This window comes from Cupriavidus sp. 01L415, from assembly GCF_056400065.1.
The window spans coordinates 1-193,278 of sequence record NZ_JBFTSP010000007.1 but is presented as its reverse complement, the minus strand read 5'-3'; the positions used below and the strand labels follow the sequence as shown (position 1 = coordinate 193,278).

General features: G+C 64.5%; 187 protein-coding genes and 2 pseudogenes. 89 read left to right on the top strand and 100 right to left on the bottom strand.

Annotated elements, in window-relative coordinates; translation table 11 throughout:
- The first annotated feature begins 221 nt into the window (after positions 1-221).
- The 3 genes from AC1DOX_RS14865 to AC1DOX_RS14855 all read left to right on the top strand — a co-directional run bounded on the left by AC1DOX_RS14865 (position 222) and on the right by AC1DOX_RS14855 (position 3,010).
- A complete protein-coding gene (locus AC1DOX_RS14865; RefSeq protein ID WP_441617231.1) occupies positions 222-455 on the top strand; it encodes a hypothetical protein in 234 nt (77 codons plus the stop codon).
- A gap of 394 nt (positions 456-849) precedes the next feature.
- Complete coding sequence (locus tag AC1DOX_RS14860) at positions 850-1,953, top strand: mandelate racemase/muconate lactonizing enzyme family protein (RefSeq protein ID WP_441617264.1); 1,104 nt, start codon at positions 850-852, stop codon at positions 1,951-1,953.
- 115 nt (positions 1,954-2,068) lie between these two features.
- Positions 2,069-3,010 carry an AEC family transporter gene (locus tag AC1DOX_RS14855; protein ID WP_441617229.1) on the top strand — a complete coding sequence of 314 codons (942 nt, stop codon included), beginning with the start codon at positions 2,069-2,071 and terminating at the stop codon, positions 3,008-3,010.
- Positions 3,011-3,019: 9 nt separating this feature from the next.
- Here AC1DOX_RS14855 and AC1DOX_RS14850 read toward each other — a convergent pair whose 3' ends face one another.
- The 6 genes from AC1DOX_RS14850 to AC1DOX_RS14825 form a co-directional block, all read right to left on the bottom strand.
- Positions 3,020-3,955 carry a pseudouridine-5'-phosphate glycosidase gene (locus tag AC1DOX_RS14850; RefSeq protein WP_441617227.1) on the bottom strand — a complete coding sequence of 312 codons (936 nt, stop codon included), beginning with the start codon at positions 3,953-3,955 and terminating at the stop codon, positions 3,020-3,022.
- 71 nt (positions 3,956-4,026) lie between these two features.
- Positions 4,027-5,637: a GAF domain-containing sensor histidine kinase gene (locus AC1DOX_RS14845; protein ID WP_477101421.1), complete on the bottom strand. Its 1,611-nt coding sequence runs from the start codon at positions 5,635-5,637 to the stop codon at positions 4,027-4,029.
- 294 nt (positions 5,638-5,931) lie between these two features.
- Positions 5,932-7,320 (bottom strand): class II fumarate hydratase, encoded by a 1,389-nt coding sequence (locus AC1DOX_RS14840; RefSeq protein WP_441617223.1) that lies wholly within the window; start codon positions 7,318-7,320, stop codon positions 5,932-5,934.
- Between the two features lie 2 nt (positions 7,321-7,322).
- A complete protein-coding gene (locus AC1DOX_RS14835; protein WP_441617221.1) occupies positions 7,323-8,336 on the bottom strand; it encodes a tripartite tricarboxylate transporter substrate binding protein BugD in 1,014 nt (337 codons plus the stop codon).
- 34 nt (positions 8,337-8,370) lie between these two features.
- A complete protein-coding gene (locus AC1DOX_RS14830; RefSeq protein ID WP_441617262.1) occupies positions 8,371-9,708 on the bottom strand; it encodes a cation:dicarboxylate symporter family transporter in 1,338 nt (445 codons plus the stop codon).
- A 150-nt stretch (positions 9,709-9,858) separates the two neighbouring features.
- On the bottom strand, positions 9,859-11,253 hold the full coding sequence (locus tag AC1DOX_RS14825) for a class-II fumarase/aspartase family protein (RefSeq protein WP_441617219.1): 1,395 nt from the start codon (positions 11,251-11,253) through the stop codon (positions 9,859-9,861).
- 129 nt (positions 11,254-11,382) lie between these two features.
- On the opposite strand from AC1DOX_RS14825, the gene AC1DOX_RS14820 reads away from it, so the two are divergent.
- Complete coding sequence (locus tag AC1DOX_RS14820; RefSeq protein WP_441617260.1) at positions 11,383-12,153, top strand: GntR family transcriptional regulator; 771 nt, start codon at positions 11,383-11,385, stop codon at positions 12,151-12,153.
- Between the two features lie 158 nt (positions 12,154-12,311).
- Here the strand turns inward: AC1DOX_RS14820 and AC1DOX_RS14815 are convergent, their stop codons facing one another.
- Together AC1DOX_RS14815 and AC1DOX_RS14810 are read right to left on the bottom strand one after the other, a co-directional pair.
- A complete protein-coding gene (locus tag AC1DOX_RS14815; RefSeq protein WP_441617258.1) occupies positions 12,312-13,280 on the bottom strand; it encodes a Bug family tripartite tricarboxylate transporter substrate binding protein in 969 nt (322 codons plus the stop codon).
- Positions 13,281-13,375: 95 nt separating this feature from the next.
- The gene (locus AC1DOX_RS14810) at positions 13,376-14,263 is read right to left on the bottom strand and encodes an isocitrate lyase/PEP mutase family protein (protein WP_092137625.1); all 888 of its coding nucleotides are present in this window, start codon (positions 14,261-14,263) and stop codon (positions 13,376-13,378) included.
- 173 nt (positions 14,264-14,436) lie between these two features.
- Here AC1DOX_RS14810 and prpR point away from each other — a divergent pair, with 173 nt between their 5' ends.
- Positions 14,437-16,371, top strand: a complete 1,935-nt coding sequence (prpR, locus tag AC1DOX_RS14805; RefSeq protein WP_441617217.1) for a propionate catabolism operon regulatory protein PrpR — start codon at positions 14,437-14,439, stop codon at positions 16,369-16,371.
- 103 nt (positions 16,372-16,474) lie between these two features.
- Here prpR and AC1DOX_RS14800 read toward each other — a convergent pair whose 3' ends face one another.
- A complete protein-coding gene (locus AC1DOX_RS14800; protein ID WP_441617215.1) occupies positions 16,475-17,389 on the bottom strand; it encodes a sterol desaturase family protein in 915 nt (304 codons plus the stop codon).
- A 311-nt stretch (positions 17,390-17,700) separates the two neighbouring features.
- On the opposite strand from AC1DOX_RS14800, the gene AC1DOX_RS14795 reads away from it, so the two are divergent.
- The 5 genes from AC1DOX_RS14795 to AC1DOX_RS14775 all read left to right on the top strand — a co-directional run bounded on the left by AC1DOX_RS14795 (position 17,701) and on the right by AC1DOX_RS14775 (position 20,430).
- Positions 17,701-18,084, top strand: coding sequence for a hypothetical protein (locus tag AC1DOX_RS14795; RefSeq protein ID WP_441617213.1), 384 nt, complete (start codon positions 17,701-17,703; stop codon positions 18,082-18,084).
- Between the two features lie 64 nt (positions 18,085-18,148).
- A complete protein-coding gene (locus AC1DOX_RS14790) occupies positions 18,149-18,442 on the top strand; it encodes an EF-hand domain-containing protein (RefSeq protein WP_092137621.1) in 294 nt (97 codons plus the stop codon).
- Between the two features lie 61 nt (positions 18,443-18,503).
- Positions 18,504-18,947 (top strand): DUF3574 domain-containing protein, encoded by a 444-nt coding sequence (locus tag AC1DOX_RS14785; RefSeq protein WP_441617211.1) that lies wholly within the window; start codon positions 18,504-18,506, stop codon positions 18,945-18,947.
- A 60-nt stretch (positions 18,948-19,007) separates the two neighbouring features.
- Complete coding sequence (locus tag AC1DOX_RS14780) at positions 19,008-19,349, top strand: hypothetical protein (RefSeq protein ID WP_441617209.1); 342 nt, start codon at positions 19,008-19,010, stop codon at positions 19,347-19,349.
- Between the two features lie 64 nt (positions 19,350-19,413).
- On the top strand, positions 19,414-20,430 hold the full coding sequence (locus tag AC1DOX_RS14775; RefSeq protein ID WP_441617207.1) for a ribonuclease Z: 1,017 nt from the start codon (positions 19,414-19,416) through the stop codon (positions 20,428-20,430).
- A 24-nt stretch (positions 20,431-20,454) separates the two neighbouring features.
- Here the strand turns inward: AC1DOX_RS14775 and AC1DOX_RS14770 are convergent, their stop codons facing one another.
- The gene (locus AC1DOX_RS14770; protein WP_441617205.1) at positions 20,455-21,855 is read right to left on the bottom strand and encodes a sensor histidine kinase; all 1,401 of its coding nucleotides are present in this window, start codon (positions 21,853-21,855) and stop codon (positions 20,455-20,457) included.
- The gene (locus AC1DOX_RS14765) at positions 21,839-22,519 is read right to left on the bottom strand and encodes a response regulator (protein WP_092137616.1); all 681 of its coding nucleotides are present in this window, start codon (positions 22,517-22,519) and stop codon (positions 21,839-21,841) included. Before AC1DOX_RS14765 ends, AC1DOX_RS14770 begins: the two co-directional genes overlap by 17 nt.
- 109 nt (positions 22,520-22,628) lie before the next feature.
- On the opposite strand from AC1DOX_RS14765, the gene AC1DOX_RS14760 reads away from it, so the two are divergent.
- Entirely contained in the window at positions 22,629-23,729 is a 1,101-nt protein-coding gene (locus AC1DOX_RS14760) for an ABC transporter substrate-binding protein (RefSeq protein ID WP_441617203.1), read from the top strand.
- Between the two features lie 2 nt (positions 23,730-23,731).
- Here AC1DOX_RS14760 and AC1DOX_RS14755 read toward each other — a convergent pair whose 3' ends face one another.
- Genes AC1DOX_RS14755 through AC1DOX_RS14740 form a run of 4 tightly spaced genes read right to left on the bottom strand, consistent with a single transcriptional unit; the run spans position 23,732 to position 30,277 of the window.
- Positions 23,732-24,943 (bottom strand): ABC transporter substrate-binding protein, encoded by a 1,212-nt coding sequence (locus AC1DOX_RS14755; protein WP_441617201.1) that lies wholly within the window; start codon positions 24,941-24,943, stop codon positions 23,732-23,734.
- Between the two features lie 12 nt (positions 24,944-24,955).
- Positions 24,956-26,269, bottom strand: a complete 1,314-nt coding sequence (locus AC1DOX_RS14750; RefSeq protein WP_441617199.1) for a CitMHS family transporter — start codon at positions 26,267-26,269, stop codon at positions 24,956-24,958.
- A 12-nt stretch (positions 26,270-26,281) separates the two neighbouring features.
- On the bottom strand, positions 26,282-28,981 hold the full coding sequence (locus AC1DOX_RS14745; RefSeq protein ID WP_441617197.1) for a CoA-binding protein: 2,700 nt from the start codon (positions 28,979-28,981) through the stop codon (positions 26,282-26,284).
- Positions 28,982-29,002: 21 nt separating this feature from the next.
- A complete protein-coding gene (locus AC1DOX_RS14740) occupies positions 29,003-30,277 on the bottom strand; it encodes an ATP citrate lyase citrate-binding domain-containing protein (RefSeq protein WP_441617195.1) in 1,275 nt (424 codons plus the stop codon).
- A 185-nt stretch (positions 30,278-30,462) separates the two neighbouring features.
- Between AC1DOX_RS14740 and AC1DOX_RS14735 the strand changes: the two genes are divergently transcribed.
- The gene (locus AC1DOX_RS14735; RefSeq protein WP_441617193.1) at positions 30,463-31,365 is read left to right on the top strand and encodes a DMT family transporter; all 903 of its coding nucleotides are present in this window, start codon (positions 30,463-30,465) and stop codon (positions 31,363-31,365) included.
- A gap of 107 nt (positions 31,366-31,472) precedes the next feature.
- On the opposite strand, the gene AC1DOX_RS14730 is transcribed toward AC1DOX_RS14735, so the two are convergent.
- From AC1DOX_RS14730 to AC1DOX_RS14720, 3 genes are all read right to left on the bottom strand, one after another.
- Positions 31,473-32,786, bottom strand: coding sequence for an epoxide hydrolase family protein (locus AC1DOX_RS14730; RefSeq protein WP_441617191.1), 1,314 nt, complete (start codon positions 32,784-32,786; stop codon positions 31,473-31,475).
- A gap of 45 nt (positions 32,787-32,831) precedes the next feature.
- Positions 32,832-33,233, bottom strand: coding sequence for a cupin domain-containing protein (locus AC1DOX_RS14725; RefSeq protein ID WP_092137609.1), 402 nt, complete (start codon positions 33,231-33,233; stop codon positions 32,832-32,834).
- Positions 33,234-33,512: 279 nt separating this feature from the next.
- Positions 33,513-34,589: a porin gene (locus AC1DOX_RS14720; RefSeq protein WP_441617189.1), complete on the bottom strand. Its 1,077-nt coding sequence runs from the start codon at positions 34,587-34,589 to the stop codon at positions 33,513-33,515.
- 574 nt (positions 34,590-35,163) lie between these two features.
- Here AC1DOX_RS14720 and AC1DOX_RS14715 point away from each other — a divergent pair.
- Positions 35,164-35,433 (top strand): DUF4148 domain-containing protein, encoded by a 270-nt coding sequence (locus AC1DOX_RS14715; RefSeq protein ID WP_441617187.1) that lies wholly within the window; start codon positions 35,164-35,166, stop codon positions 35,431-35,433.
- Positions 35,434-35,506: 73 nt separating this feature from the next.
- On the opposite strand, the gene AC1DOX_RS14710 is transcribed toward AC1DOX_RS14715, so the two are convergent.
- The 3 genes from AC1DOX_RS14710 to AC1DOX_RS14700 all read right to left on the bottom strand — a co-directional run bounded on the left by AC1DOX_RS14710 (position 35,507) and on the right by AC1DOX_RS14700 (position 38,089).
- Complete coding sequence (locus AC1DOX_RS14710; RefSeq protein WP_441617185.1) at positions 35,507-35,908, bottom strand: hypothetical protein; 402 nt, start codon at positions 35,906-35,908, stop codon at positions 35,507-35,509.
- Between the two features lie 154 nt (positions 35,909-36,062).
- Complete coding sequence (tolA, locus tag AC1DOX_RS14705) at positions 36,063-36,830, bottom strand: cell envelope integrity protein TolA (RefSeq protein ID WP_441617184.1); 768 nt, start codon at positions 36,828-36,830, stop codon at positions 36,063-36,065.
- Positions 36,831-37,060: 230 nt separating this feature from the next.
- Positions 37,061-38,089, bottom strand: coding sequence for a LysR family transcriptional regulator (locus AC1DOX_RS14700; RefSeq protein WP_441617256.1), 1,029 nt, complete (start codon positions 38,087-38,089; stop codon positions 37,061-37,063).
- A 799-nt stretch (positions 38,090-38,888) separates the two neighbouring features.
- Here AC1DOX_RS14700 and AC1DOX_RS14695 point away from each other — a divergent pair.
- Complete coding sequence (locus AC1DOX_RS14695) at positions 38,889-39,920, top strand: LysR family transcriptional regulator (RefSeq protein WP_441617182.1); 1,032 nt, start codon at positions 38,889-38,891, stop codon at positions 39,918-39,920.
- A 38-nt stretch (positions 39,921-39,958) separates the two neighbouring features.
- On the opposite strand, the gene AC1DOX_RS14690 is transcribed toward AC1DOX_RS14695, so the two are convergent.
- Together AC1DOX_RS14690 and AC1DOX_RS14685 are read right to left on the bottom strand one after the other, a co-directional pair.
- Entirely contained in the window at positions 39,959-40,525 is a 567-nt protein-coding gene (locus tag AC1DOX_RS14690) for a hypothetical protein (protein WP_441617180.1), read from the bottom strand.
- A 456-nt stretch (positions 40,526-40,981) separates the two neighbouring features.
- The gene (locus AC1DOX_RS14685) at positions 40,982-41,905 is read right to left on the bottom strand and encodes a LysR family transcriptional regulator (RefSeq protein ID WP_441617178.1); all 924 of its coding nucleotides are present in this window, start codon (positions 41,903-41,905) and stop codon (positions 40,982-40,984) included.
- Positions 41,906-42,090: 185 nt separating this feature from the next.
- On the opposite strand from AC1DOX_RS14685, the gene AC1DOX_RS14680 reads away from it, so the two are divergent.
- From AC1DOX_RS14680 to AC1DOX_RS14670, 3 genes are all read left to right on the top strand, one after another.
- The gene (locus tag AC1DOX_RS14680; protein ID WP_441617176.1) at positions 42,091-43,389 is read left to right on the top strand and encodes an MFS transporter; all 1,299 of its coding nucleotides are present in this window, start codon (positions 42,091-42,093) and stop codon (positions 43,387-43,389) included.
- A gap of 82 nt (positions 43,390-43,471) precedes the next feature.
- Positions 43,472-44,221: a creatininase family protein gene (locus tag AC1DOX_RS14675; RefSeq protein WP_441617174.1), complete on the top strand. Its 750-nt coding sequence runs from the start codon at positions 43,472-43,474 to the stop codon at positions 44,219-44,221.
- 96 nt (positions 44,222-44,317) lie between these two features.
- Complete coding sequence (locus tag AC1DOX_RS14670; protein WP_092137600.1) at positions 44,318-44,785, top strand: RidA family protein; 468 nt, start codon at positions 44,318-44,320, stop codon at positions 44,783-44,785.
- A 129-nt stretch (positions 44,786-44,914) separates the two neighbouring features.
- On the opposite strand, the gene AC1DOX_RS14665 is transcribed toward AC1DOX_RS14670, so the two are convergent.
- Both AC1DOX_RS14665 and AC1DOX_RS14660 read right to left on the bottom strand, forming a co-directional pair.
- Positions 44,915-46,723 (bottom strand): cytochrome c biogenesis protein DipZ, encoded by a 1,809-nt coding sequence (locus tag AC1DOX_RS14665; protein ID WP_441617171.1) that lies wholly within the window; start codon positions 46,721-46,723, stop codon positions 44,915-44,917.
- A 166-nt stretch (positions 46,724-46,889) separates the two neighbouring features.
- Entirely contained in the window at positions 46,890-47,783 is an 894-nt protein-coding gene (locus AC1DOX_RS14660) for a LysR substrate-binding domain-containing protein (RefSeq protein ID WP_441617169.1), read from the bottom strand.
- Positions 47,784-47,921: 138 nt separating this feature from the next.
- Between AC1DOX_RS14660 and AC1DOX_RS14655 the strand changes: the two genes are divergently transcribed.
- From AC1DOX_RS14655 to AC1DOX_RS14645, 3 genes are read left to right on the top strand one after another with little or no spacing between them, the layout of a single operon-like run.
- The gene (locus AC1DOX_RS14655) at positions 47,922-48,728 is read left to right on the top strand and encodes a citryl-CoA lyase (RefSeq protein ID WP_441617167.1); all 807 of its coding nucleotides are present in this window, start codon (positions 47,922-47,924) and stop codon (positions 48,726-48,728) included.
- Positions 48,729-48,744: 16 nt separating this feature from the next.
- Complete coding sequence (locus AC1DOX_RS14650; protein ID WP_441617165.1) at positions 48,745-49,917, top strand: CaiB/BaiF CoA transferase family protein; 1,173 nt, start codon at positions 48,745-48,747, stop codon at positions 49,915-49,917.
- A gap of 20 nt (positions 49,918-49,937) precedes the next feature.
- Positions 49,938-50,921, top strand: a complete 984-nt coding sequence (locus AC1DOX_RS14645; RefSeq protein WP_441617163.1) for a Bug family tripartite tricarboxylate transporter substrate binding protein — start codon at positions 49,938-49,940, stop codon at positions 50,919-50,921.
- A gap of 81 nt (positions 50,922-51,002) precedes the next feature.
- Here AC1DOX_RS14645 and AC1DOX_RS14640 read toward each other — a convergent pair whose 3' ends face one another.
- From AC1DOX_RS14640 to AC1DOX_RS14630, 3 genes are all read right to left on the bottom strand, one after another.
- Complete coding sequence (locus AC1DOX_RS14640) at positions 51,003-51,218, bottom strand: CDGSH iron-sulfur domain-containing protein (RefSeq protein ID WP_092137594.1); 216 nt, start codon at positions 51,216-51,218, stop codon at positions 51,003-51,005.
- A gap of 202 nt (positions 51,219-51,420) precedes the next feature.
- Positions 51,421-51,561, bottom strand: a complete 141-nt coding sequence (locus AC1DOX_RS14635) for a hypothetical protein (protein ID WP_441617161.1) — start codon at positions 51,559-51,561, stop codon at positions 51,421-51,423.
- A 59-nt stretch (positions 51,562-51,620) separates the two neighbouring features.
- Positions 51,621-52,037: an organic hydroperoxide resistance protein gene (locus tag AC1DOX_RS14630; RefSeq protein WP_441617159.1), complete on the bottom strand. Its 417-nt coding sequence runs from the start codon at positions 52,035-52,037 to the stop codon at positions 51,621-51,623.
- Between the two features lie 279 nt (positions 52,038-52,316).
- On the opposite strand from AC1DOX_RS14630, the gene AC1DOX_RS14625 reads away from it, so the two are divergent.
- From AC1DOX_RS14625 to AC1DOX_RS14595, 7 genes are all read left to right on the top strand, one after another.
- Positions 52,317-52,889 carry a VOC family protein gene (locus AC1DOX_RS14625; RefSeq protein WP_441617157.1) on the top strand — a complete coding sequence of 191 codons (573 nt, stop codon included), beginning with the start codon at positions 52,317-52,319 and terminating at the stop codon, positions 52,887-52,889.
- A gap of 195 nt (positions 52,890-53,084) precedes the next feature.
- Positions 53,085-53,513, top strand: coding sequence for a DUF2946 family protein (locus AC1DOX_RS14620; RefSeq protein WP_441617155.1), 429 nt, complete (start codon positions 53,085-53,087; stop codon positions 53,511-53,513).
- A 70-nt stretch (positions 53,514-53,583) separates the two neighbouring features.
- A complete protein-coding gene (locus AC1DOX_RS14615; RefSeq protein ID WP_441617153.1) occupies positions 53,584-54,885 on the top strand; it encodes a TolC family protein in 1,302 nt (433 codons plus the stop codon).
- Positions 54,882-56,438, top strand: a complete 1,557-nt coding sequence (locus AC1DOX_RS14610) for an efflux RND transporter periplasmic adaptor subunit (protein ID WP_441617151.1) — start codon at positions 54,882-54,884, stop codon at positions 56,436-56,438. The genes AC1DOX_RS14615 and AC1DOX_RS14610 overlap by 4 nt, the downstream gene beginning before the upstream one ends.
- Positions 56,435-59,599, top strand: coding sequence for an efflux RND transporter permease subunit (locus AC1DOX_RS14605; RefSeq protein ID WP_441617149.1), 3,165 nt, complete (start codon positions 56,435-56,437; stop codon positions 59,597-59,599). The genes AC1DOX_RS14610 and AC1DOX_RS14605 overlap by 4 nt, the downstream gene beginning before the upstream one ends.
- The gene (locus tag AC1DOX_RS14600) at positions 59,596-59,940 is read left to right on the top strand and encodes a copper-binding protein (RefSeq protein ID WP_441617147.1); all 345 of its coding nucleotides are present in this window, start codon (positions 59,596-59,598) and stop codon (positions 59,938-59,940) included. The genes AC1DOX_RS14605 and AC1DOX_RS14600 overlap by 4 nt, the downstream gene beginning before the upstream one ends.
- Positions 59,941-60,208: 268 nt before the next feature.
- The gene (locus AC1DOX_RS14595; RefSeq protein ID WP_441617145.1) at positions 60,209-60,919 is read left to right on the top strand and encodes an SDR family NAD(P)-dependent oxidoreductase; all 711 of its coding nucleotides are present in this window, start codon (positions 60,209-60,211) and stop codon (positions 60,917-60,919) included.
- Positions 60,920-61,007: 88 nt separating this feature from the next.
- Here AC1DOX_RS14595 and AC1DOX_RS14590 read toward each other — a convergent pair whose 3' ends face one another.
- The 6 genes from AC1DOX_RS14590 to AC1DOX_RS14565 all read right to left on the bottom strand — a co-directional run bounded on the left by AC1DOX_RS14590 (position 61,008) and on the right by AC1DOX_RS14565 (position 69,164).
- On the bottom strand, positions 61,008-62,033 hold the full coding sequence (locus AC1DOX_RS14590; protein WP_441617143.1) for a transketolase family protein: 1,026 nt from the start codon (positions 62,031-62,033) through the stop codon (positions 61,008-61,010).
- The gene (locus AC1DOX_RS14585) at positions 62,030-62,875 is read right to left on the bottom strand and encodes a transketolase (RefSeq protein ID WP_092137583.1); all 846 of its coding nucleotides are present in this window, start codon (positions 62,873-62,875) and stop codon (positions 62,030-62,032) included. Before AC1DOX_RS14585 ends, AC1DOX_RS14590 begins: the two co-directional genes overlap by 4 nt.
- A gap of 44 nt (positions 62,876-62,919) precedes the next feature.
- Positions 62,920-64,248, bottom strand: a complete 1,329-nt coding sequence (locus tag AC1DOX_RS14580; protein WP_092137582.1) for an MFS transporter — start codon at positions 64,246-64,248, stop codon at positions 62,920-62,922.
- A gap of 99 nt (positions 64,249-64,347) precedes the next feature.
- A complete protein-coding gene (locus AC1DOX_RS14575; RefSeq protein ID WP_441617140.1) occupies positions 64,348-65,097 on the bottom strand; it encodes an SDR family NAD(P)-dependent oxidoreductase in 750 nt (249 codons plus the stop codon).
- Between the two features lie 168 nt (positions 65,098-65,265).
- On the bottom strand, positions 65,266-66,156 hold the full coding sequence (locus AC1DOX_RS14570) for a LysR substrate-binding domain-containing protein (protein ID WP_441617254.1): 891 nt from the start codon (positions 66,154-66,156) through the stop codon (positions 65,266-65,268).
- A gap of 68 nt (positions 66,157-66,224) precedes the next feature.
- Positions 66,225-69,164 (bottom strand): HD domain-containing phosphohydrolase, encoded by a 2,940-nt coding sequence (locus tag AC1DOX_RS14565; RefSeq protein ID WP_477101419.1) that lies wholly within the window; start codon positions 69,162-69,164, stop codon positions 66,225-66,227.
- Between the two features lie 257 nt (positions 69,165-69,421).
- Between AC1DOX_RS14565 and AC1DOX_RS14560 the strand changes: the two genes are divergently transcribed.
- Entirely contained in the window at positions 69,422-70,240 is an 819-nt protein-coding gene (locus AC1DOX_RS14560; RefSeq protein WP_441617136.1) for a class I SAM-dependent methyltransferase, read from the top strand.
- A gap of 87 nt (positions 70,241-70,327) precedes the next feature.
- Here the strand turns inward: AC1DOX_RS14560 and AC1DOX_RS14555 are convergent, their stop codons facing one another.
- The 20 genes from AC1DOX_RS14555 to AC1DOX_RS14460 all read right to left on the bottom strand — a co-directional run bounded on the left by AC1DOX_RS14555 (position 70,328) and on the right by AC1DOX_RS14460 (position 90,455).
- Positions 70,328-71,293 (bottom strand): Bug family tripartite tricarboxylate transporter substrate binding protein, encoded by a 966-nt coding sequence (locus AC1DOX_RS14555; protein WP_441617134.1) that lies wholly within the window; start codon positions 71,291-71,293, stop codon positions 70,328-70,330.
- 157 nt (positions 71,294-71,450) lie between these two features.
- Positions 71,451-72,623, bottom strand: a complete 1,173-nt coding sequence (locus AC1DOX_RS14550; protein WP_477101418.1) for a mandelate racemase/muconate lactonizing enzyme family protein — start codon at positions 72,621-72,623, stop codon at positions 71,451-71,453.
- Between the two features lie 78 nt (positions 72,624-72,701).
- Entirely contained in the window at positions 72,702-73,385 is a 684-nt protein-coding gene (locus tag AC1DOX_RS14545) for an SDR family NAD(P)-dependent oxidoreductase (protein ID WP_441617130.1), read from the bottom strand.
- A 138-nt stretch (positions 73,386-73,523) separates the two neighbouring features.
- On the bottom strand, positions 73,524-74,465 hold the full coding sequence (locus AC1DOX_RS14540) for a dihydrodipicolinate synthase family protein (RefSeq protein ID WP_441617128.1): 942 nt from the start codon (positions 74,463-74,465) through the stop codon (positions 73,524-73,526).
- A gap of 24 nt (positions 74,466-74,489) precedes the next feature.
- Positions 74,490-75,356 carry an IclR family transcriptional regulator gene (locus AC1DOX_RS14535; protein ID WP_441617126.1) on the bottom strand — a complete coding sequence of 289 codons (867 nt, stop codon included), beginning with the start codon at positions 75,354-75,356 and terminating at the stop codon, positions 74,490-74,492.
- 372 nt (positions 75,357-75,728) lie between these two features.
- On the bottom strand, positions 75,729-76,859 hold the full coding sequence (locus AC1DOX_RS14530) for a DSD1 family PLP-dependent enzyme (RefSeq protein WP_441617124.1): 1,131 nt from the start codon (positions 76,857-76,859) through the stop codon (positions 75,729-75,731).
- Between the two features lie 155 nt (positions 76,860-77,014).
- Complete coding sequence (locus AC1DOX_RS14525) at positions 77,015-77,935, bottom strand: LysR family transcriptional regulator (protein WP_441617252.1); 921 nt, start codon at positions 77,933-77,935, stop codon at positions 77,015-77,017.
- Between the two features lie 154 nt (positions 77,936-78,089).
- The gene (gene sorB, locus AC1DOX_RS14520; protein WP_441617122.1) at positions 78,090-78,452 is read right to left on the bottom strand and encodes a SorB family sulfite dehydrogenase c-type cytochrome subunit; all 363 of its coding nucleotides are present in this window, start codon (positions 78,450-78,452) and stop codon (positions 78,090-78,092) included.
- 15 nt (positions 78,453-78,467) lie between these two features.
- Positions 78,468-79,718, bottom strand: coding sequence for a SorA family sulfite dehydrogenase catalytic subunit (gene sorA, locus AC1DOX_RS14515; protein ID WP_441617120.1), 1,251 nt, complete (start codon positions 79,716-79,718; stop codon positions 78,468-78,470).
- 169 nt (positions 79,719-79,887) lie between these two features.
- Positions 79,888-80,631, bottom strand: a complete 744-nt coding sequence (locus AC1DOX_RS14510; protein ID WP_441617118.1) for a sulfite exporter TauE/SafE family protein — start codon at positions 80,629-80,631, stop codon at positions 79,888-79,890.
- A gap of 132 nt (positions 80,632-80,763) precedes the next feature.
- The gene (locus tag AC1DOX_RS14505; protein ID WP_441617117.1) at positions 80,764-81,870 is read right to left on the bottom strand and encodes a Bug family tripartite tricarboxylate transporter substrate binding protein; all 1,107 of its coding nucleotides are present in this window, start codon (positions 81,868-81,870) and stop codon (positions 80,764-80,766) included.
- Between the two features lie 279 nt (positions 81,871-82,149).
- Positions 82,150-83,064 carry a LysR family transcriptional regulator gene (locus AC1DOX_RS14500; protein ID WP_441617115.1) on the bottom strand — a complete coding sequence of 305 codons (915 nt, stop codon included), beginning with the start codon at positions 83,062-83,064 and terminating at the stop codon, positions 82,150-82,152.
- 80 nt (positions 83,065-83,144) lie between these two features.
- Positions 83,145-83,978 (bottom strand): amidohydrolase family protein, encoded by an 834-nt coding sequence (locus tag AC1DOX_RS14495; protein WP_441617113.1) that lies wholly within the window; start codon positions 83,976-83,978, stop codon positions 83,145-83,147.
- Between the two features lie 35 nt (positions 83,979-84,013).
- Positions 84,014-84,697, bottom strand: a complete 684-nt coding sequence (locus AC1DOX_RS14490) for a fumarate hydratase C-terminal domain-containing protein (RefSeq protein WP_477112450.1) — start codon at positions 84,695-84,697, stop codon at positions 84,014-84,016.
- Positions 84,691-85,626 (bottom strand): fumarate hydratase, encoded by a 936-nt coding sequence (locus AC1DOX_RS14485; protein WP_441617109.1) that lies wholly within the window; start codon positions 85,624-85,626, stop codon positions 84,691-84,693. Before AC1DOX_RS14485 ends, AC1DOX_RS14490 begins: the two co-directional genes overlap by 7 nt.
- Positions 85,627-85,638: 12 nt before the next feature.
- On the bottom strand, positions 85,639-87,387 hold the full coding sequence (locus AC1DOX_RS14480; RefSeq protein WP_441617107.1) for an L-aspartate oxidase: 1,749 nt from the start codon (positions 87,385-87,387) through the stop codon (positions 85,639-85,641).
- A 1-nt stretch (position 87,388) separates the two neighbouring features.
- Positions 87,389-87,736, bottom strand: coding sequence for a succinate dehydrogenase/fumarate reductase transmembrane subunit (locus AC1DOX_RS14475; protein WP_092137564.1), 348 nt, complete (start codon positions 87,734-87,736; stop codon positions 87,389-87,391).
- Positions 87,733-88,068: a succinate dehydrogenase gene (locus AC1DOX_RS14470; protein WP_441617105.1), complete on the bottom strand. Its 336-nt coding sequence runs from the start codon at positions 88,066-88,068 to the stop codon at positions 87,733-87,735. The genes AC1DOX_RS14475 and AC1DOX_RS14470 overlap by 4 nt, the downstream gene beginning before the upstream one ends.
- A 2-nt stretch (positions 88,069-88,070) precedes the next feature.
- Positions 88,071-88,805, bottom strand: a complete 735-nt coding sequence (locus AC1DOX_RS14465; protein ID WP_092137562.1) for a succinate dehydrogenase/fumarate reductase iron-sulfur subunit — start codon at positions 88,803-88,805, stop codon at positions 88,071-88,073.
- 18 nt (positions 88,806-88,823) lie between these two features.
- Positions 88,824-90,455, bottom strand: coding sequence for a thiamine pyrophosphate-binding protein (locus AC1DOX_RS14460; protein ID WP_441617103.1), 1,632 nt, complete (start codon positions 90,453-90,455; stop codon positions 88,824-88,826).
- A gap of 290 nt (positions 90,456-90,745) precedes the next feature.
- On the opposite strand from AC1DOX_RS14460, the gene AC1DOX_RS14455 reads away from it, so the two are divergent.
- Positions 90,746-91,213: a YaiI/YqxD family protein gene (locus tag AC1DOX_RS14455; RefSeq protein ID WP_441617101.1), complete on the top strand. Its 468-nt coding sequence runs from the start codon at positions 90,746-90,748 to the stop codon at positions 91,211-91,213.
- Between the two features lie 34 nt (positions 91,214-91,247).
- A complete protein-coding gene (locus AC1DOX_RS14450; RefSeq protein ID WP_441617099.1) occupies positions 91,248-91,727 on the top strand; it encodes a GNAT family N-acetyltransferase in 480 nt (159 codons plus the stop codon).
- A gap of 92 nt (positions 91,728-91,819) precedes the next feature.
- Here AC1DOX_RS14450 and AC1DOX_RS14445 read toward each other — a convergent pair whose 3' ends face one another.
- Positions 91,820-92,302, bottom strand: coding sequence for a DUF4440 domain-containing protein (locus tag AC1DOX_RS14445; RefSeq protein ID WP_092137558.1), 483 nt, complete (start codon positions 92,300-92,302; stop codon positions 91,820-91,822).
- Positions 92,303-92,399: 97 nt separating this feature from the next.
- Complete coding sequence (locus tag AC1DOX_RS14440; RefSeq protein ID WP_441617097.1) at positions 92,400-93,287, bottom strand: dienelactone hydrolase family protein; 888 nt, start codon at positions 93,285-93,287, stop codon at positions 92,400-92,402.
- Between the two features lie 206 nt (positions 93,288-93,493).
- On the opposite strand from AC1DOX_RS14440, the gene AC1DOX_RS14435 reads away from it, so the two are divergent.
- The gene (locus AC1DOX_RS14435) at positions 93,494-94,234 is read left to right on the top strand and encodes a hypothetical protein (protein WP_441617095.1); all 741 of its coding nucleotides are present in this window, start codon (positions 93,494-93,496) and stop codon (positions 94,232-94,234) included.
- Between the two features lie 46 nt (positions 94,235-94,280).
- Here AC1DOX_RS14435 and AC1DOX_RS14430 read toward each other — a convergent pair whose 3' ends face one another.
- The 3 genes from AC1DOX_RS14430 to AC1DOX_RS14420 form a co-directional block, all read right to left on the bottom strand.
- The gene (locus tag AC1DOX_RS14430) at positions 94,281-94,754 is read right to left on the bottom strand and encodes a VOC family protein (protein ID WP_441617093.1); all 474 of its coding nucleotides are present in this window, start codon (positions 94,752-94,754) and stop codon (positions 94,281-94,283) included.
- A 93-nt stretch (positions 94,755-94,847) separates the two neighbouring features.
- On the bottom strand, positions 94,848-96,059 hold the full coding sequence (gene hmpA / locus AC1DOX_RS14425) for an NO-inducible flavohemoprotein (protein ID WP_441617091.1): 1,212 nt from the start codon (positions 96,057-96,059) through the stop codon (positions 94,848-94,850).
- Between the two features lie 23 nt (positions 96,060-96,082).
- Positions 96,083-97,135: an NAD(P)-dependent alcohol dehydrogenase gene (locus AC1DOX_RS14420; protein ID WP_441617089.1), complete on the bottom strand. Its 1,053-nt coding sequence runs from the start codon at positions 97,133-97,135 to the stop codon at positions 96,083-96,085.
- A gap of 462 nt (positions 97,136-97,597) precedes the next feature.
- On the opposite strand from AC1DOX_RS14420, the gene AC1DOX_RS14415 reads away from it, so the two are divergent.
- From AC1DOX_RS14415 to AC1DOX_RS14390, 6 genes are all read left to right on the top strand, one after another.
- Positions 97,598-97,822 carry a hypothetical protein gene (locus tag AC1DOX_RS14415; RefSeq protein WP_441617088.1) on the top strand — a complete coding sequence of 75 codons (225 nt, stop codon included), beginning with the start codon at positions 97,598-97,600 and terminating at the stop codon, positions 97,820-97,822.
- 275 nt (positions 97,823-98,097) lie between these two features.
- Entirely contained in the window at positions 98,098-98,847 is a 750-nt protein-coding gene (locus tag AC1DOX_RS14410) for a tetratricopeptide repeat protein (RefSeq protein ID WP_441617086.1), read from the top strand.
- Between the two features lie 198 nt (positions 98,848-99,045).
- Complete coding sequence (locus tag AC1DOX_RS14405; protein ID WP_092137550.1) at positions 99,046-99,354, top strand: EthD family reductase; 309 nt, start codon at positions 99,046-99,048, stop codon at positions 99,352-99,354.
- A gap of 61 nt (positions 99,355-99,415) precedes the next feature.
- Entirely contained in the window at positions 99,416-99,919 is a 504-nt protein-coding gene (locus tag AC1DOX_RS14400) for a hypothetical protein (protein WP_441617084.1), read from the top strand.
- A gap of 170 nt (positions 99,920-100,089) precedes the next feature.
- Entirely contained in the window at positions 100,090-100,518 is a 429-nt protein-coding gene (locus tag AC1DOX_RS14395) for a hypothetical protein (protein WP_441617082.1), read from the top strand.
- Between the two features lie 165 nt (positions 100,519-100,683).
- Complete coding sequence (locus AC1DOX_RS14390; RefSeq protein ID WP_441617080.1) at positions 100,684-101,325, top strand: DsbA family oxidoreductase; 642 nt, start codon at positions 100,684-100,686, stop codon at positions 101,323-101,325.
- Between the two features lie 105 nt (positions 101,326-101,430).
- Here AC1DOX_RS14390 and AC1DOX_RS14385 read toward each other — a convergent pair whose 3' ends face one another.
- Genes AC1DOX_RS14385 through AC1DOX_RS14365 form a run of 5 tightly spaced genes read right to left on the bottom strand, consistent with a single transcriptional unit; the run spans position 101,431 to position 106,360 of the window.
- Positions 101,431-102,408, bottom strand: a complete 978-nt coding sequence (locus AC1DOX_RS14385) for an acyl-CoA dehydrogenase family protein (RefSeq protein ID WP_441617078.1) — start codon at positions 102,406-102,408, stop codon at positions 101,431-101,433.
- A gap of 13 nt (positions 102,409-102,421) precedes the next feature.
- Positions 102,422-103,582 carry an acyl-CoA dehydrogenase family protein gene (locus AC1DOX_RS14380; RefSeq protein ID WP_441617076.1) on the bottom strand — a complete coding sequence of 387 codons (1,161 nt, stop codon included), beginning with the start codon at positions 103,580-103,582 and terminating at the stop codon, positions 102,422-102,424.
- 19 nt (positions 103,583-103,601) lie between these two features.
- Positions 103,602-104,621 carry a Bug family tripartite tricarboxylate transporter substrate binding protein gene (locus AC1DOX_RS14375; protein ID WP_441617074.1) on the bottom strand — a complete coding sequence of 340 codons (1,020 nt, stop codon included), beginning with the start codon at positions 104,619-104,621 and terminating at the stop codon, positions 103,602-103,604.
- A gap of 42 nt (positions 104,622-104,663) precedes the next feature.
- A complete protein-coding gene (locus AC1DOX_RS14370) occupies positions 104,664-105,125 on the bottom strand; it encodes a MaoC family dehydratase (RefSeq protein WP_441617072.1) in 462 nt (153 codons plus the stop codon).
- A gap of 26 nt (positions 105,126-105,151) precedes the next feature.
- Entirely contained in the window at positions 105,152-106,360 is a 1,209-nt protein-coding gene (locus tag AC1DOX_RS14365; RefSeq protein WP_441617070.1) for a CaiB/BaiF CoA transferase family protein, read from the bottom strand.
- Positions 106,361-106,514: 154 nt separating this feature from the next.
- Here AC1DOX_RS14365 and AC1DOX_RS14360 point away from each other — a divergent pair, with 154 nt between their 5' ends.
- From AC1DOX_RS14360 to AC1DOX_RS14340, 5 genes are all read left to right on the top strand, one after another.
- Positions 106,515-107,414: a LysR family transcriptional regulator gene (locus tag AC1DOX_RS14360; protein ID WP_477101423.1), complete on the top strand. Its 900-nt coding sequence runs from the start codon at positions 106,515-106,517 to the stop codon at positions 107,412-107,414.
- Positions 107,415-107,540: 126 nt separating this feature from the next.
- The gene (locus AC1DOX_RS14355) at positions 107,541-108,440 is read left to right on the top strand and encodes a LysR family transcriptional regulator (protein WP_092137542.1); all 900 of its coding nucleotides are present in this window, start codon (positions 107,541-107,543) and stop codon (positions 108,438-108,440) included.
- A 371-nt stretch (positions 108,441-108,811) separates the two neighbouring features.
- The gene (locus tag AC1DOX_RS14350; protein WP_441617068.1) at positions 108,812-109,423 is read left to right on the top strand and encodes a glutathione S-transferase family protein; all 612 of its coding nucleotides are present in this window, start codon (positions 108,812-108,814) and stop codon (positions 109,421-109,423) included.
- A gap of 41 nt (positions 109,424-109,464) precedes the next feature.
- A complete protein-coding gene (locus AC1DOX_RS14345) occupies positions 109,465-111,549 on the top strand; it encodes a 2Fe-2S iron-sulfur cluster-binding protein (protein ID WP_441617066.1) in 2,085 nt (694 codons plus the stop codon).
- A gap of 134 nt (positions 111,550-111,683) precedes the next feature.
- Complete coding sequence (locus AC1DOX_RS14340; RefSeq protein WP_441617064.1) at positions 111,684-112,406, top strand: MgtC/SapB family protein; 723 nt, start codon at positions 111,684-111,686, stop codon at positions 112,404-112,406.
- Between the two features lie 29 nt (positions 112,407-112,435).
- Here AC1DOX_RS14340 and AC1DOX_RS14335 read toward each other — a convergent pair whose 3' ends face one another.
- The 3 genes from AC1DOX_RS14335 to AC1DOX_RS14325 all read right to left on the bottom strand — a co-directional run bounded on the left by AC1DOX_RS14335 (position 112,436) and on the right by AC1DOX_RS14325 (position 115,849).
- A complete protein-coding gene (locus AC1DOX_RS14335) occupies positions 112,436-112,957 on the bottom strand; it encodes a GAF domain-containing protein (protein WP_441617062.1) in 522 nt (173 codons plus the stop codon).
- Entirely contained in the window at positions 112,954-113,934 is a 981-nt protein-coding gene (locus tag AC1DOX_RS14330; protein WP_441617060.1) for a Bug family tripartite tricarboxylate transporter substrate binding protein, read from the bottom strand. Before AC1DOX_RS14330 ends, AC1DOX_RS14335 begins: the two co-directional genes overlap by 4 nt.
- A gap of 85 nt (positions 113,935-114,019) precedes the next feature.
- The gene (locus AC1DOX_RS14325; RefSeq protein ID WP_441617058.1) at positions 114,020-115,849 is read right to left on the bottom strand and encodes a gamma-glutamyltransferase family protein; all 1,830 of its coding nucleotides are present in this window, start codon (positions 115,847-115,849) and stop codon (positions 114,020-114,022) included.
- 130 nt (positions 115,850-115,979) lie between these two features.
- On the opposite strand from AC1DOX_RS14325, the gene AC1DOX_RS14320 reads away from it, so the two are divergent.
- The 3 genes from AC1DOX_RS14320 (at position 115,980) to AC1DOX_RS14310 (ending at position 118,513) form a co-directional block, all read left to right on the top strand.
- A complete protein-coding gene (locus tag AC1DOX_RS14320) occupies positions 115,980-116,921 on the top strand; it encodes a LysR family transcriptional regulator (protein ID WP_441617056.1) in 942 nt (313 codons plus the stop codon).
- Positions 116,922-117,203: 282 nt separating this feature from the next.
- Positions 117,204-118,199: a 5'-nucleotidase gene (locus AC1DOX_RS14315; protein WP_441617247.1), complete on the top strand. Its 996-nt coding sequence runs from the start codon at positions 117,204-117,206 to the stop codon at positions 118,197-118,199.
- On the top strand, positions 118,196-118,513 hold the full coding sequence (locus AC1DOX_RS14310) for a YnfA family protein (RefSeq protein WP_092137534.1): 318 nt from the start codon (positions 118,196-118,198) through the stop codon (positions 118,511-118,513). The genes AC1DOX_RS14315 and AC1DOX_RS14310 overlap by 4 nt, the downstream gene beginning before the upstream one ends.
- Positions 118,514-118,965: 452 nt before the next feature.
- Here the strand turns inward: AC1DOX_RS14310 and AC1DOX_RS14305 are convergent, their stop codons facing one another.
- The 3 genes from AC1DOX_RS14305 to AC1DOX_RS14295 all read right to left on the bottom strand — a co-directional run bounded on the left by AC1DOX_RS14305 (position 118,966) and on the right by AC1DOX_RS14295 (position 120,636).
- Positions 118,966-119,370: a nuclear transport factor 2 family protein gene (locus AC1DOX_RS14305; protein WP_441617054.1), complete on the bottom strand. Its 405-nt coding sequence runs from the start codon at positions 119,368-119,370 to the stop codon at positions 118,966-118,968.
- Positions 119,371-119,403: 33 nt separating this feature from the next.
- Positions 119,404-119,556 carry a hypothetical protein gene (locus tag AC1DOX_RS14300; RefSeq protein ID WP_441617052.1) on the bottom strand — a complete coding sequence of 51 codons (153 nt, stop codon included), beginning with the start codon at positions 119,554-119,556 and terminating at the stop codon, positions 119,404-119,406.
- A gap of 162 nt (positions 119,557-119,718) precedes the next feature.
- Positions 119,719-120,636, bottom strand: a complete 918-nt coding sequence (locus AC1DOX_RS14295) for a LysR family transcriptional regulator (RefSeq protein WP_441617050.1) — start codon at positions 120,634-120,636, stop codon at positions 119,719-119,721.
- Between the two features lie 143 nt (positions 120,637-120,779).
- Here AC1DOX_RS14295 and AC1DOX_RS14290 point away from each other — a divergent pair, with 143 nt between their 5' ends.
- From AC1DOX_RS14290 to AC1DOX_RS14275, 4 genes are all read left to right on the top strand, one after another.
- Positions 120,780-121,544: an SDR family NAD(P)-dependent oxidoreductase gene (locus AC1DOX_RS14290; protein WP_441617048.1), complete on the top strand. Its 765-nt coding sequence runs from the start codon at positions 120,780-120,782 to the stop codon at positions 121,542-121,544.
- 281 nt (positions 121,545-121,825) lie between these two features.
- Positions 121,826-122,332 (top strand): pirin family protein, encoded by a 507-nt coding sequence (locus AC1DOX_RS14285; RefSeq protein WP_477101416.1) that lies wholly within the window; start codon positions 121,826-121,828, stop codon positions 122,330-122,332.
- 352 nt (positions 122,333-122,684) lie between these two features.
- The gene (locus AC1DOX_RS14280) at positions 122,685-123,026 is read left to right on the top strand and encodes a hypothetical protein (protein ID WP_441617046.1); all 342 of its coding nucleotides are present in this window, start codon (positions 122,685-122,687) and stop codon (positions 123,024-123,026) included.
- Positions 123,027-123,254: 228 nt separating this feature from the next.
- Positions 123,255-123,485 (top strand): hypothetical protein, encoded by a 231-nt coding sequence (locus AC1DOX_RS14275; RefSeq protein ID WP_441617044.1) that lies wholly within the window; start codon positions 123,255-123,257, stop codon positions 123,483-123,485.
- Positions 123,486-124,432: 947 nt separating this feature from the next.
- Here AC1DOX_RS14275 and AC1DOX_RS14270 read toward each other — a convergent pair.
- Positions 124,433-124,801, bottom strand: a complete 369-nt coding sequence (locus tag AC1DOX_RS14270) for a hypothetical protein (protein ID WP_441617042.1) — start codon at positions 124,799-124,801, stop codon at positions 124,433-124,435.
- 582 nt (positions 124,802-125,383) lie between these two features.
- On the bottom strand, positions 125,384-126,346 hold the full coding sequence (locus AC1DOX_RS14265; RefSeq protein WP_441617040.1) for a GlxA family transcriptional regulator: 963 nt from the start codon (positions 126,344-126,346) through the stop codon (positions 125,384-125,386).
- A gap of 98 nt (positions 126,347-126,444) precedes the next feature.
- On the opposite strand from AC1DOX_RS14265, the gene AC1DOX_RS14260 reads away from it, so the two are divergent.
- The 3 genes from AC1DOX_RS14260 (at position 126,445) to AC1DOX_RS14250 (ending at position 128,379) form a co-directional block, all read left to right on the top strand.
- Positions 126,445-127,161, top strand: a complete 717-nt coding sequence (locus AC1DOX_RS14260) for a GNAT family N-acetyltransferase (RefSeq protein ID WP_441617038.1) — start codon at positions 126,445-126,447, stop codon at positions 127,159-127,161.
- 118 nt (positions 127,162-127,279) lie between these two features.
- Positions 127,280-127,942, top strand: a complete 663-nt coding sequence (locus AC1DOX_RS14255) for a DUF4397 domain-containing protein (RefSeq protein ID WP_441617036.1) — start codon at positions 127,280-127,282, stop codon at positions 127,940-127,942.
- Between the two features lie 62 nt (positions 127,943-128,004).
- A complete protein-coding gene (locus tag AC1DOX_RS14250; protein ID WP_441617034.1) occupies positions 128,005-128,379 on the top strand; it encodes a VOC family protein in 375 nt (124 codons plus the stop codon).
- Between the two features lie 36 nt (positions 128,380-128,415).
- Here AC1DOX_RS14250 and AC1DOX_RS14245 read toward each other — a convergent pair whose 3' ends face one another.
- From AC1DOX_RS14245 to AC1DOX_RS14225, 5 genes are all read right to left on the bottom strand, one after another.
- Positions 128,416-128,781: a glyoxalase superfamily protein gene (locus AC1DOX_RS14245; RefSeq protein WP_441617032.1), complete on the bottom strand. Its 366-nt coding sequence runs from the start codon at positions 128,779-128,781 to the stop codon at positions 128,416-128,418.
- Positions 128,782-129,017: 236 nt separating this feature from the next.
- The gene (locus tag AC1DOX_RS14240; protein ID WP_441617030.1) at positions 129,018-129,437 is read right to left on the bottom strand and encodes an organic hydroperoxide resistance protein; all 420 of its coding nucleotides are present in this window, start codon (positions 129,435-129,437) and stop codon (positions 129,018-129,020) included.
- 69 nt (positions 129,438-129,506) lie between these two features.
- Entirely contained in the window at positions 129,507-129,785 is a 279-nt protein-coding gene (locus tag AC1DOX_RS14235; protein ID WP_441617028.1) for a hypothetical protein, read from the bottom strand.
- Between the two features lie 420 nt (positions 129,786-130,205).
- On the bottom strand, positions 130,206-130,412 hold the full coding sequence (locus AC1DOX_RS14230; RefSeq protein WP_092137802.1) for a tautomerase family protein: 207 nt from the start codon (positions 130,410-130,412) through the stop codon (positions 130,206-130,208).
- Positions 130,413-130,607: 195 nt separating this feature from the next.
- Positions 130,608-131,549, bottom strand: a complete 942-nt coding sequence (locus tag AC1DOX_RS14225; protein ID WP_441617026.1) for a LysR family transcriptional regulator — start codon at positions 131,547-131,549, stop codon at positions 130,608-130,610.
- A gap of 167 nt (positions 131,550-131,716) precedes the next feature.
- Between AC1DOX_RS14225 and AC1DOX_RS14220 the strand changes: the two genes are divergently transcribed.
- Positions 131,717-132,979, top strand: coding sequence for an MFS transporter (locus tag AC1DOX_RS14220; RefSeq protein WP_441617024.1), 1,263 nt, complete (start codon positions 131,717-131,719; stop codon positions 132,977-132,979).
- 42 nt (positions 132,980-133,021) lie between these two features.
- On the opposite strand, the gene AC1DOX_RS14215 is transcribed toward AC1DOX_RS14220, so the two are convergent.
- The 3 genes from AC1DOX_RS14215 to AC1DOX_RS14205 form a co-directional block, all read right to left on the bottom strand.
- Positions 133,022-133,390, bottom strand: a complete 369-nt coding sequence (locus tag AC1DOX_RS14215; RefSeq protein WP_441617022.1) for a c-type cytochrome — start codon at positions 133,388-133,390, stop codon at positions 133,022-133,024.
- 144 nt (positions 133,391-133,534) lie between these two features.
- Entirely contained in the window at positions 133,535-133,981 is a 447-nt protein-coding gene (locus tag AC1DOX_RS14210; protein WP_441617020.1) for a GNAT family N-acetyltransferase, read from the bottom strand.
- Between the two features lie 63 nt (positions 133,982-134,044).
- On the bottom strand, positions 134,045-134,452 hold the full coding sequence (locus AC1DOX_RS14205) for a VOC family protein (RefSeq protein ID WP_441617018.1): 408 nt from the start codon (positions 134,450-134,452) through the stop codon (positions 134,045-134,047).
- Positions 134,453-134,844: 392 nt separating this feature from the next.
- Between AC1DOX_RS14205 and AC1DOX_RS14200 the strand changes: the two genes are divergently transcribed.
- Entirely contained in the window at positions 134,845-137,274 is a 2,430-nt protein-coding gene (locus AC1DOX_RS14200) for a DUF3772 domain-containing protein (RefSeq protein ID WP_441617016.1), read from the top strand.
- 26 nt (positions 137,275-137,300) lie between these two features.
- On the opposite strand, the gene AC1DOX_RS14195 is transcribed toward AC1DOX_RS14200, so the two are convergent.
- Entirely contained in the window at positions 137,301-138,200 is a 900-nt protein-coding gene (locus tag AC1DOX_RS14195; protein ID WP_441617014.1) for a LysR family transcriptional regulator, read from the bottom strand.
- Between the two features lie 203 nt (positions 138,201-138,403).
- Here AC1DOX_RS14195 and AC1DOX_RS14190 point away from each other — a divergent pair, with 203 nt between their 5' ends.
- Positions 138,404-139,141 carry a glucose 1-dehydrogenase gene (locus AC1DOX_RS14190; protein ID WP_441617012.1) on the top strand — a complete coding sequence of 246 codons (738 nt, stop codon included), beginning with the start codon at positions 138,404-138,406 and terminating at the stop codon, positions 139,139-139,141.
- A 32-nt stretch (positions 139,142-139,173) separates the two neighbouring features.
- The gene (locus AC1DOX_RS14185) at positions 139,174-139,863 is read left to right on the top strand and encodes a peroxiredoxin-like family protein (protein WP_441617010.1); all 690 of its coding nucleotides are present in this window, start codon (positions 139,174-139,176) and stop codon (positions 139,861-139,863) included.
- 71 nt (positions 139,864-139,934) lie between these two features.
- Here the strand turns inward: AC1DOX_RS14185 and ptsJ are convergent, their stop codons facing one another.
- Complete coding sequence (gene ptsJ, locus AC1DOX_RS14180) at positions 139,935-141,236, bottom strand: MocR-like B6 salvage transcription factor PtsJ (protein ID WP_441617008.1); 1,302 nt, start codon at positions 141,234-141,236, stop codon at positions 139,935-139,937.
- 106 nt (positions 141,237-141,342) lie between these two features.
- Here ptsJ and AC1DOX_RS14175 point away from each other — a divergent pair, with 106 nt between their 5' ends.
- The 3 genes from AC1DOX_RS14175 to AC1DOX_RS14165 all read left to right on the top strand — a co-directional run bounded on the left by AC1DOX_RS14175 (position 141,343) and on the right by AC1DOX_RS14165 (position 144,169).
- Entirely contained in the window at positions 141,343-141,990 is a 648-nt protein-coding gene (locus AC1DOX_RS14175) for an FMN-binding negative transcriptional regulator (RefSeq protein WP_441617006.1), read from the top strand.
- Between the two features lie 127 nt (positions 141,991-142,117).
- Positions 142,118-142,834 carry a DUF2076 domain-containing protein gene (locus AC1DOX_RS14170; protein WP_441617004.1) on the top strand — a complete coding sequence of 239 codons (717 nt, stop codon included), beginning with the start codon at positions 142,118-142,120 and terminating at the stop codon, positions 142,832-142,834.
- Between the two features lie 189 nt (positions 142,835-143,023).
- Positions 143,024-144,169 carry a zinc-binding metallopeptidase family protein gene (locus AC1DOX_RS14165; protein WP_441617002.1) on the top strand — a complete coding sequence of 382 codons (1,146 nt, stop codon included), beginning with the start codon at positions 143,024-143,026 and terminating at the stop codon, positions 144,167-144,169.
- On the opposite strand, the gene AC1DOX_RS14160 is transcribed toward AC1DOX_RS14165, so the two are convergent.
- Positions 144,153-145,445 carry an MFS transporter gene (locus AC1DOX_RS14160; protein ID WP_441617000.1) on the bottom strand — a complete coding sequence of 431 codons (1,293 nt, stop codon included), beginning with the start codon at positions 145,443-145,445 and terminating at the stop codon, positions 144,153-144,155. The genes AC1DOX_RS14165 and AC1DOX_RS14160 overlap by 17 nt on opposite strands.
- Positions 145,446-145,882: 437 nt before the next feature.
- On the opposite strand from AC1DOX_RS14160, the gene AC1DOX_RS14155 reads away from it, so the two are divergent.
- The 5 genes from AC1DOX_RS14155 to AC1DOX_RS14135 all read left to right on the top strand — a co-directional run bounded on the left by AC1DOX_RS14155 (position 145,883) and on the right by AC1DOX_RS14135 (position 150,988).
- Positions 145,883-146,221, top strand: a complete 339-nt coding sequence (locus AC1DOX_RS14155; protein ID WP_092137511.1) for a hypothetical protein — start codon at positions 145,883-145,885, stop codon at positions 146,219-146,221.
- Between the two features lie 465 nt (positions 146,222-146,686).
- Positions 146,687-147,712 carry a hypothetical protein gene (locus tag AC1DOX_RS14150; protein ID WP_441616998.1) on the top strand — a complete coding sequence of 342 codons (1,026 nt, stop codon included), beginning with the start codon at positions 146,687-146,689 and terminating at the stop codon, positions 147,710-147,712.
- Positions 147,713-147,907: 195 nt separating this feature from the next.
- Positions 147,908-148,621, top strand: a complete 714-nt coding sequence (locus AC1DOX_RS14145) for a response regulator (protein ID WP_092137508.1) — start codon at positions 147,908-147,910, stop codon at positions 148,619-148,621.
- Entirely contained in the window at positions 148,621-149,949 is a 1,329-nt protein-coding gene (locus AC1DOX_RS14140; protein WP_441617245.1) for an ATP-binding protein, read from the top strand. The genes AC1DOX_RS14145 and AC1DOX_RS14140 overlap by 1 nt, the downstream gene beginning before the upstream one ends.
- A 253-nt stretch (positions 149,950-150,202) precedes the next feature.
- Positions 150,203-150,988, top strand: coding sequence for a DUF4410 domain-containing protein (locus AC1DOX_RS14135; RefSeq protein WP_441616996.1), 786 nt, complete (start codon positions 150,203-150,205; stop codon positions 150,986-150,988).
- Between the two features lie 16 nt (positions 150,989-151,004).
- Here AC1DOX_RS14135 and AC1DOX_RS14130 read toward each other — a convergent pair whose 3' ends face one another.
- The gene (locus tag AC1DOX_RS14130) at positions 151,005-151,565 is read right to left on the bottom strand and encodes a cupin domain-containing protein (protein ID WP_441616994.1); all 561 of its coding nucleotides are present in this window, start codon (positions 151,563-151,565) and stop codon (positions 151,005-151,007) included.
- Between the two features lie 251 nt (positions 151,566-151,816).
- Between AC1DOX_RS14130 and AC1DOX_RS14125 the strand changes: the two genes are divergently transcribed.
- Entirely contained in the window at positions 151,817-153,397 is a 1,581-nt protein-coding gene (locus AC1DOX_RS14125; RefSeq protein ID WP_441616992.1) for a phospholipase D family protein, read from the top strand.
- Between the two features lie 107 nt (positions 153,398-153,504).
- Here AC1DOX_RS14125 and AC1DOX_RS14120 read toward each other — a convergent pair whose 3' ends face one another.
- From AC1DOX_RS14120 to AC1DOX_RS14105, 4 genes are read right to left on the bottom strand one after another with little or no spacing between them, the layout of a single operon-like run.
- The gene (locus tag AC1DOX_RS14120) at positions 153,505-154,785 is read right to left on the bottom strand and encodes a TRAP transporter large permease (RefSeq protein ID WP_441616990.1); all 1,281 of its coding nucleotides are present in this window, start codon (positions 154,783-154,785) and stop codon (positions 153,505-153,507) included.
- Positions 154,782-155,369, bottom strand: coding sequence for a TRAP transporter small permease (locus AC1DOX_RS14115; RefSeq protein ID WP_441616988.1), 588 nt, complete (start codon positions 155,367-155,369; stop codon positions 154,782-154,784). Before AC1DOX_RS14115 ends, AC1DOX_RS14120 begins: the two co-directional genes overlap by 4 nt.
- A gap of 26 nt (positions 155,370-155,395) precedes the next feature.
- Positions 155,396-155,839, bottom strand: a complete 444-nt coding sequence (locus AC1DOX_RS14110; protein ID WP_441616986.1) for a type II 3-dehydroquinate dehydratase — start codon at positions 155,837-155,839, stop codon at positions 155,396-155,398.
- Positions 155,840-155,861: 22 nt separating this feature from the next.
- Positions 155,862-156,854 carry a TRAP transporter substrate-binding protein gene (locus AC1DOX_RS14105; protein WP_441617243.1) on the bottom strand — a complete coding sequence of 331 codons (993 nt, stop codon included), beginning with the start codon at positions 156,852-156,854 and terminating at the stop codon, positions 155,862-155,864.
- A gap of 167 nt (positions 156,855-157,021) precedes the next feature.
- Here AC1DOX_RS14105 and AC1DOX_RS14100 point away from each other — a divergent pair, with 167 nt between their 5' ends.
- Complete coding sequence (locus AC1DOX_RS14100; RefSeq protein WP_441616984.1) at positions 157,022-157,846, top strand: IclR family transcriptional regulator; 825 nt, start codon at positions 157,022-157,024, stop codon at positions 157,844-157,846.
- 94 nt (positions 157,847-157,940) lie between these two features.
- Here AC1DOX_RS14100 and AC1DOX_RS14095 read toward each other — a convergent pair whose 3' ends face one another.
- Together AC1DOX_RS14095 and AC1DOX_RS14090 are read right to left on the bottom strand one after the other, a co-directional pair.
- The gene (locus tag AC1DOX_RS14095; protein WP_441616982.1) at positions 157,941-159,335 is read right to left on the bottom strand and encodes an MFS transporter; all 1,395 of its coding nucleotides are present in this window, start codon (positions 159,333-159,335) and stop codon (positions 157,941-157,943) included.
- Between the two features lie 243 nt (positions 159,336-159,578).
- Complete coding sequence (locus tag AC1DOX_RS14090) at positions 159,579-160,472, bottom strand: LysR family transcriptional regulator (protein WP_092137500.1); 894 nt, start codon at positions 160,470-160,472, stop codon at positions 159,579-159,581.
- Positions 160,473-160,570: 98 nt separating this feature from the next.
- Here AC1DOX_RS14090 and AC1DOX_RS14085 point away from each other — a divergent pair, with 98 nt between their 5' ends.
- From AC1DOX_RS14085 to AC1DOX_RS14050, 8 genes and pseudogenes are all read left to right on the top strand, one after another.
- Positions 160,571-161,347 (top strand): NAD(P)H-dependent oxidoreductase, encoded by a 777-nt coding sequence (locus AC1DOX_RS14085; protein ID WP_477101413.1) that lies wholly within the window; start codon positions 160,571-160,573, stop codon positions 161,345-161,347.
- Between the two features lie 71 nt (positions 161,348-161,418).
- The gene (pip, locus tag AC1DOX_RS14080; RefSeq protein ID WP_477101412.1) at positions 161,419-162,378 is read left to right on the top strand and encodes a prolyl aminopeptidase; all 960 of its coding nucleotides are present in this window, start codon (positions 161,419-161,421) and stop codon (positions 162,376-162,378) included.
- A gap of 204 nt (positions 162,379-162,582) precedes the next feature.
- Positions 162,583-163,239, top strand: a pseudogene (locus AC1DOX_RS14075) (cellulose biosynthesis cyclic di-GMP-binding regulatory protein BcsB); the annotation flags it as partial.
- An 80-nt stretch (positions 163,240-163,319) separates the two neighbouring features.
- Positions 163,320-163,535, top strand: a pseudogene (gene bcsG, locus AC1DOX_RS14070) (cellulose biosynthesis protein BcsG); the annotation flags it as partial.
- Positions 163,532-163,759: a BcsR/BcsP family cellulose biosynthesis protein gene (bcsR, locus tag AC1DOX_RS14065; RefSeq protein ID WP_441616975.1), complete on the top strand. Its 228-nt coding sequence runs from the start codon at positions 163,532-163,534 to the stop codon at positions 163,757-163,759. The pseudogene bcsG and the gene bcsR, both read left to right, overlap by 4 nt.
- A gap of 169 nt (positions 163,760-163,928) precedes the next feature.
- The gene (locus AC1DOX_RS14060; protein ID WP_441616973.1) at positions 163,929-165,119 is read left to right on the top strand and encodes an iron-containing alcohol dehydrogenase; all 1,191 of its coding nucleotides are present in this window, start codon (positions 163,929-163,931) and stop codon (positions 165,117-165,119) included.
- Between the two features lie 36 nt (positions 165,120-165,155).
- Positions 165,156-166,376 (top strand): MFS transporter, encoded by a 1,221-nt coding sequence (locus AC1DOX_RS14055; RefSeq protein WP_441616971.1) that lies wholly within the window; start codon positions 165,156-165,158, stop codon positions 166,374-166,376.
- A 94-nt stretch (positions 166,377-166,470) separates the two neighbouring features.
- Positions 166,471-167,397 (top strand): LysR family transcriptional regulator, encoded by a 927-nt coding sequence (locus tag AC1DOX_RS14050; RefSeq protein ID WP_441616969.1) that lies wholly within the window; start codon positions 166,471-166,473, stop codon positions 167,395-167,397.
- Between the two features lie 6 nt (positions 167,398-167,403).
- Here AC1DOX_RS14050 and AC1DOX_RS14045 read toward each other — a convergent pair whose 3' ends face one another.
- The gene (locus tag AC1DOX_RS14045; protein WP_441616966.1) at positions 167,404-168,369 is read right to left on the bottom strand and encodes a Bug family tripartite tricarboxylate transporter substrate binding protein; all 966 of its coding nucleotides are present in this window, start codon (positions 168,367-168,369) and stop codon (positions 167,404-167,406) included.
- A 294-nt stretch (positions 168,370-168,663) separates the two neighbouring features.
- Here AC1DOX_RS14045 and AC1DOX_RS14040 point away from each other — a divergent pair, with 294 nt between their 5' ends.
- Positions 168,664-168,894: a DUF3820 family protein gene (locus AC1DOX_RS14040; protein WP_441616964.1), complete on the top strand. Its 231-nt coding sequence runs from the start codon at positions 168,664-168,666 to the stop codon at positions 168,892-168,894.
- Between the two features lie 20 nt (positions 168,895-168,914).
- Positions 168,915-169,907: a 2-dehydropantoate 2-reductase gene (locus tag AC1DOX_RS14035; RefSeq protein ID WP_441616962.1), complete on the top strand. Its 993-nt coding sequence runs from the start codon at positions 168,915-168,917 to the stop codon at positions 169,905-169,907.
- Positions 169,908-170,048: 141 nt separating this feature from the next.
- Here the strand turns inward: AC1DOX_RS14035 and AC1DOX_RS14030 are convergent, their stop codons facing one another.
- Entirely contained in the window at positions 170,049-170,837 is a 789-nt protein-coding gene (locus AC1DOX_RS14030; protein ID WP_441616960.1) for a hypothetical protein, read from the bottom strand.
- 209 nt (positions 170,838-171,046) lie between these two features.
- Positions 171,047-172,606, bottom strand: a complete 1,560-nt coding sequence (locus tag AC1DOX_RS14025; RefSeq protein WP_441617241.1) for a glucan biosynthesis protein G — start codon at positions 172,604-172,606, stop codon at positions 171,047-171,049.
- A gap of 259 nt (positions 172,607-172,865) precedes the next feature.
- Here AC1DOX_RS14025 and bglX point away from each other — a divergent pair, with 259 nt between their 5' ends.
- Positions 172,866-175,154, top strand: a complete 2,289-nt coding sequence (gene bglX / locus AC1DOX_RS14020) for a beta-glucosidase BglX (RefSeq protein ID WP_441617239.1) — start codon at positions 172,866-172,868, stop codon at positions 175,152-175,154.
- 43 nt (positions 175,155-175,197) lie between these two features.
- Here the strand turns inward: bglX and AC1DOX_RS14015 are convergent, their stop codons facing one another.
- The gene (locus AC1DOX_RS14015; RefSeq protein WP_092137476.1) at positions 175,198-175,431 is read right to left on the bottom strand and encodes a hypothetical protein; all 234 of its coding nucleotides are present in this window, start codon (positions 175,429-175,431) and stop codon (positions 175,198-175,200) included.
- 156 nt (positions 175,432-175,587) lie between these two features.
- Here AC1DOX_RS14015 and AC1DOX_RS14010 point away from each other — a divergent pair, with 156 nt between their 5' ends.
- From AC1DOX_RS14010 to AC1DOX_RS13990, 5 genes are all read left to right on the top strand, one after another.
- The gene (locus AC1DOX_RS14010) at positions 175,588-176,478 is read left to right on the top strand and encodes an alpha/beta hydrolase (RefSeq protein ID WP_441616958.1); all 891 of its coding nucleotides are present in this window, start codon (positions 175,588-175,590) and stop codon (positions 176,476-176,478) included.
- Between the two features lie 10 nt (positions 176,479-176,488).
- The gene (locus tag AC1DOX_RS14005; protein ID WP_441616956.1) at positions 176,489-178,537 is read left to right on the top strand and encodes a penicillin-binding protein 1A; all 2,049 of its coding nucleotides are present in this window, start codon (positions 176,489-176,491) and stop codon (positions 178,535-178,537) included.
- 83 nt (positions 178,538-178,620) lie between these two features.
- Positions 178,621-179,880, top strand: a complete 1,260-nt coding sequence (locus AC1DOX_RS14000; RefSeq protein ID WP_441616954.1) for an arsenic transporter — start codon at positions 178,621-178,623, stop codon at positions 179,878-179,880.
- Positions 179,881-180,018: 138 nt separating this feature from the next.
- A complete protein-coding gene (folE, locus tag AC1DOX_RS13995) occupies positions 180,019-180,753 on the top strand; it encodes a GTP cyclohydrolase I (protein WP_441616952.1) in 735 nt (244 codons plus the stop codon).
- A gap of 12 nt (positions 180,754-180,765) precedes the next feature.
- Positions 180,766-181,209, top strand: coding sequence for a BLUF domain-containing protein (locus tag AC1DOX_RS13990; protein WP_441616950.1), 444 nt, complete (start codon positions 180,766-180,768; stop codon positions 181,207-181,209).
- A gap of 33 nt (positions 181,210-181,242) precedes the next feature.
- Here AC1DOX_RS13990 and AC1DOX_RS13985 read toward each other — a convergent pair whose 3' ends face one another.
- Both AC1DOX_RS13985 and AC1DOX_RS13980 read right to left on the bottom strand, forming a co-directional pair.
- Positions 181,243-181,494, bottom strand: a complete 252-nt coding sequence (locus AC1DOX_RS13985) for a hypothetical protein (RefSeq protein ID WP_441616948.1) — start codon at positions 181,492-181,494, stop codon at positions 181,243-181,245.
- A gap of 330 nt (positions 181,495-181,824) precedes the next feature.
- Positions 181,825-182,727, bottom strand: coding sequence for a LysR family transcriptional regulator (locus AC1DOX_RS13980; protein WP_441616946.1), 903 nt, complete (start codon positions 182,725-182,727; stop codon positions 181,825-181,827).
- 113 nt (positions 182,728-182,840) lie between these two features.
- Between AC1DOX_RS13980 and AC1DOX_RS13975 the strand changes: the two genes are divergently transcribed.
- The 6 genes from AC1DOX_RS13975 (at position 182,841) to AC1DOX_RS13950 (ending at position 189,462) form a co-directional block, all read left to right on the top strand.
- Entirely contained in the window at positions 182,841-184,115 is a 1,275-nt protein-coding gene (locus AC1DOX_RS13975; RefSeq protein WP_477114038.1) for an alpha-hydroxy acid oxidase, read from the top strand.
- 58 nt (positions 184,116-184,173) lie between these two features.
- Positions 184,174-184,851 carry an RraA family protein gene (locus AC1DOX_RS13970; RefSeq protein ID WP_441616944.1) on the top strand — a complete coding sequence of 226 codons (678 nt, stop codon included), beginning with the start codon at positions 184,174-184,176 and terminating at the stop codon, positions 184,849-184,851.
- Positions 184,852-184,868: 17 nt separating this feature from the next.
- Positions 184,869-185,906, top strand: coding sequence for a hydroxyacid dehydrogenase (locus AC1DOX_RS13965; protein ID WP_441617235.1), 1,038 nt, complete (start codon positions 184,869-184,871; stop codon positions 185,904-185,906).
- Positions 185,907-185,964: 58 nt separating this feature from the next.
- Positions 185,965-186,972, top strand: a complete 1,008-nt coding sequence (locus tag AC1DOX_RS13960) for a tripartite tricarboxylate transporter substrate binding protein (RefSeq protein WP_441616942.1) — start codon at positions 185,965-185,967, stop codon at positions 186,970-186,972.
- Positions 186,957-187,937 carry a Bug family tripartite tricarboxylate transporter substrate binding protein gene (locus AC1DOX_RS13955; RefSeq protein WP_441616940.1) on the top strand — a complete coding sequence of 327 codons (981 nt, stop codon included), beginning with the start codon at positions 186,957-186,959 and terminating at the stop codon, positions 187,935-187,937. The genes AC1DOX_RS13960 and AC1DOX_RS13955 overlap by 16 nt, the downstream gene beginning before the upstream one ends.
- Before the next feature lie 1,096 nt (positions 187,938-189,033).
- Complete coding sequence (locus AC1DOX_RS13950) at positions 189,034-189,462, top strand: GNAT family N-acetyltransferase (RefSeq protein WP_441616938.1); 429 nt, start codon at positions 189,034-189,036, stop codon at positions 189,460-189,462.
- Here the strand turns inward: AC1DOX_RS13950 and AC1DOX_RS13945 are convergent.
- The 4 genes from AC1DOX_RS13945 to AC1DOX_RS13930 all read right to left on the bottom strand — a co-directional run bounded on the left by AC1DOX_RS13945 (position 189,352) and on the right by AC1DOX_RS13930 (position 191,552).
- Positions 189,352-189,762, bottom strand: a complete 411-nt coding sequence (locus tag AC1DOX_RS13945) for a DUF2703 domain-containing protein (protein WP_441617233.1) — start codon at positions 189,760-189,762, stop codon at positions 189,352-189,354. The two genes, AC1DOX_RS13950 and AC1DOX_RS13945, sit on opposite strands and share 111 nt — an antisense overlap.
- Positions 189,731-190,039, bottom strand: a complete 309-nt coding sequence (locus tag AC1DOX_RS13940) for an acylphosphatase (RefSeq protein WP_441616936.1) — start codon at positions 190,037-190,039, stop codon at positions 189,731-189,733. The genes AC1DOX_RS13945 and AC1DOX_RS13940 overlap by 32 nt, the downstream gene beginning before the upstream one ends.
- Before the next feature lie 330 nt (positions 190,040-190,369).
- On the bottom strand, positions 190,370-190,735 hold the full coding sequence (locus tag AC1DOX_RS13935) for a tetratricopeptide repeat protein (protein ID WP_441616934.1): 366 nt from the start codon (positions 190,733-190,735) through the stop codon (positions 190,370-190,372).
- A gap of 220 nt (positions 190,736-190,955) precedes the next feature.
- Entirely contained in the window at positions 190,956-191,552 is a 597-nt protein-coding gene (locus tag AC1DOX_RS13930) for a short chain dehydrogenase (RefSeq protein WP_441616932.1), read from the bottom strand.
- 658 nt (positions 191,553-192,210) lie between these two features.
- On the opposite strand from AC1DOX_RS13930, the gene AC1DOX_RS13925 reads away from it, so the two are divergent.
- Entirely contained in the window at positions 192,211-192,462 is a 252-nt protein-coding gene (locus tag AC1DOX_RS13925; protein WP_477101411.1) for a hypothetical protein, read from the top strand.
- The last annotated feature ends 816 nt before the right edge of the window (positions 192,463-193,278 follow it).

The following is a 193,278-nucleotide window of genomic DNA, read 5'->3' as shown; positions in this document are numbered from 1 at the left end:
TCCGGCGCCTCAAGCTGACCGCCCGCAAGCTTCCGGTGGTGGCAGGACAGATCCTGATGATCGCCAATTGCGATGCGAAGTCCCGGGACTTGCTCAGGCGGACGGTCCATGATCTAGGTGGCGTCAGCGTGGACGAACATAGTGACGTCTTGCCGAATTTCAGATGGGTGTAAGGATCTCTGCGAATGGTTTGATCTGTTGGCAAGATGAGGAGCGCAAGGATGCATCGGCTTACCGAGTACCGAGGTTATGCGATTCATGTTGATCTCGTGAGTACCTCCAAGGACATGTTTGATACCTGGCTTCAGGTCGAACGGGCGGATGGCTCGCGCGGGGTGGTGCCTTCTGGCAAGCGAATGAAGGTCATGGGCTCCCCATTCTCGCGACGGTGGGCACATCTCGTGGGAGAACTTGCGGGTCGCGATGCCGTGGACCTGATGATCAAGGATGACTAGGCAGCGAGCCGTAGCGCTCCGGCGCTTGCCCGATCGATCGGCAAATCGAAAGCCACCTGCCCATTCCAACCGCCGTGGCGCCCAACTGGTAGCGTGCGACTGACGTCACCTGCGTGCCGGCAACACCACCATCCCCCCGTTTCCCCCATCTCCCCTCATGGCAAGTGCAGTCCTGCTCTCCCGATTGCCTTCTTGCCGACGCGCGACGCGCGCCCTGTTCACCTGACTTGTTCCTGTCACGCAAGACTCATTCGCCTTGGTGGGTATGCGAGTTCGACGGCAATCCATCTAGATTGAAGACTAGGGGCAACGAGCAATTCTCGCAGGTGGCGCCGATGGCGCCCTGATGCCCGAAACGAATCGAGCGATCCGCGAACACGCGGAAGGGGGCATCATGAAAATTGCAAGTGTCGAGGCGATACCGCTGCGCATTCCGTTCACCGCAGGTGGCCGGTCTGATGAAGCCGTGTGGGGTAAAAGCGGCTTGCAGACAGCGGACTCGCTGGTCGTCAAGGTCACGACGGATACGGGCGTGGTGGGTTGGGGCGAGACCTTCGGCTTTGCGGCGGTTGCGCCTGCCAAGGTCGTCATCGACACGATTCTCGCTCCCGCAATCGTCGGCCGGGATGCCTCGCAGCTTGAAAAGCTGATGCTCGACATGCAGCGGAAATTTCATGTTTTCGGGCGCAGCGGCGCCTTCCTCCACAGCCTTTCCGCTATCGACATCGCACTGTGGGACATCGCGGGAAAGGCCGCAGGCAAACCGGTTTATCAATTGCTCGGCGGCAGCGATGCCACTTCGCTTCGCGCCTACGCCAGCCTGACCCGGTATTCCGATCCGGAACTTGTGCGGGAAAACGTGGCGCGCGCGCTGCGCGACGGCTTTCGCCATCTCAAGCTGCACGAGATCGACGTGGAAAGCGTCCGCGCGGCGCGCGAGACGGCAGGTGACGACATCGACATCACGCTCGACGTCAACTGCCCCTGGAGTGTCCGCGAAGCGCTCGACATGGCGGAAAAACTCCGGCCTTTCAATCTGCGTTGGCTCGAAGAACCAGTATGGCCGCCGGAAAACTATTCCGGGCTCGCGCGCGTCAGGCAAGCGGGCGGCATCCCCATTGCCGCTGGCGAGAACGCGTCGACGTTGATGGACTTCCAGCATCTCTTCGAAGCAGGGGCCGTCGACTTCATCCAGCCGAGCCCGGCGAAGATGGGTGGCCTGACCGAGTTGAAAAAGGTGTACGCGTTGGCCAACGCCAACAACGTCACGGTGATGGTTCACACCTTCTATGACGGTCCTGGGCTCCTCGCCAGTGTGCACGCAAGCGCCGCGCTGGGCGGTCCCGATGCGCTCGTCGAATGGCGCTATTTCGACCTCGAGGCGCAGCTCTATGGGGACGCCATCATCCCGAAGAACGGTGCATTCGCCGTGCCTCAGGGCGCGGGTCTTGGCCTTGAGCCCAGTGCGGAAGTGATCCGCGACTACCGGGTGGCCTGAACGTGCCATGCATGTCAGCCCGGCGCGGATAACGTGCCGGGCATCAAAGGCCATCGCAGGCCGGACGGAGGGACAGACCTGACGGCGCGGACGCGGATGCCAAGGAGTATCAAAAATGTTGGAACGTATCGCAGGGCCTCTGCTGCCGGTCGCGTTTATCATCGTGCTCGGATTTCTCGCGGGAAAGCGCGGCAAGCTCAATCATTCGGATAGCCTGCTGATCAGCCGGCTGGTGCTCAACTGGATCTTCCCCGCCCTGCTGCTGGTCGGCATGGCCGGCACGCCGCGTTCGCAACTGCTCGACTTCCGGTTCGTGGTCGCAACGTTCATCGGCATCATGGGGATGTACGTCGTGGCGTTTGCCATCGGGTGGTTTCGCTATCGCGAACTGAAGGCTGCCACGCTGAAGGGCTTCGTGGTCGGATTCCCGGATGCCGCATTCATGGGTATCCCGATCCTGCAGGCCATGTTCGGCCCCGCCAGCCTGTACTCCGTACTGGTGCTCAACCTGGTGGCAAGCCTCGTGATGATTCCGCTGACCACGATGATGCTGGCAATCGCCAGCGGCAAAGGCAGCGGGACTCAGGCGTTCGTCGCCAGCATCTCGGGCGCCATCCGCCGGCCACTCATGTGGGCACCCGCCATCGGCATCCTGCTCTCCCTCCTCGCGATCAAGCTCCCACCTGTCATGGCCGAATCGCTCAATCTGCTCGGCAAGGCAACGCCCGGTGTTTCGCTGTTCTGTCTCGGCCTGATCATGTCGTCCGTGCGACTGAACCTGTCCAGCGAGGTGTGGGTGAACATGGGCCTGAAACTCGTCGTGCACCCGGCGCTGATGATCGGCGCGACCATTCTTCTTTCTGTCAAGGGTATCTACGCCCAGCAGATGATCCTGCTCTGCGCACTGCCGTCCGCGACGATTCCGGCGATGTTCGCCAACGAAGCCGGGGCCTATCAGAGCGAAGCGGCCACATCCATCCTCAGCAGCACCCTCATGTCGATCGTGACGTTCTCGATCGTGCTCTATCTGATCGATGGAGGCCTTGCTGCAGTCTGAATCCGCGCTTTACGTGCGCCTTGCCTGCGCCAGCGCCACGGCCAGCCTTGCCCCCACCTCGGCGTTATGTTTGACGAGCGCGATGTTCGTCGCCAGGCTGCGTCCACCCGTCAGCGCCTTGATGCGGGCCAGCAGGAACGGGGTCACGGCCTTGCCGGTGATGCCTTGCGCCGTGGCCTCGTCAAGCGCCTGCTGCGTCAGCGCGTCGATGTCATCGGACGCCATCGCTGCCGCCTCCGGCACCGGGGCGCTCAACACCACGCCGCCCGCAAGCCCCAGGTCCCACTTGGTGCGGATGAAGCGCGCCTGCTCCGTCGCATCGTCGAGCCTGAAATCGGCGCGAAAGCCGCTGTCGCGCGTATAGAACGCAGCGAAATTGTCTTGCTCGCAACTGAGCACCGGCACGCCGTGGGTTTCCAGGTATTCCAGTGTGAGCCCGATATCGAGGATGGATTTCGCACCGGCACAGACCACCGCCACCGAGGTCTTTGCCAGTTCCTGCAGATCGGCGGAGATGTCGAAGCTCTCCTGCGCACCGCGATGCACGCCGCCAATGCCGCCGGTGACGAAGACCTCGATGCCCGCCAGCGCCGCGCATATCATGGTGCCGGCGACTGTCGTGGCGCCGAGCCCGCCGCTGGCCAGCACGGCCGGCAGGTCGCGGCGGCTGACCTTCTGTGCCTCACCCGAGCGGCCGAGCAGTTCCAGTTCTTCGTCCGAAAGGCCAATGCGGATTCGCCCGCCGATCAACGCGATCGTCGCCGGCTCGGCACCCAGGCTGCGAATCACGGCCTCCACTTCGCGTGCGGTGCGAACGTTCTCCGGGTAAGGCATGCCGTGCGCGATGATGGTCGATTCCAGTGCCACGAGCGGGCGGCCTGCGGCCCGTGCGGCGGCCACTGGCGCGCTGAAGGTCAGCCAGGAATTGGCAAGGTCGGCAGTCATGTCGATGCTTTCGTCGGTGTGATTCGCTTGCGCGTGCAGCACAAGGCGTCGGTTCCCTGCGCTGCCCGCCCTCATTGAGCCACGGCTGGCGGAAGCACGTCGTCCTGACTCGCCGGCACGGTGAACTGGAATACAGCGCCGCGCGGCGCGTTTGCGGTGAGCCGCAGCGTTCCGCCGTGCGCTTGCACGATCGATTGGCAAATCGGCAGCCCCATGCTCATGCCAACCGCCGTTGTCGTATTGAACTCCTCGAACAGGCGATCGATGTTCCCGGGATCGACACCCGGTCCCGTATCGCTCACGGTCACCAGGACGGCACCCGGCGCCTTGCCCGTACTGATCGTCAGTTCTCGCGGTCCGTCGTCCACCGCGCTCATCGCTTCGATGGCGTTGATAATCAGGTTCAGCATCACATGCTGGAGCTGCACGCGGTCACCTTGAACCAGCGGCAAATCCTCCGCAAACGCCGTCCGCACGGAGACATTGTTCCTGATGGCATCGCTGCGCGTCAGCGCAATAACCTCGCGAATCGGCTCGTTGATCTGCACCCACTCCCTGTTCATCGGGGTGTCTCTGACGAGTGCGCGAACGCGGTTCATCACCTCGCCGGCGCGCCTTGCGTCTTTGGCGATACGTTCAAACGCCTGGCGAGCCTCCTCCAGATTCGGCGACGCTGCACCCAGCCAGCGTAGCCCCGCCTCGGCGTTGACGGCGCACGCGCCGATCGGTTGCTTGATTTCATGGCTGACCGAGGCCGCGAGCTGCCCCAGGGTGGCGATGCGGTTTGCGTGCGCCAGCGCAGCCTGGATCTCGCGATAGCGGCGCTCGCTTTCGCGCGCTTCGGCCTCCGCGCGCTTACGCTCGCTCAAATCGAGCACGAAAGCGACACCCTGCTTCGCCGCTTCCTCGAAGTCCGCCACGCCGATCAGCACTGGCACCCGGCTGCCATCCTTGCGGAAAAACTCTTTCTCGAATGGTTGCAGGCGGCCCGTCCGCTTGAGCTCCGGCATCCATTGCTGGAAATCGAGGTCGAGCCATTCCGGCGGAGTCATGTCGGTCCAGCGGAGACCCCCGGCGACGAGATCCTCGCGCTCATAGCCCACGATGCGGAGAAACGCGTCATTGGCCTCGACAATGCTCTCCTGCTGCCAGGTGAAGATGCCGATGATGTTGGCATCCACCAGCCGCTGGATCTTCGCCTCGCGCTCTTCGAGTTGCTGATTCAGTGTTGCCAGCGATCCCAGATCGGCCTGCAACACGTCGCGCCACTGGTGCAGGAGCCTGAGGAACAGATCGCTGTACTCGTTCCTTTCCCTGTCGAGAACGCAGATCGTTCCGAATATCTGGCCATCGGGCCAACTGATCGGCAAACCCAGGTACGAGATCATCCCCAGCTTGATATCGGGATTCGATTTCCACGCTTCGTCCTGGAGCGCGTCGGGGACGAGCAGCGGTTGACGGGTCTTCATCACGGTCTCGCAATAGAGCCCCGTGTTCAACGGCGCGGTTTCGGCCTGCTCGTAAGGATTCCCCTTGGACTCGCTGGAAACGAAGACTTTGATGTTCGGGGGCTCGACTTGCATGATCAACGCGGACGGAACGCGCATGATCTCGGCGAGCAGATCCACAATCTCTTGCCACTTCCTGACGGTTTCAGGGGGGACCTGGATGGAAAGTGGCATGGTCGCTAGTCGTTATGGCGCTGAAGAACGATTGATCTCATCGAATCATGTTCATGCGACAGGTGAAGACGCCACTGCGCGTCCCACAGTTTCAGGCCGGTAACGGGCGGCGGGTCTCCGATAAGGGGTGCTTATCTCGCCTTAAATGTAGACCTTATTCTGGCCGTTTGCGACGAACGCTGACCCCGCCGATTCTTCCCGCGTAGCGTGCGGCAAGTTACGCTCTCGGCGCCTGGCGACGGACGCCGGCCTCCCGTCCGGGAACGGCCGGCGCCCGCGCCTCGGCCCATTCCCTCATCCGCCTGCCATGCGCCGGAGATCCACCAGCCGGTCGAATGTCTCGCCGTCCAGCAGCCCGAGTGCGATGGCCGCTTCGCGCGGCGTGATTCGATTCTCGGTGGCGTGGCGGGTGATGCGGGCGGCCGCGTCGTACCCCAGCACCGGATTCAGCGCGGTCACGGCCAGCAGCGGGCTTTCAAGCTGGCGCGCCAGCCGTTCGCGGGCCGGCTCCAGGCCGGGAAGCAGGCGGCGCGCGACCATGTCGGCGCTGTCTGCCAGCAGGCGGATCGACTGCAGCACGTTGTAGATCAGCACCGGCTTCGCCACGTTCAGCTCGAAGTTGCCGGAGGCGGCCGCCATCGTCACCGTCACGTGATTGCCTGCGACCTGCATCGCCGCCTGCACCATGACCTCGGCGATGGTCGGGTTGCGCTTGCCGGGCATGATCGATGACGTCAGGCCATCCGCCGGCAGCACCAGCTCCCCCAACCCGCAGTGGGGGCCGGAACCCATCCAGCGCAGGTCGTTGGCGATCTTGGTGAACGACGCCGCGATCACGCCGAGCACACCGGACAGCTCCAGCAGCGCGTCGTGCGCGGCCATGCCTTCGACCTTGCAGGGGTTGGGCCGGAACGCCAGCCCGCTGAGCCGGGCGGCTTCCTCGCAGAAGGCGGCATCGAAGCCCGGCGGCGCGTTGAGACCGGTGCCGGCCGCCGTGCCGCCTTGCGGCAGCACCAGCAGGCGCGGCATGGCGTCATGGATGCGTGCCAGCGCGTTGCCGACCTGCGCCGCATAACCATCGAAGCTCTGGCCCAGGGTCGTGGGCACGGCATCCATCAGATGCGTGCGCGCGATCTTCAGCACATCGGCGAAGGCAATCGCGCGCTCCCGCAGGGCGGCGTGCAGGCGTTCGAGGGCCGGGACCAGCCGGTCATCCAGTTCGATGGCGGCGGTCATGTGCATGACCGTGGGAAAGCTGTCGTTGGACGACTGCGAGGCGTTGACGTGGTCATTCGGATGCACGGGCGACCGGGTGCCCAGCGGCTGGCCGAAGCTCTCGTTGGCCCGGTTCGCGATGACCTCGTTGGCATTCATGTTGGTCTGCGTGCCGGAGCCGGTCTGCCAGATGGTCAGCGGAAAGTGGTCGTCGAAACGGCCACAGCGCACCTCCGCCGCGGCCGCCACGATGGCGTCGCACAGCCGCGCGTCGAGCGCGCCGCAGCGCAGGTTGGCGTGGGCGGCGGCCATCTTGTGCAGGCCGAAGGCGTGGATCAGGCATTCAGGAAAACGCTCCGTGCCGACCTCGAAGATGGCCAGCGCGCGCTGCGTCTGCGCGCCCCAGTAGCGGTCCTCCGGAATCTCCACCGGACCGAACGCGTCATGCTCTATACGGTGCGTGGTCATCGTCAGTCCAGCGTGATATTGGCTTTCGCGGCGACGACCTTCCAGCGTGCCACCTCGGCCTCGGTGTGCTTGCCGAGCGCCGCCGCCGTGTACTGCTCCGGCGGCAGCATCTGGATGGCCTGCGCCGCCAGCTTCGCCGTGAACGCCTTGTCCGTCATCACCTTCAGATACGCCTGCTGCATCTTGTCGATGACCGGCTGCGGCGTGCCCTTCGGCGCATAGATGCCGTACCACGTCGCGGCCTCGAAGCCCGGGAGCACGGTCTCGGCCAGCGTCGGCACGTCCTTGAGCTGCGCCACGCGCGTAGCCGACGTCACGGCCAGCGGGCGAACCTTCGCCTCCGTGATCTGCGGCAGCGCGGTGTTGGTCTGGTCGAACATGCCGTCCACCTGCCCGCCGATCACGTCGATCAGCGCGGGCCCGGCGCCCTTGTAGGGCACCAGCGACACCTTCATTCCGGCCGACGCCGCAAACAAGGCCGCCACCAGATGGGACGTGGACCCCATGCCCGCGTTGCTGATGAAGAGCTTGCCGGGGTTCTTCCGCCCGAAGTCCACCAGCTCGCCCACGGTCTTCGCGGGATGCTCCTTGCGGACCATCAGCACCATCGGCGTATCCGGGAAACGGAAGACCGGCGCGAAGTCCTTGACCGGGTCATACGACAGCTTCTTGTACAGCGCGGGCGCCGCGCCCATGTAGCCCATGTGGCCGACCAGCATCGTGTAGCCGTCCGCCGCCGCGCGGGCCGCCTTGGTGGTGCCCACCGTGCCGCCGGCGCCGGGCGAGTTGTCGATGATGATCGACTGCCCGACCTCGCGCGACACGCGCTCCGCGATGTTGCGCGCCAGCGCATCGGTGGGACCGCCGGCCGCAAAGGGCACGATCCAGGTAATGGGCTTGCTGGGGTAGGCCTGGGCAAACGCTGGCGTGGCGGTGATGACTGACGCCCCGATGGCAGCGACGATGGTAGCCGTGGTGGCGAGCACCTGGCGGGCGATGGGCTTGATGTTCTTCATGGGTTGTCTCCTCGTTGGTGTTTGGGGGTCCGGCTCAGATCGCGGTGGCGCGCTTCATCGGGATACCGGACGAATGCGGATTGGCGGCGTCGGCGTCCTCGCCCAGCAGGGTGCCGTCGTCGAGCGCGGCGTCAGCTGCACCAATGTCCGGATAGCGTTCGGGATAGAGGTGGCGCTTCGCGGTCTCGGCGTCGAAGGTGCCCGACCACTTGGCGATGACCACGGTCGCCACGCTGTTGCCGATGGTGTTGCACGTCGAGATGGCCATCGACAGGAATCGGTAGACGCCGAAGATGACCGCCAGGCCCTCCACCGGCAGGATCCCCGTTGACGTCACCGTCGCGGCGAACACCACGAACGACCCGCCCGAGACCGTGGCCGCACCCTTGGACGTCAGCAGCATGAGCAGCAGGATGCCGATCTGGTGATCCAGCGTCAGCGGCACGCCGTAGGCATGCGAGATGAACATCACGCCCATCGCCATGAAGAGCGACGTGCCGTCGAGGTTGAACGCATAGCCGGTCGGCAGCACCAGGCCGACGGTCTGCTTGGCGCAGCCCAGGCGCTGGAGCTTGATCAGCAAGCGCGGCAGCGCGCTTTCCGACGATGCGGTGCCGAGCACGATCAGGATCTCGTCCTTGATGTAGCGCAGGAAGCGCCACAGGCTGAAGCCGGCCAGCTTCGCCACGAGGCCGAGGACGACGGCGATGAACAGCACCACCAGCGCATAGAAGCTCAGCACGAACTGCGCGAGCGCGACCAGCACGGCGGCGCCATTGCTGCCTACGGAGTACGCCACCGCACCGAAGGTGCCGATCGGCGCCAGCTTCATCACCAGGTTGATGAACGAGAACAGCACCTCCGAGATGGTGTCGAGGCCGTCGTTGATCTTCACGCGGCGGCTCTCGGGAATGGCGAGAATGCCGATGCCGACCATCACCGCCAGCACCACCACCTGCAGCAGTTCACCCTTGGCGAAGGCGCCGACGAAGTTGTCGGGCACGATATGCATCATGAATTCGAGGAAGCCTTGCGGCGCGGCGGCCTTGGCGGCGGCCGGCGTGACGGCGCTGCCGGCCACGTGCGACATGCCCTTGCCGATCTCCAGCGCGTTGCCGGCGACGATGCCGACCACCAGCGCGATGGTGGAGATCACCTCGAAATACAGGATCGACCGCCAGCCCACGCGCCCGGCACTCTTCACGTCGCCCGCCGAGGCGATGCCGTGGACGATGGTGAGGAACACCAGCGGCGCCACGCCGGCCTTGATCAGCGCCAGGAACATGTCACCCAGCAGCTTGAGCTGCGATGCGAACTTCGGAAACAGGAAGCCGACGGCGATGCCGAGGATCAGCGAGACGAGCACCTGCATGCCGAGCTTGCGATACCAGGGCAGGCGCACGCTGTTCGGCGGAACATTCGGCGGGACATTTGGCGGGACCTCCGGCAGGTTGGCCGGCGGGGTGGCTGGGGTCTGGATGGTCTGGTTTTGCATGATGTCTTCCTCCACCGGGGCCAGTGCTCAGGCCACCTTGCGGGACAGTTCGATGGCTTGATCCACCATCTGCGGGGCGAGGCCGAGGTAGTTGGCCGGGTCGGTCATGCGCTCGATGGCGGCGCGCTCGAAATGCCGGGTGACGGCCGGCAGCGCGCACAGTGCGTCGGCCAGCGTTCCGCCCGATTCGTTGACGGCGCGGCAGGCGTCGTAGACCACATCGTGGGCCTGCTGGCGGCCGATATGCGGCGCCATGCCCATCATCACGGCCTCCGCCACGATCAGCCCGTTGGTGATGCCGAGGTTGTGCTTCATGCGGGCGGTATCCACGATCAGCCCGCCCAGCGCGAACTTCGCCTGATGCAGCGCGCCCGACGTGAGAATGAAGCTCTCCGGAATGGCGATCCATTCGGCATGCCAGGGGCCGGTGGCGCGCTCGAAGTCCTGCACCATCGCGTCGACCATCAGGCCCGCGTGCTGGCGCACCGCCTTCGACGCCGCGAGCATCAGTTCGCTCGAGATCGGATTGCGCTTCTGCGGCATGGTGCTGCTAGCGCCGCGGCCCTTGACGAACGGCTCGTAGACTTCGGCGAATTCCGTCGACGCCATGATCATGATGTCGAGCGCGATCTTGCCGAGCGACCCGGTGACCAGCGCCAGCAGGTTGACCGCCTCGGCAAAGCCGTCGCGCGCCACGTGCCACGTGGTGGCGGGTACGCCGAGGCCAAGTTCCTCGGCTAGCGCGCGCTGCACGTCGAAGCCCTTGTTGTCGCCTTGTCCGCCCAGCGAAGCCAGCGTGCCGGCCGCGCCGGCGAACTCCACCACCGCCACGCGCGGACGCAGTTCGGCGAGGCGCTGCTGGTGGCGGTCGAACATCGCCAGCCAGATCGCGGTCTTGTAGCCGAACGTCACCGGCAGCGCCTGCTGCAGGTGGGTGCGGCCGGCCATCGGCGTATTGCGGTGCTTGATCGAAAGATCGGCGAGAATGCCGCGCAGCTCACGAATGTCGGCGTCGATGCTGTCGAGCGCGTCGCGCACCTGGAGCGCCACGGCGGTGTCCATGATGTCCTGCGTGGTGGCGCCCCAGTGCACGTAGCGCCCGGCCTCACCGCACATCGCCACCAGCTGGTGCACCAGCGGCAGGATCGGGTAGCCCACGATGTCGGTTTCCTCACGCATGTGGTCGAAGTCGATCCGCTCGATGCGCGATTCGCGGGCGATGGCCTCGGCCGCCTCCGCCGGAATCACGCCGACGCGAGCCTCGGCCTTGGCCAGCGCGACCTCGACGTCGATATAGCGCTGCACCAGCGCGCCGTCGGCGAAAATCTGGCGCATGTGCTTCGTGCCGAACGCGTCGCGGAAGAGGACGGAGTCGACGACGGTGCTGGCGGCGGGAATCGCGGAAAAGGAGTAGGTGGACATGGTGCTACCTTGTGATGGTGAGTCGGGTTCGCTAATATGTTCGAACATATCGACCATTAAATATGTTCGAACATATTTCGCAAATGAGGGTTTACCCCGTCTCATGGAGAAGTGATGCAATCGATCCCAATGAGCAAAACCAATTCAGCAGAGATCGCCCGGCAGCTTCTGGACGGGATCGCCTCGGGGCGCTTCCCGGTCGGCACGCTGCTGCCAACGGAATTCGAGTTGTGCGAGCAGTTCAACGCCAGCCGCTACACCATCCGCGCGGTGCTGCAGGAGTTGCAGGACCAGGGGCTGGTGTCGCGGCGCAAGAACGTGGGCACGCGCGTGGAGGCGTCGCGGCCCAAGGCCGTGTTCCGGCCCACGCTGGCGTCGGTGGATGACCTCGTGCAGTTCGGCGCGGAGCACCTGCGGCTGGTGCAGTCGGTGGAGAAGGTGAAGGTGGATGGGGGCGTGGCGCGCGAGATCGGCTGCGCGGACGGGACACCGTGGCTACGCATCTCGAGCATCCGCCTGAACGATGCGCGTGATGTGGGCGGCCATCGCGATGATCGCGACGGCCGCGGCGCCTTGCCGATGGCCTGGACCGATGTCTATATCGACCCGGCCTACACGGAGATTGGCGACATGGTGCGCGCGTCGCCGGATACGCTGGTCAGTACGCTGATCGAGTCGCGCTATGGGCGGCAGATCGCGGAGATCGAGCAGGACGTGCGCGCGTCGACCCTCACCGACGAACGCGTGGCGAGGGCGCTGAAGCTCGAGCTGGGCGCGCCGGTATTGAAGATCGTGCGGCGCTATCTGGACGCCGACGGGCAAACCTTCGAGGTAACGGCGACGATCCACCCGGCGGACAGCTTTTCAGTGTCGATGCGGCTGAAGCGTTCGACGCCGTAGTGGCTTGACGCGGCGATGGCACGAGGCCTGCAGCATGGGGGCTGCATGAAGGCCACCGGCGAACGGTGGCTACGCGATGGGCTTTCGCGCAGGACAGGTGAGCCGGGAAAGGGAAGCAACCTCCCCTCCCCCGGCCACGACCGGGTCCTGCGCGGCCATCACTTTTCCTGCATCTTGGCGGCCCTCACGATCTCGCCCAGCCGCTTCCGCTCCGCATCGACAAACTTCACGAAGTCCGCACGCGTGCCGCCAATCGGCTCGATACCCACTGCCTTGAGTTTCGCGGCGGCGGCCGGGTCCTTCATTGCGGTATCCACCGCAGCGGCCAGCTTGTCGAGGATGGCGTTTGGCGTGCCCTTGGGCGCATGAATGCCGGCCCAGTGGGCAATCTGCAGCTCCGGAAAGCCTTGCTCCACGGCGGTGGAGAGCTGCGGATAGGCCGAAATGCGCTGCGTCCAGGTAGTTGCCAGCGGCTTGAACTTGCCTTCGTGCAGGATATGCGGAAGCGCGATGATGCTGGCCTCCGAGGTGCCTTCCACCTGGCCGCCCAGTACGGCCGTGGTGCTTTCCGATCCGCTCTTGTAAGGCACGGCTTGCAGCTTCGCGCCGTACTTCACATTGAGGATCTCGGCGACGAAGTGCGGCGTGCTGCCGGTTCCCGCCGTGGCGAAGTTGAATCCGGCGCCCTTCTTCGAAGCCTCCACGAAGTCGCGCAAATCCTTGTAGGGCGCGTTCTTCGGCACGACGATGACCGACGGCGCAAGCCCGATCATGACGACGGGGACCAGCGCGTCGTCCTTGAAGGGAACGGACTTCTTGATCATGCTGTTGGAAATCACGCCAGCGGCGCTGACCAGGAACGTGTAGCCGTCCGGTGCGCTCTTGGCGACCGCGTCGGCGCCAACGGTGCCGCCCGCGCCGGGCCGGTTGTCGATCAGCACGGTCTGGCCCAGCGCCTTGGAAGCCCCCTCCGCCGCCGCCCGCGCCATCAGGTCATTGGCGCCGCCAGCGGCAAAAGGCACCACAAGGCGAATCGTCTTGGTAGGCCACTGGCCTTCAGCAAAAGCCGGTACCGCCGCGATAAGGCTGGCCGAAGCAAGCAGGCCGAGAGTGAATCGGGTCGTCATCATCAATGCATGTCTCCGTCCGGGAATGGGTGGTCCCGTTTGATTAGCGTGGTTTGAATTGGGATGGTGCGGATGCGATCGAACGGTGTTGCCGCTCAGTCGTCCTTTGCGGCGTATTCGCGATCGAGCGCGTCGTACAGGGGCTTGTTGACCAGCCGCTGCCGCTCGCTGAATGGCGCCACCAGGGATGCATCCTCGTCAAGCCGGCCATTCGCGCGCAGCGTGCCAAGCGCCCGCTGCATGCCAAGCACCGCGCCCTGCAGCGCCGCGTTGGCATACAGCACGATGGCATAGCCAAGGCCGGCGAGCGCCTCGCGCGACTGCGTCGGCGTCTTGCCGCCGATCACGATATTGATCAACTGCGGCGCGTCGATCAGTTTCGGCAAACGCTCGATGTCGGTCAGCGACTCGGTCGCCTCGATGAACAGGATGTCCGCGCCCGCCTCGACGAAGCGGTGGCCGCGCTCGATGGCGTCTTCGATGCCATGCACGGCGGCGGCATCGGTGCGGGCGATGATCAGCAGGTTGGGGTCTTCACGCGCATCGACGGCCGCGCGAATCTTGCCGAGCATCTCGCTCGCCGAGATAACTTCCTTGCCGGCGAAATGGCCGCATTTCTTCGGCATCACCTGGTCTTCGAACTGGATCGCATCCGCGCCGCTGCGCTCCAGCGTGCGGACGGTCTGGCGCACATTGAGCGCGTTACCAAAGCCGGTGTCGGCATCGACGATCAACGGCAGCGCGACGGCGTCGCGGACCCGTGCGGTGTGTTCCGCGATGTCAGCCAAGCCGATGAAGCCGAGATCGGGCAGGCCAAACGACATGTTGGTCACGCCGGCACCGGTCAGATAGAGCGCTTCGAAGCCGGCGTCCTCGATGACGCGCGCGCTCATGGCGTTGAAGGCGCCGGGTACCAGCAGGCCCTGGCGTTGATTGACCTTGGCGCGGAAAGCCGCGCGGCGAGCAGTAGACGAGATAGTCATAGGTTTTCTCCAGTACGTGACTTTCCGCAGGGATCGTGCCAACCCCTGAGCCTTTCTGTTTTCTGTTTTAAAACAATGGTTTATAGAAGACGCCGCGCCAGAAACGTTCGTGCGACAATGTTTCACGTGTTTCGTGAAACGTTCCAGAATCGTTTCACTTCTGGAGATTCATCGTGTCAACGCTCGCCTCGAACCCGAACCAAGGCCGCCCCGGCATCGCGCTGGTCAGCATCAGTCAGTTAAGTACGCTATGCGAAACCGTCGCGCCGCGCTATACGGAGCACGCGAAATTCTTCTCGGTGCGCGCGGGCTACGGTGCCGCCGTGACCGCCCTGCAGGCGTATGTCGATGCGGGCAAGGTCGACGTCGTGCTTGCCGCCGGATCAAACGGCGCGTACTTGCGCGACAACCTGAGCGTGCCGGTCGTGATGGTCAAGGTGAACGGCTTTGACGTGCTGAGCGCCATCACGCATGCCATCACGATGTGGCCCGGCGCCCCCATTGGGCTGGTCCTGCACGAGACGGTGTCGAAGGAGTTGACCGACCTCAGCGCGTGGCTGAACGTCGCCTTGAAGCAGCGCGCCTACCGCTCGATCGACGAAGTCCGCGTGGCCGTCCGCACGCTCGCCGCCGAGGGCTGCGGCGTCATCATCGGCCCGGGCATGGCATGCGATCTCGCGCTGCAGGCGGGGCTGCACAGCGTGTTTCTCTATTCCCTCGGCGCCGTCGAAGAGGCGTTCGAGCGCTCCATCGAGCTGGCGCGCATGAGCCGCCAGAAGGAATCCAAGCGCGTACGGCTCAACACCATCGTCGCGCATCTGCGCGATGGCGTGGCCGCATTCGACGAGGCGGGCCAGCTCGAAGTGGTCAATCCCGCGATGGTCGATCTGCTCGGACTCGATCATGCCCACGACCTGGCGCCACAGCTGACGAGAGCGGTCGGCCCATTGCTGCGGGAGGCGCCTGACAACGCCGACCCATCGGGCGACGAGCGCATCGAGCAGATCGGCGGCCGATCGCTGATCGTCAACTGCGTGCCGATCGTCGAGCACGGTTTGCGTTCCGGCGCCGTGGTCACCGTGCAGGACGCGCTGGTCGCGCAGCGCATCGACCGCTCGCTGCGAACCAGTCAACGCCCGAAGCACCTGGTGGCGCGGCACGGCCTGGCGGACCTGACCGGCGCATCGCCAGCGCTCGAGCGTGTGCGGCGCCTGGCGCGGGCCGGCGCCGCACACGACGCGACCGTACTGCTGACTGGTGAGAGCGGCACGGGCAAGGAGCTGGTCGCACAGGGCATTCACAATGCGAGCCGCCGGCGCGGCAATCCATTCGTCGCGTTCAATTGCGCGGCCCTGCCGGAAGGGCTGATAGAAAGCGAGCTGTTTGGTCACGAAGAGGGAGCCTTCACCGGCGCGCGCCGCGGCGGCAAACCGGGCCTCTTCGAAATCGCGCATACGGGGACGATCTTTCTCGATGAAGTCGGTGAAATGCCAGCGGCGACGCAAAGCCGGTTGCTGCGCGTGCTGCAAGAGCGGGAGGTGATGAAACTCGGTTCGGGGCGTGCCACACCGATTGATGTTCGCGTCATCGCGGCGACGCATCGCGACCTGCGTGCCATGGCCGAACAGGGTGCATTTCGCGCGGACCTGTATTTCCGGCTCAACCTGCTGCAAATCGAACTGCCGCCATTGCGCGAGCGGCGCGGCGATATTCCGGACCTTGCGCGGCACCTCCTTGCGCGCAGCGCCGCAAAATACGAGTTGCCCGCCACGGCCACGGAGCGCGTGCTGGAATTCCTGACGCCGCTGTTCGAGCAATACGCATGGCCCGGAAACGTACGGGAGCTCGATAACCTGGTGGCGCGCGCGGCGATCTATCTTGGCGATGCCACCAGCGACGCGTGGCTGGATCTTCGGGATGTTTTTCCGGAATTTGGACGGATACAAGCAGCGCCTGCGCCCGTGCGCAAGCCAATCGATTCGCCGCCGACCACGGTGACCCGCGACGACGTATTGCGGGCCCTGGAAGAGCATGGCGGCAAACGTGCCGCAGCGAGCCGCGCGCTCGGGATCGGGCGGACGACACTCTGGAGACTCATGAAGGAGTAGGAGGCACTATCAAAATGATTCTGGCGTCGTTGCCTTCGGTTTGACCTCAACGCAAAACGGGCAGCTCACGCTGCCCGTTCTACCGTCTCCTGCCGCCCTTCTCTTATCTCGCGCTGACGACTGCCGCCTGCCCTGCCTCCGCCTGCCGGCGCAGGCTCTCGGTCGTTTCACCGCTGCCGTCCGGCGTCCAGCCCGGGGGCATCACCACGTAGCCAATCGCATTCAGCAGGCTGCCGGCATTGGCCATGTCCTTGCCCAGGCTGACCCAGTGCTCGAACTGGTTGACGATCGGATTGTGGGTGGTGGTCGGCTTGACCAGGCCGTAGCGGCAGGGTTCTTCCTCGCGCTCTTCCACGTAGGTGCCGAACAGGCGATCGAAGACGATCAGCACACCGCCGAAGTTGGCATCCAGGTAATCGATGTTCGAGGCATGGTGAACGCGGTGCGCCGACGGGGTGTTGAACACATATTCGAGCCAGCCCAGCTTCGGAATCCAGGTGGTATGCAGCCAGAACTGGTACAGCAGGTTCAGGCTCAGCGTGGCCAGCACGACTTCAGGACGCACGCCAAGCCAGACTAGCGGGGCGAAGAACACTGCGCTGCCGGTGATCTTGCCAGTCCAGCCCAGACGGTAGGCAGTGCCCAGCGTCAACTCGTTCGGCGAGTGGTGCACCGCGTGTGTCGCCCAGAAGAAACGAATGCGGTGCGAGGCGCGGTGGTACCAGTAGTAGCAGAACTCTTGTCCGACGAAGAGCAGCAACACGGCCAGCGCGCTGTGGATCTGGAGCGTAAAGATGCGGTGCTGCCAGGCGAGCGAAAAGATCGGCGTGGCCAGCGACAGCGGCAGGAACGCCATCAGCTTGCGGCCGGCCAGATCGGCCAGCGACAGGCCGACTTCATGCCAGGGGTAGGCCTTGCCTTGCTGGCGCGCCTTGCGTGCCAGCACGATGGCTTCGACCAGCGAGACCGCCACGATAAACGCCGTGACGCCGAGATTGAAAATGAGCAGGTTGTGCATGATCCGTCCAGTGCCGTGAGTTGTGACGCGTTGCAGTGCGGAGGAGCGTTGCTGCGTCGGTGAGGCAAATGTAGTGGGCGGACGGCGGTAGCGCCATGCAGGAAGTATGTCGACTTATGTCATGGCTGGCGACGCGGCACCACCCCATGAATCACGGCCTGGGAACAAGGCCCGCAGCGCATTCCCCACTGGCAGCCGGTGTAACGCGGCGACATTTTTCTCCACGCGATTTTCGCGGGGCATCGTCCTATAGTTCGACCCGTTGCCGCGCCGCACCGGCCGGCCTGGAACCGAACCCCAAGGACCTTTCGATGACTTCGCTCTCCACTCTCTCTTCGCTCTCCTCGCGCTTCAGCCACTTCCCTCGTTCCCTTGGTGCAGCCGCCGGCACGCTGATGCTGCTGGCAAGCAGCCAGGCGTTTGCGGCCACCGCCGTCGTGGTTGCGCCAACAACGGTGTATGTGCGGCCGCCAAAGGTGGTGGTGGCCACGCCGCCGAAGGTTGTGGTGGCGCCGCCGCCCCAAATGGTCGTCGCTACGACGCCGCTGCCGACTGTGGTGGTGAAGGCCACGCCGCTGCCACGTGCCGCCTACGTTGCCCCGCACGCCATCTATGTGGCGCATCCGATGCAGACGCCAGTGAGGGTGCCGGGCCATTGGGTCGGCGGCGTGTGGGTGCCTGCGCACCTGGCCTGAGTCTTTCCAGTCGATTTCCTTTCCATATCTACCGGCAGAGGCCGGCTATCCAACGGAGAACATCATGAAAAAGATGATTGCAATGCTTGCCCTGTGCCTGGCTTCGGCGGGTGCGTTCGCGCAGAGCGTCGAGATGCCGGCCACGGCCAGCCCGCGTGTCGAGCGTGCAATGCAGCAGCTTCAGGCGCGCTTTGCCAGCGCCAATACCACGCACGACGGCAAGCTGACGCGTGAGCAGGCCGCCGCCGGCATGCCACGGGTCGCGAGCTATTTCGACCAGATCGACACGCAGCGCAACGGCTATGTCACGCTGCCCGAGATCGAAGCGTTCATGGGGCAGAAGATGATGTCCCGTTGATGCACGGAGGCGCCCCATCCGATCCGCCCGCGCGGCGTGGGCACTGTACTAGTCTTTAAGCATGCAAGGTCGGCGCCCCTCTCCGCTCCGTATCCGCCATCCCGTCGCCATCGCGCTCTCGCTGGCGATGATGCTGGCGTTGACCGGCTGTGCAGCCGTGTCCGGCCCCGCGTGCGCGGCAGGCGAGCAGCGCGCGGTCAGCGAATGGATGGTCTTCGGAGGCGCGAAGCCTGATGGCGTGGTGTCGGCATCCGAATGGAGTGCTTTCCTGCAGGACACGGTGACCCCGCGCTTTCCGCAAGGCTTCACGGCCTGGCCGGCCTCGGGGCAATGGCGTGGCGCCGACGGACATGTGATTCGCGAACCCTCATACGTCCTGAGTCTCGTGTACGCCGCAGACGGTCGCAGCGAAGCCCAGGCGCAAGCCGTGGTCAGCGAGTACAAGATCCGTTTTCAGCAGGAAGCCGTGCTTCGGGTTCGCAGCCCGGCGTGCATTTCGTTCTAGCTGGCGACCCACGCGAGCCCGGGTGACATCCGGGCCACAACCACATTCCAGGGAGATCCGATGAAGCCTCGTGACGACCCACAGAAGTGGCGCCGCTTCTATATCCTCGACGAGAAAAACCGGCCGGTACAGGTCACCGATCAGGAAGCGTGGTCCCGCTGGATGGCGGAAAACGACCTGGTATTCCGTCGGACCCTGCTGGAGCAATCCGGCGGCGTGGTGACCACCCGCTTCCGGGGCGTGTCCGAAGCCGCGCCGAAAGACACGCCGTTGTTCCTCACGCGCGTGACGGGGCTAGCCGGGCACGACAACGAGAGTTATGGCGCGCCGACGCTCGACGCCGCAATGGAAGAACATGAGCGGATCGTACAGAAGCTGCTTCGCGAGCTATCCGGGCAGTGATTTTCCGATCGGGCCAGCACGCGCCGATCGCCGGGCCCCGGTGTCTGACGCACCGTGAGAGATCATGCGTCCCTTGCTCGAAGCCCGCCTTGTCAACGACGTCTTTGGCGACCCGGGATTGTTCGTCGACTTCGTGGACGAACGGCGCGCGCTGCTGCTGGATCTGGGCGACATCACCACCCTGATGCCGCGCAATCTGATGCGCCTGTCGCATGTGTTTGTCACGCATGCCCACATGGATCATTTCTCTGGCTTCGACCATCTGCTGCGGGTGCTGCTCGGGCGAAAACCGTGCATCGTGCTATACGGCGGACCGGGATTCGTGGCGCAGGTCGAGCACAAGCTGCTTTCCTACACCTGGAACGTGGTGCATCGCTATGCGATCCAGCTGGTCATCGAGGCGATCGAAATCGAACTGGACGGGCAGATGCGGCGCGCACGCTTTTCCAGCCGTCACGCCTTCGCCAGGGAGGCCGAATCGTCTATCGGCCGGACCGATGACATCGTTCACGACGAGGCGACGTTTCGCGTGCGCGCCTGTTTTGTCGATCACGGGATGCCATGCCTGGCCTACCTTGTGGAGGAAAAGGCGCGACTCGGCGTCATCAAGGAGCGCCTGATCGAGTCCGGCCTGACCACCGGCGCCTGGCTGCGCGAGCTGAAGCATGCCGTGCTGACGGGCGCCGCCGACGACGCGCCAATTCTCGTGCAGTGGCGTGACAGGAGCGGTGATCACGCGGTGACGCGCACGGTCGGCGAGTTGAGCCGGCTGATTCTGGAAATCGTTCCGGGCCGGCGTATCGGCTACGTCACCGACCTGCGTTATACGAGCGAAAACGTGGAAGCGCTGTCGCACCTGATGCGAGAGGTCGACCAGCTCTTCATCGAGAGCGTGTTCCTGGATATCGACAAGACACACGGCCTGCGCAAGAACCACCTGACCGCCGCTCAGGCTGGCCTGATCGCGCGCAGCGTGGGTGCCCACGCGGTGACGCCGTTCCATTTCTCGCCACGCTACCGGGGCCGCGCCGCCGAACTGGCCGCGGAGGTACGGGATGCCTGGGCCGGGAGCGGTCTGTAGCGGGCTTGTCCCTCGGCGGCCCCTCTATCTGGCGCCTTTGCCTCCCTGCCGGCACGTGGACGACGGAAATCGCACGCGCACGCGTAGCCCTGTGTTGCCCGCAGCCTGACCCAGCTCGATGCGGGCGCCGTGGCGGTCGGCGATCTGCCTGACGATCGACAGGCCAAGGCCGCAGCCGTCGGCCCTCGCGCCACGCGCGCGATAGAAGCGGTCAAATACCTTCTCTCGCTCGTCGGGCGGAATGCCCGGCCCATTGTCGTCAACTTCCAGCACCGCATCGCCCGCGACATCGCACGCGACTGACACGTCGATCCTTCCGCCCTCGGGCGTATAGCGGATCGCATTGTCGACCAGATTGGAAACCAGCTCGCGCAGCAGAAGCGCCTTGCCTGTGGTCCATACCGGCGCGTTGCCGTCGAAGCCGAGATCGATCCGCCTGGCAAGTGCCTGTGGCAGCAAGTCAAAGGTCGCCTGGCGCGCGAGTTCCACCAGATCCAGCGCTTCGTCGTCGGCAACGTAGTCCGCCTCGCTGCGCGCCAATGCCAGCAGCTGCTGAATCATGCGCGACGTGGCATCGGTGCTGTCGTGGATCTCCTCGACGATCTGACGCATGCGGCCGGCATCGGATTGCGCGAGCGCCCGCGCGGCCTGCGTCTTGAGCACCGCCAGCGGCGTCTTCAACTGGTGCGACGCATCGGCGATGAACTGCCGGTGCGCGTCATTGACCTGACGCTGCCGCTGGGTGTGCAGGTTGATCGCCTCGACCAGCGGCACCACTTCGCGCGGCACGCTCTGCGTCGCGATCGGCGTGAGGTCCGTCTCGTCGCGGCGCTTGATTTCGTCCCGGATGCGCCGCAGCGGCAGTAGCCCGCGCCGCACGCCGAGCGCGATCAGCAGCGCGGCAACGGCGATCAGGGTGAGCTGCATCGCGCTGGCGTCGATCAGGATGCGCGTCGACAAGGCCTCGCGCGCACCCGTGGTCTCGCCGACCTGGATCAGCAGCGCGCCGCAGACCCTGGCGTCATACAGGGGCCGCCGCAGCGCCACCAGCCGCACGGGCTCGCCGTTGTACACGGCGTTGTGGAACAGCGGCGCGTTGCCGCGCGGTGGCGTGGACGGGTCGGGAAGATCCTCGTGCCCCGTGAACACCTTTGGCGGATCGAGGCAGCTCACCTTGTAGAAGATGCGGTCCTGCGAGCGCGTCTCCAGCATCTCCAGCGCCGCGTATGGCACATCGACGCTAACCTCGCCGCCATGCACGGATACCCGCTCGGCGATGGCCAGCGCCGAGCCGAGCAGCGTGCGGTCATAGGCCTCGTTGGCCTGCTCCAGCGTGCGCACGTAGCCGATGCGAAAGCCTGCCGCCCAGACGATCACCAGTGGAATCAGCAGCCAGCGCAGGAGATGGTTACGCAGCCGGATCATCGGTCACTTCCAACCGATACCCCAGCCCGCGCAACGTGCGGATCCGCGTGCCGCTGCCCTCCAGGCGCTTGCGGAGGCGGTGCACATAGATCTCCACCGCCTCCGCGCTGACGGCATCGTCCAGCGAGCACAGTTGCGCGCACATCTCCTGCTTGCTGACCGGCCGGCCGGCGCGGGTGATCAGCGTTTCCAGAACGCCGTGCTCGCGCCGCGGCAATTCCAGCGGCTGCCCGGCCACGGTAAATTCCATGGCCACGCTGTCGAAACACAGGCGGCCGAGCTCGAACAGCGCATGGGTGCGTCCCTGCCGGCGCCGCGCAATCGCGCGCAGGCGGGCGATCAGCTCGGTCAGGTCGAATGGCTTGGGCAGGTAGTCGTCGGCGCCGGCATTGAGGCCGCGCACGCGATCGGGGGTTTCTCCCGAGGCGGTAAGGATCAGGACCGGTACATCGTCACCACGCGCCCTGACGCGGCGCAGCACTTCGATGCCGCTCAGCCCCGGCAACGCGAGGTCGAGGACCACCACGTCGTAGTTCTCGGCCTGCAGCAACTGATCCGCGTGCAGCCCGTCGGAAACCATGTCGAGCACCATGCCGGCGGCACCCAGGGCCTCCATCAGCGAGCGTGCCAGCTTCGGGTTGTCTTCGACGACTAGGGTGCGCATGGCCTGACTCTCGGATGAAAATACCAGTGTCCGCACGAAGTATATGGGCGCCTATAATGGTGCGCCAACTTCGACAGACCCGGGGGGAAACATGACATGGAGAGCATGGTTGAGCGGTCTCCTCCTGCTGCAATGGCCGTTGCTGTCGCTGCTGCCAACGCAGGCGGCGGCGCAGCCCCAGGTCCCGGAGAACTATCCCGGCAGCTACGCGGCGACCATCGCGGCCGCGCGGCAGGAGGGCAAGGTCGTCATCTATTCTCCCTCCGACGTGGCCGAGGCCACGTACCTGATTGCCGATTTCAAGTCCATGTATCCCGGCATCGAGGTGGAATACCACGACCTCAACAGCACCGAGATCTACGACCGCTTCCTGAAGGAAATCCAGAACCGCAGCGCCACCGCCGACGTGCTGTGGAGTTCGGCCATGGACCTGCAGGTCAAGCTGGTCAACGATGGCCACGCCTTGCGATACGCCTCCCCCGAACGTGCCCACCTGCCGGACTGGTCAGTGTGGAAAAACGAGGCATGGGGCACGACGCTCGAACCGGCGGGCTTCGCCTACAACAAGCACGCACTGCCCGCAGCCGAAGTTCCGCGCACGCATGCCGACTTCATTCGCCTGCTCAAGACCGATCCCGCACGTTTCAATGGCCGCGTGGTGACCTACGATCCGTCGGCTTCCAGCCTCGGCTTCCTGTTCGCCACGCAGGACGAGAAGGCCTCCGGCATGCTGTGGGAGGTTGCGCAGGCGCTCGGCGTCAATCGCGCGCGGCAGGCGCCGAGCACCGCAGCGATGCTGGAGAGCGTGTCTTCCGGTGAAAGCCTGCTGGCCTACAACGTCCTCGGCTCCTACGCCGCCAGCAAGATGCGCACCGATCCCGCCATCGGGCTGGTCTACCCGCAGGACTATGTGCTGGTCGGCTCGCGCATCGCCTTTATCCAGCGTCGCGCGGCGCATCCCAATGCGGCCCGGCTCTGGCTCGACTACATCCTGTCCAGGCGCGGGCAGACCGTGCTGGCGAACCGGATGGGCTTGTTTCCGTTACGCGGCGATGTCCCCGGCGGCGGCAATGCGGCGGTGTTTCGCCTCGACGCCGGCGGCAAGGTCAGGCCAATCGCGATCGGCGTCGGCCTGATGGCCTACCTCGACCGCACCAAGCGTCAGGATTTCCTCCGACGCTGGAATGATGCGCTGGCTCGCTCGCCCTGATCCTAGGGCGACACGACGGCCTGCCGCCATTGCAGGATGAAATCCCGGTAGTTCTGGTTATTGAGGTAGCCGATCAGGCCGGGCCCGACGGCGATCGGCCGCAGGCTGGCACCGAGCGTCTGCTTCAGGCTCGCCGCCGTACTCTCGCCCTGGACGTCATCGCGCACCGCAAAAAGGCGCGCGTTGGTGGCAATCACGGTCTGGCCGCGCTTCGACAGCAGATAGTCGACCCACAGCTTCGCGGCATTCGGATGCGCCGCCTTCTTGCTCACCAGCAGGATGCGCGACATGACCAGCGTGTAGTCCTTCGGAAACACGTAGCCGATCGATGGATTTCTTCGCGCCTGCGCGAGCGTGTAGGCACCGAGCAGGTTGTAGCCGATCAGGGCCTGGCCGGAAGCAATGCGCCTGACCATGGCGTCGGTGGTCAGGTCCAGCCGCACACCGCTCTTGCCCATGGCGCGGGCGATATTCCAGTAGTCCGCGGAGACCGCGACATCCTGCGTCGCCAGGAAGAAGCCGAGCCCGGACTTCTCGATGTCATAGCTGACCACCTTTCCCCTGAAGCGGTTCGGGTCCGCATTCAGTAGCCGCGCCAGTTCCGCATGCGACTGCGGCACCTCGCTGGCCTTCAGCAGTGTCTTGTTGTAGGCAAAGACCACCGGCTCGAAGGTGGTGGCGAAGGCCTCATCCTTCCAGTTGGCCCATGCGGGCAGGCTGGCCTTTTCCGGCGAGTCGTAGCGCATCGCGTAGCCATTGCTGACCAGCGCCGCCTGCTGGTCCATGGCCGAACTCCACAACACGTCCGCCGATTCGCCGCCGAGCTGCGTTTCGGCGACAAAGCGGTGGTAGAGCACGGTGCTGTTGAGGTCCTCGTAGGTAACGTCGATGCGCGGGTACATCGCCCGGAAATCCGCGATCAGCACATTGGCGATGCTGGCATCGGTGGTCGAGTAAATCACCAGCCGCCCCTCGTCCTCGGCGGCCTTGACCGTCGCCGCATAGGCCGGCGGATAGCCTGCCGGCACCCTGCCCCTGGCCGAATAGCCCATCAGCTCTTCGGCGTCGTCGGACTCCTGTGCCTGGCCGAGCGAACAGAGCAAGCCCAGGCCCAGCGCGACGAGCAACGTCCTGCGTTGTCGTCGGGCTCGCGAGGCTGGCAGGCCGGCGGCAACTACCTGTGAGTGCGGCATGGATGGAATGACGTTACGCATGAAGAGAGGCCGTCAGGGTGCATGGCCAACGAGAGGAATGACGCCCAGCAAGACGGTGGCGACCAGCATGACCAGCGCCGCCGACAGCGCCCACAGCATCGTATAGCGCTGATGGTCGCCGAATTCCACCTCGGCCAGGCCGACCAGCAGATAGGTCGAGGCCACCAGCGGGCTGAGCAGGTGTACCTGCTGGCCAATCAGGGATGCCCGCCCGATCTCCGCGGCGCCGATGCCGTAGACCGCGGCGGCCTTGGCGAGGATCGGCAGGATGCCGAAGTAGAACGCGTCGTTCGAGATGAAGAAGGTGAACGGCACGCTCAGCACGCCGGTTACGATCGCCATGTAAGGGCCCATCCAGGGCGGCACCGCGGCGATCACGCTGGCCGCGATCGCATCGACCATCTTCGTTCCCGACAGGATGCCAACGAAGATGCCGGCCGCGAAGATCAGGGCCACCACCGGCACGATATTCGCCGCATGCGAGCTGAGTCTCTCCTTCTGCTCGGCGAGGTCCGGATAGTTGATCATGATGGCGATGGCTGAGGCCACCATGAACAACACCTGCAACGGCAGCGTGCCGAGGATCAGCAGCACCATCAACGCCACCGTCAGCAGCAGGTTGACCCACAGCAGTCGGGGACGGGCGATGCTCGGGTCGCCCATCGCCACGTCGGGGGCCGCAATGCCGGCGGCCGCACCGCCCAGGGCGATGGCGCCCAGACGCCTGCGTTCGCGACGGCCGAGGATGAACGCCACGAACAAGCCCCACGCGCCGGTAACGACCATCGGCAGGATCATCGGCACGAAGATCAGGCCCACGTCCACGCCCAGGGCGCTCGCGGCGCGCGCGGTGGGCCCGCCCCAGGGCAGGATGTTCATCAGCCCGCCCGCCATCATGATCACGCAGGCCAGCACCAGCCGGCTGATGCCGAGCCGCTTGTAGAGCGGCAGCATGGCGGCACAGGTGATCATGTAGGTGGTCGAGCCGTCGCCGTCGAGCGACACGACCACCGCCAGCACGAACGTGCCGACCACGATCTTCATCGGGTCGCCGCCCACCAGCCTCAGGATGCGGCGCACCACGGGGTCGAACAGGCCCGCGTCGATCATCAGGCCGAAATACAGGATGGCAAACATCAGCATCACGCCCGTGGGCGCGAGCTTCTTGATGCCATCCAGCATCATCGGCCCCAGCTGCATGCCAAAGCCCCCGAGCAGCCCGAACACGATCGGCACCAGGATCAGGGCGACCACGGCCGAAAGCCGCTTGGTCATGATCAGTGCCATGAACACGACCACCATCGAGTAGGCGAGCAGAGTCAACATAGCGCGAGCGTCCTAGGCCACGAACCCGCACTTCGAAGCCGCCGTGCGCGTGTCCATGTTCCGTCCCCGGTTGAGGTGATCGTCAATCTCGGCGGCACAGCCGAGCATGCGCGGGTACAGGAAGATCGTGAAAGCTGCCGTCTCCAGCGCACTTTCCGCGTATTGCCCGCTCTGCCAGGGCCGCCACAGCATCTTGAGCAGCAGCGCGGCGATCACCGCGTCGATATTCACGCAGTACACATTGCGCGATACGCCCTCGTCGAACAGCGTCTGCACCAGCGTCCGGTAGAACGCGTGGAATACGTTGTACTCGCCGCGCTCGGCAAACAGGTTCCCGATGAACACTTCACGAGGATCGTGGTTCACTGGTTTATCCTTGAACACTGGGTGGTTGACACCAGGGATCTTCTGGATGTCCAGGCTGCCCGTATTCTTCTTGTTTGCCTTGTAATCAGCATAGTCCTTGACGTAGCGCTGCGCGAGTGCCTTAAGGTCGATACCGTGGCCGGGGTCGCCCGGGTCCTGGAGGCCCGCATCCCTGAACTGATTGATCAGGAAGGCGATGCCCTCGTAGCCGTTGCCGCCATGCGCATAGCCGGTGTGCGTCAGGAAGCCGACCAGCGCCTTGTTGAGCTGCACGCGCTCCGGATCTTCCGGGCCATCGGCGGAAACCGCGCCCTTCGCGCCCTGCGCCGAGATCGTGCCCGGTCCGTTGCTCAATAACAGCCCCACCAGCACCTGGAACGCATCCAGGTCGGCCGCATTGGCGGTCAGGCCCAGCAGGGCGACGAAGGCAACCTCGGTAATCGACCGTTGCCCGAGGAGATCGCTGGTCGCCATGCCGCAGAAGGCGCCGGGCTGGTGCTGGTCCGCCGGCACGGAGGCGCCGATCAGCGCGCCGAATAGCTGCATCCACCATGGCAGGCTCTCGGCGGTGATCCGCGATACGCGCTTGCGTTTCAGCGGCCCCCAGGCCAGCGTGGCGCTGATGGCGGCCAGCACGGCATCCTCCGTCGGATGCCCGGGCAAGGATTGCAGGTAACGCAGGAACACCGATTTCGCGCCCCGTGCGTCGATGCCCTTGAGCATCGCGCTGGCCCGGTCGTCGGGTTGCTCCGATACGAACAAACCTGGCGATGCAAGCCGGACCGCGCTGGTGTCGAAGTCTTCGCTCGTCGCGTCTTCGAGGCCGGTCGCGGCAAAGGCGTCGATCAGCATGCGCGTCAGCGCGCGTGCGCGTTCCTGCGAGCGCGGCCCGAGGATGCTGGCCGCCGCAGCCAAAACGCTGTTGGGCGCATTGCCGGCGTCGCGCGCGGCCTGCGCCGCCGCCAGCGCGGGGTGCCCGTGCAGGTTGAGCGAGGCCGCCAGCGCCACGTTGATCAGCTTCTGGTCGTTGACGCCACCGGGCTCGTGCAGCAGCGCAAGGTTCACGTTGACTTCCAGCGGATACCGCGTCGCGTCGAGCATCGACACGCCATGCAGGCTGGTCAACTGCGTGCCCGCATCCATCTGCGAAGCGCCCGAGGTGTCCTTCATCGACTGGCGCGGCAGCACGGCGCCGATCTGCCGGGCGAGCGCGCCGATCTGCTCGCCGTACGGCGCGGGCGCCTGCACCACGGGCAAGTCGAGATCGGCTGGCAGCGACAAGCCCTTGTTGCTGCTGAACCAGGGCTTGAGCTCCATCGTGCCTTCCGGCTCGAAATCGGGTTCCACGCCGTTGGCACGCATCACGGCGGTCAGCGCCGCGGGGATGTCGGCGATATTGGTCACCACCGCACCCTTGGACGAGAAGACCGGGCGCTGCGGCGTGAACAGCCCGTCGACGCCGAACTTCTCCATGAACCAGCGCTCCTTGGATTCGGCGTCGTCGCCGCCGCCCGCCATGGCGCCGGCATGGCCCACCGCGCGCGTCAGCCTGCTCTTCCAGCGCCCGACCACGCAGGCCACCACCGGCTTGGTGAATGTTGCATCGCGCTCGTAGAAGCCGCCGGGCTCGCAGTACAGGACTGCGGCCTTGCTGCGATCATCGTTGGACAGCGCGTATGCGAATTCCGGTGCGGCATAGTGGATGTAGACGTCCTTGCCGCTCGAGATCAGCGTGGTCGTGCCCCAGCCTGCCATCCGCATATATTGCGCGATGGTGGTGGTAAAGCTGCCCGAGTTCGACAGGATCGCGATCGAACCCTTGCGCAGCAAATCGCCGGGCGCGTCGCCGCCCAGGGCTCCGCCGATGCGTACCTGGTTCCAGGCGTCGGCCACGCCGAGGCTGTTGCCACCGAAGATATCGATGCCGTTCAGCTGCGCCAGCGCTCGGATCTCGCGGGCATCGTGCACCGACATTTTTTCGGTCGGGATGAAGATCTTCTTCAGGTCGGGATTGACGCGCACCAGTTCCACCACGCCGTCATCGGCCGCCGACGGCGGCAGATAGACCACGCCGCAATTGAAGCGATGCCCGGCTTCCAGCCCTTCCCGTACGTTGTTGTAGACCGGGATCGGCCCGACGGCGGTATCGAGCACCTGGCCCTTGCGGCCCGGCGAGGTGCCGAACACCACGTTGCCGCCCGAGTAGGCATGGCCCACCGGCGTGACGTCGCTGGACTCCCCACCCATGATATTGAGTACGCACACGCGATCCTCGCGCGTCGCCACTTCGGCCAATGAATGGATGCCGACAAAGTACTTGAAATCGCTCACACCCTTGATACGCATCGCAGTCTCCAGACAGTGGCTTCAGGCGGCCACATTCAATCGCGCCGCGACCTGCTCGCGGCCACCGGCTTTCATCCACGCGTCCACCTTGCGGGCGTGGTCCACCACCTCGCTCATGGCCGAGTCGAAGCCGAAGCTGACATAGGGAAGCCCCAGCGATTCGCAGGTGTCGCGCAGCACCGCCATGCCACGCACCAGGTTCGGGCCGCCGCGCCCGACCACCACATACAGCGGCGATGGGCCGTACTTGCCGAAGTGCTCGCGCAACGCGTCGGCCATGGCACGGAAGGTCTCGAAGATGTCCGTGTTGTTGGACTTGCCGCCGATGATGAAGAGAACGTTGCTCTGTTTGAGCCAGTGCTTGAAGCAGATGCTGGCCACGGCCTTCATTTTTTCGTAGGGGGGATTGCCGCCGAAATCGGACGAAATGATCGCGTCGTCGCCCAGCATCTGCGTCACCAGCGAGTTGGCGCCGCCACCAAACGTCGGCGCCAGGATGGTGCCCTTCGCGTTGATGATGTACACGTCGCTCTGGCCCTGATATGTGCGCAGCTGGTTGATCTCCTGCTCGAACGGCGAGGTGTCGGCGGCGAACAGATGCGCGGGGAGGTTCAGGCGCTGCCAGCGCGGATCGTCGCGGTCGAAGCCGCATTTGAAGTCACACGCCACCGGCGTCAGACGTCCACGCTTGTCGGCGCGCATGCGGATCGGGTTGAGTTCCAGCGTGGTCATGCCGTAGTCGTGGAACAAGTCCCACAGATTGGGCAGGTACTGCACCAGCGGGGAAATGATCTCCTTCGGCGCATTCAGCCGGCTCAGCGCATTCGCCACCACGAAGGCCTTGAGACCGGTGAGCGGGCTGAACGGCACGCGCGCGATCTGGCTGTTGTCGAGCTCCTCGATCTCCATGCCGCCGTGATGCGTCAGGGTCATGGTGGGCGCGCGGAACTCGGTGGAATCGGTCAGCGAGAAGTAGATTTCATGGTCCGAAGGCACGCCCCCTTCGAAGGTCACACCATTGGCTTTGGCGCGCTGGTTGCCGTGCTCATGCTCCACGAAGTAGAGACGCTCTTTTTCCTTGAGCGCGGAAGCTAGGTCACCCACCCGGCCGAGCAATCCCGCCTTGCCCTTCTTGCCGACGCCGCCGCGAAAGACGGGCTTGATAAAGACTTGCCTGTGGCGGTCGATCAGGTCCTTGATCTGGTCGTCGTTGGCGTCGGGCCCGAGCACTTCGGCCGTGGGAAAACCCACGAGCTGCAGCAACCGCGCGCCGTGAAGCATGCCGGTGATTTGCATGGTGTCTCCTGCATCTGTTGACCACTGATGGGAGCCAATGCTATTTCACCGAAGCTTTCGCGAGCCTTTCATCCGGGGGTAGGGGATTTCCCGCATGCTTGCGGGGTGCCGCGGGCGTTCCGTCGCGTCCGTCGCGCAGTTCCGTCGGATAATGCGCCTTCGACAAGACGCAACACTTCGCCTCCATGCACGCAAGCGCCACCAGACGGCTCGACTGGACCACCCTGTTTCTGCTCACCTTCCCGCCCTTGGCCTGGGCCGGGAATGCCATTGTCGGTCGCCTCGCGGCCGGCACGGTGCCGCCTGTCACCCTGAACTTCGCGCGCTGGGTGCTGGCCGGGCTACTGCTGGCCCCGTTTGCCTGGCGCGGCGTGATCGCGCACTGGTCGACCCTGCGCCGGCATGCCGGCGTGCTCGTCGCCATGGGCGTCCTGTCGATCGCCAGCTATAACGCCTTTCAGTATCTGGCACTCACCACGTCGACGCCAATCAACGTGACGCTGATCGGCGCTTCCACGCCACTGTTCCTGCTGGTGATCGGCGCCACGTTCTTCCGCGAGAAGATGAAGTCGTGGCATGTCGCCGGGGCGCTGTTATGTCTGGTGGGGGTGTCCTTCGTGCTCGTGCGCGGCGAGGTCGGCCGGCTGGCCCAGCTCGATTTCGTGGCCGGCGATCTGTTCATGCTGGCGGCCACCATCGCGTGGAGCGCCTATACGTGGTTGCTGCGCAAGAAGCGCCCCGCCGTGCCGCTGCCCGTGCTGCTGTTCACGCAAATCGTGACTGGCGTAGTGGCAAGCGTGCCAGTGGTCGTATGGGAGCTGATGACGCAGCATCAGCCCTTCCAATGGAGCGGCAAAGTCGTTGCCATCCTGATGTATGTAGCCACCATCCCTTCCCTCCTCGCCTACTTTGCGTGGGATCGCGCGATTGCCCGCGCAGGCGCCCAGTTGCCGGTGTTCTTCATTACCCTGACGCCAGTGTTTGCGGCCTTGCTCTCCACCCTGCTGCTGGGCGACTGGCCGCGCTGGTACCACGCGGCCGGGCTGGTCGCCATCGCGGCGGGGATCTGGCTGGCGCAGCGGCGCTGAGGCCCCCTCCGGCGCGCCCGCGTTGCACGTTGCATCGACGTCGAATCGATGTCGCATCTGTGCCGAAGGGGGGAAAGCCAGCGCTCGCGCGCTGGCAGGTGCCACGATCAGCGCAGTGACCGGAAGGCGGTGCGTATTTCGGTACTGAACAGGACCGGCTCCTCCCAGGCCGCGAAGTGGCCGCCCTTCTCCACCCGGTTGTAGTAGATCAGGTTCTGATAGGTACGCGCCGCCCAGCTCTTCGGCGGCTTGTAGACCTCCCCGGGGAAGACCGTCACGGCCGCCGGAATCGAGATCGGAGTCAGGCGGGCGCCGCTGTTGTTGTTCTCCCAATAAATCCGCGCGCTGGCGGGCCCGGAGTTCGTCAGCCAGTAGAGCGTGATGTTGTCGAGAATCTCGTCGCGGCTCAGCGCACGCTCCGGTTCGCCGCGCGTGAACACCCAATCGGCGATCTTGTCGTAGATCCACGCCGCCAGCCCCACTGGCGAGTCGGCCAGGCCATATCCCTCGGTTTGCGGACGCGTGCCCATGATCGCGGCATAGCCAAAGCCCTTGTTGAGGAACTCCCTGGCCTGGTCAAACACCTCCCGCTCCTCGGCAGACAGGTTCGCCGGCGGGGGGTCGCCATTCTTCAGCGCCTTCGCGAGTTCCGGCGGGAACGTCGTCGCGCGTTCCACCCGATTGACGTGGATGCCGAGCAGGCCATCGGGCGCCTGACGACCCATCGCATCGGAAATGATGGCGCCCCAGTCGCCGCCTTGCGAGACGTAGCGCGAATAGCCGAGGCGCTTCATCAGGACGTCCCACGCACGACCGATGCGGTCCGGGTTCCAGCCGGTGCCCGTGGGCTTCCCGGAAAAGCCGAAGCCAGGCATGGACGGAATCACGAGATGGAAGGCGTCCTCGGCGGCCCCGCCATGTGCCGTGGGATCGGTCAGCGGGCCGATGACTTTCAGCAACTCGAAGATCGAACCGGGCCAGCCGTGAGTCATGACGAGTGGCAATGCGTTCGGATGACGGGAGCGCACGTGGATGAAATGAATATCCAGGCCGTCGATATGCGTCAGGAACTGCGGCAAGGCATTGAGCTTGGCTTCGGCGCGTCGCCAGTCGTAGCCGGTCTCCCAGTAGCGCACCAGCGCCTGGAGCCTGGCGAGCTGCACCCCCTGGGAGCGGTCGCTGACCGTTTCCGTTTCGGGCCAGCGCGTCGCCACGATCCGGCGGTGGAGGTCGGTGAGCGCCGCCTGCGGGACGTGGATGCGGAAGGGACGGATGGCGTCCGCCGCGTAACGCTGCCCTGCCTCGGGCTGAACGGCCGACACGACCGGAGGGAAAATGGCAGCGGCCGCAGCCGCCGCTCCGCTCAGCAGCAGCGCGCGGCGGGACAGGACGGGATTCGGGGTAGATTCCGGCGCAACCACCTCTTTGCCGTGGTTGCCTGATTCAAGGTCAAATCGCATAGCGGATTACTTGGCCGGCACGACCAGCGGTGCGCCCTTCTTGACGATATACGTCGCCAGTTCCGACGCCTTGCCGCTACCGACGTTCCTCGCCGAGTGGGCGGTTCCGGCGGGGATGAACAGCGCGTCGCCGGCCTTGAGCGTGACCGGCGGGTTATCGCCGAGCTGATACTCCAGCGTGCCTTCCAGTACATAGGCAACCTCTTCACCCGGATGCGAGTGCTTGGGTGCAAACGCGCCCCGGTCGAAGTCGACACGAACCTGGACGGCCTCGCGTTCCGGCGCGCTAAGATCGCGCTGCAAGAGGTCGGTGCGGTGGATTCCCGCTGGCTGCGCCTGCGCCGCGTGCATTGTCAGTCCGCTTCCTAGGATCAGCAGCGCCGCCGCCATCATTCGAGTCGATTTCATTGGATATCCCTTCGTCATTTCCGTGAGAGGAGATTCCATTTGAGCGGTGACGCGTATCGGCGATGTATCGGCCGGGCGGGATCTTTGTAATCCAGTGTCCACGGCAGACCGGCGGACACACTGCGATACAAGGCCGATCGGCGCCAGGCCACGGACACCGGATGCCGGATGCCGGATGCCGGATGCCGGCGATCGAAACGACAAGGGGCCCGATTGGATCGGGCCCCTTGTCGCTGATCGGTGGTGCGGAAACAATGCCCCGTGGCCGGGGCGAAACCATCAGAACCGGTGACGCACGCCCATCACCGCACCGACCTGGTTCTTGCCGGGCTGGACGTTGAAGACGGCGCTCGAACCGGTGCCGCTGTTGAAGCCGTTGACGCCGAGTTGCGAGTTGTCCTTGTTAAGCGCGTAGGAAACCGACGTGTAGAGGTCGGTGCGCTTGGAGAGCGTGTAGTCGCCGGTCAGCACGAACTGCCACGGGTCCGACCCGGTATGCCGGAAGTCCTGGTAGTAAGCCGTGCCGGTCAGCGAGAACGCCGGCGTCAGCTTGTAAGCCAGCCCCAGCCAGTAGAAGTTCGATCCAGCATCGGCCGACTGGGCGCCCGGCAACATGGCGCCATCGTATGCCTTCGCAAGACGGTACCCCGCGTAGATCTTGGCTTCACCCACCGCATAGGTGCCGGCCACCGAAACGCGCCGCAGGACCGGCGCCTGGTTTGCCGGCGTGCCGACGTGCGCGTCGTCGTAAGCCACGCCTACCGAGAAGGGGCCGGTGGCATAGTTGACGAATGCGCCGAAATTGCGGCCGAAGACATTGCTGCCGGCCACCTCGTTGCCATTGGACTGGAACGAGTAGAAGGCTTGTGCGGATAGCGCGCCGAACTTGCCGACATACTTGACGGTATTGTCCGCGCGCGCGCCAAACTCCGGCGCGATCGACAGGATGCCATAGCGGTCGGAAATCGCGTTGGGATCATAGATCGTGCCGAATTCGCGCATGGAGGTCTGCTGCCGCCCGAGGAGCAGTGCGCCGTACTGGCTTTCCAGCCCCACGTAGGCATTGCGGCCGAACAGGCGTCCGCCCTGGGCCGAAGTGCCGGTGTCAATGTCAAAGCCGCTTTCCAGCAGGAAAACCGCCTTCAGCCCGCCGCCCAGTTCCTCCACGCCGCGCAGGCCCCAGCGCGATCCGGACTGATTCCCGGACGTCAGTCGCACGAGGCTGTTGCCGTTCTGCCCGGTGTTATTGAGGTATTCGACACCGGCATCGACGATGCCGTACAGCGTCACGCTGGACTGGGCATACACCACGTTGGCGGCAACGGATGCGGCAACGACCGCAAGAACTTTCTTCATCTGATCTCCAGCTACTCTTATTGGGCTCGCGAGGAGCAGCGCATGGAAGACATGGAGCAAGTTGTACTGCTATGTAGTGTCCAGATCGTCCGCTAAAGGCGGCCAACATGCATGCGCTGTTCATGCCGCTGGTCGCGCTGGAACGCTCGGAGCGTACACATCGACACGCGCGATTTCGCGGCACGTGCGATTTGACGGTGAGCGTGTATTGGCTCTGTATCCGAAGTGATGGGCTCTTGAATGATAGTTTGTCTGGGCGCCTGCTCCATACACTACGATACATGCGGACGTGACGCACCGCACATGAAGGGACGCGAATGCCACAAGGGGCGTCGACGTGGCGGTTCTTGTGTTGCAATTTATCGACAGCCACAAGAGACACGCTGATATACAAGCGCCACGTTCAGCGAAACAGTGGCGATACAGCGCGATCGTGAAATGCAGTCTCCGGGCCCGGTGCCAGGGCAACGCGGTCATCGACGGTGGCCATGACGACCTGGCTGTAAACGCCGCGCGGCGCCGCCTTGCTGCGGCACCGCGGACGCCCGGCACATTTCACCAAACGGATGGCAAGATGACGCGTATCACCCTCTCCTCCATCGCCGCCGCGCTGCTCTTGTCGACACTCGCGAGCACGGCACAAGCCGCCGGCACCGACAGCCCGCCGCCGGCCGTGACGCGCGAAGACGTGCGCGCCGACCTCGCCGCCTGGCAGCAAGCGCGCCTGGGCGAGTTATTCCGGGGCGACGGCGGCCCCAGCGTCAACAACAAGGAGTATCAGCGCCGCTTGGCCGAGTACGAGAGACTGCGCCAGATACAGCGCGAGAAGCGCCGGGTGAATTAAGCCTGTTGCAGCGCGGAATGGATACGCGACCGATCCGATCGGACCTGCCGCGCATCAACGCGCCGACAAGCAATCAGGCGCCGTCCAGGAAAGCGTTGCGCTGACCCAGGCGCGTTCCGAGCGCATCGGGCGCGAGGCTCATGCCGGGGGCGTCCATCGCCGCGCCGGGGCTGCGGGCCTGTGCCGGGTCGATGGATACGGGTGCGGAAGCGGGTGCGGCTCCCGACTGAGCCGACAGCGCACCACCTTGTGCGTAGGGATCTCGTGCGGCGGTCGGCGCTCCCTGGTCCGGCGTCGCTGCCACGGGCACGGCCTGCATCGGCTGAACGGATGAAGCCGGCTGGACGGATTGCATGGGCTGAGTCATGGGCATCGGCTGGGCCGGCTGAACAGGCTGGGCCTGCTGCGCGAGCAGCGGGTAGGACGCGACCAGCGCGCCAGCCATCAACAGGGATTTCGCCAGATGTTGCTTCATTCGTGTACCTCCTAAAACGCCCTCAGGCATGGGAGGAATCACTGTAGCGTCGAGGCCCCTGACATTCTGTTCGATTTTGCAACGGTCGTTTTCCAACCTTGCCATCGACCGCAATACACGTTAATTACGCGCGCGCTCATCGAGCGCGCGCGGTCTATTCCCGTGGCTGGAAGTAGATGTTGATATTGGAAGGCGCCATGCCGTTCTCATCGCGAGGCAGAGGATCGGATCGCTCCACCGCACGCAGCACCGCGTTGTCCCATCCGGCGTTTCCGCTGGATTTGGCGAGCCGAACCGATAGCAGCGACCCGTCTGGCGCCATGCGCACCGAGACCACCGCGGTCGGGTTGCCGGCCACCTCTTCCGTGAAGATGATGTTTGGCAAGACGCGGCGCCGCACCTTGTCCGCATAGCCCGGCGAGGCGGTGCCGCCCGCGCCGGCGCCGGTACCTGAGCGCCCTCCCGCGCCGCCAGTGGCCGGGGCGGCGTTATTGGCCATGGCCTGCAGGCGTGCCAGTTCGCTCTGGCGTTGCTGCTGTGCGGCGGCCTGGCGCTCGGCCTCGCGCGCCTTGCGCTCCCGCTGCTCGGCCTGCCTGGTGGCCTCGGCTGCGGCAGCGGCAGCGGCTGCTGCCGCAGCGGCCTGGCGGCGCTTCTGCGTCTGCAAGGCGATGTCGGCGTTTTCCTCCGGCTCAGGCTTTATCACCGGCTGCGGCTTCTCCGGCTCCGACTGGATCACGGGCGGCGCAATGTCGGGGATCGCATCCCACAGCTCGGCTTCCACGCCGGCCGGCGTCCGGCTTTGCCAGTGGACCGCGTAGTAGAGCAGCATGCCCAGCAGCACATGCATGAACAGCGCCAGCAGGAAACACTTCAGTGTTCCCCGCTCCTGAGGCGTTTGGTAGGGATAGGCGATGGACTTCATGACTCGCGGCGGGAATCAGGCGGCGATCTTCATTGCAGTCGATTTGAGATGGCGGGCGCTAATCGGCAGAGAAAGGCCGCTTCAACCACTTGCCTCCGACTGCCCGATACCCAAATTGAGTATAGGTGCCGAAGGCCTCACGTCAATCGACGAGCAGCCCGCCGAAGTCCATCATCGATTTCCGGGGAGGACGGCGACAGCTTGTCGTAGTCAGCAAGCGTCATACCGGGTCACAGCGTGAACGCTTCCTCCAGACGGTCAACGCGATGATTTTCAAGGCAATGCACGTCACGCGCCCGTATTTCATCGGTCATGAAATCGACAAAGACGCGCGTACGGGAGGGCAGGTGCTGCCTGCTGGTGTAACAAATGTAGTTACCCTTGTCGTCAGACGCATAGCGTTGCAACACCAGATCCAGCTCTTCACGAGCGACGTGATCACACACCTGATACGCACCCAACTGCGCAATTCCATAACCGTCCAGCACCGCCTTCAGTACGAGATCTTCGTCGTTGAAGGTCAGTTTGCTTGCCGGCAGGAACTCGTGTATGCGCCCATCCACCTTGAATTCCCACTCCGAGATGCGGCCATTGGGGAATTTGAAATTGATGCAGTCATGCCGCTTGAGGTCATGAATCGTGGAGGGAACTCCCCGTCGTTCAAGATACGAGCGGGATGCACACAAGACCATCTGCATCGGATTGATTTTCCTCGCGATGATGCTGGAGTCCTCGATATGCCCACTGCGGAATGCGACATCGATCTGATCCGAAGCAAAATCGGGAGAGTCGTCGTTCAGCACCAGTTCCAATGCGATGCCGGGGTATGCGTTGGAAAATTTGGGAAGCAGTGGCGCGACCACCTTGCGTCCAAAAGCCACCGGCGAGCTGATGCGAAGAACGCCACACGGCGGGCCGTCGCGAAGGTTCTGTATTTCGTTCACCGCGTCGACAATATGGCTCATCCCCCGGTTGCAACGATCAAAGAAACGTTGGCCTTCTCGCGTGAGGTGGGTCGCCCTCGTCGTCCGCAGAAACAAGCGGGTACATAGTTGCTTTTCAAGTTTCTGGACGTTTCTGCTGACTGCCGACCTGCCGATTCCCAATCGTTCCCCAGCCTTGGCAAAGCTACCCTCCGTGGCCACAGCCAGGAACGCAATGATTCCAGCGAAACTCGTCGCGAAACACGTAGACAGGGCGTCAGCGCCGTTCGATGGAATATCCCGAACGTCGCTTCCGGGTATATCTAGATGATTTATTGTTCCCAACTGTTACCTTCCGACGTCAAACCCAAAAATACCGCAATGCCGGAGATTGATTCCCTACCATTCCGGGACAAATACCGCTTCCCTTGTACACCGCGACTGCTCGCTTCTGACGGGAAGTCCGAAGGGGATGGGCTGGAGGACCAGGCTCCGGCACCACCATATTTGAGAGCAGTAGAAGGCCGGGACGGATTTTCGCCCATGGTCATCGGAACGGAAAGGCACAATTTTTGAAATATCGACTGGGCCAAGCTATACGGGACGATCCACCACATGACCGTGAAGGTCATGGCGTGTGGCAGGTCGCGCGGTGCCGGTTATCTCTACAGACCCATCGCATGGCGAACGCGACTATCGAATTCGATGGCGGGAAGGAGCCTGGCAACAAATATTCATTTTCACCGCGCAGTGGCTGACCAAAATCCGGCGTTTGCGCCAACACCCTGGTAACCAGGGAATGGAACCGGTCAAAAGAAATGTGCTTTGTAGTACACGAGAATCGCCAAATTTATCGGGACCCGACGTCTTAAGTAATGCTCCAAGCACTATTTACTTGTCATGGCATTAATTTGTGATGCCAAAGTTTGCGCTGCCAAAATGAAATGTTGTCTGCATGACAACATCGCAGTACCCGTCACGACACTTCCGGCAAACTTCGTGGGTGCTTATCATGCTCACACGTCGGAGCCTTATTTTCGTCTGCTCCTCTTGGCCGGCGCCTGATTCGTCCTAAGGCACCGGCTTCTTTTTGTCTTGATGAAAATGCGGTGTCCAGGAGACAGTTCGAACATCTATGAATCATTTAAATACCTCAAGTAGCAGCCTTAAAGGTATTTCGCCAAGCAGCGCTGACGCCGTATCGACATATTTCGCAACCAACTACGCAGGAATCATCGCGTTTGTGGCAGTGGCAACCGAAGGCAGCTTTGCCAAGGCGGGCGAACGGTTGGGTATTGGAAGATCGGCGGTCAGCAGAAACATACAGAAGCTTGAAACCCAGCTAAGCACACGGTTGTTTCTTCGAACGACACGGGCAACCCGTCTCACAGGTGAGGGTCAACGATTCTTCGAAAATTGCAGCCTGGGCGTGAGACATATTGTCGATGCGGTGAACGAGATGCTGAATCTTCGTCACGGCCCGCCTTGCGGCGTTCTTCGCATCAGCTCGCCGGTGGCATTCGGGCGCAAGGTGGTGGCCCCACTGCTCCCGAAATTCACCAAGGCTTATCCCGATATCAAACTGGAGTTGTTACTGAGCGATCACGCTCCGGATTTGGCCTCAGGACAGATAGACGTTGCGTTTCGAAATGGCTGCATTGAAGACTCCAGCATTATTGCGAAACATTTGGTCCCCATGCTGCTGGTTCTTTGTGCATCCCCATCGTACATTGAACGGCGCGGACTGCCCTCCTCGATTTGTGACCTGGATCGACATGACTGCATTAACCTCAGGTACTCGAATGGCCGCATCTCCGAGTGGGAGTTCGAAATCGACGGGCTTATACAAGGATACCTGCCGAAAGCGAAACTAACCTTCAATGACGCAGACTTGGTATTGAATGCGGCACTGGATGGGCATGGCATTGCGCAACTCGGGGGTTATCAGATTTGCGATCACATTGCCCGTGGCGGGCTCGTGACGATTTTCCCCCGCCATGGACCGGATGGCAGAGGGCATTACATCTGCTATATGAGCCGGCAGCATTTGCCAACACGCACTCGGGTATTTATCGACTTCATGACCGAGGAGATTCGGGATCTCGATTTGCGGTGTTTCGAAGGAAGCGACATTGGCGGTTCGAATCGGAGTCTCCAACACCGATAGAGGAAAGAAGTTGGCGCTGCAACACGCCATAGCCACCCCTATAGCGGTGCCGGCTGTGCGGCGGCAGGGGGTGTCTGCGCGGCTGGCTTCTTGCTGGCAGTGCCGCCGCCGTTGCCGCTATAGGCAAAGTATTTCGCCTTGGCCCCCTTGGCCCAGTACGCCACGGTGAATTGCTTGCCGTCGCGCGCGTAGAGCATTTCCACGCTGCCGTTGGCGGCCGCCCATTCGGCGTAGGCATTCTCGGCAGCGGAATCGGTCTTGCGCTTCGACTCGTAGCGCGCGTCGAGTTTCCGGCTGACCTCATCCAGCGCCGTCCGATCGAAGGTAAGCGTGATGAGTGCCACCGTGTCCTGGGCATCGCAATTCACGATGGCGCGGGTCAGGCCCGGGAGGTTAAAGCGTTCGAGATGCTTGATTTCCACCGTGTCGCCGCCGGCCCAGGGTGCCTGCCCGGCCCGCGCATGCCGCGTGGGCGACGAGAGCCGCTCGCACCGGGTCTTGCCCAGTTCCAGACCGAGCGGCGCTGCATCATTGCCGGTCGACTGCGCGTGGGCCGCGATCGCCCCCATCATCAGGGCGGTCAGCACGAAAGTCTTTTTCATCATGGCGTGGGTGAAATCAGGATCGAGAGCGGAGATGTCGGGATTTTACGGCCACTTATGCCCCCAACTTGAATGAGCGACCGGCTCGCACGGACTTTGCTCTGAGCCTTACCATCCGCAATCTCCCCATGCGGGTTTGTGCGGACTTGTTCTCCCGGCCACCGTTGCAGTCTACTGAAGCCAGGTTGCAGTGTGGACGCGGCGGCGCTCGGCGCCGCCAGGGTTTGGAACCTTTCTGGAGACAACACCATGGTGACCAAGCAGGACAATGCCTTCATTCTGAGGAATCTGATCGCGCTGGCGGCGGTGGAAACACTGGGCGGCGCCATCGCACTGGGGTTGGTGTTCAACCTGCTGACCTGACGCCGTACGGGCCGTCGCCATTTCCCCCATGCGCGCCGGCCCGCCGATTCCCCTGACACCCGACTGATCACCCTGCCGGCAGCCCGCGCGAACGCCCTACCCGTTCCGGCGGTCCGCAAACATCGGCATGCGATGCGTGATGTAGTCCAGCAGCTCCAGCGCCGCCGCGGGCAGCGGGCGGCCGGCCTTCACCAGCAATCGCGCCTGCGTGCCACGGAACAACGGATGATTGATCGGCACGATCGCCAGGGTCCCGGCAGCGATCTCGCGATAGGCCGCGAATTCACCGACCAGCGTAATGAAATCGCCGCAGGCCACGAATTGCTTCAGGGCCGACAACGAGTTGGTGACCAGCGTCGGACGAATCCTGATGTTCTCGGAAAACTCCAGCATCTTCGCGGCATGGCCGATGCCATAGGACTCCGGCATCAGCGCCAGCGGATATGACAGGACGTCATCGATGCCGGCCTCGCCGCCGCGCAACGCCAGCGGATGATCGCGGCGCACCAGCAAGACAATCGGCTGGAGACAGCTTGCCCGGTATTCGATGCGCGGGTGGAGCGGCGGATTGTAGGCCAGGCCGATATGCGCGCGGCTCTCCGCGACTTCATTCAGCAGGTCGTCAACTGGCAGGATTTCCATGCGGATATCCAGCATCGGGTACCGCTCGCAGAATGGCGCGATGACCTCGTTGACCAGCGCATCGACATACCCCTCGCTCAATACGAGCTGAATATTGCCCTGCTGCAATCCCTTCAGCGCATGCAACTGGTCCTCAAGCTTTTCCTGGTGCGACCGGTAGCCCCGCCAGAACTCGAGCAAATGCGCGGCCGCCTCGGTCGGCGTGACCCCGCGCGGCTGGCGCTCGAACAGCGTCGTGCCCAGCTCTTCCTCAAGCAGCCTGATTTGCCGTGTGATCACCGACGGCGAGGTATTGAGGCTTTCCGCAGCCCCGCGAATGGTGCCGTGCGCCAGCACCTCACGGAAATATCGCAACCGCTGCTGATTGATTTCACGCATGTCGAAGCCTGACTGAAGACGCTGTGTTGGATGGCGCACAACATACCTGAACTCTGACGCCACTGCCACGTTGTGTTGCTCTGGGGAGAACGAAGTGTGAGTTTGGTTGCTGTTTGTGGATGGCCCCAACGCTGCCACTATCCAGCCACCTCACCAAACAAAATCACAACGCTCTGGAGACTGGCATGTTAGTGATTTCGAACACAAGCGCCGTAGACGACACCTCGACGCTCTACAACAAGATCAACCTGCGTCTGCTTCCCTTCCTTCTGATCTGTTATCTCTTCGCCTACCTGGATCGGGTGAATATCGGCTTTGCCAAACTGCAGATGCAGGGGGATCTTGGCCTCTCAGATGCGGCGTACGGCGTCGGCGCGGGCATTTTCTTTATCGGCTACGTGATATTCGAGCTGCCGAGCAACCTGATGCTGCCGCGCATCGGCGCGCGCAAGACGTTCAGTCGCATTCTCATGCTGTGGGGCATCACCTCCGCCTGCATGCTCTTCGTTCGCGACGTGCCGACGTTCTATGCCATGCGCTTCCTGCTCGGCATCTTTGAAGCGGGCTTTGCACCAGGGATGATCTATTACCTGTCGTGCTGGTACGGCCCGCAACGCATGGCGCGCGCCATTGCAATCGTCTTTCTGGCCGGCCCCATCGGCGGCATTATCGGCGGCCCCGCTTCCGCGATGCTGATGACCGCGATGGCCGGCACCGGCGGCCTGGCGGGCTGGCAATGGATGTTCCTGATCGAAGGCCTGCCTTGCGTGCTGCTCGGCATCCTCGCGCTGTTCCTGGTGCCGGATCGCCCCGCGGACGCTACTTGGCTGACCAACCAGGAGCGGCGTTTGCTAGAAGCCGATCTCGGCGTATCCGTCGCGCACAAGCACTCCTTCGCGGCCGTGGCCAAGGACCCCAAGATTTACGTGCTCGCCCTGGCGTACTTCTGCATCATCGCCGCCATCTATGCTTTCAGCTTCTGGCTGCCGACCCTGATCCGGGCGCAAGGCGTGACCGATACCGTGCAACTGGGCTGGTACACCGCGCTGCCCTACATCGGCGCCGCGTTCGGCATGTATTTCATGGGCCGCAGGTCGGACCGCAAGGGCGAACGCCGCTACCACGCCGCCATCCCCGCCCTGCTCGGCGCGCTGATGCTTGCCCTGTCGCCCCTTGCCGATGGCCATCTCCTGCTGTCGCTGGCGCTGCTGACGCTCGGCACCTCGGCGCTCTGGATGACCTACACGGTGTTCTGGGCCATTCCCCCCGAGTACATCAAGGGCCCGGCCGCGGCGGGCGGCATCGCGCTGATCAACACGATTGGCCTGTCCGGCGGATTCTGGGGTCCGGCCATCATCGGCTGGGCCAAGACGCTGACCGGCAGCCTGCATGCCGGCGTGCTCGTGATGGCCGCGATGCCGCTGATCGCCGCGCTGATCATCCTCACCAACAAGTTGTCCGCGCGCCGCCAGGCCGGCGCCTGATGTTTGTTCGTCGCGTTCCGGGAAACTGGCACAACCGGCACGCGACGACGCTTTCCTGACTCTCGCAAAAAAGGAGTACCCCATGCAATTGCACCTGTCCACGTGGGCTGAAATCGAAGGCTTCCTGAAGCGCAGCCGCACCATCGTGATTCCGATCGGCTCCAACGAGCAGCACGGGCCGACGGGCCTGCTCGGCACCGACTGGCTCTGTCCGCAAATCATTGCATGTGAAGCGGAGAAGACCGCCGACATCCTGGTGGGGCCGACGTTCAACATCGGCATGGCCCAGCATCATCTCGGCTTTGCCGGCACCATCTCGCTGCGTCCTTCCACGTTTATCGCCGCGATCACCGACTGGACGAATTCGCTGGTGAGGCACGGTTTCGAGAAGATCCTGTTCCTCAACGGCCACGGCGGCAACGTTGCCTCCATCGAGGCAGCGTTCTCGGAAATCTACGCCAGCGCCAGCTTCGCCGGGCGCCCGGCAGGCTTTGCCCTGAAGCTCAGCAACTGGTGGGATCTGGAAGGCGTGGGCGAACTGGCGCGCGACCAGTTCCCGACCGGCCACGGCTCCCACGCCACGCCCTCGGAAATCGCCATCACGCAGTGGGCGTTTCCTGACGCCATCAAGTCCGCCGACTACGCCCCCCGCATCGCGCCTACCGGCCCGATCCGCGACGCGCTCGACTTCCGCGCCCGCTATCCGGATGGCCGCATCGGCTCGGACCCGGGTCTGGCCACGCCGGAAAAGGGCCGCGCCCTGGTCGAACTGGCGGCACAGAGTCTTGCTCGCGAGCTCGATGCCTTTGGCCGCGAACCGCTGCCAGCCTGATTTCCACCGCTTCAAACCCTCCGCAATCCTTCCCCGGCGCCTTCTGGCGCCGGCGGCGTTCCGCCCCCCGGCCCAGGCCGTTCCATCCGATACACCATGACGCAATCCAACATCCATGAAAGGCTGAAGGCGCTCGATATCGCCTTGTCACCCGCATCCGCACCTGCCGCCGCATACGTGATGAGCGCGCAAAGCGGGAACCTCGTTTTCCTGTCCGGCCATATCGCGAAGAAGAACGGCACCGTATGGCAGGGCAAGCTCGGCGAATCGATGTCCACCGACGAGGGTCGTGCCGCGGCGCGCGCCGTCGCCATCGACCTGCTGTCGACCCTTCACGCGCATACCGGCGATCTGAATCGCGTCGCGCGGATCGTGAAAGTCGTGAGCCTGGTGAATTCCACGGCGGACTTCACCGATCACCATCTGGTCACCAACGGCGCGTCGGAGCTCTTCGCCGACGTGTTTGGCGACGCCGGCAAGCACGCGCGCTCCGCGTTCGGCGTGGCGCAGCTTCCGCTGGGGGCTTGCGTCGAGATCGAGGTCTGCGTCGAACTGAGCGAGTGAGCTGCGCACGTGCGGCGATCAGCTGAGTGAAGCAAGAAAGCGAAACGGGGGGCTGATTCAGCCCCCCGTATTCACTTACCCGGTTTCATCTTCCCGCGTTCATCTCCCGTATCGCACGGATACCGCCCGTTACCCGAATGTAAAGGCGTAGGCCTGCGCGCCAGGATCGAGGAAACGAATCTCGAACGTGTGCTCGCCGACCTCGCCCGCCTGGCGCACCAGCTGGTAGAGCCGCGTCTGCGTGACCGCGCCATTGCCTGCGGCATCCGTATCCGCACCGTGACTGGCGCCCGGCGCCTTGCCGTCAACCGTGACCACGAAGCGGACCGCGCGGCCAGAGGCATCCGGACCGAGCACAAGGTGCAGGTCTCGTGCGTGGAAGCGATAGGTGATGCCGCCATCGGCGCGATTGAGTATTGCCGCCTCCGCGCCGACGGTCCAGTCACCCGTCAGTCCCCACTGGTTGAGACGAAGCTTGCCCACGCTGTAAGTGTTCGGCGCATCCCGCCGGATGCCGCCCGGCGAGGCGAAATTCGACGCCTGCCCATAGCCGACATAGGTTTCGCCGGAGCGGACGTTGCGCAGATCCGGTGCGGCCTGCGCGCCCTCTGGATTGGGGGCGACGGCATCGCGCGCCGCCGACGGACGGCCCGCTTCCGCCAGCAGCGTCTGGATGACGCGCTCGGACTTTTCGTAATCGCCCTCGCCGAACTGGTGATGACGGATATTGCCGCGCGCGTCCACGAAATAGGCGGCCGGCCAGTAGCTGTTGTCGAAGGCCCGCCAGATGCGGAAGTTGCTGTCCACGGCGACCGGGAAATTGATGCGGAAGTCCGCAATCGCGCGGCGCACATTGTCCGGATTCTTTTCGAAGGCGAACTCCGGCGTGTGCACGCCGACCACGGTCAGGCCCTGATCCTTGTACTTGTCCGCCCAGGCGCGCAGGTAGGGCAAGGTCCGGATGCAGTTGATGCAGGAATAGGTCCAGAAGTAGACCAGCGTGACCTTGCCGTTGAGCTGCTCGCGCGTCAGCGGCGCGGAGTTGATCCATTGCACCGCACCATCGAGTGCAGGCAGCCGACCTTCCACTGGCAGGCCGAGGGGGAATCCCACGCTGGTGTCGTTGGCGGCCAGCAGCATGCCACCGGCATTGATATCGGCATTGACATCGACCGACGCACGCGGCGCGGGCCGCTCCTGGCCCCTGTCCTCGCCCTTTTGCTTGTGCAACACATCAACCAGCGCCTGCTCGATGCGCGCCGGTCCGCTGGCCGATACACGCGCCAGCAGGCCGGTATCGACGCCCAGGGCGATGGCAGCCACGCCGCCCAGCACGCCCACGCCGAGGCCACGGCGCAGCCATTCGCCCGCGCCCATCGACCGCTTCATCGCGGCAAGAACGCGACCGCCGATGCCGAGCGCGGCAGCCAGCGACGTGGCCGCACCGGCCGCATAGGCCGCCAGCGACAGCGACGCCGAGACGCTCGCGCCGTTCAGCGCCGCCCCCGTCAGTACGAGACCAAGGATCGGACCCGCGCACGGCGCCCACAACAGACCGGTGGCGATGCCGAGCAGCAGCGAACTCCATACCGAAGCCGGCGCGTTGGCGCCGTTGCCGGCAACCCGGTTGCCAAGCGCCACCACGGGCCGGGTCAGGATCTCCGCAACCTTCGGCAGGAACAGCGAGAGCCCGAACACCGCCAGCAGCACCAGTGCGGCGTATCGGCCATAGATATTGGCGCGCACCGCCCAGGCGCCCCCTGCCGACGCCAGCGTGGCCACGGCGGCAAAGGTCAGCGCCATGCCCGCCAGCATTGGCAGTTTGCCCCGCAGGAATGGCTGCCCGGTCCGGCTGAGGACAAAGGGCAGGACGGGCAGGATGCACGGACTCAGGATGGTCAGTACACCACCCAGGTAGGCGAGTATCAGCAGGGTCATGATCGGTGTCCTTTCACGAAGGCTTGGCTTGGACTCGATCAGACACCGCCGGCATACCGCCTATGTGTCGCCATGTGCCGGAAATGTACCCCAGCGTGGAGCCATCCCCGTCAGATACATTGCGATACACACATGGCCGGAGATGCCCGGTCGGGGGGCGTCGCCCTCAGCCTTTTTGCCCCAGCCGGTCCACCACGCGCCGTACCGTTGTGGCAAAGAACCGCACCGGGTCCGCGCGCGGTGCGCCGCGCTTCCACAGCAGGCCCGGCGTGCGCTGCGGCGTGGGGCTTTCGAGCGGAATAAAGCGCAGCCCCTCGTCGCTGGACTCCGCGCTGGCGCCGATCACGGCGGCGATGTCGGTCTGCCGCACCAGCTCCAGCATCGGCGCGATGGAATTGAGCTCGGCAATGACCTGTGGCTCCGCCCCGGCCGCCCGAAAGCACTCGTCCAGCAACTGGCGCGTGGCAAAGTAGGTGGGGAGCAGCACCATGCGCATGCCGTGCAGCTCCACCATCCGCGCACGCTTCCGGCTGGCCATCGGATGACGGTCGCTCACGACCAGCTTCAGTTCTTCGTTATAGAGCGGCTCGAAGAACAGCGCCTCGGCCTGCGCCGGACGGTACGACACGCCCAGGTCCAGCTTGTCCGCCGCGATGCGCGCCGTGATATCGGCCGCGCTCAGCTCTTCCACGATCACGCGCACGGAGGGGTAACGGGCCAGGAATGACGACACGCACTGCGGAATCAGCCGGATATTGAAGCTGTGCGTGGCGCCGACGCGCACCTCCCCCACCAATGGCTCCTTTTCGTCGCGCACGGCATGGATGGCGCGGTCCACCTGCCGCAGCGCTGGGCCGATATGGAGCAACAGGGTCTCGCCGGCTTCCGTGATGGCAACGCGCTTGCCGATGCGGTCGAACAGCGGATGGCCGATCTCTTCTTCCAGCTGCCGGATCTGGTGCGATAGCGTCGATTGCGTCACATGCACGCGCTCCGCCGCGCGCGTGAAACTGAGCGTCTCGGCCAGCGCCTCGAAGTAGCGCAGATGTCTGAGTTCCATGGGGGTTGCCGCCAGCAGGGTTCGGGAATGCCGCATCTTACATAGATGGCATCGATCATTTGAAGTGAAATTAATCATTTTCATCTGTGATGCCCGTGCCCATAGACTAGTGCTACACGGACGGAGACACCCACCATCATGAAAATCGGCAAGGAAACCATTCCACAGACCGCCATCAGCACATCCAACACGGAAACCATCGTGGTTCGTGGCACGGACCTGTGCCAGGACCTGATCGGCAAGCTCAGCTTTACCGAGTATTTCTACTTCCTGGTCACGGGTCAGCGGCCCAACGCCGCCGCGGTCAAGGTGGTGGACGCCACGCTCGTCGCCATTGCCGAACACGGGCTGGTGCCGAGCGTCCAGGCCAGCCGCATGACGCTGGCCGCCGCGCCCGATGCGCTGCAGGGCGCGGTGGCGGCCGGCATTCTCGGTTGCGGCTCGGTCATCCTGGGCGCCTCCGAGACCGCCGGGGTCCTGCTGACGGAAGTCCGGGAACGCATGGCGGGCGGTGAATCCATCGACCAGGCGGCCCGCGCGGTGGTCTCCGCATGGCGCGAGGCAAGGCGGGCGATCCCCGGCTACGGCCATCCGCTGCACAAGGCCCGCGATCCGCGCGTGGCGGCGCTGTTCAACGTGGCACGTGAAGCCGGCGCCGACACCACCTACATCGACATCGCCGAGGCCGTGGAGGCCGTCATCCCCGCCATCGTCGGCAAGTCGCTCAGCCTCAACGTCTCGGCGGCGATTCCGGCCGTGCTGCTGGGCGTCGGCTTCCCGCTCAACGCACTCAAGGGCGTGCCGATCCTGGCGCGCACCGGTGGCCTGATCGCTCACCTGAGCGAAGAGTTGCGCCATTCGATCGGCTTTGCGCTGTCCTACCAGGCCACGCGCGACCTGGTTTACACCGGTGAGACCCCCGCGGGTTTCGACCCGCAAGCCTGACCTGCCGGAGCCTTCGATGATCAAAGTCCTGCAAGGCGTGAAGGTCCTGGAACAAGGCACCTTTATCACCGGACCCGCGGCCGGCATGCTGCTCGGCGACCTCGGCGCCGACGTTATCAAGATCGAGCAGCCCGAGACCGGCGACCCGTTCCGCGCGTTCCAGGGCGGTCTCTACAGCCCGCACTTCCAGACCTACAACCGCAACAAGCGCAGCATCACGCTCAACACCAAGCATCCGGATGACCTGCAGGTCTTCGAGGACCTGGTGCGCGATGCCGACGTCTATATCCAGAACTTCCGCCCGGGTGCGGCGGAGCGGCTGGGCGCGGGAGAAGCCCGGCTGCGCGAGCTGAATCCGCGCCTGATCTATTGCGCCATCAGCGGCTTTGGCGCAACGGGGCCGGCGGCCTCGCGACCGAGCTACGACACGGTGGCGCAGGCGGCCAGCGGCTTCCTGAACCTGCTGATCAACCCCGCCAACCCGCGCGTGGTGGGGCCGGCCATCGCCGATGCGATGACGGGCTTCTACGCCGCGTACGGCATCCTTGGCGCCCTGCATGAGCGCCATCGCACCGGCGTGGGCCGCAAGGTGGAGGTGTCGATGCTGGAGGCCATGAGCCATTTCAACCTCGACGCCTTTACGCATTACTATTCCGCCGGCGAAGTCATGGGGCCCTTCAGTCGCCCCAGTGTTTCGCAGTCGTATGTGCTGGAGTGTGCCGATGGCAAATGGATCGCCTTGCATATGTCGTCGCCCGAGAAATTCTGGCAGGGACTGGCCAACGCGATCGACCGTCCGGACCTGTTCAAGGACCCGCGCTTTGCCACGCGCGAGGCGCGCATCGGCAACCAGGAGGCGCTGATCGACCTGCTCGGCGGCCTGTTCCGCCAGCGCTCCCGGGCGCAGTGGTGCGAACGCCTGGAAGCCGAGGACGTACCGCACGCGCCCATGTACGACACGAGCGAGGCGCTGGAAGACCCGCAAGCCAGACACCTGCAACTGCTGGTCACGGGGCGGCATCCCACGCTCGGGGAATTCAGGACGGTACGCAGCCCGGTATCGTTCGACGGGCAACGCGCGCTGGACGTGATGGCGCCGCCATTGCTCGGCGAACATAACGAAGAGGTTCGAGAAGAAGTCCGCGCCGCACTGGCGCAAGCGGGAAGTCCGGCACAGACCGGTTCCTGAACATCCGCAACGGAGGAGACATGAAAAAAGCATTGACGGCCGCGATGGCCGCGACGGCTGCATTCGCCACACTCGCCCTCACCGCCGGCCCTACCCGGGCCGAAGACTATCCCGCCAGGCCGGTACGGCTGGTGGTCCCGTTTGGTGGCGGCACGTCCACGGACATCACCGCGCGCATCATTGGGGAAGCCATGGCCAGGAAACTCGGCCAACCAATCGTGGTGGAAAACAAGGCGGGCGCGGGCGGCGCCATCGGCACCGACTATGTGGCCAAGTCCAAGGGCGACGGCTACACGCTGACGATGGGCACCGTGGGCACGCTCGCCATCAACAAGGCGCTCTATCGCAAGCTGCCGTATGACCCGGCCAAGGACTTCTCGTACATCGGCATCCCGGGCTATACGCCGACGCTGCTGGTGGTGCGCGACGACGCGCCGTACAAGACGCTGGCCGATTTGGTCGCCTACGCCAAGGCGCATCCGGACAAGCTGTCTTTCGGCTCGGCGGGCAGCGGCACGTCGGGCCATCTGGCGGGAGAACTGCTCAAGTCAATGGCCGGCGTCTCCATGACGCACGTGCCATTCAAGGAAGGGGGCCAGGCATTGACGGCGGTGCTGGGCGGACAGGTGGACTTCATGTTCTATCACCCGGTGGCCGTGTTGCCGTATCTCAAGGGCCACAAGCTGCGCGCGCTGGCGGCCAGTAGCCAGCGCCGCTCCGTGGCGGCACCGGATGTGCCGACGGTGGCGGAATCGGGCTATCCCGGCTTTGACCTGACGGCCTGGTTCATGCTGGCTGGCCCCGCCGGACTCGATGCCCAAGTGCGGACCCGTCTGGTCCAGACGATGCAGGCGGTGATGCAGGACCCGGCCGTCCAGAAACAACTCGCGGCACAGGGGCTGGAGGCCACCACGCTGGAGACGGCGCAGTTGCCGGCATTCGTGAACGGCGAGTTGCAGAAGTGGACCGCCGTCGTCAAGCAATCGAACGCGCAGGTCGACTGACGTCGACGTCCCGACACGCACTGCCGATGCAGCACGCGTGTCGGGCGCCACAGCGGAGCGCCGGCAATACGCAAGCAGGATTCAGGGCTTCGGTGGCGATGTGGCGGAGAAGCCGACTCGTTTGTGCGAGCCATCGCAGAAGGGCTTCTTTTCGGAATGGCCGCATCGGCACAACCAGACCTGATCGCCTTCGAAATCGATGGAGTCGCCTGCCGGCGTCAGGATCCTGATCGGACCTTTAATGCGGTAGGGGCCGTTGTCCTGCACGGTCACGGTGACAGCTGTGTCCTCGTTCATGATGCCCCCAATGTTGCGCGACGGTGGCCCTCACGGTACATGGCAGGCAGCCACCGCCACCCAGCCTTGTGCGAGCCAGTCTGTGCGAATCCAGGTTTGAACGGACCGGTGGATCGTCCCCCACTTCCTTAAGAACTCTAGTCCAATTTCCGGGGGGAACGATCGGGGCAGCGTCCGCTGGCAATCGGTGAGAAAACAGGCTTCAGCCGTCCGCCCGGGAGCGTTGGCGCTGTCGTGCGGCACCGCTTTCGGCAGCTGGCACCCAGCGGCAAACGGTGGTGGCACGCAGTTCGCCGGCGATGCCCGCCACCAGCATGCCCATGATGATAATCAGGCGTTTCATGGCTTCCGTATCCTGTGCAAGACGGGCGGGCAGCGTGAAGCCGCTGCCCCGGTGCGCTCTTAGACGATCTGGATCAGGACGTCGATATTGCCGCGCGTCGCCTTCGAATACGGGCAGATCTGGTGCGCCGCGTCGGCCAGCGACTGCGCGGTGCCGCGATCCAGCCCCGGCAGCGAGACATTGAGGCGTGCCTGAAGGTAAAAGGCCCCGTCTTCCGTGCCCAGGTCGATTTTGGCATCGACGGCAGCGTCGCTCGGCAAGGCAACGCCTTGATTGACCGCCGCGCGGCCAAGCGCGCCGATAAAGCAGGCCGACCATGCGGCCCCGAACAGCTGCTCGGGATTGGTGCCCTCTCCCGCCCCGCCAAACTTCGACAGCTTGACGTCCAGTCGACCGTCGTCGCTACGCGACGCGCCATCGCGGCCGCCAGTCGTATGGACATTGCCCGAGTACACAACATTCAAGTTCTTCGCCATGGTGGCTCCTTAAGGATCTTGGTGAATCAGTCAAAGGGATCGATCGTGACGCGTGACCGCCTTGCGGCTTCGCGCGCACACACATGAAACACGGATGCCCGGCCAAATCGCCGTTGTCCAGGGTGCTATCCGGCAGGAGCGATTTCATGACGCCTGTGTGTCGCATATGTTTTGGGCAGGGCCGACATTGCATGGCTTTGTATCGGCCGGCTCCGTCGATACAGTGCGATACATGTCTGGTTCCGCGCGCGCCCCGTTTGAGACCCCTTGGAGACCCCTTTGTACGAAGCCGTATCGCGCCGGGGGATCGATACAACCGCTGACAAAGCCAGCATGCCCGCCCAACACGCCAGATACATGGCGGGCCTTAAATGCGCTCTTCGCCGATGGCCCTTCCACGCAATCCTTTCCGTCGGGGGCCCCGGTTCGGCACTCCACTTTTCGGTGGAGCAATTCCAAGGAGACGCAATGTTCAGTCATGTCGCGGTCGGCACCAACGACCTGAAGCAAGCCAAGACGTTCTATGACGCCGTGCTCGGCGCGATCGGTTACGGCGAGGGTGTCCTTCGGGCAAAGGGAGACTATGTCTATGTCTCCGATACCTCGATCTTTATCGTGACGCCGCCCGTCAACGGGCAGGCAGCCACCCCTGCCAACGGCGGGACCGTTGGCTTTCAATGTCAATCGGTCGAGCACGTCGAGGCCTGGCATGCCGCCGGCATCGCGAACGGCGGTGTTTCCGTCGAAGATCCTCCCGGGGTCCGGCAAACGCCGGCAGGCAAGCTGTATCTCGCCTATATGCGCGACCCGGACGGCAACAAGCTGTGCGCATTGCATCGCATGGCAACCTGAGCGGCGCACGCTGACCGGTCAAGCCAGCCCCTCACCTGACCTTTCGCACGGGGATGGGTCGCGGAGCGCGCCGGCAAGGCTGCCGACACGCACGGGATGCACGCGACCCCGGAAGTGCGACAAGTGGTCGCAGCGTACCCGCGCCGACGCCGGCGAAACGCTGATACCATATTCGCCAACTTTCCGACCGTTCACGTGCACCCGCCTCTTCGCCGGCTATGGCTTGCCGGCTTCCTCGTCCTCGCGTTCCTGACAGTCCAGCTGGCAGCGGCGGCTTACGCCTGCATGGGTAGCCGGTATGCGCTGGACCAGACCGGTGACATGGCGGGGATGACGGAGTCCTGCCCGGAGATGTCACAGCAGGCACAGCCGGCCCAGCACGCACAGCACGCCGGGGATACCACCGGTGTCCATGACGGCCTTTGCCTCGAACACTGCCAGCTCGGCGCCAAGACGGTCGACCACGCGTCGCCGCAAATCCCGGTTTTCCTGCCTGTCCTGTTGAGCGTGGTCGAGTTGACGCCTGCGCCAACCACCGACCATTTCGCGCTGGTGTATGGCGACGCCATGCCGCGCGCCCCGCCACCGCCGCTCTCCATCCTCCACTGCTGTTATCGAACTTAGCCTCCTGAGCAACGCGATTCAGGTGCCCTCCCGCTAGACCGGGACGGCTATCGTTGCTTTTGGAGGCTTTATGCTTTCCCCTCGTTGCTTGATGCAGGCGCTCTTCTGTGCGCCTTTGCTTGCCATGGCCGCGCCGCCCATGGCGAACGCCCAGTCGGCACCTCCGCTTTCGATTGAAGAAGCCCTCGGACTCGCCACGACGCGTGCCGCCGATGCCGAGGCTTCGCACGGCGCCGTCGAAGCCGCCGTCCAGATGGCCGTAGCGGCCGGCCAGTTGCCGGACCCGGTGCTCAAACTCGGGCTGAACAATGTTCCGACCAACGGGCCGGACCAGTTCTCCCTGAGCCGGGACTTCATGACCATGCGCTCTGTCAGCGTGCTTCAGGAATTCACCCGCTCGGACAAACGCCGGGCCCGCGCGGCGCGCTTTGAAGCCGAAGCGGCCACCGCCGAAGCGCAGCGCGCGGTTAGCCTGGCCAATGTCCAGCGCGGCGTGGTCAATGCGTGGCTCGACCGCTGGTACGCGGAACAGACCGGCGTGCTCCTCGGCCACCACGGCCACCCGCTGGAACTGGGACTGCAAGCCGCGACAGCGGCCTATCGGAGCGGGCGCGGCACCCGTTCGGATGTGCTGGCGGCCGAAATGGAAATCCAGAAGCTACAGGACCGGATCGACGAAAACCAGGCCGTGATCGGCGCCACCAGCGCAAATCTCGAGCGATGGGTCGGCCAGGCGGCAAAGCGCCCGCTCGCCGGGCAGCCAACCCTGACCGTGCCCGAGCGCGTCCGGCAGCTTGCCCAGACCAACCTCGACGCCGTGCCGGAGATGGCAGCCACCCAACGCGAAATCGCCCTAGCGGAAGCGGAGATTCGCGCCGCCACCGAAGGCAAGAAGCCGGACGTGAGCGTCGAGCTGATGTACAGCCAGCGCGGCTCCGCCTATTCGAACATGGCTTCCATCAACGTCAGCTTTCCCGTCCCCTGGGATCAGGCAAACCGGCAGGATCGCGAAGTCGCCGCCAGGGTTGCGCAGGCTCACGATGCCCGCGCGAAGTCCGAAGTCGTCGCGCGCAGTACCCGGGCAATGCTGGAGGCCAGACTGGCCGAATTGCAGCGGAATCTCGAGCGGCTCAAGCGCTATGACGAAAAAATCCTGCCGCTCGCCAGTGCGCAGGCGGACGCGGCGTTGACCGCGTACCGCGCAAACACCGGGCCGCTGCTGGCGGTCGCCGAGGCCAATCACCGCGCCATCGACACCGCACTGGAACGGCTCGCCCTCGAAGGCAAGACGGCAAAGCTGTGGGCCGACGTCTCCTTCCTCGTCCCCCTTCCGACCGCGCAAACCGAGTCCGCCACAAAGGAATCGAAATGAAACGACAAGCCATTTCCATGGCGGTGGCACTCGCCGTCGCAGCGGGCGCGCTGTATGGTACCTATCGCCTTGGCGTCACACAGGGCGCGAAGTCCGCGTCATCCCCGGTGCCGGCGATGCCGGGCGATTCGGCCAAGGCCGGCGGCAGCGACCCGAACACCGGCAAACGCGTCCTCTACTGGCACGACCCGATGGTGCCGGGCCAGCGCTTCGACAAGCCGGGCAAGTCTCCATTCATGGACATGCAACTGGTGCCCGTCTATGAAGACGCCGGCGGCACGGCGGCGGCGGTCACCATCGACAGCCGCGTCACCCAGAACCTGGGCATCCGGACGGTCGAGGTCAAACCGGGGCGGCTGGATGCCGTGCTCGAGGTGCCCGGCAATATCGCCATCAACGAGCGCGGCATCGAAGTGATCCAGGCCCGCACCTCGGGGTACGTCGAACACGCCTACGCCCGGACCACGCTGGACCCGGTCAAACGGGGGCAGGCACTGGTGGTGATCTATTCGCCCGAGTGGGTGGCGGCGCAGGAGGAATACCTGGCCGTCGCGCGGGTCAACAGCGGGCCGCTCGGCGACCTTCGCAGCGCCGCCAGCGCCCGCATGCGGCAAGTCGGCATGACCGAGAGCCAGATCCGACTTGTCGAGACCACCGGCAAGCTGCAGCCACGTCTCACGATTTCGGCTTCGGTCGACGGCGTGGTCACCGAAGTCGGCGCGCGCGATGGCATGACCGTCGCGCCAGGCATGACGCTCTTCCGCATCGCGGACCTTTCCACGGTGTGGGTCCTCGCCGAAGTGCCGGAGAGCCAGAGTGCCGCCATAAAACCGGGTCAACAGGTCACCGCCATCGCCGCAGGTCTTGCCGGGCAGACGCTGACGGGCAAGGTGGATGCCCTCCTGCCCGACGTCAGCCCGGGCACGCGCACGCTCAAGGTTCGCATTGCGTTGCAGAACAAGGATCGCCAGCTGTTGCCGGGCATGTTCGTGAGCGTCCGGTTCAGCGCGCCGGCCGGTGCGGACAAGCTCCTGGTGCCCACCGAAGCGCTCATTCGCACGGGCGCCCGGACCATTGCCATGGTCGAGACTGGCGACGGCGGCTTCAGTCCGGTCGAAGTGAAGACCGGCGCGGAGGCCGCAGGCCAGACGGAAGTGACCGAGGGACTGAAAGCCGGCCAGCGCGTCGTGGCCTCAGGACAATTCCTGGTCGACTCCGAAGCCAGCCTGCGCGGCACAACGCGTCGCCTGGAGAGCGCCTCCGCGCCGGCTTCCACTCCCGCTTCTGCTCCCGCCGCGGCTGCGGCACCGGAGCATGAAGCGCTCGGGCGTATCGAGGCCGTCGGCGCGGAGAGCCTGACCATCTCGCATGGTGCGATCCCGAGCCTCCAGTGGGGCGCCATGACGATGGATTTCAAGGCACCGCCATCGGGATTGCCGCGCGGCCTGAAGGACGGCCAGCAGATTCGCTTCCACTTTCATCTGAACAACGATGGGGAGCCGGTCTTGTCTTCAGTCCAGCCGGTAGCCGGCAACGCGGGAGGCAAGCCATGATCGCGAACCTCATCCGCTGGTCGATCCGAAACCGGTTCCTGGTGTTGCTGGCGACGGTGATGCTGACGGCCTGGGGCATCTGGGCCGCGCGCCATACGCCGCTCGATGCATTGCCGGATCTTTCCGACGTTCAGGTCATCATCCGCACCACGTACCCGGGCCAGGCCCCGCAGATCGTGGAAAACCAGGTCACCTATCCGCTGACGACGACGATGCTGTCGGTGCCCGGCGCGAAGACAGTCCGGGGATACTCGTTCTTTGGGGACTCCTTTGTCTACGTGCTGTTCGAGGACGGCACGGACCTGTACTGGGCGCGCTCACGCGTTCTCGAGTACCTGAATCAGGTGCAGTCCCGCCTGCCGGCCGCCGCCAAGCCCGCGCTGGGGCCGGACGCCACCGGCGTGGGCTGGATCTACGAATACGCGCTCGTCGACAAGACCGGCCAGCACGACCTCGCTCAATTGCGCGCCCTGCAGGACTGGTTCCTGCGATTCGAGCTAAAATCGCTGCCCAACGTCTCGGAGGTGGCCTCCATCGGCGGCATGGTGAAGCAGTACCAGATCGTGCTCATGCCGGAGAAGCTGCGCGCCTACGGCCTCTCGCAGGCCAGGGTGCTCGATGCGCTAAAGGGTGCCAACCAGGAGACCGGTGGCTCGGTGCTGGAGCTGGGCGAAGCCGAGTACGTCGTGCGGGCGTCCGGCTATCTCAAGTCACTGGAGGACTTCCGCCAGATTCCGCTCAATGTCAGCAACGCTGGCATCCCCGTGCGTCTCGGTGATGTCGCAACGATTCAGCTCGGGCCGGAGATGCGGCGTGGCATCGCCGAGCTGGATGGCCAGGGCGAGGTCGCCGGTGGCGTGATTGTCATGCGGTCCGGCAAGAACGCCCTGGAGACCATCGAGGCCGTCAAGGCCAGGCTCGCGTCCCTGAAGAAGAGCCTGCCGCCCGGCGTGGAGATCGTGCCGACCTACGACCGTTCCAGCCTCATCAACCGTGCCGTCGAGAACCTCTCGCACAAGCTGCTGGAAGAGTTTGCGGTGGTCGCGCTGGTGTGCCTGATCTTCCTGTTCCACCTGCGGTCGGCACTGGTCGCGATCATTTCCCTGCCGCTCGGCGTGCTGGCGGCCTTCCTGGTGATGCGCTACCAGGGCGTGAACGCAAACATCATGTCTCTGGGTGGCATCGCCATCGCCATTGGGGCGATGGTCGACGCCGCCGTCGTGATGATCGAAAACGCCCACAAGCACATCGAGCACTGGCGAGCCGAGAATCCGGGGCATCCCCTGCGCGGCGAGGCGCAGTGGCGCGTGATTGGCGACGCCGCGGCCGAGGTCGGGCCCGCGCTCTTCTTCTCGCTGCTCATCATCACCCTGTCGTTCATTCCCGTCTTCACGCTGGAGGCACAGGAAGGCCGGTTGTTCTCGCCGCTCGCCTTCACCAAGACGTACTCGATGGCCGCGGCGGCCGGCCTTTCGGTGACCTTGATACCGGTCCTGATGGGCTACCTGATTCGCGGCAGGATTCCGTCGGAGCAGTCCAATCCGTTGAACCGCGTGCTCATTCGCCTGTATCAACCGCTGCTCGCTCGCGTGCTTCGCCACCCGAAGGCGACCCTCGTCATCGCCGCCTTGCTGCTGGCCGCCACCGCGTGGCCCATCCTGCGGGTGGGGGGCGAATTCATGCCGCCACTCGACGAGGGCGACCTGCTCTATATGCCATCCGCCTTGCCGGGGCTTTCGGCGGGCAAGGCGGCGCAGCTGCTCCAGCAGACCGACCGGCTCATCAAGACCGTGCCGGAGGTCGCGACCGTGTTCGGCAAGGCCGGTCGGGCCGACTCGGCCACGGACCCGGCGCCGATGGAAATGTTCGAGACCACCATCCAGTTCAAGCCGCGCGACCAGTGGCGCGCCGGCATGACACCCGACAAGCTGGTGGAGGAACTCGACAAGACCGTCACCGTGCCCGGCCTCTCCAACATCTGGGTGCCGCCCATTCGAAACCGTATCGACATGCTGGCCACCGGCATCAAGAGCCCCGTCGGCATCAAGGTGGCCGGCACCGACCTGAAGGAGATCGACAGGATTGCGGGCCAGATCGAGCAAGCGGTCAAAGGCGTGCCCGGTGTGACCTCGGCCCTGGCCGAGCGTCTGACCGGCGGGCGCTACATCGACGTGGACATCGACCGTGTGGCCGCGGGCCGCTATGGGCTCAACATCGCAGATGTGCAGAGCATCGTCGCATCGGCCATTGGTGGCGAGACCGTGGGTGAAGTGGTGGATGGGCTGGCGCGCTATCCGATCAATGCCCGCTACCCGCGCGACCATCGGGATTCGGTCGAGGAACTGCGCAGGCTGCCCATCGTGACCGACCGGGGCCAGCAGATACTGTTGGCGGACGTCGCGCGTATCCGGATCACGGATGGCCCGCCCATGCTGCGCAGCGAGAACGCCAGGTTGTCGGGCTGGGTCTACGTCGATATCCGGGGACGCGATCTGCGCGCGGCGGTCACGGAGATGCAAGCGGCCGTGGCCAGCACGGTGGCGCTGCCCGCTGGCTACTCGGTCAGCTGGTCCGGGCAGTTCGAATACCTGGAGCGCGCAACGCAGAAGCTCAAGGTGGTGGTGCCATTCACCTTGCTCATCATCTTCCTGCTGCTGTACCTGACGTTCGGGCGATTCGACGAAGCGCTGCTCATCATGGCCACCTTGCCGCTTTCGCTGGTCGGCGGATTCTGGCTGCTGTATCTGCTCGGGCACAACCTTTCGGTGGCGAGCGTTGTCGGATTTATCGCACTGGCGGGCGTCGCAGCGGAATTTGGCGTCATCATGCTGCTCTACCTGAAGCAATCGTGGCTCAGGAAGATCGAGCGCGGACATGTCGACCAACCCGCCCTGCTGGAGGCGATCCAGGACGGCGCCGTCCTGCGCGTGCGCCCCAAAGCCATGACGGTGGCCGTCATCCTGGCCGGCCTGCTGCCGATCATGTGGGCGGGCGGCACGGGCTCCGAAGTCATGCAACGCATCGCCGCGCCCATGGTGGGCGGCATGGTGACGGCCCCGCTTCTCTCGCTGTTTGTTGTTCCCGCGGCTTTCCTGCTCCTGCGTCGTCGATCGGCGACGCAAGCCATGCCTCAGCCTCTTGAAGAAAGGACCTCCCGATGAAACGTACCCTGATTTTCCTGGCCACCGCGAGCGCTGCGTTTGCGCTACCCGCGCTACCCGCTTATGCCGCCGGTGACATGGCGGACATGAACATGAAGCCCGGCGCGGCGATGTCCGCGCCAAAGCCCGTGCAGGCTGAAGTGATGAAGGTGGATGAGGCCAGTGGCCGCGTCACCCTCAAGCACGGCCCCATCGATAACCTTGGCATGGGCGCCATGACCATGACCTTCCCTGTCAAGGACAAGACAAGCCTTGCCAAAGTCAGGCAAGGCGACAAGGTGGATGCGACGTTCGACAAGGTGGACGGGGTAGCGACCGTGGTCGGCATCAAGGCACGCTGATCCGCCGTTTCTTGCACAACATCCACGTGCAGTCCGCGCGGTCACTGGGCCGCGTTGACGAAAATGAAGGACTTCCGGTTGCAAAAGTGACCGGAAGTCGACGCCCGCTGCCTCCCAGAGTGATGTCCGACGGGATTTGTACTTGCCGCGCACAACTGTTTGTGCGAGCGATGCCTTCGAATGCCAAAGCGGATCGCCTAGATTGGAACCCATCGGAGCCGCCGGCCCGATCGCTACAAATCCAGATCCACTTACATCGAGGCTCAACATGAGTGCAGCACAGAAAGTCGTCGTCATCACGGGCGCATCGCAAGGCATTGGCGCTGAACTGGTCAAGGGGTTCCGCGAGCGCAACTATCGCGTCGTGGCCACTGCGCGCAGCATCAAGCCGTCCGACGACAAGGACATCCTGACGGTCGCCGGCGACATTGCAGATCCGGACACGGCGCGCCGCGTCATCGCCGAAGCCGTGGCGAAGTTCGGCCGCATCGACACGCTGGTCAACAACGCCGGCGTCTTCGTCGCCAAGCCCTTCACCAGCTATACCGCCGAGGACTACGCCACCGTAACGGGCATCAACCTGACGGGCTTCTTCCATATCACGCAGCTGGCCATCGCCGAGATGGAAAAGAACCGTAGCGGCCACGTGGTCAGCATCACGACCAGCCTGGTAGACCACGCAAACAGCAACGTGCCGTCGGTGCTGGCCTCGCTGACGAAGGGTGGCCTGAACGCCGCGACCAAGTCGCTGGCCATCGAATACGCCAGGACCGGTATTCGTGCCAACGCCGTATCGCCGGGCATCATCAAGTCGCCGATGCACCCACAGGAAACCCACGCAGCGCTGGGCGCAATGCATCCGTTGGGCCATATGGGCGAGATGCGCGATATCGTCGATGCGGTGCTGTATCTCGATAGCGCGCCGTTCGTTACCGGCGAGATCCTCCACGTCGACGGCGGCCAGAGCGCCGGCCACTAAGCAGGCTACCGTAACAAGGCTTGCCAGCGCCGATAGCCGAGCGCTGGCAAGTCTTCCGGACCCGTTTCAGTCCGTCGCACCCATCTCGCTACTTGATCCACTGCCTGATCGACTCCGCCATCACGTCCGCCGAGATGCCGTAGCGGTCGTGCAGCGTGGGCAGTGCTCCCGCGTCCAGGAACGCGTCCGGCAGGCCGACCTGCCGGAACGGCACGGATGTGCCCGCCCGCATCAGCGTGGTGGCCACGGCTTCGCCCAGGCCACCGATCACGGTGTGGTTCTCCGCCACCACCACCAGGCGCCCCTGCCGTTTTGCCTCGCGCAGGATGGTCTCCGTATCCAGCGGCTTGATGGTCGGCACGTGCAGCACCGCCACGCCGATGCGATCCTTCTCCAGCGTCTTTGCCACCTCCAGCGCGCGCATCGTCATGATGCCCGACGAAATCACCAGTACCTCGGCGCCATCGCGCAACAGCTTTGCTTTGCCCAGTTCGAACTTGTAGTCGTACTCGTCCAGCACCACCGGCACGTTGCCGCGCAGCAGGCGCGCATACACCGGCCCATTGTGCGCGGCGATCGCCGGCACCATCTGCTCGATGTCGATGGCGTCGCACGGGTCGATCACCGTCATGTTGGGCATCGCGCGCATCAGCGCCAGGTCTTCCGCAGCCTGATGGCTGGGGCCGTAGCCGGTGGTCAGGCCGGGCAGCGCGCAGACGATCTTCACGTCGAGGTTGTCCTCGGCGATCGCCTGATGCATGAAGTCGTAGGCGCGCCGCGTTGCGAACACGGCATAGGTCGTGACGAACGGCTGGGCGCCCTCGTGCGCAAGGCCCGCCGCCGCGCCCATCAGGAGCTGCTCGGCCATGCCCATCTGGTAGTAGCGCTCGGGAAACGCCTTGGCAAAGAGATGCAGGTCGGTGTATTTGCCCAGATCGGCGGTCATGCCGATCACGTTCTGCTTCTGGCGGCCGAGTTCCACCAGCGCATGGCCGAACGGGGCCGACCGGGTGGCTTGCCCCTCGCCGGCGATGGAGGCAATCATCGCCGAGGTCTTGAGCTTCGGCTTCGCGCTGTTGGTATGGGTGGCCACGGTGGTGTTGGGGTTGCTCATGCTTGTCTCCCGGCTTCGAGGGCCTGCAGTGCGAGTTGCCATTCGTCGGCATCCACGCGGATAAAGTGGTTCTTCTCGCGCTGTTCGAGGAACGGCACGCCGCACCCCATGCGCGTATCGCAGATGATCATGCGCGGCTGCGCGCCGCGATGCTCGCGCGCCGCGCGGAAGGCGGCGGCCACGGCGTCGATGTCGTTGCCGTCCACACGCTGCGTGAACCAGCCGAACGCTTCCAGCTTGGGCGTCAGCGGCTCGAACGCCATGATCTGCGTGGAGGGCCCGTCGGCCTGCTGGTTGTTGACGTCGACCACGGCAATCAGGTTGTCCAGCTTCCAGTGGGCGGCGGAGAGGATGCCTTCCCAGATCGCGCCTTCATCCAGCTCGCCGTCGGAAAACAGCGTGTAGACGAAGTTGTCCGAGCCCTTGCGCTTGAGCCCCAGGCAACGGCCCACGGCGATGGTCAGCCCGTGCCCCAGCGAACCGCCGGACATCTCCATCCCGGGCGTGTAGCTGGCCATGCCGGACATCGGCAGGCGGCTGTCGTCGCTGCCATAGGTCTCCAGTTCTTCGGCGGGCAGGATGCCAGCCTCCAGCAGCGCGGCATACAGCGCGATGGCGTAATGGCCGTTGGAGAGCAGGAAGCGGTCGCGCCCTTCCCACTCCGGGTCTTCCGGGCGATAACGCATGGCGTCGAAGTACGCCACGGCGAGCACATCGGCGATGTCAAGCGCCTGGCCGATGTAGCCCTGGCCCTGCACTTCGCCCATCAGCAGGGCGTTGCGGCGGATGCGGTAGGCGCGTTCCCGCAAGGACACGGCCTGGTCGGTGGTTGGGTGTTGCATGGTGTCTCCTGCAAGCAATCGATCGGAATTCATGGAATGAAGCCTCAGCGGTTCACGGATTTGGCCGGGACCAGGAAGACCAGCATGGCGCCAAACACCACGGTGGCCGAGATGAACACCAGCCCGGCGGTGGACTTGCCGGTCAGGTCGTTGAGCCAGCCGACGATGGCGGGCGAGAAAAAGCCGGCGAGGTTGGCGACGCAGTTGACCGCGGCGATGCCCGCTGCGGCCGACATGCCGCCCAGCAGCGCCGTGGGCAGCGCCCAGAACTGCGAGGATGAGGCCAGGATGCCGGCGGCGGCGATGCACAGGCACACCAGCGACGCGCCGACACTGCCCAGCAGCGGCAAGGTCGCAAATCCGGCGGCGGCCACCACCATCGGCACGATTAGGTGGAAACGGCGCTCGCGGTGGCGGTCGGCGCTCATGCCGACCAGCGGCAGCGCCACGATGGCGCACAGGTACGGCAGCGCGGTGTAGATGCCCACCCAGAGCGGATCAGCCACGCCGGCCTTGCGAATGATGGTGGGCAGCCAGAACGTCAGGCCGTACTGGCCCAGCACCACGCAGAAGTAGATCCCGGCCATCAGCCACAGGCGACGGTCGCCCATGAAGGAGCGGATCGACATGTGTTCGGTCTTCTGCGCGTTGTCGCCTTCGATATTGCGCTTGAGCAGCGCTTTCTCGGCGTCGGTAAGCCAGTGGGCCTGGTCGATGCCGTTGTCCAGGTAGAACAGGATGGCCACGCCGAGGAACAGCGACGGCAGTGCCTCGAGCAGGAACAGCCATTTCCAGCCAGCCAGGTCACCCATACCGTGGAAGGCATGCATGATGTAGCCCGACAGCGGCCCGCCTACGATGCCTGCCAGCGGGATGGCCATGAAGAACAGCGACAAGGCCTTGGCGCGGCGCTCGGACGGAAACCAGTAGGTCATGTACAGGATCACGCCGGGGGCGAAGCCCGCCTCGGCCGCACCTAGCAGGAAGCGCAGGATGTAGAACTGGGTTGGCGTACTGACAAAGGCGAAGCAGGCAGAGATCACCGCCCACGTCAGCATGATCCGCGCCAGCCAGCGCTTGGCGCCGACCTTGTGGAGGATCACGTTGCTCGGCACCTCGAAGATGAAATAGCCGAGAAAGAAGATGCCGGCGCCCAGGCCGTAGATGGTTTCGCTGAACTGTAGGTCGTTCAGCATCTGCAGCTTGGCGAAGCCGACGTTGACGCGATCGAGATAGGCGCCCAGGTAGCACAGCATCAGGAACGGGATAAGCCGCTTCACCACCTTGGCGTAGGTGCGGGCCTCGAAGCTCGCGGAATCGGCGTGCAGCGTCGCCTCGCCGCCCATGGGCGAGGGTGCGTATTTGGTTTTCATCGGGTGTCTCCTGCCAGGTGGCGCCGCACTGCGACGCACCGGCTGTCGAGGGTTCCGCCTCTTGCGGGCGGCTTCAACTGGATGTAGAGGCGTTTCCTCTTAATGGATCAACATGCCGCCGTTGACGTCGAGCGTGATTCCGGTCAGGTAGGCGGACATGTCGCTGGCCAGGAACACGCAGGCGTTGGCCACGTCGGCGGCGTTGCCCAGGCGGCCCAGCGGGATGCCCTTGATGATGTCGGCGCGCATCTCGGGGGTGAGCTTGTCGCCGGTGATGTCGGTCTGGATCAGACCCGGGGTGATCGAGTTGACGCGGATGCCGTCCGAACCGAACTCGCGCGCCATCGCACGCGCCAGCCCCAGCACGCCGGCCTTGGCGGCGCTGTAGTGCGGGCCGCCGAAGATGCCGCCACCGCGTTGCGCGGAGACCGACGACATGCACACGATGCTGCCGTGCTTCTGCTCGCGCATCTGCGGCAGCACGGCCTGCGACATGTACAAGGTGCCGCGCAGGTTGACGTCCAGCACGGCGTCATAGTTGGCGGCCTGGATATCGAGCGTGCGCACCGGCTGGGTGATGCCGGCATTGTTGACCAGCGCGTCGATGCGTCCATAGCGCTGCAGCACCGCCGCGACTGCCCGATCGCAGGCGGCCTTGTCCGTCACATCGCACGCCAGCCCGAGGTGCTGGTCGCCCAGCTCGCCGGCGGCGGCCTGCGCGTCCTCAAGGCGCAGGTCCAGGATGACCACCGAGGCGCCCTGGGCGGCAAAGGCCTTGGCGGTAGCCTTGCCGATCCCGCGAGGGGAAGCCGCACCGGTGATGATGACTACGTTCTTCTCGACCAGCATCTTTGTCTCCTTTGACATTGAATTTTGATAGGTCGAGTGTTGTCGCTGGCGGCCTTTCGATCAACGCGGTCTGACTCAGCTATTGCTGAGAAATATTCAGGGAATGGGAAGACGGGAATTCGGCCGGGCGCCGCAGGCGGCACATTGCGGGTTGGCGGCCGGTACCACCTAGCCGGGGATCGACGGCAGCTGGCGCTCCATCCAGGCGAGGAAGCGCGCGACGCGCGGCAGGTCGGCGTTCTGCCGGGGATAGACGAGGTGGTGACTGCCGACCTCGATCGCATGCGCGTCGTCGAACACCGGCACAAGGGCACCCTTGCGGATCATCACGGACGCCAGCAGCGTGCTTTCCAGCGCCACCCCGAGGCCCAGCGCCGCTGTCTCGAGCGACATGTACGAGCGGTCGAAGGTGAAATCGAACCGCTTGTGGGCGCCCGGGACGCCGAACCTGGCGAACCATTGCTGCCATTGCACAAGAGGGGTTTCCGAATAGATAAGACGCTGCGCGAGCAGATCGGCCGGCGACGCGATCGGATGTTTCTCCAGGTATGCAGGCGAGGCGAGCGGCGCAATGGTTTCCCGACGCAAGGTCTTGACCTCGATATCGCGCCAATGCGCGTAGCCATGGCGGATATCCACGTCGTAGTAGCCGCTCGTAAAGGAAACGTCCTCATAGGAGCAGGACAGGTTCAGCTGGATGTCATCATTGTCCGCCTGGAACGATTCCAGCCGCGGCAACAGCCACATCAGGCCGAAGCTCGGACTCGAATGGACCCGCAGGATCTCGATGTTGGCCGGACTGGAAGCGCGCTCGGTCGCGCGATTCAGGTCGGCGAGCACGCCCGTGATGTCGCGCAGGTATTGCTCGCCCACCGGCGTCAGGGCCAGTCCCCGCCCCTGCCGGAAGAAGAGCGCCTGGCCGAGCGCCTCCTCGAGGTTGCTGATCTGGTGGCTGACAGCGGACGCCGTCAAGCCTAATTCTTCCGATGCCCGACTGACGCTCTTGGTTCTGGCAACGCTTTCGAAGGCGATGATCGCCTTCACCGGAGGAATCCGCATGGTGTGTGTGCTCGATGAGGTCTCGCGACGCATCGCGCAAGGCGATGACGGTCGCTGTCATGGTTGCGTCAGGTAGCTTGCTTTTCGATCGATGCGGGGCCCCGAACGTATCGATCGATGTCAACCGCGTCCATTTGCTCTTCATGCATGAATCGTTGCCCGTATTGCATGTAGACCCCGGATTTCAGGAAGAGCTCGAAGAGCTCCGGATCGATTTGCTGCTGTGCCGCGGCGCGCGACATGATACCGATCGATTCCGACAAGGTCTTCGCTTTCTTGTAGGGACGGTCCGCGGCCGTCAGCGCCTCGAAGATATCCGCGATGGCCATCATTCTGGCAAGCGGACTCATTTCCTCGCGGCGCAATTGCCGTGGATAGCCGGTGCCATTCATCTTTTCGTGATGATTGCCCGCGATCTCCGGCACCTGGCGCAAGTGCTTGGGGAACGGCAAACGCGACAGCATGATTTGCGTCTGCACGATGTGGTCTTCAATCTCGAAGCGCTCCTCCTCGCAAAGCGTGCCTCTTCCGACCATCAGGTTATGCAGTTCGCCCCGGTGATATCGGTAAGTGGGCGCCTCACGCCTGAAGCCCCAGGGATTGTCGGGGGCGATGGCTTCGCGCGCCGTGCGCCCGACAAGGTGCTCTGGCTTGTCCGCGAGCAGCGGTTCCTGCACGGGCAGCGCGACTGGCGCCGATTTCGTCTTGCGCGCCAGTTCCTCCTGCGAGAGGCCGAGGCGATCATCGAGCGTCCGGGCCCAACTGCGCGCGGCGATCCGGTGCAGGCGCTCCCTCCGCGCTGCATCCATCGACTCCCCGCCCTGGTTGCATGCGGCCACGAAGGCAAACTCATCGTCCAGCTCCCGCTGCTCCCGCTCAAGCCGCGCCGTGGCGATGGCAGCGTCCTCCCCCGCGATCACGCTGCGCAGGCAACGGATCTCCGCTTCGCGCTTCAGGACTTCGAAGCGCATGCGTACCTCGTGAATCCTGTCGCAGAGGGTTTCGAGCTTGGTGCCCTTGTCGATGATGTACTCGGGGGTGGTGACCTTGCCGCAATCGTGCAGCCAGGCTGCAACGTGCAGCGCCTCCCAGTCGGTTGTGGCCATGGAAAACGACTGATAGGGACCGTCCCTGGCGTCGCATGCCGCCTGCGCCAGCATCTTGACCAGTTCCGGCACGCGCGAGCAGTGGCCCGCGGTGTGAGGGCTCTTTGCGTCGATGGCATCGCCCAGCAGGCGGATGAACGCATCAAACAACGCGCGTTGCGCGCTGGCAAGTTCCCGCACTTCGATCGCCCCTGCGAAAAGGGTGGACAAGGTGCCGACGAAAGCCAGTTGCGCCGCGTCGATCGGCGTCTCGCGCAAGACAAGCATGAGCCCCTGGAGCTCATGTTGCGGGTTCACAAGCGGAATGGCGACAGCGTGGCTGGTCTTGCCCACCGCCAGCGCACCGAGTCCGGCGGCGTCGAGTTCGTCCCCGGTCAGGGCACCGCATTGCGGGTGAGTCTGGCCGGCCGTACTGCGGATCAGCGGCAGGGCCCGATCCAGCGGCATCCGGGGCAGGTCCCCGGCGATATCGCTGCCATGGCGATCCTGCGCGGCGGCCACGACGAGGTCGTCGCCGTCCATCAGGAAGAAGAGGCCAGCCTTGCCCTCGGCTTCATCCAGCGTCTTCCTCAACAGCACGGGCAGGAGTTGCTCGAGGCGGCCCTCGGCGGCAATCGCCTGCACGATGATCAGGAAGTGCCGGATCGTCTTGCGCATCTGTTCGGTGGCGTTGGCCAGCGCGACGACCTCCCGGATGCGGGTTCGCACCGACAACGGCTGATCGAAATCGAAATTGCGAATGCCTGCCAGCCCTTCGGCCAATGTTCCCAGTGGCTTCGCGATGCGGCGAGCCGCCAGCCAGAGCCATGGCATCGACAGCAGCACGATACCGATCGTCAGCGCCATGCCGGTCAACGCCTGGCGCCTTGCGCCCGCCAGCAATTCATTCTCGGGAATCGCGGACAACAGATAGACAGGCTTGCCTGGTGCGACCGATATCATGTTCGTCGTGGTGTACCACCTTTCCCCGCCCACCGTCAGCGTTGTGCCGCCGGGCAACGGCGCATCGGGCGAAATGGTCGACGCCAGCGCGGTGAGCACGGGTACGCCATAGTCGGCTGGCGCCGCGAGAAGATCCGTCCGGAAGGTATCGGGTGCGTTGAAGGAATCGGGCAGCCTGCTATCGATACCCAGCACCTTGCCGCTGTGATCGAGCAAGGCAAGCATCGTGGTCGCGGTCGCCTTCTTCTTTGCGAGCATGAGGCCGAGGGTCTCGAGGCCGAAATCGCCACCCACCACGGCTTTCTGGTCGGGCGTACGGAATGCGAAGGTGACGCCGGCGTTCTGATCGGTGAAGAACACGTACGGATCGGTGCGCACCAATGCATTCGATCCAATTGCGGCCTGGTACCAGCCTCGCTGTCGCGGGTCGAATCGACGAGCGAAATCCGCGTCGTCGACTGTCCCGATACTGGCAAGTTCGGCATCCAGGTAATTGAGACGTCCGATCGGCACGGGACCGTCCCGCTCAACATTGCGGACCACGTATGCCGCATTGGCGGGGGCGCGGAAGACAGCGCGGTCCGCGTCGGTTCTGAGCGGTCTCACGTAGAAGAAGGCGCCATCGGCATAACCGACATACAGCGCCTGCAGTACCGGGGCACTCTCCAGCGCTTCTCGCGCCAGGGCAAGGCGGGCCATCCGTTGCTGAAGGTTTTGCGCGGTGGCGAGGGAACTGTAGCGGACCAGCTTGACGGCAGTCTGCGCGGGAGCCAGGAGCTCCTCGACCTCATCGAACATTTCCTCGCCAATACGCCGCGTGGCATCGGCGGTGGCGGTTTCCAGGGCTTCCTTGGTGACCAGATAGTTCACACCGCATGTCAGCGCGCCCACCATGAGGATGATCGAACCAAACAACATCCACAAATGCACATGGAGCGGAATACCCTTCTTCGATGGCATATGACCCTCCTGGCGGCATTCCACGCAATGGCGGGGTTGGCATTGCGCCGCAACGCTCAAGAATCGAATGGGTTCGCCATGGCGTCAAGTGATTCATGCTGCGACGGCCATCGACATTTTGATTCGTCTGATTCACTTCCTATAGTTATTAGGCGGGCTCTCAGTCCGCACGCGACGCACCTTTCCGAAGTATCGATCGAATCACACGTCGACTCGGCGGAGCCGTGCGCGTGAGCCCTCCCGACAGGTAGCGAGCCATGAACACGCATGGAACGGACAACGTCTTCGCTGGCTCCATTCCGGAGCTGTACGACACATCGCTGGTCCCGTTGATCTTCGAGCCGTACGCGGCCGACCTCGCGGGACGGGCCGCTTCGCTTGCGCCGAAACAGGTGCTGGAGATTGCCGCGGGGACCGGCGTGGTGACGCGGATGCTGGCGCGCGCCTTGCCCGACGGCACCGCCATCGTGGCAACCGACCTCAATCCGCCGATGCTGGATCGCGCCAAGGCCGTGGGCACGTCCCGGCCGGTGACGTGGCAGCAGGCGGACGCGCAACAACTGCCGTTCGGCGATGCGCGCTTCGACCTAGTGATCTGCCAGTTCGGCGCGATGTTCTTTCCCGATAAGCCGAAGGCCTTTGCCGAAGCGCGCCGCGTGCTGATGCCGGGCGGCACACTGCTGTTCAATGTGTGGGATCGCATCGAGGACAACGCCTTCGCGCACACGGTGACGCTCACGCTGGCCCACCTATTTCCCGACCATCCGCCGGCGTTCCTGGCACGCACGCCGCATGGCTATCACGACCGGGCGACCGTCGAAGCCGATCTGCGGGCTGGCGGCTTCTCAGGCCCCATTGCCTGCTCGACGGTGACCGCGGAGAGTCGCGCGGCCTCGGCCAGCGTGGCGGCCGTGGCCTACTGCCAGGGGACCCCGCTCCGCGCCGAACTGGAGGCCCTCGGCCCCGACGCCTTGTCCCGTGCCACGATCGCCTGCACGGACGCATTGGCCGCGCAATTTGGAAGCGGACCGGTCAGCGCCCAGATCCAGGCGCATGTTTTCAGCGTCAAGGCTTGAGGGCTCTTCTCTTGCAGTCGTGGCGCGTAAGAACGGCGTCCAGCGCCACGCTGCATTGCCGCGATACGCGGTCGGCGCCGGGGCGCCCTATTCCGCGCGGATCTTTGCTTCCGCCACGATCTTGGCGGCGCGCGCCATGTCATCTTTCTCAAAGCGGGCGAAGTCTTCCGGCGTGCCGGGCGAGAGCAGGTAGCCCTGCTCGGCCAGCCTGCCGCGCAGGTCCGAGGCCAGCGCCTTGTTGACTTCGGCGTTGAGACGCTTTGTTACTTCCGGCGGCAGCTTGGCCGGGCCCCACAGCCCGTACCACGAATAGAACTCATAGCCTGGCACCGTCTCGCCCACGGTCGGCACGTCAGGCATGGACGGCAGTCTTTCCTTGGAGGTCACCGCGACCACCCGCACCATGCCGCTCTTGTGATACGTCAGCGCGCCGAGCACCGGATCGATAAAGCCATCGATGGCACCGCCGATCAGGTCCTGGTAGGCGGGCGCCGAGCCCTTGTAAGGCACCACGAGGTAATCGATCTTGCCGGCCCGCTTGAGCAGTTCCGTCGACAGATGCCCGGCGGAAGCCTGGGAGCCGATCGCGAACGTCATCTTGCCGGGATGCGCCTGGGCGTAGGCAATCAGCTCCTTGATGTTCTTGATGGGAAGATTCTTGTTGACGGACACGGCCAGCGGGCCCTTGCCGACCAGCGCGATCGGCGCGAAATCCCGCGTCACGTCGTAGGGCGACGACTTCAGCGTCATCGGTGTGGTGGTGAAGGTGGAGGCGCTGAACAGCAGCGTGTAGCCGTCGGCGGCACCCTTGGCCACCGCATCGGCGCCGATGATGCCCTGTCCGCCGGGCCGGTTGTCGACGATAAAGCTCTGCCCGGTCTGCTCGGACAGCTTTTGCGCCAGCATGCGGCCGACGGTATCGGTCGGACCGCCGGGCGGGAACGGAATGATGACGCGGACGGCTTTGCTGGGATAAGCCTGCGCATGGGCCACGGCGGCGGCGCATAGCAGCAGCGCGCCCACGGCACAGCGATAGATGCGTTGGAACAGCATGGTTGTTGTCTCCTGTCTCGACTGCAGGTTCGCCCCTGCCGGAGCGATGCTTCGTTGAGTGCGGACGGTGGCTTATGGTTTTGTAGGTGACTCCCCCCTCCCTACGGGCAAGGCGGGAGTCCGCACCGTCGTCAAGCAGAACGTCTTTGGCTCACCCTCAGGGCTGCGCCAGCGCCTCCATCTCCGCGTAGAGATCGGCCTTGCCCTCGAAGCCGATACCCGGCAGCTCCGGCATGGTGATATGCCCGTCGATCACCTTCACGCCATCGGGAAAGCCGCCGTAGGGCTGGAACAGATCGGGGTAGCTCTCGTTGCCGCCCAGACCGAGGCCAGCGGCGATATTGAGAGACATCTGATGGCCACCGTGCGGAATGCAGCGGCTCGGCGACCAGCCGAAGGTGTTCAGCACCTCCAGCGTGCGCTCGTACTCGACGAGCCCGTAGGACAGCGCGCAGTCGAACTGCAGGTAGTCGCGATCGGGGCGCATCGCGCCGTAGCGGATCAGGTTGCGGGCGTCCTGGTGGCTGAACAGGTTCTCGCCCGTGGCCATGGCGCCGGGGTAGTACTCGGCCAGCGTGGCCTGCAGGTGGTAGTCGAGCGGATCGCCGGCCTCCTCGTACCAGAACAGCGGGTAGTCGCGCAGCATTTTGGCGTAGGCGATGGCGGTATCCAGGTCGAAGCGGCCATTGGCATCCACCGCAAGCTGCGCATCGGCGCCGATCTCTTGCAAGACGGCCTCGATACGCGCGCTGTCCTCTTCCAGGCTGGCGCCGCCGATCTTCATCTTGACCACGTTATAGCCGCGATTCAGGTAGGAACGCATCTCGGCGCGCAGCGCGGACAGGTCCTTGCCCGGATAGTAGTAGCCGCCGGCCGCGTACACGAACACGCGCGGGTTGGCGCGGACGCCATGGCGCTCGGCCAGCAACTGGAACAGCGGCTTGCCTGCGATCTTGGCCACCGCGTCCCATACGGCCATGTCGATGGTGCCGACGGCCACCGAGCGCTCGCCATGGCCGCCCGGCTTTTCGTTGGACATGGTGGCGGCCCACACGCGATGCGGGTCGAGGTTGGTGCCGGCGTCATCCAGCAGCGAGGCCGGATCGGCCGTCAGGATCCGCTGTGCGAAGCGCTCGCGGATCAGGCCGCCCTGCCCGTAGCGGCCGTTCGAGTTGAAGCCGTAGCCGATCACGCGCTTGCCGTCGCGGAAGGCGTCGGTCACCACGGCGACGAGGCTGCTCGTCATTTTCGAGAAATCGATATAGGCATTGCGGATTGGCGACGAAATCGGCTTCGTCACTTCGCGGATGTCGATGATGCGGACGGACATGGCTTGGTCTCCAGTGTCTTGGGTAGTTTGATAGTTGGTAGTCGGTATTCGGTATTCGGTATCGCGGTCGGACGTTTCCTACAGTGACCCGCCACCGCAGATCACGATCTGCTGGCCGGTGATCGCGCCCGCATCCGGGCCGAGCAGGTAGCTCACCAGCGCGGCCACTTCGTCAGGCCGGATAAACCGCCCGATGGGGGGCGTGCGCGGCGGCGTGCCCTGGCGGCCGGGATCGTTCAGCATGGGGGTCTCGGTAGCGCCCGGCGCCACCACATTGACGGTGATGCCGCGCGGCGCCAGCTCTGCCGCCCAGGAGCGCGCCATGCCTGCCAGCGCGGCCTTGGTCGCGGCGTACTGGCTGCGCCCCGGGGCTCCCGCCGCCGTGCGGCTGCCAATCAGCACGATGCGCGCGCCATCCGGCAGCGTCGGCATCAGCGCATTGGCCAGCACGGCGGCAGCCCCCACGTGAATGCGCCACATGCCTTCGCCGTCTTCCGCCTTCAGCTCGCCAAGCACCGCCGTGCGCATATAGCCGGCGGCATGGACGATGGCGTCGACCCGCGGCAAGGCGGCCACGGCGGCGGCAAGCTTCGGCGCATCGGTCAGGTCGACTTCGATCGCGTGAAAGCTCTCGGTGCTGGCTGCCGGCGCGCGGTCAAGAGCGGTCACCCGCCAGCCCGCAGACAGCAGCCGCCGGGCGATGGCGGCGCCGATGCCGGAGCTGGCGCCGGTGACGACGGCATGCTTCGTCTCGTCTTGCATGGATTGGCTCATCGATTGGCCCATCAGAAGCCCCTGTGGAATGCATTGCTGGCGGCCCGGCCCCCGCGCGCTCGCTTTGCGGCCGCTGTGTGCCCGCTGCGTGCCCACTATGCGGCGGGATGCCGGACCGGTGCCAGATCAGGCTGCGGCTTTCTGGGTGATACCAGCGTGTTCCAGCGCGGCCTTGATGGCGGCCAGTTCCGCGGCCGAAGGCGCGTGGGTCGGCGGGCGCACGGTGCCATCGCGCAGAATGCCGGCCAGCGCCATGGCGGCCTTCATGCGGCCGTGCGCTTCGCCCGTGGGTTCGCCGGCGCCGTACACCGCGTCCTTGAGCGGATTGATCAGGGCTTGCACGCGCATGGCCTCATGCAGGTCACCGGCCTTGACCGCCTTGAGCAAGTCGTTGATCAGGCCGGGAATCAGCGAGGCAAAGCCGACCAGCGCGCCGTCGAGCCCCTGCACCAGCGACGCGAGCAGATATTCGTCGTGGCAGGTCATCAGCACCTTGGTGGGGTCGGCGGCGCGGATCTCCTTGATGTCGCGCGCGTACTTGTTCATCTCGCGCTCGCCCATCTTGAAGGCCTTCACATACGGCAGCTTCGCCAGTTCCGCGAGCAACTCGGACGAGTAGGAGCCGCGCGTCCAGGCGGGGTAGATATGCACCACCAGCGGCAGCCCGCTGGCCTTGCCGATGGCGTTGAAGTAGTCGAGGCAGTGTTCCGGCTTGAAGCCGAAGCGCAGCCAGTGATGCGGCGGCATGATATCGAGTCCGGCGGCGCCCGCTTCCTTGGCCCAGCCGGATTGTTCCACGGCGTCGTTGATGCCTTCGCACACCACCGACGAGATCACCGGGCAGATGCCCCTGGTGGCATCGGCGGTGATGCGAGTCACCTCGGCGCGTTCGCGCGGCGTCAGCGAGAAGACCTCGCCGGTATGGCCATTTGTCATCAGCGCGGTCACGCCCTCCTGCCCGCCCAGCCATTTGGCGAAGCGACGCAACTCGGGCTCGTTGATGCTGTAGTCCGCGTTGAAGGGGACTGCGATGGCGGGAATGATGCCGCGGAAGTTGATATCAGACACGTGCGTCTCCTGGTAAGGCTTGCGCTAACGGCGCATTACGGTGGTGGTCAAAGTGGGAGGAATGAATCCTCCGGAGGGTTGCAACGCACGGGCCAGTTCGGTAGCGGCATGCACTACCGCCGGGGCCGTGGTCGATTCGAAATCTTCAAGCGAGGTGTTCATCGCGGGGGCCGCCACGGAGAGGCCCGCAACCGGCACGCCATCCACATCCAGCACCGGCGCGGCGACCACGTAGAGCCCCGATACGGTTTCCTGGTCCGACAGCGCGTAGCCCTTGGCGCGCACGATCTTCAGCCGCTCGAGAATGGTGTCGAGATCGGTCAGCGTGTGGTCGGTCAGCTTCTGCCGGGGCTGGGCCTCCAGCACGCGGGCCTGCATGTCCTCGGGCAGCCAGGCCAGGAGGGCATAGCCGACGGCCGTGGAATACGCCGGCACCCGGCTGCCGATGCGGATATCGACGCCGAGCCGCGTCAGTCCGGCCTGGATACGCTCCGCGTAAAGCACGTCCGGGCCATCCAGCACGCCGATGGACGCGGCTTCGTTGATCTCCCCGACCAGCGCGCGCAGGATCGGCCTGGCCCGCGTGCGCAGGTCGGCATGAGCGATGGCGTCGAAGCCCAGCTTCAGCACCTTCAGCGAGAGACGGAACAGCCGCGTGTCCGGCACGCGCTGCACATAGCCGATATCCACCAGCGTGTTGAGAAAGCGGAACGCGGTAGCGTTGTCTAGCCCCGAGCGACGCGCCACTTCCGCCATCGTGAGTTCCGGCTCCTGGGCCGAGAACGCTTCGAGAATGCGGAAGCCCTTCGCCAGCGACTGCACCGTGTTCTTGGATGCGTCGCCCGCGCTGCTTGCCTTCGATGCGGAACGGACTGTGTTCTCGGTCGCCATGTCAATCTCCCCTGTGAGTTCAGCTGGTTCGGTTCGAACCCGGATCGAGTTCGGATTACGAATTTTAATTCGCCGCTCTGACAGAGGAAAGTCCTCGCTCAAGTCTGGTCGGTAGGCTTCGGCATCGCTGCCGGAATCCGCTAAATTCGGAATGCGAATTTTTATTCGCAATGCTGGGCGAGAAAAACGCCGGATGCCGGCGCCCTCCTTCCTTCCCCGCGTTACAACCCTTCAAACACCTTAGAATTTATTCGGATTGCGAACTTATATTCGCGATATGAAAACAGTGTAGACCTCGATTCCGCAGGGGAGCAAGCCCGTTTTTCTTGGGGTTTACACCAGAGCCGCCGCTCTGGTGTCACGCTCAGTGACCTACCAACCGTAGAAGCGCGGCCAGGTTTGAACCGCGCCGTCGTCGCGGACTGCCTGATATTCAGGATGCTGCGCGCCGGTCGCGCAAGCGTGGTTCGGAAGAATCCGCAAGCGGGTGCCAATCGGGAAGGTCCTCGCGATGGCCAGGTCTGGCTTGCCGTTGCGGGACACGATGCCGTGTTCCTGGTTCGCGCCGCTGACGACATAGTCGCCAATGACCTCGCCGTTCTCCGTGCAAACCTGGCCGTAGCCAAAGTCATGCTGCTGACGCTGCGTGCCACGATCACGGCTCATCGCCATCCAGCCCGCGTCAACAATGGCCCAGCCCTTCTCTTCCTGGTGGCCAATGACGGTTGTCAGCACGGATAGTGCGATGTCTGACGTATCGCACACGCCCACGTTATGCATGACGAGATCGAAAAAGACATACACACCGGCCCTGACTTCGGTCACACCCTCAAGATGCTCCGCGGATAGTGCCGTCGGCGTGGACCCTATACTGACGATATCGCAAGGCAGACCTGCGGCGCGCAGGCGTTCGGCAGCCCTGACCGACCCGCTGCGCTCCTGCTCCGCGACCCGGACGAGCGCTTCGCGCGTGTTGTACTCATAGCTCGAGCCCGCGTGCGCAAGTACACCGCCCAGTTTCATCCCACCGTCCACGAGCGCGCGACCCACTGCGATCAGCGCATCGCCCTCGGGCGGAATGCCGGAGCGGTGTCCGTCCACGTCGACTTCGATCGAGACTTCGAATCGCTCGCCATGCTCGCGTCCGAAGGTTGCGATAGCCTCTGCGGTCTGTACGCTGTCGGCAACGATCTTGAGGTCACAACCTTTCCGACGCAGCGCGAGGGCCTGACCCAGCTTGGTCGGCGCCATGCCGACCGCGTAGACGATATCCCGGATGCCGCTGTCGAAAAACTGCTCCGCCTCTTTCAAGGTCGACACCGTGATTCCCTGCGCGCCCGCTGCAACCTGGGCGTCAACCACCTGTTTGCACTTCGTCGTCTTGACATGCGGCCGGAACTTGACGCCAAGGCGGTTCAGATGATCTTGCATCCGCTGGATGTTGCGGTTCATCCGGCCAATGTCGATCAGTGCGGCGGGCGTGTTCAGGGTTTCGATGGTCACGGTACGGGCCTCTTGCTTTGGGGGCGATATGGCATGCGCTATCGCATGTGCCCCAACTATAGAATCGCGATTGCCCTGCGTGCTTAACGTCAGACTAATGGAGCATTAACGCCGATTTAACGGCGCCGGCATGGGGAAAGCGCACCAGTTCAACGTCATCGACGCCAGGGCGGCGGGGAAAGCGCCTTTCGCGCTGCGTCCAGGAACGCGCGTTGCCGAATGGAAACGCCAGTACGTGACGGCAAGAGCGCCATGACTGGGGCGGCGGGCAAGCTCCAGTCCGGAAGCAGGCGGACAAGTTTCCCGGAGGCGATCCATGGCGCGACATCCCATTCGGACCGCTCGACGATGCCCAGCCCCGCCAGTGCCCAATCGGAAATAATCGTGCCGTCGTTGGATGAAAGGATGCCGGAGACGCGGATGGTGACAGCCTTTCGCGCGTCGCCGCCTTCGGCATTGCCTTGATGAAAGCGCCATCGCGTCACGTCCTCATCGTTCTCCTTCAGGCAGAGACAGGGAAAGCGCGTCAGGTCGGACGGATGGTCGAGGTTTTTCAGCCGACGGGCATAGGCAGCACTCGCACACAAGATCCGATCATTGGGCGCCAGCGGATGCGCTATCCACGACGACGATTTCAGCTTGCCGATCGTCACCACCACGTCCGCGCCCGACGCGTCTGCGAGAGGACTCTCCGACAGGTAAAGCGAGATCTCGAGGTTGGCATGCGCGCGATGAAACTCCCGTACGATGGGCGCAACATACTTTCTGCCAAAGCCGAACGGCGCAACGACCCGGAGCTTTCCCCGCAGCTCGCCCTGGTTCCCCGAAATAAACGAAGGCAAGGCTTCCATTCGCTCGAGGATTTCCATGGTTTCCTGATGCAGCCGCTGGCCCTCGTCCGTCAATGAGATTCCTCTCGACTGTCGAACTGCCAGCCGCACGCCGAGGCGCTCCTCGATGCGTTGAAGGCGAATTGTGACGGCGGGAGGCGTCAGATCAAGTCGTTGCGCGGCGGCTGCAAGCGAGGGGGCAGCACCTATCGCACGAATGAGTCGCAGATCATCGAGGCTAAGCATTAAGGTTTGATTACCGCTGATGGCATGCGGCATTAAAACCGAGTTTCGGCTGCCAGGCTACAACCGGTTGATTTTGACCTGGCGCCGACGTGCACTCGACATTCCCGGTCGACCTCATCGGGAAAAAAGGAAGCGGCACGTATGCCGCCGCCCGTCACTTCGTATTTGCAGGCGTGGCCGGCGATGCGGCGCCCTCTCTCTCCGCACCGTAGGTCTTCACGAGGTAATCGACAATTGCCGGGATGTCCTCATCCTTGAGCGGTGCGCCAAATGGCTTCTTCATCTTCTTGACCGTCGCCTCCCAATAAGCTCGGGAAGACGACGTTGGCTGCGTGGCAACGTATTGTGCGGAATGGCACGTCATGCAATTCTGCAAGGCCAGGTTGTATCCGGGCAGACTGCTAGGGTTGTAGCTCGCGGTTTCTTGCGGAAGCTTGATCTCGAGCGCCATCGCCGTCGTTGTCACGGAAACTGCGACGAGCGTCACGACGGCAAGCATGGATTTTTTGATCTTCATGGTCGGCTCCGCCATTCACCTGACGACAACGCTGGTGGACTCCACAACGTTCCGCATATATCCAGCGGGATTCCAGTTCGCTGTCAGAGGCTGCGTCTCGCCCGATCTGTTCTTCGCACGAACGCGAAGGTCATAGACGCCCTTCCTGACGGGGCGGAACTTCACGCTCCACTCACGGAATGAGTACCGGCCCAGATCCTTGCCCAGGGTCGCTGGCTGCCACGTTGCGCCCCCATCATCCGAAAACGCCACTTCCGAAATGCCCTGGCCGCCGTCGAACGCAATCCCCTTCACTGTCACATCCCGGCCTGCCGCGATCACACTGTTGTTCATGTGGCTGGTAATGAAAGAGCGAACATTGAAGCGACCAATCGGCACGGTGCTGGTCGGGGTGGTTCCGGGGGGCACGCACGCGCAGTCATTGTCCGGAATCCGATATGCGGGGTTCATCCAGAAGCCCTCGAAGGGGCGGTCCAGCACCTCGATGTGGGACAGATGTTTGACCCAGTACGTCCCATAGTGCCCGGGAACGACCAGTCGCAGCGGGTAGCCGTTCAGGAAGGGCAAATCCTTGCCGTTCATGGCCCAGGCCAGCATGACCTCGCCGTCCAGCGCGTGGTCCATCGTCAATGCCTTGACGAAGTCCGGTCCGGTCTCCAGCGGCGACCGATCCAATCCGTCAAAGCTCACCTGGACCGCACCCGGCTTGACGCCGGCGCGCTCCAGCACAACGCGAAGTGGAATCCCGGTCCAACGTGCGTTTCCCATTGCGCCGTTGCCAAGCTGGCCGCCATTGACGCGCGGCGAGAAGAAGCCTCGGCTATTGCCGGAACACTGATTGACGGCCACAACCTCCACGGCATCGCCGAGCTGTCGCAACGCCTGGAGCGAAAGATCCAGCGGTTTCGAGACGTGTCCATCGATCTTGAGCCGATACGTCGCGGGGTCGATCGATGTGGGTATGCCACTCCAGTGATAACGCACGAAGAAAGCATCGTTCGGCGTGATCACGTTCTCGCCGAACACCTCGAAGGGCGTCTCGAGCTGGGGTGGTCGATTCGTCAGCAGGATCAGCGGCCGCTTCTGAGGAAACGCCACCAGCTCGCGGTGCCCATTTTCGAAAGGCATTTCCCTGGTGCGCGTGGCACCCAGCGCGTTCGGCGCCGCCATAAGGCCCAGTGAGGCTTGCAAAGCCAACGCCGCGCCACCCGTCAGTACCCGGCGACGGTTGTGGTCGACATCCGCGATCGTGTCAGTCTTGTCCATCGTGTCTCCCCTCGCGTGGCAGATCTCGAATCCGTCGCCACACCCTTATTAATAGCCGCTCAGGCTAGAGGAACCAAGTCATCACGTACAACAGATGATTTCGCTATCCGTAACCTGAAAAGTCGATCATCAGCTCGTCCCATATCGATGTGCCCGGCGAAAGGTCCTGTCAATGCATCATCAGGCCTCGAAACAGCACAGAAATGCCACTGGCGCAGAGGAAAATCAGCAGCGCGCGACGCACGGCGTCGGAAGAGAATCTTCGACGCAGGCGAGAGCCTATCGCCAGGCCAATGAGGCTGAATGGCATCGCGATTGCGGCGCTGCGCAACAAATCCCCTTGCTGCAGGAGCCCGCTGCTTGCAAACGCCGCCAGACGCGCCAGCGCACTGACAAGGATGACAGCCGCGATGGTCGATCGAAACTGGTCGATGTGCGGCAGTCGTCTGGATAGATACATCGTGTAGATGGGCCCACCCGTTCCGAACAGCGCACTGAAGACGCCGCCCACGACGCCCGCAGGTACCGACCACCCTTTCGCTGCAGGCTCCGCTCGCGCTGTGGAGACAATGAGCGCCCGGCCCGTCATCACCAATACAAACAACCCGAGCCCGACCAGCAGCCAACGTGACTCGATCCTCGCCAGCACCGTCGTGCCCAGCACCACGCCGACCATCATGAACGGAATCAGGCGCAACAGTTCCGGGCGGGAAACCGAGCTCCAGTTGCGCAGGCCGACCATGGTGGTCGTCACGAGATCGAGCAACAGCAGCATCGGCACCACGAACTGCAGTGGGATGAATTGCACCAGGATTGGCACAGCAACCATCGCCGCACCGAAACCGGTGAGTCCGAATACCGTGTAGGCCCCGGCAACGGTAGCCCCTAGTACTGCATAGTGTTCAGTCCCCATCGCTTGTCGGTCGCATTGTTGTGAGCGCTATTGCATCCTGATTCCCGCACGCCTGGCGACGGTAGTTCCACCGCCAGGTCGGCGCCCGGAGCCATCCTCCGCGCATGTCCCGCAGGCGCCTTTGTGTTCCGACTAGTTGGCGGAAATCTTCCGTTTCGCCACCAGCAGCTTCCAGCGGCCGGACTCCTGGGCAATTTCCTCAGGGAGGCGGCCCGTTGGCGTCAGTGTCCTGGTCATGCCTTGCGCGGCCAGATAGCGCTGCATACCCGGCTCCGCAGTCGCCTTCTCAAGGTCGGCATACATCCTCGCCGTCAGTTCTTTCGGCGTACCGGCCGGGGCCATCAGCGCGAACCAGCCATAGAACGTGAAGCCCTGCAGGCCAGCCTCGGCGACGGTCGGCACATCGGGCAGCAGCGTCGACCGCTCCTTGCCCGTCACTGCCAGCGCGCGAATACGACCGCCCTTGAGCAGCGGCGAGATGGCATTGATGTTGCCCACCGTCATATCGACCGTTCCCGCCATCAGATCGGCATAGGCGGGGCCTTCACCCTTGTACGGCACGTGCACGACCTCTATGCCGGCGGCTTCGGCGAAGGCCTCGCTGGCGATATGTACCTGACTGCCATTGCCTGCCGACGCGAAGGACAACTTGCCAGGATTGGCCTTTGCATAGCTGACGAGTTCGGCCACCGTCTTTGCCGGGACTTTCGCGTTGACCGTCACCACCATCGGACCACTGGCGATCTTGCTGATCATCTCGAAGCTTTCAGCGGAGTACGGAAGCTTCTGGTAGATGAACGGGTTGACCGTGAACATGCTGCCCGAAGCAAGCAATAGCGTGTAGCCGTCGGGTGTCGCCTTGGCAACGGCTTCGGCGCCCACGGCACCGCCGGCACCGGGCCGGTTATCCACGACGACGGGCTGCTTCCAATGCTTCCCGAGTTCGACGGCCACCGCGCGCGCCAGCAGATCGGTCGCACCGCCCGCCGCGAACGGCACCACCAGGCGTATCGGCTTGCCCGGCCATTCCTGCGCCTGGGCGGGCACCATGTATAGCGGTGCGATCGCGAACGCAAACATCGCCACCGCCGTCGAGGTGCGGTAGCGCGGAGCATCTGCGTCCCTGCACAGCTCCTTCACAATGGGATGCTGGCGCTTCCGGCGCAGCCATTGCCGCCCCGATTGCTGCACCCCCTCAAGCCAGTCTCCGATGGCCTTTCGCGTGCCCTGTGATTTCATCGTTGTCTCCTTTGTGGTGCCGCCATGATTCGCGGCTATTGTGTGCGCTGCTGCTTCTTGTTTTTATGGATCCTAGTTTCTGGTTCTATCGAACGGAAATGGGATATTGCATTCACCGTAATCGATAAAACTTGTTATCGCGTACTGCAAGAAAACATGCGCCCCGGTCTTCCGAATGGAAGACATCATTCCCGATCAGCGCGCGGAAAAACATGGCGATTCCGGACAGCGCCCGCATCGATCGCGAGACCGTCGCGCAGCGCCGCGCCGCCACCGTCGTCACCCCTTGCCCACCAGCTTCGGGCGGCCGTCGTCCGGTGCGCTCGCAGGTGTCGTGACAGCCGTCAGCGCCTCCAGCAGCAACCTCGACAAATGGGCGCGGGGGTTGTCACGCGGCACCAGGATCCCGAGTCGACGCATCAGAGGCGGCGAACCGAACGGGATGGTGCGAATGGAGGTCGGGAACTCGTTCTCGACGCCACGGGCGGGCACCACCGAGGATCCGAGACCATTGGCCACCATGGCAATGACGCCTTCGAGCGTATCGATCTCCATGGTGGACCGGACGGCGATCTGTCGTCGCACCATTTCCTCCTGGACCAGCAACCCGACCCGCGCCGTGCGGTTGAATCGCACGTAGGGCGTGGTTTCCAGGACACCCTTGTCGGAATCTCCTCGCGTGGTGGCATGCGTGATCACCACGAACTCTTCGTTGAAGAAAGGCATGAACTGAAGGTCGAGCCGGGGAATCTCCGGCTCGGTGACGACGGCAACATCGAGCTGTCGCCGGTACACGGCCCGTTCGAGATCGTGCGTGAGACCCGTGGTCACGTGAACGTCGATGCGGTGTCCCTGCTGGTGGAGACGCTTCAAGGCAAGGGGCAACACCCCCGAGACGCACGTGTGGACCGATCCGAGCTTGAGCACACCCCCGGCCGCTTCGCGCTTGAGCGCCGCGCTCATGCTCTCCCAATGCGTCAGCAGGTCCCGGGCGCGATTCGTGAACGCGAGTCCTGCGTCTGTCAGTACCGGCGGCCGGCGGCTGCGATCGAAGATCGTCATGCCCAGTTCTTCTTCGAGCGCGCGCATTTGCATGCTGACGGCCGAGACCGTCAGCCCGATTGCGTTGCCTGCCTCGGCGAAGCTACCTCGATCCGCAATGGCTACCAGTGTGTAAAGCGTCTTGACATCCATGTCTGACCCTTTGATGGGGGATTCAGCCCGCCAGATAGCGGGCCGCGCCGCCATATTGCCGCATCGGCATGCGCACGAGCCTAGAGACCCAGCAAGCGACGCGCGTTGCCGCCCATCACCTTCTCCATGTTCTCGGGACGGATCGGCAACGTCTCGAACCACTGCTTGTAGTCTCGTACCGGACAAAACGGGAACGAGCTGGCGTACAGCATCCGGTCGGCCAGGAAGGAATCCGCGGCTTTCACGTATTCCTCCCAGCCCGGCATCCGCGAGAAATACATGTCCGGCGAGAGGTACATGTTGGGGCGGCGGAACGCGATATGAAGGATCTCGGTCACCCAGGGCCAGCCGCCATGCACGACGACGACCTTCAGCTTCGGGAAATCCGTCAGGACACGATCGGTGCGTATGGGATCGGAATAGCTCAGATCCGGCCCGGCTGTTCCGCCCACCATCATGATCACGGGTACGTCCAGATCTTCGCAGTGCGCGTAGATCGGGTACAGGCGACGATCGTCCGCATACATCGGAATCGGGTAGGACCCCGGTTCGATATTGATGGCCTTGAAGCCGCTGGCGACTGCATCCGAAATGGTCTTGCACGCCGCCACGCGGTTCGTCGGATCGATCGATGCGGCACCGATGAAGCGTCCCGGGTAGTCCCGCACGATCCGCGCCACGTCTTCGTTCGACACGCTACCCAGCGTGCCGGCGAGCCGTCCGACCACGACGCCCTTGTCGACGCCGGCTTCATCCATCTCCTTCATCAGCAGGTCCATCGATTGCTGCTGCGCGGCCGGGGAAGGTTCGAAGCCGACCGTTCGGGTAAAGCCGTCGCGACGCTCGCCGGCCGAGTACATCAACGTATCGAGAAAGCCCCCGACCGGCGGGCGGAGTCTGAAATCAATAATCATGTCCTGCTCCTGGCTGGTTTTTCGCGGCAATGGCCTTACATCACCTCGTTCTTGCGGTCGTCTGTCTCGCCGTATCGATGCAGAGCGGGAGGCTTGAGGCCCGCGTAGAGCTTCTCGATTCCGGCGTTGATGACCTCGGCGTGCTGCGTAAACAGCGAATTGCCTTCCAGGTCGCTCTCGACGATAAACGGGCCGAAGTTTTCGACCTCGAACATCCACATCGCCTGCGCGATGCCGAGTTCATCCAGCCAGAACACGTCTTTCACCTGCTTGATGCCCCGGCCGAGCAGCGCGCCCGTGCCATAGCCAACGGTCGTCAGATAGATCGCACCACCGGGCGCAAGCACCCGCTTGTAGTCATCGGCAGGCATGCCGCCCTTGCCGATGAAGATGCGGCACGCGGTTTTCTCCATCCACTTTGGAATCCATTTGGAGAACCGGAAGCTCGCTGTCGCGGTGACCGCGCCGACGTTGTAGCTGCCATCCGCATTGGGCGCCGCCGCCGGCGAGCAGTGGAAATTGACGTTGCTGAGTCCACGCAACTCCACCGGCGGCTCCAGGCCCTCGTCGAGCACCTTCTTGTAGATGCCTTCCCGGGCGGTATAGATCAAGCCCGTCAGATAGACGGCCGATCCCAGCTCAAGCTTCGCGATGTCTTCCGTGGTGGCAGGCAGGTTGATGTGGAAGACCTTCAGTTCATCGTCTTGCGGGCTTACCATTCGACCGTCTCCCTGCGCAGATAAGGGGTGAACCACTGGGGGTCCGTGCGATATTCGATATTGCCGTCGGCGTGGATGCGGGCCGTGGCGCGTCGCGACGACAGGCAGAACGTGTGAAGGCTGATCGGCATCCCGCCCGTGTGGGTGTGGCCCACCTCGATATGGCAGTCCACCACCATCGATGAGCCGACGAAGCCCATCGCACCCATGCCGATGGAATTGCCCAGCTTCATGAGTTCGAGTTCAAGCTCGGCGATCTTCGGGTCGGGATTGCGATCGCCGACCACGCGCAGACACGCCGCCTGCTTGCCAAGCTGCATGCACGTATCCTTCGAGCCGCCCAAGCCGATGCCGACGATGGCGGGCTGACAGGCCAGTCCGCGCTTGCCGAAGGCAATCAGGGTGTCCAGCACGAAGCGCTTGATACCGTCGATCCCGTCACCCGGGAACAGCATCCGGTAATCGGTGCCGAACAAACCACCCTTGTGCACCGTCGTAATGTCGACCCAGTCGGCCTCCGGTTCGAATGACCATTCGATCTCGGGCGCATTGATGCCGACGTTGTTGTTGTTGTCGGTGCGCCAGAGCGGATGCACGCGGTTCGGACGCAGCGGAACCGCCAGCGTGGCGTCGGCCGTGGCCTTGCGCAGCGCGCGCTCGACGGCAACGAACCCACGCTGCACCGAGGCGTTGTTGCCAACCTTGACGTAGTAGCGCGGCAAGCCGGTGTCGGCGCACATGGGACGGCGGTCCTGGTCGGCGGCTTCCCAGTTGTCCTGCATCGCATGGATGACGAAGCGCGGCAGCTTGCCGGTCTCGGTCTTCTGCAACGCCTGGATGCCTTGTTTGTAGTCCTTGGGGATCTCGATCGCGGCGCGCTTCATGATCTCGAACGCGGCTTCCTCGACCCGATCGATGGAGATGGTCATCGTAGCGGTCCTCTATGCAGCAATTTTTGGGGGTTGGCCGGCCTCGCCGGCAATCAGTGACGTGCCCGGCTTGACGATGTCGAACTTCACCGGAACCATCTCCAGGCGAATATCGTCGCCGTCCGCGGTCACGCGGGTGTAGCGGCTGCTGTGCAGATCACCGGGCTCCGGAAAGTCTTCGCGAAAATGCGCGCCCCGGCTGTTCTCGCGTGCCAGTGCGGAAACGGTGATCACGCGCGAGATGTCCACCAGGCTCTGCAGATTGAGCCAGTCGTGCCAGGTGACGTTGTATCGGCGGTCGCCATCGGGAACGCCCATGGCCAGCAGTGCGGCATTGTGCGAGGCCACCGAATCGAGACCCCGGCGCATTGCCTGCTCGTTGCGCAGGACGCCAACGTCGTCCCACATCGTTTGCGCCAGCGCATCGCGCAATTCGTGGATGGCACCGGGCGTCTTCGAGAAGGGATATTCGGCACGATCGATCCCGCTCATGATGACGCGCTTGTCCGGCTCCTTCCAGTGCTGCACGCCGGCCACATACGCGGCCATCGAATCGCCGGCGATGCCGCCGAACACGGTCGAATTCGCCACGCCGTTGCCACCGAGTCGATTGGCGCCGTGCACGCCACCGCAGTCCTCGCCGGCGGCAAACAGGCCGGGCGAAGCCGTGCTGCAATCCACATTGAACTCCACGCCGCCCATCAGGTAGTGAGCGGTGGGTACCACCTCCACGCGCCCGCCAGCCAGATCGAAACCGCAGTCCTTGCAACGGTTGACCATCCCCGGGAACGTCTTGGCTACCTTCTCGGGCCCGAGGTGGCTCATCTGGATATAGATGCCACCCATCGGACCGGTTCGGCCGGCACGCATCTCGGCATAGATGCCACGGCTGACGACGTCCCGCGTCGCACGCTCGCCGCGCGCGTCGTAGTTCGTCATGAAGCGGTCGCCATTGCCATTGATCAGCCAGCCGCCGGCACCGCGCAGGCCTTCTTCGAGCACCGTACCGGTCATGCGCGTATCGGGGCCACCGAGCAGGCCGGTGGGGTGGAACTGCACCATCTCCATGTCGCGCAGGCTCAGGCCATAGCGCATCGCCATCGCCAGACCGTCGCAGGTCTTGTCACCGGAAGGCGTGTGGTAACGGTACATGGTCGGGCCGGCACCGGTGGCCAGCAGCACCGCCTTGGCCTGAACGAAGCGATAGGTGCCACGGCGCATGTCGATGAACAGCACGCCAGAGATGCCCGATCCATCCGCCGCCGGAATCAGCTCGATGGCTCGATGCTCTTCCAGCTCTTCCACATCAAGGGCCCGCACCTGTTCCATCAGACGGTTGATGATCTCGATGCCGGTCAGGTCCGCCTTGTGCACCGTGCGGTCAAAGCTCTGCCCCGCGAACGCCTTCTGGTGCAGCGTGCCGTCGGGGTTGCGATCAAAGAAGCAGCCGATCTCGTTTTCAAGTTCACGCACGCGCTCGATCGCGCCTTCGACGAGCCGCCAGGCCAGGTCCTGGCGCGGCAGCCACTTGCCGCCCTCGATGGTGTCCATGAAATGACGTTCGACCGAATCGCCGGTGGACAGCGCCACGTTGTAGCCGCCCTGGACCATCCGGGTACAGCCGCACTTGCCGAGCAAGCCCTTGACCGCCACGGATACCTTGAGCGCGGGATTCGCCTTCTTGGCATGCAGTGCAGCGAAGAGCCCCGCCCCGCCCGTGCCAAGAATCAGGATGTCCGTCTTGTGGTTCTCGATTTGCATTTCAGATGACTCCCAGGGCAAAGATCACGCCAACGCACAGCGACAGTGCACCACCCCAACTGATCCACGACAGGCGCGCGTCGCGGGTGGAACTCCAGGGCAGCAGTTCAAGCGCCAGCAGTCGCAGGCCAAAACACATGTGAATCGACAACAGCAGCACCAGGCCCCATTCGCCAAACTTGACGGCGCCCATGTCGGCGAACTTCAGGAATGCGTCCATGCGGGCCTGTTGATCCAGTGCCAGGCCCAGGACATAGAAGTGCGCAGGCAGAAAGATACCGAGCGCCAGGCCCGACAGACGGTGCCCGAGGAAGGCCCAATAGGCACGGTGGTTTCGCGGAGACTTCATGACAGCAGCCCTCCCACCGCCGCCACGGCACGCAAGCCCATCGACAACAGCAACAGGCCGAACAACAGGCAGAACACCGATGCGGCGCGACGGCTCATGCGAGCCCACTCGATCAGGATGTTGCGCAGCCCGATCGGCACATGGACCGCCACGCTGATCACGAACAGCGAATAGAACGGGATCCACAGCAGGCTGCCCTGCGTGCGGGAGAGGATTTCGGCCGCGGTCAAGCCGCCTCGCACCGCGTACAGGATGACACCCAGGTGCACCAGCACGAATGGCGCCATGACCATTGCGCTGAGGCGCTGGAGTGCGAAAAGACGCTGCTCCATGATCAGTCGCCTCCCTTCAGGAATTGCAGCAGGGCGTTCTTCTTCAGGCCCGCAATGCTGCCGGTCGGGCTCAGGCTGACCGGGCAGTGCGTCATGCAATTGCCCTGCGTGTGGCACGAATTGCAGCCACTGCCGGACGTTGCCTGCTTCAGTACGTCCTTCGGATCGGCATGGCGTTCGTCGTTGAAGAGCGTCCATGCGCGATTCAGCGCGGCGGGCCCGAGGTATTCCTTGTCCCATGCCACGACGTCGCATGAGGCATAGCAGACGCCGCAGTTGATGCATTCGATGGCGGCATCGGCCAACTTGCGCTTCTTGCTTGTCGGGGACACCGCTGCCGGCGGATCATGACGCGTCGCCGTGCCAACGAACGTGTTGCCGGCCTTCTTCCATTTATCGAAGAACTCCGACATGTCGACGACGAGGTCCTTGATGCGGGGCATGTTGCGCAGTGGCTCGATGACGATCACACCATCCTCTTCCACCCGGCTGACGTGCGTGCGGCAGGTCCAGCGTGGCTTACCGTTCACCGTCATCGCGCACGATCCGCATACGCCCACGCGGCACGCGAAGCGATATGACAGTGTCGGTTCGATGCGGCGCTGCACCTCGGTCACCACATCAAGAACCGTCTGGTTCTCGCGCCACGGCACCTCGTAGGTGGTGAAATTGCCTGCCTCGGTGCCGCGGGCAATGCGTACCGTAAGCGTGCGCTGCGCGGCCTTTGTCGCCTCCATCACTCTCTCCCGTTTCGTTCAATGCGCTGACGCGCCAACCTGGTTGCGCGCGAAGACCGGCGCAGGATGACCTTCCATCTGTACGTTGATGCAGGCGGGCAGATGGCTGCCGAGCGCCGCCTGAAGGGTTGGCGTCAGTTCGTCCAGACGCCCGACCGATGCGCCAAATCCGCCCAGTCCTGCCACGGCCGCGTCATAGCGTGCCGATGCGCTCAGCGCGCAACCGATCAGGCGATCCTCGCCATAGGTCCGCTGCTGAATGACGTGCTCGGCGTTCCAGCGCAGATCGTTGCCGATCACGGCCACGATCGCTGCCTGCTCACGCACTGCCGTGTCGAACTCGGACAAATGGAAGCCCGCGGTGCCATCGCCCATCAGCAGGACCACCGTCGATTCGGGCCGGGCGATCTTCGCCGCGATGGCGTAGCAGATGCCGCCGCCGATGGCCCCTGACATGCCATTGATGATGCGGGTCGGTGCGTTGCAGAAGGCCTGCGCCCATTGACCGAACTCGCCGCCGTCGCAGACCAGAACCGGTGATGGCACATCGCGCAGGAAGGCGTTGACGGTCTCGCACAGCGCGCGCGGATGAATGGCCGATGGCGACGCCGGGATCGAAGCGCCACGCTCCATGCTGGCTGCCGCAACACGCGCCATCCATTCGCCTCGGTCGCCGGACGGCTTGCGCACAGCGGACTCCAGCGCGTCAAGCGCAACGGAGATGCCGGAGAGACACCGCGCTGCCAGCCTGTCACCGAGCAACCTTTCAGCCCGGCGCAGCATATCGACATCGGGATCGATGACGACGACACGCGCCCCCTTGCCAAAGACGCTCTCGCGGCCGAATCCGGTGGTGAAGTCCAGGCGCTTGCCCAGCAAGATGATCAGGTCGGCTTCGGCGACCACTTCCGCGATCGCGCCGAGCGATGGGTCTCGCAAGCCACGCGGGCTTTCCATCGGCACGATGGGAGCACCCAGTGCCTGGCTTCGAGACTGCAGCGCGGCACGGCTCCGTTCGCGACAGAGCGTCGGACCTGCCAGGACCAGGGGACGTCGGGCGTGGCCAAGCAGATCGGCGATCGACTCGACGACTGCAGTCGGCGGAGCGACGGGCAGGACGTCGGGCATCTGCCCGGGCAATGCATCGATACCGGATTCGCGCGTCATCAGATCAAACGGAAGCGCCAGATGAACGGGGCCACGCCGGTCCGTCATTGCCGTGGAGATGGCCGTGTCGACGGTAGATACCAGGCTACGCGCATCGGTGACCCGCTTCGACCACTTGGTCAACGGCGCCGTCATCGCGACCTGATCCAGTTCCTGGAAGGCACCCATTCCGTCTTCGGACACCGGAGAGTCACCGGAGAGAAGCAGGACGGGGCTTTCAGCCTGAGCCGCCGAATACAACGGCGCAATCCCGTTGGCAATGCCCGGCGCTGCCGTCAGCATCGCCACGCCGATTTCTCCAGTCACCTGAGACCATGCATCTGCCATGAACACTGCTGCGGCTTCATGCCTGACATGCACGATGCGGATACCGGCGTCGATGCAGGCGTCGTAGAGCGGCATGATCTGGTTGCCGGAGAGGCTGAAGATCGTGGTCACGCCGCGGCGCGCCAGCGCTCGAATGACGAGTTCTGAACCGAGCATTTGTCTCTACCCGACCGTTTTTCGGCCGTGGTCTTTTGTGGTTGTGTTGAATTGAGTTTAAGTAATCGATATTGCTGAAGCAATAAGATATAACTTGATATTTTTTGAACTTAAGACCGAAAAATGGCTCATGGGATACTTGTTTCGCGTTGCGACTAGATCACGGTCGGAGGCGTTGACGAGCAACCTTGCGAGAGAGTCCTCCGCAAGTCGTCCACAAATACTTGCGACACCCGTGAGGCGTGCAGGCAGTAATATGAGCGCCCCCCACCTGAATTGGAAAATCCGCGATGCAAGTACTGGTTGACGCAGACGCCTGTCCGGTTGTCGTCAAGGAAATGTTGTATCGGGCCGCGCAACGTCTCCAGGTGTGCGTGACGCTGGTGGCGAACCAGTACATGCGTACGCCACCGTCCCGCTTTATCAAGGCGCTTCAAGTGCCGGCGGGCTTCGACGCCGCCGATGACCGTATCGTCGAACTGGTCTGCAATGGCGACCTCGTGATTACGGCGGACATACCTCTTGCCGCCGCTGCCCTGGACAAGGGCGCCCATGTGCTCGATCCGCGAGGAAGCTGGTTTAGCCGTGAGAATATCCAGGAGCGCTTGACGATGCGCGAGGTAATGGATCAGCTGCGCGGCTCGGGCGTGGATACCGGCGGTCCGGCACCATACTCCCCCCAGGACAGCAAGGCGTTCGCCGGCCAGCTGGATCGGTTCCTGGCACGCCATGCGCCACCGCCGGGTGCGAGCGCCTGAAGCGTGCCGGCCACAGCAACGAAAAAGGAAAATAATGCAAACCATCGATTCATCCGCAGAGTTGATGAAGATCCGTGCAGTCGAGCCGGACGATTTTCCCGCGTGGAAAGTTCTCTGGGATGGGTATAACGCGTTCTACGGTCGGCACGGGGTGACCGCCTTGCCGGCCGAAATCACGCTCACGACCTGGTCACGCTTCTTTGATGCGTACGAGCCGATGCATGCACTGGTTGCAGAACAATCCGGCGAGTTGATCGGGCTGGCGCATTTCTTACTGCATCGAAGCACCATTCAACTCAATCCGAACTGTTATCTACAGGATCTTTTCACTGCCGAGGCCGCACGAGGAAAGGGCGTGGCGCGCAGCCTGATCGATCAGGTCTATGCACGTGCCAAGGCACTGCGCGCAGGAAGGGTGTACTGGCAGACTCACGAAACGAACACGACCGCCATGCGCCTTTATGACACCGTCGCAGAGAAGTCCGGATTCGTCGTGTACCGCAAGCAGCTTTGACCCGGTGCGGCGTCGGAGATCACGGTTTTCGACACGTCGCACGCAGGCAGCCATCAGGCCCTGCCATCAGGAAGGAAGGGCCTGCACCGAAGCTACGTCTTCTCCGGCATGGCCGACGAGTGATGGCTTGTAATCAGCCATTGCGTGCCATCCCAGCGATAGGCGTACGTATAGCGCGCCTTGACGACGGTTCCCGTCCGCGCAAAGGTGAATGTGTAAAGCCCGGAATCCACAGCGGAATTGCATCCCAGTTCAATACTGCGGAAATCAATCTTCCCGGACGGACGGTCCTGCAGAAAATGCTGGAAATAGTCCTCCTTCTCCGCGACGGTCACGCGAGGCTTGTTCGAAACCGTCGGAAGAAGAATCGACCGCTCCGCGTAGTTGGCCACCACCTTGCGTGGATCGCCCGTCTGCAATGACCGATTCCATCGATCAAACAATCCCGCAATCTCCTGCTCTGACGTCACCTTGCAGCTTTCCGTGCGCGACGCCTGCGTATTGACTGGCGCGCTCTGGTTCGTGGCACATCCGGCCAGCGCCAACACCAGGAAAGCAATGGGAAATCGCTTCATGGCAGAACTCCTCAGGTTACGGGTTGAGAGCCAAGTTACGTCGTCTGGAGCATGGTTTCGGACCACCCGTTCCAGCGCGGCGATACTCGACGTCAAACTAACGACCAAATGACCGAGTAAAAAACTGAACTGCAGTTTTTTGCGACTCCATTGCAACGGCATCATCGCGGCTATGTGTGACATAACCGCCGCGTCCTTCTCGTGCCGCGTTATCCATGTAAGTGCGGTTCTCCTGGGTGTCCCAGCCATGACCGACTCCTCGATAGACGGTCAGGGAAATATGAGCGCGCGCAGTCTCCGACAAGGCGTCAACAAACTGCTGGCAGGAGTCCGGCTTGTCGTAGTCGTCTTTCTCCGCCGCCAGGATAAGAACTGGCGCCCCGGTCATCGCGTGATAGGTACTCGCCGGGTAGCTTCGACTGGTTCCCCGAACGATGCCCAACTGTGCAGAGCAGACGGGGTATAAGGCCAAATGAGCGGCGAATTTCGGCGGCGCGGCAACGTAGGCATTGGCGACCTCGGTCGACGCGGACACGAGGGACAATATGCCGCCCCAGGAAAATCCCATGATTCCAATTCGGCCGGGATCAATGCGCGGATGGGCGGCGAGAAAAATCAGGCTGCCAAAGGTGTGGGGAAGATTTTCGCGCGTGGTGGATGGGCGGTTGCCCCGCGGAAACAGATCCAGTTCCAGCGTTGCGATGCCGGCGTCGTTCAGAACCTTCGCATATCCTGCGCCGGTGCGGTCCTGAAGGCCGCCGGCATTGTGAATGATGACAACGGCGGGAACACGTTCTGTCGAGGTGGCCGGCAGTTTCAGGTCTCCCCGTACCGCCGTACCGGTTCCTTTAAGCGTTTGCGCCGGGAACGAAATCCAGCCCGATTCGACGGAGGGGGCGACAGCAGTCTGGGCGTGCACGGTGGCTGTCACGGCACTGGACGCCAGCACCAGGGGCAGAATACGGGGCAATGGGATGAGCTTCATTGGTTTTCTCCCTCATCTCAAATTCGTCAAGACGCGGTGCCGCGCGCGCCTCTTTCTTATTACCGCTGCCTGCTGCTTACCTGGTATTGCAATAGCCGGCCGCGTAGTCCCGAGTATAGGTGGCGAATGACCGGGAAGGAGCCGGCAAGCGCCGCTCACGAGCGCAATGGCAAGGCGACCCAGGCCGCCGCATTACACTGCTACAAATGAGCCACAGCCCCCAACATTCCCAAGCCCAAAACGGCCTCGTCTCCTATTTCTGGAGTGGCGACGCCATCCGCAGCCGGCGCGTGAGCGACATCGTGCTGTCAGGCAGGGTCGACGTGCCCGAGCCGCCGGCCCGTCTGCTGGCGGATTGGGCAAGGGAGATATCGTCCCGCATGACACTGGAACCCGGGGATGTCGAGGTAATGCCTCTGGCACGAGCGCGAACGCGCTGGCCGGACTACTCGCGCTGCGTGCAGGCAGTGTCTGATTGGACGGGCACGCTTGGATTGCTCGGTGTGCTTGCCGCCAGCGACGTCGCGCTCATGGCTTGCCGCGGCGCGAGATACCACCATGACGGCGAGCAGTATGGCGGTGCGGCCTTCTGCAATCTCTTCCTGAGCGAGGACAAAGGACAGGACGTACATTTTCCGTCGCTGGATCTCCGCATTCCCCTGACCCGGGGCACGGTTCTGATATTCGATACCTGCCAGCCTCATGGCGTCATTCAACGCGGCAGCAGCGGTTTCGATGTGGCCGACTTCCCGTCCGATCAGGATTGCACGCAGATATTCCTGACCTGGGAGCTTCCCATCGAGGAGGCCCATATCGGGCACGCGCTAGATATTACCTTCGACATCGACCATTCGACCGCGCTGAAGGTGAATGAGGAGCAAGTCCGGCTAAATGACGAAAGGGTCAGCGTGCGCCACGATTCAGGCCGGTGGCGCCGGGCTGACTAATCGCCCCGGAATCGGGGCCACGGGTGGGAACGGTAGTAGGTAGTAATTAGCCGCGCACGGCCGCTTCGATGGTGGCGACGTCAATCTTTCTCATCGGCATCATCGCCTCGAACGCGCGTTTCGCCGCGTCGCCACCCTTGGCGAGTGCATCGGTCAGCACACGCGGAGTGATCTGCCAGCTAATGCCCCATTTGTCCTTGCACCAGCCGCATTGACTTTCCTGCCCGCCATTGCCGACGATCGCGTTCCAGTAACGGTCGGTCTCTTCCTGATCATCGGTCGCGATCTGGAAAGAAAAGGCCTCGCTGTGCTTGAAATGCGGTCCGCCATTGAGGCCAATACAGGGGATGCCCACGACGGTAAATTCGACAACCAGGGCATCGCCCGCCTTGCCGTCGGGATAATCGGCCGGCGCACGGTGGACGGCGCCGAGGCTGCTTTGCGGAAAGGTCTTGGCGTAGAAGCGTGCGGCCTCTTCGGCATTGTGTTCATACCACAGGCAGATCGTGTTCGTTGCCATCTTGAATGACTCCTTTTGCCAATCAGTGAGAAAACGGCGACTGCGTCCCGCGAGATCGTGCCAGCGAGTGGTGGTTCCCTGCTATTCAGCAAACTATTCAGCAAACAAATCCGGGCCAAACACCTCGTAGTGGATGCGCGCCTCACGCACACCCAGATCCTTGAGCGCGTCATGTTGCACTCGCATGAACGGGATCGGACCGCAGATATAGTAGTCGGCGTCGGGCAGCAGGATGGAATCCTTGATCGACCGGGTGTCGACCAGTCCCGTGTAATCATAATCCCGGCCGGCAACATCGCCCGGTAGTGGATCGTCGTAGAACACGATCACGCCAAGATTGGTATGTGTCTTGGCGGTCTCGCGCAGACGGTCGCGCATTGCGTGTACTTGGCTGTTTCGCGCACCGTGAACGAACACCACTTGCCGCTGCGGATCCTGAATGGCGCGCCTGAGCATGCTGACCATCGGCGTCAGCCCAACGCCTCCGCTAATCAGGACGATGGGTGTCCTGGCATTAACGTCGATATGAAAGCTGCCGTAAGGTGCGGCCAGCTTGACGATATCGCCGACATTGACATGATCGTGCAGCAGGCATGAGACATAACCGGGTGGCTGCGGACCACCCGACTCGCGTTTCACCGAGATTCGATAACTGTGCCCATTTGGCATGTCCGACAGACTGTATTGGCGAATTTGCTGCAAGCCCAGTGCGGGTACATCGACCGCAATGCCGATGTACTGACCGGGTTCGAAATTCACCACCGGCCCGCCGTCAGTCGGCTCAAGAATGAACGACGTAATCACGCTGCTTTCCGGATGCTTCTCGCGCACGACAAAGGTACGCCATCCGGTCCAGCCGCCCAACTGCGCAGCAGATTGCTCATACAACTCGCTCTCCATGCCCATCAGGACGTCGGCCAGATTGCCGTAGGCCTGGGCCCATGCGGAGATGATCTCGTCAGTCGCCGCGCTCCCGAGGATTTCCTTGATCGCAGCCAGCAGGTGTTCACCCACAATGGGGTATTGCGCCGGCTGAACCCCTAGACTGGTGTGCTTGTTGGCAATGTTCTTCAGCACGGCGCCAAGGCTGCCAGGGTCCTCGATATTCTCCGCATACGCGTAGACGGCGCGCGCCAGCGCCTGCTGCTGTTGCCCCTGCTCCTGATGCGCCATGTTGAACACATTCCTGAGCTCGGGGTGCGCTTCGAACATACGTTTATAGAAGCACTTGATAATGTCGTAACCGTGTTCGGCCAGCACCGGTGCCGTAGCCTTTACGATGTCCTTCGTCTTCTGCGTCAGCATGATGGGTGCCCCCCTCTCCGGACCTAAATGGTCGACATATCGATCACGAACCGGTACTTCACGTCGCTCTTCTTCATGCGTTCGAAGGCGGATTCGATATCCTTCATCGCGATCATTTCGACGTCGGACGTGATGCCATGCTGTGCGCAGAAATCGAGCATCTCTTGCGTCTCCGGAATGCCGCCAATCAGTGAACCCGCAAGGCCGCGCCGCTTGAAAATCAGATTGGCAACCCCGGGCGATGGATGAGGGCTGTCCGGTACGCCAACCATCGTCATCGTGCCATCGCGCTTGAGCAAAGGAATAAAGGCATCCAGATCGTGGGGCGCGGCCACGGTATTGAGGATGAAATCGAAGCTCGACGCATGCGCCGCCATCTCGTCCGGGTTGCGCGAGACCACGACTTCATCGGCACCGAGATGCTTCGCATCCTGGATCTTTGCCGGCGACGTGGTAAACGCCACCACATGCGCCCCCATCGCGTGAGCCAGTTTGATCCCCATATGGCCGAGGCCGCCAATGCCGGCAATGCCCACCTTCTTGCCCGGGCCCGCGCCCCAGTGCCGCAGCGGCGACCACGTGGTAATACCCGCGCATAGCAACGGGGCGGCCGCAGCCAGCTGCTCGGCGCTGTGCGAGATCCTGAGCACGAAATGCTCGTCCACGGTGATGGCTGCCGAATAGCCGCCGTATGTGTTTTCGCCAGTGCCGTCGAGCCAGCCGTTATAGGTCTGCAGGAAGCCATGCGGCCCCTCGCAGTACTGCTCCAGTCCATCCTGGCAGGCAACGCACTGGCGACAGCTTCCAACCATGCACCCGACACCGACGACGTCTCCCACACGATGCCTGGAGACCGATTTCCCCACCGCACTCACGCGGCCGATGATTTCATGCCCCGGCACCAGCGGATAGCGCATGCCTTGCCACTCGGCGCGCGCCGCATGCAGGTCCGAGTGGCAGACACCGCAGTACAGAATATCGATGGCAACGTCCAGATCACCCACCGGTGGCCTGGTAATCGTGGAGGGACCCAGCGGTGTCGTGGCCGACTGCGCGGCATAGGCTTTCGTCGTCATTTGCACCCCCTCGTTCGGCTCGAACTGATGTTATAGGGCGTGCATGGCGCATGCGCAATGTCTGCAGCCACTGCGCCGGTAACCGGGCCGCCCATGGCACGTATCCGGCACAACGCGTTCTTTTGCGAAGGGAGTTCAACGCGGCTGGTGCGAGCAGCAGCGGATCGCGTGGCGGATTGTGCCGCGACTTGTTCCGGGCCCTGTCGACCATCACCGCTCCGGTGATGGCGCCCGGGCATCAGCAATGCTGAAGATACCCAGTGGTTTCATGGTGTTGTACAACTCTGACACCCCACCACGAGCGTCCCGGGCATGCGAATTTCCTTGTTAGATTGTCCGTTTCCGTAGAACTCGGAATGGAACGTTGCTACCTTCGACGGAGCTTAGGGACAAGCGCCGAATTGCTCTTGACTTGAAACGGAGACCACTGGAGTTGGAGTTAAAAAATAGAGAGAACCGCCGATGCCCGCTTTCATAGTTGCAAGAGACAGCCTGCCGGAGCCAGCGCCGGGATACGCCAATGCAATTGCTGAAGGATTCGCGGCACTAAATGCTCAGCAAAGTAACTCGTTGGCCTGGTATGTACCGGAATTCGCCGGCACGACGGACCAGCTTCTGGAAAGAATCCGGAGATTTATGGATCCAGCGGTTGGTGTTGCCGTCCTCGAATTGAAGAACAAAGCTTAGCCGTGGTAACCCGCTACCAAGTAGGCGGTCAACTGCCGGGTCTCCCAGTTGGGCGCGGCGGTGGAGGAGCCTGCTCGGAGGAGCGAACATGAGCCAACAGAAGGCTGCAGACGCCTTGTTTCTCTACGCGCATTTCGGGGCGGGAGGCCGAGAAGGGGCAAGGTGATGGTGCAAGGAAAGCTACTTCAAAGGAGACGAGAGTGCGTCGATGTACCCAAATATTGGCCGTAGTGTTCCTGTTCTGGGCAAGCGTGTGCAGTTCGGAGGAGCTTGATGTGCAAAAGGCCCTTCGTGCGAAGCAATTCGACACGATCGAAAAGGTGCTCCGGATGAAAGAGGTCGGGTTCGAGCAAGGCAAACTGAATGAGTACGACTTGGTGGATGCCTTCAAGCCCTTCTACCAACAGGAGGACGTTTTCTCGAATGAGATGACCGAATGGACGAAACAGCGGCCGAATTCATACGTTGCCCACTTGGCACGTGGAACCTATTACCGCAAGCTCGGCGAGTTTCGGCGCGGCACGCGGTATATGCGGGAAACGCCTGCTGCCAATGTGCGTTTCATGCAGGAGCAGTTCGAGATTGCGAAGAAGGATCTCCACAAGGCGCTTGATCTGAATCCGCGATCGTACCTGGCGATACTTAACCTCTTGAACATTACCTTACGGCAAGGCGACTACGAACAAGCCGAGGAACTCCTTCGTCGAGGGAACAAACTCTACCCCCGGAACATTTTGATGCGCGGGAGGTACATGGTGCATCTCCAGCCGCGATGGGGCGGATCGTACGAAGCCATGGACGCCTTCGTGCGGAAAAGTCGTGCTGATGGAGTCCCTGATACGGATTTGAATCTTCTTGTTGCCATCAAGCTGGAGGACATAGGTTTCACAAGCGAGGAGCACGGAGATTTTGATTCTGCGCGCAAAAATTATCTGAAGGCACTGGCGTTGAGTAGCGACACGGATCGACGGTTTGTACCCGTTCACATCCTGCATGCTGCGGACTGGTGTTCCAGGAACTGCTGATCGAGTTATCGAGCCGCTAGTGGTCAATTGATGCTCCCGGCAAGGCAGCCTCAACCCTTATGTACGCCTCAGGCTTAATCTACACGAAACGCCCCTCGCGAGGCCTGAGGTTGCAGGGTATGGAAAGGATTGCGTCGATCGCTCTTCCGTCGTAAAAAGAACGGGCTACGTCAACGCTTCACAACCGGAGAAAGCAAGATGGCAAAGCTCATGGCGTTGTACAAGAAGCCCGCGGACATCGCAGCGTTCGATTCACACTACTTCTCCAAACACATCCCGATCGCCAAGAAAATCCCCGGCTTGCGCGGCTACGAGGTCAGCAGCGGCCCGGTAGGCACGCCTGCCGGGGAGTCGCCTTTCCATCTGGTGGCGCTATTGAGCTTCGATTCCCTGGCAGCGATTCAGCAAGGAATGGCGTCGCCGGAGGGTGCCGCAGCGGCAGCGGATTTGGCGAACTTTGCGCAGGCAGGGGTGGATCTGCTCATCTTCGATACCAGGGAGGTGTAGACCGGGTCGGGGTCTATCCGCTCGTCCCGCTTCGTGCAATTCTCGAAACTGAGGAGCCCCTATGAGCCTGCAACTTGATGCATTTGTGCGCCTGCACAATCGACTGGAAGTCGAGCTTTACCTGATGGTTAGCAATGCAGGGGTTCCGGTCGATGGGCTTAAGCCAGAGTCGTTCACGTTATTCAGTTGGTCTGATATTCACGAAGTCTTTCCACCATTCCATTGGGATCGGCCGCCCGAACTCTACCCACCACTTGTCAGCCCTCAGAAGTTTCCACCGGGGCTCACGGGAGTCTATCGGGCGACCTTGTTGCCGGGGGCGAAAGGTGAAAATGCGGGATGGGAGCTGAAGACCTATGCCGCGCAAATCGTGGTGCGTGTGCCTTACAAGATTATTGGGACAAAACTCCCGCAACCTGTAGACCTGCCGACGCTGCCACTGACCCCACGAAAGACCAAGCCAGCAGGCGCAGCCTCCACCGGGAATCCGGCAGTAGGCCCCGGCGACGTCGTGCGAACACTGGTGTCGTTTCGCCTGGTTCATGACGACCTTTTTGTCAGGTAGCGCTTACCCCACGGCCGACGAGGACTCTCGCCTCCGGCCAACTTCGGAATTGCAGAAGGCCGCGAGCGTGCGAGATCGCACAAAATCAGCCTTGCCCTGTCGATACGATAGCTCTTCATCGACGCTTTAACGTCCGCAGAAACCCGTTCTGAAAGGATGTGACGATGGGCATGAAACACCTGCTTCTACTGATCGCAATCACCATGCTGATGCCGACGGCGTCCGCAGCCGAGCTGTCCGAATCGGACGCGGGCACGTATGAGTTGCTGAGGGAAGACCGAACGCCGTCCGGTGTGTTCTTCAGATTCACGCGCTCCGGCGGCAAATGGGTCGCCTTCGGGAAAACGCCGGGGAAAGATTGGGAGAACGTTTCCTGCGATCCCGGTTGCCTGTACAGAAACAGCACGGAAAAAGATATTCGAGCCTTCTTTCCCCCTAGCTGGAGGGAAAGCAATGAGATTGCCTGCATCCAGAATATCGCCCAGGTATTCTGCCGATTCGCTCCTTCCAAGACACCCGGCGAGAGAGGTTATGTATTCATTGTGCTTGTGACAGGAAAGCCCTTCCCTGTGAGGACCCGGCGGCTGATCGAGCGATAGCAAGGCAAGGAGCCCGGCGACGGCAACAGGCACGGTTCCGGACGAGCCTCACCGGGACGGCCGACCCGGCGCCCTGCAAACATTCACGTTTCGGGCTACCCTCTCTACCCTGTTTCCCTATCGATCAGAACGACCGCGCAGGCGGTCATTTGCGCCGTAAAAGCCATGACACAACCGCTCAGAATTGATTTTGTCTCCGATATCGCCTGCCCGTGGTGCGCTATCGGCCTGTCCTCACTCCAAATGGCGCTGACGCGCCTTGGCGATGCGGTCGACGCCGAGATCGTCGTGCACCCCTTTGAACTGAATCCGGAGATGCCGCCGGGCGGTGAGGCGATTGTCGATTATGTCGGCAAGAAATACGGACGCACGCCGGCACAAGTCGCCGAGGCCCAGGTCATGATCCGCGAGCGTGGCGCCAGCGTCGGCTTTGAATTTGGTCCGCGCAACCGCATCTATAACACTTTCGACGCGCACCGCCTGCTGCAATGGGCGGCCATCGAAGGCAAGCAGGTGCCGCTCAAGCTGGCATTGCTGCGGGCCTACCATGGCGAGGGCAAGGACCCGAGCAACCACGACGTGTTGGTCGACGCTGCGGAATCGGTGGGCCTGAATGCCGCCGAGGCTCGCAAAGTGCTGCAAGGCAGCGACTATGCCGATGAGGTCCGCGCGGAAGAAGGGGAATACCAGGCCATGGGCATCCAGTCGGTGCCGGCGATCATTTTCAATAATCGCTACCTGGTGAGCGGCGGCCAACCCGTGGAAGCCTTCGAGCAAGCCATTCAACAGATTCTGGCCGAAGCATAACCACCAAGAATTGGGCCGTGATTGCCGGCAGCCGCCCCTGACTTCCAAGGGGCGGCTGCCGCGTGACTGGCTCGCCGACGCGGCTCCTTTAGGGGAGGCGTCGTCTCACACCGCGTCCGTGCTCCACCCCCGCAGGGCATCCACCGTGCCGACGCCCGCGTCGCAGGTCGCCTCGCCGATCTCCCTCGCCCAGAACCGCTCCGATCCGTCCGCCAGCCGCCATGCATGCAGCCGGCGCGTGTAGAGCTGCAAGTCGTATTCCTCGGTCACGCCGATCGCGCCATGCACCGCATGGGCCATCGACGTGACGGGTGTCACCGCCTCGCTGGCATTCAGCTTACCGATGGCTGCACGCATGCGCTCCGGCTGCCAGCCGTCGGATGCGCAGGCGATCTGCGCCGCCATGCGCGCCGCCGCCACGTGCTCGGCCATCACGCTGATCTGATGCTGGATCGCCTGGAATTTGCCGATAGGCCGCCCGAACTGCGCACGATCGTTGGCGTACTGCAAGGTCATGTCGAACACGCGCGACAAGGCGCCCGCCATCTGCGCCGCGTGAACACAGGCCCCGATCGTCCGCAACGTGCCAGCGGGCAGCGGAAAGCTGCTTGCCGGCGAGCGCGCGATCGTCACGCCGAGGTCCCCGTGCACGCCGTTGGCGGCGATATCGGCCTCATCGCGATGCACCATCGCGGCGTGGCTGCCGTCCTGCACGAGGAACCACGTCGCCGTGGCCCCGCCGGGCACATGCGTCCGGCCCACGCCATCGAAGGTCGCCAGCGCGATCGGGGCGTCTGGCACCGATACGCCCGCACCGTGCAGCACCGCGCGCGCCAGCATCGTCTGGCCAAGCGGCAACGGCAACGCGTGCTGTCCGATCGCAAACAGCATCGGCGCCACCTCGCACAGGGGCAGGCCGGCACCGTCCGCCGCTTCCGGCAACAGGCAATCGGCAAAGCCGCTCTCCTGCAACATCCGCCAGAGGGCCACGGGGCTGCCGCCCGCTTCGATGGCCCGCACCGCAGCGGGCGTGCTGTGGTCGCGCAGCATGGCGTCGAGTGCGTCTGAATAGGCATTGTGCATCGTCGATCTCCGCTCAGCGCAACCCAAGGCCGCGCGCGATCATGCCGCGCAGGATTTCGCGCGTACCGCCGCGCAGCGAATAGGTCGGCGAGACCACGCTGACGTAGGCGGCCGTGCGATACAGCTCCGGGTCCGCCGCGAGTTCCGGATCGTCACCCAGCGCGGCCTCGGCCAGCGCACCGATGGACTGCTCGAGTTCCGTGCCGAGGTCCTTGACCAGCGCCGCTTCCACCAGCGGGCTCTCCCCCGTCGCCAGGCGCGCCGTCACCGCGAGCGACATCGCCCGTAGCGTGGCCAGACGGCCCACCAGGCGGCCGACCGTCACCACATCCCGTTGCACCGCCGGCAGCCGCCGTAGCGCGCCGATCCACGCATCGAGCAGCACCACGCTCGAATACAGCCGCTCCGGCCCGCTGCGCTCGAACGCCAGCTCCGCGTTGACCTGCTCCCAACCCGCACCCTCCTCGCCGACGAGCGCGTCGGCGGGAAGCACCACGTCTTCGAAACTGACCTCCGAGAAATGCGCGTCACCGGCGAGGTCGCGGATCGGACGAATCGCCACGCCCGGTGCGGACAGGTCGACGATGACCTGCGACAAGCCCTTCTGCCGGTCGCCGCATTCCCCCGACGTCCGCACCAGCGCCAGCATGTACTGGCAACGGTCCGCGTTGGTCGTCCAGATCTTGCGGCCGTTCAGGCGCCAGCCACCGTCCGGCAACGGGGCCGCGCGCGTCGCGACGCTCGCCAGGTCGGACCCGGAATTGGGCTCGCTCATGCCGATGCAGAAAAAGGCTTCGCCACGGCAGATGCGCGGCAGGTAGAACGCGCGCTGCGCGTCATTGCCATACCTCAGGATCAGCGGTCCGCTTTGCCGGTCGGCGATCCAGTGGGCGGAGACCGGCGCGCCGCACGCCAGCAGTTCCTCCACCAGCACGAAGCGCGAGAAGGCATTCAGCCCGGCCCCGCCATATTGCGCGGGCAGCGTGATGCCGACCCAGCCGCGCCGGGCCAGCGCGCGGCTGAAGTCCGCGTCGAATCCCATCCACGACCGGGCCCGCACGTCCGGGGGCAACACTGGCAAATGCTCGGCCAGGAACGCTTTCACCTGCCGCCGGAACGCGGCGGCTTCCGGCGACAAGGCGGTGAGCTGAAAGGTGCCAAACAGGGAACTCAAGTCATGTCTCCGCGATGCGTCAGTCCAGCGTCACGCCGGAATCCCTGACCACCTTCTGCCAGCGGTCGATCTCCTGCGCCAGATATTTGCCATAGGCTTCCGGGCTCGATCCGCGCGGCTCCGCGCCTTGCGCGGCCAGGCTGGCGCGCACGTCGGGCGACGCCAGGGCCTTCAGCGTGGCGGCGTTCAGCTTCTTCACGATCTCGGGCGACGTCTTCGCCGGCACGAGCATGCCCTGCCAGGCGCCCACATCGAAGCCCGGTTTCACGGTCTCCGCCACGGTCGGCACATCCGGCAGTTGGGAGCTGCGCGAGCTGCTGGTCACCGCCAGCGCCTTCATGCGCTTGTCGCGAATGAACGGCAGCGACGAGTTGATCGTATCGGTCATGAACTGCACCTGCCCGCCGGCCAGATCGGTCAGCGCCGGCGCGCTGCCCTTGTAGGGCGCATGCACGGCGTCCAGCCCGTTGGCCTGCAGGAACAGGAACGCCGCCAGGTGCGTCACGTTGCCATTGCCCGCCGATCCGTAGGTCATCTTGCCGGGGTTGGCCTTGAGCCAGGCGATGAACTCCGCCACGTTGCTGACCGGCACCTGCGCATTGACTTCCAGCACCAGCGGCACCATTGCCGTCATCGCCACCGGGGCGAAGTCGCGCTTCACATCGTAGGGCAGCTTCTTGTAGAGCGCGGGGCTCAGGGCGATCGACGAGGTGTTGTACAGCACCGTATAGCCGTCCGCCGGAGCCTTGGACACCATCTCGCCCGCAATATTGCCGTTGGCGCCGGGGCGATTGTCCACCACCACCTGCTGGCCGAGATCGTCGGACATCTTCTTCGCGATCACCCGCGAAACGAGGTCCGTGGGGCCGCCCGGCGGGAAGGGCACCACCAGCTTGATCGGATGATCGGGAAACTCCCCCGCCGTCGCGGGCAGGGTGAATGGCGTCAGCGCGACCGCCGCAAGGGTCAGCCGCCACAGGCGGCGCGCCCGCGCGCGGGGTTCGGTGCGATGCCTGGCATTTGTGCTCTGGATTGGCATGGTTGTCTCCTCCGGTAAATGCGATGGGCCGCCGCCGTACGGCTAGCGTCCGGCCAGCAGGCGCCGCGCCGTGTAGGTCATGACCAGTTCGTTGCGCTGGTTGAAGACCTCGATACTGGAATCCACGACCGCGCGGCCACTGCGCGATGTCGGGCGGATGCCGGTCACGGTGATCTTGGCGTGGATGCTGTCGCCGACGACCACCGGCCCGAGGATCTTCTGCGTCAGTTCCAGCATCGCCAGGCCGGTGCCCTGGATCATCGTCTGCAGGATGAAGCCCTCGATCAGCGAGTACGTCAGCGCGGCCGGCACTGGCCGCCCCTTGATCGCACCGCCTTCGTAGCCTTCCTCGATGAAGATGGCCTCCAGCATGCCGGTGACCGAGATGAAGTTGACGAGGTCCGTCTCCGTCACGGTACGGCGGAAGGTCTGGAAAACCTGGCCTTCGCGAATGTCCTGCCAGTAGAAGCCCTGGCCGAGGCGCTGCGGTTGTGCTTGGGTCATGTCGTCTCCTTGATCGTGGCGGGCGTTCAGCGCCGCGCGCCGGATGTTGCACAGAACGCGGCGCCCTCTTCCCCGAGGGCGTCGATATCGGTGTCGCTCAGGCCGGCATCGGCGAGCACATCGCGCGTATGTTCCCCGAGCCGGGGTGGCACGGCCGCGCGTGCGCGCGCGCCATCGAAGCGCACCGGTGCGCCCGGAAAGCGCAACGTGCCCATCGACGGGTCGTCGAGCTGCTCGAAGAATCCCGTCTCCTTCAAGTGCGGATCGTCGACCAGTTCGTCGAGGTCGTTGACGCGCGCCACGGGAATCTGCAGCGTCTCGCACAGCGCCAGCCACTCGTCGGTGGATTGCTCGCGCACCAGTTCGCCGGTGATCTCGTAGAGCGTCTCGATATGGCGCGTGCGGGCGGCGATATCGGCAAAGCGCGCGTCGGCGGCCAGGTCGTCCCGGCCCGACGCCTTGAAGAAGTCGCGCCAGTGCGCGTCGGTGTACGGCATCATGCAGACGTAGCCGTCCGCCGTCTGGTACGGACGGCGCAGCGGCGCCAGCACGCGGGGATAGCCCGCCTGCCCGCGCGGCGGCTCGAAGTGCTGGCCGTACAGGTGCTCGACCATGTTGAAGGCCACCATCGACTCGAACATCGGCACCTCCACCATCGATCCCTTGCCGCCCTGCCGCTCGCGTCCGGCGATGGCCGCCGAAATCGACAGCGCGGCCACCAGCCCGCTGGTCTTGTCCGCCGCAATGGTCGGGAAGTAGCGCACGGTGCCGGTCTGCGCCGCCATCAGCGCGGCATTGCCGGACAGGCCCTGGATGATGTCGTCATAGGCGGGCCGGCCGCCATACGGACCGTCCTCCGCAAAGCCGAGCAGGCTCACGTACACGAGCTTCGGATGACGCGCCATCACGCTGGCGGGATCGAGATCGAGCTTCGCCAGCTTCTGCGGCCGCATGCTGTGCATGAACACGTCGGCGGTGGCCAGCAGCCGGTGCAGCGCGGCCTGCGCGGCGGGCAGCTTCAGGTTCAGCACCACGCTCTTCTTGCTGCGGTTCACGCCAAGAAAAATCGCGGACATGCCATCTTCGGTGGCCGGGCCCGTGCGACGCGTGGAATCGCCCTCGGGCGGCTCCACCTTAATGACTTCGGCGCCCAGGTCGGCCAGCCACTGGCTGGCGTACGGGCCCATCACGACCGTCGACAGGTCGATCACGCGGATGCCGGATAGGGGCAACATGCCTGTCTCCTTCTGTTATCGGAGGTCGGCGCATGCCGCGCCGCAACATGCCCGGGGACCGCGCCACCTCCTTGTCGAGAACAGAGAGTAGTGCAGCCGGACTGCTTGCGTCTAATATTAGATTTTTAGGAATCGATATTGGATGGATATCGCCATGGACCTGCGCCAGCTCCAGCAGTTTGTCGTGCTTGCCGAGACCGGCAACTTCCACCGCGCGGCGGAACGCCTGCACATGGCGCAGCCGCCGCTATCCATTTCCATCCGCAAGCTTGAGGAGTCACTGGGCACGCCGCTGTTTGTGCGCACCACGCGCGGCGTGCGGCTGACGCAGGCCGGGGAAGCCGCGCTGGGCGATGCGCGTCGCGCCCTCTTTCACGCCGACCAGGCGCGCGCCGCGGCGGTATCCGCCGCACATGGGGAACGCGGTGCGCTGCGCATCGGCTTTGTCGGCTCCGCCACCTATGCCCTGCTGCCGCGCCTGATTCCCGCATTTCGCGCGGCGCATCCCGGCATCGAGCTGATCCTGCACGAATCCACGTCGGCGGCGATCCTCGACCGTCTGGAGCGCAGCCAGCTCGATGCCGGGCTCGTGCGTTTTCCGATCCTGAGCTCGGGCCCCTATACGCTGACGCCGCTGGAATCCGATACCTTCGTCGCCGCCGTGCCGGCGGAAAGCCGCTTTGCCGGGCGGGACAGCATCGCGCTGCGCGCACTGGCCGACGAGCCCTTCATCATGCATCCGAGCGCCGACGTACCGAACCTGCAGGCGGTGGCCATGCTGCTGTGCCAGCAAGCCGGCTTCGTGCCACGCGTAACGCAGGAGGCGGTGCAGGTGCAGACCATCGTCAGCCTTGTAGAAAGCGGGCTCGGCGTGGCGCTCGTGCCCGGCGTGACCGTGCGCTATACCAACCGGCGGGTGCGCTTCCTGCGCCTGACGAGCCCCAAGCCCGCCGCGCACATCGGCATCGCGCTGGCCACCCGCGAAGGGACCGATGACCGGCATGTGCAGCGGTTCGTCGCCACGGCCAAGGGCATCCTGCACGACCAGGTTTGACTCCGCAGGCCAGCCGTTGCCCATCCCAGCCCGGCGATCCACCCGATATACTCCCGGGCACCAGGCCGGGCGCCGCCCCCGCACAGCCCCGACAGACCGGCCGGAAACATTCAGGGAGAACAGCGCGTGGATCGACTGCAGGCCATGAAGACCTTCGTCACCGTGGTGGAGAGCGGTGGCTTTACGCCCGCCGCACGCAAGCTCGACGTCTCGCTGTCCGTCGTCAGTCGCATCGTCACCGAACTGGAGACTCACCTCGGCGTGCGCCTGCTGACGCGCACCACCCGGCTGGTGCGTCCCACCGACACCGGCGCCGCGTACTTCGAGAACTGCCGCCGCATTCTGGCCGAGATCGAGGAGGCCGAGCTGGCCACCACGGGCGCCCATGCCGCGCCCCGTGGCCTACTGGCGATCACCGCATCGGTGCTGTTCGGCCGCAAGTTCGTGACGCCGATCGTCGTGGAATACCTGCGCCGCTTTCCCGAGGTCGATATCAGCTGCCTGTTTGTCGACCGAATCGTCAACTTCGTGGATGAGGGCATCGACGTCGGCATTCGCATCGGCGAGCTGCCCAGTTCGTCGCTGCAGGCGGTATCCGTCGGCCGCGTGCGGCGCGTGGTCTGTGCCTCGCCGGAATACCTGGCCCGGCATGGCGTTCCCGACACCCCGGACGACCTGGCGCGTCATTCGATCATCCAGACCACCGGCATCTCCACCCTGCCCGAGTGGCGCTTCACGCGCGGCGACGAACCGCTGCCCACTCGCCTGTCGCCGCGCATGGCCACCACCACCAACGACTCGGCAATTGCCGCCGCCGTCGCCGGCTTCGGGCTGGCGCGGGTCCTGTCGTACCAGATCGCCAGCGAACTCTGGGATGGCAAGTTGCGCATCATCCTCGCCGATTTCGAGCCGCCGCCGCTGCCCATCAGCGTGATCCACCGCGAGGGCCGCCATGCCATGCACAAGGTGCGGGCCTTTATCGACCTGGCGGTCGACACCCTGCGGGCCGACAAATCGCTGAACTGACCCGGCGCCGGCAAGTTTGGCCCGGTTGAGCCCCGCTTGAGCCCCAGTTGAGCCCCGCTCGGCCGGGTCAGCCAGTTCGGCTGGTTTGGCCGGTTTGGCTGGTCGAGGCGGGTTGATGCCACCCGCCGCCATCCGCCGCTGCCTGCCACCCCCGTCCCCCTGCCACCGGCCCCCAACCGCCGATCGCCGATCGCCGATCGCCGATCGCCGGCGGGGCCATTCTTCTCGTATCCCGAAGATTCCCTTCTCCCGAGGACGGTTTTTCGTGCATCGGGGCGCACCTATAGTGGTTTCCAGCGGCACCCCAAGCGTATTCGCTGCAAATGCCGCAACAACCGAACACCCCACGCACCCCAACCCGAGGACCCCTCATGAAACTTTACGTACACCCGCTGTCCGGCCATTCGCACCGCGCCCGCCTGTTCCTGTCCCTGATCGGCCAGCCCGTCGAGCTGGTAGACGTCGACCTGGCCGCCCGCGCCCACAAGGCCCCCGAGTTCCTGAAACTCAACCCGTTCGGGCAGTTGCCGGTGCTGGTGGATGGCGACACGGTGGTGCCGGACTCCAACGCCATCCTGGTCTATGTCAGCAAGAAGTTCGGCAAGACCGACTGGCTGCCGGAGACCCCCGCCGCGGCCGCCGCCGTCCAGCGATGGCTGTCCGTGGCCGCCGGCGACATCGCATTCGGCCCGGCCGCCGCCCGCCTGATCACCGTGTTCGGCGCGCCGCTGGATGCCGAATCCGTCATCGCCCGCGCCCATGTCGTGCTCAAGCGCATGGATGACGCACTGATGGGACGTTCGTGGATCGCCGCCGATCATCCGACCATCGCCGATGTAGCGCTCTACAGCTATACCGCGCGTGCGCCGGAAGGTTTCGTCGACCTGGAGGCATACGCCAACGTACGGCAATGGCTCGCGCGCATCGAAGCGCTGCCGGGCTTTGTCGCATTCCAGAAATCCCGCGCCGGGCTAGAAGCCTGACCGCAACCCCGAAGCGCTCATCCCCAGACCCGGAGCCCGTCATGACCGCACATACCTCTCTCCTCCCCGGCCTGCCCTGGCACACGGGCGAGCGCATGCTGCAGGAAGTGGCAGGCGTGCATGCGCGCATGGCGGAGGTGGGCAAGCGCGTGGTGCGCGACTACATGCCCGACCAGCACCGCGACTTCTTCGTCCAGTTGCCCGTGGTGGTGCTCGGCGCCGTGGCGCCGGATGGCCGCGTCTGGGCCACGCTGCGCGCCAGCCATCCCGGCTTCCTGTATTCGCCGGACCCGCGCCTGCTGGACGTGAAGATCGGTCGTGAGGCGGCCGATCCGGCCGACGCGGGCATGGAAGACGGCGGCGCCATCGGGCTGCTCGGCATCGACCCGATGACGCGCCGGCGCAATCGCATGAACGGCGCGATTCATCGCGTCGGCGCCGGGCATTTCCGCATTGCGGTTGGCCAGAGCTTTGGCAACTGCCCGCAGTACATCCAGCAGCGTGCGTTCGTCTTTACCCGCGATCCGGCCGTGCCGAGCCCGGTCGCGCCGCAGTGGATGACCGCGCTCGACGCGCGCGCCCGCACGCTGATCGGCAACGCCGACACGTTCTTCGTGGCGTCGTACGTCGACCTGCCCGAAGGTCAGCGTCAGGTAGACGTGTCGCATCGCGGCGGCAAGCCCGGTTTCGTGCGCATCGACGCCGATGGTGGCCTGACGATTCCCGACTTCGCCGGCAACCTGTTCTTCAACACGCTCGGCAACTTCATGGTCAATCCGACCGCCGGGCTGGTGTTTGCCGACTACGCCACGGGCGACCTGCTGCAACTGTCCGGCCGCGCCGAGGTCATCACCGATTCCCCCGAGATCGCCGCCTTCCAGGGCGCGGAGCGCCTGTGGCGCTTTATCCCGGAGCAGATCGTGCGCCGCGAGGCCGCGCTGCCGCTGCGCTGGCAGCCAGAAGCGCGGGGCGCGTCGCCCAACTCGCTGATGACGGGCAACTGGAACGAAGCCGCGGACCGCCTGCGCGCCGCAGCCCTCGCCAACACGTGGCGTCCGTTCCGCGTGACGCAGATCGTCGACGAAAGCAGCGTGGTGCGATCGTTCCAGCTGGCGCCGACCGACGATGCGGGACGCATTCCGCACCAGGCCGGCCAGTTCCTGCCGATCCGCGTGACGCCCGCTGGCCACGATGCGCCCGTGATGCGCACCTACACGCTCTCCGTGGCACCGTCCGACGGCGTCTACCGCATCAGCGTCAAGCGCGAGGGCGAGGTGTCGCGTCACCTGCACGACCACGTGAAGGTCGGCGACCTCATCGAGGCGCGCGCACCCGGCGGCGCCTTCACCATCGACGCCACGGCGCGCCGGCCCGCCGTGCTGCTGGCGGCGGGCATTGGCGTCACGCCGATGCTCGCGATGCTGCGGCACATCGTCTACGAGGGCCTGCGCAAGCGCCGCATCCGTCCGACGTACTTCTTCCACGCCGCCCGCACGGCAGGCGAGCGCGCGTTCTCGCGGGAACTGGCCGCGCTGGCCGCCAGCGCGAACGGTGCTGTCGGGCTCGTGCGTCTGCTCAGCGACCCGACCGGCGCACAGATCGGCAAGGACTACGATGAATCCGGCCGCCTCGACATCGACGTGCTGCGCGCCCATCTGCCGTTCGACGACTACGACTTCTACCTGTGTGGCCCCACCGGCTTCATGCAGGACCTGTACGACGGCCTGCGCGCCCTCAACGTGCCCGACGCGCGCATCCACGCCGAGGCGTTTGGCAGCGCATCCATCGTGCGCCACCGCGACGCGGCAACGGGCCCGGCGGCACCGGCGGCCAAACCCGCGCGGGAAGCGGTACCGGTCATGTTCGTGCAGTCCGGCAAGGAAGCCCGCTGGACGCCGGGCGGCGGATCGCTGCTGGAGCTGGCGGAGTCGCGCGGCCTGTCGCCCGTGTTCAGTTGCCGGGGCGGCAGCTGCGGATCGTGCCGCACGCCCATCGTCCAGGGCGCCGTGGCCTATGCCCAGCCGCCGGAATTCCCGGTGCCGGAAGGCGAGGCGCTGATCTGCTGTGCGATGCCGGCGGAAACGGAACCTGGCGATGCCGGGGCCACCCTCCAGCTCGACCTGTGACAAGTCCGTGAACCCTGCCGCCCTGCCGCCCCGCTGCGGCGAGGTTCACGGCATCCGCCGCACGGCCGGTGGCTGACCCGATGAGATGCCTGTGCCACAATCGCGCCAACTCTGGCCCGCACGGATGCATCGACATGTCCCTGGAAGCCCTGCAAAACATCAATCCTCTATCGCTGCTCGATACGGCGATCAGCCTCGCGGCGGCCTTCGTGCTGGGCGGGATCATCGGCTACGAGCGCCAGTTTCGCCAGCGCACGGCGGGCCTGCGCACCAACGTGCTGGTCGCCGTGGGCGCGGCGATCTTCGTGGACATGGCCAATCACCTCGCCGGACATGAAGGGGCCGTGCGCGTGGTGGCTTACGTGGTGTCCGGCATCGGCTTCCTGGGCGCGGGCGTCATCATGCGCGAGGAAGGCAATGTGCGCGGGCTCAATACGGCGGCAACGCTATGGGGTTCCGCCGCCGTGGGGGCCTGTGCGGGCGCGGACCTGATTCTCGAAGCCGGCATCGGCGCCCTGTTCGTGCTGGCGGCCAATACGCTGCTGCGCCCTGTGGCCGACCGCATCAACCGCCAGCCGATCGATACGCCCGCGGTGGAGGTCACGCACACGGTGCACGTGATTGCGCCGCGCACCCATCAGAAGGCGGCGCTACGGCTGCTGGAAGACGCGCTGGAAGCCGCGCAGTATCCGACCCGCGACTTCGAGATGCGCGCGTTTGGCGAACAGGATGTGGAGATCGAGGCCATGCTGGTGGCCACGTCCGTCGATGGGGATGCGCTGGACGCGATGGTCGCGCAACTGGGCACGGCCAGCGTGATCGGCCAGGCGTTCTGGAGCGCGAGCACCTCGGAGTAGGAGGTGCCCGCGTGGGCGAGCCCTCGGCCTCAGGGGGCCGGGGCCGCGGTCAACGCTGCCACGGCCGGCATGGCCAGTTGGCCGAGCACGCTCAGGGCCGTGATGTCTTCCGCGGTCCAGGTATCGACCTGGGCCAGATAGTTGAACGTGCCGATCACGTGGCCGCCCGCGCAGAGCGGCACGTTGACCACGCCATTCAGCCCCAGGCCACGGATCACGGCGATGTCATCGAACACGGCGGCGAGCGCCTCGTCGCCCTCGCCGACGAAGACTTCGCCGCGCACGAGCAACTGGCGCGTCCACGCCGTATCGCCCTTGACCTTCTTGCCGCCGACCGGATAGGCGGCGGGGTCCGACGACCAGAGGCGCTGGATCTCGCCGCTGGCCGCGTGCCACGCATTGATCGTCAGGAGGCCGGGGCCCACGAGCCCCAGCGTGGCGTGCCCCACGGCGTCCATCACGGCCACCGGCGTGGCCGCGCGGCGCAGGTCATCGCACAGCGGATTGAAATGCGCGAGCCACTGCCCAGGCTGGTCCAGTGACACGATCATTCCCCGTGAATGCCGAGGTCGCGGATCAGCTTGCCGTAGCGGTCCGCGTCGCGGCGCATGATCTTGCCGAACTCCTGCGGCGTGGACGTGGCCGTCTCCACGCCGATCGCGTCCATCTTGGCCTTGACCTCGGGCAGCGACATGGCCTTGTTGATTTCGCGATTCAGGCGCGCGACGAGATCGGCGGGCATGTTCTTCGGGCCGAATGCGCCATACCACACGGCCAGTTCATAGCCCGGGAGGGTCTCGCCGACGGTCGGCACGTTCGGCAGCAGCGCCGATCGCTTCGATTCCGTCACCGCCAGCAGCCGCAGCTTGCCGGCCTTCACGTGCGGCAGCGTCTGCGTGCCGGCGGAAAACAGCAACTGGGTCTGGCCCGCCACGGTGTCCACCACGGCCGGGGCGCCACCCTTGTACGGCACGTGCAGCATCTGCACGCCGGCCATCTTCTCGAACAGCACCGCGCTCAGATGGTTGGTGGAGCCAGGTCCCGCGCTGGCATAGGCCAGCTTGCCGGGATTGGCCTTGGCATACGCGATCAGTTCCTTAACGTTGTTGGCCGGCACCGACGGATTCACCACCATGGTGTTGGTCACGTAGGCCAGCAGCCCCAGCGGCGTGAAGTCCTCCACGCCCTTGAACGGCATGTTGGCCATCAGCGCCGGGTTCATCGCGTGCGTGCTCATGGAGCCGACCAGCAGCGTGTAGCCGTCCGGCTGGGCGCGGGCCACCATCGCGGAGCCGATATTGCCCGATGCGCCGGGCTTGTTGTCCACGATCACGGGCTGGCCGAGCGCCTTGGTCAGGTGTTCCGACAACACACGCGCCAGGATGTCCGTGGAGCCGCCGGCGGCCCAGGGCACGATCAGCGTGACCGGCTTGTTCGGATAGGCGTCCGCCGCCCCGGCGGCAGCCGCGGCAAACGACAGCGTCAGCGCGGCGGCGCCACGCAGCAGGCTCTTGATGACTGACCTCATGTTGCAACTCCCTCTTCCATATGGCGGGCCACCCTGTGCGACCCTTGTTTGTTCAAACCCGTTCCGCGCAAACCCGGCCGCCCCATCAGCGACCCACGGCATAACCCTGCATGCCGCGCGCATTGGCACCGGCACGCAGCACCAGCCGGCCCGCGCCGTCGCGTTCCCGCGTACACGCCGACATCCGGCCTTCTGACCAGTCGTCGCCCACACGCACTTCATGTCCACGCGCGCGCAATGCATCGAGCGTGGCGGCCGGCATGCGCCCTTCCACGCTGATCCGGTTCAGCACGGTCTGGCGCGGCCAGAACGACCCCGGGAAATGGTCGATGTGCCAGGCCGGCGCATCGATGGCCTCCTGCAGGTTCATGCCATGCACGGCGTGACGCAGGAAGAATGCCAGCGACCACTGATCCTGCTGGTCGCCCCCGGGCGTGCCGAAGACCATATAGGGTTCCCCATCGCGCAGCGCCAGTGACGGCGACAGCGTGGTGCATGGGCGTTTGCCCGGGGCCAGCGTATTGGGCAGCCCCGGCTCCAGCCAGGTCATTTGCAGGCGCGTGTTCAGCGCAAAGCCAAGCGACGGGATGGTCGGGCTCGACGACAGCCAGCCTCCGGACGGCGTGGCCGCCACCATGTTGCCGTGGCGGTCGATCACATCGATATGGCAGGTGTCGCCGACAAACAGCTCGCGCTCCGCCCATTCGGCCACCGGCGGCAGCGAGGCAAAGGTCGGCTCGCCCACGCCAAAGCGCACGTCGGCGCTGGCCAGCGTACGATCGGCGACGCCGAGGTCCGGCATGCGCGGCGCCATGCCGTTGAGGGTGCCGGGCTCCATGGTCAGCGCGGCGCGGTCGCCGATCCGCGCGGCGCGCGCAGCCAGGTATCGCGGATCGAGCAGCGCCTTGAGCGGGCTGTCGACAAAGCGGGGATCGCCATACCACGCGGTGCGGTCCGCCATCGCTAGCTTGGCAGCCTCGGCAATCTTGTGCACGAATTCGGGCGATCCGGGCGCATGGCCCTCCAGCCCCACATGGCGCAGCATGCCAAGCTGCTGCAGGAAGACCGGGCCCTGGCTCCAGATGTCGCACTTGGCCACGGTGTAGCGGCCGAAGTCCATCGACACGGGCGCCTCCACGGTCGGCGCCCAGCGCTCCATGTCCTCGAAACGCAGCAGGCCGGTGTGCTTCTCGCCGGTGGTGTCGCGCACCGGGGTCTTGCGGCAATAGGCGTCGATTTCCTGCGCGACGAAGCCGCGATACCAGCAATCCATGGCGGCATCGATCTGGCCCTCGCGGGTGTCGTGCGCCGACTCGGCGGTCTCGACGATGCGCGTGTAGGTATCGGCCAGCACCGGCAGCGTATGCAGGCTGCCCGGGCGCGGCACCTTGCCATCCGGCAGCCAAGTCGCCGCCGAGCTGTGCCATTCGTCGCGGAACAGCGACTGGACGGCCAGGATGGCCTGGGAAATCCGCGGCACCAGCGGAAAGCCGTTGCGCGCGTAGCCGATGGCGGGGGCGAGCACATCGGCCAACGACCACGTGCCGTGATCACGCAGCATGGTCAGCCACGCCCCGAACGCGCCGGGCACGGTGGCCGGCATCAGGCCGATGCCGGGCATCATTTCCAGCCCCATGGCCCGCAGCGCGGCCGGGTCGGCCAGCGCCGGCGCCGGGCCCTGCCCGCACACCGAACGGACCGCGCGGGCGCGCTCGTCCCAGAACAGGATCGGCACCTCGCCGCCGGGGCCGTTCAGGTGCGGTTCCACCACCTGCAGCACAAAGCCACCGGCGACGGCCGCATCGAACGCGTTGCCACCGCGCTCCAGCACGCCCATGGCGGTCTGGGTGGCCAGCCAGTGCGTGGAAGCCGCAACGCCAAAGGTACCGACAATCTCCGGGCGGGTCGTGAACATGTGCAAATGACTCCAAAGGAATGCATTTGAGTATAGGATTCCAGAATAACCGCAAGCATCGAAATACTTATCATTGCATTCCCATCTGGTTATACGACTGGCGAAACAACCCTGGATCGATCCTGCCCGCATGCCGATTTCCACCGACAAGCTGCTCCATAACGTGGTGTCCCGCCTGCGGCTGCGCCATTTGCCGCTGCTGCTGGCGCTGGAGCGCCAGCGCTCGATCTCCCGGGTGGCGGCCGAGCTGAACCTGTCCCAGCCGGCCGTGACCAAGGCGTTGCGGGAGATCGAAGACATCTTCATGACGCCGCTGTTCTCGCGGTCGCGGCACGGCCTGACGCCTACCGCGACGGGCGTGGCGGTGCTGGCGCACGCCCGGGTGGCCCTGGCGGACGCCGAGGCGCTGGGGCGCGAGCTGACGGTGATCGAGGCTGGCCTGCGCGGGCGATTGCGGATTGGCGTGATTCCGTACGTGGCCCGCCCGGTGCTGGATGCTGCACTGGCTTACGGACTCCATCACGTGCCACGGATCTCCGTGCTGGTGCGCGAGGGCACGACCGATGAACTGGTCAACGCGCTGCGGCTGCACGAGCTCGATTGCGTGATCGCGCGGTCGTTCTATCTGGCGGGCGAAGACATCGTCCAGCAGCCGCTCTACCGGGAAGAGCCGGTGCTGGTGGTGCCGGCGCGCGCCGCGGCGCGGCTGTCGCGCGGCACGCTCGACTGGAAACGGCTGGCGGCGCTCGACTGGATCCTGCCGCCACCCCACACCCCCGTGCGCCGCACGATCAATACGATGTTCGCGATTGCCGGCGTGGCGCCGCCGCTGCCCATCGTGGAGACCTATTCGATCAAGCCGATGGCCACGCTGCTGCGCAGCCAGCCGGATGCGATCACGATCGTGCCGCGCTCCGTGGCGGCGGAACTGGTGGAACTGGGAGACGCGGCGGCGCTGCCGTACACGTTGAGTTGGGACCTGCCGCCGGTCGGCATCATGTGGCGACGCCAGCCGGAAGACAACGAGCGGGTAGCGGCGCTGGTGCAGGCGCTGCGTCAGGCCGTGGCGTAGCCAGCGGCGAGGCCCCGGCCACTTGCTGGCTGGCGGCCTGCGGCCCGGCAAAAGCGAGCAGCGCGACGGCGGTCAGCGCGGCAATCGCGGAATACAGAAGCTGGCGGACTGGCATGGTGGCTCCTTGGGGCAGGACCCGCTGGGGTCCGATGTGCCGGAGTCTAGGCAGCCGTCGGCCTGCTGATAAGGGCCCGCGCAAGCAAGGGACTCTTCCGCAAGCGCGATCAATGCCGCGCCGCCGGCACTTATAGGCCACCCCGCATGCCCCTTATACTTGCGCGCATGGCCTACGATCTCACCGACAAACTCGTCATCGGCATCTCGTCCCGGGCGCTGTTCGACCTGGAGATGGAGAATCGCCTCTACCAGACCCAGGGCGTGGACGCCTATTCGGCGCACCAGCGCGCGCATGAGGACGAGCCGCTTGCACCGGGCACGGCGTTTCCGCTGGTGCAGGCGTTGTTAGGCCTGAACCATGCCATCCCCGGCCGCCGGCTGGTGGAGGTGGTGGTGATCTCCCGCAATTCTCCCGATACCGGGCTGCGCGCCTTTAATGCGATCGAGGCGGCGAAGCTCGACATCACGCGCGCCGCCTTTACCGGTGGCGAGGCCATCGCCCGCTATCTGCAGGCCTTCAAGGTGGACCTGTTTCTCTCGCGCGACGCGGCCGACGTGCAGGCCGCCATCGACGGCGGCGTGGCCGCCGCCCAGCTCTACGACGTACCGCCGACCTATCAGGCGCCTGCCGGCCAGATCCGCATCGCGTTCGACGGCGACGCGGTGCTGTTTTCGCCCGAGTCCGAGCGGATCTACAAGCAAAAGGGGCTGGACGCGTTCATTCGCCACGAACACAAGCACCGCCACACCGCGATGGCGGAAGGCCCGTTTGCCAAGCTGCTGCTGCGGCTGGCCGAGATCCAGCAGCATTTCCCGGCTGGCGAGTGTCCGGTGCGCATCGCCATCGTGACCGCCCGCAACAGCCCGGCGCACACACGCGTGATCCACACGCTGCGGGCGTGGAACGTGGCAATCGACGAAGCCTTTTTCCTCGGGGGACTCGCCAAGGATCAGGTGCTGCAGGCATTCGGCGCGCACATGTTCTTCGACGATCAGGAAAACCACGTGGAGCAGGCCGCGACGGTGGTGCCGTCGGGCCGTGTGCCTTACAAGGGCGGCCAGCTGGTGGTGCCGAAGACGGCAACCCGGCCTGCGCGCAAGGGCAAGCCGGCAGGAGACGCCAAGGTCACGGCCAACGGCAAGGCCACTGACGCGGCATGAAGACGGTTGCGCTATATCTGCTGACCGCGCTGGCGGAAATCCTCGGCTGCTACCTGCCCTATCTCTGGCTGCGCCAGGGTTTGAGCGCCTGGGTGCTGGTGCCCGGCGCCGCGTCACTGGCCATCTTTGCCTGGCTGCTGACGCTCCACCCCGATGCATCGGGCCGTGTGTATGCGGCGTACGGCGGCGTCTATATCGCGGTGGCCATCCTGTGGCTCTGGCTGGTCGACGGCGTGCGGCCGAGCCCGTGGGACCTGACCGGCGTGACGGTGGCCGTGGCCGGTATGGCTATCATCGTGTTTCAGCCGCGCTGATTGCGCCCATACCCCTCAAAAGTGACCGCCGAGGCAGTTCAAGTACGCGCGGCGACGGTGGCGGCCTGATAGCCCGCCCGAGTTGCCCGCTGCCGCCCCTGCGATTGCCCGCGCTGCGCCCTACCACCGAGGGGAAGACAATGTTTCATACATTCAAGGACAATCCACCTGTCGTGAATGACCCCTCGACATTTGCACCCGCGCCCGCGACCTCGTCGCGGGCTTTTTTTTGGTACATCGCTGATTTGCGGGGTGAGGGACCGTCTCAGAACGACCCACTCCGGTCAGATAATCTTCTCCGAATCAGTCGGTCAGCCAAATCCGGGTTTTGCGAATTGGAGTGCCAATAAGCGGCCGTTGGCGACCTCACCCCATCGGCCAACTGCGGCCAGTCGGGATGAAACATTGTTAGGCCGCTTCGATTGATAAAACGGCCTTTCATCGTCATATCTTCAAATGGGCTGCGCCGCCGAGAATGCGTGTGCCGCAGCCATCGTATCCAGTGCTTCGCGCAACAGCAGGATCTTCCCGTCACGCGCCACGAGCCGCCCGGCATACATCTGCCGATAGATTTTCCCCGTCGACGGCACGAGCGCTTCGACTTCATATTCGGCAAATACCTGCTCCGGTGTTTCCATCAGGAATCGCACGTTCTTAAACGCGAAATCTGGTACTTTCGCGAGCAGCGATGCGATGAAGCCTTCGATCGCTTTTGGCCCCTGTGCGCGCCCGTCAATGCCAAGCGACTTCAGATAAGGGAGCTCCAGCACGCCATCGTCGGCAAACAGTGCGGCGGCCGCGCGTGCGTCGCGAATCGATTCGAGATAAGCGGAAAGCAGTTGTTTAGCGTTGTTCATGATCGGCTCGATAGAGGCGGTAATGGATGTGCGTTACTGCAGTCGCGTCTTCAATGCAGTGGCCATCTGCTGCATGGCGGCGCGCTCCGGTGCGTCGGCAGCGAGCGCGCCGGTGGCGCTGTTAAGCGCGTCGAGGACGGCGACAGTGGCGGTATCGGGCGCGTTCGGTGTGGCTTGCGTGTTCATTGCGATTCTCCTTTCGCTTGGTTGAGTGACTTGCGACGTGATGTCGTGTAGCCGGTGGAAAGGAGAATACGGATCCGGTGATACTTGCGAAATAGAATCGTTTGAAATCCATCATTGCATTCATGCAATGATGGGCGCCCGCTGATCAACTATGCCGATGCATCATTTCGGCCATCGCCATGTTGGCTCGGAAAGGTGCTCGGCAAAGTAATCCGACAGCACCGCGACTTTCGCGGGCCGCGCGCGCGCCGAGGGCGTGACGAAGTAAAGACCGCCCTTTGTCAGCGACCAGTCGGTGAGGATCGCTTCGACACGGCCATCAGCCAGATACTCGCCCGCGATGAACTCGGGCAGTTCCGCGATTGCAAGGCCCTCGAGCAGCGTGGGCAACAGCGCATCGGAGTTCGTCGCGCGCAGCGGCCCAGTCGGCATCACCGGTTCCTCCTCGCCCGCATCATTCGTGAAGCGCCACACATCGCTACGCGCGCGATATGCATACGAGAGACATGGGCGGTCTATCAGTTCGCGCGGATGCGTGGGCCGTCCTTCACGCCTCAGATATTCCGGCGACGCCACCACGAATTGCGTCACCGCGCACAGCCGCCGCGCCACCAGCGACGAATCCGGCAACGCAGCGATACGCAGCGCGGCGTCAAAGCCATCGGCAACCAGATCGACCAACGCATCGGACAGATGGAGGTCGATCGACACCTCCGGATACATGCGAAAGAAGCCCGGCAGCAGCGGCGCGACCCAGTGCAGCCCGAACGACATCGGCACGGCGAGGCGCACCAGCCCGCGCGGCTGCACCGACAGCTCGCGCGCGGCGCTTTCCGCCTCCTCTGCCTGCCGGTAGATCTGGCTGGCTTTCTCGCAGATCGTCCGACCAAACTCGGTGAGCGAAAGCTGGCGCGATGTTCGGTTGAAAAGCCGCGCACCCAGCCGGTCTTCCAGGCGCGCCACGGCACGCGAGACGGTCGCCACCGACACGCCCATCGCGCGCGCCGCAGCCGCGAACGATCCCTCCTCGGCGACCTTCGCGAACATCGCGAGTCCTTCGAAATCAGGCAGCTTCGCCATTAGCCCTCATCTTTTCATTTTTGCAACGTTGGATTGCAATCGATTCTATTTCGAAAAGGTCGGACCGTCGATATTCTCCTCACATCACAGCACGCAACCCCAACAACGCAAACACCCACTGACTGAACGAAAGGAGCAACACCATGGCACGCAAACTCGACAACAAGATCGCACTAATCACCGGCGCAACCAGCGGCATCGGCCTCGCCACTGCTCAGCGCTTTGCAGCCGAAGGCGCACACGTCTATCTCACGGGCCGCCGTCAGGCCGAACTCGATGCCGCCGTGAAAAGCATCCACGAAGCGGGCGGCAAGGCCACCGGTGTGCGTGTCGATTCCACGAAGCTGGGCGAACTCGACGCGCTGTATGCGCAAATTAAGGAAGAACAGGGCCGTCTGGACGTGCTGTTCGCGAACGCCGGCGGCGGTTCGATGCTGTCGTTCGGCAGCATCACCGAAGAACATTTCGACGACACCTTCAATCGCAACGTGAAGGGCGTGCTGTTCACGGTGCAAAAGGCGCTACCGCTGCTCGCCAAGGGGGCATCGGTGATTCTCACGGGATCGACGGCAGGTAGCGCGGGCACGGCGGCATTCAGCGTGTATTCGGCTTCGAAGGCTGCGGTGCGCTCTTTCGCACGCAACTGGATCTTGGATCTCAAGGACCGCCAGATCCGCGTGAACACGATCAGCCCGGGTGCGACCCGCACGCCAGGCCTGCTCGATCTTGCCGGTGACGATGCTGCCCAGCGCCAGGGGCTTGCCGATTACCTGGCAGCCCAGATCCCGATGGGGCGCCTCGGCGAGCCCGGCGAGATCGCAAGCGCGGCGCTGTTCCTCGCCTCGGACGACGCGAGCTTCGTGAACGGCATCGAACTGTTTGTCGATGGTGGCCAGCAGCAGATCTGAGCGTGGCCAGGGTACGTGGGGTGCGGCGGACGCGGTCTTTGACGCTCGCAATCCGCACCCAGCGTACTCGAACCGAACTGCGTCATGATTGAACATCGGCCATTTTTTGCACTTGACGCAATCCGGCGCGGCTGTGTCGACGCGCGCCAGCATTTCAGCGTGGGCGAATCCGGGCGCGCCGACCGTGCGCAGCTCGGTCCACTCCACGTGTGGAACGATGTTGAGCGCCGCACTCGGACCTCGGCCTGCATGCTCACCGCGACGTCGAGATTGTCACGTGGGTGCGTTCGGGCGCAATCACGCACGAAGACGACGCGGGCAATCGAGCGCGTCTGGTCGCTAATTCCATCCATGTAATGAGTGCCGGAGCGGCGATCCATCACACCGAGCGCAACGAGGAAAATCTACCCGCACGGCAGTTCCAGATCTGGCTACGTCCGCGCACACTGGCCAGTACGCCGCGCTGCTCGACGCGAGTCTGTTCGCTCGGATGTCGCGAGGGCCGATTCGTTACACTGGCAAGCGGCGATCCGGAGGATGTCCGCGCCGGCGCCTTGCCCATTCACGCCGACGCGCGTGCGCGTATCGCGACGCTGCGTGAAGGCATGGAGATGCAGCACGTTTTGCCGATGCCCGGTTCTGCATATTTGGTCGCAGATCATGGGCGACTGGACGTAGGGCCGATCAGACTGGCGCGACGCGATGGCATTGCCATTCGGGGTGAAACGTGGCTCATGTTGAGAGCGCGAGACGACACAGATGTCGTGATTGTCGAACTCTTACGCTAGAGCAAACGCGCCAATGAGAGTTTAGGTGTCTGTTTTGAGGTGAACTGTAGACGTTGATACGGACTTTGCCGATGGCAGTTCAGGGTCGGGCTGTGTCAGTCCGCTCGTCAATCTCATCGCCGGACAGCGGCCAGTGGACTTCAGTTGCCCGGAAGCGGCCAGTCAGCAGTGCGTACTCCAGACCCTTCTGAGACATTGGATTGCGCAGCGTCGAAGGGCTGAATCGTAGACCTAAGCGGCCGTCCGCGGTCCGTGGGTAAGATCACCACGACCCATATGCTGCCAGGTGGCCTACTCAGGTTGCGCTCCACTTGGGTGATAATCGCACGAAATCATCCACATCGAGAGAAGCATGGGAGAAATCTTCGAATGTTCCGTTCGGGTGGCAGGAGATCTCGCAGGTGTTTTTGAGTTCGACGGCGAAGCGGGCTACTTTTACCTTTGTTCGGTGAATTCGAAAGCTGGCCATCGCGTGAAAGGCGCCATCCAACTTTTTGCAGGTGCCGCTGATCTTTCAGAGGAGGACGTCCTAGTGAAGTGGGATGTCAATGAAAGGTTTGTTGGGTTGCTCCTGAAGGGAACGCTGTGGGCTGCATTCGACGGCGAAAGTGGGGCGAAATTTGGTGGTGGCTACAACCCAACCGCAAAGCCGATGATCCCGGACTCCATTTCCTGTCGATTCCATGCCCACTAGAAGCCACCGGTGGAAACGCGCCCATCCTGAGCCTACGTTGTGAGAGAGCTTGTATGCCCTATTCGCACAAAGTTGTACTCCACTGCATAAATGGGTTGCCGCCTAACATGACCTCTCTGGCAGAGCAGTTTGTTCGGGATGGCGTCATCTTCGTGGCACATCTACGAGCGCGAATTCCATCGTTTGAACAGCCGGTTCATCGGTTTGTAAATCTGTAATGGTGAGATTATGGTTGGTACCAAAAAATATCGGTGGCGGAAGGCAACGGATGTTAATCGGGAATATGCGTTATTTGAACTCTTGGAAGATGATATCTTGCTGCTTGATGTGGGGTTTTCCGACGATGGAAATTTTGAGATCGCGTTCAACCCAGGTATCTGCGGGAAAGTGATCGAGTGGACGCAGTTCCTGACGTTTGTTGATGAGGGTAGGGCGCTGTCGGAACAAGATCGGAATTGAATCTTGATGGACTAGTCAGCATTCACAGGACGCCGCAACCAGTTAGGCAGCCACTGCGCAGGGGCGTCAGGGGCTATAGCCCAGCGGAAATGGCTGCTCCGGCCAAACTCCGGCCGTGGGACCGATCGGGAGTGAACAACCGAGACTGGCCGAACGCGGAAGTTCGCCGATCCACCAGGCCGACGGCAAGCGTGGACTCCTGTTACCGACCCTGAGCGGACAGATCGATCTGCGAAAACCAGCCATTCAATACATTGAAGCTACGTGACGAACCAGCGGACTATAGGCAGCGAAAGCCTGCCGCAAGCACGTCCGCGATCGATAAGTAGATGGTCAATCGCGCTCAAAACCATACCCTCGAAAAAGCTCCTCGTCGGGCATTGCATTGGTACCGGAATACGCGACAAACTGAAGTCGATTCGGCCCCGGGCCGATCGTAAAGACGAACGACCGTACACGAGTTCCAGACGCAGCTCTTCTTTCCCACAACTTCGACGTGCCACCTGTCCTGGGTGCGTTTCCGAACGACCACACTCACTCCAGTGCACGATCGTCGCGCGTTCAGAATTCCCGCTTTCAGCATGAACCGATCCACTCCACAGGTAGATTCCAGGTTACGACTACATGCGATCGGCAACTTGTACCAAGTCCCCGCAAGTGGCTCCCAGTCGGGCGATACAGCATGCACAGCGGTCGCCGCCCAGAGTGCGAAGATCAGGATGGTGGTTCGTACTTGCATAAGGCTTCTCCAGGCCAGGGCTGCCCCTGAACGGGACCCTACTCGGACATCCAGCGGTCTCAGCAATGATGACCGGTAGGGGCCCGGACTCGGTCGCCTGGCACCGATGCATGCAACTTCGCCCGATATACGCAATGCCGGCCAGCGCCGTCGCGCAGCCGGTAGCGGCTCACAAAAACTGCTTAGCCCAATGCTCCGATGCTAGGCATTAGAAAAACAATTGCTTCTGACAACGTTCGAACTCATCCATCAAGGAATCGTGACCGAGTTGATTTCGAATATTTGACTCATCTTTGGTGAGCGGTACCACCAGGGAGAAGCTCGTCCGCCGCTCATCGAACTCCTTATTGTCAGGTATTGCTTCACAATCAACTGATGTCGCCGCTCTCAGCAAGATCACTCCGTACGGCGCACATGCAATCGAGGAAATCTCGTTTGGCAGCACTACTGTCTCTCGGGGTCGTAGTGCTTTGGACGTTTCGCGCTCATAGTCCTCTAGATTTGCCAAGATGAGCGCCGTCTCACTTGGATTGGTTTTCGTGAGTGCTAGGAAGACGCTTTGCGAATAGGTTGGCAAGTTGAACACTATCCGCGACGACGTATCGACATCCCGGATTTCAGCATGTGCGACACGATATTTTCCTCAAAATGAACCTGAGAGCGAAAACTCCAGATAATCCACCTCATCTGTAGTGGGCAGGCTCTCAAAGAGGAATGACAATATCTTCGCTTGATATTTTGAGAGTTTCATTTGAGTGCTGCGCTCAGAGCAGCTCGGGCTAAACACACGAGCAGGGGCAATACGGTAGCATCGGGGCGCGGCGGAATCCATGATTGCGAAGTGGGGTGTCCGTAGCTCGCGACAGCATGGCCGAACGGCCCGTTTGTGGACCAGAAGCGGCCTTTCGTGTCCCGAGCGTCGAAGGTCACCTTCTGGCCGGGTTGAGGCAGCGCCACAGGCAATTCGCTCGCCGGAAACCGGTCGTTGAGCGAGGGCGGACGAGACCTCGGCTATTCGAATTGGACGGCGAGGTCGACCGACCGCTTGTGGCCGATCTTGGTCAGATGGTCCCGATCCAGGCGACCCTTCCCGGAAATCGGCGATGAGCTTTTCTTGCTACATCGCCGATATGCGGGGGGACTGACGGTTGCGGAACGCTCAGCTTGATCGGAGCTGGCGCACCCCTCGACCCAGTCTCCGACGAAGCAGCGTTCGAAGCGTTGCGCCGTCTGCATAGCCAACTTCCGCGGCAATTGCATCCAGATCCATCGAGCTTGTCTCGATAAGATGCCTGGCACGCTCGACCCGCCGATCCTGAAAGTACGACAAGGGGGATTTGCCGAGCACGGCCTCGGCACGCCTTTGCAGTGTCCTCGGACTCGTTGCGAGGTCATGCGCGGCCCCTTGCAGCGAGAATCCCCTCGCCAGATTCGCGCGTGTCCATCGTTCGAATCGTTCGATAAGCGGATCACTATGCGCGAGGTGATCGGGGATGATGTAAGGCGCCTGGGATACCCGTCCGTCGACCAACATGTACCGCGCCACGAGCGTGGCTAATTCGGGGCTCGATTGCCGAATCAGCCAGAGCGCAAGATCCAGATGCCCCATCGCCGCGCCAGCGGTCACGACCGGCCCCGAAGGGACGACCATGCGGTCCTGGTCGAGGCGAACCTCAGGGTAGCGGCTTCGGAATAGCGGGCTGAGCCACCATGTTGTGGTCGCCTCCTGCCCGTCGAGGAGGCCCGATTCGGCGAGGATGAAGGTCCCTATGCAAGCGGCGGCGATTCGGCCGCCCTGCCCTTGCCAATGACGCAATTGTGTGCCGGCATCCCGTGCAGCCGGATGTTCGAGACATTTCACCAACGTATCAGGTGTTCCGGCACTGATCGCGGGCACCACGATCCAGTCGGGCAGCGGCATGGTGCGCGCCTTCTTGGTGGCCACGCTCATGCCGAGCGCCGTCCTGATGCGGGTTCGGAGGCCGACCAACTCGACGTCGAACGGGCGGGGCTCACCGGGACGCGCAGCCGCGGCCAGTCCATTCGCGATCCTGATAGCGTCGAGCACGACAGCCATGCCCGTATCGAACACGCCATCCAGGAGAAAAACGAATATGCGCATGGCGTAAACGACCCGAATAATGTCATTTGCGATGCTACTTCCCCGGACGGTTTACGTCTATTCTGCGCGACGGAAAATCTTCCATGGAGGAGCAAGCAATGTCTGAGGCAGCAGCAAGAAAAGATACCGGCAGCGCGCACCCGCTAGACGACGTCGTATGGCATGCGCTCACCGGCAAGCAGAGCCGCTTCGCGCTCGGGGATGATCGGGCACTGCGGTTTCAGCCAGCCATTGGGCGCTTTGCTGCCATGGCCGATGCCAGTCCGACATCCTTCGCAGCCTTGCGTGGATTGATCAAGGTGCAGGGTCCGGTTGCTTTGATTACCCCGGGCGAGGTCCTGCCCCCGGCCGGGTTCTCCGTCATCGGGCATACGACGCTGCTTCAAATGATCTGGCAAGGCGAGCCCGACCCAACGAGTGCCTGGGAACACGTCCGGCTCGTCGAGCGTGATGTGCCGGAGATGCTCGCCTTGACCACTGCAACACAGCCCGGACCCTTTGGCCCGCGCACCATTGAACTTGGCGACTATCTTGGCGTGCGTAGACAGGGCAAGCTGGCCGCCATGGCGGGCGAGCGCATGCGGCTCGATGGATATACCGAAATCAGTGCCGTCTGTGTAGATGCCGCTTTTCGGGGGCAAGGTCATGCGGCCGGCCTGATGAGGCTGCTGATCGCGGCCATCCGCGCCCGCGCCGAGACGCCCTTCCTGCACGTGCTCACAACGAACCACGCCGCCATCGCGCTCTATCGAACACTCGGTTTTGTCGAGCGGCGTGAGATGCGTCTCACGGTGCTCGGAGAAGCGAACGCATAGTGGGATGGCAGAGGCGGCAAGCTGCAAGTGGATTCAAGTCGCGGCGCCAGCCAGATTCAAGCACGAGGGTGATCGCCGCACTATCTTGAAGACTGGCAACCCTCTGCGAGAGGCCAGGATGCGGCGCATTATTGGTCTTCTGTTATCCGTCTTGCTTGTCGCACTGCTCGGCAGTTGCGTTGCCGATGTGAACGATGACAGCACGGCGCGCATTCGTGTGCTTCATGTTTCTCCGGATGCACCGAACCTCGATGTTCTCGCCGACGGCGCGCGAGTGCTCTCGAACGTGCCTTATTCTGCGGCTTCCGCTTACCTGATCTTCTCCACGGGTACGCACCGGATCGCATTCAACGTGACAGGCACGTCGACGACGTTGATCGATGTATCGCTGAAACTGGCGAACGCGGCAGCCTACACAATCATCGCCGCGAATTTCGCGGCCAGTATGCAGGGACTGACTGTCACGGATCAAACCCAGGCGCCACCGGCAGGACAGGCGGCCGTGCGCGTGATCCACACGGCGCCTGACGCCGGGCCTGTCGATGTGCTGTTCAATGGCCAGGTGGTGTTCGCCAACATGCTGTTCGGGGCGAATAGTGGCTATCTGAACCTGGCGGCCGGCACCTATGACGTCAGGATCAATGTTGCGGGGACGTCGACGACGGTGATCCAGACGAGATTGACCGCCAATGGCGCGACCAACTACAGCGTGGTTGCGATTGGATCAAACCGGACGGGGGGGACAAATCCCCTCGCGCTCAAGGTCCTGACGGATGGCTAGTAAACTGCCTGCGGGATACATACTTCAGGCTTCGCGCAGGCCGACACATTTCAGGAGAACTGATGTTTGACCACGTCAAATTCGGAGTCAGCGACTATGCAGCGAGCAAGGCGTTCTTCCTCAAGGCACTCGAACCGCTCGGCGTAGCGGTTGCCGCGGAGGGGCCGCCAACGTACGGCGTCGAGCTTTGCCCAAAGGGCAAGGCTTCACTGTGCCTGTTTCAAACCGAGGAGAAGCCGGCGCATCTTCACCTGGCGTTCACGGCCGAGAATCGTGAGCAGGTCGAAGCTTTCTATCGCGCGGCGCTGGACGCGGGTGGCAAAGACAATGGTGCGCCCGGTCTGCGGCCGCACTATCACGCGAACTACTATGCAGCGTTCGTCATTGGTCCGGACGGGCACAACATCGAAGTGGTTTGCCAGAAACCCGAGGCCTGACTTGGCGACCGACGAGACGCCGGTCGCCCCGCTGCCCTAGTCGGGCGTCAGTTCGCAGAAGCGGAGGCGATTGCCGAAGGGATCGACCAGTTGCAGCAGACGCCCCCAGTCGACAGTCTCGAGGCTGGGGCGGAGGTTGGGGTGTCGTCTTGACTCAAGGTCCTGCAGCAGCGAATCGATGTCCTCGACCGGCACGAACACGGCCGACCCGGGTGTGGTATCGCCGTGGTGCTCGCTCAGGTGCAGCGTGACGCCAGACCGCTTGATCTGCGCGTACAGCGGCAGATTAGGCTCGAAGCGATGTTCCCACTCGAGCGTAAAGCCGAGATAGTCCAGATAAAACTCCTTGGCCTTCTCGACGGAAAAAATCCGGATGATCGGGATTGCGGTCAGCAACTTCATCGGCGGCGTCCTTGTTGGCGTCCATGTCGTCGCCCCGTCGGCGTCCGCGTCGCGGAATTGTCGACGAGATCCGGCATACGGGATAAGGGGCCGCTGATTCAATCATGCCAACACCCGTCCGGCAATCCCTCGAAAGTGCCCCGGGATGACCGCGAGATGCGGGGCCGGCCGGCATCCGCCTGCCAGCGCCGCCTGCCCACGCATACAGGCAGGCGACGCGCCCACGCCAACCTGGCTCAGACCAGGTTGATTTCCACGCCGATGTTGCCGCGCGTGGCCTTGGAGTACGGGCAGGTCTGGTGCGCCGCGTTCACCAATGCCTGCGCGATCTCGGGCGCCACGCCCGGCAGGCTGACATTCAGGCGCGCCTGCAGGAAGTAGGCGCCTTGCGTGGTGCCCAGGTCCACCTCGGCATCGACGGCCGTGTCCAGCGGCAGCACGACGTTCATGCTGCGTGCGGCAATGCCCATCGCGCTGATAAAGCACGCCGACCAGCCGGCGCCGAGGAGTTGCTCCGGATTGGTCCCTTCGCCGGCGCTGCCGGGCGAGGAGAGCTTGATATCCAGTCGGCCATCCGAGCTGCGCGACGTGCCATCGCGGCCACCTGCGGAGGTGTGCGTCTTGCCGGTGTAAAGGACTTTTTCAAGTTGGGTCATGATGGTTTCCGTGTGATGCCAGTCAGAAGGAAGCGCTGCGCGCTGGTGCGGTCCGGGTTGGTGTCCGCGTCAGTCCGGCTGATAGCCGTCGCGATTGCTGATGCGCGCGCCTTCCGTAAAGACATCGCGCTGGCCGATATGCGCGCCATCGTAGAACGGGTCACGCTTGTCGTTGCGCGCCCCGTCGTAGTAGGGGCTGCGCTCTCCGATATGGGCGGCGGTTGCGTTCACGCCGTGATCGGCGGTCACGCTGGTAACGGACGCGGCATGCACCGCGCCGGCTGCGGCGGCGAGGGTGACAACAGCGGCGATGCGCTTGGCGAGCGTGGCAATGTGGATGGTGGTCATGATGAAGCTCCTGTTTGGTGAGAGGGTCTGACCGAGGCTCGACGCAGTTGTCGGGTGCGGTCCGGTGTCGCATTAGCCGGCAGTGCCATTGGATGTTTGCCACCGCCGTCGCTACGTGAAGCATTTAAGGCGACCGATGTATCTCTCCCGTAGCGATTTGCCGGCGGGTCCGTGAGCCTATGTATCTGGGCCGGGCGTGATACAGACCAATACAAAAAGGCATCCGGTGGACGTCCGGAAGGTCTTTTCCGGCACAGCGCGACGAGTGGGCGCGACGAGCGGACGCGACAGCGCCTGCGGCCGGGGACCGGTCGCAGGCGCTGGAATCACAAAAGGTGGCGGGGCAGGAATCCGTCGCACGCGCCGGCCATGCCGGCCACGCCGGGCCTGCGGTCCGACGGCCCGGGCGGAACGGCTTCCCTAGCCCCCCGGACGACTTCGGCGAACCGTCGCCGATTCACCCCCGACGCCCCAGTTGTCGGGATCGACCTCGTCAATCACGACGTGCGTGCGCTCCGGCGCCTTGCCGAGCACGCGCTGCATCGTCGCGGTCATCTCGGCGATGATCTGCGCCTTCTGTTCACGCGTGACCCCCTCGCGCGTAATCCGGACATGGACGAACGGCATGACGCCTCCGATCAGAAATTGCCGGCCGTGGAATCAGTTTTCGTCATCTCGCTGTTCCTTTCGCGCCTTCGGCGTTCGAGGCAGCCGCACCATGCGGTGCCCTCCTGGAACGCACTCTAGGTGCGGGCAAGTGGCGAGGGAATGGCCATCGGACGGCAAACACTCTTCCGCGCGGCGAACGAATCAGCCGCGGCGTTAGGAGACGTCGCGCGGCACGGTATTGCACATGGCGGCGTGCGCGGCGAAGGCCTCACGCAGTTGCGGCAACGCGAAATCGACAAAGGCGCGCACCTTGGGCACGGACAGCCGCCCTTGCGGGGTGACCAGGTGGACGGGCAGCGGCGCGTGCTCGTCGCCCGGCAGGATGATTTGCAGCTTGCCTTCGGTGACCGCCTGGGCAAGGTGATACGAGAACATCCGCACGACGCCCCGGCCCTGCGCCGCGGAGGCGACGGCTGCACGGATGCTGTTGACCACGAATCGTGGCGTGAATTGCACGGAACGCACTACGGTGGAGCCTTCCAGCGGGGGAAAGCTCCAGGAATCGATGCCGAAGTGGGTCATCGCCACGATCTGGTGGTCTGCCAGATCAGCTGGCTGGGTGATGGGTGGATGGCTGGAAAGGTAGCCGGGGGAGGCGGCGAGCACGCGCCGCACCTCGCCCACGCGCAGGGCGACGAGCGTGGAGTCGGCCAGGTGCGCGATGCGCAAGGCGATGTCGATGCCCTCGTCGATCAGGTTCACCGGCCGGTCCAGCATGTAGAGGCGGATGGAGACCTCGGGAAAGCGATCCATGAAGTCATCGAGGATGTCCCGCAGAATCGCCTCGCCGGCGGCCACCGGCGCGGTGATCGTCAGCGTGCCGCGCGGCGCCGAGTGCTCCCCGGCGGCGGCCCGGTCCGCGTCCTCCAGGTCGATTAGCACGCGGCGGCAAACCAGTGCGTAGCGCTCCCCCGCCTCGCTGAGCTTGATCGATCGCGTGGTGCGGTGCAGCAGTTCGGTGCCGACATGCGCCTCGAGGAAGGCAATCGCGCGGCTGACGGCCGCCGGGGACTTGCCCAGCCGCCGCCCCGCCCCGGCCAGGCTGCCTTCGTCGAGCGTGGCAACGAAGACCTTCATTGCGTCGATCCGATCCACGATTCTTCCTCTGGGCGTAACACTGAATGCCGCAGTGTAGGCATTCAATTGCAGCGCAGCAATCCCTACAGTAGACGCATCGACTTGCCATCCCAGCCAGCATCCGCTGGCTCCCGGCTAGTTGGCCTGCGTGCCAGCTTTTGCTTTGCCCACTGTACGGGAACGACATGACCTCCACCGCCCAACCACTGACCGGCTCCGCAAACCCGGCGCCATTGCCCGGCTATGCCGAGCGCCACACGCTGCATTGGAAACGCAATCTGGCGGTCTCGGTGTTCGGGTCCTTCACCACGCTGGTCAGCCTGAGCATGTTGCTGCCGTTCCTGCCGATCTATGTGCGGCAACTGGGCGTCACCACCGACGCGGCCGTGATCCAGTGGTCGGGCATCGCCTTCGGTGCCACGTTTCTCGGCACCGCCGTGACCGCGCCGCTGTGGGGTCGCCTTGCCGATCGCTTCGGCCGGAAGCCCATGCTCATCCGCGCGGCGGTCGGCATGGCCGTGGTGATGTCGCTGATCGGCGTGGCCCATACCGTGCACGAACTGGTGGCCTTGCGCCTGATCGCGGGACTGGTGGGCGGCTATGCGTCGGCCGCCACGGTGATGGTGGGCACCCAGGCACCCAAGGACCGGGCTGGCTGGGCGTTGGGCATCCTGTCGACCGGCGCGCTGGCCGGCAGCCTGGTCGGGCCGCTGGTGGGCGGCTTCCTGCCGGGGTGGATCGGCATTCGCGGCACGTTCTTCGCGGGCGGCGCCATGATCGCCGTGGCCGCCCTCTGCACCATCTTCTTCGTGAAGGAAGATTTCCATCCGGCGGACCGGCAGCGCGCGCGTGCCGGCCAGGGCACCGCCGCGTCGGGCCGCCGCGAGCACGCCATCGTGATCGCCACGCTGCTCCTGGTCGCGATGATGGTGCTGCTGGCCAACATGTCGATCGAGCCGATCATCACCATCTATATAGGCAGCCTTGGCGTGACCCCGGATCACCTGGCCCGCACCGCGGGGATCGTCATGGCGTGTTCGGCGGTCGGCAGCATGCTGACGGCGGCACGGCTGGGCGCGCTGGCGGATCGCATTGGCAGCTGGAATGTCATCGTGGCCTGCCTGGTGCTCACGGGGATCGCGATGATCCCGCAGGCCTTCGTCACGGAGTGGTGGCAACTCGCCGCGCTGCGCATGGTGATGGGAATGACGCTCGCAGGCATCCTCCCTGCCGTCGCCAAGCTGATCCGGAATGCCGTCGGCGAGCGCAGCACCGGCACGATGCTGGGCTACCTGCAATCCGCGCAGTTCAGCGGCCAGGTCCTGGGCCCGGTGCTGGGCGGCCAGATCGCCGTCCACCTCGGCCTGCATTCGACGTTCTTTGCCACCGGTGGCTTGCTGATCGCCAGCGCCGGACTTGCCGCCCTGGCGCGCACGCGCACGGCATGAGGAATCTGGCGGGCGCCTCCATCGCGGAGGCCCCGCGGGAAACTACTGGAAGGTGCGCAGGTAGGCCAGCAGGTCACTGATCTGGCCATCATTGCCGATGCCCCAGAACCGCATCTTGGTGCCCGGCACCACTTTCCCGGGCGCCTTGATGAACGCGCGCAGCGTGTCGTCGGACCACACCACGCCGGAGGCCTTCATGCCGTCGGAATACTGGAAATCCTTCGTGTTACCAGCGGTCCGGCCAAAGATGCCGTTGAGCTGGGGGCCAAATGCGGCGCGTGCCGAGGGCCCGACGTGATGGCAGGACGCGCAGCGCGTCGTGAAGAGCGCATTGCCGGCGGCAACATCGCCAGCGGCATGGACGTTGGCCGCGCAGGCCAGTGTGATCAGGAATAGCGTGAATCTGTGCATGAGAACTGTGAACCGCGTGCGGCTGTATGGCTGTACGGCTTTTGTCGCGGGCCACATGATACGGGAGATGCGGAAATGGCGGCGCCAGGGCCGCCGGCACGAATCGAAGGACTCGCCTGCCGATTGCCGCTCCTTCCAACAGTCTCAGGGCAGGTCTTCCAGGGACCCGGAGAACAGCACGAAGGTCTGGGTTTCCAGCCCTCGCCCGCTGTAGAGCGTGCGCGCGGCGGCATTGGCGACCTCGGTGCCGAGCCAGACCGACCCGCAGCCCAGGCTACGCCCCCACGCAGTCAGTTCATCGAGCAGCCGCGTGGCGACGCCCTCACGCCGGCGCGACGGCGCAACCCCAAGGTTGTCGATATAGAGCTCGGCGGGCTGGTCAGGATGCCAGTGAATCATGCCGCGCACCTGGCCGACGACCAGGTCCGCGGCCAGCGCGATGACCATCAGGTGTCCAGGCGCCGCCAGATAGGCCACCAGTTGAGCGGAATCGATGGGGGCGTCGAAGACGTCATCCGCCACGCACGACAGCAGCCCCGCCTGGGGCATCCCGACGCGGACGATCAGGGTTTCCACTTTGCGTTGCTGCATGCGATCCATCCCAAACCCGGTCCATCGCCCGGCACGTCCTGCGGTGGCCGCTCACGGCGCCGCTCACTCCACAGGATAGCTCGCCACCTCGATCAGGTTGCCATCCGGGTCGCGGCAGTAGACCGACGTCATCGGCCCCAACGCGCCGGTGCGCTGCGCCGGGCCCGCTTCCACCGGCACCTTGTGGGCGAGGAAGTGCGCGAGGACTTCCTTCGGCGGCATCCGGGTGACGAAGCACAGGTCATCGCTGCCCGATGTGGGATGCACGCCGGTGAACCACGCCACGGTGTCCTCGCCCACGGGCCGCAGGTTGATCTTCTGGTGTCCGAACTTTACCGATACGCGCGTGCCGGTGCGCGATGCAAAGTCTTCGCGCCGCATGCCGAGCACCTGTTCATACCAGGCGGCGCTGGTCTCCACGTCTTTCACGTTGAGAACGATGTGATCAATACGGTCGATCGCCAGAGTCATGTCGGGGCTTCCTGTCTGCGGTGGGGAGGGCACGAGGGGAAAAGCCTGCGGGGAAAAATGTCGTCCCCGTGTGCGCCCGGGGGCGCGCCAGCGACACTGTACACCCCGAGTGATCCCTACGCTTGCGTATAATCCGGGCTTTCGCGGTCAACTCGCCAGACGGCCAACCGACCGCCTCAATCCGGCCCGCGTACCGACTTCTGAAGTCACTGGCCAACTCTCGCGGAAGTGGATCGCCATCGCGCGCCATCGCTTCCTTGTGTTCGTCCCAGGCGCGCCGCGCCGTCCGGCATTCGATTGTCGCCACCCCGTCTCATCACGCGGTGCCATCACGACAATCTGCATTCCTTGCCGCATCACCGGCGCTGCCCGATCAATCGCCACGACACGCCATGAGCAAACTCCCCAGGCTCGCCCTGAGCCTTGTGCTGGTTGCACTGTTTCATCTCACGCCAGCCACGCTACCCGCCGCCGTTGCCGCCGAATCCGCATCGGACGCCGACGCCCCGCAAGCCGTCACCCTGACGCACAACGAGGCCGTCGGCGAACTCAAGCGCCTGCAGACCGAGCAGGACCAGATCAAGCAACTGGCCGCGAGCCACTCGGGCAACGCCCGGCTCGAAGGGCTCGACGATGACCTCAAGCACCTCGCCACCGATGTCGACAAGCTCACGGCCACGCTGACAGCCCAGCGTGCGCAGTTGCAGGCACAGCTCGATGTGCTCGGCCCGCCGCCCGAAACCGGCACGGCCAAGGAAGCGCCTGCCGTGGTGCAGAAACGCGCCGGGCTGAATGCGCGCCGGACGCAACTCGATGGCGAACTGAAACAGGCCGCCGACAGCAAAGACAACATCGACAACCTGAAGGATCAGCTGGCCAAGTTGCAGCGCAGCCAGATCAAGGACCAGCTGGCCCTGCGCTCGGAAAGCATCCTCGCCCCGCAGTTCTGGGAACCGCTGTTCAAGTTGTCGGTGGAAGACCAGGAGCGGCTCGGCTACTTCAGGGATGAAGTGGTGCCGATGCTCGACCTGGCGTGGGAGCCGGGCCAGCGTGCCGTGACGGTCGCGCTGCTGCTGTTGGCGCTGGCGGTCTGGTCGCTGGGCCGGCGCCTGCTCGAGCGCGGACTCGCATGGTTCTGCCTGACGCGGCTGCCGGAAACCCGCATCCGGCGCAGTGCGCTGGCGCTGGCCACGGCACTGACCACGGTCGTCACCACCGCGCTGGCGGTGCACATCGTCTTCATGGCGTTCACGCGCGGCTATGCCCTCTCGCCAGAGCTTCAGGACTTGCAGGGTGTTCTGGCCAAGCTGACGATGACCAGCGCGCTGATCGCCGGCCTCGGGCGTGCGCTGCTGTGCACGCGCCACCCGTCATGGCGGCTGCCCGCGCTGGCGGACCCGGTGGCACTGGCGATGAAGCCGTTCCCGACCATGCTGGCCGGCTTGCTGTTGCTGGCCGGCACGATCGAGCAAATCAACCGCATGGCCGACACCAGCGTGCAGGTCACGCTGCTCGGGCGCGGGCTGGTCTCGCTGGTGGTGGTGCTGACCATCGGCGCCGCGCTGCTGCGCGCCAACCGCGTGCGCACCGAGTTGGCGGCGGCCGGAGAAAGCCCCGAGGCCCGCGCCACGCTGGCTGGCCTGATTCACGCGGGCGTGACGATCGTGGTCATTGCCTCGATGATCGCCCTGCTGGTCGGCTACATCAGCTTTGCCCGCTTCCTGACCTATGAACTGGTCTGGTTCGACATCGTCCTGTGCAGCCTCTACCTGTTGACCCAGCTGACGCGCGATGTCTGCGAGAACCTGTTCTCGTCACATCATCGCAGTGGCCGCGTGATCAAGCAGCTTTTCGGCGTGGGCGACACGCACCTGGAGCAGGTCTCGACGGTGCTCTCGGGCGTCGGCGCCAGCGTGCTGCTGTTGCTGGCCGTGCTCGCGCTGCTGACCGGCGGCTTTGGCACCACGCCGGCCGACCTGCTGAACACCCTGCTGACCGTGCTGGGCGGCGACAAGCTGCGCGCCCTCAACATCATGCCGGACCGCATCCTGAACGCGGTGATCGCGCTGACGGTGGGAATCTGGCTGCTGCGCTCGGTCCGCCGCTGGCTGGATGCGGAATTGCTGCCCAAGCTGTGCGTGGAACCGGGCCTGCGCGCCTCGCTGATCACGCTGTTCAGCAACGTGGGCTATGTGCTGATCGTGCTGCTGACGCTGTCGCTGCTGGGCGTCACATGGGAAAACCTGGCCTGGATCGTCAGTGCGCTGTCGGTGGGGATCGGCTTCGGCCTGCAGGAGATTGTGAAGAACTTCGTGTCGGGCCTGATCCTGCTGACCGAGCGCCCGGTCAAGGTTGGCGACATGGTCAGCATTGCCGGCGTGGAGGGCGACATCCGGCGCATCAACGTGCGCGCGACGGAGATCCAGCTGGGCGACCGCTCCACCGTGATCGTGCCGAACTCGCAGCTGATCTCGCAGAACCTGCGCAACGTGACGATGAGCAACAGCACGCAGGGCGTGGCCACGCTGCAACTCACCTTTCCGCTGAACACCGACCCCGAGCAGGTGCGGGACCTGCTGCTGGAGACCTATCGCGAAAACGAGGCCATTCTCGACATTCCCGCGCCGTCGGTCACCTTCAGCCAGCTGGCGCCGAACGGGATCACACTGAGCGTGACGGGCTACGTGAACAGCCCGCGGATCGCGGCCTCCACCAAGAGCGACCTGCTGTTCGAGATCCTGAAGCAACTGCGCGCGGCCGATATCTCGCTGTCGGTGCCGCAGACGTTGCGGGTGGAGAACATGGCCGCACTGGGCACCTAGTCATGGGCACCTAGCCATGCGGGCGGTCAGCCCTGGCCCGGCGCGTCCCTGAGCGTGGCCTCGACGAAGGCGACGAAGGCCCGGGCCTTCGCGCCGGGCATCCGCCCCGCCGGGAACACGGCCCACAGGTCCACCGCCGGCAGCGTCCATTCCGTCAGCACCGGCCTGACGGCTCCGCTGGCGATCTCAGGGGCGAACATCCATTCGGACGCGATGGCCACGCCCAGATCGCCGAGGACCGCGGCGCGCACGCCCTCCGCCGCCGTCACGCGCAGACGGCCGGAGACTTCCACCGATATCTCCGTGCTGCCATGCCGGAACGCCCAGGTCGTGCCGCCGCCCTGCCGGTCATAGACAATGGCCTGGTGCGATGCCAGGTCCGCGGGCGACATCGGCTCGCCGGCCTGCTCGAAATACCGGGGGCTGCCCAGCACCACGCGGCGGCTCTGCGCGATGCGCCGCGCCGTCATCGACGAATCCCCCAGATTGCCCATCCGCAGGGCCACATCCACGCCCAGCGCCATCAGGTCGACGTTGCCATCTTCCAGCAACACGTCGACGGCGAGCTGCGGATGTTCGGCGAGGAACCGCCCAAGATAGGGCACCACGTGCATGCGGGCGAAAGTGACCGCCGCGCTGACCCGCAGGCGGCCGGTCAGTTGGGCGTCGGCCCCCCTCGCGGCCATTTCCGCTTCCTGCGCGGCCTCGATGGCGCGTCTGGCGTGTTCATAGAAACGCGTGCCGGCCTCCGTCGGCGTCAGCCCACGGGTCGACCGGATCAACAGGCGCACGCCGAGTTGTTCCTCCAGTTGGGCGACGGTCTTCGACACGGCTGGCTGGCCGACTTCCAGCAGGCGCGCCGCCCCGGAGAAGGACCCGGCCTCGACCACGGCCACCAGCGTTTCCATCGCCACCATCTTGTCCAAGTCCTGTCTCCCGGTCTTTTTCCTGCCACCAGCGGACGCGGCGCGGCAGGCACACAGTCTACCGCCGCCGGTATCCGGGCCGCGCCATTCCGGCCGGGAATAACTCTTAGTCCCCCGCACCGTCTACTGCCATCCCGCGCGACTCCCTACTCTTCCTTCCAAGGCGCCCCAGCCGGGGCCCGTCCCAAACAAAGGAAATCATCATGTCTCGCAAACTGGAAGGAAAAATCGCTCTCGTCACCGGTGGCAGCGCCGGCATCGGCCTGGCCACGGCCAGGCGCTTCGCAAACGAAGGCGCCCGCGTGTTCATCACCGGCCGCCGCCAGACGGAACTCGACAAGGCTGTGGCGGAAATCGGCCACGGCGCCATCGGCATCCAGGCCGACGCCGGCAAGCTCGCCGACCTGGACCGCGTCTACGCCGAGATCCGGGCCAAGGCAGGCCGCCTCGACGTGTTGTTCGCCAATGCAGGCTTCTACGAACTCGGCACCTTTGGCGAGATCACCGAGGAACACTTCGACAAGACGTTCGACACCAACGTGCGCGGCACGCTCTTCACGGTGCAGAAGGCCCTGCCGCTGCTGGTGAACGGCGCGTCGGTCATCCTGACGGGCTCCATCGCCTCGCTCAAGGGCTTCCCGTCATTCTCCGTCTACAACGCGACCAAGGCGGCCATCCGGTCGTTCGCCCGCAGCTGGATCGTCGACCTGAAGCCGCGCAGCATCCGCGTCAACGTCCTGTCGCCGGGCCATACGCAGACGCCGGGGCTCGACGGCCTGCTGGACGAGGAAACCAAGGCCGCGCTCGCCGCCAATACGCCGGCCGGCCGCCTGGGCACCGGCGACGACCTAGCGAAGGCCGCGCTGTTCCTGGCCTCCGACGATAGCGCCTTCATCTCCGGCATCGAGTTGTTTGTCGATGGCGGCGTGGCACAGGTCTGAGCCCGCCATCCGCCGAAGAGAGAGGAACAGCCATGTCGCTGCAAGACAAACTCGACGCCTTCAAGGCCGACTTCCGCGCGGGCAAGGCGCCCTACTTCGCGCCGCCGGAGATCCACCCGATCATGCAACGCGCGACGGAAGCCCTAATTGCCTCAGGGCAGGCGGCGCGCGCGCTGGCCGCCGGCGACCGCGCGCCAACGTTTGCGCTGACGGACGCCAGCGGCCAGCTGGTGGCATCGGAGGTGCTGCTGACCCAGGGCCCGCTCGTCATCAGCTTCTACCGTGGGGTCTGGTGCCCGTACTGCAACATCGAGCTCCAGGCGCTGCAGGAAGTGCTGGGGCCGATTCGGGAGCTGGGGGCGAATCTCGTCGCCATCTCCCCGCAGAACGCGGTCAACAGCCGCAAGGCCGTGCGCGTCAACCAGCTGGAATTTCCGATCCTCAGCGACACGCGCAACAGCGTCGCGGCGGCCTTCGGGCTTCGCTTTGCGCTGCCGCCCGAACTGATCGACCTGTACAAGGTGCTCGGGAACAACCTGCCCGCCTTCAATGGCGACGAAAGCTGGACGTTGCCGATGCCGGCCCGGTACGTGATCGGCCAGGACGGCACGATCCTCTATGCGGAGGTGAATCCGGACTACACGTTCCGCCCGGACCCGACCGAGCTGCTGCCGGTGCTGCGCCGCGCACAGGGCGTGCAGGCTGTGCAGGGGGCCAGGTAGGGCACGGCGGCATGTTGCCGTGAAGGGCTGCCGTGGAGGGCCACCGGCCATGGGCTGGCGGCCCTTCGACCTCAGCCGCCGTCAAGACACCGGCGTACGTCCGCGGCCAGCCGGTCGGCCTCACCGTCCTTCAGGGCCGAAACCGTGATGCGGATGGCATGGATCGGCGTGTGCACCGCAAACGCCTGGGCGCTGCGGACCAGCCAGCCCCGTCTGGCCAGGCTGTGCGCCAGCGCCGTGGCATCCATCTCCACCGGAAGCCAGACGTTGAAGCCATCGGCAAGCGGCGGCACCGGAATATTCCGGCTGCGCAGCGCATCGGCAAGCTCGTTGCGGCGGCGCGTGTACTGCGCCTTGGCCTCGCCGATGATCGTCGCCACCTCCGGCGATGTCAGGCACGCGCCCACGATGTCCTGCAGCAAATGGCTGACCCAGGTCATCCCGGGCGCAAGCCTCGCACGCAGGCGGTCCGACGTCGCGGTATCCGACGCGACAAACGCGACGCGCAGGTCCGGCCCCAGCGCCTTCGACATGGACCGAATCAGCGCCCATCGCCATGTCGACGCCGGGATGACGCTGGCATAAAGCGTGTCCGCGAGCAGCGCGAAATGGTCGTCGGCGATGACCAGCACGTTCGGAAACTTCGCCAGCACCGCGCGCAACGCGTCGGCACGCGCCGCGCTCAGGCTGCAGCCGGTCGGGTTCTGCGCGCGCGGCGTGATCAGCACCGCCTGCGCCCCTGCCGACAACACCCGCTCCAGCGACTCGGGGCGCATCCCTTCCGCATCGGTCTCGACGCCAATCGCATGCATGCCGGCCAGCCGCAGGGCATTGATGGTGCCGAGAAAGCAGGGGTCCTCGACGGCGACGCCGTCGCCCGTGACCAGATGGACGGCCACCAGCCGCTCGATCGCATCCACGGCGCCATGCGTCATGTCGATCCGATAGCCGGCGGGGCAGTCGGGGTCGAACCACCGGCGCGCCAGCGTTTCCAGGGCGTCGCTGACCGTCGGCTCGCCATACAGCCGGGGCCGATAGTCGTCGCGCGCCAGCAGGCGGGTCGGATCGGGCAGCCAGTCGGGATTGGGATTGCCGCTGGCCAGGTCCGCCAGCGGGGAATCGAAGCTCTGCCCCTCCTGTTCGCCGGGCGCGTTCTGGTCGGCGATGGTCGTGCCCAGCCGCCCTTGCGCCCGCGCCAGCCCGGTTGCCGTCAACCGCTTGTAGGCGGCGGCGACGGTGTTCCGATTGACTTCCAGCGCCGCCGCCAAATCCCGTACCGGAGGCAACACGGCCCCCGGCGGCAGCTTGCCGGTTTGCACCTGCAAGCGAATGCTGTCGAAGATCTCTGCCGCGGATTTTCCCGTGATCGTCATTTTGTCCTATGACAAACTTCATGTTCGCACTATGATGATAGTACATAGCGCATGGCCGCAGCGTGCGCATCACAATCCGCCCGAATCCCCCAACAGGAAACGACAGATGTACGCCCCATCGTTTTTTCAGGAAACCCGTGTCGACGAGATCCACCGGGTCATCACCGGTCATCCGCTTGGCGCGCTGGTCACGCATGGACCGAACGGTCTCGACGCCACGCATCTGCCCTTCGAATTCGAGGCGGCGGCGGGCCCTCACGGCATGCTGCTGGCCCACGTCGCGCGCGGCAATCCGGTCTGGAAAAGCTGCCAGGACGGTCAGGACGTGATGGTGATCTTCCAGGGGGCCGAGGCGTATGTGTCGCCCAACTGGTATCCCAGCAAGCATGAGACCCACCAGCAGGTGCCGACCTGGAACTACCAGGTCGTCCACGTCCACGGCCGCATCCGGATCCGGGACGACAAGGACGCCGTCCGCCAGATCGTCACGCGGCTGACGCGGACGCATGAGGCACGTGCCACCGCCGACGGCTCCCGGCCCTGGTCGCTGAACGACGCGCCCGAGGCCTACATCGACAAGATGCTGGGCGCCATCGTCGGCATCGAGGTGGAAATCGACCGCATCGTCGCCGTCTCCAAGGCCAACCAGAACAAGGACGAGCGGGACCGGCACGGCGCCCGCGATGCCATGCGCGAACGGGGGCGCAACGACATGGCGGACGTGATCGACAACGGCGTCCCGGGCCGCAGGTAAGCCGGGTGGAGTCCGATGGCCCCTGCATGGGAGAATGCCGCCCAATCCAGCCGGTGCCCGCCTTTAAGTTTCCCTTAAGTCTGCGCGCTTAGATTGAGGGCGTCCCACAACCGAATCAGGTGACACGATGACCCCCCAAGAGATGCAAGCGCTCGATAGCTTCCTGACCCAGCTGACGCAAGCCAGGGTGGATGCAAAGGACCCACAGGCCGCATCGCTGATTGCCGAGGCCGTGGCCGGGCAACCGGACGCCGCCTACCTGCTGGTGCAGCGCGCGATGCTGCTCGACCATGCGCTGGCCACCGCCAGGGCACAGATTGCATCGCTGCAAGGTCAGTTGCAGTCGGCACAGGCCAACGGCGCACGCAGTTTCCTCGATGGCGACAATGCATGGGGGGCCAGCGCCGGCCGTACCGCTGCCGGCCCCGGCGGCCCGTCACAGTCGCCAATGTCGATGCCGCCGATGTCGATGCAGACGCCCACTCCGGCGCCAGCCACCTTCCAGCCACCGCCGGCCCAACCCGCCCGCTCCGGTTTCCTCGGCGGCGGCATGGGAAGCACGCTGGGCAGCATCGCGACCACGGCGGCCGGCGTTGCCGGTGGCGCCTTCCTGTTCCAGGGAATCGAGAACCTGTTCCATCGCGGCGGCAACGGCAGCGGCTTCCTCGGGCAGTCGGCGGGCAGCGGCGCGGCGCCGACGGAAACCGTCGTCAACAACTTCTACGGCAACGATGGCGACACCACGCTGGCCAGCCGCGACGGATCGTCCGACAGTGGCTTCGTGGATAGCGGGCTGGACAACGGGCTCGACGATTTCCTGAACGACGATACCTCGACCTTCTAGGCGTCAGGACTCCCGCCATGTGCCCAACCGGGCGCCCGCAGAATGTGCTGCCGGCGCCCGTTTCGCCGTGGCAGCCGGGCAGATGTAGGAATCCGACCGATTGCGCAGGCGCCCCGCACAACGGACCATTCGGAAAGCGCAATACGAGATTCGCCATACGACGGCCCGATCCGGGCGGGGACGCACACCATGAAGACCTTCCACTGCAGTCGCTGCGGCAATCTGGTGTTCTTCGAGAACGTCACATGCGAACGCTGCAACGCGACCCTCGGCTTCATTCCCGGCATCTCGCAGATCGCGGCCTTCGAGGGCAGCGACGCCAGCGGATGGAAGAGCCTGCATCCCGACACCGCCGGCGCCATGTTCAGGCGCTGCCATAACTACCAGGTGGAGGCGGTCTGCAACTGGATGGTGCCGGCGGAGGATGCCGGCTCGATGTGCGAGGCCTGCAGTCTCACCCACTCAATTCCTGACCTGACCATTCCCGAAAACCGCTTCTACTGGTACCGGCTGGAGTCCGCCAAACGGCGCCTGCTGTACACGCTGCTGGCGCTCAACCTGCCCGTGGTGTCCCGCGACGACGATCCGGATGCCGGGCTGCAGTTCGACTTCCTGGCCGACGAGGATGCGCACAGCCCGGTGCTGACCGGCCACGACAATGGCCGCATCGTCATCAACGTGGCCGAGGCCGATGACGCGCACCGCGAGCAGACCCGCGCATCGATGCAGGAGCCGTACCGCACGCTGCTCGGGCACTTCCGGCACGAGGTCGGCCACTTCTACTTCAGCCGGCTGATCGCCAACACCCCGTGGATCGAACCGTTTCGCAAGGTGTTCGGCGGCGAGTGGGCGGACTATGCCAGCGCCTTGCAGTGGCACTATGACTACGGCCCGCCAGCGGACTGGCAGTCGTCCTATGTCAGCGCCTACGCCACCATGCATCCGTGGGAAGACTGGGCCGAGACATGGGCCCACTACCTGCACATCGTCGATACGCTCGACACCGCCGTGTCATGCGGGCTGGTGCTCAGGCCCGACAGCCCGCAGGAACCGACGCTGACCGATCAGACACCGGTGGAGGACGCCAGCTTCCGCAGCCTGATGAACCGCTGGTTTCCGCTGACCTATGTGCTGAACAGCCTGAACCGCAGCCTGGGCGCGCCGGACAGCTATCCGTTTGCGCTGTCGCCACCGGTCGTGGCGAAGCTGGAATTCGTCCACCGCGTCATCGAGTCCGCCGCACAGGCGCGCAACCGCGACACACACCCCCGCGCCCCGGCTTCCGACACGACTTCCGACCCTACGCCGGCTTCCAACCCTAGGCCAAAACCCTAGCCTCGCGGCGATTCGCGTCGAGCAGCGACCACGCGTAGACCAGCAGCCCGCCGAGCGCCAGCAGCAGCCCGACCCAGCCGGTCGACGTCCACCCGAGACCGGCCGCGACAGTCACGCCGCCGAGCCATGCCCCGAGCGCGTTGGCCATGTTGAAGGCCGAGTGATTGAGCGCCGCGGCCAGCGTCTGCGCGTCGCCGGCGACGTCCATCAGCCGGATCTGCAAGGCCGGCCCGAGCGCGACCGCGGTGCCGACCAGCAGCACGTTGACCGACGCCAGCCATGGATGTGGCGCCGTGAAGACAAAGGCGCCAAGCACCAGCGCCGACCACACGAGCACGCCGCCAATCGTCGGCATCAGCGCCTTGTCGGCGAGCCTGGCGCCCGCCAGGTTGCCCGCCACCATGCCGACGCCGAACAGCGCCAGCACCACCGGGATGCCGCTGGCCGGCATCTGCGCCAGTTCCAGCATGGTCGGCTTGATGTAGCTGAACACGGCAAACATGCCGCCAAAGCCGATCGCCCCGATGCCCAGCGTCAGCCAGACCTGCTTGCGGGCCAGCGCCGACAGCTCGCGCAGCGGGCTGGCATGACGGTCCGCCGGGATGAACGGCACCCAGCGCCAGACCAGCAGCACCGTCAGCACGCCGATAGCCCCCACGATCACGAACGCCGCGCGCCATCCCAGCCAGGTGCCGATGGTGGCCGCGATCGGCACGCCAACCAGCGTCGCCACCGTCAGCCCCAGCATGACCAGCCCCACCGCCTGCGCGCGACGCTCGCGCGCAACCAGCCCGGCGGCGACCAGCGCCGCCACGCCGAAGTACGTGCCGTGCGGAAAGCCGGTCAGCAGCCGCGCCACGATCATCAACGCATACGATGGCGCCAGCGCGCTGGCGAAATTTCCCAGGGCGAAGACGCTCATCAGCGCGATCAGCAGTTTGCGCCGCGGCCAGCGCGCGCCAAGCACCGCCAGCAGCGGCGCGCCGATGACCACGCCCAGTGCGTAGGCGCTGATCAGGTGCCCGGCTTCGGGAATCGAAATGGCAAGGTCGCGCGCCGCGTCGGGCAGCAACCCCATGATGACGAACTCCCCGGTGCCGATGGCGAAGCTGCCCACGCCCAGGGCCAGCAAGGCGCGGCGGTCCGCCGTGCGGCTGCGCGCCGCGGCAGCCGTGCGGCCGGCGGTAAGATCGGTGGCGCGATGGCCGGGGGAGTCGGAGGAAACAGGGGCGTCGGAAAAATCGGGAAGGTCTGGGTTTCCGTATGGAGCGGTCATGACGAGAGAAATCGCAAGGCTTGTTCTACGAATCGCCGCTCACTGGCGGGCAGGATCTGTGTCCTGCCTCAGGGGCTCCAGCGTGCTCCGGTGCGGCGCGAAGCGCGATATTGTGAAGCAAAACGGCCAAACCCGCAGACGGCGGCTCCGTCGGGCCATCAGGCCGCCAGGCACGGCCGGCATAGCGCCGTGGATACCCGCGAGCCATCGACGGCTCCATCAACGCGTCCATCGGCGCCCCCTTTCAACGCGCGATTCAACACGTCCCCGCCGCGCATTCATGCGGCGCAAATCGATCATGTGGGCTAGCTCACAAAGCGCTTGTTTGAACCTTTACGACGAGCTTTCTACCCCCCTTTCACCGATCTATGCTGAAGACATCGGACGCTTGGTGACACGCCGTCACGAGGGTCCGAGAATCGCTTGCAGGAGCGGTCATGACATCGCGTAGCTTGCTGTTAATCGCCACCATTGGATTCGTCTGGGCGGGGCCGGCACCGGCCGCCGGATGCCAGTACGACATGCAATGCAAAGGGGAACGGATCTGCCAACAAGGCCAGTGCGTCGCCGCCGATTCGGATGACGGCGCCGAAGCGCCAGTGCAGAAACTCGCCCCCTCCACCAAAGCCTCGGCGCCGGCAAGACTCTGCTGCACCGTAGCCGGAAAGCTGAAGCTCATTCCGTCGCAGTCTGGCGACGCGAGCCTGGCCGTGGGCGACAACTGCCAGGGCGCAACCAGCTCCGGCAAGCCGGTACCGGGCACGATCTGCAACTAGGCGAAGCGCCCGCTCGCCGGCAGCTGGCCATGCAGCCGCCGGCAAGACGGGTTTCTTCGGGACTCGGGCTCCGGGTTTCGGGCTTCGCGCATCGGGCAGGGACTGCATGACCTTCAGTGGTCACGGAGGTCCCATTACCTGTCGCTCACCGGAATCCCGAGTCAACTGTAGCGGGCCGCCTTGCCGCACAGCCTGCGGGAAGTATGTCGCCCTGTTTCACGTGGCAGCCAGTCGGCGGCATCGGGCAAGACACCGGCAACGCAGCCGGGCACGTCACGCGCCAATGCACATCGGCGCGCCCTTCCCCGCGCAACAAGGCGGGCAACGGGGGGCAACGACGCGTGCCACATCCCATGTAACACCGCGACATGTTTTCGACCGCGATGAATCGGTGCCTCCGACCTATAGTTCGTCCCGTCGCCACGCCACGGTGCGTGACACGAGTCGAACCAGGAAGGACATCCGATGAAGCCCCGTTACCCCCTTGCAGCGACCGCCTCGCTGATCCTCCTCGCCAGCACCCCGGCCTTCGCAGGCTGGACCGGCCACGGCACGGCCTACACCTCGCACGGCGTCTACCAGGGCGCGCATGCCGGCGCATGCGGCGGCGGTAGCTGCTCGCACGCCGGCGGCGTCGTCGGTCCCTACGGCGGACTCGCGACCAACACCGGCACGGTGACCCGCAACGCCCCGGGACAATTTTCGAACTCGGGCACGGCAATCGGGCCGAACGGCCGATCCGTGCCGCACGACGGCAGCACGAGCTGCGCAAGCGGCACGTGCTCGCACACCGGCGATCTCACCGGACCGAATGGCCAGACCGCCTCCACCGCCGGCAGCGTGTCGCGCGAAGGCCCGGGCCAGTACACGTCATCGGGCACGATCACTGGCGCCAGCGGCAACACCGTCAGCCACACGGCGTCGACAACGTGCGCGGGATCGACGTGTGCCCGCTCGGGCACCGTGACCGGCGCCGACGGCGGCACCGTATCCCATTCCGGCAGCGCAACCAGCGTGGCGCCGGGCGTCGTGACGACGGGCAGCGGCACCACGGTGGTCCATGGCGGCACGGTGACGAGCGGCAGCACCACGGTCGTCCACGGCAGCACGGTGGCTGGCGGCACGACCGTCGTGCAAGGCGGCACCGTGGTTGCCGGAGGCACGGTGACGACCGCGGGCGCCACGGTTGCGGTGGGGACCGCGCCAGTGGTCATCACGCCCGTGCCGGTCGGCTACGTACCGCCCGCGCCTCCGCCCCCGCCGCCGGTGACCTACATCCCGCCGCCCCCGCCGAAAGCGGTCTACATCGCGCCGCCGAAGGTCGTCTACGTCACCCCGCCGCCCCCGCCGCGCGTCGTGTACGTGACGCCGGTCCCGCGCGCCATCTACGTCGCTCCGCGTCCGGTCTATGTGGCGCCGCCGCCTCGCGCAGCCATCTGGGTGCCGGGACACTGGACCCCGGTCGGATGGGTGCCCGCGCACTGGGCATGACGGCGGATCGGCATCGAGACCTGCATCGCGATCTGCATCCACGCCCTGGCCGGCGAAGGTCGGCCACCTTGCGGAACCCATCATGAAGCGGATGATCGCCGTGCTTATCTTGTGTATTGTTTCGGCAGGTGCGTCTGCATTCATGGGGCAGCAGTCGATGACGCACTGACCAGCGGATTTCGCCGGAGACGCCACATGGAGCAGGTGAACAGGATTATCGTGCTCGATGACGAAGCCGAGCTGCGCAACATGCTGCAACGGTTCCTGACCGGGCACGGCTTTCAGGTACGCGTGGTCGCGGACGGCAAGCAACTTGACCGCTACCTGCACCGCGAGCCCCACGACCTCCTCGTGCTGGACCTGATGATGGAGCCGGAAGACGGCCTGACCATTTGCCGCCGCCTGCGCGCCGAAGGCCAGACGCTACCCATCCTGATGCTGACCGCGAAGGGCGATCCGGTCGACCGCGTGGCCGGGCTCGAGACCGGCGCGGACGACTATCTCGCCAAGCCATTCGTCCCGGACGAACTGGTGGCCCGGATCCGCGCGCTGCTGCGTCGGCAAAAGATGGCAGCAGGCGATCCGACCGTGACGTCGCAGACCTTGCGCTTCGGCGAGTTCCGGTTCGATGTCGGAAAGCAGACCCTGTTTCGGGGCGACGCACCAGTCGAGGTGCATTCCGCGCAGATGCTGCTGCTGCACGCGCTGGGCTCCTCGCCAAACCGGCCGGTCAGCCGCGATAACCTGCTCGCACGGGCCCGGGGCCGCGATCACGCGGCGCTCGATCGAAGCATCGACGTACAGATCCTGCGGCTGCGCCAGATCGTCGAGGACGATCCATCGAAACCACGCTTCATCAAGACCGTGTGGGGCGTCGGCTACATGCTGGTCGCCGGCATCGAGTCGTGATACGGCTCCCGCTCCGATCCCTGCTCGCGCGCAACATCGCCTTGCTGGTGGTGCTGGTGGCGGTGACGCAGGTTTGCTCCCTCACAGTGTTGCTGCATTTTGTGCAGCGCCCTCGCATCGAGCGCGCGGCCTCGATCTTTTCCGACTACGTGAAGACGCTGGACGGTGCACTGTCCACCGTACCGGCTGAAGCGGGCCGCGCCACCGCCGCGCGCCTGGGCGCGCAGACGCAGGCGCCCGAACACATCGACGCGGACACCGATCCGAGCCCGATGCACCTGTTCCGCACCTATCAGCGCAACGTTTTCCTGGAGGCCTTGCAGCGCCACCTTCCGCCGGACATGCCGGTACGCTGGCAGAGCGGCGACGAAGAGCGGCTGTGGATTCGCGTGCATGTTGCCGGCACCCCCGCCTGGATCGCCCTGCCGATGGCGGAGGTCGCACAGACCAGCGGCATCACGGCCGCCCTCGTGCTGTCGACGGCGCTTGCGCTGCTCGCGGCGCTGACGGGCTACCTGATCCAGCTCCATATCAACCGCCCGCTGCAGGACCTGGCGCGCGCCGCGCGCAACGTTTGCGCTGGCGAAGCGCCGCCTGCACTTCCCACCGATGGCCCGACGGAAATCGCGCAGGTCAGCGGCGCCTTCAACCAGATGACGCAGGCCCTGAAGCAGGCCGAAACCACGCGCGCCCTGATGCTGGCCGGCGTATCCCACGATATTCGCACGCCACTCACCAAGCTCCGCCTGGCGATGGCGATGTCCATTCCACGCGGCGCGGACGACACCTTCGTGGCATCGGCGGAGGGGTATCTCGACCAGATCGATACGATTCTCCAGCAGTTCATGGACTATGCCGGCAGCGGCGAGCGCGAGGTGCCGCTGCCCGGCGACCTCAATGCGCTGATCCGCCAGCTTGCATCGGACTTCGCAGGACTCGGGCACGACTTCGCGTTGTCGCTCGGCGATCTGCCGGCGATCCCGTTCCGGCCGGTCAGCATGATGCGGTTGCTGATGAACCTGATGCAGAACGCGGTGATCTACGGGCGCACGGGCTTCTTCGCGCACACCTGGACGGACGGCCCCACGGCCTATGTCGCGATCTGCGACCGGGGCAGCGGCATCAGCGTGGCGGAAATCGAGCAGCTCACGGCGCCCTTCAGCCGGGGTGGCAATGCGCGCGGGCATTCGGGCGGCACCGGGCTCGGACTGGCCATCGTCGACCGCATCGCACGCCTGCACGGCGGGTCCCTGCAATTCCGCGCGCGCGAAGGCGGGGGACTCGAAGCCGTGGTGGCATTGCCGCTGGCCCGCGCCACCGGCGCGTAACCCCGGGCCCGGCCTCCGCGGCGGCGCCTCCGCGCATGCCATCGCGCATGACATCGCGCGAAATAATTCCTGCGTGGCGCCCCGGGCGTCCACCTCCCATACTTCCGTCTGCGTGTTGCGGCTCCCCCGAAAGCAAGCGAAAGCCCCTCACCAAAGACGTGCGCTCCGATGGCTTCTGATCCTGTGGGTCGATGATTGTCGGTGACAACATCCTCGACCATTGACGGCACCCAGTGCCACGAAAGGAATCAACATGCGGATCTCACTCAAACTCCTCGCTGACAACACCATGCGTCTGGCTATCGTGGCAGTGGCCTCGACCTCGTTCCTAATGGCAGGCTGCGCAACCGCCGCCGTCACCGACGTGACCGGCGTGAACCAGGTTCAGCTGGCGCCGCAAGCGCGGGCGGACATCATCTACGTGCAATCCTTCGCGGCCAACCCCGACCAGGTGAAGCTGGATAGCGGCCTGACGCAGAAACTGAAGACGATGGTCGACGGCAATTCCACCGCGAGCGAGCAATCCCAGACAGCGCTCGAGGCGCGCGAACAGGTATCCGATGAAATCGTGCGGCAACTGCAGTCGATGGGACTGAACGCGGTGCGCCTCGATGGCCCCGTGCCGGCAGGCAGCAACGCACTGATCGTCGAAGGCGGCTTCCAGAAGATCGATGAAGGCAAGCGCCGGCGCCGCGTGTTGATCGGCCTGGGCGCCGGCAAGAGCGAGGTCGGTGCCTCGGTCCAGATCCTCTACAAGCCGGCGAACGGCGCGCCGATGCCTGTGCAGAGCTTCACGGCCGATGCCGACAGCGGCCATATTCCCGGTGTGGCGGAAACGGCAGGGGTCGGTGCAGCCGCCGGCCATCTCGCGATGTCCGCTGCGGCCGGCACCGGCGTGCATGGCATGACCGAAGCGAAGCGCGACAGCATCTCCGCCGATGCCAAGCGGCTGGCGGATTCCATCGCCAAGCAGGTGGCCGCCGCCAACACGGCGAACGGCTGGATGTCGCCGCAACGCGGACAGGCCGGAAACGCCTGACCAACGCGCGCTGCCTCTATAGGGGCAGCGCCATCAGCATCACCATGGTGGTCGAGCCATGGAAGCGCGCCCAGAGCGCCGCCCATCGCTCTCTCGCCCGCGCGGACCGCCGCCACCAACCTTCGATGTCCAGCTTGCCCAGCACACGGATCGGCAGGCGCAACCCGGCCGGTACCGCGCGTTTGCAGATCGCCACCTTGCGCACGTAGTGGTCGACCTCCCAGAACCAGCTGGTATGCGCGGGAAAATAGCCGATCGAGCCAGCCTTCAGCGTGTACGTCCGGCCGTGCGCGTCGGTCACGCGGACCTCGCCCTCCAGGATGTAGACGATCTCGTCCACCGTGTAATGCCAGTCGAACGTGCTGCGCGTGCAATCCCAGACGGAGGTGGAAGCAAACCCGTCGAACGTGAGCGAGTGCTCGCCACAGCGCGTCATGGGCTGGCCGCTGTGTAGCCAGTCCGGATTGATGGGGCTGGGCGACATCGTCAGCGCTGCCGCGCTGCAAAATGCCCCCGACGTGGGATCGGCCCTCGGCTGGCTTCCGGGACCGCTGGCAAACGCTCGTTTGATGTGCATCGATAAGTCTCCAGTGTCTGTGAGCGCCAACAAAGGATAGGTAAGCGACTTGCCCTGGCTCGGTGCGGCACCGAACGGAGGTCGACGTGCCCCACCCGTCGCCGGCGTGGAGCGCGAGCCACTCCGGCGCCCTGCCGCGAGAGGTCTTCCGCGCACCGCAAGTGCCTGGCGCCACGCCGCCGTGGCAACATCACGGTTCATTCGCCACATCCGTGCCCCGATCCGCGCCAACCGGAGACCTCCGAACCGTCATGCGCATCGTGCCTGGTCCATACCGTCGCCTGCTGCGCGCCGTCATCGCGCCAATCTTCGCCACCGCCCTGCTGGCCGGTTGCGCGCTCCCTCCCCTTGCAAACCGGGCGGAGACGCGCGCGCTCACGGCGGAACAATCCCGCGATACCGATCTCGGGCGCGTACTGGCCCCCGCGCTGGACGCGCATCCGGGCCTGTCGGGCATCCATCCGCTGGTCGACGCGCGCGCGGCGTTCGCGGTACGTGTGCATGCAGCCCGCTCAGCCCAGCGCACGCTCGACGTGCAGTACTACATCTGGCGCGACGACCTGACCGGTACGCTGCTGCTGGAAGCACTGCATGAGGCCGCCGACCGCGGCGTGCGCGTGCGGCTGCTGCTCGACGACAACGGCATTTCCGGGCTGGACGAAACGCTCGCGGCGCTTGACGCACATCCCAATATCGAAGTGCGCCTGTTCAATCCGTTCGTCGTGCGGCACCCGAAGTCCATCGGCTACGTGACCGATTTCCGGCGGCTCAACCGACGGATGCACAACAAGTCCTTCACCGTCGACGCACAGGCCACCATCGTCGGCGGCCGCAACGTGGGAGACGAGTACTTCGGCGCCACCGATGGCGTGCTGTTTGCCGACCTCGACGTGCTGGCCGTGGGCCCCATCGCGGCCGATGTCGAGCACGACTTCGACCGCTACTGGGCCAGCGAGAGTGCCTATCCCGTGACCAGCATCGTCCCGGCCGTCGACGCCGCCCGCCTCGACGAACTGGCGCACAAGGCCGCCAGCGTGGAGCGCGACCCGGCTGCGGCCGCCTATATGGATGCGCTGCGAGGGTTGCCCGTGGTGCGCCAGATGCTCGATGGCAGCCTGCCGTTCGAGTGGGCCGCCACGCGGATCGTCAGCGACGACCCGGGCAAGATCCTGGGCGCCGCGCCGAAGGAGGCACTGATTGGCCACCAGTTGCGCGAGATCATCGGCACGCCCGAGCGCGAACTGGACCTGATATCGCCCTACTTCGTCCCAACGGCGGCCGGCGCCGCGACGTTCACCGAACTCGCGGGCCAAGGCGTCACCGTGCGCGTGCTGACCAATGCCCTGGAGGCGACCGACGTCACTGCCGTGCACTCAGGCTACGCCCGGCGCCGCAAGGCGCTGCTCGAGGGCGGCGTTCACCTGTACGAACTGCGCCGCAGCGCCACGCCAGCCGACAGCGGCGGCAAGCGCGATGAGCGGGGCGGCACTGTCGGCAGTTCCGGCTCCAGCCTCCATGCAAAGACCTTTGCGGTGGACGCGGCCCGCGTATTCGTGGGCTCCTTCAACTTCGACCCGCGCTCCGCCAACCTGAACACCGAACTGGGCTTTGTGATCGCCAGCCCGGTACTCGCGGGCCGTATCGAATCGGCCTTCTCGACGACGGTGCCCGAGAACGCCTACGAGGTCCGGCTCTCGGACACGGGCGAGCTCTACTGGCTGGAGCGGCGCGGCACCGAGACCGTTCGCCACGATACCGAACCCAACACGGGCTGGTTCGGGCGATTCGGCGTCTGGTTCCTTTCCATCCTACCCATCGAGTGGCTGCTGTGACGGACCGGTGACCCGCTGGCCGCCAGTCCCGCAAGTCCCGCATGCCGTCGGCATCGGCGTCGACCGCATGAAGGATTGCCCCTGTCAGGACTCGGGCGCCGGCCGCGCTATCCGCCCAGCCATCTGGCCGGCAGCGTCACCAGCGGAGGAAATGCCACCATCAGGAACATGACCGCGAACTCCGCGATCATGAACGGCACCACGCCGCGCGTCACGTCGTCCATCTTCATGCGCCCCACTCCGGCGACCACGTTGAGCACGGTGCCGACCGGCGGTGTGACCAGCCCGATCGAGTTGTTGATGATGAACATCACGCCGAAGTACACGGGGTCGATCCCGGCTGCCTTGACGACAGGCATCAGCACAGGCGTGAGGATCAGAATGGTCGGCGTCATGTCCATGGCGGTGCCCACGATCATGACCAGCACCATGATCGCCGCCATCAGCACGATCTTGTTGCCCATGAACGGCTGGAGCATCTCCACGACCTTCGACGGCAGGTCCGCCACCGTGATCAGCCAGGCGCTGACCATCGCCGCCGCGATGAGGAACATCACGATGGCACTGGTCTTGGCCGCTGAAACGAAAATCCCGTAGAGCTGTTCAAGCTTCAGCTCGCGGTACACCACGGTCGACACGAATAGCGCGTAGACGGCGGCCACGACCGCAGCCTCCGTCGGCGTGAACACACCCATGCGCAGCCCCACCAGGATGATCACCGGCAACATCAACGCCCACAACGCGTGCCGGAACGCCGCCACGATGTCAGCGCGACTCTTGCGCGGCGGCGGTTCCACGCGCTCGCGCCGCACCATCCATGCCCACGTCAGCCAGAGCGCGCCGCCAATCAGCAGGCCCGGGACGATTGCCGCCAGGAACAGCCTGGAGATCGACACATTGCCCGCGACCCCGAAGATCACCAGGCCGATGCTCGGCGGGATGACCGGGCCGATGACGCCCGTGGCGGCGATCAGGCCGCCCGCGGTTTCCTTCTTGTGCCCCGCACTGACCATCATCGGCAGCAGCAGCGCCGTCAGCGCGGCCGCGTCCGCCACCGCGGAGCCCGAAAGTGCCGACAGCAGGCATCCGGCCATGATGGTGACGTAGCCCAGCCCGCCACGGATATGGCCCACCAGGGCCAGCGCCAGGTCCACGATGCGGCGGGACAAGCCCCCCACGTTCATGATTTCGCCGGCCAGCATGAAGAACGGCACGGCCAGCAGCGGAAAGCTGTCCGCGCCGCCAATCACGTTCTGCGCAAGGATCTGCGGATCGAACATGTCGAGGTGCCACATCAGCGCAACGCCGCTCGCCAGGAGCGCGAACGCGATCGGCATGCCGATCAGCATGGCACCCAGCAACGAGCCGACAAACACGGTGATCGTCATGCGTTTCTCCCGGCGCGCGCTGGCGGGCCAGCTTCGGCATTGTCCCCGGCGTCACCGAGGATCTGTTTCATCTGCACGGATTCCTCGGATTCCTGAATCATGATCAGGTCCTCGTCGGCCAGCCTGCCAGCCAGCACGCGGATCAGGTCCATCGCGATGATGAGCCCGGCCAGGACGGAAAAGACGATGCCCGAGGCGTAGACGACGGCCATCGGGGCGCCCGTGACGGGCGCGGTCACCTCGGCATTGATGACGGCCTGGGCCCAGCTCCCCTTGAGCAGCAGCCAGACGATATAGAGCATCAGCAGTTGCCCCATCACGAGGCACACCTTCTTTCCCAGCGGCGGGAGGCGGCCGACCAGCATGTCCACTCCCAGGTGGCCGCGCTCCTTCAGTGCGACGACGGCACCGAGGAAGGTGAGCCAGATGAACATCCAGCGCGACACTTCCTCGGACACCGTGATCCCCGAGTTGAAGCCATAGCGAAGCAGAACGTTGCCGAACACGAGCACGACCATCGCCGCGAGCAACAGCGCGATCGCCACTTCCAGTATCCGGCAGACGCCGTTGATCAGACCGTCCATGCGATTGCCCTCCGCCGATCGACGGTTCAGGAATGACTCTGGCGGACGATGTCCACCAATCCGCGCAACGCCGCGAGGTAGGAATGAGGCCCGAGGCCCTGCACCGTTCCCCTGACCGCTGGCGAGATGATGGAGTGCGCCCGCCAGGCTTCGCGCGCGGCGATGTTCGACATATGCACTTCCACCGTCGGGAACGGCATGGCCTTGATGGCGTCGTGCAGCGGCACGCCGTGCTGCGTCAGCCCGGCCGGGTTGACCAGTGCCCCCTGGGCGTCATCGATATGCGCGTGCAGGAAGTCGATCAGCGCCCCTTCGTGGTTCGACTGGAGCGTTGCCAGCTCCACGCCCAGCTCCGCCGCGAGCGCCGCCAGGCGATCGTTGATTTCGGCGAGCGTGGTGGTGCCATAGATATGCGGTTCGCGGCGGCCAAACAGGTTCAAGTTGGGGCCATGCAGGACAAGGATCTTCATGATGATGTCGGGTTCCGGGGCGTTACTTGCGAATGCGCTTGAGCTCATCGGTATAGAGCCTGACGAGCACGGGGTCGTAGCTGGCCGCGAAGTGATCCACCACGGGCTTGACGATCTGCTGCATGCGCGCCTTTTCGCCCGGGGCGATGTCGTTGTACTGAATGCCCTTCGCGCGCAGTTCGCCAACCGCCTTCTGGGCCGCCGCGCGACTCACCTGGCGCTGGTAGGTCCGGGCTTCATCGGCGGCATCGCTCAGGATCTTCTTTTCGGCGGGCGAAAGCTTGTCCCAGAATTTCTTGCTCACCAGCAGGATGTTGGCCGCATAGACGTGATTGGTGGCACTGACGTACTTCTGCACCTCGTAGAACTTGTTGGAGAGAATCACCGCAAACGGATTCTCCTGGCCGTCGACCGCCTTGGATTCCAGCGCGCCATAGAGCTCCGCGAATGGCATCGGCACGGGATTGGCCTTGAACGCCTTGAAGGTATCGAGGAAGACCGGATTGGGAATCACCCGAATCTTCAGCCCTTCAAAGTCCTCAGGCTTCGTGATCGGATGCTTGGAGTTCGTGACGTTGCGGAAGCCGAGATCCCAGAAGCCGAGGGCCACCAGTCCCTTTTCCGGCAGCCTTGCGATCAGCGCCTTGCCGAGCGGGCCGTCCAGCAGGGCGTCCGCCTGTGCGAAGTCCGTCACCGCGAACGGCAGGTCGATCAGGCCGAATTCCTTGACGATGCCCGCCAGCGAGGTGGAAGCCGGCGCCGACATCTCCTGCACCCCGCCCTGCAGCGCGGACTGCTGCTGCATCTCGTTGCCGAGCTGCGAGGCCGGGAACTCCTTGACCTTCAGCTTTCCGCCGCTCTTGGCGGCAACCAGTTCCGCAAACTTCTTGACCCCGAAGCTGACGGGGTGGTCCGGGTTGTTCAGGTGGCCGAAGCGGATCGTCCGCTCCTGGATGTCCTGTGCCATCGCCGGAATGGCGGCGCCGAGCGCAATGGCCAGCGTCAGTCGAAGCATGGCTGCTTTCACTGCTGTCTCCTCGATAGGGTCCTGTTCTGGTGGCCGGCAGGCGAATGTGGCTGTCGGCCTGCAAGGAACTTCTGGAGTGGAATAATATTCCACCTAGAATAAGTTTCCAGTCGGGGTTACTATCTAGGCCGGACAGCTTTGAGGGGGATACCGAGATGGCCGGAGTACTGGAACGCGCACTCGCCGTGATGGAATTGCTGGCAACGCAGCCGGAAGGCGTGCCGCTGGCGTCGATCTCGCAGGAGCTCGACATCCCGCAAAGTGCTGCACACCGACTGCTGAACGAACTGTCCCGCTGCGGCTATGTCCGCCAGTTGCGCGATCACGGCGACTATGCGCTGACGGCGCGCGTGGCATCGATCGGCCTGAGCTTCCTGAGTGCCACGGGCATTGTCGATATCGCCCAGCCCTTCGTTGACCGGCTGGCGCAGATTTCGGGCGAACTGGTGCGGCTGGCCATCGTCGACGGCGACCGGCTCACGTGGGTCGCCAAGGCACAAGGCGCGCGTCATGGCCTGCGCTACGACCCGGACATGGGCATGGACGCGAAACTGTCCTGCAGCGCTTCCGGGCATGCGTGGATGCTGACCATGACGGACGAGCGTGCGCTGGAGCTGGTCACGCGCCAAGGATTCGGATCGCCGCAGGAATACGGCCCCAACGCCCCGACCACCATCGCCGCCCTGACGAAGATGCTGCACGAAGGCCGCAAGCGCGGCTACGCCATGATCAATGAAGTGTTTGCGCCTGGCATGACCGCGATGGCGGCGCCGATCCAGCGCAAGGGGCAGGAGCCGATCGGCGTGCTCAGCGTCGCCGGGCCAGCCATGCGCCTGACGGAAGCGCGGATGGTCAGTCTGGCGCCGGACCTGCTGGCGGTGGCCGATGAACTCTCGCTGGCAAGCCTGGCCTCGCCGATGTTCAGGACGCGGTTTCCCTTGCAGGGAAGGAACAACGAGGATACCTCCGCCGCCGCGTGAGAGATGGCAGGCGGCAAGCGCCAAGCGACGTTTGTGGCTGTCGTCTCGCCGCTTCTTACCCCTTTCTCGCCCCGCTCGCCCCTTCTTGCCCCCGCTAGCCTTCCGCGCGCGACGCGCGAATCGCGGCGACCTTCGGCACGGCGCCCGCCTTCACCGTGCTTTCCTGCGACGTCGACGCGAGGCCGGACGCCGAACGCCGGTGATCGATGCACGCCACCGCCAGCATCGCCAGGACTCCTGGCACCGCGATGGCGAGGAAATTCCGCTCCAGCGGCAGCGCCATGCTGACCAGCACACCGATCAGCACCGGCGCGATGATGGCGCCTGCGCGGCCGACGCCTGACGCCCAGCCGATACCAGTCGAGCGCGCCGCAATCGGATAGAACTGCCCGGCATATGCATACGTGACGATCTGCGTGCCGATCGTCGAAGCGCCCGCAAGACCGACGAGCACGAACAGCACCGGCGTCGGCACCGGATATCCCAGCAGCGCGATCGACACGGCGGCCAGCGCATACATCGCCATCAGCACGTACTTGATGCTGAACCGGTCAGCCAGCCAGCCGCCCCCGATGGCGCCGATCATGCCGCCGATATTGAGCACCAGCACGAACGTCAGCGCCGAACCCAGGCTGTAGCCCGCCGATGCCATCAGCTTGGTGAGCCAGGAGCTCAACGCGTAGACCATGAACAGGCACATGAAAAATGCCACCCAGAACATGCCTGTGCTGAGGCCACGTCCGTCCTCGAACAATTGCCGGATCGATGCGCGGTCGCCCGCGCCGCCCTGCGGCTGCACGAAGCGGTCGCCGCTGCGATGCACGTAGGCAGGATCGAGCCCAGCCACGATCTTGCGCAGCGGGGCGTCCTGCCCGGTGCGGATCAGGTACGACATCGACTCCGGCAGCCACTTCACCAGCAGCGGGACCAGCAAGGCCGGTAATCCTGCCGCGATGAACACCGACTGCCAGCCATACTGCTCCAGCAACTGCCTGCCTAGCAGCGCGGCGAGCATGCCGCCCACCGAATAGCCACTGAACATCAACGTCACCAGCGTGCCGCGGAGCCTGCGCGGCGAATACTCGGTCATCTGGGCCACGACATTGGGCATCACGCCGCCGATGCCGAGCCCCGCCAGGAAGCGGCTGACCGCGAACAGCACGGGATCGCTGGTCAGGCCCGCCGCCGCCGTGAACAGGCTGAACAGCAGAATGCAGATGGCAATCGCCTTGCGCCGGCCAATTCGGTCCGCGACGGTGCCAAGGAAGATCGCGCCGAACATCATGCCGAACAGCGCCGCGCTGACCATGAAGCCGGCGGAGGTGGCGGAGACGCCCATGTCCTTCATGATCGACGGCAACGCGATGCCGGCGATGGCAAGGTCGTATCCGTCGAAGATGATGATCACCGCGCACCAGAACAGCACGCCCGCATGGAAGCGGCTGAAGGTGGAGCGGTCCACCACATTGCAAACGTCGATCTGTCTCACTGCCTCTCTCCTGTCATGAAGGGTCCCGCTGCTTGCGTCGGGATGACGGTGACGCGCTTTGCGTGCGTCGTCTGGCGAGGAGAATAGGCACGCCGCATACCGGGGGTCCAACACCTGTTGGGTATGTGTTGGATACCGGCGAGGTATCGCCCGCCAGGGCGCGCGGGTGCTGGGCGTGCGGCGGAAGGGGCCGGTCGGCCGCCTTGCGGCTCAGGGTATACGTGGGAGTCCGTGGGAGGCCGCTCAGACGGACGCCGCGATGGTCTCGCGCAACCATTGGTGGGCGGGGTCACGATGGGAGCGCTCGTGCCAGAGCATGCTTACCTCGTAGCCCGCCACGTCGACGGGGGCCTCGACCACTTGCAGCGCATCCGTGTCCCGCACCAGGCGCGCGGGCAACATCGCCACGAGGTCCGTGCGCGCGAGGACCGACATCACGAACAGGAAGTGCGGCACCGATAGCACGACACGGCGCGTCAGTCCGGCTTCGGCCAGCGCTTCATCGGTGACGCCGCGAAATCCGCCACCGTCCGGCGACACGATGACGTGCTCGAGGGCGCAGAACTGTGCGCGCGTGGGCCGTCGTTTCAGGCGAGGGTGGCCGGCGCGGCCCACCAGCACATATTGCTCCGTGAACAGCGGCCGGTGACGCAGCCCGGATGGCGCGTCCGCGCTGGTATGAAAGGCCAGATCCAGATCGCCCCGTTCCAGCTGCCTGGCGATGCGGGGCGGTGCGAGTTCCAGCACGGCCAGCCGCGTGCCGGGCGCCGCGGTGCGCAACGTACCCAGCGCGGGCAGCAGCACCGTTGACTCGACGTAGTCGGTCGCGGCAATCCTCCAGGTGTGGCTGGCCCCGGCCGGATCGAACGGCGTGGCGGGCGACACCGCGAGTTCGAGGGCTTCCAGTGCCAGCCGCAGCGGTTCGCGCAAGGCTTCCGCCCGCGCCGTCGGGCGCATGCCGCGTGGCCCGGGCAACAACAGCGGATCCCCCAGGATGTCTCGCAGCTTGGCGAGGTGGACGCTGACCGATGGCTGGGACAAGTTCAGCCGCTGCGCGGCACGGGTCACATTGTGTTCCGAGAGCAGGACATCCAGCGTGACCAGCAGGTTGAGATCCAGCCTGCGGAGATTATTCATGGCAATACCTGCAATATTGGAAATTCATTTCCAATATACCTTACCAAACCCTACCCTGTTCCCACTCTCTTCTTTCCCGACATTCGGAGTTTTCGGTCATGAATATTCTTCTCGTCTACGCCCATCCCGAACCCCGCTCGCTCAACGGCGCGCTCAGGGACTTCACGATCCAGCGCCTCGAGGCCGCGGGACACGTGGTCCAGGTATCGGACTTGTACGCGATGAACTGGAAAGCCGCCATCGATGCCGACGACAGTCTGCACCAGCGGGCCGGCGAGCGCTTCGACCCCGCCCTGGACTCCCTGCACGCGTTCGAGAATGGCCTGCAGAGCCCGGACATCGCGCGCGAACAGGACAAGCTGCGCTGGGCGGATGCGGTCATCCTGCAATTCCCCCTGTGGTGGTTCTCGATGCCGGCGATCCTGAAAGGCTGGGTGGAACGCGTCTACGCCTACGGCTTCGCGTATGGCGTGGGCGAACACTCGGACTCCCACTGGGGCGACCGTTATGGCGAAGGCACGCTCGCGGGCAAACGCGCGATGCTGATGGTCACGGCGGGCGGATGGGAATCGCACTACAGCCCGCGCGGCATCAATGGTCCGATGGAGGACATCCTGTTCCCGATCCATCACGGCATCCTGTACTACCCCGGCTTCGATGTGCTGCCGCCGTTCGTGGTCTACAGGACCCACCGCATCGACGAGGCATCTTTCCCAGCCACCCGCGATGCACTGGGCGAGCGTCTCGACAACCTGTTCAGCACCACGCCGATTCCGTTCCGCCGCCAGAATGCCGGGGACTACGAGATCCCCGCACTCACGCTGCGGTCAGACATCTCCCCGGGACAAAGCGGATTCGGCGCGCACGTCGCGTAGCGGGCGCATGGTCCGGGATGGCCGCCGGGCGCGCTACACTCAGGCTCCACATCCCTTCCGGAGCCTGATCCATGCCAGCACTGCGCACGCTCTATCCCGCCATCGAACCTTATGAAACCGGCACGATCGATGTGGGCGACGGTCACGTCGTCTACTACGAACGCGTCGGCACGCCGGGCGCCAAACCCGCGCTATTCCTGCATGGCGGCCCGGGCGGCGGCATCTCCGCCGATCACCGGCGCCTGTTCGATCCCGCTCGCTACGATGTCATGCTGTTCGACCAGCGCGGCTGCGGCCGCTCCACGCCGCACGCCGGTCTGGAGGCCAACACCACGTGGCATCTAGTGGAAGACATCGAACGCCTGCGCAAGCTGGCCGGTGTGGAGCGCTGGCTCGTGTTCGGCGGCTCATGGGGATCCACGCTGGCGCTCGCCTACGCGCAGAAGCATCCGGCGCATACCAGCGAGCTGGTGCTGCGCGGCGTGTACACCGTGTCCCAGGCGGAGCTGGACTGGTACTACCAGTACGGGGTATCTGAGATGTTCCCCGAGAAGTGGGCCCGCTTCCAGGCCCCCGTTCCGGAGGCCGAGCGCGGCAACATGATGGCCGCCTATCGCAAGTTGCTGACCGGCGGCGATGAGGAAAAACAGCGCGAGGCCGCCCAGGCGTGGAGCGTCTGGGAAGGGGAGACCATCACCTTGCTGCCCGACCCCGCCAACAGCGCCAAGCATGCCGACAGCCACTTCGCGCTGGCCTTCGCACGACTGGAAAACCACTACTTCACGCATCGCTGCTGGCTGGAAGACGGCCAGTTGCTGCGCGACGCCCATCGCCTGGCCGGCATTCCCGGCGTGATCGTGCACGGTCGCTACGACATGCCCTGCCCGGTGCGCTACGCCTATGCGCTGCATCAGGCATGGCCGGACGCGGACTTCCATCTGATCGAAGGCGCCGGCCACGCATGGACCGAGCCGGGCATCCTGGATCAACTCATCGCCGCGACGGACCGCTTCGCGGGCACGGCGCCGTAGCGCCACCAGCCGCCACGGCGGGGCGGCTGACTTAAGCGTCTTCGACGTGCGGAGCGGTCCTGTTGAATTTTTTTAGATCGAATCCGCATGTGACGTTGCCGATCCGCCGCGCGAAACCAGCGTGCTATATTGGCCACGCAGTACGTTCCGTACGTTCTCGTGTCAGGCCTGAGATGTGGTTGCACCCGGTTGGCCGTACTGCTGATGGCCGCCATCCCTGCCGTTGCCATCGCGCAATCCGCCGATCCTGCGCAACGTGGCCCCACCCCGGCCACCACCGCCAACGTCGCCAACCTCGCCACGGCCGCGGCCGCTCCCGTCGGCCGCACGCAAGTCCTCACGTTCAGCCAGATGGGCGCGGATCATCCGATCGCGCTGCGCGGCGTCGACCCCGACCGGACCATAAATGTCGGCGTGCGCCTCGATGAAGTGGTGACCGCCGCAAGGCTCAGGCTGGTCTTCACGCATTCCCCTTCGCTGGTATACCCGCTTTCGCACCTGAAGGTCAGGCTGAACGACGAGGTGGTGGCGACGCTGCCGCTGGAAAAGGAACGCGCCGGCCAGCAGGTCACGCGCGAGATCGATCTCGATCCGCGCTTCTTCACCGACTTCAATCGCATCAACCTCCAGCTGATCGCGCACTACACACTCGATCACTGCGAAGACCCCTATCACTCGAGCCTGTGGGCAGATATCAGCCCGACCAGCACGCTTGCGCTCACCAAGGCATCCGTCACGCTGCCCGATAACCTCCCGCTGCTGCCCGCCCCATTCTTCGACCGCCGCGACAACCGCCGCGTCACGGTGCCGTTCGTGCTGCCCGCCAACGCGGACGCGGCCACGCTGCGCGCCGCCGGCGTGGTGGCGTCGTGGCTCGGCGCGCTGGCCAGCGACCGCGAGATGCGTTTTCCGGTCAGCCGGCCAGGACCGACCCGGTGTCCATCGAGGCACCGTCAAGCTTCCTCGCGCTTTCCCAGCTGGTATTCAACCTCGTCGCGGACAGCCCCTTTCTGCAGGGCGCGCCCGCGCTGGCGCACTACGCCGAGGACCTGCCGCAGACGCAAATGGTTGGGGAGAACGAAGGCACCGTGACGATGAAGCGGACCAACGGCTACGTCATTCACACACCCGACGGCGTCTGGGTGGAGCAGAAATGATCCGGCCGCCAACCCCGCGCAGGATCGCCGTCGCCTACAGCGATATCGACGTGCTGGCACAGCGGGTGGAGGGCTTCGACGCGCAGCGCTACTTCGACCAGCAGGATGACGTGGAGGCGGCCGCGGCGGCAAAGCGGTGGCCGTTGCTCGCGCGCGTGATGGGATGCCCGGCGGCAGACGGGGACAGAGAGGGCGACAGAGACGCCGACATCCCGGGCGACTGATACGTCGCCGGCGCTGATTCGTTGCGGCGCCCGCCGCCTGTGCGCTGCCATCGCCATCCGCGATGGCAGCCTCGCCAATGACTGGTTTTCCGTCCGCACGCCTCGCGCCATCATCTGGCTACCTGTCCGCGCCACCGCAGAGCGTGGAATTTTACTCTCAGGAAGCCAAATGGAAAGCATCACACAGACACCCCACCGCTACCGGTTCACCGGGCACGAGAGGGTCTTCCACAATGTCTCGGCAACCGCCGCCTTGCCCGATGTGCTGTCGCTGTTCGGATATCAGCGCGTCTTCGTCGTCTGCTCCCGGTCGATCCACACGAAAACCCGCTTCATCGATCAACTCAGGCAAGCGCTCGGGGAGCGGCTGGTCGGGCTGACCGACGATGTCGGCGAGCATTCGCCGCTCTCTAACGTCCTGAAGGCGGCAACGCAGGCACGCGACGCGCGCGCGGACGTGATCGTTTCGGTCGGCGGCGGGTCCGTCATGGACATGTGCAAGGCGATGCAACTCTGCATCTCCGAGAACGCCTACGATCGTGCCAGCCTGCTCGACCTGCAATTCGTCCTGTCGGAGGACGGCACCGAAATGCTGACGACATCCCGCGCGCCGGCCCGCATCCGGCAGATCGCGATCCCCACCACGCTGGCCACATCGGAGTGGACGCCCGTCAGCACGCCGATCGACGACGAAACCCGCCTGAAGGCGCGCTTCGTGGTGCCGGACGGCTCCCCGCAGGCCATCCTCTACGACCCGGCGCTGTTGCAGCAGACGCCCACGCGCCTGCTGCAGTCCACCGGCATCCGCGGGCTGGACCATGCGATCAACACCGCGTGTTCCTCGTCGCCTCACCCGTTTGCCAGCCTGCTGGCCGAGCGCGCCATCCCGCTCTACGTGGAAAACCTGCCCCGGCTCGGCGACGCCACCGGACCGGAAGCCTTCACGCAATGCCAGCTGGCAACGTGGTACACCGGGATGGGCCAGATGTCGGTGCCGCACGGCTTCAGCCACTGGATGGTGCACATCATCGGCCCTTACGGCGGCGTGGCGCACAGCGACGCTGCGTGCGTGCTGATGCTCGCCCAGGCCAGGTGGCTGGAAGGATGGGCCACACCCCAGCACGACCGCGTGCGCGCCGCACTGGGCCGGCCGGGCCAGCCGTTCCATGACATCCTTCACGACCTGCTGGTAACGCTCGGCATGCCGACCACGCTGGACGATCTCGGCCTCACGCGCGCGCAGGTGGACGACATGATCGGCCCCGCGCTCGCCCATCCGATGGTCACGCGCAACAACCTCCGCCCGATCACGACCGAAGCCGACCTGCGTGCCATCCTGGCGCTGGCGTGGCGCGCATAGCGCGCGGCATCGGTTCCCACATCAGGAGTCTTCACCATGTCAAACACACTTTGCCCGAATGCCGCCTCCGCGCTGCATGTGCCCCACCCGGCCACCGGCATGCGGCAGGCGGCCGCTGCCGTGACCGCGGTGTTCATGCTCTCCAATTCCCCGACACCGTTGTATGTGGTCTGGCAGCAGGCGCTTGGGTTCTCCTCCGGCACGCTGACCGTGATCTTCGCGTTGTACATCGCGTCGCTGCTCGCCACGCTGCTGGTGGCGGGCCAACTGTCCGACCGTTATGGACGCAAGCCAGTCCTGATTCCCGGCCTGCTGGCCGCACTGGTCGCCTGTGTGCTGTTCGCCACGGCGACATCGGTGGCGGCACTTGCCGTCGCGCGGCTGCTGACCGGCGTCGCGGTCGGCGTGATCGTCTCGGCCGGCATGGCATCGGTCGGCGATCTTGGCGGACCGGATCGCAAACGCGAGGCCGCCTTGCTGGCCTCCGTGGCGATGGTGCTCGGCGCGGGACTGGGGCCGTTGCTGGCCGGCGCGGCCGCGCAGGCACTCAGTCATCCCATACTGCCCATCTTCGGGATCGAGTTTCTGGTGCTGCTGGCGGCACTCCTCATCGTCGTCCGCCTGCCCTTGCATCGCCCAACCCTCGGCACTGCCATGCGGCGCCTGCGCCTGCCCGCAGTGCCGGCACAGAACCGCGCCCATGTCGCAGCCGGCATCGGCGTGTTCGGCCCGGGCATCACCGCCACATCGTTCGTGCTGGCGCTGGGACCGTCGCTGCTCGCCCGCCTTCTGGACGTCCGCAGCCCGCTGCTGGCTGGCGGAATGGCCTGCGCGATGTTCCTGATGGCCACCGGCGTACAGTTCGCGGTGCGGCAATGGTCGGTGCGGAAGATCTTTGCAGCGGGATCGGCGGCCACGGTGCTGTCCATGGCCGCGCTGGGCATCGCCGCGCACGCCGCCTCCGCGCCGGTGCTCATTGTCGCGGCGTTGCTGGCGGGCGCCGGGCAGGGCCTGGGCCAGCTCGGCGGCCTGACGCTCATCAGCGTGCACGTGCCCGCCACGCGCCGGGCCGAGGCCAATGCCGTCATGAACCTGGGCGGCTACCTGCCCGCCGGCCTGCTGCCCGTGCTCGCCGGCTTCGCGATCGATGCCGCCGGCTTTGCGGCGGGTGCCACGCTGTTCGCCGGGGTGCTGGCGCTCGTCGCCGTGGCGTGTGGCGCCGCTGTGCTGCGCGCCGTTGGAAAAGCCACCGCCTGAGCTTGCCATCGCGGCCAACGATGGCACAATCGACACGCCATGTGTCCGGAGCCGGAATACAGGCTCCGGGCTCCGTCATTGCCGCCCCGCCGCCATGAAAATCGATCCCCTCTCGCTCAAGCTGTTCCTGGCCGTTTCCGAGCTCGGCACGATTGCCGCCGCCGCGGAGCGCGAGCATATCGCCGCGTCCGCGCTCAGTAAGCGCATCAGCGATCTGGAGGACGCGCTCCGCACGCAATTGCTCGCGCGCAGCAACAAGGGCATCTCGCCCACGCCAGCGGGCCTCGCGCTGCAGGACCTGTCGCGCGGCATCGTCAACGACCTGGACAACATCGCGACGATGATGCAGGACTACGCCACCGGAACACGCGGGCTCGTCCGCATCTACGCGAACGTATCCTCCATCGCCCAGTTCCTGCCGACGGATCTCCACGGTTTTGTCGAGCAGTATCCCGACGTGCAGCTGCAACTGGAAGAGCGCATCAGCACCGCGATCCTGCGCGGCGTGGCGGAGAACGCCGCGGATATCGGCTGCTATGCCGACGTCGGCAGCGTGCCGCCGAATGTCATCACGCTGCCCTATCGCGAAGACCATCTCGTTGTCGTGATGTCGAAGGGCAACCCCATGGCACGGCGCAAGCGGCTGACCACCGAGGAGCTGCTGCGCCATTACCTGATCGGACTCCAGACCGGCAGCTATATCAACCTGCAATTGCTGCGCATCGCCGGCGAACTGGGCATGCCCGTCAAGTTCCGCATGCAGGTCAACAGCTACGATGCGGTGTGCCTGATGGTCGAAGCCGACATGGGGATCGGCATCCTGCCCGTGAGCCTGGCGCAGCGGTACGCCCGGACGCTTGGCATCCGCATCGTGGATCTCGATGCGCCGTGGGCCGATCGCAAGCTGAACTTGTGCATCCGCACCTATGACGGGCTGCCCGTCGCGGCGCGGTTGCTGGTCGACCATCTTTGCCCGACGGCGGCCGCCATCGCTGCCGCCACGGCAGAGGGGGCGACCTGATCCGCCCTAGTCGACCGTAGCCCCGGCCGTTCTGACGATCTCCGACCAGCGCGCGAGATCGGCGCGAATCAGCGCATCGAACTGCCGGGGACTGGACGGAAACGGCTCGCAGCCCTGCTGCGCCAGCGTCTCGCGCACTTCGGCACTTTCCAGCGCCTTGCCGAGCGCGGCCTGCAGTCGAACCATGACCGCCTGCGGCGTGTTGGCCGGCGCAAAGAGCCCGTACCACGGCGTGGCGCCAAACCCTTTCAGGGTCTCCCCCACCGTCGGCACATCGGGCATGGAGGGCAGCCGGTGCTCGTTGGTCACGGCCAGCACCTTCAGCTTGCCCGCACGGATGAACGACTGCGCGGACGGCACGCTCTGCACCGACACCGGCACCTGCCCGCCCACCACGTCCGCCACAGCGGCGGAAGCGCCCTTGTATGGCACGTGCACCAGACGTATGCCCGCGCTGCGCTGGATCATCTCGCCGATCAGGTGATTCAGCGTGCCGTTGCCCGCGGACGCATACATGATGGTGTCGGGCCTGGCGCGCGCCGCATCGACGAGTTCGCGGACGCTGCCTGGACGGAACGACGGGTTGGCCACCAGCACGTAGCCAGCGGTCGCGACGCTGCCAACTGGCGCAAAGTCGCGCAACGGGTCGAAGCCCGTGCGCCGATAGAGCGACGGATTGATGACGTGGGCGCTGCTGACCGTAAATAGCAACGTGTAGCCGTCTGGGGCGGCCTTCGCGACGTAGGCCGTGCCGATGTTGCCACCCGCGCCCGGCCGGTTTTCGATCACGACCTGCCGGCCCAACTGCGCGGACAGCGTCCGGGTCACGATCCGCGCGATCACGTCATTCGCGCCGCCCGGTGCCTGCGGCACGACGACAACCACGGGCCGGTTGGGGTACGCCTCCTGTGCGCCGGCGGTGGCCACCAGGCTGAACGCCAGCCATGCCGGCAAGGATCTGAATCGGGGCATCTGTCTGTCTCCTTTCTGGAATGGTCGCGGACCTGTCTCCATATGGCGGCACGCGACGTCTTCCATGCATGTTGCGCGAGGCGCGGACGTCCTGCAAAACAGCATCTCGCGATCTCACCATCGCGAAATCAGATGGCATGGCCGCGCCCCTCCATCGACAGGCCCGGCAACGCAATCGGCAGCGGTGCGGGGCCTGCAGTCCGGCCGCAGATCCGGTCGGCTCCGGGGCGAATCCGAGCCAAATCCGGCGCTACAATGCAGGCCATCCGATGGCCTGCCCCCGATCTCTCCGCCATGATTCCCGACAGTGACTCCCTCACCCTCCTTGTCACCCGCACGATGCCCTTCGGCAAGCACAAGGGCACGCTGATCGCCGACCTGCCGGGCAACTACCTGAACTGGTTTGCGCGGGAAGGCTTTCCTCCGGGCGAGATCGGCCGGCTGCTGGCGCTGATGCACGAACTGGATCACAACGGGCTGTCCGATTTGCTGAAGCCGCTGCGCGCGCGGCGCCAAGAGCGCTGACGACCTCCAAGGAGCACGCCATGAAAATTTGCATCGTCGGCGCCGGCGCTATCGGTGGCTGGATCGGCACCCGGCTCGCGGCCGCTGGCCGGGCCGAGGTAAGCGCCCTGGCGCGCCGCGACACGCTGGCCGCGCTGCGCACGCACGGCTGGCGCATGAAGCAGGGCGGCGCGCTGATACAGGCCCCCGCCCGCGCCGAGGAGGATGCCGCCAGGCTTGGCGAACAGGATGCGGTGGTGATTGCCGTGAAGGGCCCGGCGCTTGGGCAGGTGGCAACGCAGATTGCGCCGCTGATCGGCCCGCAAACCGTGGTGCTGCCCGCGATGAACGGCGTGCCGTGGTGGTTTTGCCAGGGCCTGCCGGCGTTTGCCGGCAAGCCGCTGGAATCCGTGGACCCCGGCGGCCAGATCGCCGCCGCCATCGGGTTCGGACACGTGGTGGGATGCGTGGTGCATGTGAGCGCGGCGAGTCCGGAGGCGGGTCTGGTCGACCACAAGATGGGCAACCACCTGATCATCGGCGAGCCGCCGGGCGGCACCAGCGACCGCGTGGCACGGCTGGCCGAGGTGTTCACCCATGCAGGCATGGAGATCACCGTCTCCGACAACGTGCGGCAGGACATCTGGTACAAGCTATGGGGCAACCTGACGATGAACCCCGTGTCCGCGATCACCGGCGCCACCACCGACCGGATTCAGGCGGACCCGCTGGTGCGCCGCTTCTGCTCCGCCGCCATGGAGGAAGCCGCGCAAATCGGCGCAAGGATTGGCTGCCAGATCGACCAGTCGCCGGAGGACCGCCATGCGGTGACGGCCAGGCTCGGCGCGTTCCGGACCTCGATGCTGCAGGATGTGGATGCGGGCCGTGCGATCGAACTCGACGCCATCGTCGGTGCGGTGCAGGAAATCGGCGAGGTGCTCGGGATGTCGAGCCCCAGCATCAGCGCCTTGTTCGGCCTGACACGGCTGTTTGGCCGCGTGCACGGGCTTTACCCCGAGGCGGGCAAGGGCTGAGCCGGGGAAAACGGGGCGACGGGGGAAGCGGAGGAATCCGAGGAGTCCGAAGCAATCGGAAAATTGGGGGAATTGGGGAAATCGGGAGGCGCGGAGAAGCGGGGGGACACGCCCCCCGCCATCGTTCCCCTGGCCAGCCTTTTACAGCTTGGTGCCGAGGGCGATAAAGCCGTCGCCGCGGTCAGGCAACAGACCCACCGCGTACAAGCGCGTCACGGTGCCGCTGGTGGCACGGATGGCAATGCCCGTGGTCGTTTGCGTACCCAGTACGCACGCGCCGCCCTGGAACGTCACCTTCACGTCGTACACGTTCTTGCCGCTCGCACGCGGGACGATCGTGCCGCTATAGCTGCAGGACGTCGCGCCCACCGGCGTGTTGCCGGTCAGGAGACCACCGGAGGTGATGGTCAGATTGCTGGCCGTCGCGCCGCTGGTGCCCGTGGCGGTCTGCGCCGAGTAGACGCCGGCAATCGTCGACAGGCTGGCCGGCGTGGCATAGCTGCTGTCGTACGTGCTGTTGAAGTTGATCGTCTGGGCGCCTTCCACCACGCTGCCATTCAGGCTGGCCTTGGCGACGTACGTCGCCGTGGCCGTGGCCGGCGTGCGCGTCAGCGTGGAAAGGTTGATGTCCAGGACATTGGTCGACTTGAACGTACCGCTCGACGACGTGCCGTTACCCTGCATCACGCCGTACAGCACGCCGCCGCGCGCGTAGAGCGCGTACAGGTCACCGTTTTCGAGGACGGCGGCGAAGAGATCATAGCCGGTGGAAGTGGTGCCGTTGTAGAAACCTTCCGCCGTCGTGGGCGGGACCGGCGGACTCGTGGGCGTGAGCGAGCCCTTGCCGCTGTCATCGCCACCGCCGCCGCAGGCGGCAAGGAACAGTGGCAGCGCCATCGCGGTCACGCGAAGCGCAAATGCTGATTTCATAGTCATCTTCCCTGTGAATGCGGAATCGAGCCCGCTGGTTTTTATGGCGGTGCGCGCCAGTCCGGTGTGCACCGGCCGCAACCTTAGCGGGCGGGAAGTGACAAGGGAAGCATCTTGAAGTGGGGTGTCAAAAGCACCCTACGGGTGCCATTCCGGAAGATTCCGAGCCGGACACCGCGCCGTCGCCGGCGCGGTTCCTGCCGCGCGGCTTACTGGACGGGGGGCTTCCCGCCGGCCGTGTTTGGAGGAATCTGGTAGCTCCAGGTCTCGCTGAGCACCTTGTCGCCGGTCATCAGTGCCTCGCGCATCTCCACCACCTTCTTCGGATCCTTGACCCGGATCCGCAGTGTCACGCGATAGCCCTTGGTCACCGGGTTGGGCTGCAGCACGTTCTCGATGACCTCGGCGTTGTCGCTGACGCTGTACACCGCGCGCACGGGCGCATTGGCCGGCAGGCTGGTCAGCACCGGGCCTTCGAAATCGATCACGAAGCCCAGGCTGCCGTCGAGGTGACGGATCAGGTTGGCCTGCATGATCTCGCCGGCCGTACGCAGCGTCTGCTTGACCCAGGCCAGGTCCTTGCTGAAGACGCCGCGCTCGTCCATGGTCCAGTGCATCGTGTAGTCCGCCTTGATCGGCTGGCCTTTCGGCGGCAGCTGGTCAGGCGTCCAGAAGGACACGATGTTGTCGTTGGTCTCGTCGGGCGTGGGAATCTCCACCAGCTCCACCTTGCCCTTGCCCCAGTCCCCTTGCGGCTCGATCCAGGCGCTCGGGCGCAGGTCGTAGCGATCCTTCAGGTCTTCATAGCCGGAGAAATCGCGCCCCCGTTGCAGCAGCCCAAACCCACGCGGGTTGTTCACCTGGAACGTGCTGATGGCGACGTCGCGCGGGTTGTTCAGCGGGCGCCACAGCCATTCGCCGTCGCCGGTATGGATCGACAGCCCGTTGGAGTCGTGCAGCGCGGGGCGGAAGTTGTTGGCATCGCGCTGCTGGTTCGGCCCGAACAGGAACATGCTGGTCAGCGGTGCGATGCCGAGCTTGGTGACCGGCCCGCGCATGAACACGCGCGCCTGCACCTTCAGGATGGCGTCCTCGCCGGGATAGAGATCGAACCGGTACGCCCCGGTGGCATTCTTCGAATCGAGCAGCGCGTAGAAGACCAGGTGCTTGTCCTGCGGATTGGGACGTTCGATCCAGAATTCGCGGAAGGCCGGAAACTCCTCGGCCACCGGCAACCCGGTGTTGATGGCCAGGCCGCGACTGGACAGGCCGTAGATCTGCCCCTTGCCGATGACGCGGAAATAGCTGGCGCCCAGCACGCTCATGATTTCATCGAGCTTGTCGGCGCGATTGATCGGATAGAGCACGCGGAAGCCCGCGTAGCCGAGCCGGCTGGTGGCGGCGCGGTCGAGCTTCAGGTCCCCGAAATCGAATCGCGCCGGCTCGTACTTCATTTCATTGACCGCATTGCCGACGATCTCGTTGATCCGCACCGGCGTGCTGAAGTGCATGCCCTGGTGGTAAAAGCCCAGGCGGAACGGCGTGCCCTGATCCTTCCACTCCATGTTGTCGACCCTGGGCTGGATCTTGATGTAGTCGGCAAACTGCATCTGGGCGAATGCCGGCGGCAGGTTGCTGACCGGCGCGGCATAGGGCTTGTCCGCCAACACCTTGGCACGCGAGGTCACGTCGTCGAGTGAAAATGCGCTGGCCTGGCCGGCGCCCAGCAGCGCCGCGGCAATCGCGAATGCCGGCAAGGCAAATTTCATCTTGTTACGAAACGACACGGCGAAGATGGCAAGAACCACGAATCCCTCCAGGAAAAACGAATCAAAAACAGGCTGACACGCCACAGCAGCCGAAGTTGCCAGTGTATGGCGCTACACTGCGGGCGCAGTCCACAAAAATAACCGATTTCGCCTGACGTGCCACCCGGCGCGTCCGACGACAGCCGGCAGGACCCGAATCCCCGCACCATTGCGGGGCCACGTTCGGCGTCACGCCTCTTGGGACCACTACCACATGCGAATGCTTTCTACGCTGGCCGTCGCGGCCAGCCTGGTTTGTACGGCGGGGCTTGCCGGCGCGGCCCCGGCGCCGATGGGAGACAAGAACGCGTTCATCACCGACCTGATCGGCCAGATGACGCTGGAGGAAAAGATCGGCCAGCTGCGGCTCATCAGCATCGGGCAGGACATGCCCCAGCCGCAACTGATCAAGGAGATCGCGGCGGGCCGCGTGGGCGGCACGTTCAACTCCGTCACGCGCGCGGACAACCGGCCGTTGCAGGACGCGGCGGCCCGCCAAAGCCGCCTGAAGATTCCCATCTTCTTTGCCTATGACGTCGTGCACGGCCATCGCACCGTCTTCCCGATCAGCCTCGGGCTGGCGTCGAGCTGGGACATGGGCGTCGTGGAACAGGCCGCACGCATCTCCGGCCTGGAAGCGAGTGCCGACGGGCTCGACGCCACCTTCGCGCCGATGGTCGACATCTCCCGCGACCCGCGCTGGGGCCGCACGTCGGAGGGCTTTGGCGAGGACCCCCACCTGGTCTCCCAATGCGCCAGGGCCAGCGTGAAAGGTTTCCAGGGCGCTTCGGCGGCCAATCCGCAAGGCGTGATGGCCTTCGTCAAGCACTTCGCGCTGTATGGCGCCGTGGAGGGCGGACGCGACTACAACACGGTGGACATGAGCCCGCAGCGCATGTACCAGGACTACCTCCCGCCCTACCGCGCCGCCATTGACGCTGGCGCAGGTGGCGTGATGATCGCGCTGAATTCGGTCAACGGCGTGCCGGCCACCTCCAACACGTGGCTGCTGCGTGACCTGCTGCGCAAGGAATGGGGATTCAAGGGCGTCACCGTGAGCGACCACGGCGCGATCGACGAACTGCTGCGGCACGGCGTGGCCAGCAACGGCCGCGAAGCCGCAAAGCTGGCCATCCAGGCCGGTGTCGACATGAGCATGGCCGATTCCCGCTACCTGGAACAGCTGCCCGGACTGGTGAAATCGGGCGACGTGCCCGTACGCCTGATCGACGACGCGGTGCGCGAGGTGCTGGGCGCCAAGTACGACATGGGCCTGTTCCAGGACCCGTACCGCCGTATCGGCAATGCGGCCGGGGATCCGGCCGACGTGAACGCGGAGGCCCGCCTGCATCGCGCCGAGGCCCGTGCCGCGGCGCGCAAGTCGCTGGTGCTGCTGGAAAACCGCAACCAGACGCTGCCGCTGAAGAAGTCTGGCACGGTCGCCGTGATCGGTCCGATGGCCGACGCACCGATCGACATCATGGGCAGCTGGTCCGCGGCCGGCAAGGCCACGCAGTCGGTCACGCTGCTGCAGGGCATGCGCGACGCGCTGGCCGGCAACGGCAAGGTGGTCTACGCGCGCGGCGCCAACGTGACCGACGATGAAAGGGTGGTGGGTTACCTGAACTTCCTGAACTGGGACAATCCGGAAGTGGTGCAGGACAAGCGGTCCCCGGGCGACATGATCGCGGAAGCGGTGGAAGCGGCGCGCCAGTCCGACGTCATCGTGGTGGCCGTGGGGGAATCGCGCGGCATGTCCCATGAGGCATCGAGCCGCACGAGCCTGTCGCTGCCCGGCAGTCAGCAGACGCTGCTCAAGGCACTCAGGACCACGGGCAAGCCGCTGGTGGTGGTGCTGATGAACGGCCGCCCGCTGACGGTGAACTGGGAGAAGGAGAATGCCGACGCGCTGCTGGAAACCTGGTACGCCGGCACCGAAGGCGGCCACGCCATCGCCGACGTGCTGTTTGGCGACGAGAATCCGTCGGGCAAGCTGCCGATCTCGTTCCCGCGCTCGCTCGGCCAGATCCCCACGTACTACAACCACCTGCGCATCGGCCGGCCGTTCACGCCGGGCAAGCCGCCCAACTACACCTCGCAGTACTTCGAGGAAGAATCGGGACCGCTCTACCCGTTCGGCTACGGCCTGAGCTACACGACGTTCAGCCTGTCCGACATCACGCTGTCCGGCCAGACGATGCCGCGCAACGGCAAGCTGACCGCGAGCGTGACGGTGAAGAACACCGGCCAGCGCGAAGGCGAGACGGTCGTGCAACTGTATGTGCAGGATGTCACGGCGTCCGTGGTGCGGCCCGTCAAGGAGCTGAAGGATTTCCGGAAGGTCATGCTCAAGCCCGGCGAGTCGCGCGTGGTGACGTTCCCGATCGATGAAGACAAGCTGAAGTTCTTCAACGCCAGGCTCGAATACGCGGCGGAACCAGGGGACTTCAATGTCCAGATCGGACTGGACTCCGAGTCGGTGCGGCAGCAGCGCTTCGCGCTGCAATGACACGGTGGCGCAGGCGGGGCCCGGCGGGCCCGCCCTCGCGCTGTCAGCGGTTGCCGTCGAGCAGGTCGTTGAGGATCTCGTCAAACACGGACTGGGCGTCTTCCAGCCCCTGCAGGGCGGCATCGAAGGTCTGCAACGCGATCTTCGACGGCTTGCCGCTGCCCTCCGGCGGATACTGGCTCTGCAGCGCGGTGAAGGCCACCTGCACCTGCCGCGTGGCACTGACCAGCCGCTCCATCGCTTGCGCCTCCTCGGCGCGCTTTTGTCCATCGTCCATGCAAATGGCCCCCCTTGTTGGCCCGGCGGCCGGACGGCCGCATGTTACTGTGAGGCATATCGTACAAGAACTCGCGCAGGCCCGGCCCGGTCGAACGCCGTGACGCCACCTTTTGGATTAGGCTCAATAGAGCCGGCCCACACTTAGCAGCGCCCCATGCCTTCCCTCGCCCGCAAGACGATTGCCGTCACCCTGCTGACCGCCGGCAGCTTTGCCTGCTACTGGACCTACCTCACCGTCAACCAGGAACGCCTGCTGTTCGATGCCCGCCGGCGCCCGCCGCGCGACCTGCCCGACGGCATCGTCGCCTATTCGCACACGGTGCCGGGCGGGCTGTTCCGCGGCTACGTCTATCACGCGGACCACGTCGGCGTGCGCGACCTGCTGTTCTACCTGCCCGGCCGCGGCGAGGACGTGCTGGACACGCTGCAGTTCGTGAAGTGGCTGCCGGCCGGCATGGGCTTTGCCACGTTCGACTATCGGGGGCTTGGCCATTCCGACGGCATGCCTTCCGAGGCCGCCGCCGTGGCCGATGCCAGCCAGTTCCTGCTCCATATCCGCCGCGCCTTTCCCGGCGTGCGGGTGCACGTGGTGGGCCGCTCGCTCGGCACCGGCGTGGCCATCCAGCTGGCGGACCTGCAGGATTTCGAAAGCCTGCAACTGATCACCCCCTATGACTCCCTGCTCGAGATCGTGGGCAAGCGCTTTCCGCTGGTGCCGCTGCGCCAGCTGATGCGCCACCATTTCGACTCGATCTCCCACTGCAAGAAGGTGGTCCAGAGTACGAAGGTCCTGCTTGCGGAATCGGATGACGTGGTCCCGCACGCATGCTCCGAACGGCTGATCGCCGCGTGGCCCGGCCCGGTGGCGCTGCAGACGATTGCCGGCACCGACCATTTCTCGATCGTGGAACGGCCCGAGACGTGGCACGCGCTCTGCGAATTCGCGCGGCAAGTGCCGCATCATCCGCCCGAGCGCGTCCGCAAGGCGCCACCCGAAGATCACACCGAGGCTGGCGTGCCTTTGCCGCTCCCCGCCGCGCGGTAGAATGCGCGCCATGAAACGAATCGCAGTCAAGGCCGCCGGCATCGCCGCCGCGCTGGCCGCCGCCGGCGTGCTGCTCGCCGGCTTTGCCGCCGTGATCAGCCTCCGGCAGCTCCCCTCCGTCGATGCCCTGCGCGACTATCGCCCCGACGTCCCCCTGCGCGTCTACACGAGCGACGACGTGCTGATCGGCGAGTTCGGCACGGAGCATCGCGAGTTCATCCCGATCGAGCGCATGCCGAAGCCCATGGCCAACGCGCTGCTGGCCGCCGAGGACGATCAGTTCTACAACCACGTCGGCGTGGACGTGCCCGGCCTGTTCCGCGCCGCGCTGGCCAATCTCGGCGAAGGCTATGCGCAGGGTGCGTCGACCATCACGATGCAGGTGGCGCGCAACTTCTACCTGTCGCGCGAAAAGACGCTGGCGCGCAAGTGGTATGAAATCCTGCTGGCCTGGCAGATCGACCGTTCGCTGCCCAAGGAGCGCGTGCTCGAGCTGTACATGAACCAGGTCTACCTGGGCGAACATGCCTACGGCTTTGGCAGCGCCGCGCAGGCCTACTTCGGCAAGCCGCTCGCGTCGCTGTCGCTGGCCGAGACCGCGATGCTGGCCGGGCTGCCCAAGGCGCCGTCCACGATGAACCCGGTGGTCAACTATCCGCGCGCCAAACGGCGGCAGGAATATGTGCTGGGCCGGATGCTGGCGCTGGGCATGATCACGCAGGATCAGTATCGCGACGCCCGCGCCGCGCGCCTCATCGTCTCCGGCGACACCAATGGCCGCTTTGCCGGCCATGCGGAGTACGTGGCCGAACTCGCGCGCCAGCTGGCACATGACCGCTTTGGCGATGACGCCTACACGCGTGGCATCAACGTCTACACCACGGTGTCCTCCGTCCGGCAGACGCTGGCCTATGACGCGGTGCACGCCGGCCTGGAACGCTACGGCAAGCGCCATCCGGGTACGAACCTGGCGGCGGCCGCCTTGCCGCAGGCCGCGCTGGTATCGCTCGATGCCCGCACCGGCGCCATCGAGGCAATGGTCGGCGGCGCCGACTTTGCCGCCAGCCGCTTCAACCACGTCACGCAGGCCCAACGTCAGCCGGGCTCGACGTTCAAGCCGTTTGTCTACTCGGCCGCACTGGAACGCGGGATCTCGCCCGGCACGCTGATCAACGATGCGCCGCTGGATGATCCGCGCTGGCAGCCCTCCAACGACGACAACCGCTTCGTCGGCCCGATTACCGTGCGCCAGGCGTTGGCGGAGTCCCGCAACCTGCCCGCCATCCGCACGCTGCAATCCATCGGCATTCCCTACACGATCGACCACGCCGGCAAGTTCGGCTTCGCCACCAGGCGCCTGCCGCCCTACTTGGCGATGGCGCTCGGCACGGGCACGACCTCGCCGCTGCGGCTGGCGGCCGCCTACGGCGTGTTCGCCAACCACGGGCATCGCATCGAACCGTACCTGATTGCAAAAATTACCGACGGCGATGGCCATGTGCTCTTCTCCGCCAGCACCGAGGCCGAGCCATCGCGCGTGATTTCGGAGCGCAACGCGTTCGTCATGAACAGCCTGCTGCAGAGCGTGGTGGACGAAGGCACCGGGGCCGGCGTGCGCCGCTATCTGCGCCGCGAGGATGTGGCCGGCAAGACCGGCACGACCAACGACGCCGTCGATGACTGGTTTGCCGGCTACGCGGCGGAGGTCGTGACCGTGGCCTGGATGGGCTTTGACGACAACCGCAGCCTGGGCCGGCGCGAATTCGGCGCCACCACGGCGCTGCCCATCTGGGCCGCGTATATGGAAGGCCGGCTGGCCGGCGTGCCCGAAGCCGATTTCCCCGCGCCGCGCGACCTGGCAAGAATGAACAATGACTGGGCCTATGCCGAGAACGCCGATGGCACGCACGGCATCGTCGCGCTGGGCTTCCCGCCCCCAGGCACGGCCACGGACAGCCCGGCTGTGCCCGGCGGACCTGGTGGGGTAGCGACCCCGGCCGCCGCCGTCTCGCCCGCGCCGGACCCGACGCCGCGCAACGGCGCCGCCGGGCCGCTCTGATCCCTCGCGTTGATCTGTCGCCCTGATCCGTTGCTTTGAACCCTCGCTTTGAACCCTCGCCTTGAACCCGCCCTCTTCTTTCGATGCCCGCTGATAACGCAACGCTGATCTGGAGCGTAGCGGCCACTGCCACCGCCGGTGTGCTGCTCAGGCCGTTCCGGCTGCCGGAAGCGTTCTGGGCCATGGCGGGCGCCATCCTGCTCTGCGCGGCCGGGCTGCTGCCGTGGAGGGAGGCGCTGGCCGCCGTCGCACGCGGCAACGACGTCTACCTGTTTCTGGCCGGGATGATGCTGATCTCGGAACTCGCCCGCAAGACTGGACTGTTCGACCACGTGGCTGCGCTGGCCGTGCGCAGCGCCCGCGGCTCCGCAAGACGGCTCTTCGTGCTGGTCTATGGCTTTGGCATCGCGGTTACCGCGTTCATGTCGAACGACGCCACCGCGGTGGTGCTGACGCCGGCCGTGCTGGCCGCCACGCGTGCGGCGCGCGTGAAACATCCGCTGCCATATCTCTATGCTTGCGCGTTCATCGCCAACGCCGCCAGCTTTGTCCTGCCGATTTCCAATCCGGCCAACCTGGTGCTGTTCGGGGACCGGATGCCGCCGCTGGCAGGCTGGCTTGCGCGCTTCACGCTGCCGTCCGTGGTGGCCATCGTGATGACATTCGTGGCGCTGTACTGGACGCAGCGCGAGGCGCTGGCCGAGCGCATCGAGGATGATGTCCCCGTGCCACCGCTGACGCTGCAGGCCTGGCTGACGACGGCCGGCATCGTGCTGACCGGGGTGGCGCTGCTGACGGCGTCACTGCGCGGCCAGGACCTGGGCTGGCCCACGATCCTCGGCGGCGTGGCCACGCTGGCCGCCGTCTGCGCCACGCAGCCGCGCCTGCTGGCGCCGGCACTCAGAGAAGTGCCATGGGGCGTCCTGCCGATGGTGGCGGGCCTGTTCGTGCTGGTGGCCGGGCTGGAGCGCACCGGCCTGGTCGGCCACCTCGCCCATTGGGTCGGCACGGTGTCCGCGCAGGCCGGATCGGCTGGCGTGGTGGGCGCGGGCGTTGCCGGCGTGGTGGTCGGCCTGGTCAGCAACGTGGTCAACAACCTGCCGGCCGGCCTGCTCTCGGCATCGGCGCTGGCCGCCGGACACGCGTCGGACACCGTCACGGCTGCCGTGCTGATTGGCGTCGACCTGGGGCCGAACCTGTCCGTGACCGGATCGCTGGCCACGCTGCTCTGGCTGACCGCGCTGCGCCGGGAAGGCCATGCCATCGGCGCGGGCACGTTCCTCAGAACCGGCGCGATCGTGATGCCGCTGGCGCTGCTGCCGGCACTGGCCGTCCTGCGCTGACCCTCGCTGACCCTGGCGCGGCGGCGGGCCCGCCCCGGTTGTAGCGCCCTCCCATCTGCCATATAGTGAAGCACCGCGCACCGCACCGGCGCCCCACCGGGCCCGGCCGTGCCCGCTCACCATCGCCAGCGGCCACTCATGTCACACAAGGATCATTCCGGCGAGGGCTCGCACCCGCCGCATTCGCCCGTCACCAGTCCGGTATCGGACCGCATTCGCGCCCGTATCGAGGCGGCCGGCGAACGCTTCCACGCCAACGACAACATTGCGCGCTTCATCGAGCATGGCGAGCTGGATGACCTGCAGGCGGAAGTCCAGGCACGGCTGGAAGACGTGCTGCGCACACTGGTGATCGACGTCGACCAGGACCACAACACGCGTGAAACCGCCCGGCGCGTGGCCAAGATGTATCTCAAGGAAATTTTCGCGGGCCGCTATGCCAAGGCCCCGGAAGTGACCGAATTCCCCAACGTGGAACAGCTCAACGAATTGATGATCGTGGGCCCGATCCGCGTGCGCAGCGCCTGCTCCCACCATCTCTGCCCGATCATCGGCAGCCTGTGGGTCGGGGTCATGCCGAATCGCCACTCCAACCTGATTGGCTTGTCGAAGTACGCGCGCATGGCCGAGTGGATCATGTGCCGGCCGCAGATCCAGGAAGAAGCCGTGGCCCAGATCGCCGACCTGCTGCAGGAGAAAATGAATCCGGACGGACTGGCGATCGTGATGGAGGCCGAGCACTTCTGCATGCACTGGCGTGGCGTGCGCGACACCGATGCCAAGATGACCAACAGCGTCATGCGGGGCTCCTTCCTCAAGGACGACAAGCTCCGCCGCGAATTCCTGACGCTGCTCAACCTCAACCGCCGCTGACGAGGAAAGCCGATGCTAGTTCGCTTGCTTTATGCCAGTCGCGCCAGGGCGCCGCTGGATCCGGCCACGGTAGATGCCATCCTGGACACCAGCCTGGAACAGAATCCGCGTCACGGCATCACGGGTGTGCTGTGCCACGGCAACGGTGTCTACCTGCAGGCGCTGGAAGGCAGCCGCGAAGCGGTGTCGCGCCTGTTCCTGAACATCGGCCAGGACAAGCGGCATCACGACGTGATGCTGCTGCACTACGAGGAGATTGCCGAGCGGGCGTTCTCGGGCTGGTCGATGGGGCGCGTCAATGCCGGCAAGATCAACGCCGCCACGCTGCTGAAATACGCCGCGCAGAGCGAGCTCGACCCCTACCGCATGCCGGGTGCGGCATCGCTGGCCTTGCTCAAGGAACTGATCGCGGGGGCGTCTATCGTCGGGCGCAGCCCGGAACGTGGCCGACACTAGCCGACAGGCGCCCTGCGTGGCGAATGTGGTGCGCTAGGCGGACACCTGGCCAAACAGCCCGCATTCCAGATCGCTCTCGAACTCCTCGATCCATGTGGTACCGGGCCCCGCGTCGTAGACGCTTTCCGCGCCCGTGCGCTGCCTGCGAACCATGACCTGGCGGGACGACGTGCCATTGACGTCGGAAATCTCGAACTCCTGTGACGTAAGACCGACCTGCATCAGCAGGGCCTCCACGTCTTGACGCTCATTTACGGGAAAGTCAGGGAATTGACGATGTGCCATGGTTCACCTCCGTCCGGCATAGGACAACGGGCGTGGCAGATACACGCGCGCGCGCACAGCATGCCACTAATTTTGCATGGACGTGTCGCACCATAATTGACCCTGACAGGCACGCATGTATTGGGGCACGCGACGCCCCCGTCGGGGCGGATTTTCCCGGTGGCCCACACACGGCGGGCAAATCATGCGGCCGGCCATCGGCTCCCCCCATGGGTTCCCCACATCACATCACATCCATGACATCGCCGGGACGTCGTGCATTTCATGGAACGACGATGGACCCCCTGCCTCGCTGCCCGTAGTGTCTAAAGTCGCTTCGACGTTTTTTTTCTAGACAAAGCAGCGCGGAGCCTGGAAGTCGATAACGCCGCGGACCATTTCGCGCATCGCCAGAATCAATGGCCGAGTGTCATCACGACGCCATTGCACGGCGTAGTGAAGAGGCTCGAGCGCGTCGCTATCCGGCAAAATTCGAAGCGCCCCTCGCTCAACAAGCGCATCAGCCCAGAGTCTTGGAACAAAGCCGAAGCCAAGCCCCTCAACTAGCATACCGACCACAGCTCCCCAGCTATTGCACATCAAGCGGCGGCCAACCATGAGTTCTCGATGAGCCAGCCATTGGTCGAGCACCCGGGTTCCACCCGCACCAACGGGGAGCGTCAGCAAGGTCTGCTCTCCCATGAGTACCCGCGGGTCGTCAGTGCCAGCCAAATCGAGGAACGACTGGCTGGCGGCCCACGCAAAATCCACCTGACCAATGCGCTCGGCCGCCAGGCTGCTCCGAGTTGACGGTCCAGCCAGCACACCGATGTCCAGTTCCCCATCATGGAGGCGCTGCTCAAGGACCTGCCCGATATCGACATGCGGCTCCAGCAATAGGCCCGGGTGGCGTGACGATACTTCACGCACGAGCTTGGGCAGCCAGGTCAGGCCACTAAGCTCTCCCAAGCCGATACGGCATCGTCCAATCAAGCCGTGACGCTGCCCTGCCGATTGCTGCAGCTCTGCGGCGGCGTGCAGCATCGCGCGAATCTGCGGCAGCATCTGCTCGCCCTGGGCGGTCAACTCCGCGCTCCGCCCACTGCGGTCGAACAGCTCCACGCCCAACGACGCTTCTAGTTCGGCAATCCGTTTGGAGAGCGATGAGACCGACAGGTGAACACGCTCCGCCGCCACCGTGAAGTTGACGCAAGTTGCCGCCCAGTAGAAAGCCTCAAGTTGCTTAAGAGTCATGGCGTGCCCTATCGGTCGATGGTCGATATTTTCCAAAAAGTGAAATTATATCTTCGTTATTTTTCGCTTTTATCGTTGCTTACAGGTTGCTAGATTGGCTCCAACCCATCGCCATCGCTCCCATGTCAGCCGCTCCCATCGACGACGCCTCACAGAACTCTGCACTTCAACCCCGCGGCAAGCAGACGGGTGAAGCAGCATCGAGGGCACTTGACGGTGGAAAGGCAGCTTGGCTCAAGCAGCGAGTGTTGTCGCTGAAAGACTTCGAGCCTTTGGCTCGCAAGCGTTTGCCCAAGCCGCTGTATGCCTACGTGAGCGGCGCGGTCGAGGACAACATCTCCTTGGCTCAAAACCGACAGTCGTTCGAGGACATCGCACTGCGACCACGCGTGCTGGTCGGTGTCTCGACTCGCGACCTGAGCTTTAGCCTGTTCGGCCGTCAATACGCCGCGCCGTTCGGTCTGGCCCCGATGGGCATCTCCGCCCTATTCGCGTACCGCGGGGACGTCGTCATGGCACAAGCGGCCTGCCAGGCGTCCGTACCGGCCATCATGAGCGGCTCGTCGCTGATTCGGCTCGAAGAAGTCATGGAAGCCGCGCCTGGGACCTGGTTCCAGGCCTACCTGCCCGGTGACATGCGCCATATCGAAGGATTGCTGGCACGCGTTGAAGCGGCCCGGGTCGAGACGCTAGTCATCACCGTGGACACGCCGGTCGCGGGCAATCGCGAAAACAACGTGCGCGCGGGGTTTTCCACGCCGCTACGGCCAAGCGCTGCCCTTGCCTGGCAAGGCGTCACACATCCCCGCTGGCTGCTCGGTACCTTCGCCCGAACCCTGCTGCGCCATGGCGTGCCGCACTTCGAGAATGCCTACGCCCATCGCGGTGCCCCCATCGTCTCGCGCAACGTGGAGCGGGACTTCTCGGACCGCGCGCATTTCACCTGGGACCACCTGGCCACCATCCGGCGCCGCTGGCGGGGGCAGCTTGTCGTCAAGGGCATCCTGACCGCAGAAGATGCGCGGCTGGCTCATCAGCACGGCGTCGACGGCATCATCGTCTCGAACCACGGTGGCCGGCAGCTGGATGGCGCCATTGCGTCAATGCGTGCCCTGCCCGAAGTCGTCGACGCCGTCCCGCAACTGCCCGTGATGCTCGACAGTGGCGTGCGTCGCGGCACCGATGTCATCAAGGCGCTCGCACTGGGTGCACGGTGCGTCTTCATCGGGCGGCCATTCGCCTATGCGGCGGCGGTCGGTTCCCGCCAGGGCGTCGCACACGGCATCAGCTTGATGCAAGCCGAGATTTCTCGCGACTTGGCCATGCTGGGCATTACCCGCGTGACGGACGTTGATACGCATTGCATCCGGCGTCCGCCTTTGAATTGAGTTGCAACCATCCAATGATTCCAACAGGCCCCTTACGGCCGACACAGGAGACAAGACAATGACCTCGCCGCACGGCTTTCGCATTCATCCGCATCCCGCACACCTTGTCAGTTCCTCGCTGATGGAGCGGTACCGGAATTTCCCGGTCGCCAATGTCAGCGACGCGATGAGCCGCACGACCGGAACCAGTCAGCTGCGCCCGTTCCACCGCCGCGACGGCAACCTGGTCGGACGCGCGCTTACCGTTCGCACGCGTCCTGGTGACAACCTCATGGTCCACAAGGCCATTGACCTCTCGGGTCCCGGTGACATCATCGTGGTCGATGCAGGTGGCGGGGGACCCAATGCAATCATCGGCGAGATTATGCTGGCGCTCGCCATCTCGCGAGGTGCCGCCGGCTTTGTAATCGATGGCTTGATTCGCGACAGCGACACGATTGGCAAGGAGCCCCTGCCTGTTTACGCGCGCGGTGTCTCGCACCGTGGTCCCTATAAGGATGGCCCAGGTGAACTCCACGTACCGGTCTCCATCGACGGCATGGTGGTCCGGCCTGGCGACCTGATTATTGGCGATGGGGATGGCTTGCTGGTCGTTCCGGCCGAAGAAGCCGAAGCGATTGCGGTCCGGGTGGAAGAGGTACAGCGAATGGAAGCCGGCATTCTGGAATCGATTGCACAAGGCCGTGCGGACCGTACGTGGGTGGACCGCTCGCTGGCTGACAAGGGGGTACTGTGAGCCAGTCCGTTCCGGCAATGCGCCAGGTCGTGCGCTTCGACTACTGGCTGGACCCTGCCTTTAACCGCATCGTTGGCGAAGCAGCCGGCGTCAGCCTGCACACTTGCCAGCGCGAAGGCGCTGATGAGGAGGCATGGGCACACCTGTCCCAGGCGCACGTGTACCAAATCACGGCTGCCAAGGATGAGCTGCCCCGCCACTGGTTCGTTACCGCAGAGCTGCTTGCGCGTTGCCCGCATCTCCTCGCAGTGTCATCAAGCGGGTCTGGCTGCGACACGATTGATATCGATGCCTGTACAGCAGCGGGTGTTGCCGTAATGAACCAGGCCGGCGGAAACGCCGATTCCGTTGCCGAGATGGCGGTAGGACTCATGCTTTCGGTCATGCGACGCATCCCCGAATCCGACCGCCGCATGAAATCGCATACCACCGGAAGCCGCGAAGACCTGATGGGCCACGAGCTCCGCGGGCGCACGCTGGGTCTGGTCGGGGTCGGACATGCGGGAAGCCGTGCGGCGGCACTTGGCCGTGCCTTCGGCATGCGCGTGATTGGCTATGACCCCTATCTCGATAGTGCAGAGATGGCCAAGCGAGGCGCCGAGTTTGTCTCGTTCGACGAGTTGTTGCGCACTGCCGATATCGCTTCGCTGCACTGCCCGCGCGACGCCAGCACATTGGGCATGATGAATGCCGAAGCCTTCGCAGCAATGCGTCCCGGAAGCGTCTTCGTTAGTACCGCACGCGGCGGCATTCACGATGAGGCCGCACTGTATGCGGCGTTGTCTAGCGGACACCTCGCCGGTGCCGGTTTGGATGTTTGGGACCAGGAACCTCCGCCGCCAGGCCATCCGCTTTTGACGCTTGAGAACGTCGTCGCCACCTTCCACACAGCGGGAGTTACGCATGACGCTCGTCGCAGGAACGCTACGCTGGCCGCCACGCAAATCGTGGACCTGCTCGCAACTGGCGAGAAGCCCGAGCGCCTTGTGAATCCCGAAGTCTGGCCCAGAGCGAGGCAACGAATGGAAGCTGCTTTGCTCGTTGCCGCGAACTGACCAAGCAATTTCCACAACAATACGCCAGCCACATGAGGGCCGGTGAGGAGACAAAACCATGCACCACAATCCCGACTCCCGTCGTCGGCGTCTTTCCGTTTCACTTTCCGCCTGCGCGCTCGCCGGCGTAGTGGGCTCTCTGGCGCCAGTGGCATCCATGGCCGAAGCTGCAGCGTGGCCAAATCGACCCATCGAGATGATTGTCGCGTACGCTCCGGGCGGCGGCACTGACCTGGTTGCCCGCCTGCTCGCCCGACATCTCGAGAAGGAGCTTGGCGCAACCATCGTCGTCCAGAACAAGCCTGGCGCGGGTGGCGCCATTGGCTTTGCCGAGCTAGCGCGTGCTACCCCGGACGGCTACACCATCGGCTTCATCAACACGCCGAACCTGCTGACCATTCCGATTGAGCGCAAGACAACGTTCACCTGGAAGAGCTACGACCTCATCGGCAACCTGGTGGATGACCCGGGCGCATTCACTGTCAACCAGTCCAGCAACATCGATTCCTTGGCCACGCTGGTGAAGTACGCCAAGGCAAACCCCGGCGCGGTCACGGTGGGCACCACAGGTGTGGGCTCGGACGACCACCTCGCCATGCTGCTGTTTGAAAAGGCGTCCGGTGTAAAGATGACGCACGTGGGCTACAAAGGCGCAGGCGAAGTCCGTGGTGCCCTGGCTGGCCAGCAGATTACGATTGGCGCCATCAACGTGGGCGAGGCCTTGGCCTACCAGAAGGGCGGCACGCCGTTGAAGTTCCTGGGACAGATGGGTGTTTCACGCGCGGTACTTGCGCCGAATGTGTCAACCTTCCGCGAGCAGGGCTACAACATTGAGCTTGCATCTTTGCGCGGACTGGCCGCGCCCAAGGGGCTGCCGGAGCCAGTAAAGAAGAAGCTTGTCGACGCCATGGCGAAGGTTGCCGCGGACCCGCAGTTCAAGCAGCAAGCTGACGCCATGTTTGCACCGCTGCGCTACCTCGCCCCTGCTGCGTACGCGGCAGAACTCGAACCCGGTGAGGCGAGCTTCCGTCAACTGTGGAAGGAGATGCCATGGCAGGAAAAGTAAGCCGGCTTCTTCGGATTGCAGCTGGCGCCACGATTCTCGCCAGCTCGACGCTTCTGTCGGCGCAGACGGCGCTGCCACCTGGTGCGATTACCATGGTCGTCGGATGGCCTGCCGGCGGCCCGTCGGATGCCGTGGCCCGTCTGGTGTCAGCGCAAATGTCCAAGACGCTGGGGCAGTCCATCGTCATCGACAACCGTGCTGGGGCAGGCGGCAACATCGGCTCGGATATCGCCGCCCGCGCGAAGCCCGATGGCAGCACCATCATGCTCGCCACCGCGACCTCTCACGGGCTCAATTCCGCGCTGTATAGCCGGCTCAACTACGACCCGATAAAGGACTTTTCGCCGATTGGCCTGATTACCACCTCGCCAGGCGTGATGCTCGTTCCCAAGGACTCACCGTATCGTTCGGTTGCAGAGCTTGTTGCAAAGGCACGCGCTCAGCCTGGTCAACTGAACTATGGTTCCGGTGGAGTCGGCTCAAGCCAGCATCTCGCCGGCGCAGTCTTCAGGAAGCTCGCCAACGTGGACGTGGCACACATCCCCTTCAAAGGCACCGCCCCTGCAATGACCGACCTGATGGCCGGCCGCGTCGATTTCATCATCACGACGGGAGCGCTACCTTTCATCCGCTCTGGCAAGGTTCGTCCGCTTGCCGTGGCCGCACATCAGCGCCTACCTGCGCTTCCCGACGTGCCAACATTCGACGAAGCCGGTGTGAAAGGGTTCTATACCGACTCTTGGTATGGGCTGGTGGCGCCAGCGAACACTCCGCGGCCAGCACAGGAGAAGTTGAACGCAGCGCTGAACCAGGCTTTGCGAGACCCCGAGCTGCAACAGCAGTTCTCGGAGCAAGGTTCACTGCTGGTCAAGCCGATGGGGGTGGATGAGTACTGGGCCTTCGTCAAGAAGCAGATGCCTATCGCTGCAGAGCAAGTTCGTATCTCCGAGGCAAAGGCGGACTAGGGAAGCACAGTAAGCCACTCCCACCACCAATGACTAGAGAGCGCTACACTCGGCGGGAGATAAAGTTGGACCGCAACCGAGCGCAACAAGCTTCAAACAAGGCGACAAGAGCAAAGCTATCTGCCCGCATTGTGGAAAGCTCGTGGGCACGACCTTCGTTCGCAGGGATGTTCCCTTCAGTGACGGCAAAGGGACTGCGAAGAACATCCTCGTCACCCTATGCGACGTCTGCGGCCAAGTCGTTGCGACCCCTGCGGAGTCTACGGCGGCTATTCGTAAGGCTCGGCGATAGGGACTGCCAAGCACGGAATCTCGATGCGACACCATGAGTGGCAGGCTGAAGCGTTGTCGTAGTTGAGGCTGTCACCGAAGACGAATGGGACTGACCGGACACGCCGGTGCACGGCTCCTGGAAGTAGCAAAGCGCGGCACCAAACTGAGGCGTTCCGTGCATCGATTGTCTTGAGCACCGGTTCTCGATATATTGTTCGCACCATGACTCCTCGGGGAGCCCCCCTATGAGCATATACGTCGCGCACGACCGAGCCAGCGCTATCGAGCATATCAATACTCGCACTGACGGTACGGTCGACCTGGACTATGAGACTGCGTGGGAGGACGCCCTCGAGCTCGGGCGCCTTGGACAGCAATGCGGCGTCGACGTGCAATACAGGACCGTCGAACACATCTCAGTGGAAACTGCGGAGGCTCTCGCCCGAGGACTTCGCGGTGAGAAGTGCACTTTTCGGCAGCGCTACCTTTACTGCCGGTTCGACTTGACTGCACTGTCTGAGGAAAACCTGAGTGAGCTAGAGGCACTCGCCATTGAGCATGGCGATTACATTTTGCCTGGGCATCTGCAACAAGAAGCCACTCTCCTTTGGAAGTAGATGTTCTCTGGTTCGGAGCAGCCACAATGCCGTTAAAGCATTGGAAAAAACGTCTTATCGCAGAGACATCTGACACACGAGCTGCTGCTTTGCGAAGCAGCGCACATCCCCGAAGAAGGTAGCAAATCTACCTAAGAGCAATCCCTACGGGCGAAACGGCCCAAGCAACCGTAGCATGAAAGGACGCACGCTCGAAGGAGTGCCTTATGCGCCCATATCATGCAACCGAAAAGGATTGGCCCGAGGTAGAGGCGCTTTTGAACGCCTCCTCCCTATCCATCGAGGGAGTACACAAACACATCGCACAGTATTTCATCGTCCGCGATAACGCCGGACTACTCGGGTGCGCTGGTGTGGAGCGGTGCGATACGACAGACGTACTTCGAGCGCTTGCTGTTGCGCAACGAGCAAGGTCAGCGGGGTTAGGGGAACTGCTGATTTCTGCTGTTGTCGCTGACGGCCGGCGACAAGGCGTCGAGTCAATTGTTCTGCAAACAAAGACCGCCTCGCAGTACTTCGCGCGCCTAGGGTTCACTCCCACTTGTCTCGCAGCCCTGCCCCCGATTGTCCGTCGCTCGAGCGAGTTCAATCGCGATGACGGCGACATCGGTATGCTGATGCAGATTCGCTTGTGAATGAGAAGCTAAACTTGCAAATCGATTGAGGGTATCGAATGAATTCGCTCCAATCTGTACGGTTCGGCACTCTGATTCGCCGCAGACGGAACAGCAACGACTACTCCCAACTTTCGTTTCCAGCCAGTCGTCCATGGACTTGCCTGCAATCCAAATGCGGTTTGATTCCGACGGGTTCGCCTGAAAGGTCTTCTCGTCTATTTCGTTGACCTCCAGCGTTGGCTCGATGCCCAAAGGACGAAGTGCTTCGGTTACACCCCTACGACCCTCACAAGGTCGGCAAGCGCTCGAAACATTCAAAGCGCGCAAATGGTGGCTTCACTTCGGTAATTTTGAGCCCTTCCACCAGCGCTGCTGACATGCCTTCGCTCAACCAAGCGCACATTTCGGCAAGCTGCTCTGGCGACCCCTGCAACATTGTCTCTACGGACTCGTCCATGCGGTTGCGGACCCATCCTGTAACGCCCAGTTCCACGGCGCGACGTACGCACGCCTCTCTATAGCCGATACCCTGCACTCGACCATGGATGCGTACCAGCTGCGTCTCAAGCGGCCCGTCGGTGCCATCTGCTTGCATGAGAGTTCTCCCACACTTAGCTGCCCCGGCCTCGCGCTTCAGTGAAGCGGCCCGGCCGCAATGGCATGTTTGCGGATCGTTTCCCACAGGGCTTTTCCTGGAGATGTCCAGGAACACCCTTCCCCGAATGAGCCTGGTGCTGCAGCAGGGCGGTACGAATGAATGCTCCTCACACACCGCCATGTAGTCATCGAGTGGCGTGTCCGTAGCCTGGACCTATCCTCTTGGAAAACACGCAATTACCGGCGTGACCTCAAGCGTCTGTCCGCCTTCGATTTCGGCCCTGCAGTGGCTCCCGCGCTGACCGGCAGACTTTTTCTCGCGTACGAACTAAGTCTTGCTCTCCACTGACTGACCGCCAGCAACCGCTAGTTGCCTGTCCAAACGTCGAAGACGCACAATCATTTCCTTTTCAGCCTGCTTGTCGCCATGGTCCTTCGCGGCTTCGATTCCCTTCTGAAAGGCTACACGCGCCTTCGCATCTTGGCCGAGGTCCACGTAAAGAACTCCGAGGGCTCGCCAAGCACCCGAATAGTGCGGGTCTAACTCGGTGGCTTTGACCAGATGGGGAACAGCAGCAGCCAACTCTCCTTGTTGCTGATACGCCAGTGCAAGCGTGACTCTGAGCAGAACGGAGTCCTGGCCAGCGGCGAGTCGTCGCTCCAGCGGTGCTATCGAGAACTTTGGCATGGTCATGGCTTTCGCCGTCTACGCCCGACGTGCTTGCAGCGGACCTACAACCTAAGCTCGCGCTGCGACTTCGCTTCGACGCCTGAGCAAATGAAGAGAACGTGGTCGGCGAAAACGCGAGCTGCGCGACCAGGACCTCGACGCGAGGGCCGCCACGGGCAGGACGACGATTGCTGGAGACTTATCACCAACCACGCTTTGCGGGGCGGAACGCGGACAACGCAATTCAGTGCGTGACCGATATCACCTGCCCAGATATGTCTTCGAGAACGCATTTCTGATAGACCTGTGCGACCACCGCCGCCCGGACGCCTTTGGCGGGGTCGCGTCCCATTGCTTCCAGCGTCTCCCACACCCATCCGGGGCTGACGACATTCACGCGAATTTTGCCTTGCAATTCAAGCGCTGCTGCCCGCCCGAACGCCTCGATACCGGCGTTCACGGTACTTACCGCTGCGCCACCAGGCACTGGATGCTGCGCGAGGGTGCCACTGGTGAGCGTGATTGACCCGCCCTGGGTGATGTACGGAACCCCACAACGGACAAGATTGACCTGCCCCATCAGCTTGTTGGCTAGGCTGAATGCAAAATCATCGTCAGTCAGGGCGTCCAGTGGGGCGAATCTCGCAGTACCTCCTACGCAGGCTACGGCGTCAACCGTGCCCACTTGTTTGTACATCGCCAGAATCGATTGCTTGTCGGAGATGTCCACGGAGACCACCGGCGAGCTACGACTGACCCCTACCACGTCGTGTTCCTCTGACAATAACGCCATAAGTTCTTTTCCAAGGAGCCCTGTGGCTCCAATGACCAGTACGCGCATACGTCCCCCTGATAACACATGATGGGAAGTAGTGAACGGCCCTCAGTACGCAGCCCCTTATTCAAGGCGAATTAGCCTCGCGGATAGGATACGCCTTGCCGCAACTGCGCGGAGAGTGGGCACTAGGGTACCAGCCGACAAGGAATGCCTGCATCCACGCAAGCAGTCACCCTTAGATACCCGCAACACGACCGCACCAACGCCAGCACCGCCGACGAACCGCGCAGCATGGGCGCCTGGGGCTGTGGCGGGCAAAGGAGCCCGTCTTTCAAACGCATGATATGCAGTTGACTGTACATCTTGTGCATCGACGCCCCCCCCAACAGAACATGAGCCCCAAACCAGCCAAGAATTGGCGGCGAAAGTCCCGCTACCGCTAAGCGCGGTCAACCTTCTGCAAATTTCGGCCGTTTCTCGATTGCTACTACCGCGATTCTGTTGTGGGCCGCAGCATACTGCAATGCGTAAGCACGAGCGCCCTGAAGCCGCATGCGGGCATCTAATGGTCTGCCTAGCGCTCTCTCAAGGTTCGGCCGCCATGCAAAGTGCATTAAGTAACGCATTGCAGCGCAGCGTGCCTTCCGGTCGATTCTGACAATTGTTGGGTTCCTCTGGAGCGCAGCCGCAGACAGAACTGGGGGGATTGATGGAGGGGGACATGAAAAGCAAAAATGAGCAGTCGCTGCGTTTTCAGGTCGACAAATGGCTCGCACCTGGCCCCATGACGTCGGTCCACGTAGTGGAATTCAGCCGCACCCTCTCGGGCCGGCATCGCTACGTATGCGTCGAGACCGCGCAACCGGCCGGTTTGCGCGCGTTATTTTTCTTTCGGCACGATGACGGGTGCTGGCGCGTGTTTCCGCCCGCGGCCGAGAGGCCGCCAATGAGCACGGACAATCTCTCGTTGTGAGCAGTCATTCCTAGCTCGTGCCAAACAGACCACGCAGCAACCTCGTGCGCACTTGATGACCCCCGGTCTCTCGGCGGGCCCATCATGTACGCAAAATATCGGCGATTGAGCACGGAAGTCCGGCAACAGAGGTGACCTCGCGTGGACTAGTTTCTCGCTGGGCATCTGAAGTGGAAAGTTTCTACTAGTCGCTCTGCCACCGCTTCGCCGCAGTCAAACACGTAGGGCAAGATACCCGGGGGTGCAAGTCCAACCCTCGTGCGGACCGGTGCTCACCACCGGTTTGGCGCAAGCGTCTGCACAGCGTATCGCCCGCCACACATATCAGCCGCCCATCACGAATGGCCTGCTTTAACAGGACATGAACATCGCGGTTGGGCTCGTCCTGGGTAGGCACTTTCGAGCCATTTCTCGAGTCATCCGCAACGATACCAGGCACCCACCGAACTGGAATCGCCAAACTCGCATTGAATGTAAGCGCTTGAGTACGAAGACGCTCCTCACTTTCGTGAAGCGCGACTCGGGCTGCAACTTCCCTCTCTGTCTTCGCTGCTCGAGCACGGTCGACATCCTCTGCCTTAGCATCGACAAACACCCCATTGGAATGCTGCCAAACTTCGAGCAAAGTACCAGAGGCAAGTGTGACTGCGTCCGTTCCGCTTGACAGCTGCAAGCTGACTATCTCCAGCCGCTCCCCATCCAGCGTTACCTGATTGTTTTCGACAACTACGCGCCCCCTATGTTCGGCGGCTAGCCATCGAGGGTCGACCGTTGAGACCAACCGCAACTGGTAGATATTCATAAGACTATCCCCGC

Coding starts and splice junctions, on each gene's coding strand:
- AC1DOX_RS14460 (WP_441617103.1), bottom strand. CDS start 90,455: ATGCTCGGTTCAGAACTCGTCATTCGAGCGCTGGCGCGCCGCGGCGTG.
- AC1DOX_RS14655 (WP_441617167.1), top strand. CDS start 47,922: ATGAAAATCGGCAAGGAAACCATTCCACAGACCGCCATCAGCACATCC.
- AC1DOX_RS14850 (WP_441617227.1), bottom strand. CDS start 3,955: ATGACTGCCGACCTTGCCAATTCCTGGCTGACCTTCAGCGCGCCAGTG.
- AC1DOX_RS14105 (WP_441617243.1), bottom strand. CDS start 156,854: ATGCTTCGACTGACGCTGGCCATTGCGCTCGGCGCCGCCATTCCGGCG.
- AC1DOX_RS14290 (WP_441617048.1), top strand. CDS start 120,780: ATGGCACGCAAACTCGACAACAAGATCGCACTAATCACCGGCGCAACC.
- AC1DOX_RS14510 (WP_441617118.1), bottom strand. CDS start 80,631: ATGGGGACTGAACACTATGCAGTACTAGGGGCTACCGTTGCCGGGGCC.
- AC1DOX_RS14640 (WP_092137594.1), bottom strand. CDS start 51,218: ATGAACGAGGACACAGCTGTCACCGTGACCGTGCAGGACAACGGCCCC.
- AC1DOX_RS14565 (WP_477101419.1), bottom strand. CDS start 69,164: ATGCCATCGAAGAAGGGTATTCCGCTCCATGTGCATTTGTGGATGTTG.
- AC1DOX_RS14470 (WP_441617105.1), bottom strand. CDS start 88,068: ATGGAGCAGCGTCTTTTCGCACTCCAGCGCCTCAGCGCAATGGTCATG.
- AC1DOX_RS14125 (WP_441616992.1), top strand. CDS start 151,817: ATGCGCATCGTGCCTGGTCCATACCGTCGCCTGCTGCGCGCCGTCATC.
- AC1DOX_RS14200 (WP_441617016.1), top strand. CDS start 134,845: ATGAGCAAACTCCCCAGGCTCGCCCTGAGCCTTGTGCTGGTTGCACTG.
- AC1DOX_RS14800 (WP_441617215.1), bottom strand. CDS start 17,389: ATGCACAACCTGCTCATTTTCAATCTCGGCGTCACGGCGTTTATCGTG.
- AC1DOX_RS13960 (WP_441616942.1), top strand. CDS start 185,965: ATGCACCACAATCCCGACTCCCGTCGTCGGCGTCTTTCCGTTTCACTT.
- AC1DOX_RS14115 (WP_441616988.1), bottom strand. CDS start 155,369: ATGGACGGTCTGATCAACGGCGTCTGCCGGATACTGGAAGTGGCGATC.
- AC1DOX_RS14360 (WP_477101423.1), top strand. CDS start 106,515: ATGGACCTGCGCCAGCTCCAGCAGTTTGTCGTGCTTGCCGAGACCGGC.
- AC1DOX_RS14835 (WP_441617221.1), bottom strand. CDS start 8,336: ATGAAGAACATCAAGCCCATCGCCCGCCAGGTGCTCGCCACCACGGCT.
- AC1DOX_RS14090 (WP_092137500.1), bottom strand. CDS start 160,472: ATGAATAATCTCCGCAGGCTGGATCTCAACCTGCTGGTCACGCTGGAT.
- AC1DOX_RS14785 (WP_441617211.1), top strand. CDS start 18,504: ATGCAAGGTCGGCGCCCCTCTCCGCTCCGTATCCGCCATCCCGTCGCC.
- AC1DOX_RS14430 (WP_441617093.1), bottom strand. CDS start 94,754: ATGGCAACGAACACGATCTGCCTGTGGTATGAACACAATGCCGAAGAG.
- AC1DOX_RS14790 (WP_092137621.1), top strand. CDS start 18,149: ATGAAAAAGATGATTGCAATGCTTGCCCTGTGCCTGGCTTCGGCGGGT.
- AC1DOX_RS14595 (WP_441617145.1), top strand. CDS start 60,209: ATGAGTGCAGCACAGAAAGTCGTCGTCATCACGGGCGCATCGCAAGGC.
- AC1DOX_RS14725 (WP_092137609.1), bottom strand. CDS start 33,233: ATGAAATCGACTCGAATGATGGCGGCGGCGCTGCTGATCCTAGGAAGC.
- AC1DOX_RS14050 (WP_441616969.1), top strand. CDS start 166,471: ATGAAAATCGATCCCCTCTCGCTCAAGCTGTTCCTGGCCGTTTCCGAG.
- AC1DOX_RS14660 (WP_441617169.1), bottom strand. CDS start 47,783: ATGGAACTCAGACATCTGCGCTACTTCGAGGCGCTGGCCGAGACGCTC.
- AC1DOX_RS14250 (WP_441617034.1), top strand. CDS start 128,005: ATGTTTGACCACGTCAAATTCGGAGTCAGCGACTATGCAGCGAGCAAG.
- AC1DOX_RS14720 (WP_441617189.1), bottom strand. CDS start 34,589: ATGAAGAAAGTTCTTGCGGTCGTTGCCGCATCCGTTGCCGCCAACGTG.
- AC1DOX_RS14400 (WP_441617084.1), top strand. CDS start 99,416: ATGAGCCTGCAACTTGATGCATTTGTGCGCCTGCACAATCGACTGGAA.
- AC1DOX_RS14305 (WP_441617054.1), bottom strand. CDS start 119,370: ATGAACAACGCTAAACAACTGCTTTCCGCTTATCTCGAATCGATTCGC.
- AC1DOX_RS13970 (WP_441616944.1), top strand. CDS start 184,174: ATGACCTCGCCGCACGGCTTTCGCATTCATCCGCATCCCGCACACCTT.
- AC1DOX_RS13930 (WP_441616932.1), bottom strand. CDS start 191,552: ATGCGCGTACTGGTCATTGGAGCCACAGGGCTCCTTGGAAAAGAACTT.
- AC1DOX_RS14045 (WP_441616966.1), bottom strand. CDS start 168,369: ATGCCCCGATTCAGATCCTTGCCGGCATGGCTGGCGTTCAGCCTGGTG.
- AC1DOX_RS14100 (WP_441616984.1), top strand. CDS start 157,022: ATGGCCGGAGTACTGGAACGCGCACTCGCCGTGATGGAATTGCTGGCA.
- AC1DOX_RS14685 (WP_441617178.1), bottom strand. CDS start 41,905: ATGCGTGAAATCAATCAGCAGCGGTTGCGATATTTCCGTGAGGTGCTG.
- AC1DOX_RS14680 (WP_441617176.1), top strand. CDS start 42,091: ATGTTAGTGATTTCGAACACAAGCGCCGTAGACGACACCTCGACGCTC.
- AC1DOX_RS14670 (WP_092137600.1), top strand. CDS start 44,318: ATGACGCAATCCAACATCCATGAAAGGCTGAAGGCGCTCGATATCGCC.
- AC1DOX_RS14375 (WP_441617074.1), bottom strand. CDS start 104,621: ATGCCAATCCAGAGCACAAATGCCAGGCATCGCACCGAACCCCGCGCG.
- AC1DOX_RS14580 (WP_092137582.1), bottom strand. CDS start 64,248: ATGAAAACCAAATACGCACCCTCGCCCATGGGCGGCGAGGCGACGCTG.
- AC1DOX_RS14435 (WP_441617095.1), top strand. CDS start 93,494: ATGAGCCACAGCCCCCAACATTCCCAAGCCCAAAACGGCCTCGTCTCC.
- AC1DOX_RS14695 (WP_441617182.1), top strand. CDS start 38,889: ATGAATCATTTAAATACCTCAAGTAGCAGCCTTAAAGGTATTTCGCCA.
- AC1DOX_RS14735 (WP_441617193.1), top strand. CDS start 30,463: ATGCACGCAAGCGCCACCAGACGGCTCGACTGGACCACCCTGTTTCTG.
- AC1DOX_RS14480 (WP_441617107.1), bottom strand. CDS start 87,387: ATGCAAATCGAGAACCACAAGACGGACATCCTGATTCTTGGCACGGGC.
- AC1DOX_RS13985 (WP_441616948.1), bottom strand. CDS start 181,494: ATGGCACATCGTCAATTCCCTGACTTTCCCGTAAATGAGCGTCAAGAC.
- AC1DOX_RS14420 (WP_441617089.1), bottom strand. CDS start 97,135: ATGACGACGAAAGCCTATGCCGCGCAGTCGGCCACGACACCGCTGGGT.
- AC1DOX_RS14390 (WP_441617080.1), top strand. CDS start 100,684: ATGACACAACCGCTCAGAATTGATTTTGTCTCCGATATCGCCTGCCCG.
- AC1DOX_RS14455 (WP_441617101.1), top strand. CDS start 90,746: ATGCAAGTACTGGTTGACGCAGACGCCTGTCCGGTTGTCGTCAAGGAA.
- AC1DOX_RS13935 (WP_441616934.1), bottom strand. CDS start 190,735: ATGACCATGCCAAAGTTCTCGATAGCACCGCTGGAGCGACGACTCGCC.
- AC1DOX_RS14010 (WP_441616958.1), top strand. CDS start 175,588: ATGCCTTCCCTCGCCCGCAAGACGATTGCCGTCACCCTGCTGACCGCC.
- AC1DOX_RS14475 (WP_092137564.1), bottom strand. CDS start 87,736: ATGAAGTCTCCGCGAAACCACCGTGCCTATTGGGCCTTCCTCGGGCAC.
- AC1DOX_RS14780 (WP_441617209.1), top strand. CDS start 19,008: ATGAAGCCTCGTGACGACCCACAGAAGTGGCGCCGCTTCTATATCCTC.
- AC1DOX_RS14385 (WP_441617078.1), bottom strand. CDS start 102,408: ATGCACAATGCCTATTCAGACGCACTCGACGCCATGCTGCGCGACCAC.
- AC1DOX_RS14015 (WP_092137476.1), bottom strand. CDS start 175,431: ATGGACGATGGACAAAAGCGCGCCGAGGAGGCGCAAGCGATGGAGCGG.
- AC1DOX_RS14130 (WP_441616994.1), bottom strand. CDS start 151,565: ATGCACATCAAACGAGCGTTTGCCAGCGGTCCCGGAAGCCAGCCGAGG.
- hmpA (WP_441617091.1), bottom strand. CDS start 96,059: ATGCTGACGCAGAAGACGAAGGACATCGTAAAGGCTACGGCACCGGTG.
- AC1DOX_RS14535 (WP_441617126.1), bottom strand. CDS start 75,356: ATGGCGACCGAGAACACAGTCCGTTCCGCATCGAAGGCAAGCAGCGCG.
- AC1DOX_RS14615 (WP_441617153.1), top strand. CDS start 53,584: ATGCTTTCCCCTCGTTGCTTGATGCAGGCGCTCTTCTGTGCGCCTTTG.
- AC1DOX_RS14775 (WP_441617207.1), top strand. CDS start 19,414: ATGCGTCCCTTGCTCGAAGCCCGCCTTGTCAACGACGTCTTTGGCGAC.
- AC1DOX_RS14205 (WP_441617018.1), bottom strand. CDS start 134,452: ATGACTCTGGCGATCGACCGTATTGATCACATCGTTCTCAACGTGAAA.
- AC1DOX_RS14605 (WP_441617149.1), top strand. CDS start 56,435: ATGATCGCGAACCTCATCCGCTGGTCGATCCGAAACCGGTTCCTGGTG.
- AC1DOX_RS14190 (WP_441617012.1), top strand. CDS start 138,404: ATGTCTCGCAAACTGGAAGGAAAAATCGCTCTCGTCACCGGTGGCAGC.
- AC1DOX_RS14820 (WP_441617260.1), top strand. CDS start 11,383: ATGAGCAAAACCAATTCAGCAGAGATCGCCCGGCAGCTTCTGGACGGG.
- AC1DOX_RS14085 (WP_477101413.1), top strand. CDS start 160,571: ATGAATATTCTTCTCGTCTACGCCCATCCCGAACCCCGCTCGCTCAAC.
- AC1DOX_RS14855 (WP_441617229.1), top strand. CDS start 2,069: ATGTTGGAACGTATCGCAGGGCCTCTGCTGCCGGTCGCGTTTATCATC.
- AC1DOX_RS14810 (WP_092137625.1), bottom strand. CDS start 14,263: ATGACTATCTCGTCTACTGCTCGCCGCGCGGCTTTCCGCGCCAAGGTC.
- sorB (WP_441617122.1), bottom strand. CDS start 78,452: ATGAAGATCAAAAAATCCATGCTTGCCGTCGTGACGCTCGTCGCAGTT.
- AC1DOX_RS13955 (WP_441616940.1), top strand. CDS start 186,957: ATGGCAGGAAAAGTAAGCCGGCTTCTTCGGATTGCAGCTGGCGCCACG.
- AC1DOX_RS14395 (WP_441617082.1), top strand. CDS start 100,090: ATGAAACACCTGCTTCTACTGATCGCAATCACCATGCTGATGCCGACG.
- AC1DOX_RS14635 (WP_441617161.1), bottom strand. CDS start 51,561: ATGAAACGCCTGATTATCATCATGGGCATGCTGGTGGCGGGCATCGCC.
- AC1DOX_RS14545 (WP_441617130.1), bottom strand. CDS start 73,385: ATGCAAGACGAGACGAAGCATGCCGTCGTCACCGGCGCCAGCTCCGGC.
- AC1DOX_RS14005 (WP_441616956.1), top strand. CDS start 176,489: ATGAAACGAATCGCAGTCAAGGCCGCCGGCATCGCCGCCGCGCTGGCC.
- AC1DOX_RS14295 (WP_441617050.1), bottom strand. CDS start 120,636: ATGGCGAAGCTGCCTGATTTCGAAGGACTCGCGATGTTCGCGAAGGTC.
- AC1DOX_RS14160 (WP_441617000.1), bottom strand. CDS start 145,445: ATGACCGCTCCATACGGAAACCCAGACCTTCCCGATTTTTCCGACGCC.
- AC1DOX_RS14765 (WP_092137616.1), bottom strand. CDS start 22,519: ATGCGCACCCTAGTCGTCGAAGACAACCCGAAGCTGGCACGCTCGCTG.
- AC1DOX_RS14055 (WP_441616971.1), top strand. CDS start 165,156: ATGTCAAACACACTTTGCCCGAATGCCGCCTCCGCGCTGCATGTGCCC.
- AC1DOX_RS14715 (WP_441617187.1), top strand. CDS start 35,164: ATGACGCGTATCACCCTCTCCTCCATCGCCGCCGCGCTGCTCTTGTCG.
- AC1DOX_RS13965 (WP_441617235.1), top strand. CDS start 184,869: ATGCGCCAGGTCGTGCGCTTCGACTACTGGCTGGACCCTGCCTTTAAC.
- AC1DOX_RS14555 (WP_441617134.1), bottom strand. CDS start 71,293: ATGCTGTTCCAACGCATCTATCGCTGTGCCGTGGGCGCGCTGCTGCTA.
- AC1DOX_RS14370 (WP_441617072.1), bottom strand. CDS start 105,125: ATGACCCAAGCACAACCGCAGCGCCTCGGCCAGGGCTTCTACTGGCAG.
- AC1DOX_RS14220 (WP_441617024.1), top strand. CDS start 131,717: ATGACCTCCACCGCCCAACCACTGACCGGCTCCGCAAACCCGGCGCCA.
- AC1DOX_RS14665 (WP_441617171.1), bottom strand. CDS start 46,723: ATGACCCTGCTGATACTCGCCTACCTGGGTGGTGTACTGACCATCCTG.
- AC1DOX_RS14575 (WP_441617140.1), bottom strand. CDS start 65,097: ATGCTGGTCGAGAAGAACGTAGTCATCATCACCGGTGCGGCTTCCCCT.
- AC1DOX_RS14415 (WP_441617088.1), top strand. CDS start 97,598: ATGCCCGCTTTCATAGTTGCAAGAGACAGCCTGCCGGAGCCAGCGCCG.
- AC1DOX_RS14120 (WP_441616990.1), bottom strand. CDS start 154,785: ATGACGATCACCGTGTTTGTCGGCTCGTTGCTGGGTGCCATGCTGATC.
- AC1DOX_RS14145 (WP_092137508.1), top strand. CDS start 147,908: ATGGAGCAGGTGAACAGGATTATCGTGCTCGATGACGAAGCCGAGCTG.
- AC1DOX_RS14040 (WP_441616964.1), top strand. CDS start 168,664: ATGATTCCCGACAGTGACTCCCTCACCCTCCTTGTCACCCGCACGATG.
- AC1DOX_RS14550 (WP_477101418.1), bottom strand. CDS start 72,623: ATGTCCGTCCGCATCATCGACATCCGCGAAGTGACGAAGCCGATTTCG.
- AC1DOX_RS14445 (WP_092137558.1), bottom strand. CDS start 92,302: ATGAAGCGATTTCCCATTGCTTTCCTGGTGTTGGCGCTGGCCGGATGT.
- AC1DOX_RS13940 (WP_441616936.1), bottom strand. CDS start 190,039: ATGCAAGCAGATGGCACCGACGGGCCGCTTGAGACGCAGCTGGTACGC.
- AC1DOX_RS14350 (WP_441617068.1), top strand. CDS start 108,812: ATGAAACTTTACGTACACCCGCTGTCCGGCCATTCGCACCGCGCCCGC.
- AC1DOX_RS14210 (WP_441617020.1), bottom strand. CDS start 133,981: ATGCAGCAACGCAAAGTGGAAACCCTGATCGTCCGCGTCGGGATGCCC.
- bcsR (WP_441616975.1), top strand. CDS start 163,532: ATGATCCGGCCGCCAACCCCGCGCAGGATCGCCGTCGCCTACAGCGAT.
- AC1DOX_RS14310 (WP_092137534.1), top strand. CDS start 118,196: ATGAAGACGGTTGCGCTATATCTGCTGACCGCGCTGGCGGAAATCCTC.
- AC1DOX_RS13980 (WP_441616946.1), bottom strand. CDS start 182,727: ATGACTCTTAAGCAACTTGAGGCTTTCTACTGGGCGGCAACTTGCGTC.
- AC1DOX_RS14325 (WP_441617058.1), bottom strand. CDS start 115,849: ATGTTCACGACCCGCCCGGAGATTGTCGGTACCTTTGGCGTTGCGGCT.
- AC1DOX_RS14815 (WP_441617258.1), bottom strand. CDS start 13,280: ATGACGACCCGATTCACTCTCGGCCTGCTTGCTTCGGCCAGCCTTATC.
- AC1DOX_RS14025 (WP_441617241.1), bottom strand. CDS start 172,606: ATGAAATTTGCCTTGCCGGCATTCGCGATTGCCGCGGCGCTGCTGGGC.
- AC1DOX_RS13990 (WP_441616950.1), top strand. CDS start 180,766: ATGCTAGTTCGCTTGCTTTATGCCAGTCGCGCCAGGGCGCCGCTGGAT.
- AC1DOX_RS14710 (WP_441617185.1), bottom strand. CDS start 35,908: ATGAAGCAACATCTGGCGAAATCCCTGTTGATGGCTGGCGCGCTGGTC.
- AC1DOX_RS14450 (WP_441617099.1), top strand. CDS start 91,248: ATGCAAACCATCGATTCATCCGCAGAGTTGATGAAGATCCGTGCAGTC.
- AC1DOX_RS14155 (WP_092137511.1), top strand. CDS start 145,883: ATGACATCGCGTAGCTTGCTGTTAATCGCCACCATTGGATTCGTCTGG.
- AC1DOX_RS14150 (WP_441616998.1), top strand. CDS start 146,687: ATGAAGCCCCGTTACCCCCTTGCAGCGACCGCCTCGCTGATCCTCCTC.
- AC1DOX_RS14570 (WP_441617254.1), bottom strand. CDS start 66,156: ATGCGGATTCCTCCGGTGAAGGCGATCATCGCCTTCGAAAGCGTTGCC.
- bglX (WP_441617239.1), top strand. CDS start 172,866: ATGCTTTCTACGCTGGCCGTCGCGGCCAGCCTGGTTTGTACGGCGGGG.
- AC1DOX_RS14500 (WP_441617115.1), bottom strand. CDS start 83,064: ATGGATGTCAAGACGCTTTACACACTGGTAGCCATTGCGGATCGAGGT.
- AC1DOX_RS14275 (WP_441617044.1), top strand. CDS start 123,255: ATGGTTGGTACCAAAAAATATCGGTGGCGGAAGGCAACGGATGTTAAT.
- AC1DOX_RS14590 (WP_441617143.1), bottom strand. CDS start 62,033: ATGAGCAACCCCAACACCACCGTGGCCACCCATACCAACAGCGCGAAG.
- AC1DOX_RS13950 (WP_441616938.1), top strand. CDS start 189,034: ATGCGCCCATATCATGCAACCGAAAAGGATTGGCCCGAGGTAGAGGCG.
- AC1DOX_RS14525 (WP_441617252.1), bottom strand. CDS start 77,935: ATGCTTAGCCTCGATGATCTGCGACTCATTCGTGCGATAGGTGCTGCC.
- AC1DOX_RS14405 (WP_092137550.1), top strand. CDS start 99,046: ATGGCAAAGCTCATGGCGTTGTACAAGAAGCCCGCGGACATCGCAGCG.
- AC1DOX_RS14345 (WP_441617066.1), top strand. CDS start 109,465: ATGACCGCACATACCTCTCTCCTCCCCGGCCTGCCCTGGCACACGGGC.
- AC1DOX_RS14585 (WP_092137583.1), bottom strand. CDS start 62,875: ATGCAACACCCAACCACCGACCAGGCCGTGTCCTTGCGGGAACGCGCC.
- AC1DOX_RS14770 (WP_441617205.1), bottom strand. CDS start 21,855: ATGATCCGGCTGCGTAACCATCTCCTGCGCTGGCTGCTGATTCCACTG.
- AC1DOX_RS14675 (WP_441617174.1), top strand. CDS start 43,472: ATGCAATTGCACCTGTCCACGTGGGCTGAAATCGAAGGCTTCCTGAAG.
- AC1DOX_RS14245 (WP_441617032.1), bottom strand. CDS start 128,781: ATGAAGTTGCTGACCGCAATCCCGATCATCCGGATTTTTTCCGTCGAG.
- AC1DOX_RS14110 (WP_441616986.1), bottom strand. CDS start 155,839: ATGAAGATCCTTGTCCTGCATGGCCCCAACTTGAACCTGTTTGGCCGC.
- AC1DOX_RS14740 (WP_441617195.1), bottom strand. CDS start 30,277: ATGCAAATCACCGGCATGCTTCACGGCGCGCGGTTGCTGCAGCTCGTG.
- AC1DOX_RS14750 (WP_441617199.1), bottom strand. CDS start 26,269: ATGTTGACTCTGCTCGCCTACTCGATGGTGGTCGTGTTCATGGCACTG.
- AC1DOX_RS14315 (WP_441617247.1), top strand. CDS start 117,204: ATGGCCTACGATCTCACCGACAAACTCGTCATCGGCATCTCGTCCCGG.
- AC1DOX_RS14755 (WP_441617201.1), bottom strand. CDS start 24,943: ATGCGTAACGTCATTCCATCCATGCCGCACTCACAGGTAGTTGCCGCC.
- AC1DOX_RS14175 (WP_441617006.1), top strand. CDS start 141,343: ATGTACGCCCCATCGTTTTTTCAGGAAACCCGTGTCGACGAGATCCAC.
- AC1DOX_RS13925 (WP_477101411.1), top strand. CDS start 192,211: ATGAAAAGCAAAAATGAGCAGTCGCTGCGTTTTCAGGTCGACAAATGG.
- pip (WP_477101412.1), top strand. CDS start 161,419: ATGCCAGCACTGCGCACGCTCTATCCCGCCATCGAACCTTATGAAACC.
- AC1DOX_RS14440 (WP_441617097.1), bottom strand. CDS start 93,287: ATGAAGCTCATCCCATTGCCCCGTATTCTGCCCCTGGTGCTGGCGTCC.
- AC1DOX_RS14265 (WP_441617040.1), bottom strand. CDS start 126,346: ATGCGCATATTCGTTTTTCTCCTGGATGGCGTGTTCGATACGGGCATG.
- AC1DOX_RS14215 (WP_441617022.1), bottom strand. CDS start 133,390: ATGCACAGATTCACGCTATTCCTGATCACACTGGCCTGCGCGGCCAAC.
- folE (WP_441616952.1), top strand. CDS start 180,019: ATGTCACACAAGGATCATTCCGGCGAGGGCTCGCACCCGCCGCATTCG.
- AC1DOX_RS14300 (WP_441617052.1), bottom strand. CDS start 119,556: ATGAACACGCAAGCCACACCGAACGCGCCCGATACCGCCACTGTCGCC.
- AC1DOX_RS14320 (WP_441617056.1), top strand. CDS start 115,980: ATGCCGATTTCCACCGACAAGCTGCTCCATAACGTGGTGTCCCGCCTG.
- AC1DOX_RS14630 (WP_441617159.1), bottom strand. CDS start 52,037: ATGGCGAAGAACTTGAATGTTGTGTACTCGGGCAATGTCCATACGACT.
- AC1DOX_RS14845 (WP_477101421.1), bottom strand. CDS start 5,637: ATGCCACTTTCCATCCAGGTCCCCCCTGAAACCGTCAGGAAGTGGCAA.
- AC1DOX_RS14690 (WP_441617180.1), bottom strand. CDS start 40,525: ATGATGAAAAAGACTTTCGTGCTGACCGCCCTGATGATGGGGGCGATC.
- tolA (WP_441617184.1), bottom strand. CDS start 36,830: ATGAAGTCCATCGCCTATCCCTACCAAACGCCTCAGGAGCGGGGAACA.
- AC1DOX_RS14795 (WP_441617213.1), top strand. CDS start 17,701: ATGACTTCGCTCTCCACTCTCTCTTCGCTCTCCTCGCGCTTCAGCCAC.
- AC1DOX_RS14185 (WP_441617010.1), top strand. CDS start 139,174: ATGTCGCTGCAAGACAAACTCGACGCCTTCAAGGCCGACTTCCGCGCG.
- AC1DOX_RS14255 (WP_441617036.1), top strand. CDS start 127,280: ATGCGGCGCATTATTGGTCTTCTGTTATCCGTCTTGCTTGTCGCACTG.
- AC1DOX_RS14035 (WP_441616962.1), top strand. CDS start 168,915: ATGAAAATTTGCATCGTCGGCGCCGGCGCTATCGGTGGCTGGATCGGC.
- AC1DOX_RS14240 (WP_441617030.1), bottom strand. CDS start 129,437: ATGACCCAACTTGAAAAAGTCCTTTACACCGGCAAGACGCACACCTCC.
- AC1DOX_RS14745 (WP_441617197.1), bottom strand. CDS start 28,981: ATGCGTATCAAGGGTGTGAGCGATTTCAAGTACTTTGTCGGCATCCAT.
- AC1DOX_RS14165 (WP_441617002.1), top strand. CDS start 143,024: ATGAAGACCTTCCACTGCAGTCGCTGCGGCAATCTGGTGTTCTTCGAG.
- AC1DOX_RS14650 (WP_441617165.1), top strand. CDS start 48,745: ATGATCAAAGTCCTGCAAGGCGTGAAGGTCCTGGAACAAGGCACCTTT.
- AC1DOX_RS14560 (WP_441617136.1), top strand. CDS start 69,422: ATGAACACGCATGGAACGGACAACGTCTTCGCTGGCTCCATTCCGGAG.
- AC1DOX_RS14600 (WP_441617147.1), top strand. CDS start 59,596: ATGAAACGTACCCTGATTTTCCTGGCCACCGCGAGCGCTGCGTTTGCG.
- AC1DOX_RS14505 (WP_441617117.1), bottom strand. CDS start 81,870: ATGAAATCACAGGGCACGCGAAAGGCCATCGGAGACTGGCTTGAGGGG.
- AC1DOX_RS14170 (WP_441617004.1), top strand. CDS start 142,118: ATGACCCCCCAAGAGATGCAAGCGCTCGATAGCTTCCTGACCCAGCTG.
- AC1DOX_RS14610 (WP_441617151.1), top strand. CDS start 54,882: ATGAAACGACAAGCCATTTCCATGGCGGTGGCACTCGCCGTCGCAGCG.
- AC1DOX_RS14495 (WP_441617113.1), bottom strand. CDS start 83,978: ATGATTATTGATTTCAGACTCCGCCCGCCGGTCGGGGGCTTTCTCGAT.
- AC1DOX_RS14135 (WP_441616996.1), top strand. CDS start 150,203: ATGCGGATCTCACTCAAACTCCTCGCTGACAACACCATGCGTCTGGCT.
- AC1DOX_RS14230 (WP_092137802.1), bottom strand. CDS start 130,412: ATGCCGTTCGTCCATGTCCGGATTACGCGCGAGGGGGTCACGCGTGAA.
- AC1DOX_RS14645 (WP_441617163.1), top strand. CDS start 49,938: ATGAAAAAAGCATTGACGGCCGCGATGGCCGCGACGGCTGCATTCGCC.
- AC1DOX_RS14335 (WP_441617062.1), bottom strand. CDS start 112,957: ATGATCGTGTCACTGGACCAGCCTGGGCAGTGGCTCGCGCATTTCAAT.
- AC1DOX_RS14060 (WP_441616973.1), top strand. CDS start 163,929: ATGGAAAGCATCACACAGACACCCCACCGCTACCGGTTCACCGGGCAC.
- AC1DOX_RS14830 (WP_441617262.1), bottom strand. CDS start 9,708: ATGCAGGTGCTCGTCTCGCTGATCCTCGGCATCGCCGTCGGCTTCCTG.
- AC1DOX_RS14280 (WP_441617046.1), top strand. CDS start 122,685: ATGGGAGAAATCTTCGAATGTTCCGTTCGGGTGGCAGGAGATCTCGCA.
- AC1DOX_RS14365 (WP_441617070.1), bottom strand. CDS start 106,360: ATGTTGCCCCTATCCGGCATCCGCGTGATCGACCTGTCGACGGTCGTG.
- AC1DOX_RS14030 (WP_441616960.1), bottom strand. CDS start 170,837: ATGAAATCAGCATTTGCGCTTCGCGTGACCGCGATGGCGCTGCCACTG.
- AC1DOX_RS14235 (WP_441617028.1), bottom strand. CDS start 129,785: ATGACCACCATCCACATTGCCACGCTCGCCAAGCGCATCGCCGCTGTT.
- AC1DOX_RS14865 (WP_441617231.1), top strand. CDS start 222: ATGCATCGGCTTACCGAGTACCGAGGTTATGCGATTCATGTTGATCTC.
- AC1DOX_RS14000 (WP_441616954.1), top strand. CDS start 178,621: ATGCCCGCTGATAACGCAACGCTGATCTGGAGCGTAGCGGCCACTGCC.
- AC1DOX_RS14860 (WP_441617264.1), top strand. CDS start 850: ATGAAAATTGCAAGTGTCGAGGCGATACCGCTGCGCATTCCGTTCACC.
- ptsJ (WP_441617008.1), bottom strand. CDS start 141,236: ATGACGATCACGGGAAAATCCGCGGCAGAGATCTTCGACAGCATTCGC.
- AC1DOX_RS14330 (WP_441617060.1), bottom strand. CDS start 113,934: ATGAGGTCAGTCATCAAGAGCCTGCTGCGTGGCGCCGCCGCGCTGACG.
- sorA (WP_441617120.1), bottom strand. CDS start 79,718: ATGGACAAGACTGACACGATCGCGGATGTCGACCACAACCGTCGCCGG.
- AC1DOX_RS14485 (WP_441617109.1), bottom strand. CDS start 85,626: ATGACCATCTCCATCGATCGGGTCGAGGAAGCCGCGTTCGAGATCATG.
- AC1DOX_RS14260 (WP_441617038.1), top strand. CDS start 126,445: ATGTCTGAGGCAGCAGCAAGAAAAGATACCGGCAGCGCGCACCCGCTA.
- AC1DOX_RS14825 (WP_441617219.1), bottom strand. CDS start 11,253: ATGTCCACCTACTCCTTTTCCGCGATTCCCGCCGCCAGCACCGTCGTC.
- AC1DOX_RS14490 (WP_477112450.1), bottom strand. CDS start 84,697: ATGGTAAGCCCGCAAGACGATGAACTGAAGGTCTTCCACATCAACCTG.
- AC1DOX_RS14840 (WP_441617223.1), bottom strand. CDS start 7,320: ATGACCACGCACCGTATAGAGCATGACGCGTTCGGTCCGGTGGAGATT.
- AC1DOX_RS14465 (WP_092137562.1), bottom strand. CDS start 88,805: ATGGAGGCGACAAAGGCCGCGCAGCGCACGCTTACGGTACGCATTGCC.
- AC1DOX_RS14340 (WP_441617064.1), top strand. CDS start 111,684: ATGTCCCTGGAAGCCCTGCAAAACATCAATCCTCTATCGCTGCTCGAT.